Origin of the sequence: Acidovorax sp. Leaf78 (assembly GCF_001422735.1) — a bacterium.
Lineage (GTDB): Bacteria > Pseudomonadota > Gammaproteobacteria > Burkholderiales > Burkholderiaceae_C > Acidovorax.
This window is the reverse complement of record NZ_LMLZ01000022.1, coordinates 54,661-281,840: the sequence shown is the minus strand read 5'-3', so window position 1 is coordinate 281,840 and position 227,180 is coordinate 54,661. Positions and strand designations below refer to the sequence as shown.

The window sequence follows — 227,180 nt, the reverse complement described above, 5'->3', positions numbered from 1 at the left end:
GCGTGCGCCGGCACCTTCACTGTCGCCTTCGCCCGTAGCGGCACCTGCACCTGTCTTTGCACCCGCCCCTGCTCCGTTGGCGGCTGCCCATGTGGCCCCCGCCATCACCGCTGCTCCCCAGGAACCCACGGCACCCGTGGCGCCTTTCACCTCTTTCAACGCGCTCCCCTCGTTGGCTGCTGCCGTCCCCACGGCGACCGCAGTGTTCGCGGCGCCTGTGGCTTCCGCTGCACCGGCCCCCGCCTACCGCGCCGCAGCCCCTGTGGCGCCAGCTCCGGTAGCCGCGGCTGCGCCTTCGCTGGCATCGCGCTCGCCGCTGGCGGGCCTGGCCGGCCTGCGCTCGTCCACGCCAGCCGCCGAGCCCGCGGCGCCAGACTCCGGCGCACTGCCTTCCGACCTGCCCTCGGTGTTTGCCCGCCTGGCAGGACCCGCCGCAGCTGCACCAGCTCCAGAGCCTGCTGCCCCGGTATGGCAACCGCGCCGAGGCCCGTACCCATGAAGGTGATTGCTATCGTTTCTGCCAAGGGCGGTGTCGGCAAGACCACGCTGACGGCCAACCTGGCCACGGCCCTGCAAGCCCAGGGCGTGGGTACGCTCCTGGTGGTGGACATGGACCCGCAGAACGCGCTGGGCCTGCATTTCGGCGCCGACCCGCGCGCGCTGGGCGGAGTGTCCCGCGCCAGCCTGGAGGGTGAGCACTGGGGCGCCGTGTGCGTGCGCAGCCTGTCGGGCGTGAACGTGCTGCCCTTCGGCATCGTGAACGAGTCGGACCGGGTGGCCTTCGAGCGGCACCTGGACGCCCACCCGACTTGGCTGGTCGAGCAACTGCAGCGCCTGGAGCTGCCGGCCGATGCCGTGGTGCTGATCGACACGCCGCCCGGCCCGTCGGTGTACATGCAGCAGGCGCTGTCGGCAGCGCAGGCCGTGGTGATCGTCAGCCTGCCCGACGCGGCCTCCTATGCGGCCCTGGCGCTCATGCAGCGGCTGGTGAGCACCTACTGCACGCCCCGCCCCGATTTCGACGATGCGCTCTATGTGGTCAATCAGGTCGACAGCGCGCGCCAGCTGGCCAAGGACATCACGCGCGTCATGCAGGACGGCCTGGGCGAGCGGTTGGTGGGTGTGATCCATGAAGACCAGGCGGTGCGCGAAGCACTCGCCTACGACCAGAGCGTGCTGCAGTACGACGCCCACGGGCAGGCCGCAGACGATCTGCGCAAATGCGCCCGGGTGCTGGCCGAGCGTCTGCGCCTGCCGATGCTGCCGGGAGCAACGCGATGAGCGTCGACCAGCGCCCCCAGGCGGACGAAGTCGCCGACGCCGATTCGCACAGCCCCCAGGCGCACTGGCGCACAGTGGTGCATGCCATCACGGCGTGGGAGATCTGGACGCATCCCCTGGCGCGCGTGGCGGCGGTGGTGTTCAGTGCGCTGCTCATGGGCTTGGTCATCAGCGTGCCGCTGGACCTGCAGGGGCAGGTGCTGTTCTCGCTGGGCTCGTTCGGCGCCGCGCTGCTGCTGAGCAAGACCCCGGGCCGGCTGTCGACCCTGGCGATGATCGTGCTGTCGATCTCGGCCTCGTCGCGCTACATCTTCTGGCGGTTCACCGACACGATCGGTTTCACCAACTGGGTGGACGCCGCCTTCGGCTACGGTCTGGTGCTGGCCGAGCTGTACGCGTTCGCGGTGCTGCTCATCGGCTACCTGCAGACCGCCTGGCCGCTGCAGCGCCGCCCGGTGCCGATGCCCGCGGACGTGAGCACCTGGCCCAGCGTGGACGTTTTCATCCCCAGCTACAACGAGCCGCTGGAAGTGGTGCGCCAGACGGTGTTCTCGGCCATGAGCCTCGACTGGCCCCAGGACCGCCTGCACGTGTACGTGCTGGACGACGGCCGCCGCCCGGACTTTCGCGAGTTCTGCGAAGAGCTGGGCGTGGGCTACATCATCCGCGACAACAACCACCACGCCAAGGCGGGCAACATCAACGCGGCGCTCAAGGTCACGAGCTCCGAATACATCGCCATCTTCGACTGCGACCACATCCCGACGCGCTCGTTCCTGCAGGTCTGCATGGGCTGGTTCTTCAAGGACACCAACCTGGTGATGCTGCAGACGCCGCACGTGTTCTTCTCGCCCGACCCGTTCGAGCGCAACCTGGACACCTTTCACCGCATGCCCAACGAGGGCGAGCTGTTCTACGGCATCGTGCAGGACGGCAACGACCTGTGGAACGCCTCGTTCTTCTGCGGCTCCTGCGCCATCATCCGCCGCAAGGAGCTGCTGGAGGTGGGCGGCATTGCGGTGGAGACCGTGACCGAAGACGCGCACACCGCGCTCAAGCTGGCGCGCCTGGGCTACAACACCGCCTACCTCGAAGTGCCGCAGGCCGCGGGCCTGGCCACCGAGAGCCTGTCCGGCCACGTGGGCCAGCGCATCCGCTGGGCGCGCGGCATGGCGCAGATCGCGCGTACCGACAACCCGCTGTTTGGCAAGGGGCTCAAGTTCGGCCAGCGGCTGTGCTACCTGAACGCGATGCTGCACTTCTTCTACGGGCTGCCGCGCCTGGTGTTCCTGACGGCGCCTCTCGCGTACCTGTTCTTCGACGCGCATGTGTTCCAGGCCACCGCGCTCATGATCACTGCCTACGCGCTGCCCCACCTGGCGCATGCCAGCGTCACCAACTCCCGCATCCAGGGCCGCTTTCGGCACTCGTTCTGGAACGAGGTGTACGAGTCCGTGCTGGCCTGGTACATCATGCGCCCGGTGATCGTGGCCTTCATCAACCCCAAGCTGGGCAAGTTCAACGTAACGGCCAAGGGCGGCGTGATCGAAAAGGCCTACTTCGACTGGACCATCGCGCGGCCTTATGTGGTGCTGCTGCTGGTCAACCTGGTGGGCATCGCGGTGGGCATCTGGAAGCTGTTCTCCGCGGACGGTGACGAGACCACGACGCTGGTCATCAACATGGTCTGGACGGTCTACAACATCATCTTGCTGGGCGCGAGCGTGGCGGTGGCCAGCGAAACGCGTCAGATCCGCGGCACGCCGCGCGTGGCGGCAGCCCTGCCGGCCGTGATCCGCTTTGAAAATGGCCGCACCCTGGTGTGCAAGACCGAAGACTTCTCCCAGCATGGCCTGGGGCTCACGGTGCCGCCCGAGAGCGACATCCCCATGGGCAGCAAGCTGTCGGTGTCGCTGTTCCGCTCCGACGAGGAAGGTGTCTTCCCCGCGGTCGTCACCTTCAACGGCAAAGGCCGCCTGGGCGTGAAGTTCGACAACCTCACCCTGCCCCAGCAGGCAGAGCTCGCATCGCTGACGTTTGCGCGTGCCGATGCCTGGATCGCCACCTGGGGCACCGGCCAGCGCGACAAGCCGCTGCGCTCGCTGGGGAGCGTGATCACCATCGGGCTGCGCGGCATGGGGCAGCTGGCCTCCACCGCTGTCAAGTCGCTCAAGCCCCGATAGGCGCCCCGTTTTCTGTATCCGAAGATTCCACACATGACCTCCACACGACAACCGACAGATCGGCTGCCGCGCCAGCGCATGCTCCCCGCCATGCTGGCCCTGGCGCTGGCAGGCACGGCAGCCCCCGTCTCGCAGCTCGCTGCGGCACCTGCACCCGCCCCGGCTGCGGAGACGACCGCCGGGTCGCTGCCGTCCGAAGGTGGCGTGCGTGTGCAGCGCAACAGCTTCAAGGACCTGGGCGCCCTGTTCCCGCTGCAGTTGCGCGGTGTGGACGGCACCAGCGGCGTAGCCTTCAGCGTGCGCAACGACGAGGTGGTCACGGGCGCGAAGCTCAAGCTCAACTACTCGTACTCGCCCGCGTTGCTGACCAACCTGTCGCACATCAAGGTGATGGTCAACGAGCAGGTGGCCGCGACCATTCCGGTCACCACGCAGCAGGCGGGCGAGAACCTGCAGCGCGAGATCACCATTCCCCCGCGGCTGATCACCGAGTTCAACCGGCTGAACCTGCAGCTCATCGGCCACTACACGATGGAGTGCGAGGACCCGCTGCACTCGAGCCTGTGGGCCAACATCGGCAACGACAGCGTGCTGGAGCTGACGGTGGCCCCTGTGGCGCAGACCAACGACCTGGCACTGCTGCCCCAGCCGTTCTTCGACCGCCGCGATGTGCGCCCGCTGGAGCTGCCCATCGTGTTCAACGCAGCGCCCAACACCGCCGCCCTGCAGGCCGCGGGCACGATGTCGTCGTGGTTCGGTGCGCTGGCGGGCTTTCGCGGCGCCAAGTTTCCGTCCTTGGTCGGCGAGTTGCCGGCACGCGGCAACGCCGTGGTGATGGTGGCCGGCCGCGCGCAAGTCCCTGCCGGCCTGTCGCTGCCCGACATCCAAGGCCCCACCGTGGCGGTGGTCAGCCACCCTGCGGACCGCAACGGCAAGCTGCTGCTGGTGATGGGCCGGGACGATGCTGAACTGGCCACGGCGGCCAAGGCGCTGGCGGTGGGGTCTTCGGCCCTGTCCGGCTCGGTCGCGCGGATCACCGACGTCACCGAACTCAAGCCCCGCAAGCCCTACGACGCACCCCACTGGCTGGCCAATGACCGTCCGGTCAAGTTCGGCGAGCTGGTCGAGGCCCCGACGCTCAATGTGACCGGCTACTCGCCCGACCTGATCCGCGTGAACTTCTTCTTGCCGCCCGACCTGTTCGCGTGGCGCCAGAAGGGCATTCCGGTCGACCTGCGCTACCGGTACACCCCGCGCCCCAACGCCGACAAGTCCACGCTCAACATCAACGTGAACCAGCAGTTCCTGCGGTCGCTGCCGCTGCGTTCCGCGACGCACGAGGAGCCCGGCGCCCTGGACCGCCTGCTGACCAAGGTGATGCCGCTGAGCGAAACCGGGCCGGAGCGCGAGAAGTTCCACATCCCCCTGTTCAAGCTGCCCTCGCAATCGCAACTGCAGCTGCACTACTACTACGACGTGGTCAAGCAGGGCGCCTGCAAGGACGTCCCGCTGGACAACGTGCGCGGCTCGGTCGAGGCAGACTCGACCATCGATATCTCCGGCTTCAAGCACTTCATCGCCATGCCGGACCTGGCAGCGTTTGGCAACGCGGGCTTTCCGTTCACCCGCATGGCCGATTTGTCGGACACCGCGGTGGTGATGCCGGACAAGCCGGGCCTGGCGGAGTACGGCACCTACCTGGGCCTGATGGGCATCATGGGCCGTGTGACCGGCCACCCCGCGATGGGCGTGACGGTGGCGCAGGCCCAGCAGGTGGACAAGCTCTCCGACAAGGACCTGCTGGTCATCTCGTCGGGCGGCGGCAACCAGCCCCTGCTCAAGCAGTGGGCCAGCTCCATTCCGGCTGCGCTGCAGGGCGAGACCAAGAGCTTTCAGCTGGCCGATGTGGCCCACCGCCTGATGCGCTGGTGGGGTTTCGAGGATGAGGCCGGTGTGCAGACGCGCCGCAACCAGGTCGCGTTCTCGAGCAGCAGCACCGACGCCTTCATCGCGGGCTTCGAGTCGCCCCTCAAGAGCGGCCGCAGCGTGGTACTGGTGGCCAGCAACCAACCCGCCGGGCTGTCGCAGGTGGTAGACGCGCTGCTCGACGCCGATGCGCTCACGCAGGTGCAGGGCAGCACCACGGTGATTCGTGGCAAGCAGGTCGACAGCCTGCTGGCCGAGAAAAACTACTATGTGGGCCAGCTGGGGCCGGTGCTGTACGCGCAGTGGTTTCTGTCGCGCAATCCGCTGCTGCTGATCCTGCTGGGAGTGTCTGCTGCAGTGCTGGTGGCCATCGTCATGTACCTGTCACTGCGCGCACGCGCCAGGGCACGCCTGAAGCAAAAGGCATGATGAAGCCGCGCGGTGCACCGATGCCCGCCCTGATGTTCTGAAACAAGCAATTGGTTCCCGGCCCCTTTGTGGGCCGGGGCCACATGGGAGAAGGAAGGCATGTCCTCCAAAAACCGTCGTCACCACACACTCGCGCTGGGGCTGATGGCCTCGCTGATGGCGCCCGCAGCCTGGGCCCAGACGGGCGCCGAGCAGACCCTGCTCGACCAGGGCCAGTACTGGCAGGAGCGCGGCGACACGGAGCGTGCGGGCGAGGCCTGGCAAAAGCTGTTGCGCATCAACCCGCAAAACGCCCAGGCCTTGTACGGCATGGCGCTGGTCGAGCTGAACGCCCAGCGTCCCGAGGGCGCGCAGCGCTACCTGACCCAGCTGCAGGCTGCCCACCCGCGCAGCCCGCTGGTGAGCCGGCTGCAGGATTCCATCCGCAGCGGGCGCAGCGCACCCCAGATCGAAACCGCACGCCAGCAGGCCCGCAGCGGCCAGGCCAGCCAAGCGCTGAGCACCTACCAGGCCGCGCTGGGCGACCGCGCGCCCACCGGCCCGCTGGCGCTGGAGTACTACCAGACCCTGGGCGCCACGGCCGGCGGCTGGGACGAAGCGCGCCGCGGCCTGAGCCGCCTGGCGCAAGAGTCGCCCGAAGACCCGCAGATCGCCCTGGCCCTGGCACAGCACCTGACCTACCGCGACGCGACGCGCCGCGAGGGCATCGGCCAGCTGGCGCGCCTGGCGGGCCGCCCCGACGTGGGCAAGACCGCCACCGAAAGCTGGCGCAAGGCGCTGGCCTGGACGGGCACGCGCTCGGCTGACATCGCGCTGTACCAGGACTTTTTGCGTGCCAACCCCGGCGACACGGCCGTGCAGACGCGGCTGACCCAGGCGCAGAACCTGCAAAAGCAAGCGCAAACCACCGCCCGGCCCGGTGCGGGGGCCGACCCGCTGCGCCAGCGCACCACGGCCGGATTCCAGGCGCTGGACGACGGCGAGCTCGATGCGGCGGAGGCGGCTTTCTCGAGCGTGCTCGAAGCCCGCCCTGCTGACGGCGACGCGCTGGGCGGCCTGGGCATCCTGCGCTTGCGCCAGGAGCGCTTTGCCGACGCGCGCGGTCTGCTGGAGCGCGCCTCGCGTGCGGGCTCGGCCAGCCGCTGGAAGCAGGCGCTCGATAGCGCCACGTATTGGAGCCTGGTCGAGCAGGCCACCAGCGAGCGTGAGCGCGGCGACACGGCAGCCGCCCAAAAATCCCTGGAGCAGGCGGTGCGCCTGAACCCGGCCGAGGTCACGGCACAGACCGACCTGGCGGACCTGCTGGTGGAAGCCGGCCAGTACGACGCCGCCGAGGCCGCTTACCGCCGCGTGCTGACGCGCCAGGCGGACAACCCCGATGCCGTGCGCGGCCTGGTGGGCGTGCTGGCGCAGAACAACAAGGCGGCCGAAGCGCTGGCATTGGTCGAGAAGCTCTCGCCCTCGCAGCAGGAAAAGGTCGGCGCGCTGGGCCGCCTGCGCGCAGCGCAGGCACTGGGCCAGGCCCGTGCCGCCACCGAGCGCGGCGACACTGCGGCCGCACGCGCGGCGCTGGAAGACGCGCTGCTGAACGACCCGGCCAGCCCGTGGGTGCGACTGGACCTGGCACGCCTGTACCTGCGCATGGGCGCGGTGGCCGAAGCGCGCGGCGTGATGGACGGCCTGCTGATTTCCAACCCCAACATGCCTGAGGCGCTGTATGCCAGCGCGCTGCTGGCCTCTGAAGCCAGTGACTGGCCGGGTGCGCTGGCGCTGCTGGACCGCATTCCCGAGAAGCACCGCACACGCGACATCGCCGCGCTGCAAAAGCGGGTGTGGGTGCACGTGCAGTCGTCGGCCGCCTCGGCCCTGGCCGCGGAGGGGCGGCAGTCCGAAGCGCTGGCCACGCTGGCCCAAGCCGAGTCGTTTGCCACGCAGGACACCGAATTGCTGGGTGCACTGGCCCTGGCCTATGCCGACGCAGGCGAGCCCCAGCGCGCGCTGGGCATGGTGCGCCAAGTGCTGGCACGCACCCCGCGTCCCGATGTGGGGCTGCGCCTGCAATACGCCGCCACGCTGCTCAAGACGCAGCAGGACGTGGAGCTGGCCGGCATCTTGCGCCAGCTGCAGACCGCACCGATGAACGATCGCGAGCGCAAGAGCTTTGCCGACATCCGCCGCGCGTACATCGTGCGCCAGGCCGATGGCCTGCGTGAAGCCGGTGACCTGGCCGCTGCGTACGACACGCTGGCCCCGCTGCTGGCCGAGCAGCCCGAAGAGCCGCTGGCCATGGCCGCGCTGGCCCGCATGTACGCGGCCAACAACGACTATGCGCAGGCGCAGGCGCTGTATGCGCGGCTTTTGGAGAAGTCGCCCAACGACGTGCCGCTGATCCTGCAGACCGCGGCCATGGCCACCGGTGCCAAGGACTACGGCTACGCGGAGTCGCTGCTGTCCGTGGCGCTGGCGCGTGCGCCGCGCGACCCCGAGGTGCTGACCGCTGCGGGGCGGCTGTACCGGGCCCAGGGCAAGAACAGCAAGGCCACCGAATTTTTCACCGCCGCGGTCGCTGCAGAGAACGCCCAGCGCGATGCCGTGCTGGCTGCCAGCGGCGTGTCCGCCGGGCCCGCCCGGTCGGGCAATCCGTTTGCCCAGCGTGCAGGCCTGCAGCGCGCCAGCAGCGGTTTGTCGGTGCCTGTCGCCGCAGGGTCCGGCTCCGTGGCGCGTTCGCCGGTGGGCTACACGCCCATGCAGTACGCACCGCAGCCGGTGGCGCGCAGCAATGTGCCTGCCGGGCTCTACATTCCGGATCCCGCAGGCGCCAGCCGGTTTGCGCCGCCCGCGCAGATGATGGTCCAGGCGCCGCCCATGACTCCTGCGAGCTACTACCCCGACGTGGCCAGTGCAGCACCGGCGGCTGAAAGAACCACCGCGTCGCCGCCTGCCAGCGCACGGCGCAACACCACGGCGGCCAATGCCCGCACGGCCACCGCGCCAGCGCAGCGCCAGGCACCGGCGTCTTCCCTGTCGGCCGCGGCAGCACCCGGCGGCGCCACTGCGCCTGCCTACCTCCCTTCGTATGCCCCCGCGGCAGTGCCCGCGCAGCCGGGTGCCGGTGCAGGCTACATTCCGCCCGCACAGGGCTATGCCGGCTACCCTGGCATGCAGCCGACGGCCCAGCAGCAGCAGCGCGCACCCGCCGCCACCCAGCCGTCGGCATGGGCCACCGCGGGCGGCTTGAACGCGGTGCCAGACCCCACCCGCCCGCGCACCGCGCGCGACGAGCTGCGCGAGGTCCAGCAAAGCCAGATCAGCAGCTTCTCGGTGGGCGCCACGGCCCGCGCCCGCCAGGGCGAGGCGGGCATGAGCCAGCTGTCCGAGATCGAGGCACCGGTGCAGCTGAAGATGAGCGTGGGCGACGGCCATGTCGTGCTGGGTGTGACGCCCACCGGTGCCAGCGCCGGATCGCCGGGCTCGCCGTACGGCACCATCAGCCGGTTCGGCGGTGGGCCCGTGACCGCACTCGATATGCCCGAGCGCGCTGCAGGTTCGCAAAGCGACAGCGGTATCGGACTGAGCGTGGGCTACGAGACCAGCGCGCTCAAGGTCGACATCGGCACCACGCCCCTGGGCTTCGGCCAGGCGGACGTGACGGGCGGCGTGCGCTACCGCATGCCCATCAACGACGACCTGACCATGGCCGTGGATCTGTCGCGCAGGCCGGTGACCGACAGCCTGCTGTCGTTCGCGGGTGCCCGTGATGCCCGCACGGGCGACCGCTGGGGCGGGGTGTCCGCCACTGGCGGGCGTCTGGACGTGACCTGGGACGACGGCGAACTGGGCGTGTACGGCTACGGCTCGCTGCACGGGGTGACCGGCACCCGTGTGCGCAGCAACGCACGCGTGGAAGCCGGTGGCGGCATGTACTGGCATGTGCACCGCACGTCCAATGCCGACCTGACCGCCGGCCTGAGCTTCTCGGGCTTGTCCTACCAGCGCAATCTGCGTTACTTCACGGTCGGCCATGGCGGGTACTTCAGCCCGCAGCAGTTCTTGTCCTTCGGCATTCCCATTGAATGGGCGCAGCGCAATGGCCGCCTGTCCTATCAGCTCAAGGGCTCGGTGGGCGTGCAGTACTTCAAGGAAGACGCGGCGCCGTATTTCCCCAACAGCCCGTCGCGCCAGACCGCTGCTGCAGCCGCCGCCAGCGACGCGCTGGCGTTCGGCGAGACCGGTGCCACCGCCGTCTACCCGGGCCAATCCCGCACGGGCCTGGGCTACAACCTGGGCGCTGCGATGGAGTACCAGATGCACCCGCAGGTGTTCCTGGGCGGCCACCTGTCGCTCAACAACGCCCGCAACTACCGCGAGTTCGCCGGCGGGCTGTATGTGCGCTACGCCTTCCAGCCCTACAACGGCCTGCAGGCATTCCCGGTCAGCCCGCTGCGCTCGCCGTACGCCAGCAACTGAGCACCGCGTCGCATCGCAGTGCTCTGCTCTGCGCAAGCAGGTTGCGAGGCTGCTCTGGCTCGTCGGGCCGACGATTCAGAGCAGCGAGCCGACACGCCAGCCGCCAGCCCATGGGTCAAATGGCCCACTGGCCCGGTCAAGGCAGAATAAAAAAAGACCCCCCACGCCGAAGCATGGGGGGTCTTTTTTTATGGCGCGGTAGCTTGGGGGGCAGGGTACGTCAGGCACCACCACCCCGGTCCATCCATGCTCAGCGCGTACCGATGAAGACCGTCTGGAAGCGCACGCCCGTCAATGTGCGCGCGGCCGTGAGGACGCGCAGGCCCGTCACGGTCTGCCCTGCCGCATCGAAGCGGGCAGATGCCACACCCGTCTGGTTGGGCGAACTGTTGAACGGGCAGCCGCCACCGGTATAGGCCAGGTTCTGCACGCGGTAGAGATTGTTGCCGCCGCCTTCATACGCACTGACCACGCCCGTGAGCGCGCAGCCGCTGCTGGTGGTGCCCTTGATCTCGCCCAGCGCGTTGAGCGTGAGGGTCATGCTGGTGCCGCCAAAGCCGATGGAGGGGCTGCTGTACGTGCCCGCCAAGCGCGCAACCGACGAGGACAACAGCGCGTTGTACGGGAAGGTGGTGTCCGGCACCATCGAGAACGCTGTCGCAGCGCTGCCCTGGGCAGGGTTGGCATATGTGCCGGTGAAGCTCACGCCCGTGCGTGCATCGCCGCTGAGCACCATCGACTCGGTGTACTGCGTCTCCAGCGGATTCTGGTGATTGAAGTACGCACCATCGTTGGAGCTCACGAGGCTGCTGCCGGCGGTGACGAGCAGCGTGCCGTATAGCGAGTCGTAGCCCGCGCCGATCGGGCGGTAGAAGAAGTAGCCGCCGTCGGGCAGCACCGAAGCGGACACCGACGTGGCGCCCGACCCGCTGACGGTGCCCGTCCAGTTGCCCGCTGCGCTCTGGGCGGTGGGGGCTGGCGTGGGGTTGTTCGGGCCGTCGGCCTTGCCTTCCAGCACGAAGGTGTTGGACGGGCCGGTGGCGTTGCGGGTCATCATCCAGATGCCGCTGCGCTCCGTGGGGCTCGTGTCGAACTTGAGTACGGCCACGCCCGCCTGCGTGGTGCCTGCGCCGGCGCACAGCGTCTCGTTGCCCGAGAGGTTCATGGACACGCCGTACACGGCCGAGTCGCTGGCGCGCGGGATCACGGTGCCCGTCACGGTGCACGCTCCGACGGAGCCCGTGAGCGCGCCCTGCGCGGTGATGGACAGCACCCAGCTGCCCCCGAACACGCCGCCGCCGCGGTAGGTGCCCTCCATCAGCGACAGGCGTGCGGGGTGGTTGTTCAGATCGCTGTAGTTGAGCTTGAACGTGGTCGTGGCGCCGGTGGCTGCCGCGGTGGCGATGGGGTCGCTGTAGTTGCCGCTGATGGCATTGGTGCGGCCGGTGGCCGCACTGGCCGATGCGGTGCCGCGCAGCGTCACGTTGGTGGCGAACTTGCCGTCGCGCACCGAAAAGTAGGTCACGCCGGTGGCGAGCACCGTGGTGCGGTCGACGCTGAGGCGCCCGTACAGGCCGTCATACCCTGCAGAGCTGGCCGCCTCGCGCGCCAGGTAGAACTCACCGCCAGTTCCCAGCGGGCCGGGGTCGATGTAGCCAAACACCTGGCGCTGCAGCGCGCCCGTGCCCACGGTGCCGGACCAGACGCCGCCCGGGTACTGCTGCACGCCGGGTGCGGGGCCCACGTCCCCCCCGTCGGAGGAGCCGCCGCCGCAGCTGGCAAGCAATGCCGCACATGTCAGGGAGAGCCAGGAGAATTTGCGCATGATGGACTGGAAAGAAGATGCTGGAAATGACGGGAGTTCGGGGCGTGGCACTCTGCTGCAGCGTGGACTTGTCAGCCGCCTGGTGGCCGAGGCCAGCGCAAAAGACAGCGAGAGCAATGCCCGTCCAGCCCGAGAGACCGCCCGGCCAAAACACTGCGTGCGGGGCCGGGCTGCTGTATCCAATTGTGCCAGCTATGGGTAAAAAGGCCTGCTAAAAATCGCTTCCAGGCGTAGCGGCGGCCCCGGCGGGAATGACTGCCGTGGGCCCAGGCCGACGTGATCGATGGCTACGGTGTGGTAGCTATGAAATGTGTAGCAATAAAGGCAATCACAACAAGCGGCAGGGGCATTTTTGGCGTGTCCACCGCCGCCAAAAGAAAAGGCCGGGCACCCTCGCAGGTGTCCGGCCTTGTCAGCCTGTGGTGCCGCACCGTGTCTGGCGCGGGCTCGGCTGGGGGTATCAATCGTCGTTGGTCGCCAGGCTGATGAGGATGCGCAGCACGTACCAGAGCATCAGCGCGATGGAGGCGAACAGGTGCAGCGCAGCGCCTGCAGGGCGGTCGGCCGGGTAGTCGTGAATGATGCGCGAGGTGTCGTACAGCACGCAGGCGCCGGCAAACAGCACCATGATCCCGGAGAACCAGATACCCAGCTTGAAGCCGAAGATCGCACCGGCCACGATGGTGCCCAGCGCCACCAGGCCGCCTACCTTGAGGATGCCGCCCAGGAACGAGAAGTCGGACTTGCTGGTGAACGCCGTCCAGGTGAGCGCCGCCACCATCAGCAGCGTGATGAACGCAGCCGCACCGATGGCGCCAGGCACCAGCAGCTGGGCGATGCCGAACATCGGCGCGAAGATCAGGCCTTCGGCCAGCACGTACAGGCCCAGGCCCATCAGCTGGGTCTGCGGGTTCTCGGCGTTGTCGGCCAGGTGGGATGCCAGCCAGCCCACGAGCATGAAGGCGCCCATGACGCCCAGCCAGATGAATTTGTTGCCGCTGCCCATCAGCATCTTCGCTGTGGTGGTCGAAAAGCCGCTCATCATCAGAACGGCGGAGAGCACGACGAAAGCCAGGATGGCGGCGCCCAGGTGCTTGTACGTCGAGACGATGAAATCGCGCCGCTCCAGCGGTGCGCCGGCGGGTGTCTGAGGCGACAGTGCGTTGGGATTCATGGTGTAGGTCCTCCGGTGATGAAACTTATGGTTGCTGTGATCACGCTGTGTGAGAGGGGCGCGCGCCGGGCGCTCCCCCTCCCTCCCTCTCGTGTGTCTTGCGGGGTGCCGGCACCGGTGCGGGCCGCCACGTCCTGAAAGCGTCAGGCGGCTGCAGCCTGCGCGTCTTGCTGGTCTTCGCTGCGCCGCAGCTTGCGGTTGGCCCACACGCCGCCGGCGCCCACCAGGGTCAGGAAGACCGCCAGGATCCACATGCCTGCACCGCTGAACGACTTGGCACTGGACTGGGCGTCGGCCTGCAGGCGCTGCTTGCTGGCTTCGTACGCGATCACGGGTTGGCCACCCGTCACGATTTCATAGACGAGGTCGTTGTCGCTGGAGTCGAACAGCGCGGTCACCTTTTCATCGATCAGGTTGCCCACCAGGGCAGGCTGCGTGCTGTGGTCGATGCGCAGCTTGCGGTCTTCGCCGCCGGCCTCGGGCTTCACGGTGATTTCGTAGTACTTCTTGGTGGTGCGGCGCTTGCGCGTCACGGTGACTTCAGAAGCGCCCGTCACGGTGCCTGCGACCGAGGTGAGCTGCTCGCGCGCCTTGTAGGCGTGGTCGCCGTCGGCCTTCCACTGGCTCCAGACGGACATGCCGATCAAGCCGGGGCCTGCAATCAACAGCAGCCATGCGTAGCCGGTGATGAAAATCAAGATTTTGCGGACGAATCCCATGAAAACTCCCTGTGTGTATTGTGTGTGTTTTTTTGGTCCGCCGGCTCGCCGTTCAGGCTGCAACGGAGCGCGCATTGGCGATAAAAACGCCAAGGCCGCGATGATCTGCGAGTTAGGTGTGAGGGATGTTTCAAAGTGTTGCGCGCGTAGCATGGTTGCCGCAACTTGACAAACATGCCCTTTCGCGGCGAGTGGAATTCGTGTAAGGAGTGGGTCAGTTTTTGTACTGAGTTGCTGAGGCCCGAGCGGCCATGGGTGGTCCGCTTAGCTCAGTGAGACTTCAGCACGTCCACAGTACAGACCGGTCCGCGCACGCAGGTAGCCCGGCCGCAGGCCCGCAGCGCAATGCTCCGCCCCATCCATGGCAGCGCCAGGCCTGCAAACGCAAGGTCAAAGTCAAGGTTTCAGGGGGAGCGGGGCTGGGTGCAGAACCTGCAAAATGGTCTGCCCGGCGCTGCGTTGCACAGCGCGCACGTCTGGCGGTTGCGTCAGAGCCCAGCTGCGGGGCGAAACGCTGCAGTCAGCAGAGCAGGGAGGGCCGCGGCTGTTGCGCCCGGCCACTCACCCACCTACTGGCTGCTGGCTCTGTGCCTGTCTGTCGTCAGAACGGAATATCGTCGTCCATGTCATCAAAGCCCGACGCCGCGCGGGGTGCCTGCGCTGCGGGCGCAGGTGCGGGGCGCTGTGCCGGAGCCGGTGGGCGGGCTGCCTGCTGCGGTGCAGGGGCTGCACGCCGTGGAGGGGGGGCCTGGTCGTAACCGCCGCCCTGGTCGCCACCGTAGCCACCGCCGTCGTCATAACCGCCGCCACCTTGCTGGCCGCCACCGCCACCGCCGCCCATGCCCTGGCGGCTGCCCAGCATCTGCATCTGGTCGGCACGGATTTCGGTGCTGTACTTTTCCACGCCGCTCTGGTCGGTCCATTTGCGGGTGCGCAGGGAGCCTTCCACGTACACCTGCGAGCCCTTGCGCAGGTACTGGCCGGCGATCTCGGCCAGGCGGCCGTTGAAGACCACGCGGTGCCATTCGGTGGCTTCGCGCATCTCGCCGCTTTGCTTGTCTTTCCACTTGTCGGTGGTGGCAATCGTCACGTTGGCCACCTGATCGCCACTGGGGAAAGTACGCATTTCAGGGTCGCGGCCCAGGTTGCCGACGATGATGACTTTGTTCACGGATGCCATGCTGCTCTACCTACCTTGAAGTTAAAGGGCGCCCGTCGTTGAGAAGGAGTCCAGGCGCCAAACGCTCCATTGTGCCGCAACGTCGCCAGCCCGGGCCACAACGCGAAACGCCCGGCCGGAGGGGCCGGTCAGCGCCCCACGGGCCGCAAAGGCCAGGTCAGCACCAGCCACAGGGCCGTCAGCCCCGCCGTCACCGCAAACAGGCCCGGTGCCCCCGCCCACTTCACCAGCGCGCCGCCCAGGGCCCCACCGGCAAACAGACCGAGCGACTGCAAGGTGTTGTAGCTGCCCAGGGCGGCACCGCGCAGCAGCGGCGGCGCCATGCGCGACACCAGGCTGGGCTGGCTGGCCTCCAGTGCGTTGAACCCGCAAAAGAATACGAACAGCAGCGGCCCCAGCACCCACAGGGTGGCCTGCATGCCGCTGGCGGCCAGCGCACCCAGGCCCACCTGCACCAGCAGCACCAGCGCAATGGCGCCCAGCAGCGCGGCACGCAAGCGCCCCGCCCGCTCCATCGCAAACAACCCGCCCATCGCCGCGAAAGACAGCACCACGGCGGGCAGGTATACCTGCCAGTGGTGGTCCTTGGCCAGCCCCGCCTGCACCAGCATGGCCGGCACGGCCACCCACATCGACAGCTGCACCGTGTGCAGCACGAAGACGCCCAGGTTCAGGCGCAGCAGATCGGGGTGCGCCCACACATCGGCCAGACGGTCGCGGGGAGCGTTCTTGTGCTGCAGCGGCTCGGGCGGCACCCACCACAGCACCACCGCAATGCCTGCCAGGGCCAGGGCGCAGGTCAGACCGAACAAGCCCCCCAGACCGATATGTGCCGTCAGCACAGGTGCCGCCACCAATGCCACGGCGAACATCAGGCCGATGCTGCCACCCACCAGCGCCATCGCCTTGGTGCGCACCGCGTCGCGCGTCTGGTCGGCCAGCAGCGCCGTCACGGCGGCAGACACGGCACCAGCGCCCTGCAGCGCACGGCCCACCAGCAGCCCGGTGAGGGAGTCGGCCAGCGCCGCCAGCAGGCTGCCGGCAGCGAACACCAGCAGCCCGAGCACGATCACGCGCTTGCGGCCAAACCGGTCGGATGCCATGCCCAGCGGCAATTGCAGCATCGCCTGCGTGAGGCCGTAGATGCCCATCGCCAAGCCCACCAGCGCCGGGTCGTCGCCGCCGGGATATTTGCGGGCCTCCAGCGCGAACACGGGCAACACCAGGAACAGGCCCAGCATGCGCAGCGCGAAGATGAGTGCCAGGCTGAGGCTGGAGCGGCGCTCCAGCGGGGTCATGGCGGAGGGAGACACGGGCGCGGAAGCGGCGGTTGGCAAGGGCTGGGGCACGTCGGGGCGCACGGATGGGGGCGTGGGTGAAAGCAAGCGAAGCCGCGATTTTCGCCCATCGCCTCGGTGGGCTCCCAAACCGGTCTGGACCGGGGCTGATTCACGCGGGTTATGTGCCCCAAATGCCCGCTGCTGCGTGCGGGGCTGGTGACAGACGTGTGCTGTGGCGGTGGCCGCAAGCATCCTCTCAAGCACCGCATCCGCGCGGCGGGCCCGTGCCGAGCAATGCGGCCCGCTGGCCTGCGTGTCGGCGTCTCTTCAGGCGGCATGCGCGTCCGGTTGCCGGCCCTCCATGCCGCACCCCCTTGGCTGTCAGGATGGGTGCGGCAATGGTGCAGCGCCTCAGCCGGCGCGGCGTTGGCGGTATCTCACTCCCAGCCAGCCGACGATGGACGCCATGAGGGCCAGCGCCCAAGGGTTGTCGACAGGAATTCCCACAGCGCCGCTTCCGGGTGCGGCCAGGGCGGGCGCGAACGGGTCGCGGATGGTGCCCAGCGCAGAGTCGGAATCGCCGACGCCGTTGTCGGTCACTGTGTAGACCACCGTACGGCGGTCGGGGCTCAAGGTGGCGCCGGTCCAGGCGAACCAGGTGGAGGTGAGCGCGCCGGGCGTGGCTGGCCCGAGCTTCCAGAACTGCACACCTGCCGGGAGGGGATCCGGATAGTTCAGCGTGAGGGTGACATTGCTCGTGCAGCCCGTGGCGAGGAATTGGAAGCCACCATGGGGAAGCGTATAGCCTCCCGGCGTACTGCCAGGCGTGATGAACGCTGTGCCGCCGCTGTTGAGCGTACAAGCGGCGCCGCCGCCCGACAGGGTGGCAGTGGCCAAGCCTGCCATGCCCGGGACCGCGCCGGACACTACCAACTGCGCATTCACGGAGAAGGTACGGGTGACCTGTGCCGCTGCCAGATAACTGCCGTTGCCCGCCTGGTCTGCATTGATGGTGCAGTTGCCCGCCGTCAAGAAGGTCAGCGCACCGCCGGGAGTGATGGAGCACGAGCCCGGCGAGCCGGAGGTGAATGTCGGTGACAAACCAGAGTCGGAGGTGGCTGTCAGCGTGGGGGTGGTCCCGAAGTTCTGCGTGCCCGGGTTGGTGAAGGTGATGGTCTGGACGGCTTTGGGCGTGACGGAGTTGGATGCCGCGGAAGCCGCGCCCGTGCCAGCGGCGTTGTCCGCCGTCACGGTGAAGGTGTAGGCCTGGCCGTTGGTCAGGCCCGTGACCACGATGGGCGACGATGCTCCGCCGACCGGTGCCACGTCGGGCGGGTTGGCGGTCACGGTGTACCCCGTAATGGCCGTACCGCCGGTATTGGTGGGCGCTACGAACGCCACCGACACCTGGGTGTCGCCCGCCGTGGCGACCACGGATGTGGGGGCGGCCGGCACAACGGGGCTGACCGTGAACGACCGAGAGACCTGGGTGGCCGCCAGGAAGCTGCTGTTGCCCGCCTGGTTGGCGTTGATGGTGCAGGTGCCGGCCGTGACGAAGGTCAACACCCCTGCGGAGGTGATGGTGCACACACCCGTCGTGGACGAGGTGAAGGTTACCGGCAGCCCCGAGGTGGAGGAAGCGCCCCCGCCCAGGGTGGACAGGTTCGGGCTGGTGCCGTAGGTCTGCGTCCCCGGATTGGCGAAGGTGATCGTCTGTGGCGATGCCGGCGTGACCGAATTGGAGGCCGCCGAGGCCGGCCCCGCGCCCGCGCTGTTCGTCGCGGTGACGGTGAAGGTGTAGGCCACGCCGTTGGTCAGACTGGTCACGGTGATGGGTGAGCCTGCGCCGGTGCCCGTTATCCCCGTCGGACTGGAGGTGACGGTATACCCTGTGATGGCGGCCCCCCCGTTGCTGGCCGGTGCGCTGAAGGTGACCGATGCCTGGGTGTCGCCCGCCGTGGCGGTACCGATGGTAGGTGCGCCGGGCACGATGGCGTTGACCGTGAATGTACGCGGCACCGTGGTGGCCGCGTTCCAGGTGCCGTTGCCGGCCTGGTCTGCGCTGATGGTGCAGGAGCCAGCCGTCACGAACGTCAGCGTGCCGCCACCCGTGATCGTGCATACGCCTGTGGTGGACGAAGTGAACGTCGGTGCCAGACTGGAGGAGGCGGTCGCCGTCAATGTGGGCGAGGTGCCGAAGCTCTGCGGGCCTGGGTTCGCGAAGGTGATCGTCTGGTTGCCCTTGGGCGTCACGGAGTTGGATGCGCCAGACGCCGTGCTGGTGCCCACGCCGTTGGTAGCCGTGACGGTGAAGGTATAGGCCGTGCCGTTGTTGAGCCCGGTGACTGTCGCGGTACAGGCTGCCGGCCCCGCGCATGTGCCAGTGGCCCCTCCCGGGTTGGCCGTGGCGGTGTAGGTCGTGATGGCGGAGCCGCCATTGCTGGCCGGCGCGGAGAACGTCACGGAGGCTTGGGCATCGCCCGGCGTGGCGGTGCCGATCGTGGGGGCGCCTGGCGCGGTGAGGACGTTCACCGTGTGCGTGCTGCCGCCGTTGTACGCGGGTATGGAGTTGCCCACACCATCAATGATGTTGGTGCCCCCATTGAGGTTGACCTTGAGGGTGCCTGTGCCACTGATGCCGGCGATGTTCACGTTGACGGTTGACCCGGTGCTTGCGGACACGCTGGCGATGCTGCCGGATGCCGACCCCGTCCCCACGAGCGTGAAGTCGTCGGTGGAAACGTTGGCCACGGACTCGCTGAAGCTCACCGTGAAAGCCATGCTGGTGGCGCCGCTGCCGGGCGACCCGTTCACCGCGATGCTGCTGACGAACGGCGCGATGTTGTCCACGGCGGCGTTGGTGGTGTCACCCGTAGTTGTCGCATTGCCGGCGTTGTCCTGGGCGGTAACGACGACGTTGCGGTTGTTGGCAGCGATGCCCCCTGCCACGATGGTGTAGGTCGCCGTCCAGGTGCCGCTGCTGTTGGTGGCCGGCACCGCGGCACCGCCGCCGAACTGGGCGAAGTTCACCGTCACGCTGTTGATGATGTCGGTGTTGTTGTCGCCGCCGGCCGTGTTGTCCCACGTGGCCGTGACGGTATCGCCGATCCGGTAGGCGCCCCCAATGCCCGAAGCACCACTGATGTTGATACTGCCGTCCGTAACGGTGAGGGCAACGCTGTCCACCGTGGCGTTGGTGGTGTCGGCCGTGGTGGTGCTGCCGCCGGCATTGGTGGCGGTGACGCTGACATTGCGGTTGGTGGCGTCAATGGAGCCCGCCGTGATGGTGTAGGTGGCTGTCCAGGTGTTGCCGCTGTTGGAGGCCGGCACGGCAGAGCCGCCGCCGAACTGGCTGAAGTCCACCGTGACGCCCGTGATGCCGCTGTTGTTGTCGCCACCGGCGGTGTTGTTCCAGGTGGCGGTGACGGTGTCGCCGATCTTGTACGCGCCGCCGGTACCCGAGCCGCCTGAGATGCTGATGCGGCCGTCGGACACGAAGGGGACGGGCCCGATGGCCCCCTGGATGGTGAAGTTGCGGAATTCGAAATAGGGCTTGGTAGTGGAAGCGCCGCTGGTATCGAACACCAGCTTGAAAGCCTTGAGCTTGACGCCAGCGAAGTTCGCCAGTTGGCCTGCCCCGAACGAAAACGTTTCCTGCGGAGTTGCTGTCCCATTGATCGAGGTCGAAGTCACCGTCGTGTTGTCGGGTTTGATGCCGACGATGTGCACATTGGTGAATTGCCCTGCGGTAGGACCTGTGCCGTACTCCCCTGCCACCAGCCCCGTGAGTTCGAAAGCCCCGGTGTTCACGCCGTCCGCTGCGACCTGGAAGTAAGTGCCTGTGGTGGTTGCGTTGTACCCGGTCTGCAGGTAGGCAGGATTGGGGGGCCCAACGTAGATGCTGATGTTGGTGATGAGGCTTCCGCCGCTGTCCTTGCCGGTGACGATGAAGTCCGTGGAGTTCAGGCTGGTGTTGTTGTCCGTCCAGCCCGAAGAGAAGGTCTTGGTGCCGCTCGATGCCACCAGCACATGCGAGAAATCCTTCAAAGCCTTGTCCGAGAACGCCACGGTGGTTTCGATGCTTCCGCGCACCACCTCCAGGTCCCAGTCTCCTCCGAGCGCAAGGCTGCCTGTGGGGTTGCTGGAGGCAGCCACATCCAGGCCGGTCTGCTGCCGAACGATGTCCAGCAAGGCGCTGCCCTCCGAACTAGCCGCCAGATCGCAGCCATAGAAAAGCAGATCGGCACCGGGCCGTACCGCCTCGCGCAGCGCGGACAGAGCAGCCAGTTCCTCGTGGGCGTTTTCGGGTGTGATGCGGCTGTTGCCCAGCAGCAGCACGCCGGCGCTGGCGTGCGATACCACGTGGATGGCTGCCAGGTTGCGGTGGCCGCGCAAGGCATCGGCCAGCTGGGGCAGGCCGGGCAGTGCTGGATCGATCTCCACGGCCACCACGCCGGGCTTCAGGCCCCGGTACAGCGTGGCTTTGTCGGCGACGGAGCCGTCGATGACCACCAGTTCGGTGGCCACCGGCTGCTGCAGGATATCCAGGGTGGCGACGTCGGTCGGTGCAGCGGCATGCCGGGCCGATGGCTTGGCCTTTTGGGGCGCCGTGACGGCGGGGCTCAAGGCGTCTATCTGCAGGCGCGCATGGCTGCGCGGCTGATAGCCCCCACGCATCAGGTATCCCCCGGCCGAGGTGGCCGCGGCGTGGGCTGCAAAGGGAAACAGCAGCGTCGAAAGGCCGCTGAGCAGGGCACGGTTCATGGGGTGTCCTTGGTAGTGTGCGTATTGGGAACGTTGGCCCGGCGGGGGGCGACGATGCTGGCCGAGGTACCGGTCTGGTCCTGCCAGAAGTCCATGTCCTGGTATTTGGCGAACAGGTCCGGGGGAAGGATGCTGCGTCGCGGCTTGAAGGCGACCTTCTTCTTCACATCGTGCAGGCCCTTGACGCCGAGGTGCTGGTCGAACTCGTTCTCGGAATACTCGACGTTGTCGAAGTCGTGCTGGAACGACTCCTCGCCGAGGAAGCGGTAGATCAGCTCCAGGGTGCGCTGGGGGTGCTGCGTGAGGAGGTCGTAATCCACCAGCAAAAGCCGGTCAGAGAACTCGCCGTAGTAGGCCTCCTTGAGCGCGGTCCAAGCGCTGCCCACGGAGCCGCCCGCAGACATCATGACCTCGCAGCGCGAGTAGACCGTGTGCCGGCTCCCCGCGTTGTACATGCGGCTGTAGTCGAACGGGTTCTTGCGGTGGATGACCTCGAAGCTGTCCATCACCCAGGCGGGGTTGCGCACGCAGCAGACCATCTTGAAGCCGCCCACCAGCTCGGCCAACTGGTGCATGCGTGCCGTCCAGTGGCGGTTGGTGTCAAAGATGACGGGCTCGGTCTTGTCAGCGTAATAGGCATCGATCAATGCGCGGCAGATGGCCTTTCGCTTGGTCGCGTCGAAAAAAGCGTAGGACTCGCTGCCTGCCCCCATCTGCTCCAGCACGCCGTTGACAAGGCCTGCCACAGGGCTGCTCATGGCCGCGTGAAAGCGCGGGTTCTGGCGCAGGATGCCTGCGAGCAGGGTGGAGCCCGAACGGGGAAGGCCGGAAATGAAATGCAGGGTCTGGGGCATGTGAATGTGGCGGCGGGTGCACCCGGCCGTTGCCGGGGCGCACAGGGCGTACTGGTACTGTGTACGGGAGGCCGCGTCAGTTGCGGGCGGGGAAATCGCCCCGCAGCGCGATGCAATATCTCAGCACCAGGAAGGGCTGTCGATTCTCATGGGGCTGCGTCCCGCCGTTGACAGCGATACTGTTGGAGGACATGGGCGTGGAGGGCGCTGCACCCGTTTGCATGTACTGGATGACACCAGTGCCTCCGCGCACATCGCGGCTCAGGTAAGCGTCGCCTTTGGGCGCCGGCTCAGTGCCTGGATTGTTCATGCCTGTGATGAGATGGTTGTGCAAAGGCATCTCGGTCGGCATCAGCGTGACGCTGTCAGTCCCTGGCATTTCACCCAGCACCCACGTGCTGAGGCCTGGGCCCTGGCCGGGCGCGACCACCACGCGGCTTTGCAGATTGGGCAGAGCAAACGTGGTTTTGCCATCTCCGCCATAAGTCGCCCCCAAAATCGAGAACAGGGCCGTATTGCTCATGATGGTCATGACTTGACCATTGCAATAGGCCCAATCCTTGGGCGGGAAGCTGTAAGGGAATGCCCTGATCTCTCCGATGAACTGTTCCATACGGTCTTTCTAGTTCAATTGCGGCTTGGGAAAATGCCCACATAGGCAATGATGTAGTTCATGGCCATGGTGGGCATGATGTTGGCGTGCGCCTGGTTGCCGCCAGCGGCCGATACGGTACTTGCCGTCATGGTTTCCGGCAGTGGACCGCTGGAGGGCAGGGGCCCGTAGAGGTTGTCCGCGCCGGTCTGTGCGAGCAGCATGCCTTCCGGTTTTGCGCTGGTGGCGGTCGCGGCAGTGGCATTGAGCGTGTGAGTGTGCTGCGGCAGCTGTGCCGTGGACAACGTGACGCTCTCGCTGCCGTACACCTGCGACAGCACCCGCGGGGTCAGGCCGGGTCCCGTACCCTGGCCCACCGGCACGCGGCCACGCAGGTCCGGCAGCGCAAAGGTGTTCTGCCCGTCGCCTCCGTAGGCCGTGCCGATGAGCGTGAACAGTGTGTCGTACTCGCTGATGTTGAGCACGGCACCGTTGCACAGCAGCCAGCCGCGGGGCGCGTAGTTTCCGGCAAAAAGACGGATATCTCCGACATAGGAATCCATGATCGGTCTCTCGATGAGTTAGTTGCGGGAAGGGAAAATCCCTGAGATGGCGATACAGTAGTTCATCACCAGCGAGGGCTGACAGTTGTCATGCGGTTGGCTTGCGCCTTGCGCGCTCACCGAGTCGGGCGCAAGGGCCTGCAAAGGACTTGCAGCATCCGCGTAGAGGTTGACAGGGTTGCCGCCTGCCACTGCGCAGGCCACGGCGGCGTCAGCGAAGGTGGCGGAGTTGCCATTGCCCGTGCTGGCCATCAAGTTGTGGCCGTGTTGAGGCATCTGGCCCGACATCAGCGTGACTGACTCCTGTCCCCCCACCGTGCCGGGCGGCTCGTCTGGCGTGGCATGCCGGATCGAGCGTCCGCGCAGATCCGGCAGCTGGAAAGTGGTGCTGCCGTTGCCCCCGTACGTGATGCCCAGCAAGGAAAACAAGGCCTGGTTGCTGTTGATGGCGAGCGTCTGCCCCTGGCACAGCATCCAGCCCTTGGGGGGCCAGGCATAGGGCAGCAGGCGTATCTCGCCGAGGTAAGGGTTTGCCATTGTTTCAGCCTTTCGTGGTGGGGAAGATTGACAGGGGGCCCGCGCTCGCTGGTCTGTCCGCAGAAGACATGCCGGGGTGCCAAGCCATGCGCCATTGAACCGGGTGCGTTTCCACGGTCTCGAAACCCAGCGCCAGGTACAGGCGCAGCGCCCGTTGGTTTTGAGGGTCCACAGCCAACGTGACCGATTGACGACGATCCCTGTGTGCCTGGGCTTGAACTTGCCGGACCATGGCCGCGCCATACCCTCGCCCGTGCAGAGGCGGCACCACCGCGACGTCGACGATGTGGAGGGCGGTGCCGTCGTCGTGGACGATCATCTGGGCGACAGGCGTCTCGTCGGCCAGTGCGATGAGCGTCTGGGCGGAAGGGAAGCGGCGGCGGTAGTCGGCCTGCCGAAAGGCGTATTGCTGTGCAAGCATCGCATCCAGGGCTGCGGTGGGCAGGCCCAGCGCATGAAGGTGCGTGCAGTTCGCGGCGAAGAGCGCGAACAGAAAGGCAGCATCGTCCGGATGGCTCAGGCGGGTGCGCACGGGCGCCTCGCTGTCGATGTCACAAGGCATGTGCCACCTCCCGCTGCGGCGCGCGCTGCTCTGGCTGCGGCACCAGCGACCGGTGCAATCCAGACAGCCGCTGCCGAATGCTCAGGCTCTCGTCCGCACTGAAGACCGCCGCCTTGCGGGCACGGTCAGGCGCAAAGCGGGTGCCCGGTAACTTGGCGTTGCTCTGCATCCGCTGCTCCATCCGCGACCAGTCCTCTGCACCGCATCGCAGGCCGAACAGGGAAGCCACCTGCCGGATGGTCTGGCCGTCCAACTGCGCGTAGTCGATGCGGGCCAGAGCGGGCGACCCTTCGAGGGCCCCCATGGCCTGCATCATCCCTTCGAGCACGCCTATGCGATGCTCCAGCACCGAGGCTGCTTTGGACGTAGAGAACACCCGGTCAACCCAGGCCAGCGAGGGGTCGCCCGACATGTGCCGACCCGCCAGCGCGTGGTGGGATGCCAGGATCTCCACAGGGTCTCGCACCAGCGCGACTGCCGGGACGGCGGGGTACAGGCCACGCAGCAGATCCCACTGAAAGATGTCCCATGCATTCCATTTGACGACCATGCGGCGGCCGGGGAACAGACCCGCTTTCAGGTCGATCAGGCACTGGAGATGCGCCCGCCTGTCCTGCGGACTGAGTGCGGGGTCCACCAGCACCTCGGTGAGCACGGGAGACTCTGAAAACACCACCGCGTCATCCAGTTCCGACAGGCAGCCCGACAGCAGCGTGGAGCCGCACCGCGACAGGTGAAAAATGAAACCCGCGGGCAGCGCCCTGGGCACCCGCCCGTCACAGGCCGCCAACGCGCGCAGAGACGACTGGGGCGTGACGAGCTGGTCCAGCGCGCTGCGTTGCCAGCAACGGCTCAGGTACTCGTCGTGAAAAGGTTCGGTGGGCGGGCCGTCGGGCAGGCACCAGTGCAGGCGTCCGCTGCGCGCGTGGTAACGGTGCGGCAGCCAGAGCCCTGCCATCTGGGCCACCACTTCGTCGGGAAGAGCCTCGCGGTTGAGCGTATCGAGGGCCTGCACAAGCCATGCGTCGGTTTGTTCGGCCACGCCCCAGAGCGCACGCAGCGCGTCCAGCAGGCCAGCCACCGAGTGCGCCTGGCGGCACAACGCCAGCTCTGCCTGTGAGCAGAGCAAGGCGTGATAAGCCGGCCGTAGTTCATGCACAGAGCGCGCCCTCCTGAATGCGCTCCAACAGCCACGGTGTGACCACGCAGTCCATCACCAGGTGGGTGCGCGTGGCCCGGCTGTTGTTGACGACCTCGTGCTCTTCATCGGCATTGAAGTACCAGATCTCGCCTTCGTGCATGGGCATTTCGTGGCCCGCGACGATGAAGTGCACGTCAGGGTTCGTCCACACGGGGACGTGCAGGCGGGCCTCGCCGCAGCCCAGGTGAAGGCCGTGGTCCCGGTGGGGCCGGATGCTGGCGCCCGCATGCAGCCGCATCAGCCGCACGGACTTGAGCGGGCACCGGATGGTGCCCAGCAGCTGTCGAATGGCGGTGCACGGCTGCAGCGCTGGCAGATCGTCCCAAAGGTCGGTCGCAGAGGCCAAGGAAAATCCCTGCAGGATCGGGTGCGCGTCGACGTGCTGCTTTTGGCAGCGCAGCGGCATCACATCCCACCCACCGTCGTAGTCACCGCGGTTGACATGGGGCAACCAGGCGCGCGCCATCAGCTGTGACACCTCCGCCCGCACCGTGGCGAGCGGCACCGGAATATCCAGGCGCGAAAACAGCGGCCCACGCACCATGGGCTCGTCGGTGGGAAGGCTCGCAACATCCCGCGGCATGGTCATGGCAGAGGTACCCGGTCAGCGTTCCGCGGCACAGGCTCCAACCCGCTTGGCGCTGAAAAGTGGTGGGCCGGACGGGCCTCCAGAAGCTCCAGCATGCGGGCCACACACGCCGGGATCGACAGCAGGTCGGTGCGCAGCACCAAGTTTGGCGCGGTAGGGGCCTCGTAGGGCGAATCGATGCCGGTCAGGTGGGACAGCTGGCCGCTGCGCGCCTTCTGATACAGGCCTTTGGTATCACGTTGCTCTGCCACGGCCAGGGGCACATCCACAAAGATTTCGAGAAAATCACCATCGGCAAACAGCTCGCGTGCAGCCTGGCGCTCGGCGCGGAACGGGGATATGAAAGCCACCAGCACCACCACGCCAGCGTCGACGAAGAGGCGCGCCACCTCGGCCACCCTGCGCATGTTTTCCACGCGGTCCGCATCTGAAAACCCCAGGTCCTTGCACAGGCCGCGCCGGATGTTGTCGCCATCGAGGACGTAAGTGCGCTTCCCCGTTCGGTGCAGTTCCACGTCCAGCGCATTGGCCAGAGTGGATTTGCCAGCCCCTGACAGCCCCGTGAACCAGATCACGCGCCCGCCATGCCCGGCCAACCGCTCGCGATCTTCACGCTGGACGGTGAAGGACTGAGGTGCTACTGCGGACTGACTGCAAAAATCTTGGAGGGGCATGAAAGCTGGACAGGTATTGCGGGGCTTGCAAACAAGGGTGCAGGCGGGTTTTGTGCGTGAATATGTGCGAATCCACTTGCACGCACAAGAAAAAAATGACAGGTGTTACTTTTCTCGTCCGGCCCATGCACCGATGGATCGCGTTGATACACGCGTCGATGCGGTGGAGGCTACGTCCTTCTCAATCTCAAGACTCCCCCGCGCAGGTAGGAGTGCCGTGACCTATCATGGTCGGTTTTCCTGCACCAGGCCCCTCCCCGTGACCGACCACACCGCCCCGTCACCCGCCACACCTGATGACGGCACGTACCTCGCCCGCGCCCTGCGCGAGCAGCGCATCAGCATCCGCGGCGCGCGCACGCACAACCTCAAGAACATCGACCTGGACATCCCGCGCAACCAGCTGGTGGTGATCACGGGGCTGTCGGGGTCGGGCAAGTCGAGCCTGGCGTTCGACACGCTGTACGCCGAGGGGCAGCGCCGCTATGTGGAAAGTTTGTCGGCCTATGCCCGGCAGTTCCTGGGGCGGCTGGACAAGCCCGATGTGGACCTGATCGAGGGCCTCTCGCCTGCCATCAGCATCGAGCAGAAGGCCACCAGCCACAACCCGCGCTCCACCGTGGGCACGGTGACCGAGATCCACGACTACCTGCGGCTGCTCTACGCCCGCGCCGGCACGCCCTACTGCCCCGACCACGGCCTGCCGCTGGCCGCGCAGACCGTGAGCCAGATGGTGGATGCCGTACTGGCCCTGCCGGAAGACACCAAGCTCATGCTGCTCGCGCCCGTGGCGCGCGAGAAGAAAGGCGAGTTCACCGAGCTGTTCGCGCAGATGCAGGCGCTGGGCTACGTGCGCTTTCGGGTGGACGGCCAGATCTACGAACACGAGAACCTGCCCGCGCTCAAGAAAACCGAGAAGCACAACATCGACGTGGTGATCGACCGCATCAAGGTGCGGGCCGACCTGCAGCAGCGCCTGGCCGAGAGCATCGAGTCGGTGCTGCGCGTGGGCGGGCACGAGGGCAACGGCCGCGTGCTGGCGCTGGAGATGGACACGGGGCAGGAGCACCTGTTCAGCAGCAAGTTCGCCTGCCCCGTCTGCAGCTACTCGCTGCCGGAGCTGGAGCCGCGCCTGTTCTCGTTCAACTCGCCCATGGGCGCGTGCCCCGCGTGCGACGGCATCGGCCAGCGCGATGTGTTTGACCCGGCGCGCGTGGTGGCCTTTCCCACGCTGAGCCTGGCCAGCGGTGCCATCAAGGGCTGGGACCGGCGCAACGGCTACTACTTTGCGATGCTCGAGAGCCTGGCCAAGCACTACGCGTTCAACATCGAGGCACCGTTCGAGTCGCTGCCCGCACCGGTGCAGCAGGCCATCCTGCACGGCTCAGGCGACGAAGAAATCGCCTTCAGCTACATCATGGACAGCGGGGCCTCCAAGGGCAAGGTGTATGCCAAGAAGCACCCGTTCGAGGGCATCATCCCCAACATGGCGCGGCGCTACCGCGAGACCGATTCGGTGGTGGTGCGCGAGGACCTGGCGCGCTTTCGCAGCACCCAGCCCTGCCCCGAATGCCACGGCACCCGCCTGCGCCGCGAAGCCCGCCACGTGCGGCTGGGCGAGGGCGAGCAGGCCCGTGCCATCTTTGAAGTGAGCCACGCCACGCTGAACACCGCCCATGCCTGGTTCAACGACCTGAGGCTCACCGGCGCCAAGGCCGAGATCGCCGACAAGGTGGTGCGCGAGATCGCCACGCGCCTGCAGTTCCTGAACGACGTGGGCCTGAGCTACCTGAGCCTGGACCGCAGCGCCGAGACCCTCTCCGGCGGCGAGGCGCAGCGCATCCGCCTCGCGTCCCAGATCGGCTCGGGCCTCACGGGCGTGATGTACGTGCTGGACGAACCCAGCATCGGCCTGCACCAGCGCGACAACGACCGCCTGATCGCCACGCTCAAACACCTGCGCGACATCGGAAACAGCGTGATCGTGGTCGAGCACGACGAAGACATGATGCGCGCCGCCGACCATGTGATCGACATGGGCCCCGGTGCGGGCGTGCACGGTGGGCGCGTGATGGCACAGGGCACGTACGACGAAGTGCGTGGCAACACGCAGTCGCTCACCGGCCAGTACCTGTCGGGCGCGCGCTCGATTGCCGTGCCCCCGCGCCGCACGCCCTGGCTGCCGGTGCTCGAGCAGGCTGCACCGGTGGTGGAGGCCAAGGCCAAATCGCGCTTTCCGCAGACCGAAGCCAGCAAGCGCCGCGCCGAACGCATGGCCGAGCACCACGCGCGCCAGGGCGCCCTGCAGGCGCTGCGCGTGGCAGGCGCCACGGGCAACAACTTGAAGAACGTGACGGTGGACTTTCCGGTGGGGCTGCTCACCTGCGTGACGGGCGTGTCGGGCTCGGGCAAGAGCACGCTGGTCAACGACACGCTGTACGCCGCCGTGGCCCGCCAGCTGTACCGCGCGCACGAAGAGCCCGCCGCGCACGACGAGATCGTGGGCATCGAGTACTTCGATAAGGTCATCAACGTCGACCAGAGCCCCATCGGCCGCACGCCGCGCAGCAACCCGGCCACCTACACCGGCCTGTTCACCCCCATCCGCGAGCTGATGGCCGAGGTCAACACCGCCAAGGAGCGTGGCTACGGCCCCGGGCGTTTCAGCTTCAACGTGGCCGGCGGCCGCTGCGAGGCCTGCCAGGGCGACGGCGTAGTGAAGGTGGAGATGCACTTTCTGCCCGACGTGTACGTGCCCTGCGACATCTGCCACGGCCAGCGCTACAACCGCGAGACGCTGGAAGTGCTGTGGAAAGGCAAGAACATCGCGCAGATCCTGGAGCTGACGGTGGAAGACGCCGCCGCCTTCTTCAAGGACGTGCCGACCATTGCCCGCAAGCTGCAGACGCTGCTGGATGTGGGCCTGTCGTACATCCGCCTGGGCCAGGCGGCCACCACGCTGTCAGGCGGCGAGGCGCAGCGGGTGAAGCTGGCGCAGGAGCTTTCCAAGCGCGACACGGGCCGCACGCTCTACATCCTGGACGAGCCCACCACCGGCCTGCATTTTGCGGACATCGACCTGCTGCTCAAGGTGCTGCACCAGCTGCGCGATGCGGGCAACACCATCGTCATCATCGAGCACAACCTCGACGTCATCAAGACCGCCGACTGGCTCATCGACATGGGCCCCGAGGGCGGGGCGGGCGGCGGCACCGTGGTGGGCGTGGGCACGCCGGAGGACCTGGCGGCCAACCAGAATAGTCACACGGGCAAATATCTGCGGCCATATTTAATTTCGTTTTGACCTCGAAATTACGCCGAGTAACAACAAACACCTTTGGAAACGGAATTATTCTGCAAATGCTTTAACAATCGCTCCCCATATTGTTTATTACACTGGGAATGTTTTCGTGAGTGAAATTGTTAAAACAGATGTGGCCAAACTGCGAACACAACTAGAGCAAAGATTGCCTTCTGTGCCACTCTTTGAACTCAGTGATATCCCGGACGTTATGCGCTCGCGAATGGGCTGGCCAGTGGCGGCAGCAATGATGGACCGCTGGTTCAGAAGTTCAAAGTTCGAAATGAGTCTGGAGATGAAACGAAGTACGGAACCTCCCTATCTGTTGCACCAACTGCATGAAGAGAGGCTAGACGAAAAGCTGATTAAGATGAAATGGGCGCTTGGATTTGCAAGGGTGCAAACCGCTTTGCGTAATTTACAAACTAATTGGTCGAGTAAGGCCGGTTTAGAGTTGCTTCATGGGCGAATTAGTAGGCAGGGTTTTGGAAAATCACAATCTTGCTGGCGCTTTGGGAATCTTAGTCGGTCAAAGAAATCGACAATATTTGCCAGGTTAATAAAGAGCCGATAGGGGCACTTAGTGATCCTATGGATGACTTTTATGCCGCAATGGGACAATCTACGCTGAAGGTAGCGGTCTCAGGCATTGTCACATCTGATAGTAGTACAAAATTTTCCATTGAAATAGATGAGCTCGGATTTTATCTAAAAGATGCATATGATTTTAATGATGATTTATTCCTGTCTCAGCCACTTGGTTTTTGGGGTTTTAAAGGCGTAGAACGGACTCCTCGGTTTACTCTAGATGTTTTTACGACGCCGAGATTTGTCAATTCTACGGATATTGAGGAAGTGCGAGGGCGTACCTACTTGGTCCATAACAAGCACTTCAGGTTATGGCGCGAACAGCATGGTCGGGGAGGGGATTTTGTGGTGGTTTCTGACTTGCATAGGGTACGCTTGCCCCAAACCATAAAATATTCATGGTGACTATTTTTTAATTTAAAAATATTAAACTAAGGATTGTTTGAGATATTTAAAAAAACAAAAAGTTTTTTGGATCTTTTTTGCGACCTTTGCAATTTTGATGGGTTGTTACTTTGCGCGGTCGCAATTTCAATCGGTCCATTATAGTCCTCATCGAGTTTATGAGTTGGAATTTCATCGCCCATCACTATGGCAGCGTATGGTTCATATTAACTTCCGGGATCCGGCCTTTGTTCGGCTTTACCGGGTTGAGCCAAAATCTTTGTTGGGTGAGAGCCCAGTGGTGGATCTCGAAGGGGGCGCAGAGATTATGTGGCTTATCGACGAGCCGCACGCTTTAGGCAAGGTATGGGCAGGTCAGGATGCCGTTTTTCACAACATCCCTCCTGAGTGCAACTCCACATCCACAATGCCGACTTGTCCAAAGGGTGAGTAACTAGGGAGTGGTTATTTATCTGCCATTAACGATTGGCCTGTCCTATACATGAACCCATCATTGACCAGAAGACCGGTAACCCCACCACCCTGGTTCAGCGCAGTGTGCAATACAGTGCCCACGTTCGAACTACGGCAGAGACACCATAGAAGTCGCGAATCTCAAACAGAAGCTGTAGAGGTAAAAAGGCATTGATCTAGCGGCGAGTCAGCGCCCGCTGCGGGATCTCTGCGCGGCTGCCCAGTTGCTGGACGCGGCAGGCGATGTCCTGAGCAGGCAGGCAGGGTGGCCCAGGCGCTCAGTTGAGCAGACGAACCGAAAAGTCGGTACTCGGCCGGATGGTGCACGGAGCGACAACACGGTGGTTCAGAATGCCGAGTTGTAGGCCCATCGTTGGATAAGCCCTAACCAGCTATCAAAACAGTAGCTATTTGCAAGCGCATCCGAGTACGCCCCGGCCCGCCGCACCACGCGCCCGCTGGCGGTCGCCGCGCTACCGCGCTTGCAGGTCTCCGGTGCCGCTTCTTCCGCAAGCCCCGCTGCCCCACTCACCCCGGCGTTTTCTTGAGCTTGCGGTACAGCGTCTGGCGGCTGATGCCCAAGCGGCGCGCGGCCTCGGACATGTTGCCGCGGGTGGACTGCAGCGCCTGGTCGATGGCGGTGTGGGACAGCTGCCGCAGGTTGAGTGGCGCGGGCGGGGGGCCGTCGTCGTCTGCGGTGGCCGGGCCGGTGGGCCAGGCCGTGGGCCCGCTGCCTGCGTGTGCGTGTTCCTCTTTCTGTTCCTGCGCCGCCAGCGCCTGCGCCAGGTCGTCCGGCAGATGGTCCCAGCGCAGCGTGTCTTCGCCGTCGTCGAGCATGGCGCAGGCGGTGCGCAGCACGCTGGCGTACTGGCGCAGGTTGCCGGGCCAGGGGTAGCGCGCCAGGCGGGCCAGCAGGTCGGGGGCCAGCTGCAGGCTGCGCGGCCGGCCGGGGCAGGGGCTGGGTCCTGTGGTCGGTGTGGCCAGCGAGCTCAGCAGCTGCTGCGTCAGCGCCAGGAAGTCGGTGCGCTCGCGCAGCGCGGGCAGCTGCACCGTCAGGCCGTTGATGCGGTAGTACAGGTCTTGCCGAAAGCGCCCTTGTTCGGCGGCCTGCATCAGCTGGCTGTGCGTGGCGCTCACCAGCGCAAAGTCCACCGTGTACGACTTGCCGGCGCCCACCGGCGTCACGCTGCGCTCCTGCAGCACGCGCAGCAGGCGGGTTTGCATGGCCAGGGGCATGTCGCCGATTTCATCGAGGAACAGCGTGCCGCCGTGGGCCTCGCGCAGCCGGCCCGCGCTGCCCTCCTTGCGCGCGCCGGTGAAGGCGCCGCCCACATAGCCGAACAGCTCGGCCTCGATGAGGTTCTCGGGGATGGCGCCGCAGTTGATGGCCACGAAAGGGCCGTCCCGCCGCGGCCCGCTGGCGTGCAGCGCGCGGGCGAACACTTCCTTGCCCACGCCCGACTCGCCCTGGATCAGCACCGGGATCGGCTTGCCCACCACGCGGCGGGCCTTGTCGGCGGCGCTGCGCCAGCGCGCATCGCCCGTGTCCAGCTGCGCGAGGGCATCCACGGCCTGTGCCGGTGCTGCGGCCTCGGGGGCTGCGACTGCGCCGCGGGCCGACGCCAGCGCGGTGCCCGGCCACGCCGCGGGGTCCATCTGCACCTGCGCGAACAGCAGGGCACCGCCGGGCAGGCGCACGGCCTGCGGCTGCTGCGGGCGGCGCTGGTGGTGCGACAGCAGGTCATCCAGCCGCACATCCACCACGCGCTCGAGCTCGGTGGCGCCCACATCGCTGGCGCTCAGGCCCAGCTGGGCCAGGGCTGCGCGGTTGGCGCCCACGATCCAGCCGTCGCCCGACACGGCCACGATGCCTTCGGCCACACTGCCGATGCCCTCGGGGTCGCGGTGCAGGTGCAGGCGGATGTTGCGCTTGCAGGCGGCGGCCAGCAGGCGGTTTTCGATCATGCGGGCCGCGGTGCTGACCAGGCCCAGCGTGTGCGCGTGCCCCTGGCGGTAGTCGCCCGAGATGTCGAGAATGCCCAGCAGCTCGCCGGTGGCCGACAGGATGGGCGAGGCCGCGCAGGTGAGAAAGCTGTTGCGCTCCAGAAAGTGCTCGCCGCCGTGCACCTCCACGGCCGTGCACTCGGCCAGCGCGGTGCCGATGGCGTTGGTGCCCCGGTGCGCTTCGTGCCACGACGCGCCGCTCGTCAGCGCCACGCGCTCGGCCTTGCCCACGAAACCCGGGTCGCCCAGCGTGTGCATCAGCATGCCGCGCCGGTCGGCCAGCACCACCACGCTCTGGCTGTGGCGCACCTGCTCGAAGAGGTATTCCATCACCGGCCGTGAATGCGCCAGCAGCTCGGGGTTGCTGGCCAGCGCATGGCGCAGCGTGCCGCTGCTCGCGTGCTCCACGCCCGGTGCCCGGCCCGTGGGCGCGAGGCCAGCGGCCATGCTGCGGCTCCACGAGCGGGCCAGGCGCTCGTCCAGCAGGCCGCTGGGGCACTGGCCGAACTCCAGCAGGTGCTGGCGGGCCTGTCGCAATGCGACAAGGGGCGGGGTGGTGGCGGAAGAACGCACGCGCTGGTCTCCTGTGCAGGCGTCTGGTGCACCCGCTGCGGCCAGTATGGCGCCCCCACCGGGCCGGGGCAAGGGCGCGGGCCTGCCGCGCGGTGCGGGTGTTCCATTTCGTGACAGGTGTGGCGTTGCGGAACACGGCGGGCGGGCACGGTGTGACGGTCCGGACAGTGCTCCGACAGAAAAATCTCCATGAAATCAACGGCCCGCCGCGTGCCAGGCGCTGGCATGCGTCTTGAGTAGGGGAGTGCATCGGAGCGGCCCGCACGGCCGGCCGATGCCACACACAACATCCCTGGAGACAACGCACATGACCGTTTACGCAGCCCCCGGCGCCGCCGGCGCCAAGATCGCCTACCAACCCCGGTACGACAACTTCATCGGCGGCCAGTTCGTGGCCCCGGTCAAGGGCCAGTACTTCGACGTGATCTCGCCGGTGAACGGCAAGGTCTACACCCAGGCCGCGCGCTCCACCGCCGAAGACATCGAGCTGGCGCTGGACGCCGCCCACGCCGCTGCCGATGCCTGGGGCAAGACGGACGCGGCCACGCGCAGCAACATCCTGCTGAAAATCGCCGACCGCATCGAGCAGAACCTGGAGCTGCTGGCCTATGCCGAAACCGTGGACAACGGCAAGGCCATCCGCGAGACGCTGAACGCCGACATCCCGCTCACCGTGGACCACTTCCGCTACTTCGCGGGCTGCGTGCGCGCGCAGGAAGGGGCCTTGAGCAACATCGACGAGAACACCGTGGCGTACCACATCCAGGAGCCGCTGGGCGTGGTGGGCCAGATCATCCCGTGGAACTTCCCCATCCTGATGGCCGCGTGGAAGCTGGCCCCCGCGATTGGTGCGGGCAACTGCGTGGTGCTCAAGCCCGCGGAGTCCACGCCGATTTCCATTTTGATCCTGGCCGGGCTGATCGCCGACCTGCTGCCGCCGGGCGTGCTCAACATCGTCAACGGCTACGGGCGCGAGGCGGGCATGCCGCTGGCCACCAGCAAGCGCATCGCCAAGATCGCGTTCACCGGCTCCACCAGCACCGGCCGCGTGATCGCGCAGGCCGCTGCCAACAACCTCATCCCCGCCACGCTGGAGCTGGGCGGCAAGAGCCCCAATGTGTTCTTCGCCGACATCATGGACAAGGACGACGCCTTCCTGGACAAGGCCATCGAAGGCCTGGTGCTGTTCGCGTTCAACCAGGGCGAGGTCTGCACCTGCCCATCGCGTGCGCTGATCCAGGAAAGCATCTACGACAAGTTCATGGAGCGTGTGCTCAAACGCGTGGCGGCCATCCAGCACGCCAACCCGCTCGACACCGACAGCATGATGGGTGCGCAGGCCAGCAAGGAGCAGCTCACCAAGATCCTGTCGTACCTGGACCTGGGCAAGCAGGAAGGCGCCGAGGTGCTGGCCGGTGGCGGCCAGGCCCACCTGGGCGGCGACCTGGAAGGCGGTTACTACGTGCAGCCCACGCTGTTCAAGGGCCACAACAAGATGCGCATCTTCCAGGAGGAAATCTTCGGCCCCGTGCTGGCCGTGACCACCTTCAAGGACGAGGCCGAAGCCCTGGCGATCGCCAACGACACGCTCTACGGCCTGGGCGCCGGCGTGTGGAGCCGCAACGGCAACGTGGCTTACCGCATGGGCCGCGCGATCAAGGCCGGGCGCGTGTGGACCAACTGCTACCACGCGTACCCGGCGCACGCGGCGTTCGGCGGCTACAAGGAGTCGGGCATCGGGCGCGAGACGCACAAGATGATGCTGGACCACTATCAGCAAACCAAGAACCTGCTGGTCAGCTACTCGGAAAACAAGCTCGGCTTTTTCTGAGGGGGGTGGCGGTCCAAAAACCGTCCCTGGCGTCGTTGCTTCGTCTCGAATCATCGCGCCGTGTGCATCTGCGGTCTCGGGCGGCCTGCGGCGTTGCAAATACTCGCAATAGCTACGGCTATTGCTGCGTTTTGCGCCTTGCACGCCATCCCGATCCGCAGCGCACACTTGGCAGCTCGATCCGTGCAGAGGATCCCTAGCCAGGAACGGTTTGTGAACCGCTGGAGGCGCTGCTGCCGGTCCGCTGTTCCAGCGGGCCGGATCACTGCCATTGATGCTTGTGAATCAGGAGACACCCATGGTCGACAAAGTCATCGCCACCCCCGCTGCGCTGGAGCTGGTGGCCTTTCTGCAAGCCAAGCACGGGCCTGCCCTGATGTTCCACCAGTCGGGCGGCTGCTGTGACAACAGCGCGGCCAACTGCTATCTGCCCGGTGAGATCACGATGGGCGCGGGCGATGTGTACCTGGGCGACATCGGCGGCTGCCCGTTCTACATCGGCCGCGCGCAGTACGAGACCTGGAAGCACACGCAGCTCATCATCGACGTGATCGAGGGCACCGGCGGCACCTTTTCGCTGGAGGGGCCCGAGGGCAAGGCGTTTCACACGCGGTCGCGGGTGTTCAGCGATGCGGAGCTGGCCGCGCTAGGCATCGAGCGCGGCGTGGCGGGCGGTTGAGGGGGCGGATTTTGAGGTAAATCGGCCTCTAACGCCTGTCCATGAAGCGCTGGCAGCTATCGAATTTGCAGCAATTGAGATGCAGGCGCGGTGGCCGGCAGGTGCGCGTTGCCTTCGTCGCCCAATCTGAAAACCGACACCACCTGTACCAGGTCTTCGGCTTGTAGCTGCAGGCTGCCGGCGGCCGCGGCCATTTCTTCGACCAGCGCGGCGTTCTGCTGCGTAACCTGGTCCATCTGCGTCACGGCCTCGCCCACCTGGGCCACGCCCAGGGACTGTTCGTGGCTGGCGGTGCTGATCTCGCCCACGATGTCCGTCACGCGGCGGATGGCGTGGACCACCTCGTTCATCGTGCTGCCCGCGCGGTCCACCAGGGCGGTGCCGTGCTCCACGCGCTCCACACTGGCGCTGATGAGGGCCTTGATCTCGCGGGCGGCCCCGGCACTGCGGCCGGCCAGGCTGCGCACTTCGCTGGCCACCACGGCAAAGCCACGGCCCTGCTCGCCTGCTCGCGCTGCTTCCACCGCGGCGTTGAGTGCCAGGATGTTGGTCTGGAACGCGATCGAGTCGATCACGCCGATGATGTCCGAGATCTTCTGCGACGACGCGTTGATGCCCTGCATGGTGTGCACCACCTGGGCCACCACTTCGCCGCCCTGCACGGCCACGGTGCTGGCGCTGTCGGCCAGCTGGCTGGCCTGGCGCGCACTGTCGGCGTTCTGCCGCACGGTGGAGCTCAGCTGCTCCATGGACGCCGCGGTTTCCTCCAGCGCGCTGGCCTGGCTCTCGGTGCGGGCCGACAGGTCGGTGTTGCCCTGCGCGATCTGCACGCTGGCCGTGGCCACGCTTTCGGAGCCGCTGCGCACCTGGCGCACCACCCCGGTGAGCTGCGTGCGCATCTGCAGGAGCGCCTGCAGCAGCTGGCCCACTTCGTTCGTGCCGTGGGCGATGGGCGCGCCGCCCAGGTCGCCCTGGGCCACCGCGCGCGCCAGGCCCACGGCCTGCTTCAGGGGCTGTGTCATCGAGCGCACGAACACCAGGGCCATCGCGCAGGTGGCCGACAGCGTCACCGCCAGCGCCACCGCCACCCACAGCAGGCTTTGCTGCAGCCGCGCCACGCGGTCCTGCAGCGCCTGGGCGAGGCTGGCCAGCGACTGCGTGTTGAGTGTGTTGAGCGCATCGATGGTGCGGGTGAGCGCGTCGAAGTAGTCCTTGGAGGCCATCTTGAGTTCGGGCGCGTTGATCACCTCGCGCTCGGCCAGCTGCAGCGATTGCTGGATCTGCGCCTGGATGTCCTGCGTGCCGCTGCCCAGGGCCTGCCGAAGCTCTGCATCGCCTTGCAGCGCGCGGTCCAGCCCGCCGAAGGTGTCGCCCTGCAGTTCGCCCACGCGCTGCTGCAGCACCAGCATCTGGCCCTTGGCCTCGGGGCTGAGCTGGCCGCGGCCGAGCGCGCCCGCGCCCTGCGCGCGCAGCAGGCCCAGCTTCTCGCCGAGCAGCGGCGCCTGGATCAGCGACGACTGGATGAGCGCATGCGTGGGCGCTTCGGGATCGATCTGCAGGCCGTAGGCGTGCACCAGCGACGCGCTCAGCTGCAGCAGCGTGCCGATGAGCTGCGTGTGCTGCGCCGTGCTCTGCGCCAGCTCGATGCCGCGCGCGGCCACCGCCTGCTCCAGCGTGCGCCAGGCCTGCTGTGCGTCCCTCCAGGCCGCAGCCTGGGCCGCGGGCACCTGTGCGCTGGCAAAGCGCTCGGTCACGTCGCGCAGTGCGGCCTCGACCGCCTCGCGCGCAGCGGGGCGGCGTGCCGCCAGCGACTCGTCGCCGCCCAGCATGCCGGCCGACAGGCCCCGGTGCACCTGCACCGCCTGCACCAGCCGCGTGACGGCCTGCGCAGGCGGCACGCCGCGGGCCTCCTGCCGGGCGTGGCCGATGCCGCGCAGTGCGTCGGCCACATAGACATACGTGGGCAGCGCGCTCATCATCAGCCCGAGGGTTCCGAGGATCAGGAATTTTTCGAGCAGGTTCAGTCGGTGAAGCAGTGACATGGCAGGGCGGCACGCCGGGGCGTGCAAGGTGAAAACCGGCTCTGGCGTGGTCGGCCATCGCCGGTGGGCGGCGCGGCAGGCCGGGGCCGCAGGGTTGCTACGCAATGTAGGCAAGTGCGGCCTGCAGGGTGTTGACTCAGGTCAAGCTGTGGCGCCGGCCCCGGGCCTGCGCACCACCGGCGCTGCACCTACGTTCGCGCGCGGGCTGCACTGACGCGGCGCCCCCTGCAGCGCGCCGGGTGGCTGGTGATAATGGCTTCATACCCCCTGCACCGTTTTGATGGAGCACCCGCATGCAATCGATCACCCTGCGTTTCCTGGCGTCCCAAAGCACCCTGCCGCAGGCCGGCCGCGTGCCCGGCGGGACCGTGCTGCGCTGGGTGGATGAAGCCGGCTTTGCCTGCGCCAGCGCCTGGGCCAAGGGGCCGTGCATCACCGAGTTCGTCGGCGGCGCGCAGTTCATGCACCCCATCCGGCCCGGAGACCTGGTCGAAGTGCATGCCCGCCTGGCGGCGACCACGGACACGGCCATGCAGCTGGCGGTGGAGGTGCGCAGCGGCGGCCTTCACGGCGAGCCGCAGCACGAGGTGCTGCACTGCGTGGCGGTCTACACAGCGGTGGACTCCGACGAGCAGCCCCGCACCATCGACAAATGGAGCCCCGAGACCCCCGGCGATATCGCGCTGGCGCAGCGCGTGCAGGCCCACATCGACGCGGCCCGCAGCGCGCAGTGACGGGGCACGGCACGGCGCAGGGGGCGCCGCCGCTGCGGGCGCGAGACCTGCTCATCGCGCTGGTCGTGGTGGTGTTGTGGGGCGTGAACTTCGTGGCCATGAAATGGGGGCTGCGCAGCTTCAGCCCCTTTCAGCTGGGTGTGGCGCGCTATGTGTTTGCGGCGCTGCCGCTGTTGCTGACGATCCGGCCGCCGCGCGTGCACTGGCGCTGGGTGGTGTGGTTCGGTCTATTCCAGGGCGTGGGGCAATTCGGGTTCTTGTTCATTGCGATGAAGACGGGCATGACGGCCAGCTTGGCCAGCGTGCTGCTGCAGACCCAGGTGTTCTTCACGGCCTTGTTCGCATTTGCGCTGCTGCGCGAGAAGCCGGGGCGTCCGCTGCTGTGGGGATTGGCGCTGGCGGCGCTGGGCCTGGCGTGTTTTGCGATGAACCACCTCGGTCACGGCACCGTAGTCAGCGCCGCGCAGGCCACCACATTGGCAGGCCTGTTGCTGACGCTGTGTGCTGCTGCGATGTGGGCCGCATCGCACATCGTGGCGCGGCTGGCGCAGAACGCGAGCCCGGGTTACGACCCACTGGCCTTCGTGATCTGGAGCAGCGTGGTACCCATCGTGCCGTTCATCGCCCTGTCGGCGGTGTTCGACCCCGACGCCGCGCGCTGGCTGCAGTGGGACACCCTCGCCAGCGTGCCGCTGTCGGGCTGGGCTGCCGTCGCTTACCTGGGCTGGGCGGCCAACACCGTGGGCAATGCGCTGTGGACGAACCTGCTGCAGCGCTACCCTGCCAACCGCGTAGCGCCGTTCAGCCTGGCGGTGCCGGTGGTCGGGCTCACCGCGGGGATGCTGCTGCTGGGCGAAGGCGTGGCGCCCTGGCAGTGGGCAGGCATTGCGCTGATCGTGGGAGCGCTTGCCTGTGTGGTGCTAGGGCCCAGGCTCCAGAGAAGATAGCCCGCTACCGATTGCACTGACCCATTGTTTGATGTTGGATTGGGCGTGCCGTCGTGCCGTCGTGGCGGCGCAACCTGCCCCCGTCCCCCGGTCAGTTGATCGGCCTGCCCTGGCGCCCGATCATGGTCATGTCCACGAAGTCGGAGCCGTTGTGGTTGCCGGGGCTGAAGGTCACTTCGAACCCGCCCACATCCACCTTCATCTGCGACAGCGTCTGCAAAAAGCCCGCGCGCGTCGGTGCCGGGCCGGTGCGCTTCAGCGCTTCGCAGAACACCTTCGCGGCGATGAAGCCCTCCAGCGAGATGTAGTCGGGCTGGGCGCCGGCCCCGCTGCTCTTGAGCAGCCGGTTGTACTCCTTGCTCACCTCCACCACCTGTTTGAACGGGTTGGGCACCAGCTGGGTGACCGAGATGCCGAAAGCCTGGTCGCCCAGCTCCTGCGCCAGTTGCCGTGCGCCGACCAGGCTACGGGCGTAGTACTGCGCCTTGCGGCCGGTGGCGGCCTCGTAGCCTTGGATGAAGGCCACGGCGTCGGTGCCGGACACGCCCAGCAGCACGGCCTGGGCCTCGACGGGCGCTAGCTGCCGTATCGCTTCTTTCGGCTGGGCAGAGTTGTTGGCCATGCTTCCGGTGCCCACCAGGGTGGCGCCGTATTTTTTCAGCAGGGGCTCCAGCTCGGCGAGCAGCTCGTCGCCCGTCTTGCTGGTGTAGCGCACGAACGCAATCCTGCGGATACCCAGGGTGGTGACGTGCCGGATGATCGCCTCCAGCTCGGCATGAAAGCTCGCGCGCACGGTGAAGACCATGGGGCTGCTGGAGCGGTACACGTCGCTGGCACCGGTGTACGGCGCAAAGAAGGGCACTTTGTACTTCGTCGCCACCGGAATCACCGCGCGGGCCACCGGCGTCCAGGTGTAGTGGGTCAGCGCGAAGGCACCGTGCTGCTCGATGAGCTGGAGGGTGTTCTCCACCGCCAGCTCGGGCTTGTACTGGTCGTCGAGCGACACCAGGCGGATCTTTCGCCCATGGATGCCGCCGCGGCGATTCACCTCGTTGAAGTACAGCAGCGCGCCGTCGCGGTACGCCGCCGCCTGGCTGGCAAAACTGCCGGTGAAGGACGCCGACTGGCCGAGGACGATTTCGTCCTTCGACACCTCTTGGGCAGCGGCATGCAGGGGGGCCAGCAGCAGTGCCCAGATCAACAACCAGACTTTCATGGCGATGTCCTTGGATTCGTGGAAAACAGTGGTCCCCATGACGCCGGGCTGTTCATCACAGCGGGTCATGCAGCGGGCATGGGATGGGTGAAGTCGCCCGCAGCGTGGGCGCGTGCGGGTGGGTTGGCAGCCGTGCAGTGTGAAGCTGCATGGCGTGGCGATGGCGCTGGCCAGGCGTTGCCAAGCGCCAGCCATGGGGTGTGCGAGAGCGCCTGTGCGCCCAGGCGCACGGACGGCGCCGGGGGGACAGCTAGGTCAGTGCCTTGCGGCGCGCAAAGCGCACCACCGTCACGCCCGCGCGGGCCTGGCGCACCGAGGGCATCACCAGCACGCAGTCGTCGTACGGTGTGGTCACCGGCACGCCGTCGTTGTCGCCGATGACGGTGCCCGCTTTTTCAAACACCTCAAGGCCTGTGTAAGGCGCCACGAACCGGAACGCGCTGCTGGTGGCCACCACCGGGCCGGTCACTTCCAGCGCCCACTGGCGGGGCGCATCGGGCAAGCGCCAGCCGGGTAGCTGCGCTGCCAGGGCGGCGGGACTGATCACGCCGGACTGCTCCAGAAAGCGCACGCACTGGTCCTGCGCTACGGCGCGACTGGCGGGGTCGCCATGAAAGCCGCATTCGACCAGCAGCGATCGGGTGTCGGCGGCCTCGCCCTCACCGGCGCCCTCACCGTCGTTGCCCGGCAGGCCGAAGCGGCCGTAGTCGCGCATGCGCACACCGTCCTTATGGCCCGCGTCGACCACGACGTGCTCGGGCGAGCGCATGGCGCGCGCCAGCGCCAGGTTGCGCGGCTGGATGCCGGTGAGCAGCAGCGGCGCCGAGGGCTCGTGCATGGAGTGGATGTCCAGCAGCCAGTCCGCGCGCGCCACGAAGGGCCGCAAGGCCGCAGCGCGGCGGCGTTCCGCGGTGTCGGCCGCGTCGATGCGCTCGTCGAGCCACTGGCGGTTGAGGTCTTCGTCCGTAAAGCGCGAGGCATCGTGGCTGCTGGCATCGAACCGGTCGAACGCTTCGAGGTTGCAGAACGCGAGCGTGAGCGTGCCGGACTCCGGCCGCACGCCGGCTTCGAGCAGGCCCTGGATCGCCCAGGCGCCGCACAGCTCGTTGCCGTGCACCAGCGCGCTGATCATCACGTGGCGCCCGGGCTGGCCCGAGTCGAAGTGCCACACGCCTTCGGTGCCGGTGTTGCCGGCGCGCCAGGCGCTGATGTCGGGCGCGGGCAGCGCGAAGGTGAGCGGTGGCACCGCGCCGTGGTGGAGGTCGTCGTTGCGATTCATTCTTCGATCTTGGCGAATTCGACGATCTTCTTGTACTTGGCCACTTCGGCAGCGAGGTACTGGTCGATGTTGACGTTGGTGGCCGCCACCGTGGAGCCGGTAGCTTCCATCTTCTTTCGGAAGTCGGGCGACTGCAGGCTGTCGTTCAGCGCCTTCTTCACCTTGTCGAACACGGGCTTGGGCAGGTTGGCGGGCGCCAGCAGCGCGAACCACACGCCGATGTCCACGTTCTTGAACTGGGGCGACTCGGCCAGGGCCGGGATGTCCGGTGTGGTGGGCGAGCGCTTGGCTTCGGTCGTGCCCAGGGCGATCACCTTGCCGCTCTTGATGTGCGGCAGGCCGCTCGAGAGCACGAACACGCCGAATTCGAGGTTGTTGCCCAAGAGGTCGTTGGTCAGCGGCGCCACGCCGCGGTAGGGGATGTGCGTCATGAACAGCTTGCCCTGCTCCTTGACCATCTCACCGGCCAGGTGCAGCGACGTGCCCACGCCCGAGCTGCCGTAGCTGAACTTGCCGGGGTTCTTCGAGACCTTCTGCGTGAACTCGGCCACGTTCTTCACGCCCGAGCCGGCGGACGCCACCAGCACCAGCGGCTGCGAGGCGATCAGGCCGATGGCGGTGAAGTCCTTCACGTCGTACTTCACCTTCTTGGTCACCAGCTTGTTGATGGCGATCTCGTTGCTGGCGCCCACCAGCAGCGTGTAGCCGTCCGGCGCCGCGCTGGCGACCTTCTGCGCGCCAATGGCTCCGCCCGCGCCGCCGATGTTCTCGATCACCACCGGCACGCCCAGCTTGTTGCCCAGCTCGGTCGCCACGGTGCGCGCGGTCAGGTCGGTGCTGCCGCCCGGCGGGTAGCCCACGACGATGGTGATGGGCTTGGAGGGGTAAGCGTCCTGCTGCGCCCAGGCGGGGGCAGCGGCCAGAGCTGCCAAGGTGCACAGCAGCGCGGTGCGGCGCAGGGGGGAGGACAAAGACGGGTGGTGCATGGTGTGAGGTCCGGGTCGGTGGTGTTGTGGGCTGCTGCAAACCGCCACGGGGTCAGGATTACGAGGCCACCCAGGGCGGGTGGTGCCGTAAAACTTCCTGCGGCGTAACCCATTGTCGAAAATACGATCTGCTGTGTTGGTGCTGAAACGGCACCAACCATTGCCAATCCGTACCGGGCGTGCAGGGAAAACCCCTGCGTGATGGATGAATCCACAAATGCATGTGTCGCATTCACGCCGCACCTGAGCAGTACCTGAGCGGTAACTAGGCCGCATCGATGCTGCATCTGTGCTGCATCAGCGAGGCATCACCGCTGTGACAGGGCCTTCCACAGTGCCTCGGCCAGCGGCCCCAGGCGGCGCTTGGGCCGGTACAGGCGCACGTCGAACCGCACCTCCATCCGCGCATCCCCGGCAGGCGCGAGGCGCCGTGCCTTGCAGTCGGCATGCACCATGGACCAGGGCAGCCAGGCCACGCCCAAGCCCTTTTGCACGTATTCGTAGTGCGCGTCGGCCGAATCGCACTCCACCACCCGCTGCAGGCGCGGGGCGTGCGGGTTGTGCGCCAGGTGGTCCTCCACCAGCCGGCCCAGCGCCAGCTGCGGTGCGTAGGCGAGGTAGGGCACGGCATCTGTGGTGCCTGGTGGGCCGAATCGGTACATCGCGTGGCCCTGCGCCGTGGCGCGCGACACCGGCACCAGCCGGTCCGAGGCCACGGTCATGTGCAGGAACTGGCGCGCATCGAGCCGGATGGCCAGCGCCGGGTGGTGGTACACCAGCGAGAAGTCGGCCTCGTTGCGCTCCAGCAGCGCCACCGTGTCGGCCAGCGCGCGGGTGCGGATGCACAGCTCGCCGCCTTGCAGCAGCGGCTGCAGGCGCACCAGCCAGTCGGCCACCACGGTGCGCGCCAGCGTGCGGCCCGTGGCCAGCGTCACCGTGCGGGCCTGCCGGCCGGCCAGGCTTTGCAGTTCCTCGTGCGACTGGGCGAGGTTGCGGGCCAGCTGGCCTGCGGTTTCCAGAAAGCTGTGCCCGGCTGGCGTCAGCGTGACCGGGCCGCCCGTGCGCTCGACCAGCGGCGTGCCCGCCCAGGCCTCCAGCGCCCGGATGCGGCGGCCAAAAGCCGGGTGGGTGACATGCCGCAGCTCGGCCGCGCGGGTGAAGCTGCGTTCCTGCGCGAGGACGATGAAGTCCTCAAGCCATTTAAGCTGCATGGCGGTGCGGCGTCGGCCGGTGGGTGGGGCGGGTGCTCATCATGCGTCGGCCCCCCAATTGCGGTGCCTCAGCGGCTGCGCGAGGCTTCGAGCACGGCGCGGGTGCGCTGGGCCTCGGTGCGCGCTGCGTCCGCGAAGTCGTCGCCCTTGGAGGCGTACAGGATGGAGCGCGACGAGTTCACGATGATCGGCCCGCCGTCCCGCAGCCCGGCACGCACGGTGGCTGCCGCGTCGCCGCCCTGCGCGCCCACGCCGGGGATCAGCAGCGGCAACGTGGGCGCAATGGCGCGCACACGCTCGATCTCTTGCGGGTAGGTCGCGCCCACCACCAGGCCGAGCTGGCCGTTCTTGTTCCACGGCCCTTGCGCCAGGCGCGCCACGTGTTCGTACATCAGCGGCTGGCCCTCCACGCTGGCCAGGCGCTGGGTCTGCAGGTCGTCGCCACCCGGGTTGGAGGTGCGGCACAGCAGGAACGCGCCCTTGCCGTGGTAGGCCAGGTAGGGCTCGATGGAGTCAAAGCCCATGAAGGGCGAGAGCGTGACCGCATCGGCGCCGTAGCGCTCGAAGGCCTCCTTGGCGTACTGCTCGGCGGTGGAGCCGATGTCGCCCCGCTTGGCATCCAGGATCACAGGCACGTGTGGTGCGTTGGCCCGCATGTGCTGCATCAGGCGCTCGAGCTGGTCTTCGGCGCTGTGCGCGGCAAAGTAGGCGATCTGGGGTTTGAAGGCACAGACCAGGTCGGCCGTGGCGTCCACGATGGCGGCGCAAAAGTCGTAGATCTTGTGCGCATCGCCCTGCATCCCCGCAGGAAACCGCGTGGGCTCCGGGTCCAGGCCCACGCACAGCAGGGAGTTGTTCTGCGCCGTGGAGTCGCGCAGCATGTCGGTGAAGGTCATGGGGCGTGATTTTAAGTGGGGGGCTGCTGGCAGCTGCCGGTTTTCTGGCGGCTGCCTGTGTGCGACGTTGTCATGCGTGCGCTGGCCCCTGTTGGGCAGGCAATAAAAAAGGCCGTCGAAACGGCCTTTTTGAATAGCGGACAGCGGGCTGCGGCTTAGCGCTGCACTGCCAGCAAGCGCTGCACGTCGCGGTCGTTCGGCAGGGCATAGTCATAGCCGCGGATGATGCGGCTGTCTTCGGTGCGCACGAGCTTCAGGCTCACGTAGGTGTAGTTGGCTGCAGCCGAGTACGTACCCACCAGCACCAGCGAGGCGCTGTGATTGCGTGCAATGTCCTTGATCTCGCGCGACAGCAGCAGCTCGCCGGCGCCTTCGCGCACGAACACGTCGCCGCGCAACTTGACTTCCTTCACATCGAAGCCGGTAGCCGCCATGTGCGAGGCATATTGCTCGGACAGGGTGCGGCCCAGAGGCGCAGAGCGGCTCAGGTCGTTCACGTTGACCACCGTGGCCACAAGGACGGGACCTGTGCCGGTGGCGGTGAGGTCAAACCCTGCGGTCAGCTTGGACACAGCGTCGCGGCTGCTGTTCAGGAATTGGTTGTTCGAGGCTTCCTGGTAGGTCGGCTCGTTGCGGACGGTCGTGCCATTGTTGGCGCAACCAGCCAGCAGAGCTGCTGCGGCCAGTGCGGTCAGAAGTGCAGCGGATTTCATTGCGAGACCACCTTCATGTTGACGTACTTGTAGTAAGACGGACGCAGGAACAGCGGCGTGTCCGCGTTTTCCAGGTAGTAGACGTCGGTCTTGCGGGCCACATACTGGCCACCGCGCGTGACGGTGGTGGTCAGGATCAGCTCGGTGTTGGTCGGGCCGCCGGAGTTGATGCTGGAGCCGTAATCTGCCAGGCCGGTAAAGCCCAGCGTGGCCAGCAGCTGCGTGTCGATGTGCTCGTGGCGCAGGCCATAGGCGGCCATCAGGCCGGCCGCGATCATCGTGAACTGACCGGGAATGAAGTGAGGACGGGCGCTGTTGTGGCGCACGAGCTGGGTGTTGTAGGTGACGGTGAGCGTCTGGCCAGGGTCCTGCAGGACGGGCGCGCCGCTTTGCACAAAGCGGGTGATCAGGAACTCGCGGAACGCCAGGTCAAACGGGCTGGGGTTGGGCGGCTGGGCCACGTACAGCGCGGTGCCGGGGGCTGTGCCCGCCTTGTCGAGCGTGCTCAGCGTCTGCGCCACGACGTCGTTGGAAAGCAGTTCCCAATGGCCTGCGGAGCGCACCTTGGGTTGAACCGTCAGTTCAAAGTTCTCTGCGAGAGGGATGGGCGAACGATAGGCGCAACCCGCCAACGTAGCCACGGCGCCAGCGAGTACCGCCAAGCTGACTGCTTTTGAAAATTTCATGATTCCCTCCTACGGACTTTGAGAGGCGGGGACATGAACAGATACATCCCACGCGATTGAAAAATAATTCTGGGCGGGATACTCAACAAAAACAAGAAAAAATTGAGGTAACTGCGCCCTGCCGCTCGCAATTCGTTGTTTTTGGTCACAGTTCCGTGTGACTGCTTACGTGCAGTCGCATGCGCTTGCGACTTCATACGTAACAAAAATCAATTTGAGGTAACGGCTCGTTTTTGAAGAATGTCGAATGCAGGCAGTGTCTTTCCCTCTAGCACTTCCAGGAACGCGCCGCCGCCGGTAGAGATGTAGCCCACCTGCTTTTCAATGCCGTACTTGGCAATGGCCGCCAGGGTATCGCCGCCACCGGCGATGCTGAACGCGGGGGATTCAGCGATGGCCTTGGCGATCTCGCGCGTGCCGTTTTCAAAGGCGGCGAACTCGAACACGCCCACCGGGCCGTTCCAGACGATGGTGCCGGCCGATTTGAGCTGGGCGGCCAAGCGGGCTGCGGTCTGTGGGCCGATGTCCAGGATCAGGTCGTCCTCGGCCACGTCTGTAGCAGCCTTGACGGTGGCGGGTGCGTCGGCGGAGAACGCCTTGGCGGTGACCACATCGGTGGGGATCGGCACATCCGCGCCCCGGGCCTTCATGACGGCGATCACGTCGCGTGCCGCGTCCAGCAGGTCTGGCTCGGCCAGGCTCTTGCCGATGGGCAGGCCGGCCGCCAGCATGAAGGTGTTGGCAATGCCGCCGCCCACGATGAGTTGGTCGACCTTGTCGGCCAGGCTCTTCAGGATGGTGAGCTTGGTGGATACCTTGGAGCCCGCGACGATGGCGGCCAGCGGGCGTTGGGGCTGGGCCAGGGCCTTGGTCAGGGCGTCGATCTCGGCCGACAGCAGCGGGCCTGCGCAGGCGATGGGCGCGAACTGGGCGATGCCGTAGGTGGTGCCCTCGGCGCGGTGGGCGGTGCCGAACGCGTCGTTCACGAAGATGTCGCACAGGGCGGCCAGCTTGCGTGCCAGGTCTTCCTTGTTCTTCTTCTCGCCCACGTTCAGGCGGCAGTTCTCCAGCAGCACGACCTGGCCGGGCGCCACGGTCACGCCGTCGACCCAGTCGGCGACCAGCGTGACCTCGCGGCCCAGCAGTTCCGACAGGCGCGCCGCCACTGGTGCCAGGGAGTCTTCAGGCTTGAACTCGCCTTCGGTCGGGCGGCCCAGGTGGCTGGTCACCATGACGGCGGCACCGGCGTCCAGCGCCATGCGGATGCAGGGGATCGAGGCGCGGATGCGGGTGTCTTCGGTGATGCGGCCGGCGTCATCCTGCGGCACGTTCATGTCGGCACGGATGAAGACGCGCTGGCCTTGGGCCTTGCCCTGGGCGCACAGATCGGAGAAGCGGAGGATGTTCATGGCAGAGATTTGGAAGGAGGAAAGGGGGCTCGCGGCGGCCATTTTAGTAACCGCGCTTGAGGGGCGCACTCCTGTCTGTGCCAGTGCACCCGTGGATCTGGCTTTGCCAGGCCACCGGGTGCGTCCCCCTAGGGGAAGTCGCGCAGCGACTCAGGGGGCGCCTATCTTCACCAGCCCAGCCCGATGTGCAGCGGCAGGTAGATCACCATGCCCACGACGATGGTCCCGAGGATGCCCCGCTTCCAGAAGTAGTAGCCACTGGCGCAAAGCACCGCCGGCAGGCGGGCGTCCATGAACGTGTCGATGAACTCGCCCTGGGTCATGAGGATCTCGGGAGCGATGACGGCGGCCAGCGCGGCCAGCGGCGCGTACTTGAGTCCGCGCTTGAGCCAGTCGGGCAGGGGCAGCTCGCGGTCCGGGATCATGAAGAATGCGCGCGAGACCACGGTGATAACCGCGAGGCCCAGGATGGCGATGGCTGGCTCGATCCAGGTGAAGCTCATGGGTGGCGCTCCTCGCGCAGCGGCACGATGTCGCCCGCCTTCGCGTGCTCAAGCTCTTCGGGCGGCAGCACGCTGTCGGCCGGCAGTAGCACCACTTCGGGTTTGTGGCGGCGGCGGTCCACGGCCTCCATGAGCAGTCCGGCCGCCACGGCCGCCGCAATGGCCACCAGGATGTTGAGCTTGAGCGGCAGGGCGAATGCCGCCACGGCTGCGGTGGCCGCCACCCCTGTCGCCAGCCAGGTCGCGCGGTCGAACAGCAGCGACAGCAGCACGCCGAGCAGCGCCAGCACGCCGGCAAACCCCAGGCCCCACGACAGCGGAACGGCGTTGGCCAGCAGGATGCCCGCAATCGAAGGCACCTGCCAGGCCAGCCAGTTGGTACAGGCCGCTCCCCAGAAATACGGTACTTGCTCGGGCTGCGGCCGGGGCTCCGGAAAGCGCTTCATGAAGCCCACGTAGATCACATCGCCGCTGAAGTAGCCCACCGCCAGCCGCTGGCGCAGCGGCAGGTGGCCGAAGTAGTTGCGCCACATGCTGCTGAAGATAACGAAGCGCAGGTTCACGCAGCTGGCCGTGAGCCACACCACCGACAAGGGCGCCCCCACGGCGATCAGCGGGATGACCGCCAGTTGCGCACTGCCAGCGTAGACGACCAGCGACATGAACAGGGCCATGCTGACCGACAGCCCGCTCTTGACCATGACCACGCCAGTGACCAGGCCCCAGGCCGCAATACCCACCGACGTGCCGGCCATGTCGACGACGGCCATGCGAAAGGAGGGGTGGCGCAGCGTGTGGCGAATGCGCGCGCTGCGGCTCATCCGGGTGCTGCTGCCGCAGCCGCCATAGGCGCCGCGCCCAGCACCATGCCCGGTGTCAACTCGAAACCCCGCAGGAAGTCTGCGGCGGCCAGCCGCTTGCCGCCGGCGCGCTGCAGGGTGGTCAGGCGCAGCGTGCCTTCACCACATGCCACGGTCACGCCGTCGTCGCTGACCGACAAAACTTGGCCCTGGCGCGCATTGGGCGTACCCTGGGCGCTATCAATTTTGTAGTCCCAGACTTTGATGGCTTCGCCCGCGCAGTCGGTGCTGGCGCCGGGAAACGGGTCGAAGGCGCGGATGCGCTGGCCGATCACCTGTGCGGGCAGCGACCAGTCGATGGCGCTCTCGGACTTTTCGATCTTGTGCGCGTAGGTGATGCCTTCGGCGGGCTGCGGTTCGGCCTGCAGACCGCCGCAGGCCGCCAATTCAAGTGCTTCGACGATCATTCGCCCGCCCAGGGCCGCCAGCCGGTCGTGCAGGGTGGAGGTGGTGTCGTCAGGCGCGATGGCTGTGCGTTCGGTCAGCAGCATGCCGCCGGTGTCCAGGCCCGCGTCCATCTGCATGATGGTGACACCGGTTTCGGCATCGCCCGCTTCGATGGCGCGGTGGATGGGCGCCGCGCCGCGCCACCGGGGCAGCAGGCTGGCATGGATGTTGAGACAACCTTGGGGCGGCAGGTCCAGCGTCCACTGCGGCAGGATGAGGCCGTAGGCGGCCACTACCATCACATCGGCCTGGACGGCCAAGATGGCTTCCCGCGCCGCCGCAGCGTCTTCCGGAAACTTGCCGTCCAGGCGCAGGCTGCGCGGCTGCGCGACCGCAATGCAATGCGCCTGGGCACACTGCTTGACTGGCGAGGCCTGCAGCTTCATGCCGCGCCCGGCGGGGCGGTCCGGCTGGGTCAGGACGAGCGGCACGGTGAAGCCGGCGGCCAGAAGCCGCTCCAGCGCCACGCGGGCGAACTCGGGGGTGCCGGCAAAGATGACTCTCATGGAAACGAAGGGGTCGTACGCGCTGGCTGGAGCCGCTGAAGCCGCTGTGCGTCAGTCGCGTGTGTTGTCGAAGTTGGGCAGCTCGTCGGTGAACATCACCATCCGCACCACGCCCTGGCGGTCCAGGTGGACGTGGGCCAGGCGCGGGTCCGATTGCTGCCGAAAGCGGTAGGTCCAGATGTCGCCGTCAAAGCGTGCCACCCGCTCAACGCGCAGGGGCGGGCCGAAAGTGCCCTGCACATCGCGGACGGACCAGATGCCGACGGGAATGGTCTCGAAACGCGTCTGCGTGAGGACCTGTTCATTGCGCACCAGACGGCCGGATGGGTCGAAATCCAGGTTGTAAGCGGCAAAGCCTGCAGGAAGCTCGGAATAGATCAGCCGCTCGCCCGAGGGCAGCGCCACCACCGCGGTGGGCGGCCCTTGCCGGGCAATCACCTCGGCACGCAGCGCGCCAGGCTTTTCGCTGGCTACCAGTGCACAGCCCGCAAGCTGCCCCACCAGCGCGGCCAGCGCCAGCACTCCGCTGCCCCGCAGGAAGCGAAGCGCCCAGCCTGTCACTCGCGGGCACCCCGCTGCTGCTTGATCATTTTGGTCTTGATGCGGTTGCGTTTGAGCGGGGAGAGGTATTCCACGAAGACTTTGCCCATGAGGTGGTCCATCTCGTGCTGGATGCACACGGCCAGCAGGCCCTCAGCCTCGATCACGCGCGACTGGCCGTCGGCGTCGAGCGCGCGCACATGCACGGCATCGAAGCGTTCCACGCCGTCATAGATTCCGGGGACGGACAGGCAGCCTTCGTCATTGAGGTGCTTCTCGGCGCTGGCCCAGACGATCTCGGGGTTGATCAGCACCAGCGGCTGGTCGCGCCCCTCGGACACATCGATCACCACAAGGCGTTCGTGCACATCGACCTGCGTCGCTGCCAGGCCAATGCCCTGGGCGTCATACATGGTCGCCAGCATGTCGGACACGAGCGACCGCATGCGGTCATCGACCGCCTGGACAGGGTTTGCGACCTTGTGAAGCCGGGGGTCCGGGTAACAGAGAATGGGAAGGATTGCCATGGATGCAGGTAAGAGATGTCGCTATTTTCGCCACTTTTGCGGCCGGCTGCAGTATTGCAAGCCAATAATCGTTGCCGAATCAAGGGCTTGAGCAGAGAATCTAAAAAGGTTTGTAACTTAGTTGCCTGGTTGTTCGCATGCGCGAAGGCCAAGGCGTCAGCGGGGGGCGTTTCACAATGCATGAGAAAAGGAACAACATGACGGCATTCACCAGCGTGCGGCGGACCGCCCTAGGCGCGCTCACCATCGTTGCTGGCGCTGTTTTGGTGGCCCTGCCGGCTCAGGCGCAGAACTACCCCATTTCCGGAGAGCAGCGTGCCACCGCACAGCAGGTGTCCGAGCGGGGCATCTCCCTGGCGGAACTGGCAGTCAACGCGCCGGACACCTATACCGTCAAGCGCGGCGATACGCTGTGGGGCATTTCGGGCATGTACCTCAAGCGGCCATGGCGCTGGCCTGAGCTGTGGGGCATGAATCTGAAAGATATTCGCAATCCCCATTTGATCTTTCCCGGACAAATTCTGTACCTTGATCAGAGTAATGGGTATGCACGTCTGAGGACAACTCCACCAGGTGCTTCCACGGCTGAACCTCAGACTGTGCGCGTGTCTCCCCGTACACGCAGCGACACCTTGGCTGACACGGCATTGCCAACGCTTAAGCCCCACCTGATCGAGCCGTTCCTGGTCGAGCCTCTCATCGTGGATGCGCAGATGTTGCAGCGCGCGCCCCGAATCGTGGCAACTACCGAAGACCGTGTATTGATGTCCAGCGGTGACCGCGCCTATGTGCGTGGAGACCCTGCCGATCCGGTACGCGCCGAGGCAGGAGAGCCTCGCTTCTACCGGGTGTTCCGTGACGCGGTGGCACTCAAGGACCCACAGACCGGCGAAATCTTGGGTTATGAAGCGCAGTATCTGGGTAAGGCAGAGCTCGTACGCGGAGAGACGTTTGAAGAGATTCCGGACGGCAAGGGCGGGCGTTTGTCCGAATACATTCCTGCGACGGTGGATTTGTCTGGTACCAAGGAAGAAATTCGCGCAGGGGATCGTCTTCTGCCCGCACCAGCACGGGCTTTCACCAGCTACACCCCTCGCGCGCCTGAGATCGAGGTCGAGGCGCGCATAGTGTCCATCTATGGCAGTTTTTCTGCGGCGTATGCGGCACAGAACCAAGTGGTAGCCATCAACGTGGGTACAGAACACGGTATCGAGCCAGGGCATGTGCTCTCGCTCTTGACCAAGGGCGACCGCATCAAGGACATGACCGACAGCTCGAAGACCGTGATCAAGCTTCCCAGTGAAAGCAATGGGACAGCCATGGTGTTTCGGACTTTCGATCGCGTTTCATACGCTCTCCTTCTGGAGATCAACAGTGGCGTGCGCGTTGGAGACCGTCTGGTCAACCCTCGCTGATTGACTTCATTGCGACCACCGGCCGCCTTTGTGCGCAGCCGGTGAGCAGTGGCTGCTCCTCCTCCTCTTCCTTTCATGGACCGTGAAGAACTCGGCGCATGGTTGCGCCTGACGCTCAGCCAAGGCGTGGGCAACAGCACTGCGCGCAGCCTGCTGGCGCGTTTTGGGCTTCCGCAAACCATCTTTCAGCAGACCGACACGGACCTGCGGCAGCATGTGAGTGCCGCCCAGGCGCGCGCGCTCTGCACGGTGCCGGACACCTGGGCCGCGCTGGTGGAGTTGACTTGGCGCTGGCTGCACGAAGCTGATCCACAAGGGCCTGCCCGCGCGGTGGTCACGCTGGGGGACAGCCGGTACCCGCAGGCCCTGCTGGAGACCGAAGACCCCCCGTTGCTGCTTTACCTCACGGGACCGGCCCGGCTGTTGGCGCAAAGCCCGTTCCCTGCAGGACGCTGCCTGGCAGTGGTTGGAAGCCGCAACCCGACGGCCCAGGGCGCAGACAACGCACGGCTGTTTTCGCGGGCACTCCATGGCGCCGGGTTGACCATCGTCTCGGGCCTCGCCCTGGGTGTGGATGCTGCGGCGCACGAAGGTGCGCTGGATGTGGCATCTAAAGGGGCTCCCGCTGCGGCCACCATCGCCGTGGTGGGCACTGGGCTCGACCGTGTCTACCCCCGCAGGAACCTCGATCTTGCGCACCGCATTGCGGCAAACGGACTGCTCGTCAGCGAATACCCGCTGGGCACGCCGCCGTTGCCCGGCAATTTCCCCAAGCGCAACCGCATCATCTCCGGCGTGTCGCAGGGCACCCTGGTCGTGGAGGCAGCGCTAGCATCCGGGTCGCTCATCACGGCGCGCATGGCCGTGGAGCAGGGCCGTGAGGTGTTTGCCATACCAGGCTCCATCTATGCCCCGCAATCGCGAGGATGCCATGCGCTGATTCGCCAGGGGGCCAAGCTGGTGGAGTCGGCCCAGGATGTGCTCGAGGAACTGCGCTTTCCCGCGTCCGTAGTTGCGCCTGCAACTACAACTGCAAGTGGACAAGCCACGGATGCGGACATCGCCGGCAACGATGGGGTTGGCGGCGCGGCGATGATCACTACGGCGCCCGAGACTCCGCTGCTGCAGGCTCTGGGCTTCGACCCTATCAGTGTGGATGCGCTGGTGGCGCGCACTGGAATGGCGGCCGCGCCTGTGCAGGTGGGCTTGCTGGAGCTGGAACTTGATGGCCGGGTAGCGCGCTTGCCGGGCGGTTTGTTTCAGCGTTTGGCCGCTGCTTGATCGCTGCGGTGACGTTCGTTCATGTGAGGCGCCAGCGCCGTGCTCTCACAGTCAATGGTATGACTGGCTGAAATCCTGCCTGCGCCTGACCGTCAGTCAGTACAGCCACTCCAGGTCCTGCCAAGGCGGCGACTTCGCCCTGCCCCCAGCATCATCAGCCCAGCAACCGCTCCGGATTCGCATCCAGCTTGGCCAGTGCATCCCGCGTAGCGCGCACTGTCAGGCCTTCCTCGTCCTGCGGAACCAGCAGGCCCGCCTGCAGATACGCGGCCAGCCGGCGCAGCTGGATCAGGTAGCTGCTGCCATCCACGGCAGCAAACAGGTGCAGCTGCTTGCGCTGGCTCTGCCACGCGTACTGCACCTGCGCCGAGGATCCGTTGTGGTCCAGCGTGTACCAGGTGCCAGGTTGCAGCTCCTGGGCCCAGGCCACCATGTTGTCTTCCACCGGGGCGCCGTTGTCGGCCACCACGTGGATGGACGATGCGTCGATGCCGAGCATCATCTCGATGTTGTCGGCATTGAGCGGCATCTCGCCCAGCGTCGCGTCGCCGATGAAATCTTCCAGATTTGACAGCCGCTTGGCCATCGCATCGATGTGCGCCTGGGGGATCGACGCGGTCTTGGACAGGAAGGCGTCGGCCAGCGTGTCGGTCAGGGTCTTGATCTGCGCATCCTGCGGGGCGCCGTTCACCCCCAGAAGCTCCAGACCCTGGCGCAGCCGCTGCAGCAGGCCCGGCAGGTTCTGGATGACCTGCGCGCGGTCGCTGCGGTGCGGCTTGGCGCTGGCGGCCCACACCAGGTCGGCGGCGGTGCGCTTGAACGCAATGGTGTCCACATGCTGGGCGCCATCGCGCACGGCCGACAGGGCCAGTACCTCGGCCCAGGTCTTGAAGAGAAACTCGCGGATCTCGTCGCGCACCGGCATGTCCTTGAGCATGGTGCGCAGCTCGATGGTGTACTGGATGGCCAGCGTTTCCTTCTGCTCCACCTGCTGGGCCACGCTCACCAGGCGCGATGTGGCCTGCTTCTCGGTCAGGAACTTGGACAGGAATTTCTCGAATTCGTCGTAGACCAGCTGGAACACGCGCCGGCCGGTCTCGGGGTACTGCTCGATGACCTGCACCACACGTCGGATCTCCGCCTCCAGCGCGCTGCCGTTGATGCTGGTCGCATCAAAGCCCATCACGCAGGCACCCATGCGGTCGATCAACTGGCGCGCCGGATGGGTCAGGTTGCTGAAGAACTCGGGCTCGGCCAGCGCCACGCGCAGCACCGGCACCTGCAGCCGCGCAAACCACACGCGCACGGCGGGGGGAATGCGGTCTTCGGCCAGGATGCTCTGGAACATCAGTGCCACGACTTCGATGATGGCTTTCTCGCCCGCCGAAGATGCCTTCTTCTTGAGCTCGGTGGAACGCTCGCGCACGGCGCCTGCCACCTGCACCACGCCTGCGGGGCTGTAGTCTTCCATCAACGTGGCCACGCCACTGTAGTAGGTGTCCGCCTGCACGCGGTGCGCCGTCAGTGCATGGGCCAACGCGGCCGAGGCCGGGGGCGCGTTCACCATGTCAAAACCGGTGGCCGGCTGCGTCAGCAGCCTGCGCAACTGGCCCATCACGCCCTGGGCCCGCTGCCGCGCGCGTGCCAGCGGTGTCATGCCCGTGGCAAAGCCCGTGGGCATGCCATGCTGCGGATAGCCGGGGGGCTGCTGCTGCATGCGCTGCTGGGGGTATTGACCCATGGGGCCCGCTGGTCCCATACCTCCCATGCCCGCCATGTGGCGGCCGGGCGGGGCCATCATGCCGCCGCGCGCCGCAGCGGCTGCCGCCATGGCGTCGCGTGTCTGCGCGAGTGCCTGGGAGGCCAGGCCGCCCGCGCCGGACTCGCTGCCCGCACCGGCCACACCACCGCTGGCCGTGCGGCGCACGCGGGATTTCAGGTCCGCCTGTGGCGTGACGCCCTGCTCCACATAAAAGACATTGACTGCCTGGTACTGCTTTTGCAGCAGGTTGGCGAGCTCCCGCTGCAGCGGGTCGACCACCACCTGCAGGTCGGTGCGCGGCATGCCGGCCTCCACCCACTGCTCCACCAGCAGCACGCAGACCGTTTCGGGCCGCAGGATGTCGTTGCTGTCCAGGTCCTGCCCTTCCAGCGACTGGGTGCGCTGGCGCAGGGTATCGAACTGCGGGCCGACCTGCTCGTTGAGCGTGAGCGCCATGCGGGAGGCGAGGATCTTGTTCTCGACCACGTCGTCGCTGAGCAGCTCGAACTGATTGCCCGGCCCGTTGGGTGTGAGCTGGCCGCGGTTGGTGCTGGTGTGCGGCGCCAGCGCCTCGCGCCAGGCCTTGGCGGCGCGGTCGGTCCAGACCGCATGCCGCTGCTGGTAGAGCATCCAGGTGTCGCGGTGGGCCTGCATCTCGCGGGCCGTACCCGTCTGGGTGATCAGCGTGGTGAGAAAGTCCAGAACGACCTTGTCCAGGTCGACCAGGCCGCTGCAGATGCCCTCCACGAACCGCTGGCGCGCCTGCCGGGCCAGGCGGCGCTGGGGGACGGACGACGGTGTGGGCTGCATGGACAGATATTAGCGGCTCAGACAGCAGCTCCGGCATGGGGATCGTTCGGATCCTCGTCCTTTTTGGCGGGCTTGATCAGGTCTTCGCGCTTCACACCCAGCCACATCGCGATGGCCGCAGCCACGAACACGGACGAGTAGATGCCGAACAGGATGCCGATGGTCAGCGCCAGCGCAAAGTAGTGCAGGCTGGGGCCGCCGAAGAAGAACATCGACAGCACCATCGCCTCGGTCGAGGCGTGGGTGATGATCGTGCGGCTCATCGTGCTGGTGATGGCGTGGTCGATCACCTCGTGGGTGGTCATCTTGCGGTACTTGCGGAAGGCCTCGCGGATCCGGTCGAAGATCACGACCGACTCGTTGACCGAGTAGCCCAGCACCGCCAGCACGCCCGCCAGCACGGCGAGCGAAAACTCCCACTGGAAGAACGCGAAGAAGCCCAGGATGATCACCACGTCGTGCAGGTTGGCGATGATGGCCGCGACGCCGTACTTCCACTCGAAGCGGAAAGCCAGGTAGATGACGATGCCCACCACCACCATGGCCAGCGCCATGAGGCCGCCATGCACCAGTTCTTCGCCCACCTGCGGGCCCACGAACTCGGTGCGGCGCAGCGTGACTTCGGGGTTGGCTGCCTTCAGCGCCCCCAGAACCTGCTCGCTCTGCTGTGCCGACGTCACGCCCTTTTGCACGGGCAGGCGGATCATCACGTCGCGCGCAGTGCCGAAGTTCTGCACCTGCACGTCCGGGTAGCCCAGGCCCGCCACTGTCTCGCGGACCTTGGCGAGTTCTGCCGGCTGGCTGTAAGCCACTTCCATGACCGTGCCACCCGTGAACTCCACCGACAGGTGCAGCCCGCGCGTGAGCAGGAAGAACACTGCCAACGCAAAGGTAAGGAACGAGATCGCGTTGAAGATCAACGCGTGCTTCATGAAAGGGATGTCTTTTCGGATGCGGAAGAATTCCATGGTCTTCCTCCTTTAATTCGTTTTGGCCACGGCGGTGTCGGGCTCAGGCTTCCACACCTGGCCGATCGACACGCTCTTGAGCTTCTTCTGGCGGCCGTACCACAGGTTCACCAGGCCGCGCGAGAAGAACACGGCCGAGAACATGCTGGTCAGGATGCCGATGGTGTGCACCACGGCAAAGCCGCGCACCGGGCCGGAGCCGAAGGCCAGCAGCGCCAGGCCCGCAATCAGCGTGGTCACGTTCGAGTCGAGAATCGTCGCCCAGGCGCGCTCGTAGCCCGCATGGATGGCCGCCTGCGGCGAGACACCCGCGCGCAGTTCCTCGCGGATGCGTTCGTTGATCAGCACGTTGGAGTCGATCGCAACGCCCAGCGCCAGCGCCATGGCGGCAATGCCGGGCAGCGTGAGCGTGGCCTGCAGCATCGACAAAATGGCCAGCAGCATCAGCACATTCACGGCGAGCGAAATGGTGGAGAACACGCCGAACAGCGCGTAGTAGATGCACATGAAGACGGCGATCGCCACCATGCCCCAGACCACGCTGTGGATACCGCGCTCGATGTTGTCGGCGCCCAGGCTCGGGCCGATGGTGTATTCCTCGATGATTTCCATCGGGGCGGCCAGCGAACCGGCGCGCAGCAGCAGCGCGGTGTCGTTGGCTTCGGCCGTGGTCATGCGGCCGGAGATCTGCACCCGGCCCCCAGCGATTTCGCTGCGGATCACGGGGGCCGTCACCACCTCGCCCTTGCCCTTTTCGAACAGGACGATGGCCATGCGCTTGCCGATGCTCTCGCGCGTGATGTCGCGGAAGATGCGCGAGCCCTTGGCGTCCAGCGTGAGGTTCACGGTGGGTTCCTGCGTCTGGCCGTCAAAGCCAGGCTGCGCGTCGGTGAGGTTCTCGCCGGTCAGCACCACCTGCTTTTTCACGATGATCGGCTGGCCGCTGCGCTCCAGGTAGCGTTCGGAGCCGAACGGCACCGGGCCGCGGCCGGTTTCGGCGGAGCGGGCTTCGGTGCCCTCGTCCACCATGCGCACTTCCAGCGTGGCGGTGCGGCCCAGGATGTCCTTGGCCTTGGCGGTGTCCTGCACGCCGGGCAATTGCACCACGATGCGGTCCAGGCCTTGCTGCTGAATCACCGGCTCGGCCACGCCGAGTTCGTTGATCCGGTTGTGCAGCGTGACCATGTTCTGCTTGAGCGCCTGCTCCTGCACCTTGCGCGTGGCTTCGGGCTTGATGGCGGCGCGCAGCTTGAACTCGCTGCCGTCCGGGGTGCTGGTGACCTGCAGGTCGGTGAACTGGTCGGCGATCAGGTTGCGCGTGGCCGTCAGCGTGGCCTCGTCGCGCACGCGGATGTCGATGTTCTGGCCGTCGCGGCTGATGCCGCCGTGGCGGATGTTCTTGTCGCGCAGCGCAGTGCGGATGTCGCCCGCGTACGACTCGGCCTTCTTGGTCAGCGCCGCCTGCATGTCCACCTGCAGCATGAAGTGCACGCCGCCGCGCAAGTCCAGGCCCAGGTACATGGGGTTGGCGTGCAGCGCCTTGAGCCACAGCGGCGAGCGCGACACCAGGTTCAGCGCCACGATGTACGACGCATCGTTGGCATCGGGCACCAGGGCCCTTTGCAGCGCGTCCTTGGCCTTGAGCTGGTTGTCGGGCGTGTCGAAGCGCGCGCGCACCGAGTTGCCTTCCAGTGCCACGAAGTCGGGCGTCACGCCGGCGGCCTTGAGTGTCTCTTCCACCCGCTGCTGCATGGCGGCGTCCACCTTGATGGTGGCTTTGGCCGACGAGACCTGCACCGCAGGCGCCTCACCGAAGAAATTGGGCAGGGTGTACAGGGCCCCCACCAGCAGCACGATCACCAGGATCGCGTACTTCCAGACCGGATAACGGTTCATGATCGCGCTCTTACCTCAGTTGTCCATGGCGCCATGCGCGCCAGCAGCCCCCAGAGCCTGCGCCTGGCCATGCCAGACATGCCGTGGAGCTGGCTGGGCCAGACCACCGGCATCACCCACCTCTTTGCGCGCAGCGCGCAGGACAAAGAGGGAAGCAGCGCAGTCGCTCAAGGGGTTGTTCTTCTTCACTTCACCGAGCCCTTGGGCAGGACTTGCACGACAGCGCTGCGCTGCAGTTGCACTTCCACGCCACTGGCAATCTCGATGTGCAGGAAACCTTCGGACAGGCGCGTCACCTTGCCGACGATGCCGCCCGAGGTGGCGACTTCGTCGCCCTTGGCAATGGCATCGATCATGGCGCGGTGCTCCTTCTGGCGCTTCATCTGGGGCCGGATCATGACGAAGTACAGCACCACGAACATGAGAACCAGGGGCAGCATGCTCGTCAGCGAGGACATCATGCCGCCGCCGCCAGCGGCTGCGGCGGGTGCGGTCTGGGCAAAAGCGGAAGAAATAAACACGGGTGGCACTCCACAACGGATGGTCAAAATACACAAAAACCGCCCACGCAGGCGCCTGGGCGCCCGCCAAGGCGGAACAGGACATTGTATGCGGCCCCCTGCCTGCGCCCCAAGGGCGAAGACCCAAGCCCGCGCCGGGTGTTTGCCGCGCAAGCGCTGCGGGCCGGGTGGCTGCATCCATATGAATAAAAATAGCCGCTAGCGCTAGATGGAAAAGCGCTGGCAGCTCCTCAATTCATAGCAAAAGGCCCGCGGGGTGCGCGGGCCTCGGGTCACAGATGCAGCCCGCAGGCCGAACTTCAAGCCGCCCGGAGCTCGGTGGAGGCAGCCGCGCCGCCACGCCACTGAACCATCAACCCATCCCACTTCGGCCGTGCCGTCTTCAGATGGCGCTCCTTCACGTGGCCGTAACCGCGGATCTCTTCGGGGATGCGTGCGATCTCCACCGCCAGGGTGTGGTTGTCGGCTGTCAGGCCCGCCAGCAGTTCTTCGATGCAGGCGCGGTATTCCACGATCAGCGCGCGCTCCATGCGGCGCTCTTCGGTCTTGCCGAACATGTCGAACGCGGTGCCGCGCAGGCCCTTGAGCTTGGCCAGCACGCCGAAGGCGCTGCGCATCCAGGGGCCGAAGGGCTGCTTGACCAGTTCGCCGCGGTCGCTCTTCTTGGCCGTCATCGGGGGCGCCAGGTGGTGCACCAGCTTGTAGTCGCCTTCGAACATGTTCGCGATCTTGTCTGTGAAGGCTTTGTCGGTGTGCAGGCGCGCCACCTCATACTCGTCTTTGTACGCCATGAGCTTGAACAGGTAGCGGGCCACGGCCTCGCTCAGGCGGGTGCCGATGTCCAGGCGGGACTCGGCGGCTTTGACCTTGTCGACGAAGGCGTGGTACTCGGCCGCATAGGCCGCGTTCTGGTAGCCGGTGAGGAAGTCCACGCGCTTGGTGATGGTCTCGGCCAGCGACGGCTTCTTGACGAACTGGATCACCTGCGCGGCCTGGAACAGTGCCTGCACCGACGCCAGGTCATGCGCGCAGCGGCGGCCCCATTCGAACGCGGCCTTGTTGTTGTCCACCTGCACGCCGTTCAATTCCATGGCGCGCATCAGCGATGCAAAGGTCAGTGGCACGCGGCCTTTTTGCCAGGCGTAACCCAGCATCAGCGGGTTGGTGTAGATGCTGTCGCCCAGCAGTTGGGTTGCCACCTGCTCGGCGTCGAAGCTGCCCACACCGCCCGCGCCCACCGCGGCAGCAATCGCGCTGTCGCAGTTGGCACCGGGGAACTGCCAGTCCGGGTTGGTCACGAAGGCCGCCGTGGGCGTGCCGTGCGTGTTCAGCGCCACGAAGGTGCGGCCCGGTTGCATGACGGCCAGCGTGTACTTGTGCGCCGCCACGATGGAGTCGCAGCCGATCACCAGGTCGGCCTTGGCGGTGTCGACCTTGGTGGTGTAGATGGCCTCGGGCCGGTTGGCGATCTGGATGTGGCTCCAGGTAGCACCGCCCTTTTGCGCCAGGCCGCCGGCGTCCTGCGTGATGACGCCCTTGCCGTCCAGGTGCGCGGCCATGCCCAGCAGCGATCCGATGGTGATCACGCCCGTGCCGCCCACGCCACCCACCACGATGCCCCAGGCCGTCTCGGCCACCGGCAGCACGGGTTCAGGGAGGGACGGCAGCGCCGACAGGTCGCCCTTCTTTTCCTTCTTGGGCTTCTTGAGCTTGCCGCCCTCCACCGTGACGAAGCTGGGGCAAAAACCGTTCACGCACGAGTAGTCCTTGTTGCAGGTGCTCTGGTTGATGCGGCGCTTGCGGCCGAATTCCGTTTCCACCGGCTCCACGGAGAGGCAGTTGGACTTGGTCGAGCAGTCGCCGCAGCCCTCGCACACCAGATCGTTGATGACCACGGTCTTGTCGGGTGTGGCCAGGGTGCCGCGCTTGCGGCGGCGGCGCTTTTCGGTCGCGCAGGTCTGGTCGTAGATGATGACCGTGCAGCCCTTGATCTCGCGGAACTGGCGCTGCAGCGTGTCGAGCTCGTCGCGGTGGTGCACCGTCACGCCCTCGGCCAGCGCCACGCCGTCGTACTTCTGCGGCTCGTCGGTCACGATGATGAGCTTGACCACGCCTTCGGATTTGAGGCTGTTCATGATCTGCAGCACCGAGTGGCCCTCGGGCCGCTCGCCCACCTGCTGGCCGCCGGTCATGGCCACGGCGTCGTTGTAGAGCACCTTGTAGGTGATGCTGGTGCCCGCGGCGATGCTCTGGCGAATCGCCAAGAGCCCGCTGTGAAAGTACGTGCCGTCGCCCAGGTTGGCGAACACATGCTGGTCGGTGGTGAATGGTGCCTGGCCCACCCAGGTCACGCCCTCGCCGCCCATCTGCGTGAAGGTGGATGTCTTGCGGTCGGGCATCCAGTTGGCCATGTAGTGGCAGCCAATGCCGGCCACGGCGCGCGAGCCCTCGGGCACGCGGGTGCTGGTGTTGTGCGGGCAGCCGCTGCAGAACCACGGGGCGCGTTCGCCGGTGTCCACCTTCAGCTCGGTCATCGCGCGCTCGCTGGCTTCGATGACGGCGATGCGCGAATCCATGCGCGCGATGATGTCGCTCGATACGCCCAGCTTCTTCAGGCGCTTGGCAATCGCCTTGGCGATGATGGCGGGCGTCAGGTCGGCCTTGGCACGCAGCAGCCAGTTCTGGCTGGGGTTGGGCATGGACCATTCGCCGCCGGTGGCATCACCCTCGGGCTCGTCGAACTTACCCAGCACGTGGGGGCGCACGTCCGAGCGCCAGTTGTACAGCTCTTCTTTCAGCTGGTATTCGATGACCTGGCGCTTTTCCTCCACCACCAGGATCTCCTGCAGGCCCTGCGCAAAGTCGCGCGTGATGGTGGCTTCGAGCGGCCACACCACGTTGACCTTGTGCACACGGATGCCCAGCTGCCGGCAGGTGTCGTCGTCCAGGCCCAGGTCCACCAGGGCCTGGCGCGTATCGTTGTAGGCCTTGCCGCTGGCGATGATGCCGAAGCGGTCGTTTTGGCCTTCGATCACGTTGTAGTTGAGCTTGTTGGCACGCACATAGGCCAGGGCCGCATACCACTTGTAGTCCATGAGGCGCGCTTCCTGCTCCAGCGGCGCGTCGGGCCAGCGGATGTGCAGGCCGCCGGGCGGCATCACGAAGTCCTCGGGCATCACGATCTTCACGCGGTCGGGGTCGATGTTGATGCTGCTGGAGGACTCGACCACCTCCTGGATGGTCTTCATGCCCGACCACACGCCTGAAAACCGGCTCATGGCAAAGGCGTGCAGGCCCATGTCCAGAATTTCCTGCACGCTGCTCGGGAAGAACACCGGCGTGCCGCAGGCCTTGAAGATATGGTCGCTCTGGTGCGCGGCCGTGCTGCTCTTGCTGATGTGGTCGTCGCCCGCAATCGCGATCACGCCGCCGTGCTTGGCCGTGCCGGCCATGTTGGCGTGCTTGAACACGTCCGAGCAGCGGTCCACACCCGGGCCCTTGCCGTACCAGATGCCGAAGACGCCGTCGAACTTCTTCGCTTGAGGGTACAGGTCCAGTTGCTGCGTGCCCCACACCGCCGTGGCGCCGAGTTCCTCGTTCACGCCGGGCTGAAAGACGATGTTGTTGGCTGCCAGGTGCTTCTTGGCCGCCCACAAAGATTGGTCGTACGTGCCCAGTGGCGAGCCGCGGTAGCCGCTGATGAAACCCGCCGTATTGAGGCCCGCCATCGCGTCGCGCTGGCGCTGCAGCATGGGCAGGCGCACAAGGGCCTGGACCCCGCTCATGAACGCCCGGCCACTGTCTAAAGAATATTTGTCATCGAGCGTGACGGTTTCCAGGGCCTTGCGAATGTGTTCGGGCAACGGGGCGTTCATGGGTAGTTCCTGTGGGGTGACGGCCTGCTGTCGCCGCCTTGTGGGCAGCGCAGAGGTGGTTTCAACGGTTTGAAGCACAGTTTATGCACTCCCATGCGATATGTCCTTTCGTTTTCATGCTAGGTTTACCCTTGATTTGGAAAGGATATTTCTTAAAATCGAGCTGATATGAACAATTTGGATAAATTCGACATCGCGATCCTGAATGAGCTGCAGGTCGATGCCCGGCTGACCAACGCTGAGTTGGCCCAGCGCGTGGGCTTGTCGGCGGCTCCGTGCTGGCGCCGGGTGCGGGCGCTGGAGGAGCAGGGCTTCATCAAGGGCTACCGCGCCGAGATCGACCGGCACAAGATCGGCCTCGGGGTGCTGGCCTTCGTGCGGCTCGATGCCGACCGCAGCACCGGCAACCTGACGCGCGAGATGGAGGCCGCGATCGCGCGCATCCCCGAGGTGGTCGCCTGCCACTACATCAGCGGCACGGGCACGTTCGAGCTGCAGGTGGTGGCGCGTGACCTGGACAGCTTTTCGCAGTTCGCGCGCGAGGTGCTGCTCAACCTGCCCAATGTGAAAGACATGCACACCAGCTTCTCGCTGGGCGAGGTCAAGGCCAGCAGCGCGCTGCCGCTCACGCACCTGGCGCGTGCCAAATGAGTGTTGCTATTGTTCTGGTAGCTGTTGGCGCATGCTAGATAAGCGGTAGGGGCCTTTTTGGCCTGTAATCATCGACGTCGCACCTGGCTCTGGGCGCACGCCGGATGCGCCGAGTGGTGCCTTGGAACGTAACAAGGCGTTCGGGCGCCGGTCCGCCGCATGGTGTGTTGTATAAGCCTGCAGAACCACAGGGGAGCCATCCAGGCTCCGCCCGCACCGCATTTCCCACCACGCCCGGCAGGCCAGCCGCCCCGTCTCCACAGCCGGGGCTCCTGGCCGTGGCGCAGGTGGCGCGGGCGGTTTTTTCGCAGGTTCATAAATACGTGGCCCCTTGGAGCGCAGGCAACCAGCCTGTCGACCGGGGCCCCAATGAGGGAGGGGTCGGCATGATCTTCTGGGGCGTTTTTTGGGGGGCGGTGCTGGGCTCCGTGCTTCCGGGCTACGGCTACGGTGAACTGGGGCCGTACGTCGGCGGCATCCTGGGCTTTTTTGCCGGGCTGTCGCTGCGCTGGGCCATCCGCGCTGCGATCCGCAGCGAACTGCAGGCGCAGGCCGCAAAGCCCGTGGCCAGCCCTGCGCCGCCCGCCACAGCGGCGGCAGCGGCCATTGCTGAGCTGGAGCGGGCGCCGGCGCCTACGCTGAAGGTGCCGGTCCCTGCGCCTGTTCCGTCGCAAATCCCCGTCCCGGTCGCGGCCGCACCCACTGCGGACGACGAACTGCTGGAGGTGGACGACGCGCCCCGCAGGGGCGGGCTCACGCCACAAGGCTTGCCCGCCAATCCGCCGCCTCTCGCGCCGCCCCCGTCACCTTCGCCTGCCGCCACCCGCCCCCGTCCTCCCGCGCCGCCCGCCCAGCCCAACCCGATCGAGCTGGCCGTGCTGGCCGCCAAGAACTGGTTCCTCGGCGGCAACACCATCGTGCGCGTCGGGCTGGTGATCCTGTTCATCGGCCTGTCCTTCCTGGCGCGGTACGCAGCCTCGGCAGGCCTGTTCCCGGTCGAATTCCGCCTGGCCGCGATTGCCGGCGTGGCCATTGCGCTGCTGGTGGTCGGTTTCCGCAAGCGCACCGACAAGCCCGCGTTCGCGCTGGCCCTGCAGGGCGGCGGCGTGGCGGTGATGTACCTCACCGTGTTCGCGGCGTTCCGGCTCTACGGGCTGCTGCCGCCCACGCTGGCCTTCACGCTGATGATCGCGGTCTGCGCCACCAGCTGCGCGCTGGCGCTGCTGCAGGACTCGCGCTCGCTCGCGGTGGCGGCGTTCGCCGGTGGCTTCGCGGCGCCCATCCTGCTGTCCACGGGCCAAGGCAGCCACGTCGGCCTGTTCAGCTACTACACCCTGCTCAACCTGGCCATTCTGTTCATCGCCTACAAGCGCTCGTGGCGCGTGCTGAACGTGGTGGGGTTTGTGGCGACCTTCGGCGTGGCCTCGGCCTGGGGCGTGCTCAAGTACGTGCCCGACCAGTACGCCAGCACCCAGCCCTTCCTCGCGGTCTTCGTGCTCATCTACCTCTTTGCGGCCATCTTGTACGCCCGCAACACGCCGACCAAGCTGGGCAACGCGGTCGACACCATGCTAGTCTTCGGCACGCCGCTGGTGGGCTTTGGCCTGCAGGCCGGGCTGGCGCAGCCGTTCGAGCTGGGTGCCGCCTTCTCGGCGCTGGCCTTTGCCGCGCTGTACCTGCTGGCTGCCATGGTGCTGGTGCGCCGCGCGCAGAGCAGCTACCGCCTGCTGATCGAATGCTTCATCGCCATCGGCGTGGGCTTTGCCACGTTGGCCGTGCCGCTGGCGCTGGACGCGCAATGGACGTCGGCGGTGTGGGCCCTGGAGGGCGCTGGCGCCTTCTGGGTCGGCATGCGCCAGGCCCGCTGGATGCCGCGCGCCTTCGGCATCGTGCTGCAGGGTGTGGCGATGCTGGCCTTCATGGACGGCGTCTCCAGCGTATCGGCCCTGCCGCTGATCAACCCGGCCTTCCTGGGCGCCTTGCTGATCGCGCTGCCGGCACTGCTGCTGGCCTGGTGGCTGCGCAAGCCGCTGCCACACAGTGGCTCGGCCTGGGCCAAGGCTTATGCGGGTATCGAATCGCGGCTTTCCAGCCCCGCATACCTCTACGGCTTTGCCTTCTGGTGCCTGGCCTGGCTGTTCGAGATCACGCGGCGCGTGCCCAGCCTGGAGGCGGGCCAGTGGCCCGTGCCGGTGTTCTCCGACCGCGTGACCGAACTGTTGGCCATGCTGGCCATCGTGCTCAGCGCTGCGCTGTCGATGGTGCTGGGCCTGCGCACGCGCTGGGCTGTGGCCACCTGGCCCGCCCGCGGCACCATCGCCGTGCTGGCGCTGGGTTTTGTCGCGCAGGTGGGCGACGGCTACCGCGTGCTGGCCACGCCCGCCTGGGCCGTGTGGCCGGTGGTGCTGGCGCTGCATGTGTGGATGCTGCGGCAGACCGACCGCCTGCAGGCGGCGGCCGCTGGGGACGGCAAGCCCGCAGTGCGCATGTCGGCCTTCGGCTGGTTCCATGCCGCTACGGCGTGGCTGGTGACCTTTCTGCTGGCCGACTGCCTGTGGTCCGGCATCGGCAAGGCCGAGCTGTGGCGCACCTCGTGGGCTGGCGTGGTCATGCTGGTCAGCGCCATTGCGGTGCTAATGGCGCTGGCGCTGTGGGCCGGCCGCGGCAACCGGCCTGCGGCACGCGCAGCGCTGCCCTGGCCGCTGAACCCGCATGCCGAGGCCTACTACTGGCTGGCAGCGCTGCCGCTGGCGGTGCTGGTGTTCTGGGGCTCGCTGCTGGCCGCGGTGCATTCGTCGGGCCACACCGCGCCACTGCCCTACATCCCGCTGCTCAACCCCACGGACCTGACCCTGGCGCTCGCGCTGGGCGGCCTGGTGTTCTGGCGGCGGGTGTTGGTGTCGGCGCAGCCGCAGCCTGCCCACGCGGGCTGGGTCGTCGGCCGCCATGCGCTGGTGGCGCTGGCGCTGCTGGTGTTCATCGCGATCAACACGGTGTGGCTGCGCGTGGCCCACCACTTCTTCGGCGTGCGCTGGGATGCCTCGGCGCTGTTCGACAGCTTCGTCGTGCAGACCGGCTACGCCATCCTGTGGACGCTGCTGGCGCTCAGCATGATGGTGCTGGCGCACCGCCGCGCGCAGCGGCCGCTGTGGCTGGTGGGCGCAGGCCTGCTGGGGCTGGTGGTGGTCAAGCTGCTGCTGATTGACCTGTCCAACGCCGGGGGTGCCGAACGCATTATTGCCTTCATCGCGGTGGGTGTGCTGATGCTGGTGGTGGGCTACTTCGCGCCGCTGCCGCCCAAGGCCGCGCCCCGTGCGGCGCCCGATGCTCCGCCGGTCGCGCCTGCGGCGCCTGTGGCCCCGGCGCAAGAGGAATCACTGTCATGAAGTCTCCCCGTCACCACCTGCCGCGGCCCGTAGCCGCATGGCTGGCCGCCGCCGCACTGTCCCTGTCCGCGGGCGCGACCCAGGCGGCGGCCGATGCCAACAGCCCGGCCGCCTACGCCATCCGCATCCCCGTCACGCTGGCGGCCGATGCGCCACTGCAGCGCGTCATGCTGCCCGCCGAGGTGCTGGTGCGCCTGCAGAGCCCAGGCTATGCCGACGTGCGCCTCTTCAACGGCGCAGGCCAGCCGGTGCCCATGGCGCTGGCCGGCGTGGCGGCCGCCAGTGCGCCGGAGGAATCGGTGGTGCTGCCGGCCTATCCCATCCTGGGCGGGCCCGGCACACCAGGGCAGGCCGGGCTGGAAGGCCTGTCGCTGCGCATCGAGGAGCAGCAGGGCCGGCGCGTGGTGCAGATCGACACGGCGGGCACGGCTGCCCCTGGCGGCGCGCAATCCGTGCGCGGCGCGCTGCTGGACGCACGCAGCATCCCACTGCCCGTGGCGCGCATGGCGCTGGACGCCGATCTGCCCGCCGGCCAACCGGTGACCTTCACGGTGCAGGCCAGCCGGGACCTGAAGAACTGGCGGCCGCTGGCCGAGACGGTGCTGTACCGCGCCGACGCGGCGGGCACGACCCCATCCCCAGCGGCACCGGGCCGCCTGGGCAGCGAGCACATCGACCTGCAACGGGCCGACCTGCAGGACCACTACCTGCGCGTGACCTGGGGCGATGCCGCCGTGACATTTCGCGGTGCCACGCTGGTCACCTCGCGCGGCGCGGGCCCGCGCGAGCGCGTCAGCGCCAGCATGGCGGTACCGCCACTGGGCAACAACCCGCGCGAACTCGTGTTCGCGTTGCCGTTCGCCACACCGGTCGCCGCGCTCAAGATCACGCCGCAAGGCAACAACGTGCTGCTTCCGGTGCGCGTGCTGGGGCGCAACGACCGCGAACAGCCCTGGTCGCACCTGGCCAGCGCCACGGTCTACCGCATGTCCACGGGCGGCAAGGAGCAGACCAACGCCCCGGTCGAGCTGGGCGGCGCTTCGGTGCGCGAGGTCAAGATCGAGGCCGACGCCAGGTCGGCCGGCTTTGCCGCCGCGCCCGACATCGCGCTGCAGTTCGAGCCGGCCCAGCTGGTGTTCCTGGCCAGCGGGCAGGGCCCCTTCACCTTGGCGGCAGGCTTGCCCGGCGCCGGTGCGGCGGCGAGCGCCTTCCTGCCCCTGGCCAGCCTGGTGCCGGGCTACCAGCCCCAGCAGGAGAACACCCTGCCCCCGGCGCTGGCCGATGTGGCCCGGGCCGACATCACCGGCGGCAAGCCCGCGGACGGCCCGCTGGTGGCCGCCGCCGCTGCCAGCGACGGGCTGTCCACGCGCAGCTGGGTGCTCTGGGGTGTGCTGCTGGCCGGCGTCGGCGCGCTGGGGCTCATGGCCTGGCTGCTGATGCGGCAGACAAAACCGGCGAGCCAACCGGCGATGGAGCCCGCGAGCAGTGCGCCGGATTCGCCGCGCGATGCGGTGTGACCGTGCCGTGTGGTGATGGTGCGGCGCTCCGCCAAGGTGGCTATTCGGTGCCGCACGCAGCATGGCCGCGCCAACCGTCGCACAATGGGAGGACATGCCACCTTTGCCGTCCCACGAAAGCACGCGCAGCACTGCGCCCACCCCCGCTCCTGACCTGACCCCCGCTGCCGATGCCGCAGCGCGCGGGCCGACCGACGACGCGGCCGCCGCAGACCGCGCCGCGACCGCGCAGGGCACCGAAGAATCCGTTGCCGCCCAGCTCGACCAGAGCGCCGCCGCACAGCTGAGCCAGGCGGCCTCGCTGTCGCCCCTGGCGCCGCTGTCCGTGCCGGTGTTTCGCATGCTGTGGCTCACCTGGGTGGCGGCCAACACCTGCATGTGGATGAACGACGTGGCGGCCGCCTGGCTCATGACCACGCTCACCACCTCGCCCATCCTCGTGGCGCTGGTGCAGTCGGCCTCCACCCTGCCCGTGTTCCTGCTGGGCCTGCCCAGCGGCGCGTTGGCCGACATCCTGGACCGGCGGCGCTACTTCATCGCCACGCAGTTCTGGGTGGCGGCCGTGGCGCTGGTGCTGTGCGTGTTTGTCATGGCCGGCGGCATGACGGCGCCGCTGCTGCTGATGCTCACCTTTGCCAACGGCATCGGCCTGGCCATGCGCTGGCCGGTGTTCGCGGCCATCGTGCCCGAACTGGTCAGCCGCCCGCAGCTGCCCGCGGCGCTGGCCCTCAACGGCGTGGCGATGAACGCATCGCGCATCATCGGGCCGCTCTTGGCCGGCGCCATCATCGCCAGCGCGGGCAGTGCCTGGGTGTTCGTGCTCAACGCGGTGCTGTCGGTCATCTCGGGCCTGGTCATCATGCGCTGGAAGCGCACCCACGTGCCCAGCCCGCTGGGCCGCGAAAGGCTGCCCAGCGCCATGCGCGTGGGGCTGCAGTTCGTGCGCCAGTCGCCGCGCATGCGCGCCGTGCTGTGGCGCATCTCCATCTTCTTCTTGCACGCCACCGCGCTGCTGGCCCTGCTGCCGCTGCTGGCCCGGGGCCTGGAGGGCGGCGGTGCGGGCACCTTCACGCTGCTGCTGGCCAGCATGGGCGCGGGGGCCATCACCGCCGCGATGTTCTTGCCGCGCCTGCGCCAGGCCATGGCGCGCGATGTGCTGGTGATCCGCGGCACGGCCCTGCAGGCCGTGGCCACGGGCGTGATGGCCGTGGCGCCCAATGTGTACGTGGCCGTGCCCGCGATGTTTGTGGCCGGCATGGCGTGGATCACCACGGCCAATTCGTTGAGCGTATCGGCCCAGCTCGCACTGCCCAACTGGGTGCGCGCACGCGGCATGTCGATCTACCAGATGGCCATCATGGGCTCCACCGCCCTCGGGGCCGCGGTGTGGGGCCAGGTGGCCACCCTCAGCGACGTGCACGTGAGCCTGGGCATTGCCGCCGGCACCGGCGTGGTGGCCATGCTGCTGGTGCAGCGCCTGGTGGCCGACCGCAGCATGGAGGAGGACCTGAGCCCCTCCCGTGCCTTCAAGGCCCCGGTGGCCGATGCGCCGCCCAGTACCGGGCATGTGGTGGTCACCATCGAATACTTCATCGACCCCACGCGTGCCACCGAATTCCGCGCGGTGATGCAAGAGAGCCGCCGCAGCCGCCTGCGCCAGGGCGCGCTGGCCTGGCAGCTGCTGCACGACATCAGCCAGCCCGCGCGCTATGTGGAGCGCATCGAGGACGAGTCGTGGACGGAGCACCTGCGGCGCTTCGACCGCGTGACGGCGTCCGACGTGGCGCTGCGCGACCGCAAGCTCGCGTTCCATGTGGGCGACGCACCGCCACGGGTGACGCGGTGGGCGGTCGAGTCATGACGGCTCGGCAAGGCCCGAACCGCGGCTGACTCACAATACCCACCCTGAGCGGTGCGGCCCCGGCATGCGGGCCCGCCTTCCTTGTCCAACGCTTTCGACCATGTCCGCATCCGACGAAGTTTTCATGCGCCTTGCCCTGGCCGAGGGCCGCAAAGCCCTGCCAGCCTGCCTGCCCAACCCGCCCGTGGGTTGCGTGTTCGTGAAGGACGGTGCGGTGATGGCGAGCGGGTTCACCCAGCCGCCCGGCCAGCACCACGCCGAGGCCATGGCGCTGGCCCAGTCGCCCGGCGATCTGGCCGGCGTGACCGCCTACGTCACGCTGGAGCCGTGCTCGTTCCATGGCCGCACGCCGTCGTGCGCGAAGGCGCTGGTGGCGCGCGGCATTCAGCGGGTGGTGGTGGCCATGCTCGACCCCGACCCGCGCAATGCCGGCGCTGGGATCGAGATCCTGAAGGCCGCGGGCGTGGAGGTGTCGGTGGGCGTGCTGGAGCGCAGCGCGGTCTACGACATGGGTGCGTACCTGGCGCTCAGCGCCAATGCCGCGACCCCGGGGAGCGCCGCATGAAGCGCTTCACGCCCAGCCTGTTGCTGTGTCTGGTCGGTGCCGCATCGTGCGCACAGGCGGTCCAAGCGCCCCAAGCGCCCCAAGCGCCCCAAGCCGTGAGCGCTGCAAATGCTGCAAGTTCTGCAAGTTCGGAGAGCGCCCCCAGCGCCGCCGGCCTGCTCGGCTGCTGGCGCGCCACCAAGATCGTGCTGTACGTGCAGGACGGCACCCAAGCCGAGGACACCTCGGGCCGCTGCACCCTGCAGTTCAAGCAGACCCTGTTCGAGTCCACCTGCAAGACCTCCACCGGCAGCTCCACCACCGCGTACCGCTACCAGGTCGTACGGCCCCAGGTGTACGCGGCCACCATGGCCAGCAGCACCTTCAAGACGGACATGATCGGCTCCACCCGCGAGTACGAATACCGCATTGACGGCGACCAGCTGCGCACCGTGAGCGTGCCGCCCGCCAAGCCGCCCGAGCCGCCGGCCGTGGCGGCACCGCGCGTGGAGACCGAGGCGGCCCGGACGCCATGTCCGTGAGGCTTGCGGTTGGTTTGCTATTGAATTAATAGCTGCTGGCGCTTGCCTATACAGCGGTAGCGGCCCAAAAGGCTTGGATTTCAGGCTGCGTCGGCCGGTGCTGCCGTGGCCGCAGCCGCAAAGCTGCGCCGCAGTATCCCGGTCAGCATGGTGTGCAGCAGCGCCTGCACCGCTTGCATCGCGTCATCCCCCGGCCCCGTGCGTCGCAGCGCCGCAGCCAACGCATCGCCGTGCGCGGCCACCGTGCCGGTGACCTCGGCACGCCATCGCTCTGCCAGCCGGTCGGCATCGGCCGGTGGCACCCGCTCCAGGTGCGCGATGACGAGGTAGTGCGTGCAGGCCGCCTCCACCGCGTGGCGCAGCAGCGCGTCCCCATCGTCCTTCTTCTGCAGGGACCGCAGCACCCAGGCGGTGGTGCCGCCCAGCAGCGCGCCCAGGGCGGTGCCCGCGCCCAGCGTCAGGCCGCCGGTGCCGATGTCGATCAGCGCACCGGCCTTGGCACCTGCCGCCGCGCCCGCTGCGGCGCCGGCGGATGTGCCCACGGCCAGGGCGGTATTGCTGGTGCGGCGCGTGGCGGGTAGCAGCGCGTGGCCGTGCGGGGCGTTGGATGCGTGCAGGCTGGGCGCAGGCAGTTGGCCGTGCAGCGTGCGCAGCGCGGCGTCCAGCGTCTGCACCTGCTGGGCGTAGCGCGCGGACTTGGCGTTGGCGTCGCCCGTCTCACCGCCTGGTGCGGGTTGCGCAACCTCGCGCAGGTGCCGGGCCAGGGCTTGCAGCGATTCGCGAAAGCGCAGCTCGTTGCGCTCCACCCAGGCCGCGCGCAGGCGGCTCAGCGCGTGTTGCTGCGCTGGCAGCGCGGCGGTCAGGCGATCGAACAGCGTGGGCTCCAGCACCCAGCTGGCGGCAAAGGCTTCCCACCGCAGTGCCAGCACCGGCGCGCCTTGCCAGGCGGGCGGTGGGGCGTCGGTGGTCCACGCCAGCACCGCGTCCACCGGCTGGCGGGCATCGCCGAACTGCAGGCGGTCGCCCTGCGGGGTCTGCACCGCGGCGGTTTGCAGCACCTCGGCCAAGGGCCCGTGCAGGCCGATCAGCAGGTCGCCCGGCAGGGCGGCGCGCAGCGCGTCGAATGCGGCATCGCCCGGGTCGATGCGGGCGTGCCAGCGGGCCTCGCGCCAGCGCGCCCAGGCCGCCAGCGCCAGGCGGGGCAGCACCACCACCAGCGCCAGCAGGCCCACGTACATCCACACCCAGCGGCTGCCGCCCGCGCCCTCGCCGGCAAAGTTCTGTGTGGCCGCGATCTCCTGCAGCGTGAAGGGGGCCGTGCCGAACAGCACAGTCAGCGGCCAGAACAGCACCAACACGATGGCATGCACCTGCGTGGCGTCGAGGAAGGTGCTCTCCCACCCGAACTGGTAGCGCACCACCAGCCCGCGCAGCAGCAGCGACAGCGCAATGCCCGCGCCCCAGGCCGCCGCGCACAGGTGCAGCACACGGGCCGCGCGCTGCACCTGCAGGTCGGCCGTGTGGGCCCACCACCGCGCATGGAAGTCCGCCGCGATGCGCGCTGCCAGCCCGCGCCCCCGGCCCGAGCCCAGGCGGCGGGTGAGCTGCCGCAGGCCCTGCAGCAGCGGCAGCCCCGTGGCGGGCGGGCGCCAGGCACGCCAGGCCATCAGCAGGTACACGCACAGGTTCCAGGCCAGCACGATCAGCAGCGGTGGCGACAGCAGGTCCACCCGGTGGGCGTTGGCGATGCGGTCGATGGCCAGGCCCATCGCCAGGGCCAGCAGCGGCAGGCCGCGCGCCAGCCAGCGCCCGGCAGCACCGGGCTCGTGCAGGGCGGCGACGGTGGTGTCCCGGCCGCTGGCGCGCCGGGCGACGGTGTCGGCACGCTCCAGCACCACATCGCCCGCGCCCACGCGCTGCGCACCGCGCTGGCGGGCGGCTGCCACGGCCGTGCGCGTGGCCTCGTCCCAGTCGGCCTGGCTGACCAGGGTGCGCCCGGCATCCACCTGCTCGATGGACTGGGCGAGCAGCACGGTGCGCAGCTGGGGCAGGGTCACGCGCACGGATGCTCCTGTTTTAATAGCTTTTGGCGCTTGTCAGGCAAGCGGTAGAGGCATTTTTGACCATTATTTGGGCCACAGCGCCCACAGCCGCAGGTTCTGCTTCAGGCGCCCGGCAATGTCTCCGGCCTCCGGGCCCCAGCCCGTGAAGAAGTCGGCCCGCACCGCACCCAGGATCGCGCTGCCGGTGTCCTGCGCCATCACCATGCGGTTGAGCTGCACCTGGGGGCCGCTGGAGGCCAGCCACACCGGCGTGCCGTACGGGATGCTCTGGCGGTCCACGGCGATGGAGCGGCCGGGCGTAAGCGGCACGCCCTGCGCGCCGCGCGGGCCGAAGCCGGCGTCCAGCGGGTTCAAAGGCTCCTCGCGGAAGAACACATAGCGCGGGTTGGTCCACATCAGCTCGTTGGTGCGCTGCGGGTTGGCCGCCAGCCAGGCGCGGATGCCGGGCCAGGTCGCGTCGCGCGTGTAGCCCTGGTCCAGCAGCCAGCGGCCGATGCTCTGGTAGGGCTGGTCGTTGGTGCCCGCGTAGGCCACGCGCACCAGCGACACCGACCCGTCGGCCTCGGTGATGCGCAAGCGGCCCGAGCCCTGGATGTGCAGCACCATCGATTCGACCGGGTCGCGCAGCCAGGCGATGGCCCGCCCGGCCAGCGCGGCCTGTGCCTCGGGCATCGACTCGATCTGCTGGCGCGTATACCAGGGCTTGCGCGCGCCCAGCCCGGCGGGCGTGCGGTAGATGGGCACGTTGAAGCCGTTGCCCGGCTGGCGCGCGCCGTCCATCATCGGCTCGTAGTAGGCCGTGAGCAGGCCGTCGGGGTTGCCGTCGGTCGCCTCCACGCGGTAGGGCTGCAGCCGCGCGATGAGCCACGCACGCTGCTCTTCGGCGGTGGCGATGCTCAGCTGGCGCACGTCGCTGCACAGCGCGGTGAAGGGCGGCGCGGGCCGTTCGCAGCTCTTGATCCAGGCATTCCAGGCCTCGTGCAGCGCGTCTTCGGTAAAGCCCGGCAGCTCGGCCCAACGCACGGGCACCCAGCGGCTCTTGGGCTGGGCCATGGGCGGGGGCAGCGGGCCGTTGTCGCCCGGCAGCACCACCGCGCCGGGCGGCAAGGACGGAAAGGGCGCCGGGATGGCCGGGGTGCGGGAGGGGCTTGCGGGCGGAGGGCTGGAGCAGGCCACCAGCGTTCCTACAATCAGCGCCGTCGATACAAGGCGCAGGAGTGTCAATGTCATGGGGCTGATTTTGCTTGAAGCGCTGCTTGCGCTGGTGCTGCTGGGGGCAATTGTCTGGTGGACCATGTTTTCGGGGCGCAAGGGGGGCGAGCTCAAGCCGCCGAGTCAGGACGCGCCTGCACCTGTACCGCCTGAAGCGCCCGGCCCCAAGCCGCCTGCGCCGCCGCCCGGTTCTTCCTGACCTTCTGCGCTTGGGCTCTGCCGGGAGGCAGGCGACCCAGTCCTACAACCAAGGGGCCCCTGTGCCGATGGCGCGCCTCCGCGCGCCACTCCAAGATGGCGGATCAGCTGGGCGCTACCGAGGCTTGCCGCCAAGAACAGGCTGCAGCCCGCGACCGGAACTCCCGCAGCGCCCAGCTCCCGTTGATCATTCAAGGAGCACACACATGCGCAGAAACATTCTTTGGGGCGCCACCGCCGCCGTCGTCATCCTGGCCACCGGCTGCGCCAACATGGACGATACCCAACGCCGCACCGCCACGGGCGCTGGCGTGGGGGCACTGGCGGGTGCCGTGATCGGCTCGGCCACCGGCGGCAGCGCTGGCACCGGTGCCGTGGTGGGTGCCGGCGTGGGCGCACTGGGCACCTACATCTGGTCGCAGAACATGGAGCGCCAAAAGCGCGAGATGGAGCGTGCGACCCAGGGCACCGGCATTGCCGTGACCCAGACCGCCGACAACCAGCTCATGCTCAACATCCCGAGCGACATTTCGTTCGCCGTGGGCCGCTCGGACATTCAGCCCAACTTCGCACCGGTGCTTGACCAGTTCGCCGCCGGGCTGCGCAACAACCCCAACACGGACGTGCGCATCGTGGGCCACACGGACAACACCGGCAGCGATGCCATCAACAACCCCTTGTCGGTGGACCGCGCCGCCAGCACACGCAGCTACTTGGCTGCGCGGGGCGTGGACGGCCGCCGCATCGCCATCGACGGCATGGGCGAGCGTTACCCCATCGCCACCAACGAGTCGGCCGACGGCCGCGCCCGCAACCGGCGCGTCGAGATCTTTGTGGGCGAACGCCCCCGCGGTTGATCCTCGGGGCTGACAGCCCCAGGCGCAACGACCCAGGCTCACCAGCCTGGGTTGCGCACGCCGCAGCGGCTCAGTGCAGAGCCGGCGGCTTCATTGACCTGCGCGCAGCAGGTTGGCCAGCTCGACGGCTGACTTCACCTGCATCTTGTCGAACACGCGCGAGCGGTGGACTTCCACCGTGCGCACGCTGATGTCGAGCTGATCGGCGATCAGCTTGTTCGGCAGGCCCGCGACCACCAAATCCATCACATCGCGTTCCCGCTCGGTCAGGTCGGCGAGCCGCACCTGCAGGTCGCTGCGTTCGCGCAGCTGGGCCAGGCGTGCGGCCGACTGGGCAAGGGCCTGCTCGATGCGGTCGACCAAAGCATTGTCGGAAAACGGCTTTTCGCAAAAGTCGAAGGCACCGCGCTTGACGGTGTCCACCGCGGTGGGCACGTCGGCATGGCCGGTGAGGAAGATCACCGGCATGGTGGCCAGGTCGCCCCGCACTGCCAGCAGGTCGAACAGCGCCAGCCCGCTCATGCCGGGCATGCGCACGTCCAGCAGCAGGCAGCAGGGCTGGCGCTGCGCAGGGCGGGTCTTGAGCATCGCGTCGAAGGCTTCGGCACTGTCGAACGACTCGCTGGGCAGCCTGCGCGAGCGCAGCAGCCAGGCCAGGGCCTCGCGCACGCTGGCGTCGTCGTCCACGATGTACACGGTGGCGTTGGTGATGGGTTCCATCAGGGTGGGGGCGCGGGTTGGGAGACGGGGAGCGTGAAGGTGAATACCGTACCACGCGGCTCATGGGGGGCAAAGCCGAGAAAACCGCCGTGTTGCTCGATCACCGTGCGGCACAGCGACAGGCCCAGGCCCATGCCTTCGGGCCGGGTCGTGAAGAACGGCGTGAACAGGCGGGTCGCAACGTCGGGCGGGATGCCGGTGCCCACGTCCGTCACGGCGAATTCGATCCAGCCGCTGTGCTGGTTGGAGGCCGCGCGGCGCACGCGGATGTCGAGCACGCGGTGGCGGATCTCGGGGTCGTCCATGGCCTGCATGGCGTTGCGCGCCAGGTTGAGCAGCACCTGCTCGACCATGGTGCGGTCGCACAGCACCGGCGGCAGGCCGGGCTCCACCGTGGTGTTCACGCGCACGGCGAGCTTGCGGGCCTGCAGGATGGCCAGCGGCAGGATGGCGTCGATCAGCTGCTGGGCCGACACGGCCTCGCGCGCCTGGTCGCGGCGGCGCACGAAGTCGTGCACGCTCTTGATCACCTTGCCGGCCCGCTCCGCTTGGCGGGCGATCTGCTGCATGGCCATGCGCACATCCTGCAGGCTTTCAGGCGCTGGCGTGCTGCCGGCCCCGGCGGGCGCTTCCAGCAGGTTCATCGACCCCGTCGCATAGCTCGATATGGCGGCCAGCGGCTGGTTGAGCTCGTGGCTCAGCAGCGAGGCCATCTCGCCCACGGTGGCCAGGCGTGCCGTGGCCTGCAGGCGCTCCTGCGATGCGCGCGAGAGCTCTTCCACCCGCCGTTGCTCGCTGATGTCCAGAAACGCGCTCATCCAGCCGGTGTGCTGGCCCTGGGCGTTGATGAGCGGCGCCTCGATGATGAGCACCGGGAAGCGCGTGCCGTCCTTGCGCATGAAGACCGACTCGAACCCCTCGCGCGGCGGTATGTGCTGGCCGGACAGGCGGATGGCCTGGCGCTGGCGGTACTCGTCCACCAGCTCGGGCGGCCAGTAGGGGGCGGACGCGCTCTGGCCCAGCAGCTCCTGTGCGCTGAACCCCACCATGGCGCAGAACGCCGGGTTCACGTAGGTGATGCGGCCTTCCAGGTCGCGCGCGCGCAAGCCGGTGACGAGCGAGTCTTCCATCGCCTTGCGAAACGCCAGCGCATCGGCCAGGTCGCGCTCTGCGCGCAGCCGGCGGCGGTTGTCGCGCACCAGCACCACCATCACCGTGACCAGCGCGATGGACATGGCCGTGACCAGCGCGGTGAGCACGTTGGGGAACAGGCTGGGTGCGCTGTGCCAGGTGTCCATGCGCAGAACGAGCGTGGTGCCGGGCAGGTCCAGCAGGTGCTGTGCGGTGAACATGCGCGAGCCCCTGCGCGCTGCGCCCAGCACTGCCAGGCGTGTGCCGTCGGCCTCGGTGAACGATGCCTCCTGGCTGCGCGTGAGGTTGTGCGCCACCAGGTTCACCAGCACGTCCTGCAGCGAATACGTGGCCACCAGAAAGCCGGTGTGGCGGCCCCCACCGGTCAGCGGCAGGCACAGCTCCATCATTTCAGAACCCAGGCCGTCGCCGTGGGGCTGAAAGTAGCTGCTGGAGTACGAGGGGCTGCTCAGGCGGCGTGCGTTGGTGCAGGCGATGGCGGCGTCGGACTGGTGGCCTTCGCGGATGCGCGCATCCCAGGCCACCGGCCGGTAGGGCGACTGCGCATGGGTGCGCATCCGCAGATTGGCGTCGCGCCATTCGATGCGCACCAGCTCGCGGCGGCTGCGCAGCAGCTCCGCCGCATCCACCTCCCAGGCCAGCTGGCCCGGTTCACCCGCGTGCAGGGCCTGCAGGCTCTGCAGGTTGCGCGTGAGCGCCACGCGGATGTCGGACACAGCATCGGCCGTGTCGCGCTCCAGCCGCGTCTGCACCTGGCTGGCCTCGTAGCGCCCCGCCAGCCACACCATGGTGGCCAGCATGGAGATCACCAGCAGCACCAGCAGCGTCCACAGCGACCAGCGCCGCCAGGCGCCCCGCCAGCGCCGCAACAGGGTGCGTGGCCCCAGCTTCACAAGACGCGGTGCGACAAGGACGGCAGCTGCAGGCGCACGCTGCGCAGGCGCTCAGGGTCCAGCGTGCCCTGCACCACGCCCGCGTCCTGGTCCTGTTCGGCCAGCACCACACCCCAGGGGTCCACCAGCATGGTGTGGCCCCAGGTGTGGCGGCCGTTCTCGTGCACGCCGCCCTGGGCGGGGGCCAGCACATAGGCCAGGTTCTCGACCGCGCGGGCACGCAGCAGCACCTCCCAGTGCGCCTGGCCCGTGGTGTGGGTGAAGGCGCTGGGCACCAGCAGCAGGTCGGCCCCGGCGCTGGCATGCGCGCGGTACAGCTCCGGAAACCGCAGGTCATAGCACACCGACAGCCCCACGCGCCAGGTGTGGCCGCCGCGCGATGGCAGGTCGAACTGCACGGGCGTGTCGCCCGCTTCGATCACGCGGCCTTCGTGGTACTGCTCGCGTCCGTTGTCGAAATAGAAAAGGTGGATCTTGTCGTAGCGCGCCACACAGGCGCCGCTGGGGTCGAACACCAGCGTGGTGTTGCGCACGCGCTCAGGCGTGGCCGTCTGCAGGGGCAGCGTGCCGCCCACCACCCACAGCTTCAGCTCGCGCGCCGCGGTGGCCAGAAACCGCTGGATCAGGCCTTTACCGGCGGCTTCGCCCAGGGCCAGCTTGTCGGTGTCCTTGTGGCCCATCACGCAAAAGTATTCGGGCAGCACGGCCAGCTCGGCACCGCCCTGCGCCGCCTGCTCCAGCAGGGCGCGCGCGGCGGCCAGGTTGTCTTCGAGCCGGGTGCCCGACACCATCTGAATCGCTGCAACTTGCATCATGACGTTTCTCCTGGTTTGGCCGGGGGGCTGCTGCGCGATGGGGCCTCAGCACCGGGCAGGGCATCGCGCGCACGGCGCGGCACGCGCACCACGCGCGGGTCGGACCAGGTGCCGTCGATGCGGAACTCCTGCGTGGCGGCCTCGATGAGCGGCCCACGCAGGAACACCTGCGCGAGGAAGCTTCCGAGGCCGATCACCGGGTTGATGGCGGTGGCCACCAGCGACGCCGTCATGGCGTTGATCTCGGGCACCACCACCACGCGCAGGTCCTGCGTTTCGTGGTCGATGTTGGCGCTGCCTTCCATCAGCACAGCGGCGTTCACGCCCTTCATCTGCAGGTTGTTGGTGGTGGCCACGCCCTGCTCGATGCGCACGTCGCCGCGCACGAAGTCGAACGCGAAGCCCTCGCTGAACACATCGCGGAAGTCGAGCGTCAGGCGCCGCGGCAGGGACTGCAGGCTCAGCACGCCCAGCAGCTTGGCCAGCCCCGGGTCGGCCTTGAGGAACTGGCCGGTCTCGATGTTCACGTTGATCAGGCCCGTCATGGAGCGGTAGTCGGGGCTGAAGGGCGCGCCCACCCAGGCGACCTGGCCCTCCAGCCGCCCCTTGCCGCGCCGGATCACGCCGGGCATGCTCATGCGGGTCAGCAGGTCGCCCGAGTCGCGGATGTCCAGCCGGAAGTTGAGCACCGTGCGCCGATCGGCCTCGCGCGGGCCCGAGCCCGCCGCGTTGAGCACCGCCCAGTTGCCGCTGGCGGTCAGGACGGCCTCGGGCGCGGTGATGTTGAACTTGGACAGGCGCCATTCGCGCTGCGAACCATCGCCGCCGCGGTTCTGCGCCTCGATCTCCACCCGCCCGAGCCGCTTGCCGCGCAGGTCGAAGTCGTCCACCACGATGTCGAGCGCCGGCAGGGCGCCGGGCTGCTCGTCCAGCAGCGACTCCACCTGGTTCACGTCGCTTTGCGGCATGTTCACCCGCGACAGCCGCGCGAACAGGCGGCCGTTGGGGTGATCGGCGGAGCCGGGCTGGCGGTACTCCAGGTAGCCGTTGAGTTCGGTGGCATCCAGGTTGGCGCGCCAGGTGGTGCCGTCGCGCAGCGCCCCGGCCACGATGTTGTGCAGCGTGCGCCCTTGCAGCGTGATTTCGCGCGCGCGCAGCGCGAGCGTGGTGGGCATGTAGTCCTGCGTCAGGGTCTGCGTGCCCGGGGCCGCTGCTGCCGTGGCACCAGCGGCAGAGGCCGGTGCGCGTGCCGCGGCGCCGGTGCCGGACGTGGCCTGGCTCAGCACGTCCTCCCACGCATCCACGTCCAGCCGGCCCTGGTTGATGTTGGCGGCCACGCCCTGCGCCGGCATGGGAGAGGATTCGCCGCCCGTCAGGCCGACGCCGATGGTGCCGCGCAGCACCCGCGGCTGGGGGCCGCTGATGTCGCGCACATACATGGCCGAGCCCACCGAGCCCAGGTCCACGGTGATCTGGTCGCGTAGCGGCGGGGCCTCCGCGCCGTTGCCATTGCCATTGCCATTGCCACTACCCGCGCCGGTGCCCGTGCCGTTGGTGCCCTGGCCGTGGCTGCCGTGCGTCAGGCCCGCCAGCGACTCGCGCAGCACCTGGTTTTCAAAGCGCAGGGGCAGGCTGGTCTCGGCGGTCTTGCCCAGCGGCGGCGGCAGTGCCAGCGCCAGGCCCTGCAGGCTGGTGGTCACCTGCACCTCGGGCACGCCGCGGCGAAACGACAGCGCCATCGAGTACGGCGCGCTGCCCGTGGCGCGCCGCGCCAGTTGCGACAGCAGGCCGAGCTGCGGCGCCTGCTGCAGTCCTTCGGCCGTGGCCGTGCCCTGCGCGCGCAGCTGCACGGCGGACTCGGTGGCCGGTGCGTTGGCCGGCAGCGCGCGCATGCCGCCTTCGAGCTTGACGTTGCCGCCCAGTGCCATTGCCTGCACACCCTGCAATGAAAAGCCCGTTTCCGTGAACTGCACCGCGCCGCGCGCGCGGCTCAGGGCGGGGGTGTCGGGCGTGATGCGCACGTCGTTGCCCGCCAGCGTGACGCTGCCTTGCACCTTGGATTTGTTGATGTCGCTGATGGGCAGCGACAGGCGCAGCTGCAGGTCCGCAGTGCCCGTGCCGCTGGCCTGGTCGAGCGCGCCGCCGGTCATGCGGCCCAGGGGCGATGTGGCCATGAGCGCCAGCATTTCGGGCAGGGGGCCGCGGGCATCGGCGCTGACGGCGACCACGGTGTGCGCCAGGTCCGGGATCTTGGCGTCCACCTTGGACAGCTTCAGGCCCTGGCGCCCGGCAAACGTGCCGGTGGCGCTGCGTACCTGCATGGACGAGCGCTCGAAGATCAACTCGCCCGACAGGTCGGTCAGCGCTGGCCAGGGCAGGGTGCCGGCGGGCTGCAGGCTGGGCGGAACGTAGGCGTACGTCACGTCCTTCACCCGGGCGGCAATGCGGAACTCGCCCAGCTTGGGGTCGTTGAAGGGCAGGTGGTGCAGGTCGCCCTTCACGCGGAACTGCACGTTGCTGGCACTGCCCGCCACCACTGCGTCGCGCACATAGTGGCGCGAGTCGGGAGGGATGGACAGCGGCAGGTAGCGGTGTACGCGCGTGCCGTCGGCGCGGTGCAGCGTGCCGCTCAGGTCCAGTACGCCCGGAAAGCGCGACTGGTGCGACACCTTGGCCGCGTCGCTGGTGTGCCAGGTGGCGCGGGCCTCGCCCTGCGCGTCGGCGTTGGCAAACTGCACGTCGTTGGCCTGCACCGCGATGCGGCTGCCTTCGAGCTGCCAGCGCACGTCGGCGCTCAGGCGGTCCAGCGGCAGCACCGGGTCTTCGAACACCCCGGGCAGCAGGAGCGCGCCCGAGGCAATGGTCAGCGCCGCCTTGCCGCCGCCCTGCGTCATGTCGAGGTCCACCGTGGCGCCGCGCAGGCCCAGGTGCGTGGGTGCGCCGCTGCTGGTGTCGCCCGCCAAGGCCAGGCCGCGGATGCGTCCGCGCACCTGGTATTGCTGCAGCTTCTCGAGCGGGCCTTTCCAGGTGGCCTGGATCTCGTCCACCTGCCCTTGCGGCGTGTAGGTGCGCACCGCGGTGTGCGCCGTCTCGCCCAGGGGCAGGCGGCTGGCGATCTGCGCCAGGGCCGCCAGGTCCAGCCGGTCCGCGCGGAACTCGCCCTGGGCCGGTGCCTTGGCCGTGGCATCGGTGTAGACCAGCCGCAGGTTGCCGCCGGGCCAGGCCAGGCCGTCGTCGGTCTCAAACTGCAGGGACTGCGTGGAAAACTCGAACCCGCCGTTGAGCCGGCGCCCGCCCATCCGCCCCTGGATGGATGGCAGCACCAGCGCCTGCAACTGCGGGCCCAGGGTGGCGTTGACTTCGGCCAGCGCGAGGTCGGCCGTGCCGCCCACGATCTGCCCGCGCTGCACATCCGCCCAGGCGCGTAGCGCCCCGCGGCCCTGCGCCACCTCGATGCCCACATCGGCATAGTGGCGCAGCCGCGACGCATCGACCCGCGCAAAGTGGGCATACACCTGCCCGTTCCAGTGTTTCCAGTTGCCGTCGCGGGCGCTCAGCAGCGGCGCGCGGAACAGGCCGACCACCGTGAACCGCTCGCCCCAGGCTTCGGGCGGGGTGGCATCCAGGCGCATGTGGTGGTGCCAGTTGCCATTGCGCAGCACCAGGTCCACCTTCTCCAGCGCCAGTTCGGGGGCGCCGCGCTGCTCGTCCGTCCAGCGCACCGTGCCGCCCTGGATGAACACCTCGCCCTGCGAGAAGATCCAGTCGGCCGCGGCGCTGCTGTCGCCTTGCTCCTGCGTAAAGTCCAGGCCCGCCACATGGATACGTCCCTGGGTGTCGCGCCGCACATCGAGCTCGGGTCGTTCGACATAGAGCTGCTCGAAACCGCCCTTGAGCAGCGACCGCGGCGACAGCGCCACCACCACCCGCGGCAGGCGCAGCGCGGTGCGGCCGGCGGCATCGAGCAGGGCCAGGTCCGACAGCTCGATGGACGGGATCAGCCCCTCGGTCTTGGCAGAGATCGCGCCGATCTTGACCGGAACCCCCAGAGCCCGTGCGGCATGTGCCTCCAGCTGCGGGCGGAATTCGCCGATTCGCGGCACAATCCAGCCATGAAGTGCGCCCCACGCGATGGTCACCAGCAGCCAGAAGGCCAGCAGCAAACCGAGTGACCACCGTGCGAGACCTGCCATAAATTTGAGCAGGCGTGTGGGGTGCGTGGTGGGAGCAATCATGGTCGAATTGAATGTGGCTGGAATTATGACCCGCGGCTCCGGCGCGGGTTCACTACCAACGAGTGTCCTTATGTATGTGGTCCCCGGCCATGTCTGCCATGCCATCGCCCGCCGCTGACCTGTGCTGCCTGGCCCGGCCCGAGGGGCTGCTGGCCAGCCATTCCCGCTTCTACCAGCGCCTGCACCGCCGCTACGCCGACGACCTGCCCCTGCTGCCCCCCGGCCCGCCGGTGCTGGCCACGATGGAGCAGGCCTACGAGGCCTTGCGCGCGCGCGGCGCGGACACCGGTACCGCCTTGCGCGTGGTGCGCCAGCTGGTCATGGAGCGGCTGATCCAGCTCGATTGCGATGAGGGGGCCTCGCTCGCCGACGTCACCCGCGCGGTGACCGAGCTGGCCGAACTGGCGCTCGACCGCGCCTGCCATCAGGCCCGCCAGGAACTCGATGAGCGCCACGGCGCGCCGCGCGGGCCCGAGGGCCAGCCCGTGCAGCTGTGGATCATCGGCATGGGAAAGCTGGGCGCGCGCGAGCTCAATGTGTCGAGCGACATCGACCTCATCTACGTGTACGAACACGATGGCGAAACCGCCGGCACGCCCGAGGGCCGCGGCCGCATCTCCAACCACGAATACTTCGCGCGGGCCGTCAAGTCCATCTACAGCCTGGTGGGCGACACCACCGAGCATGGCTTCGTTTTCCGCGTGGACCTGGCCCTGCGGCCCAACGGCAACTCGGGGCCGTCGGCGGTCTCGCTGCCGGCGCTGGAGGAATACCTGCAACTGCATGGCCGCGAATGGGAGCGCTTTGCCTGGCTCAAGAGCCGCGTGGTCGCTCCGCGCGACTGCATCGGGGGCACCGAGGTCCAGGCGCTGCGCGGCGTGGTGCTGCCCTTCGTGTTCCGCCGCTATCTCGACTACAGCGTGTTCGACGCCCTGCGGTCCCTGCACCGCCAGATCCGCGACCACGCCGCCAAGCGCAGCGCCGGCCACCCCGAGCGTGCCAACGACGTCAAGCTCTCGCGCGGCGGCATCCGCGAGATCGAATTCACCGTGCAGCTGCTGCAGGTGGTGCGCGGCGGGCAGTTCCCCGAGCTGCGCCGCCGGCCCACACTGGACGCGCTGCCGCGCATCGCGCAGGCCGGCCTCATGCCGCAGGAGACGGCCGATGCGCTCGCCCGGGCCTATGTCTTTTTGCGCCGCGTGGAGCACCGCATCCAGTACCTGGACGACCAGCAGACCCACGTGCTGCCCACGCGCGACGACGACCTGGCCTGGATCGCCTACACCATGGGCTACCCCGACTGCTGCGCCTTCCTGCACGAGCTCGACGCGCACCGCGAACTGGTGGCGCAGGAGTTCGACACCCTGCTGGGCGGCAGCGGCAAGAAGCAGTGCAACGGCGGCGGCTGCGGCGGCCCCCGGGCGGCTGCGCCACCGCCGCCTGAACTGGAAGGCCTGCTCGAACAACTGCCCCCCGGCTTTCGGGAGCGCGTGGCCGAATGGCGCAACCACCCGCGGGTCGAGGGCCTGCGCGACGAAGCGCGCACGCGCCTGTTCCGCCTGGTGCAGCGCACCGCGCGCTGGCTGGCCGAAGGCAAGGTGAACGAAGACGCGGCGGTGCGCCTGGTCGGCTGGCTGGAGCCACTGCTGCGGCGCGAGAGCTACCTCGCCCTGCTGCTGGAGCGCCCCTCGGTGCACGAGCACCTGCTGCACCTGCTGGGCGCCGCCAAATGGCCTGCCCGCTACATGCTGCAGCACCCTGGCGTGATCGACGAACTGGCGGGCGATGCGCTGCTGTCCGAGCGCTTCGTGGTGGAAGACTTCGAGCGCGAGCTGGCTGTGCGCCTGGCCTCGCTGCAGTCCACCGGCGAAGACGACGACGAGACCCTGCTCAACCTGCTGCGCCGCGCGCAGCACGCCGAGACCTTCCGCACCCTCGCGCGCGACGTGGAGCGGCGCATCACGGTGGAGCAGGTGGCGGACGACCTGTCCGCGCTGGCCGACAGCGTGCTGCGCATCACCGCCGACTGGTGCTGGAGCCGGGTCAAGAACCGCCACCGCGACAGCCCGCAGTTCGGCATCATCGGCTACGGCAAGCTGGGCGGCAAAGAGCTGGGCTACGGCAGCGACCTGGACATCGTCTTCGTGTTCGATGACGACGACGAACGCGCCCCCGAGGTGTATGCCGCCTTCGTGCGCAAGCTCATCAACTGGCTCACCGTGAAGACCAGCGAAGGCGATTTGTACGAGATCGACACCGCGCTGCGCCCCAACGGCAGCTCGGGCCTGCTGGTCACGAGCTTCGAGGCGTACGCCAACTACCAGCAGCGCCGCGGCAGCAACACCGCCTGGACCTGGGAGCACCAGGCCATGACGCGCGCGCGCTTCGTGATGGGCAGCGATGCGCTGCGCGAGCGCTTCGACGCGGTGCGCGAAGCCGTCATCACCTCCGAACGCGACCCGGTGGCCCTGCGCGACGAAATCGTGCTGATGCGCGAGCGCGTGCGCTCGGCCCACCCTGCCAAGGACGGGCGGTTCGACGTCAAGCACAGCCCCGGTGGCATGGTGGATGCCGAGTTTGCGGTGCAGTACCTGGTGCTGTCGCAGTCGGCTGCGCACCCCGAGCTGCGCGGCAACGTGGGCAATATCGCGCTGCTGCGGCACGCCGAACAGGTGGGGCTGCTGCCAACAAGCGTGGGCACGGCCGCGGCCGATGCGTACCGCGAACTGCGCCGCGTCCAGCACGTGGCGCGCCTGGACGAGGCACCCACGCAGGTCGCGCCGCCCGCGCTGCAGGCCGAGCGCGACGCCGTGTTCGCCCTCTGGCTGGCCGTGTTCGGCGCGGGTCTGGGGATGTAGACCGCCGACCCCGGCGTTGCCCCAGCGACAGCGGGCGGTGACAAATGGTTGCAAGTTGCCGGGGCGCCGCCGGTCTGAAAAATTCATTAATTCAAACAACTGTTTGAATTCTGGTGGTCTAATCCGGGGCCATGAGTTTTGGTGCCCACGTCATTCCTGCCGCCCAGCGCGCCGCCCGCAGCGACGGCGAAGACACGCGTGCGCGCCTGCTGCGCGCGGCCCTGCAGCTGTTCTCCGAAAAGGGCTTTGCCCAGACCTCGGTGCGCGCCATTGCCGAGGCTGCCGGCACCAACGTTGCGGCCATTGGCTACCACTTCGGTGACAAGGCGCAGCTGTACACCGCCACGTTCTACGAACCCTTTGGCAGCGGCAGCGACCTGATCCCAGTGTTCGCCGACCCCGCGCTGGACTTGACCGATGCGCTCAGCCGCTACTTCGCAGGGTTTCTGGAGCCGCTCAAGCACGACGACCTGGTCACCCAATCGGTGCGCCTGCACATCCGCGAGCTGCTGGACCCGACCCACGTCTGGCCCGAGCTGTTCGAGCGCGAGTGCCGCGCGCCCCACCTGGCCCTGGTGCAGGTGCTGCGCCGCCACATGGGCGTGACCGAGGTGGACGACGACATCCACCGGCTCGCTTTTTCGCTGGCCGGCCTGGTGATGCAGATGTGGACGCAGCGCGACGCCTTGCAGGGCATCACGCCGCAGTTGGCCACGGAAGCGGCCGTCGAGCAGTGGGTGGAGCGGCTGACCGGCTACGCCCTGGACATGGTGCGCGGCGACATCGCACGGCGGCAGGCCGACGCACCCCCGGTGCGCCCTGCACGCCGCGGTACTTCACAGACTCCGAGGACTTCGCACAAGAAGGCATCCAACACATGACAACCAGCAAGACCCGTTTTTTGTGGGCCGCCTGCCTGCCCCTGGCCCTGGGCGCCTGTGCCATCTCGCCACCGCCCGCCCAGGTGCCCGCGCCGCCGCCGGTAGCGTGGCAGGCGCCGTTGCCGCACCAGGGCTCTCTGGGAGACCTGGCGCAGTGGTGGACGCAGCTGGGCGACCCGCTGCTGGTCGAGCTGATCGACGCGGCGCAGGCCATCAGCCCCGGCGTGGCGCAGGCCCAGTCGCGCATTGCGCAGGCGCGCGCCACGCAGGTCAGCAGCCGCGCCGCGCTGCTGCCGTCGCTCGACGGCCAGGGCAATGCCAGCCGGGGTTTCAATGAACAGCTCGCGGGCATTGCCACCACGGCGCAGGCCGGGCTGCAGGCCAGCTGGGAGATCGACGTGTTCGGTGCCAACCGCGCCACCAAGGCGGCGGCCGACCAGCGGCTGGCGGGCGCCCAGGCGCTGTGGCACGAGGCCCGAGTGAGCGTGGCCGCCGAGGTCGCGCAGCAGACCAGCAGCCTGCGCACCTGCCTGGATCAACTGCGCGTGGCCGAGCGCGATACGCAGTCGCGCGGCGAGACCTCGCGGTTGTCCGACCTGAGCGAGCGCGCGGGCTTCACCGCCCCGGCCACCGCAGCGCTGGCCCGCGCCAGTGCCGCCGAAGCCCAGGCCCGCGCATCGCAGCAGCGCATGCTGTGCGATGTGGACGTGAAGACCCTGGTGGCCCTGACCGGCTGGGAAGAGCCCGCGCTGCGCGCACGCCTGTCCACCACTGCGCCTGCGGCGCCCGACACGTTGTTCAGCATCGCGGCCCTGCCCGCGCAGGTGCTGGCCCAGCGGCCCGACGTGTACAACGCCGAGCGCGAGGTCGCTGCCGCCAGCGCCGAGGTGGGCAGCGCGCAGGCGCAGCGTTACCCGCGTTTGTCGCTCAGCGGCTCGGTGGGCACGGCCTGGGTGCGCAGCGGTGGCGTGACCACCGACCTGAACACCTGGACCATCGGCCCGCTGGCGCTGAGCGTGCCCCTGTTCGACGGCGGCCGGCGCAGTGCGCAGGTGGATGCGGCGCAGGCCCGCTACGACGAGGCTGCGGCCCTGTACCGCGCCAAGGTGCGCCAGGCCGTGAGCGAGGTGGAGCAGGCGCTGGTGCGGCTGCAGAGCACGGCCGAACGCAACACCAGCGCACGCACGGCGGCGGCGGGCTACCGCACCTCGTTCGATGCGACCGAGGCCCGCTGGCGCGGCGGGCTGGCCAGCCTGGTGGAGCTGGAGGATGCGCGGCGCACGTCGCTCGCGGCCGAGAACGCGCTGGTCGCGCTGCAGCATGAACGCCAGGTGGCCTGGATCGCGCTGTACCGCGCCGCAGGCGGAGGGTGGGACGGGCAAACAGCCCTCGCCGCAGCCCCACCCACTGCTGCGGCCACCGCCGCGCGCTGAGTGACTGAAACCACGGGGAGGCCGGCCGATCGCCAGTCTCCTTTTCCTGACACCGACTGGATGAACGGACAGACAAAAATGACAACGCCAACGCAACGTTTCACGTTTTCTCCCACGGCTTTCGCCGTGATCGCCGCCTGTGTGCTGGCCGCGGGCGGCGCCCTGGTCTTCTCGGGCGCGTCGCGCGCTGCCGATGAGCCCAAGGCCAACCAGCCCCGCCCCGCGCTCACCGTGAGCACGGCCCAGCCGCAGCGCACGGCAGTGCCACTGCGCCTGGCCGCCAACGGCAATGTGGCTGCCTGGCAAGAGGCCAGCATCGGCGCCGAAAGCAACGGCCTGCGGCTGACCGATGTGCGCGTGAACGTGGGCGACGTGGTCAAGGCCGGCCAGGTGCTGGCCACCTTCTCGGCCGAGACGGTGCAGGCCGACGTGGCGCAGATGCGCGCAAGCCTGCTCGAAGCCCAGGCCAATGCGGCCGAGGCGGCGGCCAATGCCGACCGCGCGCGATCTTTGCAGGCCACGGGTGCACTGAGCCAGCAGCAGATCCAGCAATACACCACCGCCGAGAAGACGGCGCAGGCCCGGGTGGAGGCCGCCAAGGCCACGCTGAACGCGCAGCAGCTGCGTCTGAAGTACACGCAGGTGGTGGCGCCCGACAGCGGCGTGATCTCTGCCCGCACCGCCACCGTGGGTGCGGTGGTGAGCGCGGGCACCGAGCTGTTCCGCATGGTGCGCAAGGGCCGGCTGGAGTGGCGCGCGGAGGTCACGTCGACCGAGCTGCGCCGCGTGACGCCGGGGGCCAAGGTCAGCGTGACCGCGGCCAGCGGCGCCACGGCCGAAGGCACGGTGCGCATGGTCGCACCCACGGTGGACCCGCAGACCCGCAATGCGCTGGTGTACGTCGATTTGCCGGCGAACAGCGATTTCCGCGCGGGCATGTTTGCGCGCGGCGAGTTCGCGCTGGGCCAGAGCGATGCGCTCACCGTGCCGCAGGAGGCGCTGGTCGTGCGCGATGGGTTCTCGTACGTCTTCGTGGTGGGGGCCGAGCAGCGCGTGCAGATGCGCAAAGTGCAGACCGGCCGGCGCGTGGCCGACCGGGTGGAGGTGACGTCAGGCCTGGAGGCCAATGCGTCGGTGGCCGTGCGCGGGGCGGGCTTCCTGAACGACGGCGACCTGGTGCGCGTGGCGGCCCCGGTGGCTGCGCCTGCCGCACCCGCGGCACCAGCACAGCCTGCGCGCACGTCCTCCGTGCGGGATTTCAAGCCAAAAATGCACCTGGCGCGCGCTGATAAAGCGCTACCAGCTATCAATTAAGGAGCGTTCTTCATGAATGTATCCACCTGGTCCATCAAGAACCCGATACCGGCGCTGATGCTGTTCGTGCTGCTGACGTTCGGCGGCCTGCTGTCGTTCAACGCCATGAAGGTGCAGAACTTTCCGGACATCGACCTGCCCACGATTTCGGTGACCGTGGCGCTGCCTGGCGCATCGCCCGCGCAACTCGAAAACGACGTGGCGCGCAAGATCGAGAACAGCATCGCCACGCTGCAGGACTTGAAGCACATCTACACCAAGGTGCAGGACGGCGGCGCCACCATCACGGCCGAGTTCCGGCTGGAGAAGACCACGCAGGAGGCGCTCGACGACGTGCGCTCCGCCGTGGCCCGCGTGCGCGGCGACCTGCCCGGCGATGTGCGCGACCCCATCGTGACCAAGATGGACCTGGCCGCGCAGCCGGTGCTGGCGTTCACCATCGCCTCCACCCGCATGGACGACGAGGCGCTGTCGTGGTTCGTGGACGATGCCGTCGCCAAGAAGCTCCTGGCCGTGCGCGGCGTGGGCGCGGTCAACCGCGTGGGCGGTGTGCAGCGCCAGGTCAACGTGTCGCTCGACCCGGTGAAGCTGCAGGCGCTCAACGCGTCGGCCGCCGACATATCGCGCCAGCTGCGGCTGGTGCAGACCGAAAGCGCCGGCGGCCGCACCGACCTGGGCGGCAGCGAGCAGCCCGTGCGCACGCTGGCCACCGTGCAGTCGGCGCAGGAACTCGCGGGCCTCACGCTCGCGCTGTCCGACGGCCGCCATGTGCGGCTCGACCAGGTGGCCACCGTGTCCGACACCATTGCCGAGCCGCGTGCGCTGGCCATGCTCAACGGCAAGCCCGTGGTGGGCTTCGAGGTGGCGCGCAGCAAGGGCGCGAGCGAGGTCGAAGTGGGCGGCGCGGTGCAGACCGCGCTCAAGGAGCTGCGCGAGCAGCACCCCGACCTCGAAATCACCGAGGCCTTCAACTTCGTGCAGCCGGTGCAGGAGGAATACGACGGCTCCATGCACCTGCTGTATGAAGGTGCCCTGCTGGCCGTGCTGGTGGTGTGGCTCTTCCTGCGCGATTGGCGTGCCACGTTCGTCTCGGCCGTGGCACTGCCGCTGTCGGTGATCCCGGCGTTCATCGGCATGCATCTGCTGGGCTTTTCGATCAACGTGATCACGCTGCTGGCGATGTCGCTGGTGGTGGGCATCCTGGTGGACGATGCCATCGTGGAGGTGGAGAACATCGTGCGCCACCTGCGCATGGGCAAGACGCCCTACCAGGCGGCCATGGAGGCGGCCGACGAGATCGGCCTGGCGGTGGTTGCCACCACGTTCACGCTGATTGCGGTGTTCCTGCCCACGGCCTTCATGAGCGGCATCGCGGGCAAGTTCTTCAAGCAGTTCGGCTGGACGGCTTCGCTCGCGGTGTTCGCCAGCCTGGTGGTGGCGCGGGTGCTCACGCCCATGATGGCGGCGTACATCCTCAAACCCATCGTGGACGAGCACAAGGACCCGCGCTGGATGACGGTGTACCTGCGCTGGGCGTCCTGGTGCGTCAAGCACCGCTGGATCACCTTCATTGCCACCGGCGCGTTCTTCATCGGCTCGCTCGCGCTGATCCCGCTGCTCCCCACGGGCTTCATCCCGCCGGACGACAACTCGCAGACCCAGGTGTACCTGGAGCTGCCTCCGGGCGCCACGCTGGCCCAGACCCGCGCCGTGTCCGAAGACGCGCGTGAGCGCATCGCCAAGGTCGAGCACGTGAAAAGCGTTTACACCACCATCGGCGGCGGCTCGGCCGGGGCCGACCCCTTCATGGGCGGCGCCGGGGCCGAGACGCGCAAGGCCACGCTCACCATCCTGCTGGCCGAGCGCGGCGACCGGCCGCGCAAGCAGGGCATCGAAAACCACATCCGCGCCGCGCTGGAGACGCTGCCGGGCGTGCGCAGCAAGGTGGGCCTGGGCGGCTCGGGCGAGAAGTACGTGCTGGTGCTCTCGGGCGACGACCCGCAGGCGCTGACCACGGCGGCCCTCGCGGTCGAAAAAGACCTTCGCACCATCCCCGGCCTGGGCAGCATCTCGTCCACCGCCAGCCTGGTGCGCTCTGAAATTGCGGTGCGCCCGGACTTCGCGCGTGCCGCCGACCTGGGCGTGACCAGCAGCGCCATCGCCGAGACCCTGCGCATCGCCACCGTGGGCGACTACGACGTGTCGCTGCCCAAGCTCAACCTGGCATCCCGCCAGGTGCCCATCGTGGTCAAGCTGCAGGACGACGCGCGCCAAGACCTGTCGCTGCTCGAGCGCCTGTCGGTGCCGGGCAGCAAGGGCCCGGTGATGCTCGGCCAGGTGGCCACGCTGGAGTTCAGCGGCGGCCCGGCCGTGGTGGACCGCTACGACCGCGCGCGCAACGTGAACTTCGAGATCGAGCTGTCGGGCCAGCCGCTGGGCGACGTGACCAAGGCCGTGGAGGCGCTGCCCTCCATCAAGAACCTGCCGGCCGGCGTGCGCCAGATCACCATCGGCGACGCCGAGATGATGGGCGAGCTGTTCGCCAGCTTCGGCCTGGCCATGCTCACCGGCGTGCTGTGCATCTACATCGTGCTGGTGCTGCTGTTCAAGGACTTCCTGCACCCGGTGACGATTCTGGCGGCGCTGCCGCTGTCGCTGGGCGGCGCGTTCGTGGGCTTGCTAATCGCGCAAAAGAGCTTCTCCATGCCCTCGCTCATCGGGCTGATCATGCTCATGGGCATCGCCACCAAGAACTCTATCCTGCTGGTCGAGTACGCCATCCTGGCGCGGCGCGAGCACGGCCTGACGCGCTTCGAGGCGCTGATCGACGCCTGCCACAAGCGGGCGCGGCCCATCATCATGACCACGCTGGCCATGGGCGCGGGCATGATGCCCATCGCCCTGGGCATTGGCGCTGCGGACGCGAGCTTTCGCTCGCCGATGGCGGTGGCCGTGATCGGCGGCCTGATCACCTCCACGCTGCTGAGCCTGCTGGTCATCCCGGCCGTGTTCACCGGCGTGGATGACGTGGGCCAGTGGTTCGGGCGCACGATGCGCAGGCTGCGCGGCGGGCATCACGACACACCGCCCGCAGCGCCGCAAACGCCACCAGCCACGCATTGATAGCACGCACTTACATTCCGGGTGGTTCTTTCGGCAGAAAAGCCGGGAAATCACCCGGCAGGCGATGCGTTTGATGGGGGGCGGGCGTTAGATAATGTAACGAGCACCATGAACCTCGTCAGCCTCAACATCGAATCCATCCAGCTCGGCCAGCCGCTGCCTTTTGTGCTGCGCGGGGCCGACGGCACCCTGCTGGCGCAAAAGGGCTACATCATCCGCACCCGCGAAGAGCTGGCCAAGATGGTTGCCCGGGGCCGCCAGCTGTGCGTGGACACCGACGAGTCCGGCGGCAGCCACCGCGCCTACCTGGCGCAGCTGCAGCGCATGCTGAACGCCGACACCAACCTGGGCGAGATCGCCGCGATGAAGATGACGGCGGCCGAGGACTCGGCCGCGCGCGCCCGGGGCGGCCGGGTGCTGCCCGACTGGCCCGAGCTGCAGCTGCGGGCCACGCAGTTGTTGCGGTCACCGTCGCCCACGGACTTCGGCGGCCGGTTCCAGGCCCTGCACGACGAGCTCTCGCGCCACTGCGAGCAGACGCCGGACGCGACGCTGCTGGCCATGATTTACCTGTCGGCGCAGGAAACGCGCATGTACAGCGGCACCCATGCGATGCTGGTCAGCTGCGTGTGCATGGTGGTCGCGCGGGAGATGCTGCGCTGGCCCGAGGCGCGCGTGCAGCAGCTGGGCCAGGCGGCGCTGAGCATGAACATCGCGATGACCGAGCTGCAAGACCAGCTCGCCCAGCAGACCCACCCGCTCACCGCCGAACAGATATCGGCGGTGGAAGACCACGCTGCGCGCTCCGAGGCCCTGCTGCGCAGCCTGGGCGTGTCCGACCCGCTGTGGCTGGAGGCCGTGCGCTGCCACCACCACCGCACCCCCGGCCCCCTGGCCAAGAAGACCGAAGCCCAGCAGATGGCGCGCCTGCTGCAGCGGGCCGACATCTTCGGCGCGCGCATGGCGCCGCGTGCGGCCCGCCCCCCCATGCCGGCCACCGCGGCCATGCAGGCGAGCTACTACGACGAGGAGCACCAGGTGGACGAAGCCGGCGCGGCCCTCGTCAAGACCCTGGGCGTGTACCCCCCGGGTTCCTTCGTGCGCCTGGCCAGCCAGGAGGTGGGTGTGGTCATCCGCCGCGGCACCACGGCCACGACGCCCAAGGTGGCGGTGGTGACCAACCGCGAAGGCATGCCCACGGGCGAGCCCATCCCCCGCGACACCGGCATGCCACCCTGGAAGGTCACGGGCGTGGTGGCCTTCAAGGATGTGCGGGTCAAGCTCTCGCTCGACCGCCTGCTGAGCCTGGGCTGACCCGCCGGCGCCGACGGACGGACAGATACACCTGCGGCCTGTGCAATCGGCCAGCGCCCCTCGTGCTCACGCGGTGCGGTGCGGTGCGGTGCGGTGCGGCGCCGGTACGCCGCGGTGCGCGGCGCCCTCTCCACAGACTTTGATCCCCTTGCGGCATGGTGGCCGCATCCATGGGGCCGGCTGCTGCGTACATGATGCAGGTGCCGCGTGATCCACACCGATTCCGGGATCCGCACCCAGACGTAACCAATCGGTATAAATAAAAACTCATGTGGACAAAAAATAATGGAGCGGTTAAATTGGCCGCACCGACCTGTGCTGGAAGCCCTATGACCACCTTTTTGCTACGACCCGTTCCCGCCGCCGCCCTCGCGCTGGCCGCCGCCTTCGGGCCCGGGGCCTGGGCCCAGCCAGCCGCGCAGCAGGCGCCCGGTGCGGCTGCAACGGTGGCGCCAGCCGGCTGCCCCGCCACGCTGCAGCACACCTTCCTGCGCCTGCAGGACGAAAAGCCGCAATCCCTGTGCCAGTACAGCGGCAAGGTGGTGCTCGTGGTCAACACCGCCAGCTTCTGCGGATTCACCGGCCAGTACAAGGGGCTCGAAGAGCTGTACGCCCGTTACAAGGACAAGGGCCTGGTCGTGCTGGGCTTCCCGTCCAACGATTTCTCGCAGGAGTCCGGCAGCAACCAGCAGGTCGCCGATTTCTGCGAAAGCACCTTCGGCGTGAAATTCCCCATGTTCGCCAAGAGCAGCGTGAAGGGCGCTGAGGCGTCGCCCCTGTTTCGCCAGCTGGCCGAACTCTCCGGCACGGCCCCGCGCTGGAACTTCCACAAATACCTGCTGGGCCGCGATGGCAAGCTGGTCGACCAGTACTCCAGCCTGACCGCGCCCGACAACCAGGGCCTGGTGCGCGCCATCGAGCAGCAACTGGCGGTGGCCCCCGCACGGTGATTGACATGCTTTCTTTACGTTTCTTTAAAAAAAACCTGTCCGAAGGCTGGAACTTCGGCGGGACAGCCCCACTCTATTTCTTGCGCAACACGATTGCGCGACGTACAGTTTTAGTGTTGCGAAGCCTTTCGGGCCCCCGGGTTCCGACTGATCTCCTGGAGCGCTTCTCCTCCCTCCCTCTCTTATTCGTTTCGGGACGCTTCGCAACCTTTTTATTCCGTGACCCGGCCAGAGGGGGCCGGCCATGAAGATCGCCATCATCGGCTCCGGCATCTCCGGGCTCACTGTCGCGCACGAGCTGCGCGGGCATGCGGACATCACCCTTTTCGAGGCCGGCGACTACTTCGGCGGCCACACCCACACGGTCGACGTGACGCTGCCCGATGCCTGGGGCAACCCGGTCACGCACGGCGTGGACACAGGGTTTCTGGTCTTCAACGAGCGCACCTACCCGGGTTTGATCAGCCTGCTGGCCGAGCTGGGGGTCGAGACCTCCAAGTCCGACATGTCGTTTTCGGTGCAGGTGCCCGGCGCGCTGCGTGGCCGCACGCTGGAGTGGAGCGGCACCAATCTGTCCACCGTGTTCGCGCAGCGGTCCAACCTGCTGAACCCCCGCTTTTGGGGCATGCTGCGCGACCTGCTGCGCTTCAACAAGCTGTGTACCGGCATCGCACAAGCCAATGCCGAAGCGGCCTTGATGCAGCCACTGGGCGACTTCCTGAAGGAGCACCGCTTTGGCGACGCGTTCCGTGACTGGTACTTCCTGCCCATGCTCGGCTGCATCTGGAGCTGCCCGACCGACCAGATGCTGAAATTCCCCGTGGCGACGATGATCCGGTTCTGCCACAACCACGGGCTGATGCAGGTGAGCCAGCGGCCCCAGTGGTGGACGGTGTCGGGCGGTGCCTGGCACTATGTGGAAAAAATCGTGGCGGGCATTGCCGACAAGCGCCTGTCCACCCCCGTGCGCCGTGTGGAGCGCGACGCAGACGGCGTACGTGTGGTCACCGACCGGCATACCGAGCACTTCGACAAGGTGGTGCTGGCCACGCACTCGGACCAGTCGCTCGCGCTGCTGGAGCAGCCCACGGTGCAAGAGCGCACCGTGCTGGGCGCCATTCGTTACCAGGCCAACCGCGCCGTGCTGCACACCGACACGGCCGTGCTGCCCCGCGTGCGCAGTGCCTGGGCCGCCTGGAACTACGAGCGCGCCGCCGAAGGCCACCGCGAGTCGGCCCGTGTGTGCCTGCACTACCTCATCAACCAGCTGCAGCCCGTGCCGTTCGCTCAGCCCGTGGTCGTGTCGCTCAACCCGCTGCGCGAGATTGCGCCGGAGCACGTGATCGGCAGCTACGACTACGCCCACCCGGTGTTCGACCTGGCGGCCATCCGCGCCCAGCGGGGTGTGGAGCAGCTGCAGGGCCAGTCCCACACCTGGTTCTGCGGCGCATGGACGGGCTACGGCTTCCACGAAGACGGCCTGCAGTCGGGCCTGGCGGTGGCCAGGCAACTGCGCGCCAACCTGCCCACCGCATGGGCGAAGGCGGCCTGATGAGCACGCCGGGCGCTCCCGCACCCCTGATCGGCTTCGGCCAGGTGCGCCACACCCGGCTGCGCCCGCAGCGGCACGCGTTCGCCTACCCCACGTTCTTCCTGATGCTGCCGCTGCGCAGCCTGGCGGGCGGGGCCGGCGCGGCTGCGGGGGCACCCGGCCCGCTCGCGGTCAACCGCCGGGGCCTGATCAGCTTTCACGATTCCGACCACGGCGACGGCCGCAGTGCCGCCCAGGGCGGTGCCCTCGCCTGGGTGCAGGAGCTGCTGCGCGCCGAGGGCATCGCAGACGCGGACGGCGAGGTCTGGCTGCACTGCTACCCGCGCGTGCTGGGCTACACCTTCAAGCCGGTGAGCTTCTGGTACTGCCACCGCGCCGACGGCAGCCTGCGCGCCATCGTGGTCGAGGTCAACAACACTTTCGGCGAGCGCCACTGCTACCTGCTCGATGCGCCGCGCTACGGCGTGGAGCTTGCAGCGCGCAAGGTGTTCCACGTGTCGCCGTTCTGCGAGGTGAGCGGCGGGTACCGGTTCCGCTTCATGCGCACCCTGGCCGCGTGGGCCGGAGCGCCCACCGACACCGATTCCGTTGCCGCGGGCCGCACCGTGGTGCGCATCGACTACGACGACGCGGCCGGCCCGCTGCTGCAGACCAGCGTGAGCGGCACCCTGCACCCCATCACCGACAAGACGCTGCGCCGGGCCCTGTGGGGCTACCCGGCCATGACGCTGGCCGTGATCGCCCGCATCCACTGGCAGGCGCTGCAGCTGTGGCTCAAGCGCGTGCGCTTTTACAGCAAGCCCGCAGCGCCGGCCTCCACCGTGACCCGCTGAACTGCTGAAACGTTGACCACCGAACCATCGAATCGCCGGCCCTTGGAACGCACCCACCGCAAACCGCACGAGATGACCGCCATGAACACCTCCAGCACTACCGCCCGCCGCCCGGCCATCGACCTGCCCCAGGGCACGCCCGCCGCCGCCCGCACGGCCCTGAAGCTCTTGCAGCGGCTGCAGCACGGCAGCCTGACGGTGCAGCTGCCCGACGGCACGCTGCAGCACTTCGGCCACGGGGGCGGGCCCACCGCCGCCATCACGCTCAAGAACTGGAACGTGTGCAGCGCCGCGCTCAAGTCCGGCGACATCGGCTTTGCCGAGAGCTACATCGCCGGCGACTGGACCACGCCGCACCTCACCGACCTGCTCAAGGTCTTCATCGCCAACCGCCAGCAGGTCGAAGGCGTGATCTACGGCACCTGGGCCGGGCGGCTGCTGTACCGCATCAAGCACCTGCTCAACCGCAACACCCGCGCCAACAGCCAGAAGAACATCCACGCCCACTACGACCTGGGCAACGCGTTCTACCAGCTGTGGCTGGACGACACCATGAACTACTCGTCCGCCTGGTTCGAAGGGCAGGCCGGCGGCGACATGCGTGCCGCCCAGCACGCCAAGGTGCGCCGCGCGCTGCGCATGGCCGGCGTGCAGCCTGGCCACCGCGTGCTGGAGATCGGCTGCGGCTGGGGGGCGCTGGCCGAGATGGCGGTGACCGAGTTCGACGCGTCGGTCACCGGGGTCACGCTGTCCACGGAGCAACTGGCCTTCGCCCAGGACCGCATGGCGCAATGCGACCGCGCGCAGCGGGCGGACCTGCGCCTGCAGGACTACCGCGACATCACCGACGGCCCGTACGACGCCGTGTGCTCCATCGAGATGATCGAGGCCGTGGGCCGCGAGTACTGGCCCACATACTTCCAGGCGGTGCAGCGCCTGCTCAAGCCCGGCGGCCGTGCCTGCGTGCAGAGCATCGTCATCGACGACAGCCTGTTTGCGCGCTACATCAGCTCCACCGACTTCATCCAGCAGTACATCTTCCCGGGCGGCTGCCTGCCCTGCCCGCGCGAGTTCCGCCGCGAGGCGGAGGCCGCCGGCCTGCGCGTGGTGGACGAATTCGCGTTCGGGCAGGACTACGCCGAGACGCTCAAGCGCTGGCGCGAACGCTTCCTGGCCCAGCGCACGCAGATCCTGCAGCTCGGGTTCGACCAGCGCTTCATGCACATCTGGGAGTTCTACCTGGCCTACTGCGAAGCGGCCTTTGCCATGGGCAACATCGACCTGGTGCAGTACACGCTGGTCAAGGACTGACCGGCCAGCCCCGGAGGCACACCGATGAACGCTATTAAAAACATAGCGCTTGCCGCTTGCCTGGCAAGCGGTACGGCCATTTTTTATACGCAACCCCTGTTCGCGCTGGAAGCCGAGGCGGCCGGCCCGCTGTCTGGCGCCCGCCTGGTGGGCCAGGGCACGTTGAGCTTTCTGGGGTTCGATGTGTACCGTGCGCGCCTGTGGGCCGCGCCCGGGTTCGACTCCAGCGACTACGCCGCCCACCCGCTGGCGCTGGAGCTGACCTACCACCGCGGCTTCTCGGCCGATGCCATCGCCAAGCGCTCGCTCGACGAGATGCGCCGTGTGGGCAGCTTCACCCCCGAGCAGGCCGCGCGCTGGCAGCAGGCGCTGCAGGCCGCACTGCCGGACGTCAAGCCCGGCGACCGCCTGCTGGGCGTCTACCAGCCCGGTGCAGGCGCGGTGTTCCGCATGGGCGGGCGGGTGGTGGGCGAGGTGCCCGACGCCGAGTTCGCGCGCCTGTTCTTCGGCATCTGGCTGTCGCCCAAGACGTCGGAGCCGGCGCTGCGCCAGGCACTCATCGCCTCGCCCCGCAACGCAGGGTCGCCCCCGTGACCCCGCAGGCCCTGCAGTCGCCGCTGCGCGCCGGGCAGGGCCTGGCGTATGGCCTGCTGGGCCTGCCGCTCGCGTTCGTCGCGCTGCCGCTGTACGTGCTGCTGCCCAACCATTACGCGCGGGAGTTCGGCATGCCGCTGGCCACGCTGGGCGGGCTGCTGCTGACCGCGCGGCTGCTCGATGCCGTGTCCGACCCGCTGCTGGGCCGGCTCTCCGACCACCTGTTCGGCCGTTCCACGCGGGCCGTGCTGGGGGTGGGTGCGGTGTCTGCGGGAGTCATGGCGCTGGGGCTCACGGGTCTGTTCTTTCCGCCGGTGCAGGCGGCGGGTTCGCTCACCGTCTGGGCCTTTGCGGCGTTGGTGGTGACCTATCTCGCCTACAGCCAGCTGGGCATCGCGCACCAGTCGTGGGGCGCGCGCCTGGGTGGGGACGAGCTGCAGCGCAGCCGCATCGTGGCCTGGCGCGAAGGCGCAGCCCTGGTGGGCGTGGTGCTGGCCTCGCTGCTGCCCGCGCTGGCAGGGCTGCCGGCCATGCTGGGTGTTTTTGCGCTGGCGCTGGGCCTGGGCTGGTGGGCCTGGAGCCGCGCGCCACGGCCTGCGATGGATGCCGCTGCGGCCGGGCAGACCGCGTTGCAGGCACCACCGGCCGCCCTGTGGCGCCCGCTGCAGCGCCCGGCGTTCCGGCGGCTGCTGGCGGTATTCGTGCTCAACGGCATCGCCAGCGCCATCCCGGCCACGCTGGTGCTTTTCTTCGTCCAGGACTTGCTGCAGGCCCCGCCCGCGCAGGAGCCGCTGTTCCTGGGCACGTATTTCGTGTGCGCTGCGTTGTCGATCCCACTGTGGCTGCGCGCCGTGGCGCGCTTCGGGCTGGCGCGCACCTGGCTTGCGGGCATGCTGCTGGCCATTGCGGCGTTCAGCGGCACGGCGCTGCTGGGCGCGGGCGACGTGTGGCCGTTTGCGCTGGTGTGCGCGCTCTCGGGCGTGGCGCTGGGCACCGACCTGGCCCTGCCCAGCGCGCTGCTGGCCGGCGTGATCGCCGCCGAGGGCGACAGCGGCCGGCACGAAGGCGCGTACTTCGGCTGGTGGAACCTGGCCACCAAACTCAACCTGGCGCTGGCGGCCGGCCTGGCGCTGCCCCTGCTCGGGGCTCTGGGCTACACGCCCGGCACCCGCAGCGACGCCGGCCTGCAGACCCTGAGCCTGGCCTACGCGGTGCTGCCCTGCGCGCTCAAGCTGATGGCCGCCATCGCCCTGTATGCCCTGATCCTGCGCCGCCCCCCGGCGGGCGCAGCCCTTCCCCTGCGAGGTACCCCATGACAATCAACCGACGCCACATCCTCGCCGCAGCCGCCGCCAGCCCCGTGCTGCTGGCAGGCTGCGCCAGCCAGAACCTGGAGGGCTACGCCAGCGAAAAGCCGGTGCTCGACCTGGCCCGGTACTTCAACGGCACCATCGATGCGCACGGCATCTTCCAGGACCGCAGCGGGCAGATCGCCCGCCGCTTCACGGTGGTCATGGTCTGCACCTGGACGGGCGACCAGGGCGTGCTGGACGAGGCCTTCACCTATTCGGACGGCACCACGCAGCGGCGCGTCTGGCGCCTCACGCGGCTTGCCGACGGGCGCTACACCGGCACGGCGGACGACGTGATCGGCGAGGCCCGCGGACAAACGCGGGGCAACGCCTTCCAGTGGAACTACACGCTCGCGCTGCCGGTGGGCGGCTCGATCTACCACGTCGATATGGACGACTGGATGTACCTCATGGACGACCGCGTCATGCTCAACCGCGCCACCATGCGCAAGCTGGGCGTGCGGCTGGGCGAGGTCACGCTGTCCTTCACCCGGCGCGCGCCATGAGCCTGAACCCGCCCCAGCGCGACTGGCACGGCCGCCGGGCCTGGCTCATCGGCGCTTCCACCGGCATCGGCCGGGCCACGGCCTCGGCGCTGCATGCGCGGGGTGCGCGCGTGGTGGTGTCGGCCCGTGACGACAAGGCACTGCAGGAGTTCGTGCGAGAGCACCCCGGCAGCGAGGCCTGGCCCCTGGACGTGGCCGCGCCCGAGCAGGTGCAGGAGGTGGCCGCGCAGGTGCTGGCCGGCGGCGCAGTGGACCTGGTGTGCTACTGCGCAGGCACCTACCGCGAGATGCGCGCCACCGAGTTCGACCTGGCCGACATGCTGCGCCACCAGCAGACCAACTACACCGGCGTGCTGCACGTGCTGGGCGCCGTGCTGCCGGCCATGCTGGCCGCCGCCGCACGCGGCCAGCCCGGGCACCTGAGCGTCATCAGCAGCGTGGCGGGCTTTCGGGGCCTGCCCAAGAGCTTGGCCTACGGGCCCACCAAGGCCGCGCTGATCAATCTGGCGGAGGCGCTGTACCTGGACCTGCACGACCTGGGGATCGGCGTGAGCGTGATCAACCCCGGGTTCGTGTCCACGCCGCTCACCGCGGGCAACGACTTTCGCATGCCCGCACTCATCACGCCCGACGCGGCGGCCGCGGCCATCCTGCAGGGGTGGGGAGAGGGCCAGTTCGACATCCACTTCCCCAAGCGCTTCACGCGCGTGATGAAGGCGCTGCGGCTGCTGCCGTATGGTTGCTACTTTCCGGCGGTGCGCCGCTTCACGGGACTATGACCACAAGTTTCTCGCCCTCTCCCCCGCCCGAGGCCGCCGGCGGCGCGCCCACCGCCACGCCCGAGGCCGTGGCCCGCGTCGTGGCGTTCTTCGAGCAGCTGTCCCCCGCCGATGTCGCGCACATCGGCCGCCTGTACGCACCGGCTGCGCGGTTCAAGGACCCGTTCAACGACGTGCAGGGCGTGCCCGCCATCCAGGGCATCTTCGAGCACATGTTCACGTCGCTGCAGGCGCCGCGCTTCGTCGTCACCGGCCAGGTGGTGCAGGGCGACCAGTGCTTTCTCACATGGGACTTCGTGTTCGCGTTCCGCAATTTCCACCAGGGCGTGCAGCAGACGGTGCGGGGCGCGTCGCACCTGGTGTTCGACAGCCGGGGGCTGGTCACGCTGCACCGCGACTACTGGGATGCGGCCGAAGAGCTGTACGAGAAGCTGCCCGTGGTGGGTGGGCTGATGCGCTGGCTCAAGCGGCGCGCGAACAGCTGATGGCTTCCGCTTGCAACAACACCCATCGTTCACCGTTCGCGCAGTGCCAGCCCGCACGCAGCGCAGGGCTTGGGCAGGCTCAGTCCGAACGGTCGGGGGTTGAACGGCCCCATGCAGACCCCCTTGCACGGCCGGGGCTGATAGCGGTCAGCCCCGCGCCCGCAGCCGCGAGTGGCCGGGCAGCGGCACCGCGCGCTGCAGCACGCCTTCGGCCAGCCACACCGCGCTATCCCACGCACGCTGCGCTACGAAGGGCAGCGGCAGCTGCTGGTAGTCGTCGTTGAAGACCTCGAAGCTGTAGTCGCCCTGGTAGCCCATGCCGTCGAGCGTGCGCACCAGTTCGGCCAGCGCCTGGCTGTGCACGCCCTCGCCGGGGAACACCCGAAAGTGCCGCGCGGTGTCGATGCGCTCCTGCACCGTGCGCGTCTCCTGCCACATGAAGTCCGACAGCTGCACCAGGTAGATCTTCTCCGGGTCCACGTCGCTCAATGCCGACAGCGGCGTGCTGGTGGCGAACTGGTGGTACGAGTCGATGGCCAGGCCCAGGTTGGGGCAGTCGGCCTGCTCGACCGCGGCCCAGGCCTGGTGCACCTCGTTGATGTGCCGGCCCCACGACAGGCCCTCGAACGCGATGCGGATGCCGTGCGGCAGCGCCAGCATCGCGAGCTTGCGCAGGTCGCGTGCAATCGCGTCGGCGTCGGCCGTGGCGTGCGACGAGGTGGAGCTGCAGGCCAGCAGCACGGGCGCACCCAGGTCGCGCGCCATCAGGATCATCTGCTTGGCGATGTCCACCTTGTAGCTGTGCAGGTGGCCCGACAGGCCCTCGAAGTCGCGCAGCACCTGAAAGCCCGTGACGCGCAGCCCGCTGCTGCGCACCGCGTGCACGGCGGCCTCGATGCCCTCGGGGTGGCCCACGATGTCGCGGGCGGCCAGCATGATCTGGCCGAAGCCTGCGGCCTGGATGGCGGCGAGCTTGGCCTCCAGCGGGCCGGCGAGGCTGATGGTGTCCATGCCGAAATCGGCGACGTTGCGTTGCATGGTGGATGTGCGCATGGCGGCTCGGCTCCGGTGCGGGGTCAGCGCTGGTCCAGCACCAGCTCGAAGCTGGGGGCACCGGCTTCGGCCCGCGTGAGGGCGCCGCGTGACTCGGTGTGCACGCCGGTGGGCGACTCCACGAAGTCCACACCGCGTGCGCGCAGCGCATTCACCGTGGCCAGCACGTCGGGCGTGCCGAAGGCCACGCGCTGCAGCAGCTCCTCGGGGTCGGCATCGAGCGCGTCCACCAGCGGCTCGATGAGCTGCCAGTGCAGCGTGCCGCAGGGGCTCGCCAGGATGCGGCCGTGCGTGAGCACGCCAAACGACGTGTCGGGCGACAGCTCGGCAAAGCCGAACAACTCGCCGTAGAAATGCGCCCAGTCCTGCGCGCGGCCCAGTCCGATGTACTGCACCACGCCGAACAGGTGCAGGCCCTGCATCGCGGGCGACAGGGCCGTCGGCGAGGGCTGCACCGTGGGGATGGACACGAAGTCCACGTCGTAGATCGAAAAATCCTTCCAGCGGTCCACGAAGTAGATGCGGCTGGCGCCCACGCCGTGGATGGCGGGGATGTTCAGTTCCATCACCTCGACCTCGGTGTGCACGGCCCATGCGCCCAGCGCGAGCACGCGGCGGTAGGCCGCGGCGGCATTGCCCACGCGGAACGCCACGGCGGTGAGCACCGGTTGCTCGGTCAGCGCTGCGGGTGCGTGCACGCCGGTGCGCTCCTCGTCCTGGTGCGCGTTCACGATGATGTTCATATCCCCCTGGCGGTACAGCAGCACCTCGCGCGAGCGGTGGCGCGCCACGGGCTGAAAGCCCATGCGCTCGAGGGCCTGGCCCAGCGCCTGGGGGCGGCTGGTGGCGTATTCGATGAACTCGACGCCCTGCAGGCCCAGGGGGTTGGGCATGTCGCCCAGCGCTTCGCGGGCGGCCATCATCGGGGTGCTCATGGGTTCAACTCCTGGTGTTGTGCCGCGCGCGCAGGGGCGTCAGCGGGCGGTGACGAGGCGGCGGAAATGCGCGTCCATGCGCGCAGCGTCGGGGGCTTCGCCGGTGAACAGCTCGAACGCGCCCACGGCCTGGCCCACGGCCATGCCGCCGCCGTCCGACACGCGGCAGCCCAGCGCGCGTGCGGCCTGCACCAGCGCGGTGTCGAGCGGGAAGTACACCACCTCGGACACCCACATCGCGGGGCGCAGCAGGCCCACGTCCAGCGGCAGGCCGGGCAGCTTGTCCATGCCCGTGGGCGTGGCGTGGATGAGGCCGCTGGCGCTGGCCATGGCGGTGGGCAGGTCTGCAGCCTGTGCCCGTGCGCCATACAGGGCGTTCACGTCGGCGGCCAGCTGCGCTGCGCGTTCGGGCTGGGCATCGACGATGCTCAGGCGCTGCGCGCCCAGGCGCAGCACGGCGTGGGCGATGGCAGCGCCTGCGCCGCCCGCGCCCAGCAGCAACACGTGCGACAGGTCGGCCTGGGGCAGTGCGCGGGTAAAACCCCACGCCCAGCCCGAGCCGTCGGTGTTGTGCCCCACCAGTTGGCCGTCGCGGATCACGACCGTATTGACCGCGCCCATGGCCTGGGCTTCTTCGGAGAGTCTGTCCAGGTACGGGATCACCGCCTGCTTGCAGGGGTAGGTGACGTTGCAGCCCGCGTAGCCCATGATGCGCGCGGCGGACAGCAGCGTGGGCAGTTCCGCGGCCGACGAGGCCGAGCGGTCCAGGTCGATGAGCTGGTAGTGCAGGCGCATGCCGTGGTGCCGCGCTTCTTCTTCATGCAGCGCGGGCGACAGCGACTTCTGGATGCCGGCGCCGATCAGTCCGATCAGTACCTTGCGGGGGCTCAGGGGCGGCATGGCAGTCTTTGCGGGAGCGGTCGGGGGATCGGAGAGCAGGGTGCTCATGGGGGATAGGCTTGGGTGCGCTGCGCCAGCGCGCAGCGCACGGGGTGGAGGTAGCGTTACTTGGTACCGCGCAGCTTGGCCAGCGTCGCATAGACCTCTTTCACGGTCTCGGCGCCCACCTTTTCGCTGTGCTTCTCGACCACGGGCTTGACCTTGGCGCGCAGCTTGTCGAGCTCTGCAGCGGGGAACTCGGTGACCTGCATGCCGGCCTTCTTGAGGTCTTCGAGCGCCACGTTGGCCTGCACGCGCGAGACGCCGCGCTGGAACGTGGTGGCCTCGGCCATGGCTTCGGTCACGGCCTTCTGGTCCGCGGGGCTCAGGCTGTCCCAGAACTTCTTGCTCACGATGACGGCCTGCGGGTTGTACATGTGGCGCGTGATGGTCAGGTACTTCTGCACCTCGGCGAACTTGGACGACAGGATGGTGGAGACCGGGTTCTCCTGGCCGTCCACGGCCTTTTGCTCCATGGCGGTGTAGAGCTCGGGGAAGGGCATGGGCACGGCGTTGGCGCCCAGCGCGTTGAACATGTCGATGTAGATCGGCGACTGGATCACGCGGATCTTCAGGCCCGCGATGTCCTCGGCCTTGGTGATGGGCCGCTTGCTGTTGGTCACGTTGCGAAAGCCCAGCTCCCAGTAGCCCAGGCCCACCAGGTTCTTGGCCTGCAGTTTGTCCAGCAGCTTCTTGCCGAAGGGGCCATCGGTCACGGCATCGGCTTCTTGCGGCGAGGCGAACAGGAACGGGAAGTCATAGATGCCGAACTCCTTGGCCTGGGCCGACAGGATGCCGGCGTTGAGCACCGTCATCTCCACCGTGCCGCCTTGCAGGGCCGAGACGGTCTGCAGGTCGCCGCCCAGCGTGCCGCCGGGGAACAGCTTCACGGCGATGCGGTTGTTGGTCTTGGCCGCGACGAGGTCGGCGAACTTCTGTGCGCCCTGCGCCTGCGGGTGGTCCTTCTGGTTCTGGAACGCGAACTTGATAGTACGCTCCTGCGCGTGCGCAGCGGGCAGCAGCGATGCGGCAACGAGGGCGGTGGCCAGCAGGGTCTTCAAGAGTTTCATGGATGTCTCCTTGGGTTTTTGGGCGGTGCAGAAACGACGACGGAAAAGGGTTGCGCGGTGTGCGTGGAATGCTCGGATGGGTGGGCGTATCAGCCGCCCAGCCAGCGCATGGGCACGGTGACGAGCGAGGGGAACAGCACCATGAGGAACATCACGATGAACTGCGCCAGCATGAACGGCATGACGCCGCGCGTGACCTGGCCCATCGAGATGCGGCCCACGCCGGCCACCACGTTGAGCACGGTGCCCACGGGCGGCGTGATGAGGCCGATGGAGTTGTTGATGATGAACAGCACGCCGAAGTACACGGGGTCGATGCCGGCGGCCTTGACCACCGGCATGAGCACGGGCGTCATGATGAGGATGGTGGGCGTCATGTCCATGGCCGTGCCGACCACCATCACGAGCACCATGATGGCGATCAGCAGCAGCGTGGGGTTGCCCATGAAGGGCTCCAGCATGCCGATGACCTTGGCAGGGAGGTCGGCCACGGTGATGAGCCAGGCCGACACCATGGCCGCAGCCACCAGGAACATGATCACGGCGCTGGTGCGGGCCGCCGTCTTGAAGATGACGATGAGCTGGCGCCAGGAGAGTTCGCGGTAGACCACCATCGAGACGACGAGCGCGTACATCGCGGCCACCACGGCGGCCTCTGTGGGGGTGAACACGCCCATGCGCAGGCCCACCAGGATGATGATCGGCAGGCCCAGCGCCCAGCCGGCCTCGCGCAGGGCGACCTTCAGTTCAGCCCGCGTGGCGCGCGGCGGAGGTGTGACGTTTTCGCGGCGGCCCACCCACCACCAGGTGAATGCCAGCGACAGTGCCAGCAACAGGCCCGGGAAGATGCCCGCCAGGAACAGCTTGCTGATGGACACGTTGGCGGCCACGCCGAAGATCACGAAGCCGATGGACGGCGGAATGATGGGACCGATGACGCCGGCCGAGGCGATGAGGCCCGCAGAGCGCTCCTTGCTGTGGCCTGCGACCACCATCATGGGCAGCAGCAACGAGGTCAGCGCAGCCGCGTCGGCCACGGCCGAGCCCGACACGGCCGACAAAATCACGGCGGCCATGATGACCACGTAGCCCAGGCCGCCCGGGATGTGGCCGACCAGCGCCAGCGCGAGCTTGACGATGCGGCGCGACAGGCCGCCCACGTTCATGATCTCGCCGGCCAGCATGAAGAAGGGCACGGCCAGCAGCGGAAAGCTGTCGGCACCGTTGATCACGTTCTGCGCCAGGATCTGGGCATCGAACAGGTCCAGGTGCCACATCAGCGCCACGCCGCTGAGCAGCAGCGCATACGCGATGGGAATGCCGATGGCCATGGCCACCAGCAGCGAGCCGAGGAAGATTGCGACGGTCATGGAAAGAGTGCTCCGGGCGGTTTGTTCTCAAGGCGTGAACACGTTGTCAGGGCTTGCCCGAGCCCGGCGCGCTGCGGCCGTCCAGGCTCTGCGCCATGGCAGCGGCATCGGCTTGCTGGACGTCGCGCTGGATCTGCTCGAGCGCAGCCGCCTCTTCGCTTTCCTGCACCATGATCAGTTCGCGGTCGGTGAGTGGCAGGAACAGCGTGCGCAGCAGGTCGCGCAGCAAAATGGCAATGGCCGATGCGCCCATGAGCACCCCGCTGGCGTAGAAGATGCCGACCGAGGCGCCGGTGACCGGTGCTTCGGTCTCCCAGTTGATCAGCGTCTGCGCCCAGCTGCCTGCGAGCAGCAGCCACGAGACATACAGCATGGCCATCTGGGCCAGCACCAGGCAGATCTTCTTGCCCAGCCGGGGCAGGCGCACCACCATCGCGTCCACGCCCAGGTGGCCGTGTTCGCGCAGCGCCACCACGGCGCCCATGAAGGTCAGCCACACGAAGAGCCAGCGCGACAGCTCCTCGGACACGGTGATGCCCGAGTTGAAGGTGTAGCGCAGCACCACGTTGCCGAAGACGAGCACCACCATGATGGCCAGGCACAGGCCCGCGAGGGCGTCCAGGGCGCGGGTGTAGCCCCGCAGCACGCGGTCAGCCAGTGCAAACATGGTGTCTCCGTTCTTGTCGTTGATGCCGGTAAATAATTTTGTACGAACTGGTTAGTATTTGATCTAGGTGCAAACCCTGGACCGGGGAGTGCCATAAAGAATGAGGAACGGGAACGGGAACGGGAACGGGAACGGGAACGGAGGGCGGGGGCAGCCTGAGCGAGCCGCACGGTCTGCGCAACCGCCCCAGCGCCATCGCCAGCGCACCCGCGCATGGGCCGCCCCGCTGCGCCGGGTGCGTCCCCCTTGGGGGAATGGCGCGCAGCGCCTCAGAGGGCGTTACTTCAAGAAGCGGACGATCATCTCGATGATCGATGCACGGCGCGCTGCCGTGGCGTCGGCGGAGTCCAGCGAGCGCTTGAAGATGGCGCCGAAGGTGTGCTGATTGGCCACATTGAAGAAGCACAGCGCCGAGATGGACATGTGCAGGTCCACCGGGTCCACGTCGGGGCGGAACACGCCGCTGGCCACGCCGCGCTGGTAGACGTCGCGCACCGCGTGGATCACCGGGATGTTGAGCTCCTGGATGGTGGTGGAGCGGCTGATGAACTCGCCCCGGTGCATGTTTTCGTTCATCACCAGGCGGATGAAGTCGGGGTTGGCCAGCTGGTAGTCGACTGTGAAACCCACCAGCGTGCGCAGGGCTTCTTCGGGCCCGAGGTCTTCGAGGTGCAGCTCCGACTCGATGCGCCGGATGCGGCGGTACGCGTCTTCCAGCACCGCCACGTACATGCCTTCCTTGCTACCGAAGTAGTAGTAGATCATGCGCTTGCTGGTGTTCGTGAGCGCCGCGATCTCGTCGATGCGAGCCCCCGCCAGGCCCTTGTCCGCGAACTCCGCCGTGGCCACCTGCAGGATGTTGGCCATGGTGCGGTCCGGGTCGTTGATCCGCACCCGGTCGGCGCCCGGCGTGGCGGCGGCAGCGCGGGCTGCGCGTTGCCGTGCGGCACGGGGGGTGGTGGCCTTGGCGGCCTTGACGGCCGTGGCAGGCTTGCCAGCCTTCGCAGGCTTGCCAGCCTTCGCAGGCTTGTTCGGTTTTTGAACCATCTCGTTCATAAGCTTCGTAGCATATGGCACGCCCTGGATGTCTCCAGGGCGGCACGGCCACGGCGCCAAGGCACGGCTGTGGCCTGCCAATGCACGCGCAGGCTCAGGAGCACGCGCAGGCTCAGGACGGCTTGGTGTCCGCGAAGCTCGGGCGCAGCATGAGCTTGTCGAGCAGCTTGGCGAGGTTGGGGTACTCGGCGCGCCACGCGATCTCGGGGAAGCGGAACTCCAGCCAGCCCAGGGCGCAGCCCACGGCGATGTCTGACAGGCTCAGGTGGATGCCGCTGCAAAACGGCTTGTCGCCCAGGCCCTGGCTCATGGACTTCAAGCTGTCGTTCACCTTGCGCAGCTGGCGGTCGATCCAGGGCTGGCTGCGCTCGCTGTCCTTGCGGTGGGCCCAGGTGGCTTCCAGGCGCGCCAGGATGGCGGCGTCCACGAGGCCATCGGCCAGGGCTTCCCAGGTCTTGACCTCGGCGCGCTCGCGGCCCTGGCTGGGGATGAGCTTGCCCACGGGCGAGAGGGTGTCGAGGTACTCCACGATCACGCGCGAGTCGAAGACGGCTTCGCCGCCTTCCATCACCAGGCAGGGCACCTTGCCCAGCGGGTTGGACGTGGCAATGGTGGTGTCGTCCGCCCAGACGTTCTCTTGCACGAACTGGTAGTCGAGCTTTTTTTCCGCCATCACGACGCGCACCTTGCGGACGTAAGGGCTGGCAGTGGCTCCGATCAATTTCATGGTGTGGCTTCCAGTGCGCGGTAGTCTGAACAATCGAGTTTGATTCTATCGGCTGCGCCTTGGCACCACCGCCGGGCGGGCCGCAGGTGTGGCAAAGCCGTGACACTGGCCCAACACCTACAATTGCGCGCCATGAGCCTGTCCACCATTACCGCCCTGTCGCCGCTTGACGGCCGTTACGCCAGCAAACTTGCCGCCCTGCGCCCGATCATGAGCGAGCACGGCTACATGCACCGCCGTGTGCAGGTCGAGGTGGCCTGGTTCATCGCCCTGTCCGACGCGGGCTTTGCCGAGTTCAAGCCCCTGACCACCGGCGCACGCGCCTATCTGCTGGGCCTGATCAAGAATTTCTCCGAAGCCGACGCTGCGGCCATCAAGGAGATCGAAAAAACCACCAACCACGACGTGAAGGCCGTGGAGTACTGGATCAAGAGCAAGTTCGAAGCGCGTCCAGAACTCGAGAAGGCCTCGGAGTTCGTGCACTTCGCCTGCACGAGCGAAGACATCAACAACACCAGCCACGCGCTGCAGCTGCGCTCGGGCCGCGACCAGGTCGTGCTGCCGGGCCTGGACCGCATCGTGCTCAAGCTGCGCGAGATGTCGCACGCCTACGCCGACGTGCCCATGCTCAGCCGCACCCACGGCCAGACGGCCAGCCCCACCACGGTGGGCAAGGAGATGGCCAACGTGGTCATGCGCCTGCAGGCCGCCAGCGAGCGCATCGCCAGCGTCAAGATCATGGGCAAGATGAACGGCGCCGTGGGCAACTACAACGCCCACCTGTCCGCCTGGCCCGACTTCGACTGGGAAGCCTTCAGCAAGAAGGTCATCGAGACCCCCGAACCGCTGGGGCTGGGCCTGACCTTCCAGCCGTACTCGATCCAGATCGAGCCGCACGACTACATGGCCGAGCTGTTCGACGCCGTGGCGCGCGCCAACACCATCCTGATCGACCTGTCGCGCGACATCTGGGGCTATGTGAGCCTGGGCTACTTCAAGCAGCGCCTCAAGGCCGGCGAGATCGGCTCGAGCACCATGCCGCACAAGGTCAACCCCATCGACTTCGAGAACGCCGAAGGCAACCTGGGCCTGGCCAACGCGCTGCTGCGCCATCTGTCCGAGAAGCTGCCAATCAGCCGCTGGCAGCGCGACCTGACCGACAGCACGGTGCTGCGCAACATGGGCGTGGCGCTGGGCTATGCGGCGCTGGCGTACGCCTCGCTGCTGGCGGGCCTGAACAAACTCGAGTTGAACGAAGAAAACCTGGCCGACGACCTCGACTCCGCCTGGGAAGTGCTGGCCGAGCCCATCCAGACCGTGATGCGCCGCTTTGGCGTGCAGGGTGCGTACGAGAAGCTCAAGGAAGTCACGCGCGGCAAGACGGTGACGGCAGAGGCGCTGCACGGGCTGATCCGCTCGCTGGAGATCCCTGAAGCCGAGAAGGACCGCCTGCTGGCCATGACGCCGGGCAGCTACACAGGCAAGGCGGCGGAGCTGGCCCGGAGGGTGTAGCCCCCTGAGGCGCTTTGCGCCTTCCCCCCAAGGGGGACGCACCCGATGGCCTGGCGAAGCCAGTCCCACGGATGCGCTGGCTTGGGCAGTGCCCATAGGTTGCTGCTGCCGAGTCGCGGTGCGCATCTGTTTTTTTCAAGCCTTTTTGGCCTCCACCGCTTGATAGGCAAGCGGCGGAAGCTATGACATTTATAGCAAGGCCCCATGGCAATCAAATCCACGATCTTCAAGGCGCATCTCTCGATCGCCGACATCGACCACGGCTACTACGCCGACCATGCGCTCACCCTGGCCCGCCACCCCAGCGAAACCGACGAGCGCATGATGATCCGCCTAGTGGCCTTGGCCATTCAGGCCCACCAGCTCAACGACCTGTGCAAGGGCGACGGCACGCTGACCTTTGGCGCGGGGCTGTCCGACCCGGACGATCCCGATGCGTCGCTGACCGACTTCACGGGCCGCAAGCGCGTGTGGATCGAGGTGGGGCAGCCGGAAGACAAGCCGCTGACCAAGGCCTGCAGCAAGTCTGACGCGGTGATCGTCTATTGCTTTCACCATGCGGCCGAGGTGTGGTGGCGGGGCATCGAGCCGAAGCTGTCTCGCCTGGAAAAACTGCAGGTCTGGCGCATACCCACCGAGGCATCCCAGGCGCTGGCCCAGTTGGCCGAGCGCAGCATGCAGCTGCAGGCCACGGTGCAGGAGGGCGCGATCACCCTGAGCAGCACCCAGGGCAGCGTGCATGTGGAGCCTGTGCGCTGGAAGTGACCCCGGATTCCAGGGCTCAGCGTTCATTAATTGGGAAAAAAGAAGCTACCGCTTGATAGATGGGCGCTGGCAGCTATTAATTTGATAGTGATTGCGCGGCATCGCATTCCGCCGCGCTGAATTCCTTCGCTGTGGCGGTGCCGGTCAATCGCGCGGCATGAGCGCGCCGCACTGCCAGCACTGCTCGAAGCCGCCCTCCACCATCTCGCCACAACGGCAGGTCCAGCGGCGCTGGGGCAGGTCCTCCAGTGCCTGGAGCAGACTGCGGGCAGGGGTGGCGTGTTCGTCGTACTCCAGCCAGATCTCGGGCAGGCACTGGTCGGGCGGCAGGTGGCCGGCTGCGGCGCCCAGGTACTGGCGCTGTACCGATGCTGCCATGCCCGCCTCGCACAGCAGGTCTGCCCAGAGCGTGGCAATCGCGATGTTCGGGGCTTGGGTCAGGCGCAGCATGGGCCCACCATAGCGGTTTGCTCCCGTGGCGTACAGCCCTGCGGCCATTCAACCCTCGGGCCTGCTTCCGGTCGGAGTGCTGTCGTATCTGCCACAACCTGCTCCAACCTGCTCCAGTCTGCGGCGCCTGCCGCACCTGGTCGCACCTGGCCGCAGTGACCGACTGGCAGATCTTTAGGATGCGGCCTCGGCAGCCGACGCCCTGGACGACGCGCCTTCGGCCGCACGCTCTGCGTACCGGTTGAAGCGCCAGGCCGAGTGCTCCAGCGTGATGCGCCGCCACACCACGCGCTTTTGCACCGGCGTGAATGCGGGCCAGAACTGCACTTCGTCAAACGTGCGCCCGCAGCCTTTGCACAGGTCGTCGCCCTGGCTGGTGGAGCAGATGGCGATGCACGGCGTGTCGGGCGTGGTGTCGTACCAGGCCTGCCACGCGGCCTGGGCCTCGGGCGGCACGGCGGCTTCGTCCACCTCGTCCTCGCGCCGGAACACCATGAGCGCGTACAACTCCCCCAGCGCCCGGATCTCCGGCGCCAGGCTCACCCCATCGGGCGACGGGGAGCGTCTGCGCCAGTGGTTGATGGCGGCTTCTATGTCGGTGATGTGGAGGGCGGCCATTGGAGAAAGATCAGAAGGGGCTGGATCATAGCTGCCCGTCCCGGGGCCTCCTGCCAACGGTGTTATTCGCTTGCGACGGGTGCTCTGGCAGAGATTCATGGGTCCGCTGTAAGCATTAACCACAACGAGTCGCCCTTGCGCGCAGGCGCTGGCGATGTTCCAATCGCAGCTTCGAAGGGGAGTAGCTCCCGACTAGCCACCCGGCGCGGCCAGAACCCTGGCGGATCGGGCGGCGAGGCATCGGATACGTCGTCAGTACGAAGCGAACCATCGCTTCCGGCGGTCCGGGCCTGGCGCACACAGTGCGTCAGGTCGAGCAAGACCTTTGATGGGCCCTGCATGGGCTGATCAAGGCCGCCCTTCGCATGTCAATGCCCCACCGTGGGCGAGCCCTTGATCCATCTATCGCAGGCCCTCTATCCCTTGGACGGACTCGGCGCTACAGTGGCGGCGTGGTCCTCCTTTTGCGCGCTTTGATACAGAGGAATTTATGGATTTTTTGGCTTCGCCCGAGTTCTGGGTCGCCCTAGGGCAGATCATCATCATCGACATCCTGCTGGGAGGCGACAACGCGGTGGTCATTGCGCTGGCCTGCCGCAAGCTGCCACCTGCCCAACGTACCAAGGGCATCATCTGGGGCACTGCCGGTGCCATCATCCTGCGGGTAATCCTGATCGCGTTTGCGATGACGCTGCTGGCGCTGCCGTTCCTCAAGTTCGTGGGCGCGCTGCTGCTGGTGTGGATCGGCATCAAGCTGCTGGCTCCCGATGAAGACGGCCACGGCGACGTGCAAGGCAGCGACAAGCTGCTGGCAGCCATCAAGACCATCATCGTGGCCGACCTGGTGATGAGCGTCGATAACGTTATCGCCATCGCCGGTGCCGCGCAAAATGCCGGTGAACACTCCTTCCTGCTGGTGGTGCTGGGCCTGCTCATCTCCATCCCGATCATCGTCTGGGGCAGCCAGCTGGTCATCAAGCTCATGGAGCGCTTCCCCCTCATCATCACGGCCGGCGGCATGCTGCTGGGCTGGATCGCTGGCGGCATGCTGGTCACCGACCCCGTGTTCGCCAACCCCGACAAGTGGCAGTGGATGGTCAAGCTGCCGCAGACGGACCTGATCCGCTACGGTGCCAGCGTCGCAGGTGCACTGCTCGTCCTGGCCGCCGGCAAGTTCATCATGTCGCGCCGTGCAGCGGCTGCGCCTGCTGAACAGCACTGATCGGGCAGAGCTCTCAGGAATCGGACGAAGGCCTGGCGGGCAACGTAGCTCGCCAGGCCTTTGGTTCTCAACAGGAGGTGGTGGTATGGACAGAGTCATCGTGTACGTGGACGACGCGGCGTACGCCGAGCAGGTGCTGGCGCCGTTGTTTGCCCGGGACGCAAGCCGGCAGACCGAATGGGTGCTGGTGGCCTGTGCTCCCCGCATGACCCACCGCATCAGCAAATGGGTGAGCCACAGCGCGCGTGAGAACTGGCGCGCCAAATGGGCCGACAAGCTCTTTTCCCAGATCCTCCCTGCGCTGCGCGCGCCTGCCAGCAGCGTGACCACCGTGGTGGCCAAGGGGCCGCTGGTGGAGCTGACCGAACAGCTGCAGGCCGCGCAGCCTTCGGCGGCCCAGGTGGTGGACGCCCGCCGTCCCAAGGCCGACAACCTGCAAGAGCAGAACGCCGCGGGCCGCCACTGGTCGTCGCCCCGGCCGGGCACGCTGCTGGGCAGCTTGCTCACGGGCTTTGGTGTCCTGTGGGTGCTGGCGCTGGAATAGCGCTGGTGCCGCGGTCCGCTGCGGACGGGATGGTGATGAGAGGGCCCCACGGGCCCTTTTTCTTTGCGGTGGGCCGGTGCTATTCTTTGGCCATGAAACTAATTCTCAAATGGCTGCTGAGCGCAGCGTCGCTGCTGTTCGTGGCCTACATCTACAGTGGCGTCGAGGTGCAGAGCTTCACCTCGGCGTTGATCGCGGCCTTTGTCATCGGCCTGTTCAACGTGGTACTGCGGCCCATTCTGGTGGTGCTGACCTTGCCGGTCACCATCGTCACGCTGGGGCTCTTCCTGTTTGTGATCAACGCGCTGATGTTCTGGGCTGCAGCTGCTGTGCTGGACGGGTTTGGGGTGCAGGGTTTCGCGGCAGCCCTCATCGGGTCATTGATCTACACCGTCCTGGGCGTCCTGATCGAGTCAGCGCTCGGCGGTTTGTTCACGAAGAAGTAGCTCCACGGCACGCAGCCGCGTGTCGATGATGGACGCTTCGATGTGGTCCACCTGCGGCCCACCGCGCCGCGCCAGGTCCTGCCCCGCCTTGAAACGATCCACTGCGGCCGCGTAGTCGTAACGCGCGGCGTGCGCCTCGGCCTCGGCGCGCACGGCCCGCAGGGGCTGGCCCTGGGCTTGCCAGTTGGAGGCCAGCAGCTGCCAGACGGTGGCGTCGCGGGGGTGCGTGGCCACCCAGGTCTGCAGCGCGCCCGTGCCGTCCGCCGGCCGTCCCAGGCGCAGCAGGGCCTGACTGCGCAGCGCCAGCTCTGGTCGGCGCGTGCCGGCCTCCGTGGGCAGCGCGCTGAGGGCCGCGCCAGCATCGCCCGCGCCGAGTTCGATCTCAGCGCTCAGCAGGCGGGTCAGCCGATGGGCGGCGGGGTCATGGCGAGAAATCTCATCCAGCTTCTGGGCCGCCGAGCGTGCACCCTGGGCATCGCGCAGCTGATTGCTGCCGAGCGCCGCTGCGTACAGCACGGCAGCGCGGCGCGTGGCCGGCAGCGAGGCAAAGCCCGTGCCCTGAGGCTCGGCCACCCACTGGCGCAGCGTATCGACACCGGGGTTGGACAGCACCCGCGCCCTGGCGGCCACCATCGCATGCTCCATCGTGCCCACCGGCGGCGAAATGCCCGCAGCCGCTGCGCCGGGCGGCGTGCGCGAATGCATGTCCGCCATGCGCTCGCTGGTCAACGGATGGCTGCGGAGATAGGGCCAGGAACCGTTGTCGTTCAAGCGGTTGGCTTGCTGGAGCTTCTCGAACATGCTCACAAAACCCTGGGGCGCAAACCCTGCAGGCGCCATCAGCCCGTAGCCGATCCGGTCCGCCTCACGCTCCATGTCGCGTGAAAAGTTCAGCTGGTTCTGCATGGCGAGCGCCTGCCCACCCACTACCAGGGCTTGCGTCGCGCCCGGGTTCTTGCTGGCTGCCAGCGCGCCCAGGATCATCGCCCCCAGAAGCAGCGGCGTCTGCTTGCTCTGCTGCGTGATCAGGCGCGAGATATGGCGCTGCGTGACGTGGCTCAACTCGTGCGCCAGCACCGAGGCCAGCTCGTCGCGGGTAGTGACCACCCCGATGAGGCCCAGATGCACCCCCAGGTAGCCCCCGGGCAAAGCAAACGCGTTCACCGTCCGGTCGCGCCCCAGGAGAATCTCCCAGGCAAAGCGCTCGTCCAGCTCGGGCGAGAGCTCGCCGCGGGCCTTGGCGGCCGCCACCAGGGGTTGCCAGATGCCCTGGACGTAGTCGCCCACCACGGGGTCGTCGATGTAGTCTGGGTCACGGTAGAGCTCGCGGATAATGCGGTCACCCAGCCGGCGTTCGGCGCTGGTGGTGAGGTCGCTGTTGTCGCCGAGGGTGGGTAGACTGGTTTGGGCCCGGGCTACCTGCACATGGACGGTGCCAAGCGCTATCAAAATAGAAGCTGTCAATGACCGAATGGCAATCGCTACCAGCTTGAAGACTCTGAAATTGGGCATCGGGAGAGTAGGAGGCTTGCGGGAGCTTGCCCGCGCTCTTGAGCGGTTCCACATGCTCGTATGATGCCTTGAACCGCTGAATGTTTCGTCATCAGCTCCGTAACTACCGCAACACTCAAGATATGTCTTCCCTGACCCACTTCGACGCCCAGGGCCAAGCCCACATGGTAGACATTGGTGCCAAGCCTGCGACGCACCGTATTGCGGTTGCTATTGGGCGTATCCAGATGCAACCTGCCACCCTCGGGATCATTGAGGGCGGCATGGCCAGCAAAGGTGACGTGTTAGGAGTAGCGCGTATCGCGGGGATCATGGGCGCCAAGAGGGCGAGTGACTTGATTCCCTTGTGCCATCCAGTCGCTTTAACGCGAGTAACAGTAGATTTTGAGTGCTTGCGTGTTGATAGCGCAGTGCAGTGCACAGCGGCTGTCGAAACTATAGGGCCTACAGGTGTAGAGATGGAAGCACTTGCTGCTGTACAGGTGGCGCTGCTCACAATTTATGATATGTGCAAGGCAGCTGACCGTGGAATGGTGATTCAGTGCGTGCAGGTGGTAGAAAAACACGGAGGCAAGTCCGGCAGCTTTGTGGCGTGAGGATTTTTTCAGGTACTTGAAAAGGGTTCTGGAAATCAGGCCTCCCCGCTTCATTCGACAAAAAAGGAAGGTGTGGTCGGGCACTTTTCTTGCTTATAAATCATTTTATCATTGGTTGGCACATGAATCAGCACATCGAATCGGACGCGGAAGCGCATAGTGGTAGTCGCTTAGGGCTTTTGGCCATTTTTGTCTTGTCCGGTTTTGCAGGTTTGATTTACCAGTCTATCTGGTCGCATTATCTGGGGCTTTTCCTTGGCCACGCTGCTTATGCGCAAGCGCTGGTGCTGGCCATCTTTATGGGTGGAATGGCCATTGGTGCAGCTTGGATTGCCAAAGCAGGCCAGCGGTGGCGCAATCTCATTCGTGGATATGCGGTAATTGAAGCCGTCATCGGTGTGTTGGGTCTGTCGTTCCACTGGTTTTTTACCAACATTACCGAGTTTAGTTACGACACGCTGATACCGGCTTTGGGGGACCCTACTAGCGTTCTGCTGCTTCGCTGGATTGTTGCTGCCATCTTGATCCTGCCACAGACCATTTTGCTAGGAATGACTTTCCCGTTGATGAGTAGTGGACTTATACGCCGCTTTCCCGACAGCCAAGGTCGCCTGCTCGGAGGGCTTTATTTTGCCAACAGTATTGGCGCGGCAGTGGGCGCTCTCGTAGCAGTGTTTGTACTGCTTCCATGGGTCGGGCTTCCTGGGGCAATGGTGGCAGCAGGGATTTTGAACTTCCTGGTGGCTGCAGTGGCGTGGTGGCTTGCACGCGATTCTGAGCCGTTGCCTCGCCAAGCGGCACTTTCAGCAGGGCCAGACGAGAGCCTGCGCAACAACCCTCTGCTACGTGTCGTTCTGCTCGGCACTGCTTTGTCGGGTGCGGCATCGTTCGTTTACGAGATCGTTTGGATTCGAATGCTGAGCATGGCAGTGGGAAGTACCATGCACGCTTTCGAGTTGATGCTGGCCTCGTTCATTGCTGGCATCGCGCTGGGCGGCTTGTGGGTGCGTAAACGTGCCGACCTCACGGTGAACCCGCTGAGATTGGTGGGTTGGATGCAGATCTGCATGGGGGTGGCAGCGCTGGCCTCTTTGGCCGTTTACGCCAACGCTTTTTCGTGGGTGGGCTGGCTTATTCAGTCGCTGGCTCCGAGCGATGGAGGCTACGCGCTATTCAATTTGGGCACTGCGTCGATTGCGATTGCCATCATGCTGCCAGCAGCTTTTTTTGCTGGCACGACACTGCCCTTGTTCACGGTCACTTTGCTGCGCGCTGGATGGGGCGAACGCGCGATTGGACGGATTTATGCTTGGAATACCTTGGGCGCCATCGTTGGCGTATTTGCTGCCATCCACCTGTTGATTCCTTCGGTTGGCCTGAAGCTGACGCTTTGCATTGCTGCGTTGCTTGATCTAGTGATCGGTCTCGTACTGCTGCGTCGCGAAGTGACAAGTCCGCGTGCTATGCGCGGCTTTGGATTGGGTGTGGCATTGTCTGCCGTGGCGATGATCATCGCAGTGCGCATTCCGTTTGACCCAATGCTACTTGCATCCGGTGTCTTCCGTCATGGAAATTCGTCACTCTCAAAGGATAGCAAAATCATCTACATGCGAGATGGCAAGACCGCCAGTGTGTCCGTGACCGCGCAGCCAGGGGGAATGGTTGCGATTGCCACCAACGGCAAACCCGATGCAGGTGTAATGATGAGGGATGGTGGCTTCCCCACAACCGATGAGCCTACTATGGCCCTTCTGGGCACTCTTCCCCTTGCGTTACACCAGCGGCCCGAGCGGGTGGGAGTAATTGGTTTCGGCTCAGGGTTGACTACACACTCGCTGTTGGGAGATGCGCGTTTGCGTAATGTCGATACGGTAGAAATCGAATCTGCCATGGTGACAGGTGCGAGGGCGTTTGGTACGCGGGTGGAGCGCGCATATAATGATTCACGGTCAAACGTGGTGATCGATGATGCAAAGACATACTTTGCTGGGCAGCGGCAAAAATACGACATAATTATCTCTGAACCGTCGAACCCGTGGATTAGCGGCGTAGGAACACTGTTTTCCAAAGAGTTCTACAAGTTCATTCCTCGACATCTTAATGATGATGGCCTGTTTGTTCAATGGGTTCAACTGTATGAAATAGACGGTGCGCTGGTCAGTTCAATTTTGAATGGATTGACTCCAGGATTCAATGATTACGCTGCATGGCTTACCAACTTCGCTGACATGGTCATCGTAGCTAGCCCTAAAGGTCATGTTGGAGAACCGGATTTTTCACATTTGATGAAAGGTCCTTTAAAACCTGAGCTTGAGCGTCTGGGCTTGTCATCCCCTGAGCAGGTAGCTTTCAGAAAAGTAGCAGATGGCCGGGTGTTGCGTGGCCTTGCTCGTTTGCATGCCACCAGGCCCATTAATTCGGATTATTTGCCCATTTTGGGTCTTGAGGCGCCTAAAACCCGTTTCGCTAGGGCAACGGCGACTGATCTGCTGGACTTAGCCCATCAGGGGGCACCCATGTTGGAAGCCTTGGGAGTGCGTAAGCCACTCGATCAGGCCCAGCCTTCCGCCATGAGCCATTTCCCGCCTGAGACAGCCAGTCGCCAAGCACGTGCACTGGCGGCGTATTTGCGCGGAGATCCTACAGATGAATTGGTAGCGGGATTGGGAGCTTACCCCTTGTCTGCCGCCGTCCTATTGAAGAATTCAGCATCAGATACTTGTAAAGCTGCTCCAGCCACTGAACAAAAGCGTCAGGAATTCGCGGCTGCGCTGCGTCAGTTGGCAGATACAACAATAACGTTTTTGCCGCCGTCATTGCTGGAAGGTGTATGGATTCGTCCGCAATGGATGCCATGCAAAAGCCGCCTCGATGGCTTTGCAACAGCGTTTGATTTATTAGAGGCCCTTGCCAAGCGTGATTACAATTCCATGCAGCGAATGGGACAGGCATGGTTGGAAAACCCTCCTGCGGACCCTGCGTTACGTCGAGAGTTTGATCAGGTTGCCCTCTCGCATGTGCTTCTTGCACAAGCGCATCAAGGGCGCTGGAAAGAGCTGGTGGAAATAGAGAGAAAATACGGCATTAAGGTAAATTCACAAGGTGCTTATCAAAAGCAGCGAATGCTACTGCTGGCGATGGCGAACGAATAGATCGATTTAGACTGCAGCCGTCGGACGACACACAATGGTCGTTCCGATGCGGTTCACTCAAGGCGCAAATCGGCAGTTTGCGGGGACATATCTGTAAGCCGTTGGCGCATCTATGGCGCAGCCCCACACCACCGGATCGCCAATTTTCAAGGCGTTGCTTGGAACCCCAGAGTTGCCTACGGTACCGCTACCGGGAGTCAAGATCAGCGCTTTGCCCAAGAGGACTGTGTTAATCTGACCGCCATAGGTAATAGAAATTGCCCCTTCCTTGGCGACAGGCGATGTCACGTCTGTTATGGCTGAAATGGCAATCGATTTAACGTGTGTGCCAGCCTTGTACTCATAGTTGTATGAACCAGCTGCCGATATGCCACTACCTGCATAGGCAGCAATACCTCCGCTGTTAGTACTGGCAAAAGTCTCTGTCACCGAAGTCTTCGCAGTGCTCGCTAGACCTAAGCCTTCGGAAATGCGTGCACGCACAACGTAGTCTTGGTAAGCTGGTAATGCCACAGCCGCCAGGATACCGATAATGGCTACTACGATCATCAACTCGATGAGGGTAAAGCCTTGCTGGAAGCTGGGTTTCATAAATTTCTCCTGCCTAGACTTGTGGCTAGATGTCTACCCGATCATCGGCATGTTTCAGCAGCTTTCATGCCTGTGGAATAAAGTGCACCGCGAATTTCAGAAAAATCCGTCAATGGGTGCGTAGGCGAGTGGTTGGCCAGTTGTGCGGTGGAGCAATACAATCCATTCCATACTGCGACGGCTTACCAAAGGTAACCATACCAAATCAGCCACGTCCACTCCCGCCTCCTTCACGGCTTTATCCAGTAAAGGCCGCTGGGCAGACCTGGCGCTTGCTAACAAATCCAGAGGGCGAGCACGCTTCAGCATGTCAGGTACTCCCTCGGAATAGCTTTGCCACCATCCAGGACGCACTGATGGCTCCTTACCCGCCAGAGAAAGCTCGACACTATTCAGCAATTCGTCACTATCTCGTGGAGCCCGTACGCTTAGCCAAGTCGGGCCAGTCCAGGGCAACACACGGAGCTCCGGCGAGGCCTGTGGCAAATCTGCGGAGTCGATATCAACCGCGCTAACAACGCGCAGCCTGTCTACCTCAAAGACAACATGTACTGGTCGCCCTTCTGCTACTGTGTACAGTCCATACCCCAGAGCCGCGATTTGAATACATGCAATAAGCGTGCAATCTACAGTCAGCGCAAGCTTCGTTTTGCGGTCGTTCCATAGTAGGAATGTAAGCATAGGGCCGCAGACGGCATCAACCCCTGCAACAAGCCCTAGCAGGCCCAAGCCCCCCAGCATTGTGTGCAGCGGCCAAGGATACCAAACTAAGAAAATCAGCATGGCTACCAAGAGTGCAACTGCCAGCGATACTAGAAGATGCACAAGGCTTGCACGACGCGCCGAGATTCGAACAGGGTTAGGGGTGGACAGGGTAACAGTAGGGGTCATTCTCAAGCGACTAAAGATCGGAAATGAAAAAAGCGCCCATTAAGGGCGCTTTTGTGCATCAGGGGCGATCCCCGTGGACTTTAAGGCCCTGCTTTACTTCACGAAGCGGCAGTTGGCGGGTACGTACTTGAACACTGGCGTAGACTTCACGCCGCAGCCCCAGACAACAGGGTCGGATTGGACCAGCGCGGCAGCAGGGTTGGCAGAATTGTTCACGAGGCCAGAACCGGGAGTCAGGTACAACACATTGGAGCCGGCCGCAACCTTGTCCATGGCGGCGCCCGCAGCACCGGTCTTCAGATAGGTCACTGTGATAACGCCAGATGTATTCAAGACGGGCGCAGTCACGTCTGTAATTTCTGCAATCGCGACGCTATCCACGACGGAACCTTTGGTGTAGGTGTAGCCGTAGACCGACTCGCCAACAGCGGGAGCAGGCTGGGCACCGAAGCCAGGGTAAGCGATGACTTTGCCACCGTTGGCATTGGTGAAGGTTTCTGCTACCGCCGTCTTGGCCGAGCCAGCCAAGGACAAGCCTTCAGTCACGCGTGCGCGCACGGTGTAGTCTTGGTAAGCGGGGAGAGCAACAGCCGCCAGAATGCCGATGATGGCCACCACGATCATCAGTTCGATCAGGGTGAAACCCTTTTGCATGAAACGCTTCATAAAAACTCCTTGGAAGTCAATTGCAACTAACAACCTGCAGAACGACTCTTCAGGTCTGCTACTGTTAAGCAATTCCTGTGCCACCTATCATCTGCTTACAAGTTAACAACTTTCGAGGCCATGTCTGTAGAGGCGGGGTACCTGGAGAAGTGCAAAACTGTACTTAAGGGAGTGAGTGACAATTTTGTTCTGCCAAGAGTGTCACCAATTGCTTCTTACGTGTCTTTTGAGACTTGGCCATCTGCGGATTTCAATTGCGTGTACGTGTCGCATGCGCAGTGCGTTAATCTGCGCTGCGCAACTCTGATGCAGATCGGTTCAGACAAAAAATTCATCGCCTGCACGGAGCCAGTTGATTCCTAAAGACGCTGAGGCGCTGTGCGCCGATGCCACATTAAGCATTGCTTGGATTTCCTGCATAATCACGTCTGTTTCCGCTGGCTTTGTATGGGTGATGTAGATCTTGCAGTCTCCGCACTTAAAGTGCTGCAGCTCTTCAATAAGAGTGCAAGGCGCCAGGTGTTTAGAAAGACGAGCTAAAGCGTTTTCGCGCTCGCTAAACGCTGTTTCAATAACAAGCATCTTTACCGGCAACTTGTTCAATCGCTTCCAGAATTCGGGATTGCGTTCGGTGTCTCCAGTGAATACCCACCAACCGGAAATGCCACATATGGCATAGCCCAAGGCTGGAACTGTGTGGACTGCGGGAAGGGCTTCTATCAACAAACCGGACGCGTTACGCTGTTCCCCGATTTGCAAAGGGAAAAACCGCATGAAAGGCTGGTCCGACGAGGGAAGTGCCTCGAAATTTGGCCAGATAACGTTGTTGAAGACATGCGTTCGCAGAGCCTCGATGGTTGCTGGGAGCGCATGGATCTGCACTGGTGCGCTGCGCATTGACGACACAGCGTCAAGCATTAACGGAAGTGCTGCGATGTGATCGAGATGGGAATGAGTGAGAAAAACATGGTCAATCTTTCGCATTTCTTCGAGCGTTAAATCGCCGACGCCCGTCCCCGCATCAATCAAAACGCTGTGGTTGACGAGAAATGAGGTGGTCCGGCAGTCCCTTGCTATGGCACCAGAGCAACCCAGCACACGAATTTTCATGGGCGCAGCCTGTGTTTATTTAGTGTCGAAATTGTTCGCGCCGTCCCACTTGGGGTCAAAAGGTCGCATAAGCCGACCCTGTACGCGGGAACCGTACATGCTATAAAGACCAGACGAGGGTTGGATTTGCATTAAATCCGCTATAAGCTCGTTGCATATTGTCCAGTCTTGAGCGCGATAAGCCACGAGAAAATTTTGCCAAAGAGAGAGTTCGTGGGACCGTCCTGCCATTGTGGCGTCTAGCTGAGCAACAGGGGTGAAAATTGCAACCGACTCTGCTTTACCTTTAACACGTACTCGATCTAACTCTTGCCAAATGAAGTGGACTGCCTGGATACGCGTAGTTTCGCTCACAACGGTAAGCACTGCATACTTCTTGGAGAGGCCTTCCAGCCGCGAAGCCAGATTTACCGAATCACCAATCACTGTGTAACTGCGCCTTATATCTGATCCCATATCACCCACACACATATTGCCCGTGTTGAGTCCAATACCAATACCGATCTCCGGCAGACCCCGCTCTCGGTGCAGCAGGTTCACCTCTTTGATGGCCCGGGCCATGTCAAGAGCAGCCTGCACGGCCAATCGGGCGTGATCCGGGGTCGCAACCGGTGCACCCCAAAACGCCATCACACAGTCTCCCATGTATTTGTCGATCGTGCCGCGGTGGCTGCGGATGATATGCGTCAGTCTGCTGAACACGTCATTGAGCAAGGCCTGCAACTGCAACGGCTCCATCTGTTCAGACATTGCGGTGAACCCCCGCATGTCGCAAAACATCACCGTCAACTCTTGGTTGCTGGCCTGCATGCTGTAATTGTCGGGCTCCTTCACCATCTCATCCACCAGTTCTGGGGGTACGTAGGTGCCAAAAAGAGCGGCCAATTCACGTTTGGAGCGGCTTTCCACAAAATAGCCATAGACCATGTTCAGCGTGAACGCCAAAAGAACCATCACGACCGCGCTGGCCAGGGGCAGTGCCAGACCGTGGCTGAGGTAGAGCCACAGATTGAGAACGGTCAAGCCGCTCACCAACCCCACACTCAGCAAGACAGCCCATGCGGCGGACAGCGCGGGCAACGCAAATGCCAGCAGCAAGCCCGCGCACACAAGCTGCAATGCGTCAAACCCGACGGCATAGTCCGGTCGGACAATGTTCTTGCCGTCGAGAAACGCAGACAAGACATTGGCATGCGTCTCGACGCCGGGATAGGCGCGGCCTACCGGCGTGACTCTCAAATCCAGCAAACCCGGCGCTGTGGACCCAACCAGGATCATCCGATCCTTGAGCTCGTTGGGAGGGAGTTTGCCCTCCAAAACGTCCGAAGCGGAGAGATAGCGAAACGACCCACCGCCAACGTCGCCGGGGCCACGGAAGGGAATAAGGGTGGCCAATCGGTCATCCACCGGGAGAGCCAGCGAACGCCCGTCCTGAACCAGTGCAACACTGTGCAGCGTGTCATAGGTGCCATCCGGCGCAGGGTTTGCAAAGCCGGGGTGGATTTCGGGCAGGCCCAACGCGGTGCGAAACATCGCCAATGCAAGCGATTCATAGTACCTGCCTTGGTACTCTGCGAGCAAAGGCAAGGCACGCACCACTCCGTCTTCATCGGTCACTGAGTTGAAGAAGCCTGCGACGGGCACCGCACCAGCGATGATGTCGATATTGCTGCCATACCCTCCCCACGAATATGTCTTGAGGGGCAGGCCACGCAAGCGTTCTGACGAAAGTGCAGGAGGCGGTAGGATGCCTTTGGTTCGACCCTCCTTGTCACTGGTGAGGTAGTAGCCCAGCACCGCCGGGCGCCCCTTCAATGATTCAGCGAAGAGGGAGTCGAAGTCCAGAGATGGCGCCAGACGCTCCAGCTGTGTTCTGAATGCCGGTTGGTCGCTTAGCGCGCCTTGTGCCAGCTGTTGCAGGTTACGGAGTCCCGAGCTCCCATCGGCCTCTGCAAAAAGAACATCGAAGCCCACGACGGCCACCTGTTGCCGCTCGAACAGCTCTGTGGCAAGGGTGGCCATCTTGTCGCGGCCCCAGGGCCAGTGGCCTACCCGCTCCAGGCTTTTTTCATCGATATCGACGATGACAATGCGTTCGTCCAAGGTGCGCGGCATGGTGGCGCGCAATCGGATGTCATAAAAGATGTTGTCCAGCCGCTCCAGCATCGGCAGGGGAAGAATGCCGGACAGGTGCAGCAGCGCAAAGACGAGAGGGACCAGCGTCACTGCCGTGCGCCGCCAGCGTCGGCGAGCCAGCTGCGCGATGTTCTTCCACATGATTTCCGGCGTGGGTGATGCTGGGAATCGGAAGTTTGGGCCAAAAGCTCAGGCGATGCAGGTCGGCCCGTTCATTCAGCCTGCCCGTCAGCTCTGCTCGAACTGCATTTCCGTCCCGGCCAATTCCAGCCGGTCGCCGTTTTTCAGCGGCACGGGTGACGCGCTGATCGCCGCCCCGTTGAGCAGCGGCATGTCGGGGCCTTCCACATGGGCCAGCACAAATCCATGGTGGCGCTTGGTGATGGACGCCACAGCCACGCCGGGTTTACCGATGGTGGTGACCACCTTCAGAAGGGACACCTCACGACCCGCTGCCGCGCCAGACATGACCCGGATGACTGCCGAAATGGGCGGATGCGCTGCTGCTGCCAGCGGCGCAGGACGAGATGCCGCTCCGATGGGCGGTGGCACCATCCCCGGCTTGAAGATCATCGTCTTCTCGAAGTTCTGCCCTTCGGCCTCGTGCATGAAGCGGATCTTGTACTTGCCCACCTCGATGGTGTCGCCGTTGCGCAGTTCCTGGCGCTTGACCGCCTTGGCATTTACATAGGTGCCGTTGGTGCTGCCCAGGTCTTCGATTTCGACATCCTGCTCCAGCATGTGGATCACTGCATGTTCGCCACTGACCGCAAGGTTATCGATCACGATGTCGTTGTACGGCCGACGGCCGAGCGTGGTGCGCTCTTTGGTCAGCTGGACTTCCTTGATGACGACGCCGTCGATTGAAACGATCATTTTGGGCATGATCCACTCCTGATGTGATGAGTAATTGTTGTGTTGGGAGCCCTTCAAGAGGCTCCTAGCAATCGGGACACAAGGCTGCGTTTTTTACCTCCTGCCGCAGCCTGCACCAGCAGTACGCTCACGTTATCACGGCCACCGTTCGCGTTGGCGGTGTCGACGAGCAGTGTGGCTTTTTCTTCCAGCGGTATCGGCGCACGGACGAGTTCGGCCAGGTCCGCGTCGGCCACCATGTCGGTCAGGCCGTCGGAGCACATGAGAAACAGGTCGTTGGGCGCCACCTGAAACTCGTTGACTTCCATCATCACGTTCGGCTCCACGCCCAGCGCGCGGGTGACGAGGTTGCGGTTGGTGGACAACGCCGCCTGCTGGGCCGTGAGCAAGCCTGCATCGACCTGCTCCTGCAGCCAGGAGTGGTCGCGTGTGATCTGTTGCATCGCACCATCGCGCAGGCGGTAGCAGCGTGAATCGCCGATGTGGCCCAGAATCAGCCGGCTGCCGTGAAAGACGCCGACCACCAGCGTGGTGCCCATGCCCGCATATTGGGGGTTCGACAACGACGCCCCCAGAATGGCATGGTTGGCGTTTTCCACGCAGATCTCCAATGCCCGGCGGACGTCCGTGGTTTGCGGCGTGGTGCCGGCCTGGCCGAGCCAGCGGGACATCTCGGTACGGATGAAGGTGGTGGCCATGCCGCTGGCGACCTCGCCGGCGTTGTAGCCCCCCATGCCATCGGCCAGGATGGCGACCTGCGCATCGCGGTCGACAGCTACCGCGTCTTCATTGTTCGTACGCACGCGACCCTTGTCAGTCCGCGCGAAAAATTCGTAGGTCATGGATGTTGGGGCGAGCGTCATCGGGCGCTTGAAATCGGCGGGGATGCCGCGGCCCGCCCCGCGGGTGTCTCCATCACGGTTTCCTGAAAATCCACCATCTCATGCCCTGTTGCATCGCGGTCCGCATCATAGACGACTGCTCCGGCCTCTGGGGCACCCGTTTGTCCAGCCTCAGCGCCCGCCTGCCGCAGAGCGTCGGCGAATTGCCGGCCCGTTTGGTAGCGCGCCTCCGGGCGCTTCTGGAGGGCGGTGGCTACCGCGTGGGCCACGGCAGGGGTGAGTTCAGGCCTGATTTGGCGGATGTCGGGCGCATCCACGCTGGCGATCTTGTGCATGAGTTCCGTCATCGACTCGCCGCGCAGTGGCAGCGAGCCCGTCAACAGCTGAAACAGCGTGACGCCGAGCGAATAAAGATCAGATCTGCCGTCCACCTTCTTGCCCGCCAGTTGCTCGGGCGACATGAAGCTGGGCGTGCCCAGTACGAGACCTGTGCGCGTCTTGCTCGAATCCGTGATGCGGGCGATGCCGAAATCCGTGACCTTCACCGTGTCCGTGACGCCGTCGAACATGATGTTGGCCGGCTTGATGTCGCGGTGCACCACCTGGTGGGCATGGGCGTAGTCCAAGGCCTCGGCCACGCGGGCCGCTATCGAAAGCACGGTGGGCACCGGCAGCAGCTGGTCAGCGCGGCATGCGGGCACCAGGTCTGCGCCTTTGAGGAACTCCATGGCGATATAGGCCAGGTCGTGCTCTTCGCCGGCATCGAAGATCGTCACGATGTGCGGGTGCTGCAAGCGTCCTGCGGTCTCGGCCTCTCGAAAGAAGCGGGTTCTCGCGTCGACCAGCGCATCGCCTTCGAACTCCTCGCTCAAGGCCAGCGTCTTGATCGCCACCACGCGGCCAATCTTGGGGTCCCGACCCTGGTACACGACGCCCATGGCGCCTTTCCCGATTTCCTTGTCGATGTGGTAGCGGCCCAGCATCGGGATTGCAACGCCCGCATCCCCCGGCAAATGTGGCAACTGCGACGGCAGGGACGACGGCGTGCTGGTCGGCGCGTCGGCTGCCTGCAGCTGGGCCCGAACGCGCTTGTAGCGGCTGCGGGCGTCCTTGTAGTCGCGGTTGTGCTGAAGAATGTGCTTGTAGACGGCCTTGGCCTTGGCCAAGTTGCGCTTGCGTTCAAAGTCCTGGGCGAGGTGGTAGAGGTTGTCCATCACCGCATCGCTCTGCGGCACCTTGCGCAGGCGTTCGAACGCCATGTCGAGTTGCCCCTGGCCCTGCAGCGCCAACGCCATCATGCGGTCGGTTTCTCCCGCATCGGCCGACTGGGCCCCGGCAGCCGTGCCTTTCAATGACAGGACTGTGTGGGCGAGCAGCCCGGCAATGAGCGCCACCACCCCGGCCAGTAACGGCACCCACAGGCCTGCGTGGCGCAGCAGGGCCCATTCCAGCCCCGCCAGCACGACGATCAATGCCGCAGCGGCCACCCAGCCTGCGGGGCGCGAGAGCTTGGGAAGCGCCAACGCCGCAAACACCAGCGCGAGCACGGCGGCGCCCCACGACGCTGCCGAGGCCCACGGCGGCCGCTGCACGCTCTGGCCCAGCCGAATGGCGGACACGGTGTGCGCCAGCACTTCCACGGGGTAGGCGGTTTGTCCGCTCGGCAGGGCCCGTGGCGTTGCCAGGGCTTCGCTCATGTCGCCGACCAGAACGAGTTTTCCGCTGAAGGTTTGGGAAGGCACCTTGCCCTGCAGCACGCTGGCCAGGGATGTTACAGGGAAGACCGGTGCGTTTTCTGCCGCGGCATGAAAGCGGGGGCGCATCACGGCAGAGGCGTCGGTCGCGACCTGCAGCCCGCCCAGCCGCAGGCCGGGGGGCGCTTCTTCCACGCGGACGTCGCTCGGGCCGAGGTGCAGGCTGTGGCGTGCCGCCAGCAAAGCGAGCGACGGCAGACCGATGTTGTCGTAGCGCACCAGCAACGGCACCTGCCGCACGACACCGTCCGCATCCGTGTCCGCCGCCATGGTGCCCACGCCTGCTGCAGCTGCGCCAAGGCCGGTGATGGGGTACTGGACAGACTTGGCCGTCACAGCGAACGCTCCGGGGTCTGCCAGCGCGTTGCGGTGCGCGTAGGAGGGCAGTGGCACCGACGTGCCTGTCGATGCGTATCGAGAGGCCAGGAGGACATTGCCCGCACGCTGGATGCTCGCCGCTAGGCGGGCATCGGTGTCCAGGTCGTTTTCCGCTGCGGCGGCCAACTGGTTCAGCTCGGTCGATGTGGCCGATGTGTCGCCGGAGCGCGCCAGCGTTTCGCGGATCTTTCGGATGTGGGCGAGGCCGCGATCGGATTGCGGCTCGAACAAGGGGCTGGTCAGGACGATGGTCTTGGCGCCGGCACCCGCCAACTGGTCGATCAGCTTGGCATCGACGTCGCGCCCCCACGGACGGTGGCCGAAGGCTTTGAGGCTTGCATCGTCGATGCCGATGATGGCGATCTCGGGGAGCGGGGCAGGCGCTGTGATGCTGGATGCAGCGTCATAGACGGCGTTTTCCAGCCATGGCACGGCGCCGGTGGCGACCAGCAACGCGGTCAAGCCGGCGGCCGTCAGAGCCGCCAGAACACCGTCGGTACGCCATTGGCCACGCTGCCGTCCCGAGGTTATTCGTCCCACTTGCTGTCGTTCCGCTCTGAGTTTGAAGTGGGTTCGAAGCAATATCTGCGCCCAACGCCATCCACGCCAGAAAGGGCGCGGCGTTGCGATGGGCGGGCGCTTCGGGGCGTGTGCCTGCCGTTCTTGTCGCGCCACACGCCCATGGCAGCATCGCTGCTGCCATTTTTGTCACTGGCTGAAAATGGCTGGGTGTTATGACGCGGCGCTGGCGCGGCGCGAGCGCGACGCCCAGAACTTGCCGGCGCCCACGACGAGCGCTGCGCCCAGCGCCGCCGCCACATAGTGCAATGACGGGTGTGCCACCGCGTAGCCATGCAGGGCGGCATCGTTGGCAATGGTTTCGCCGCCCACCCAGCCGATCAGTGCGGCACCCAGCAGCACGATGACCGGAAAGCGCTCCATCAGCTTGATCATCAGCGTGCTGCCGAAGATCACCAGCGGGATGCTGATGGCCAGGCCCAGCACCAGCAGCACCACGTTGCCATGGGCGGCTGCCGCCACGGCGATCACGTTATCGAGGCTCATCACCAGATCGGCAATCAGGATGGTGCGCACGGCGGCCATCAGGCTGCCATAGGTCTTGGACTCGCCTTCGTCTTCGTCACCGTCGCTGAGCAGTTGAAAGCCGATCCACAGCAGCAGGCAGCCGCCGATGATCTGCAGGAACGACAGCTCCAGCAGCTTGGCCGCCACGACGGTCAGCAAAATCCGCAGCACCACGGCGGCGCCGGAGCCCCAGAAGACGGCTTTTCTTTGCTGATGCGGGGGAAGCGAGCGGGCCGCCAGGGCGATGACCACGGCGTTGTCGCCAGAAAGAATGATGTTGATCCAGACGATCTTCATCAGGCCGATCCAGAAATCGGCACTTTGCATAAACTCCATACTGAACTCCACTGTTATGAATGCAAGAAGCGCCGGGAACCAGGGTTCCGAGCGCTTCTCTTTTTATTGGAGCGGCCAGTTTATCTGGCCTGGCGGTCACGGGCGTCCGTAATTGTGCTTACGAATGCCCGTGCCGCGGTATGGCAGGCAGCTTACTTGAGCTGGGCCTTGAGCAGCTTGCCCAGTTCCGACGGATTGCGGGTGATGATGAAGCCCGACTCTTCCATGATGGCGAGCTTGGCATCGGCCGTGTCGGCACCACCGGAGATCAGCGCGCCGGCGTGGCCCATGCGCTTGCCGGGAGGGGCGGTCACGCCAGCGATGAAGCCCACGATAGGCTTCTTCATGTTGGCCTTGCACCACTGGGCGGCTTCGGCTTCGTCAGGTCCGCCGATTTCGCCGATCATGATGACGGCATCGGTGTCCGGGTCGTCGTTGAAGGCCTTCATCACGTCGATGTGCTTAAGGCCGTTGATGGGGTCGCCACCAATGCCCACGGCGCTCGACTGGCCGAGGCCCACTTCCGTCAGCATGGCGACGGCTTCGTACGTCAGCGTGCCGGAGCGGCTCACGACGCCGATGCGGCCCTTGCGGTGGATGTGGCCGGGCATGATGCCGATCTTGATTTCGTCGGGCGTGATCAGGCCGGGGCAGTTGGGGCCCAGCAGTAGCGTGCGCTTGCCGCCAGCGGCTTCCTTGGCCTTCATCTTGTTGCGCACTTCCAGCATGTCGCGCACCGGGATGCCTTCGGTGATGCAGATCGCCAGGTCCAGGTCGGCCTCGACGGCTTCCCAGATGGCGGCAGCAGCGCCTGCTGGGGGCACGTAGATCACCGACACGGTGGCGCCGGTCTGCGATGCGGCTTCCTTGACGGAGGCGTAGATCGGGATGTTGAAGATCGACTCGCCGGCCTTCTTGGGGTTCACGCCTGCCACGAAGGCGTTCTTGCCGTTCGCGTATTCCTGGCACTTTTCAGTGTGGAACTGGCCGGTCTTGCCCGTGATGCCCTGGGTGATGACCTTGGTGTCTTTGTTGATGTAGATCGACATGTGTGTTCTCCGGGCTTACTTGACGGCAGCAACGATCTTGGTCGCAGCTTCGGCCATGGTGTCTGCGGCGATGATGGGCAGGCCGGACTCGGCCAGCATCTTCTTGCCCAGCTCTTCGTTCGTGCCCTTCATGCGCACGACCAGCGGCACGTTCAGGTTCACGGCCTTGCAGGCAGTGATCACGCCGGTGGCGATGGTGTCGCACTTCATGATGCCGCCGAAGATGTTGACCAGAATGCCTTCGACCTTGGGGTTCTTGAGCATGATCTTGAAGGCTTCGGTGACCTTCTCGGGGGTGGCACCGCCGCCCACGTCCAGGAAGTTGGCCGGCTCGCCGCCGAACAGCTTGATGGTGTCCATGGTGGCCATGGCCAGGCCGGCGCCGTTCACCAGGCAGCCGATGTTGCCGTCCAGGCTGATGTAGGCTAGGTCGAACTTGGAGGCTTCCACTTCGGCTGGATCTTCTTCGTCCAGATCGCGGAAGGCCACGATTTCAGGGTGGCGGAACAGCGCGTTAGCGTCGAAGTTGAACTTCGCGTCCAGGGCCATCAGATTGCCCTTGGAGTCGCAGTTCAGCGGGTTGATTTCCACCAGCGACGCGTCGGTTTCCATGTAGCACTTGTAGATCTTGGCGAAGATGTCTACGGCCTGGTCGACGGAAGCACCGGTCAGGCCGATGGCGGCTGCGACCTTCTTGCTTTGCTCGGTGGTGATGCCCACGATGGGGTCGATCATCTCGGTGATGATCTTCTCGGGGGTGGAGTGGGCCACTTCCTCGATGTCCATGCCGCCTTCGCTCGACGCGATCAGGGCAACCTTCTGCGTTCCGCGGTCGGTGACCAGGGACACATACAGTTCGTTCTTGATGTCGGCGCCGTCTTCGATGTACAAGCGGCGGACCTTCTGGCCTTCGGGGCCGGTCTGGTGCGTCTTGAGCTGCATGCCCAGGATTTCGCCCGAGATGCGTTTGACGTCGTCAATGGTCTTGGCAACCTTCACGCCGCCGCCCTTGCCACGGCCACCGGCGTGGATCTGGGCCTTCACGACCCACACAGGGCCGCCGAGCTTCTGGGCTGCTTCGACGGCTTCTTGCACCGTGAATGCGGGAATGCCACGCGGAACGGGCACACCAAAATTGCGCAAGATTTCCTTGCCTTGGTATTCGTGAATCTTCATGAGGTCTCTCTCAGGGAAGGGTGATAGTTACCCGTTTACCATGAACAGTTGTCTGGCCGCGGGCTTGGGACATGGCAACCGGCGACTGTATCATGTTGCGACGCACCATCCTTGTGCAGACCTGACGGCCCCCATGGCTTCGCCACGGGCAACCACCCTTGTTTTCTTCGGCGGCCCAGCGGCTGCTTTCTTGCAGGAGTCACTCCATGTCCAGAGTCTTTATCGATGGCGAAGCCGGCACCACGGGCTTGCAGATCCGTGAGCGGCTGCAGGCCATGCCGCAGGTCGAGCTGGTCAGCATTGCGCCCGAGCTGCGCAAGGACCCGGCTGCCAAGCGCGACCTGATCGCTGGCGTGGACCTGGTGGTGCTGTGCCTGCACGACGACGCCGCCCGCGAGACGGTGGCCATGGTCGACGGCATCACGCAGAGCACCGGCCGCGCGATCAAGATCATCGACGCGAGCACCGCGCACCGCACGGCGCCGGGCTGGGTGTTCGGTTTTCCGGAACTGGCGGCAGGGCAGCCCGAGGCCGTGGCCGCGGCCGACCGCGTGTCCAACCCCGGCTGCTACGCCACCGGCGCCATTGCGCTGCTGCGCCCGCTGGTCGACGCCGGCCTGGTGCCCCAGGACTTCCCCCTGGCCCTGCCGTCGGTCAGCGGCTATTCGGGCGGCGGCCGCACCATGATCGAGGCGTACGAGGCGGGCACCGCGCCGCTGTTCGAGACCTATGCGCTCACGCTGCAGCACAAGCACCTGCCCGAAATCATGCGCTACACCGGCCTCACGCGCCGGCCGATCTTCGTGCCGTCGGTGGGCAACTTCCGCCAGGGCATGCTGGTGCAGCTGCCCCTGCACCTCGACCTGCTGCCGGGTGCGCCCAAGGCCGCCGACCTGCACGACGCACTGGCCGCCCACTACGCCAAAAGCAACACGCCCGAGCAGTGGGTCAGCGTGCTGCCGCCCACCGCGGACGGCAAGCTCGATGCCACCGCGCTCAACGACACCAACAAGCTGGAACTGCGGGTGTTCGCCAATGAAGAGCACCGCCACGCCGTGCTGATCGCCCGCCTGGACAACCTGGGCAAGGGCGCCAGCGGTGCTGCGGTGCAAAACCTCAAGTTGATGCTGGGGCTCTGAGCCGGTTCAGGCCATTTGGGCGATCCCGGGGCGCGCGGGGATTCAGGGAATTCCGCAGAGGCCCGCAGTCGCAAGATCCTGGCCGCAGAAGGCGCAGGGCACGTTGCGGTGCTGGTCTGCAACACCGCTCCTGCACGCCAGGTGCACGCTTTCTAAGACTCTTCAGATTCGGGCGCTTCACCCCGCACTACGCGCCAGGTGATTTCGCTGGAGAACCCGCGCGTCACCAAAAAGCGCACTTGCTTTGCGCGCTGTTGCGGGTCTTCGGCCACGGCCCCGAACTTGCGCTGCCACACGGCATGCGCGCGGGCCCATTCGGTGTCCTTCAGCCGGGTCAGCGCTTGCTGCACCGCGTCGGGGTCGATTCCCTTGGCCTGCAGTTCCTGGCGAATGCGGTTGCCGCCCAGGCGGCTGGCGCGCTGGTGGAGCACCGATTCCACCACCCGGGTTTCGCTGATGAAATCGCGGGCTTCAAGGTCGTCCAGCAGGGCGGTCAGGTCCTCGCCCTCCTGCACATGGGGTGCCAGCTTGCGCTGCAGTTCAGCGCGGGAGTGCTCGCGCTGGCTCAGCAGCCGCAGTGCCCGGCCCTTGAGCGACAAAGTGGCAAAGCCCATGGCGGATGGTCGTCAGTATCAAATTCATAGCAGCTACCGCTTGTCAATCAAGCGGTAGCGGGCTATTTCTATCGATAAGTGGCGCTCTGGCTGAACTCGCTCACTCTCACTCTTCGGCGGCGGTGGCGGCCGAGGCTCTGGGCACCGAGGCGGCCAGCAATGCCACGCCCAGGTCTTCGCGCACCTTGTTCTCGATCTCGCGGGCGAGGTCGGGGTTTTCGCGCAGGAACTCGCGGGCGTTGTCGCGGCCCTGGCCGATCTTCTCGCCCTTGTAGGCATACCAGGCGCCCGACTTCTCCACGATCTTGGCCGTCACGCCCATGTCGATGATCTCGCCTTCGCGGCTGATGCCCTCGCCGAAGAGGATGTCGAACTCGGCCGTCTTGAAGGGCGGGCTCACCTTGTTCTTGACCACCTTGACCTTGGTTTCGTTGCCGATGGCTTCGTCACCCTTCTTGATGGTGCCGGTGCGGCGGATATCCAGGCGCACGGAGGCATAGAACTTGAGCGCATTGCCGCCGGTGGTGGTTTCGGGGCTGCCGAACATCACGCCGATCTTCATGCGGATCTGGTTGATGAAGATGACCATGCAATTGGTCTTCTTGATCGTGGCCGTGAGCTTGCGCAGCGCCTGGCTCATCAGGCGGGCCTGCAGGCCGGGCAGCGAGTCGCCCATTTCGCCTTCGATTTCGGCCTTGGGCGTGAGGGCCGCGACCGAGTCGATGACGATCAGGTCCACGGCGCCCGAGCGCACCAGGCTGTCCACGATTTCCAGGGCCTGCTCGCCGGTATCAGGCTGGCTGATGAGCAGGTCGGGCACGTGCACACCCAGCTTCTGGGCGTACTGGATGTCCAGCGCGTGCTCGGCGTCGACGAAGGCGCAGGTGCCGCCCTGCTTTTGCATCTCGGAGATGACCTGCAGCGTGAGCGTGGTCTTGCCCGACGATTCCGGGCCGTAGATCTCGACCACCCGGCCGCGGGGCAGGCCGCCCACGCCCAGGGCCACGTCCAGGCCCAGCGAGCCGGTGGACACCACCTGGATGTCTTCGATCACCTCGCCTTCGCCCAGGCGCATGATGGTGCCCTTGCCGAACTGTTTCTCGATCTGGGCGAGCGCGGCGGCCAGCGCCTTGGCTTTTTCAGTGTTTGCGGGGTTGGTGCCTTTGACTGCGACGTCCATGAGAAACTCCTAGGAAAAACAACAGGTTGGATGCTTTCATCCTTTCTGCGGTTAACCACAGGCTGGATGCTTGAACAGTAGTTTATGCGACCTGTTTGGTCATTTCCTAACGGTATTTAGTCAGTTTGCCTGACAATATCTCATGGCCGAAAGTACCCCGCCCAGCACCCCGCAGCACACCTCCTCGCCCCGTGTGGACGACGGCTGGCGCCAGACCCACCTGGGCCGTCTGCTGGGCCATGCGATGCGCCGCTTCGATGCACGGGTGCTGCAACTCATGGCGCGCAATGTGGAGGTGCCGCTGGCGCTGTCCAACCTGGCGGCACGCGACCAGGTGACGGCCGCGCATGTGCACATCACCCGCCATCTGGCGCTCTCGGGCGACCGGCTGACCGACCTGGCCCAGCGTGCCGGCATGACCAAGCAGGCCATGGCCAACCTGGTGGACCAGTGCGAGGCCTGGGGCCTGGTCACCCGCCAGGCCGACCCGCTGGACGCCCGTGCCCGGCGCGTGTGCTTTACCGCTACCGGGCTGGCCTGGGTGCAGGCCTTTCGCGACGCGGTGGCGCAGGCGGAGGCGGAGTTCCGCGCCGAGGTGGGCAACGACGTGGCCACGGTGGTGGCCATCGGCCTGGAAGCCTATGCGAGTGGTGATGCGGAGTGGTTGGGCGCAGGCCGTCGCGAGTAGATCAACCGGCGGAAGAGGCCAGCACGACTAGCGAGGCCAGCAAAGGCCAGCAAAGGCCTGCAACAGGGACAGGACCCATGTTTCAGCGCCGCGAGCAAGCCGCGTCCCATGGGGCGCAGCCATCTGGTGTCAGCTCCCAGCGTCGCTACGAAGCCTTGCTGCCCGCGACCTGCGCCTCGGCCCGCGCAGCCACCCCCAGTTGCATGGCATCCAGCTGCAGCGCCCGCAGTGTGCGTGCTGCCACGCCCAGCGGCATGTCGGCCACCAGCGCCACCACATGCGCGCCGCGCAGCGGGCCGGACTGCGATTTGCGCGACCGGGCCAGGGCCTGCATCAGCTCCTGGCCTGAGGGCTGGGCCTGGTAGAGGCTGGGTCTGTCTGCGCTGGTGGCGGTGGCGCCGGGCAACGGTGCGTCCAGCCCCAGGCCTTGCAGTGCGTCGCGGTACTGCTGCTCGATGGCGCCCGGCACGGCTGCGGGGTCTGCGCCCACGCGCTCGAAAGCGCGGCGCGCCGAGCCGTCCGGCAGGTCGAGCGCCGCCAGCAGGAAGTGCTCGGCGCCGGGCGCGCTCTGACCCTGGGTGCGGGCATGGTTCTCGGCGCCGGTGCACAGCTGCCGCAGCGTGCGCATGCTCTCAAAACGGTCGCGAATTTGTTGAAACATAGGGGTCACGGCTCCTTGATTCAGGGAGATGGGGGGCGGCCGACCACACCTGCCAGGCGCTTGTGCGCGGCCTGCTTGCTCACGCCCAGCGCCTGCGCAATCTGGGCCCACGACCAGCCTTGCTCCAGGGCTGATGCCACCGCAGCGGTTTCAAGCCGGTCGGCCATCAGGCGCAGGGCCACCACGGCGGCCAGAGCGGCTTCGGGGTTGTCGGGGGACGGAAGTGCGGGTGGCCTGGGCATTCGTCAACTGTAGTTGACGGTTGTTGGTTAGTCAACAAGTGTTGACGATGGGATGGGTGACTGCCCTGGTCAGGAGGATGGCGGAGGGGTTGACGCCGCGCTTTGCGCTGCTGGCACGCCGGGTATCGCACCCAGGGGCTCGGCGCACACCAGCAGCCACTGCAGAAAGCACTGCAGTGCATGCAGCTGCGTGCGGCCTTCGGGGTAGCAGAACCAGTAGCCCATGTCGCTCAGGTAGCCGCCGCGCAAAGGCTCGTCGGCCAGGGGCTCGCGCACCAGCCCGGCGGTGATCTCGTCCTGCACCAGGCAGCGCGGCACCAGCGCCAGCCCCATGCCCGCCATCACCGCGCGGATCATGGTCTGGAACTGGTCGAACTGCGGCCCCGCCAGCGGGTCGATGAGGCCCGCCACCTGATGCGTCTCGCTCCAGCGCAGCCAGGCATCGGGCACCGTCACGTGGCGCAGCAGCGTGTGCTGCGCCACGTCGCGGGGGCTGTTGAGCGGCCAGTCGGCCACGCGGGTGCGCGGGGCGATCAGCGCGACGTCGTTGCCGGTCAGGTAGTGGGCATGCGCGCCGGGCCAGTGGCCTTCACCGAACAGGATGGAGCAGTCGAGCTCGGGCCGCTCGAAGTCGTAGCTGTGCACATAGGGCACGAAGTGCAGCGTGACCTGCGGGTGCTGCTGCTGGAACTGCGGCAGGCGCGGAATGAGCCACTTGGCCCCGAACGTGGGCAGGCTGGACAGGTGCAGCGCACCGCCGCCGTCATCGCTGGTGATCAGCTCCAGCGTGGCGGCCTCCAGCTGCGCCAGCACCGCGCGCACGGCTTTCTCGTAGCGCTCGCCCGCGGGGGTCAGCGACAGGCGCTTGCGGTTGCGCTCGAACAGCGCCACGCCCACCCAGCCCTCCAGCTCCTTGATCTGCTTGCTCACCGCGCTCTGCGTGAGGTGCAGCGCCTCGGCGGCGCGCGAGACCCCGCCGAACCGCGTGACGGTCGAAAACGCCCGCAGCAGGTGCAGGGGCGGTGAAAGGCGGCGCAGGGAGGACATCGTAAGTTCTCACATCATTCCATTCAGGAATGTTATCAGGCATATCCATTGCTTGGTAGTGCCCACCAGTTCATTTAACCTTCAGATTCTTCATAGGAGAAACCCACATGCAACGCCGTCACCTGCTGTCCGCTCTGGCTGCCGTATCTTTCGTTCCTGGAATGTCTATGGCGCAAGAGGGCAAGCCCCTGCGCATCGTCGTGCCCTTCCCGCCCGGGGGCGCCACCGACATCACGGCCCGCAGCCTGCAGGAGTCGCTGGCCCGCATCCTCAAGCAGCCCGTGGTGCTGGACAACCGTGGCGGCGCGGGCGGCTCCATCGGCATGTCCGAAGTGGCGCGCGCCCCGGCCGACGGCCTCACCATCGGCGTGGCGACCCTGTCCACCCACGGCGTGAACCCGGCGGTCTTCAGCAAGCTGCCCTACAACCCCATCAAGGACTTCGTGGGCGTGACCGAGATCGTGAAGGCCCCGGGCGTGATCGTGATCAACCCCACGGTGCTGCCCGTCAAGGACTTTGCCGACCTGGTCAAGTACCTCAAGGCCAACCCCGGCAAGATCTCGTACGCCACCCCCGGCAACGGCACCATCGGCCACATGTGGGGCGAGCTGTTCAAGAGCAGCACCGGCACCGCCATGGTGCACATCCCCTACCGTGGTGCAGGCCCGGCCGTCAACGACGTGCTGGCCGGCCAGGTGGCGGTGTACTTCGACCAGGTGGCCTCGTCGCTGCCGCACATCAAATCCGGCAAGCTCAAGGCCCTGGCCGTGTCGTGGCCCGAGCGCCTGGACGTGCTGCCCGACGTGCCCACCTACGCCGAGCTGGGCTTCAAGCAGGCCAACGAACCCTCGTGGTTCGGCCTGGTGGCCCCTGCCGGCACGCCGCCCGCCGCGGTCGAACGCATTCAGCAGGCCGTCGCCCAGGCGCTGAAGGAGCCCGCAGTGCGCGAGCGCCTGGCCGGCCAGGGGCTGTACCCCTCGGGCACCACGTCCAAGGACTTCACCGCGCAGATCGGCCGCGAGATCGACAAGATGAAGCGCGTGGCCGCATACGCCAAGATCGCGCTGGACTGACTCGCCCTGAACTGATACCCCCGGGTGGCCTTGTTCCGCAGGTGCAAGGCCCCCACCTGGGCAGGGTGCTGTCCCTGCCCGGCCGTTAGCCGGATGCCATGGCGCCTGAGGGATAACCATGGCCCTATTCCGGTCTGGGAGGCTAGGCCAGCCGCCCCCATTTGCGCACACTCTGCCTATGCATGCAGCCTTGAAACTCATCCACCACCGATTCCAGCAGGCCCAGCCCGGGCTGACCGGTTCGCCCGGGCACCCATCGCCCGCTCCCGCCGCAGCTACCGCTGCCGCCATGGTGACCGCCGTGCCCGGCAGCACGCCGCTGGTGCTCGACTCACCGCACAGCGGCACCCAGTACCCGGCCGACTTCGGCTCGGCGTGCGACCTGCCCACGCTGCGCCGTGCCGAGGACACGCACGTCGAGAAGATCTACGCCTTTGCCCCCGCCCTGGGCGTGGCCTGGGTCGAAGCGCACTTTCCGCGCATCTACCTCGACGCCAACCGCGACACCACCGAGCTCGACACGTCGCTGCTCGACGGCGCATGGACCGACCCCATCTCCACCGACCCGCAGGTGCTCAGCAAGGTGCGCCTGGGCAAGGGCCTGGTGTGGAAGTTCACCGACGAGGGCGAGCCCATCTACAAGCGCCTGCTCACCGTCGATGAAGTGCGCGCGCGCATCGAGCGCTGCTGGCGCCCCTACCACGCCGCCGTGGCGCAGGCCATCCAGGCCGCCCATGCGCGGCACGGCTACAGCATCCACCTCAACTGCCACTCGATGCCCGCCGTGGCCGGCCGCTTTGCGACCGAGTTCCCGGGCCTGGAGCATGCCGATTTCGTGGTCGGCGACCGCGACGGCACCACCGCCAGCCCGGCGCTGTCCGCACTGATCTGCGACCACCTGCGCGCGTGCGGCTACAGCGTGGAATACAACCACCCCTACAAGGGCGTGGAGCTGGTGCGCCGCTACGGCAATCCCGCGCAGAACCGCCACAGCATCCAGGTCGAGATCAACCGCAAGCTCTACATGGACGAGCGCACGCTCGCCCAGCACCCCGAGGGCATGGCACGGCTGCAGGCCGACCTGCAGACCCTGGTGCACAAGCTGCTGGCGCACGACCCGCGCTGACGGCGGCACCCGCCCCGCAGACCAAGCAGGCTCTGCACCGCACGGCCTGCGCCTGCCCAGCGGTGGGCGATGGATGGGTCGGCAGGGGGGCTCCGGTTTGCGCCTGCGGCTGCGCCCGCGCCGCCTAGAATCGGCAGCAGGCGCGGCGCCAGACCGTAGCCATCCACCAGGAGACACCCGCATGCGCATCCTCATTGCCGAAGACGACCAGGTGCTCGCCGACGGGCTGCTGCGCACGCTGCGGGGATCGGGCGCCGTGGTGGACCACGTGGCCAGCGGCACCGAGGCCGACGCGGCCCTGCTCACCAACAACGAATTCGACCTGCTCATCCTCGACCTGGGCCTGCCCAAGCTGCACGGCCTGGAAGTGCTCAAGAAGCTGCGCAGCCGGGGCTCGGCGCTGCCGGTGCTCATCCTCACCGCCGCCGACAGCGTGGAAGAGCGCGTGAAGGGCCTGGACTTCGGGGCCGACGATTACATGGCCAAGCCGTTTTCGCTGCAGGAGCTCGAAGCCCGCGTGCGGGCCCTCACGCGCCGTGGCATGGGCGGCACCAGCAGCGCCATCAAGCACGGCCCCTTGGTGTACGACCAGGCCGGCCGCGTGGCCACCATCGACGGCAAGATGATCGAGCTGTCTGCCCGCGAGCTGGGCCTGCTGGAGGTGCTGCTGCAGCGCGCCGGCCGGCTGGTGAGCAAGGAGCAACTGGTGGAGCGCCTGTGCGAATGGGGCGAAGAGGTCAGCAACAACGCCATCGAGGTCTACATCCACCGCCTGCGCAAGAAGATCGAAGGGGGGCCCATCCGCATTGCCACGGTGCGCGGCCTGGGCTACTGCCTTGAGAAAATCCCGGGATAGGAAACCCCCCTGAGTCGCTGCGCGCCTTCCCCCGCAGGGGGACGCACCCGGTGGCCTGGCGGAGCCAGTTCCACGGGTGCACTGGCCTGGAGCACGCCAGTTTTGACGGCAGCGGTGCTAGTGTGACGTCTGAGTTATTTGCAATAAAAATGATAGCTGCTGGCGCTTGATGGACAAGCGGTAGCGGCCCAAAAGGCTTGAAACCTTGAAAATCTTCCAGCGAGAGCAGCGCTCCCTCTTCGGCGAGATCCTCGACTGGATGCTCACGCCGCTGCTGCTGCTGTGGCCCGTCAGCCTGGCGCTGACCTGGCTCGTGGCCCAGGGCCTGGCCAACAAGCCGTTCGACCGGGCGCTCGAATACAACGCCCATGCGCTGGCCCAACTGGTGTCGGTGTCCGGCGGCAAGGTGCAGTTCAACCTGCCGCAGCCCGCCAGCGAGATTTTGCGGGCCGACGACTCCGACATCGTCTACTACCAGGTCATCGCTCCGGGCGGCGAGTTCCTGTCGGGCGAGCGCGAGCTGCCCGAGCCGGCGGGCGACGAAGTCCCCCAATCCGGCGAGGTGCGCCTGCGCGATGCCGAGATGCGCGGCATCGAGATCCGCGTGGCCTACATCTGGGTGCGCCTGCCGCTCGAAGGCACGCCCCTGGCCCTGGTGCAGGTGGCCGAGACGCGGGAAAAGCGCAGCGTGCTTGCCACCGAAATCATCAAGGGTGTGATGCTGCCGCAGTTCGTCATCCTGCCGCTGGCGGTGCTGCTGGTGTGGCTGGCGCTGGCGCGCGGCATCCAGCCGCTCAACCAGCTGGAGCAGCGCATCCGCGCACGCAACCCCGACGACCTGTCGCCGCTGGACGACCGCACCGTGCCGCTCGAAGTCGCGCCGCTGGTCTCGTCGGTGAACGACCTGCTGCAGCGCCTGAACGACTCGCTGGCCACGCAAAAGCGCTTTCTGGCCGACGCGGCGCACCAGCTCAAGACCCCCCTTGCAGGCCTGCGCATGCAGGCCGACTTGGCCCAGCGCGAGGGCACCAGCACCGAAGAGCTCAAGCGCTCGCTGCAGCAGATCGGGCGCTCCAGCATCCGCGCCACGCACACCGTCAACCAACTGCTGGCCCTGGCGCGTGCCGAGGGCAGCGGCGTGGGGATTGCGCGCCAGCCCTGCGACCTGGCGCGGCTCGTGATCGAGGTGGTGCGCGACTCGGTGCCCCGCGCGCTCGACAAGCGCATCGACCTGGGCTACGACGGCGCCGAGCCCGGCTCGCCCGGCGTGCTGCTGGATGGCAATCCCACGCTGCTGAAAGAGCTGGTGCGCAACCTGCTCGACAACGCCATCAACTACACGCCGTCCACGCCCGCCAAGCCCGGCGTGGTCACCGCCCGCGTGCTGGCCGACACCTTCGGCCACGTGCTGCTGCTGCAGGTCGAAGACTCCGGCCCCGGCGTTCCCGAGGCCGAGCGCGAACTGGTGTTCCAGCCGTTCTACCGCGCCCTGGGCAGCGAGGCCGACGGCTCGGGCCTGGGCCTGCCCATCGTGCTGGAGATCGCGCGCAAGCACGGCGCCGAGGTCACGCTGGAAGACGCGCGCCCCGGCCACCACCCGCCCGGCGCGTGCTTCAGCGTGCGGTTTGCGGCGCGGGACGCGGTGGCGGGGGGCTGACGGCGTGCCCGGCGCCCGTTGACTGTCAACTGAACGGGACATCACTGCAGCGCTTTGCATCGCACTGCATCGCGCCCATCCGCCGCACACCCAGCCCCGTAGCCGCACATTCCACCGCGGAATGTAATGAGGCCCAAACATCGTTAGCCAGCGCGGCATCGCCTGCCCAGAATGGGCCGCAGCACATGCCGCGAGGCGAGGACCCCACGATGCCCACCACTACCAGCCGGCGCAAGCTGCTGATCTCCACCGCCGCAGCCTGCCTGGGCGGCCCACTCCAGGGGCTTGCCTACGGGCAGGGACAGCCGGCTTCGGCCGGAAGCGCACCGCAGGCCCGGCCCAGCCAGCCAGTGCGGCTGCTGGTGCCCTTTGCCGGAGGCGGCGCCACCGACATCACCGCGCGCGTGCTGGCGGGGCCGCTGTCGCAGTGGCTGGGCGTGCCGGTGGTGGTGGAGAACCGCCCCGGCGCGGGCGGCGCCACCTGCATGGCCGAGGTGGCCGCTGCCGCACCCGACGGCACCACACTGGGCGTGGCCACGCTGTCCACGCATGGCGTGAACCCCGCGGTCTACAAACAGCTGCCGTACAACGCGCTCGACGGCTTCACCCCCATCACCGAGATCGTCAAGGCCCCGGGCGTGCTGGTGGTGCACCCCGGCCTGCCGGTGCGCGACTTTGCGCAGTTCGTGCAGCACCTGAAGGCACGGCCCGGCCAGCTGGCTTATGCATCGCCGGGCAACGGCACCATCGGGCACATGTGGGGCGAGCTGCTCAAGAGCAGCGCCAATGTGCGCATGACCCACCTGCCCCAGGCCGGCGCCACGGCCGCGCTGGCCGAGGTGCTGGCGGGCCGAGTGCCGGTGTACTTCGACCAGGTGGCGTCGTCGCTGCCGCACATCCAGGCGGGCCGCCTGCGGGCGCTGGCCGTGTCGTGGAACCAGCGCCTGGCCGTGCTGCCCCAGGTGCCCACCTACGCCGAGCTGAGCCTGTTCTCCAACAACGACCCGTCATGGTTCGGCCTGGTGGCCCCCGCCGGCATGCCGACCGCCGCGGCGCGCCGGCTGCGCGATGGCGTGGCCGCCGTGCTCAAAGACCCCGGCGTGCTGGCGCGCCTGGCCGAGCAGGGCCTGTTCGCATCCGGCAGCCTGCCCGACGAGTTTGCCGCGCAGATCCGCAAGGAGGTGGAGAAGATGCGCCGCGTGAGCCGGTTTGCGCGGATCACGCTGGATTGAAGAGGGGGGCTGCCGCGTCCACCGCCGCAGGCAGGCAGGCAACGCATCGCCTGCGGTGTTTGCCTGGGGTGCCAAGTCGGTGGATTGCAGCGCGCCGCGGTCTGTCTCTGCACAACCCCGATGCATCCGGCAAAGGCGCGTAGCCTCAAGGATCTGAATGCTTTGAGCCTCTACCGCTGGTTGGGCAAGCGCTAAGAGCTATATTTTTTATAGCAACGAGCAACGAGCAACGAGCAACGAGCAACGAGCAACGAGCAACGAGCAACGAGCAACGAGCAACGGGCCTAGCCGCAGTTGCGCAGCGTCTTGCCCGCCATGGCCGTGCGCAGCACCTCCAGCTGCGGGCGCAGCGCGTCGGTCACTGCGGGCAGGCGCAGGGTGAAGCCGGCGGTGTCCGGCCGCTCCTGGATCACGCGCGCGGTGCGCACGCCCTTGGTGGCCAGGTTGGCCAGTTCGCGCTCGGCGGCGTCCTTGGAGGCAAAGCGGCCGAGCGACAAACCCAGCTCCAGCGTGCCGCCCGCGCGGTCGTGCTCCACCTTGCGGGCGCGCAGCTCGGCGCGCTTGCGGTCCAGCGTCTCCTGGTCTTCGAAGCGGCCCATGTAGACCATCCAGCGGCCCGGCACGGGCGTGGGGTCGATCACCCAGCTGCCTTGCGGCAGGTTGGCGGCGGCAGTGCGCAGCGCCTCGACCTGGCGTTCGTCGAACACGCCGGCCTGCAGGCATTCGGCGGATTCGGTGGGGGTGGGGGGAGGGGAAGACGAAGAGGCGGCATCGCTGGACGCCGTGGCCGTGCCAGACGAAGAGCCGGGGGTGGCCGGGGCCGCCGAAGAGGAGGGTGAGGTACCAGAGGAGGACGACGGGGACGTCTTGCCCGGGTTCACGCGCAGAATCTGCAGCGTCTCGGGCCGGATCTGCTGGTCCATGCGCTGGGGCTCCGCCTGCTCCTCCGGAGCCAGCCCCCAGCTCTTGAGCAGCCCTTGCGACCACGCGTAGTACCCCGCGTTGGCCAACAGCAGCACGATCACGGCAAGTCGCAGCATGGTGTCCTTTCAGTCGCGGTGTCCGACCAGCGTAGGTCCAACGCACCTGCCGTAAAAACTGGCGCTACCCCCGCCAGCGCCACCGTGGAGCCGGCTTTGCCGGGCCAGGGGTGGCGTCCCCCTGTGGGGGATGACGCGAAGCGGCTCAGGGGGAATCTCATGCCACCGGCCGCACACTGATCTCGGAACTGGTGATCGCCTGCATGCCCGCGTCCGTGTGCACCAGCAGCGCGCCGTCCTCGCCCACGCCGTGCGCAGTGCCCGCCGTGCCGTCGCTCAGTGTCACCGCGCGGCCTTGCAGCACGTCGCGCGCCGCAAAGCGGGGCTGCATGGGGCCGAAGCCGTAGCCTTCGAACGAGCGCAGCAGGCTCACCAGCGGCGGCACGATGCGCAGCAGCGCGGCGGGTGCATCCAGGCCCGGCTCCACGTCCTGCAGGCTGCCGGGCGGCATGCTCATGCCGTCGCCGCTGCGCGGCAGCACGTTGATGCCGATGCCCACCACCACGTAGCGCTGGTAGCGCTGGGTGTGGGGCAGCCCGCCAGCGGCGGGCGCCGCGCCCTGCGGCGAGACGAAGCTGGCCGTCTCGACCAGGATGCCGCCCAGCTTGCGGTCGCCGCCCGCGCCGCCCAGCCACAAGTCGTTGGGCCACTTCAGGCCCACGCGGGCAGGGTGGGCCGCGCCGACGGACGGCAGCACGGGCTGCAGGCTCTCGGCCACGCTCACACCCACCGCCAGCGACAAACCCGACCAGTCGGCCGGCGCCAATGGCAAGCCCAAAGACATCATCAAAGACGATCCGATATCGCTCTGCCAGGCCCGCCCCATGCGGCCACGGCCGGCGGTCTGCTGCTCGGCCACGAGCAGCGTGGGGTCGCACTGGCCGGCGCGTGCGCGACGCATCAGTTCGGTGTTGGTCGAATCGATGCTGGGCAGCACCTCGACGGTAAAACCGGGTAACAACGGTGACACCGCTTCCCACACGGCCTCTGCGGGCCAGCGGATGGGCGCGGTCACGCGCGGCGGCCCTGGGCGGTCTTCGCCTGGGGCTGGGCCGGCTTCACGGCCTTGGAGGGTTTTGCCGTCTGGGGGGGCTTTGCGGTCTTGGCCGCTTTGATGGGCTTGGCGGGCTTGGCGGCTTCTGCGGCCTGGCTGGCCTTCGCGTTCGCTTTCACCGCCTTGGCGGTTTTGGCTGCTTTCGCCGGGCTGCGCGGCACCGGCGGTGCCCAGCCGCGCTTGGGCGCCAGCAGTGTGCCGCGGCAGTTGGCGTTGCCGCACCAGCAGGGGTATTCGGCCTTGAGCTTAGGGGTGTAGCGCTCTTCGATGATCAGGCCGTAGTCGTAGTTGAGCTCTTCGCCTCCCTTGATATTGCGCAGCGCCGTGATGAAAATGCGGCCGTCCCGTTCGTCGGCGTAGCAGTTGGGGTTGCAGCTGTGGTTGATCCAGCGCGACGAATTGCCGCCGAACTTTGCGTCGATCACGCGGTCTTCATCCACATGGAAGTAAAACGTGTGGTTCGGTTGCAGCGGGTCGTGGGGGTGGCGGTCCTGCGCCTCCTGCCAGCTGATGACCTCGCCGGTGTACTCCACCAGCACCTCACCCTCGGCGATGTCCTGCACGGCAAACACGCCGTTGCCGTGCACTGCCGAGTGCCGGGTCTGGATGCGGCGGCCCGGTGCGACGACAGGGGTGGAGGGCGATGCAAAGCGGGGCATGGCAAAAACTCTGTTAACTTGATAGTGCACACGTGTGTGCGTGCGCGTACATGTATGCGTACGTACATGCGCGCGAAACCCGAATTGTAGAAGCGCCCGGGCCGGACCCGGTCGCTTGGCCCCCAGAACGCAGAACGAACGACGACAGGCAAGAGCCCCCCAAAAAATGACCAAGACCCTGGTAATTGCAGAGAAACCCTCCGTGGCACAGGACATCGTGCGCGCCCTCACGCCCGTGGCGGGCAAGTTCGACAAGCACGACGACCACTTCGAGAACGACCGCTACGTGGTCACCAGCGCCGTGGGCCACCTGGTCGAGATCCAGGCGCCCGAGGAGTTCGACGTCAAGCGCGGCAAGTGGAGCTTTGCCCACCTGCCCGTGATCCCGCCGTACTTTGACTTGAAGCCCGTGGACAAGACCAAGACGCGCCTGAACGCGGTGGTCAAGCAGGCCAAGCGCAAGGACGTCACGCAACTCATCAACGCCTGTGACGCGGGCCGCGAGGGCGAGCTGATCTTCCGCCTGATCGAGCAGTACGCCGGCGGCGCCAAGCCCCTGGGCAAGCCCGTCAAGCGCCTGTGGCTGCAGTCCATGACGCCGCAGGCCATCCGCGACGGCTTCGACGCGCTGCGCACCGAGCAGCAGATGGCGGGCCTGGCCAGCGCCGCCCGCAGCCGCAGCGAGGCCGACTGGCTGGTGGGCATCAACGGCACCCGCGCCATGACCGCGTTCAACTCGCGCGACGGCGGGTTCTTCCTGACCACCGTGGGCCGAGTGCAGACGCCCACGCTGTCGCTGGTGGTGGAGCGCGAAGAAAAGATCCGCAAGTTCGTGAGCCGCGACTACTGGGAAATCCACGCCACCTTCGGCGCCGAAGCGGGCGAGTACCCCGCCAAGTGGTTCGACCCCAAGTGGAAGAAGGGCGAGGATGTGGAAATGCGCGCGGACCGCGTCTGGTCCGCCGCCGAGGCCACGGCTATTGCCAACGCCGTGCGCGGCCAGCAGGCCACGGTCACCGAAGAGAGCAAGCCCACCACGCAAGCGTCGCCCCTGCTGTTCGATTTGACCAGCCTGCAGCGCGAGGCCAACGGCAAGTTCGGCTTCTCGGCCAAGACCACGCTGGCGCTGGCGCAAAGCCTGTACGAGCGCCACAAGGCCCTGACCTACCCGCGGACCGACTCGCGCGCGCTGCCCGAGGACTACCTGCCGGTGGCCAAGCAGACCTTCGAGATGCTGGCCGACAGCGGCATGCGGCATCTGGCGCCGCACGCGCTCACCGCGCTGAACAACAACTACGTGCGCCCGTCCAAGCGCATCTTCGACAACAGCAAGGTCAGCGATCACTTTGCCATCATCCCCACGCTGCAGGCACCGAGCGGCCTGTCCGAAGCCGAGCAAAAGCTGTACGACCTGGTCGTGCGCCGCTTCATGGCGGTGTTCTTCCCCAGTGCTGAATACACCGTCACCACGCGTATTTCCACCGTCGCACCGCACAGCTTCAAGACCGAAGGCAAGGTGCTGGTCAAGCCGGGCTGGCTGGCCATCTACGGCAAGGAAGCGGCCGACGAGGTCGAAGGCGGCAAGGAGGGCGACAAGGGCCAGAATCTCGTGCCCGTCAAACCCGGCGAAAGCGTGAACACCGTCGCCGTGGACCCGAAGGGCCTCAAGACCAAGCCCCCCGCCCGCTACTCCGAAGCCACGCTGCTGGGCGCCATGGAAAGCGCCGGCAAGCAGATCGACGACGAAGAGCTGCGCTCTGCCATGCAGGAAAAAGGCCTGGGCACACCAGCCACCCGCGCGGCCATCATCGAAGGCCTGCTGACCGAAAAGTACATGCTGCGCGAAGGCCGCGAGATCATCCCCACGGCCAAGGCCTTCCAGCTCATGACGCTGCTTCGCGGCCTGGAGGTCGAAGAACTCTGCCGCGCCGACCTGACCGGCGAATGGGAGTTCAAGCTCTCGCAGATGGAAAAGGGCCAGCTCAGCCGCGAATCCTTCATGGCCGAGATCGCCGCCATGACCGAGCGCATGGTCAAGAAGGCCAAGGAATACGACCGCGACACCATCCCCGGCGACTACGCCACGCTCGAATCGCCCTGCCCCAACTGCGGCGGCACGGTCAAAGAAAACTACCGCCGCTTTGCCTGCGTGGGCAAGCCGGGTGCGGAAGGCTGCGGCTTCAGCTTCGGCAAGTCGCCCGCGGGCCGCACCTTCGAGACGGCCGAGGCCAACGCGCTGCTGCGCGACAAGAAGATCGGCCCGCTGGAGGGCTTTCGCTCCAAGGCGGGCTGGCCCTTCACGTCCGAGATCGTCATCAAGTACGACGACGAGGCGCACAACTACAAGCTCGAATTCGACTTCGGCGACGACAAGAAGGGCGAGGAGTCCGGCGAGCTGGTGGAGTTTGAAGACGCATCGCTCGGCCCCTGCCCCATCTGCGGATCGGAAGTGCACGAGCACGGCAGCAACTACGTCTGCAGCAAGGCCGTGCCCACCGCCGCGCAGCCCACGCCGAGCTGCACCTTCAAGAGCGGCAAGATCATCCTGCAGCAGCCCGTGGAGCGCGAGCAGATGACCAAGCTGCTGGACACCGGCAAGACCGACCTGCTCGACAAGTTCGTGAGCATGCGCACCCGCCGCGCCTTCAAGGCCCACCTGGCCTGGGACAAGGACGCGGGCAAGGTCAACTTCGAGTTCGCACCGAGCAAGTTCCCGCCGCGCCCCGGCGCTGTCGCCAAGGCTGCCGCGGCCAAGGCCGCCAAGCCCGGCGCCGCCGCCAAGAAAACCGCCAAGCCCGCAGCCGCCAAGAAGGCCCCGGCCACCAAGACCGCCGCCGCCAAGGCACCGCGCAAGGCCGCCGCCGGCAAGGCCCCCAGCGCCGCCCTGGCCGCCGTGATCGGCACCGAGCCCGTGGCCCGCCCGGAGGCCGTCAAGAAGCTGTGGGAATACATCAAGGCCCACAACCTGCAGGACCCCAAGGACAAGCGCACCATCGTCGCCGACGACAAGCTGCGCGCCGTGTTCGGCAAGGACAGCGCCGGCATGTTCGAGCTGGCGGGTATCCTGGGCAACCACCTCGGAGGCGAATGATGACCCCTGAAGCTGAACGCACAACGTCGCGGGCAGGCCGCGTCTGGCGCGCCGCCCTCACCACGCTCGGGGCCGTCGTGGTCGTCGGCGCGCTGGGTGGCTGCGGCAGCACCTCAGGCTCTGCGCGCTCTAGCGACCCCGCGAGCCAGCAGCAGGGCGGCAGCGGCGTGACCGTGTTCGGCGACATCGACGCGAACGTGACGCGGGAGCGCACGCGCTGAGGTATCGAGGTGCGAAGGCATGTGGTGGTGAGGCGGTGAGGTGCCGAGGTGTGCGTGTTGCTCAACGTCGCTCGCGTCCATTCGGCGCCGCAGTGGCCACCGCACGCAGTCGGCCTGCCAGCAGCGCATCGCGTCACCAGCCTGGCCGGCACAGGTAGTCACAGCCCACCTGCCGCCATGGAAATATTGAGGTGATGGGCGAGCCCGCACTGTCCCTGCAGATCGCCACCACGGTCCACCACCGCATCCACACCGTCACGGTGCGCATGGACTCGGTGGGCTGGGTGGTGTCGGGCACCAAGCACCTGGTCACGCCCGGCGGCGGGCACCGCTACCCCAGCGGCCGCGTGTTTGTACTGCCGCGTGGCGCGCAGTGGGAGGTCGTCAACGACCCTGCACCCCAAGGCCGCTATGTCGCGCGCCTGCTGTGTTTTGCGCCCGAGCTGGTGGCGCAGTTCCACCGGCAGTTCGGCCAGTTTGCCGCGGTGGCCCCGGTGCAGGGCTGCGCAGGCCTGGCTGCCGATGCAGCGTTCGAAGACAGCTACATGCGCGCCGTGGCCGCGCTGGAGAGCGACGCCAGTTCGCAGGCGCTGCGCGAACATCGCGCGCTGGAGGTGCTGCTGCTCCTGGCCGAGTTGGGCATCGTCTTCGCTCCCCCCGGCGAACTGGGCTGGGCCGAACGCGTGCGGCGCCTGGTGGGCCCGAGCCCCCAGGCCGACTGGACGCTCGAGCGCATCGCCGCGGCCTTCGCCATCAGCCCCAGCACCCTGCAGCGCCGCCTGGCGCATGAGGGCGACACCGTGAGCCAGTGCCTGCGCGACGTGCGGCTGGAGACGGCGCTGGTGCTGCTGCAAAGCTCCACGCTGCAGGTCTCCGAGATCGCAGGCCGCTGCGGGTACGAATCGCACAGCCGCTTCAGCGCCGCGTTCCGCGAACGCTTCGGCTTCTCGCCATCGCAACTGCGGCCGTGATGCGTCGGCTGTGCCGATCTGCGGGCAAACGACAAAACGACAAACCGTTCACGCTGAGCTCGTCGAAGCGCTGCGCAGGGCTTCGACAGGCTCAGCCCGAACGGGTTGTGCAAGTGATGCCGTTGGAAATGCACTAAAAAAGAAGCCCGGTCCGTTCACGCTGAGCTCGTCGAAGCGCTGCACAAGGCTTCGACAGGCTCAGCCCGAACGGGTTGTGCAAGTGATGCCGTTGGGAATGCACTGAAAAAGAAGCCCGGTCCGTTCACGCTGAGCTCGTCGAAGCGCCGCACAAGGCTTCGACAGGCTCAGCCCGAACGCCCTGGGGTGTGGCCGAGCGCGACCCCCCTGACGCGCAGCGCACAGCGATTGACGCCGCCGGGCCAGCGCCTGTGCGCTGCGCGAAGCACCATCAAGGCCTTGTTCCACACCGCTATTGCAGGAGCCTTCTTGATGCCACAACGTCCATTGCTTCACCGCCGCCTTCTGACCACCATCGCCACACTGGGCCTCGCACTGACAGTCGGCACGCTGGCCGTCACAGCCGCCCACGCCCAGGCCTTCAGCCTCAGCAGCCCCGACTTCGCCGCGGGCGGCACGCTGCCCCAGCGCTTCGAGTTCAAGGGCTTTGGCTGCGCAGGCGACAACCAGTCGCCCGCGCTGCGCTGGAGCGGCGCGCCCGCCGGCACGCAAAGCTTTGCGGTCACCATGTACGACCCCGACGCACCCACGGGCTCGGGCTGGTGGCACTGGTCGGTGGTGAACATCCCCGCCAGCGTGACCGAACTGCGTGCCGATGCGGGCGCGGCGGGCGGCGCGCAACTGCCGGCAGGTGCCAGCCACGTGCGCATCGACTACGGCGTGGCAGCGTGGGGCGGCACCTGCCCGCCCGAGGGCGATGCGCCGCACCGCTACATCTTCACGGTGCATGCGCTCAAGGTGCCGCGCCTGGACTTGCCCGCCGACGCCACCGCGGCGCTGGCCGGCTACATGGTCAACGCCCACAGCCTGGGCAAGGCCACCCTCACCGCCCGCTACGGGCGCCCCGCGGCCCGGTAGGCGCGCTGCGCACCCGGGCGCCCGGGCCATGGCAGTGGCCGCAGTGGCCGCAGTGACCGTGTCGGGTGGAGCGGGGCGAGGTGGGCACCTGCGTTGTCTTGCCGTAAGCTCGCGGCGTCCGGCCCGTGCCAGCGCGGGTCGTTCCTGCCCACACTACTGAAGGTCCCACCCATGCGCAGTACCCGCGAACGAGCCCTCTGGTCCATCGCCCTCGCGCTGCTCTTGGCCGCTGCCGCCGCCGCATGGTGGACGGCCGACCAGTGGCTGCCGCAAGCGGGCCCGTGGGCCGACCAGGCGTGGAAGAAAATCACCCGCCCCGGCCCGGACACGCTGCCACCGGGCCAGCAGGCCGGCCAAGCCCGCGCAGCGCGCGGCGGCGCGTCTGAACCCCTGCCCGTGGAACCCCGCAAATGCGTGCAGGACGGCCGCGTCACCTACACCGACCAGCCCTGCCCCAAGGGCAGCCGTGAGCAACCTGTGGACGGCGCCGTCACCTCGCTGCCGAAGTGATACAGCCCCCTGCCGGGGCTACCAACATCGGTGCGCGTCGGCACGCCCGGTAGCGCTGCTGTCCCGCGCGTGTCAGGCCCCAGACCCTGTCACCAGACTGCCTTGGTGCGCCGATAGAGTCGGCCTCTTTTCCAAAATGGAACGATCCCCCATGAAAGCCTTCTCCCTGGCAGCCGTCTGCCTCTGTGCCCTCATCGTCACCGGCTGCGGCGGCAGCGACGACGCCCCTGCCCAGCCCCAGGTCATCGCGCACCGCGGCGCCAGCGGCTACCTGCCCGAGCACACGCTGGGCGGCTACGAACTGGCCATCCGCATGGGCGCCGACTTCATCGAGCCCGACCTGCAGATCACCAAGGACGGCGCGCTGGTGGCCATCCACGACGACACCCTGAACCGCACCACCAACGTGGCCACGCTCTTTGCGCAACGCAACGGCGGCTACAAGGTGGCCGACTTCACCCTCGCAGAAATCAAGACGCTGACCGTGGTGCCCACCGGCACAGGCAAGGTCAGCTACCCCGGCTTTGTGCCCAGCGCCACCAGTCCCTTCACCGTGCCCACCTTTCAAGAGGTGGTGGACTTTGCCAAGAAGCAAAGCAGCGCCGCGGGCCGCGAAGTGGGCATCTACCCCGAGGCCAAGCAGGCCGACCCGGTCATGGAAGACGGCATCCTCAAGACGCTGAACGCCAACGGCTACAACGGCACCAGCAAGGTCTTCATCCAGTCGTTCAGCGACGCCACGCTGCGCAGCCTGCGCACCAAGCAGATCGCGCAGAACAACAAGATGCCGCTCATCCTGCTGGGCGTGGCCACCACCGCGGCCGACGGCAGCGTGCGCATGGGCGTGACGGGTGCCACCGGCGTGCAGCCGCTCACGCTGAAAGACGTGGCCAGCTTCAACGAAGGCGTGGGCGTGCTCATCAACAACACCACCTACCCCGTCACCAAGGCCTTCATCGACCAAGCCCACGCCGCAGGCCTGAAGGTGCACGGCTGGACCTTTGCGCAGGCCGACGCCACCCTGGCTGCTGCAGAGTTCCGCAAGTACCTGGACATGGGCATGGACGGCATGTTCGCCAACTACCCCGACCTGGCCGTGACCACGCGCAACGCCTACGTGCAGGGCAAGTAACGGCGCGCTGAGGGGCGCGGCCCGCCGTGTGGCACACGGCGGTGACAGCCCGGGCTGCGCATTTGGGCTAGGCTTGGAGCCTGTGCCGGCCCGTCACTCCCGTGGCGCCGGCCCAGCACCATCACCAGCCACCCCACGCAAGTCCCCACGTACATAGCCACGTGCATATGCACGCACTCGCCATGCCCCAGCAGCCCGCCTCCACGCACTCCACCGCCAGCCCCACCCGATCCCTCCCCTTCGCGGGCGCCAGCAACTTCCGCGACCTGGGCGGCTACATCGGCCGCGATGGGCGCGCGGTCAAGTGGCGCCACCTCTTCAGGTCAGACCACCTGGCCGCGCTCACCCCGCAAGACCAGGCCCTGCTGGCCCAACTGGGCGTCACCCGTGCCATCGACTTTCGCGGCCAGGCCGAAAGCGCCGCCTACGCCTACGCCCTGCCCGGCGTGGCCTACCACCCCCTGGTGATCGAGCCCACGGTGGTGCAGCGCGCGCTGGAGCTGCAGCGCACCGGCCGCCAGCTCACCGCGCAAGACGCCGTGGTGCTGATGCAGGACACCTACCGCGGCTTCGTGCACGACAACGCGCCGCGCTTTGCCGAGCTGTTCCAACTGCTGCTGGCAGGCAACGAGCCGACGCCCGTCGTCTTTCACTGCACCGCAGGCAAAGACCGCACCGGCTTCGCCGCCGCCCTGATCCTGCTGTCCCTGGGCGTGCCGCGCGATGTGGTCATGCAGGACTACCTGCTCACCAATACCCTGTACCGCCGGCCTGAGGGCATGGGCAGCCACGCACCGGAAGAAGTGCTGTCGGTGCTGTGGCGAGTGCAGGAAGAGTTTCTGGATGCGGCGCTGCACATGGTGGACAACGACTTTGGCGGCGTGCAGGCGTATCTGGTGGATGTGCTGGGTGTGGATGCGGCGGCGCAGGAGGCGTTGGTGGGGCGGTATTTGCAGAAGTAGCGGGGGTGGCAGGTTCGGAGCGCAATTGGTTGCACCTCTCACGTTTGCGCTCTGTTTTTTGCTTCTAGACTCCTCCGGCTCAAGCAGTTGCTATCCGATGGATCAGATGCTGGAGTTTGTTTAATCTCCCATCTGAAAGTCAGAATGTCGTATATCTATGAGAATCCGGAGTCTCTTGTTGGCAAGCCGCTCGCGGGAACCCACCAGTGCGTTGCCCTCGTTAAAGAGTATGCGCGTGCGCCGGCCACTGCTCTGTGGCGCGAAGGTGCAGCGGTCAAAGGCAACCTGTTGCTGAAGAAGGGCACCGTCATCGCGACGTTTGTGGATGGCAAGTATCCAAACAAAAGTACCGGAAACCATGCAGCGCTCTATGTCTCGCAAGACGCTTCGGGTATCACCGTGGTTGACCAGTGGGTCGGCGTCGACGGTATCCAAAAGCGCGTTCTCGCCTTCAAGGGCAAGGACAAGAAAGGAAACCTGATCAGTCCCAGTAGCAACGGTGATGCTTTTTCGGTGGTGGATTGAGCATGATGACCTATAAAAAAATCTTCGCTATCACATTTCTCGTCTGGGGTGGATTAGGTTGTGTATGGGCCCAGACGCCAGTGGCGTCGGCCACATCCTCCGCAGCAGGCCAGTGCCCTGAGTCTCTGCAGGTCCAACAGACTCCTGCCGACAAGGTCGGACCCGACTGGCAGGTCCGAGCCAGCAACGAAAGCCATCCGCATTTCAACGTCTCATTTTTCTCAGGCCCTCCCGAGAAGCTGGAGAAGCTGGCGCCGGACAGTCAGCAGCGCAAAGGCAAGACGCTGATCTCTCAGTGGAATTTTGCAGAGTCCCCCCAAGCGTACTGGGTAGCGTGCGAGTACTTCCGGACGTCGGCGATTGCAGCTAGGCCACTGGACAAAGACACTACCGGTTGCACCGCAGAACACAATCTCAATACATCACCGCCCACCGTAAAACGGTGGACCTGCCAGCGCACAGCGCGCCGCTGAAGTGCACGTGAATGCTTGATTGCCGCAAGTGGATGACTCGCGCTGCAGCTAATCCGGACGCGGTCGCTGCACCCCGACGAGCTGGTTCAACAGCACACCGCCCCTCCATGCTGCCTTCGCCTTTTTGTCGTGGAGTAGTCGCTATGGCCATTCGCTGGCACTCGGTATTTTTCCTCACGGTGTTTTCAGCTACGGGTTGCGCTATTGCCCAAACAGGCCACACCCTGTCCGGCATCGCTCACGAGGGCACGTGCCCCGCGTCCATTCAGGTCCAGCAAACGCTAACCGCCGAACCGCCGGCGGGTTGGCAGGCGGTGGGTAGCTCGCGCAACCACTACCTCAACAACGTATCGCTGTACTCCGGGCCGCCGGAAGAAAGAGCGCATCTGATGCCCAGCAGCGAGCGGCGCAAGGGCAAGACATGGGTGGTGACTTGGCTACTCTATCCCCAAGACCTCCCTTATTGGGTTGCCTGTGAGTACGCGCAAACAGCCGCTGTGATAACCAAACCTCTCGAAAAAAGCATCACGTCTTGCACTGTGGAATACGACCGGAACATTTCACCCGTCATCTTCAAGCGTTGGTCGTGTCGCAGTGGCGACCTGCAATAAATCGGGCGAAAGGTAGCCACGGGGCAGTGGGATTCCAGGGATTGTCAAGAGCCGCTAGCAGTGCGGGAGGCCCACAACTTCGTCATGCCTTTGCTCATAAAGTTGAAGCTGCTAGCGCTTTCGAAGTAAGCGGCAGAGGCCAATTTGGCTTAGTTTTTACCCCACGCTCTCCCGTCGACACTAAGTGCAGCCGTCGCCATGAACATCCACCGCCACATCGTCTTCCTGCTCATCGCTCCCGGCTCAATGGCTCTCGCTATAGCGCAATCAGCACCTGGCCCCGACGCAACGCCAACGGGCAGCCCGTGTCCGCAATCTCTGCAAGTCCAGCAAACGCCTTCGGACAAGGTGCCCCCTGATTGGCAAGTCCGCGGCAGCAATAGCAGCTACCCCCTGGACAACGTGGGTTTTTATGAAGGCCCGCCGGAGCTGCTCATGCAAAAGGTGCCGCACCGCACGCACAGTCGAGGCAAGACGCTGTACTTGCAATGGGCTTTCCCGCCCTCCACGCAGCAGTATTGGGTGGCCTGTGAATACTCAGGCACCTCTGCGGTGGCTACGAGGCCTCTCGACAAGAGCGTTACTGGGTGCAAGGCAGAACATGACCTCAATATATCACCGCCCACCGTCAAACGGTGGAGCTGCCAGAGCCAAGTGCGCCACTGACAATTGCTATTGAATTGGTAGCTTCTAGCGCTTATTCAACAAGCGGTGGAGGCCACTTTGATGCCAATTTCCGATGGGCACCGCCACCAAGGCCCACCAACCGCTCGCACAGCAGCTCGCCCCCACCCTCTGACATTTGATAGTTGCCGCATTCGCCGCACCACCCTACATTGGATTTACAAATGGACACATAAGTAGATCAGCAGGCAAAGGGGGAAGGCAAGTGCAGGCATGGCGACATTGATACCGGCGATAGGCTCGTCCGCGTTTGATTCCACTGGTGAGCGGCGGCTGGCCGAGGGGCTTGAGCAGAAGCTCGATGACGAGTATCTGCTGTGACACAACGTGCCAATAGGCCCCATGTTCGCCCACCGCTTTGGCGGCGTCTGAGGCTGCCGTAGCTCGACCGGATGCGCTGGATCATGTTCCCGCAGGTGCGCGTGCAACCCAGGGCGCCCTGTTTGACGACAACGACGCCGACACCCAGCTGCCCGGCATCATGCGCGTGATGGACATCCAGCAAGAGCAGCTGGCCCGCAGCCTGGGGCGACGACAACTGGACCACCGTATGGCCGACGACATTCTGAAACCCGAAGTCGTCAGGGGACAGTGATGACGGCATCCCGTTACCGCAACTCATAAGCTGCGGGCGCGAGGTTCGGAGCCCATTTTGATCGACCTGCCGACGCTGCTTGAGCGGGCGGCAAACGTGGCGATTTGCTGGGGATCAGCATGCGCTAAGGCACGTATGGGGCGATATGGAGGTGTGTTCGGTGGCGCTGGTGCGCAAGCATCGGGTGATTCGTCGGTCGGGGGTTACGGGCCGGAGGAGTACACCATTAAGTTGATGACGATGCATTCGATTAAGGGGTTGGAGGGGCGGTGGCGGCAACTCCACAAACGTGTGAGCAGTTTCAATTGGCGCGGAGTCGCGTACCCCGCACTCAAGTGCCTGTCAAAACGCAACTAGGGTGCTGTATATGGCAGTTAGTCGTTGGGCGCAATTTATAGCGATCGGGCGATAATTTTTTCGATATTATCCAAGGAGGGGTGATGAGGCAATTGAACATCATTAGTGGCGCGGGCATCAATTTGGGCATCTCTGCGGTTTGCCCTGAAGCGACTGAGATTACAAATTTTACCTACCAAAAAATCAGCACAAGCGTTTACGAAAGAGTTACACCTGAAATTAGGGCAATGTTTTCCCCGGATTCTTTTGATTATATATTGGGTGGATTATTGACGATAAATTTAGTTATAGAAAGAACAAAATCTGAATTGCAGCGATTTCGGATGGACCCGCATGCATTTTCTGCCTTGTTTAGGCAATCGGAGTTGCAGGGCTCAATAGGGAGCGCGCTAGATGACATCGAGGAAAAGCTTACGATATCTTTGCGGCAGATGATGTCAGTGGTCAACCGTTTTGATCGTCATATTGCTCGAATTTTTTCGGATTATGATTCGATAAATTATTTTACCCTTAATTTTGATGGACTATTTGATCACATCGTTTATGGGCCGAGATACTCCAGAGGTACAGACGTCACAGATTTTTGGGCCGGAAATGGTCAGATGAATCGCAGTGCCGCGGCGAAATTCAAAATATTGCATTTGCATGGTGATCTTCGATATAAGCCCACGAAGAAAACCCAATATCATACTCCCCCTTATCGTTGGCCAGTGCTAGTAGTCGGGGATCAAGGTGTGAAAAAGGGAATTATCGCTGGAAATGAGGCGCTGCTTTTCTATAAGCAATACTTCAATTCCATCTGCGGAAATAGAGGTTTGGCGACTGAAAACAATCTTGCGATTATCGGGTTTGGGTTCAGGGATGAGGATAGTCATATAGTTTCCAATATTCAAGATGGGTTGTTGAATAATGTTTTTGATAAAGTTTCAGTTTATAGTCCAGAAGACAAATTATTGTCCATTTATCCTGCCCGGCGATGGATGACCCCAACGAATGGATCTTTAACGGATTTTTTAGACGGCCTGTAAGAAGGGGCGGCTGGAGCTCTCAAAGCGCCCTGGCACGCCCCCCACTCAAATCTTGACGAACTGCGTACTCGACAACGCCCCAAACGGCAGCTCCGACAGCCGCCCGCCCACCGCCAGCGTGCCCAGGTCCACCGGGAAGTAGCCAATCGCGTCCAGTACTTCGCGCACTGCAGCCTTGGCGGCGGCGTCGTCGCCGGCGTAGAACATGGCGCGCTGGCCGCCGGAGACCTGGGGCTGGGCCAGCACGTTCACGTCCAGGTGGTTGAACGCCTTGACCACGCGGGCGCCGGGCACGAATTCGCTGAACACTTCGCTGGATGAGCGTCCGCCCAGGTCGATGGCCTTGATGCCGTAGGCTGCCAGTGGGTTGGTGGGGTCCTGCGCATCGGGCGAGTTGGGGTCCAGAAACTCCACGGGGTTGGTGCCGTCGATGACGATGCGGCCGTTCCAGGCGGGCAGGGGGCCCAGCGCCTGGCCCAGGTCTTCCCAGCGCACGGCGATGAGCACGATGTCTGCGGTGGCAGCTTCTGCGACGGTGCATGCCTGGATGGTGGGGCCCAGTTCGGCTACCAGAGCGGCCAGGGATTGCGGACCGCGCCGGTTGGAGAGGGTGGCCGACAGGCCCTTGCGGGCCAATGCGCGGGCCACGTTGGAGCCGAGACCGCCAGAGCCGATGATGCCGATGTTCATGATGTTTCCTTGGGTGAGTGAGTGAGTGAAGTGGGTTGAAAGAACGTGATGGAAAGTGAGTGGAGCCAAGGCGACGCTGGACAGGCCTGCGCGATGCGCCGGCCCTGTTCAGCCCCGCCCTAGGCCAGCCGCCCGGCCTGGCGCAGTTGCCCTGCAATGCGCCGGATTTCTGTGGCGCCCTGTGCCAGTGCGGCCGGGCTGGTGTGCACCGAGTAGCGGCCCATGACCAGGTCGTGCGGGTGCGGCACGGCAGAGCCCAGCACGAACCGGGTGGGTTCGGTGGCGACAAAGTCGATGCTCTGGCTGCTGGGCTCGAACGCCACCAGCTCGCCTGCGTCAAGGCCTTCGCCTGCAGTGAGGGCCCCGGTAGCCACCGCTGCCCACGCCACCGTGTGGCCCTGGGGCGGGGTGTAGGTCCAGCGTTCGCCCTGGGCCAGTTGCACCGACAGGTAGGTCATGCCGCCCGGCGCCGCGACCGGGCTGCGCGCCGGGCCGTAGGTGCCCATCAGCACCCGCACCGGGCCGACCTGGGGCACCAGCTCGGGGGCGAGGTACTGGCTCTGGGCGGGGGCGTTCTCCAGCGCGGCGGGCAGGGCCACCCACAGCTGAAAGCCGCGGCCCGGCGTGTCGCCCACCGGGGCACCGGTGTGCCACACGCCGTTGCCAGCACGCATCCATTCTACGCCGCCTGCGGGCAACAGGCCGGCTTGGCCGGTGCTGTCTTCGTAGCGCACATCGCCTTCCGACAAGAACGTGACCGTGGCGATGCCCGAATGGGGGTGCATGCCAAAGCCCTGCTGCGCCGCGCCGGGTTGGAAGTGCACCAGGTCCAGAAAGATGAAGGGCTTGAGCACCTGGCCCAGGTCCCCGGGGCTCATGAGGCGGGTGATGGGGCCGTGCGTGGTGCCGCGCGTGCGGTGGGCGATGGCGCGTGGGGCTGAAGCTGGTGCAGACATCCTGAAAACCCTGAAGGTGTTGAAGTGATGCCTGTAGCTTAAAAATTCATCGATTGATTGACTAGGTAGCGCAATATGATTGCACTCGTCCATAAATCGAATGAATGAGCCGATGAAAGAGCGAGCGAGCGCCGCCATGCTGGATCTGAACGATGTTGCGGTCTTTGTGCAGGTGGTGCGCTGCGGCAGCTTTGCCGAGGCCTCGCGCCGCCTGGGCGTGCCGCCCAATACCCTGAGCCGCCGGGTGCAGCAGCTCGAGGCGCACCTGGGCACCCGGCTGATGCAGCGCTCGACCCGCCATCTCACGCTCACCAGCGCGGGCCAGGTGTTTCTGGAGCGCTGCAGCGGCGCGGTGGAGGGCCTGATGGATGCGGGCGAGGAACTGCTGGCAGTGAACCAGGAGCCCAGCGGCCTGGTGCGGGTGGCAGCCCCGGCAGACTTCTTCGATTTCTTTGCGATGGAGTGGCTGACCGAGTTCCTGGTGGCGCACCCCAAGGTGCGGGTGGACTTTGTGCTGAGCGACGGGCGCGCCGACCTGATTGCAGACCGGATCGACGTGGCGTTTCGTGGCGGCATCCTGGAGGACTCGGGCCTGTTTGCCCGCAAGGTGCTGGACGCGGGCACCGACGGCCTGGTGGCCAGCCCCCCCTACGTGGCCCGCCAGGGCGTGCCGGCCACGCTGCAAGACCTGGCAGCCCACGACTGCCTGGTGTTCGGCCACCCCAGCGGCAAGGCCACCTGGCGCGTGACGGGGCCGGATGGCGCGCCGGCCGAGGTGCAGGTGTCCGGCCGCTTCAGCGGCAACACGGCGCAGGCCCTGCGCAAGGCCGCGCTGGCGGGCTTGGGGATTGCGCTGCTGCCCTCCACGCTGACGCAACGCGACCTGCGCGCGGGCCTGCTAGTGCCCGTGCTGCCCGGTTATCACCAGGTGGGCCACGGCGTGCACATGGTCTACCCCAGCAGGCGCTACCTGCCGTTGGCCGTGTCGGCGTTCATGGATCTGGTCATCGACAAGATGGGCGCGGTGCAGGAGCTGCCGCCACAGACCTGCGGCTGATGCGGCAGGAGTCCTGCGGCAGGCATCCACTGGAACCGTTCACGCTGAGCCAGTCGAAGCGCCGCGCCAGGCATCGACAGTCCCAACCCGAGCGGATGTTGCCGGCGAGCGCCCTACACCACCAGCCGCGAGTACCCCACGCCCCCGCCCTTCACCACCCGGATCTGCGCCGGTATCCGCTCCTTCAGCGCCTCCACGTGGCTGATGATGCCGATCATCTTGCCGCTGGCGTTGAGCGAATCCAGCGCCGTGAGCGCCACCTCCAGCGTGTCGCCGTCCAGCGATCCGAAACCTTCGTCCAGAAACAGCGAGTCGATCGACGTCTTGTTGCTCACCAGGTCCGACAGCGCCAGCGCCAGCGCCAGGCTGACCAGAAAGCCTTCGCCGCCGGACAGGGTGCGCGTGTCGCGTGCCACGTCGCCTTGCCAGGCGTCCACGATCTCCAGCTCCAGCTCGCCGGTGGATTTGCGGCGCAGCAGATAGCGGCCGTGCAGGCGGGCCAGGTGTTTGTTGGCCAACTGCAGCAGGTGGTCCAGCGTGAGGCCCTGGGCGAACTTGCGGAACTTGTCGCCTTTGGAGGAGCCGATCAGCGCGTCCAGCCGCTGCCACACATCGCTGTTCGCGGTCTGCTGGCTGATCTGCGCGAACAGGGTTTGTTGGGTGGTGCGCAGCTGGTCGTCGCGCGTCAGCAGGGCGCGGTGGGCGCCGATCTGTTCGCTGACGGCGCTGCGCTGCGCTTCCAGCTCGGCCAGGCGGGTGGTCAGCTCGTCCAGTGACTGGCGTGTGAGCGCCTGGGCCTGCAGCTCGGCATGGCGGGCGTGCGCGGCCTGCAGCAGGGCGTCGGTGCGTTGCTGCGCGGCCAGCAGGGCGTCGCGCTGGGCGGCCAGGCGCTGGCGCTCGGGCTCGGGCAGCAGGGCGGCTTCGAACCGGCCCAAGTCGGCGAAGGGGCTGGCCTGCAGCGCGGCGTGCCATGCGTGGGCCGCGGCCTCCAGGGCCGTGGCTTGTTGGGTGCGGGTGGTTTGTGCCTGGGCTTGGCGGCCTTCCAAAGCCGCCAGGGTGCGCTGCAGGCGTTCGATCTCGGCCACGCTGGCTTGCAAGGCTGTGGCGGCATCGGCCGTGCCATCGTGGGCCCCGTCGTCGTCCAGGGTTGCCGACAGGGGTAGCTGCAGGTTCGCGTCGGCGGGCTGGTCTGCACCGCCAGCGGAAGTGGCTTGCAGCGCAGCCCAGCGTTGCGACCACAGTTCAGCCTGCGCCTGTGCAGCGTCGCATTGGGCTTGCAGGCGCGTGATGCTCTGGGCCAGCGTCTGCAGCTCGGCCTGGGTGTGGCGCCAGCGTTGCCATTCGGCATCGCGCGCTTGCAGCCAGGGCGCGTGGTCGGCGGGCAGGTCGTAGCCGGCGGCTTGCACGGCGGCGCGCAGGCGGGTGTCCAGCGCGGTGCATTCGGCCTGGGCGGTGCTGATGGTGTCTGCCAGCGTGGCTTGCCGCGCGTGCGCTTCGTGCACGGCTTGCTGCTGCAGGGCCAGTTGGTGCGTGGCGGCTTGCAGGCTCTGGTCGCACTGGCTGGCAGCGGCCTGGGCTTGCTGCACGCGCTGCTCCGCGGCCTCTGCGTTGTGCAGGGCGTCGGCCAGGCGTGCTTGAGCGGCCTGGGCGGCTGTGTGCCCGGCCGCGAGTTGGTCGGTATGTTGCCAGTCTTCGGTGTGCAGAGCGCTCGACCTGTTGAGCGCGTTCGGCGCTTCGGAGGGGTCCGCTGCGTTCAGCCCGTTCTGTTCGCTCTGCACGTGCGGCGCGTTCAGGGGGGCGATGCAGGCTGCCCACTCTGCATCCCACTGGCCGATGCGTTGGGTGGTTTTTTGTTGCTGCTCCATGCGCTCGGCCAGCCGGGTTTTGCTGGTGGCCAGCGACTCTGCCACGGCCTGGCCTTGGGCGGTCAGCGCCTCCAGCTCGGCCTGTTTGTGCTGCAGCGCGGCCTCGGTGGCCGACACGTCCAGCGCCTGGTAGGCGTCGATGGCGGGGTGCGCCGTGGCGCCGCACAGCGGGCAGGGCTCGCCGGGCTGCAGGGTGTGGCGGTGCTGGTCCAAGCTCTGGATGCGGCGCTCTTGCTCCAGCAGCTGGCGCTTGTCGGCCACCTGTTCTTTCAGGCCGTTGTACTGCGCGCGCAGTGCCAGGCGGGCGGCGTCCTGGCTGGCGGCCGCGGCTTCCAGGCGCTGCACTTCCGTGCCCAGTGCGGCATGCTGCTCTGCCAGCTCGCGGCGCTGCTCGCCCAGTTGCACAGCGTGGCGCCAGGCGGCCACGCGGCCCTGTGCGTGTTGCCAGCGTTCGCGCAGGGTGGCGATGGTGTGACCGCCCAGCTGTTGCTGCTGCTCTGCCTGGGCGGTGCGCAGTGCGGCGGTGGCGGTGGCCTGGTCTTGCATGGCGGCGTCCACGCGCGCGCTCTGGGCAGTGACCTGGTCGCTGCGCTGGGCGATGTCTGCCTGCAGCGCCTGCAGCGCCGTGTGGTGCTCGGCCAGCTTGCCCTGCAGGTGCTGCCGTTGCAATAGCTGCTGGCGCCATTCGCCCAGGCGCTCGCCGAGGTGGGCGTGCTGGGCGTGGGTGGTGCAGTAGTCGGTGTGGCGCTGTTGCGCGGCCTGGGCCTGCGCCAGCTCGGCCTGTGCGGCGTGGGCCACGCGGCGGGCCAGCACGGCGGCGGCGTGGTGGTGCTGGGCGTGTTGTGCGGACTCGCGCTGGTGCTGCGCCTGCAGGTCGGCCAGCAGGGTGTCGCTGGCTTCGCAGGCGGCCTGGGCCTGCTGCCACGCCGCGTGCGGTGCGCGCAGGGCCTGGGCGGGCTCGCTGTCGGCCAGGCGTTGCAGGTCGGGGGCGGCGGCCTGCAGTGCGGCAGCGGCCTGCTGCTGGCCGGTGGTGGCGGCCAGCACGGCCTGCGCGCTGTGGTCCACGTCGATGTGCCACTGGCGCTGCGTGCTGGTGGCGGCGTGGGCGTGCTGCACATCGGCCAGCGCCTGGGTCCACTCCTGCAGCTCGGTCTGCATGGTGGCGCTGCGCTCTGCGGGCAGCAGCTCCACGCCGTCGGCGCGGGCCTTGAGCTGGGTCAACTGCTCGCGGGCGTCACGCGCCTGTTCGAACACGCGGCGCGAGATGTCGCCATAGATCTCGGTGCCCGTCAGCTCTTCGAGCAACTCGGCGCGGTCGTTGGCGCTGGCGTTCAGGAAGGCCGCGAACTGGCCCTGCGCCAGCAGCATGGACCGGGTGAAGCGGTCAAAGTCCAGCCCGGTGATGTCGGCCACGCGCCGCAGCTTGTCGTTGCTCTGGCTGCACAGCACGGTGCCCAGGCCGGTGGCGGGGTCGACCTGGGCCAGCTCGACCTTGGGGTCTTGCAGCGCACCGTCCACCTTGTCGCGGGCGCGGCGCTGGCTCCAGAAGGCGCGGTACACGGTGCCCTTCACCTCGAACTCCACCTCGGCCAGGCAGTCGGCGGTGTGGCGCGTCATGAGGTCGTTGGACGACTTCGAGACGCTGGGCAACCGCGGCGTCTGGTGGTACAGCGCCAGGCAGATCGCGTCGAGCAGCGTGGACTTGCCCGCGCCCATGGGGCCGGTGATGGCGAACAGGCTGTTCTCGGTGAACGGCGGCTGGGTGAAGTCGATGGCCCATTCGCCCTTGAGCGAATTGAGGTTCTTGAGGCGCAGCTTCAGGATCTTCATGCCGCGCCTTCGGTGATGCTGCGGACCACGTCGGTGTACCGCTGGTTCAGGGCCTGCCGCAGGTCGGGCGACAGGTCTTCCTGCGACAGCCGCCGTGCAAACACGTCGCCCGGGCTCAGTTCGTCCAGGGTTTCCAGCGCCTCGGAGAACAGCGTGGCGGTGGCGCTGGCGCGCTGGCGGCGCACGCGCAGCACTTCCACCGGCAGGCCCTGCGTCATGGTGTTGATGCGCTCGGGCAGGTCTTGCAGGTAGTCGTCTTCGGCCACGGTGACTTCCAGCCAGGCCGGCTTGTCGGCCGTGCCTTCCGATGCGGCGGCGGCGATGGCCGCGGGCAAGGCGGCGAGGTTGCCGCTCACGGACACCAGCGCCTGAAACCGCGGCACGGGCAGCGGCGTGACGCCTGCAAGGCCGGTGGCATCCAGGTCCACCAGCAGCACTTCCTTGTGCTGCCGCGCCTCGTCAAAGCCCAGCGGAATGGGCGATCCGCAGTAGCGGATGTGCGCGAGGCCGCCCACCTTCTGCGGCTTGTGGATGTGCCCCAGCGCGATGTAGTCCACCGGCGGAAATGCGGCGGTGGGAAAGGCGTCGAGCGAGCCCACGTAGATCTCGCGCACCGACTCGTTGCTGCTGGCGCCCACGGTGGTGAGGTGGCCGGTGGCGATGAGGGGCACGCGCCGGCCCAGCGTCTGCTGCAGCTGCGCCTGCAGGGCCAGGCCCGCGTCGTGCACGCCCTGGTAGTACGCCTGGATGGCTGCCTGAAGGGACTGCTGCTTGTCCTCAGCGCTCTGCCCGGCCTTGCTTTGCCACACATCGCGCGGGCGGATGAACGGCACGGCGCAGACGATGCACCCCGGCTCGTGGCTGCCATCACCGCCGCGCCGGGGCAGCACCACCACGTGGTCGGCCGGGTCGCTGACGGCCGCCACCACCGTGGTGTTCAGCACCGCCAGCAGCGCGCGGCTTTCGCCCAGCGTGGCGACCGAGTCGTGGTTGCCGCCCAGCAGCAACAGCGCCACGCCCTGGCGGTGCAGGCTCACCACCAGGTGGCTGTACAGCTCGCGCGCGTAGCTGGGCGGGGCGCCGGTGTCGAAGATGTCGCCCGCGATCAGCACCGCATCCACCGCATGCGCATCGACCTGGACCAGCAGCCAGTCGATCAGCGCCTGGTGTTCGGCCTGACGGCTCTTGCCCATGAAATGCTGGCCCAGGTGCCAGTCGGAGGTGTGGAGGATGCGCATGGGATGGGTGGGTGGAATGGGCTGAATGAACTGTACGAGCCGAATAGGCCGAATACTATGCTTTTGATAGCTGCTGGCGCTTGCTGATCAAGCGGCAGGGGCTTGTTTCGTCTCAATATCCGCCCATTCCGCCAGCTTTTGCTGCAGCTCTTCCTTGCTGGGCAGGTACAGCTGGTACTCCCTGGCGTGGATGTTGGCGCCCTGGGGCAGGGTGATCTCGACCAGCGCCTCGTGCTTCTTCTTGCACAGCACGATGCCCACCGTGGCCGCTTCGGTGTCGGTCTTGACGTGGCGGTCGAAGTAGTTGACGTACATCTGCATCTGGCCCAGGTCCTGGTGCGTGAGCTTGCCCAGCTTCAGGTCGATGAGTACGTAGCAGTGCAGCAGGCGGTTGTAGAACACCAGGTCCACGAAGAAATGCTCGTCGTCGAAGGTGAAACGCTTTTGGCGCGCCTCGAACAGAAAGCCCTTGCCCAGCTCCAGCAGGAAGCGCTCGATCTGGCTGATGATGGCTGCCTCCAGGTCCGATTCGGAAAACCGGGCCTGCTCGGACAGCCCCAGAAACTCCAGCACCAGCGGTTCCTTGAGCAGGTCGCTGGCGCGGCTGACGGTGTGCCCCTGGTGCGCCAGCTGGCGAATGCCGTCCTGGTCGCGGCTCAGGGCCAGGCGCTCGTAGAGCCCGCTCTGAAACTGGCGCTTGAGGTCCCGCAAGGTCCATTGCTGCTGGGTGGACTCGATTTCGTAGAAGCTGCGTTCCTCGGCATGCTTGATGCCCAGCAGGAAGACGTAGTGGGACCAGCTGAGGGTGAAGGGGCGCTCAGATTGTCCAGACGCTGTCTGGCCGATCTGAAACGGCGCGGTGCCAAGCGCCAGCGATGATTGTCCAGACGCTGTCTGGACAATCAGCACGCGCTCCCGGTACGCCAGGTAGAAGCTGCGGCAATAGGCGATATTGCTGCGCCCGAAGCCCTTGCCGAACTCTGCGGTCAGCCGCTCGGACAAGAGACTGAGCAAGGCATTTCCATAGCCCGCCCGCTGCTCCCCCTGCTGCTCGAACTCGACAATGTGCCGCCCGATCTCGAAGTGGGTGTGCACCTGCACCAGGTCGACGCCGCGGGCCACCGTGCTGCGGGCCGACTCGATCAGCGTGCGGATGCTGGCAAACAGCGCCGACTCGGGGTCGGTCAGGGCGGAAGCAGCGCGGGGCGTCTTCGTCATGGCGGGTCCTCAGGCGGGGGGTGAAATGCGCAGATGACTGTATTTTTGCACAGTGTTTTGCGCGGCCAGCCTCATCTGCTCCGCGCGCTCCAGGCCCATGCGCATCACCTGTGCATCACCCGCGCACCATCACCACCGCTCACACCCTGACCGACGTCCCCGTCGCATAGAACTGCCCACCCGCCACGTAGTGCAGCGTGCGCAGCGCATCGGGCGCGGTGTCGAACTCCCAGTGCCCGTGGCGGAACACGCGCTCGTCCGCCCACGCGGCCACCACTTCGCCGATGAAGAGGTCGTAGGTCTGCTGGTTGTGGGGCTCGGGGATGACGCGGCACAGCAGCCAGGCGGCGCAGCCGTGCACCAGCGGGATGTGGGTACTGATGTGGGTGCTGGCGTGGCTGGGGGCGTGGAACAGCGGCACGCCGTGCTGCTGCAGCTTGTCCGGGTGGGTCTTGGCGCTGTCGGTGCCGATGGCCACGGTCATCGCCGCCATGGGCACGGTGGGCAGCTGCAGCGCGAACTCGCCGCTGGCCTCCACCAGCTCGCGGGTGCGCGTGGCCTTGTCCAGCACCAGCGTCACCTTGGGCGGCGCAAAGTCCAGCGCACAGGCCCAGGCTGCGGCCATCACGTTGTGCTGGCCGGCGTGCGCGGCCGACACCAGCACGGTGGGGCCGTGGTTGAGCAGGCGGTAGGCCTTGTCGAGCGGGACGGGGGTGAAGTGCTCGGGGGCAGCGGTGGCGATGGTGGAGGTGGTGGTGGACATGCGGGCTGTGCTGGACGGTGGTGGAGGTCTTCCCCCGAAGCCTACGCCAGATGCGCCAGCAGATGGCGCCAGAAGTTCAAGCGTGCTTCCAGCGTGGACACCAGGATGTGCTCGTGCAGCGTGTGCGCGCCGTCGCCATCGGCGCCCAGGCCATCGAGCGTGGGCACACCCAGGGCCGAGGTGAAGTTGGCGTCGCTGCCGCCGCCCGTCATGGGGGCGTCTTCCAGCGTGAAGCCCGCGTGGCGGGCCGAGTCCTGCGCACGGGCCAGCAGGGCCTGCACGGCTTCGCTCTTGACCATGGGCGGGCGGTTCACCTCGACGTCGATATCGAGTTCCATGTCGGCACCCACCGGGCGCAGCGCCTGCATCTTGTCCACCAGCTCGTCCGCCGCCTGCAGGTCGGGCAGGCGAAAGTCCACCACGCAGCGGCAGCGGTCGGGCACGGTGTTGGTGGCGGTGCCGCCTTCGATGGTGCCCACGCTGACGGTGACGCCGCGCGCGTAGTCGGTCATGGCCTCCAGCGCCAGGATCTGGTGCGCCATTTCGCGGATGGCGCTGCGGCCCTTCTCGTGCTGCACGCCGGCATGCGCGGCGCGGCCCTTCACGCCCAGGCGCAGCATGCCGGTGCCCTTGCGCGCCGTCACGCACTTGCCGCCGTTGGCGCGGGCGGGCTCGCACACCAGGGTGTAGCGCGCGTTGCGTGCAAAGGCCTCGATGTGTGCGCGCGAGGCGTGGCTGCCGGTCTCTTCGTCGGGCACCACCACAAAGTCCACCGGCAACGCGGTGGCGCCTGCGGCGGCCAGGTCGCGCAGCGCGGTCAGCGCCAGGTAGATGCCGGCCTTCATGTCATAGCCGCCGGGGCCATAGAAGCGGTCGCCCTCGATGCGGCAGGGGTTGTCCTGGAGCGTGCCGATGGGGTGCACGGTGTCCGAGTGGCCCAGGATCAAGAGGCCCGGTCGTGCGTCGCCCGCAGCCCGGTTGCTGATGTGCAGCAGCGGCCCCACCGCAGCGCCCAGCGGCGTGACCGCGGCTTGCAGGCCGGCGCTTGCTGCATAGCCCTGCATGACCGCGACCATGCGCGCCAGGCCTTCGGGGCTGCTGGTGGGGGACTCGCATTGCATCCACGCGGTGATGCCATCGACGAGGGACTGGGTGGTGGGTGAGGTCATGGGGGCGGCTCCGAAAAAGGGTGTGGCGATGGGCGATGGGCGACGCGTTGGCGTTCGGCTTCGGGTCGGACGCGGTCAGGCCGTGTGCCGGCCCGCCAGCGCGGCCAGCTGCGCAGCGTCGGGCAGGCGGTGGTGAAACCACAGGTGCGCGCACACGGCCGACATGGCTTCGCCGTCGTGGCCGATGCCTGCGACGGTGTGCAGTTGCCACGCGAACGGCAGGCCCCGGCGCGCCGCCTCGGCCTGGGCCGTTGCGAAGTAGTTGAGCGCGCGCGCATAGCGGTGCGGGCCCTGGCGCAGCGCGGCGGGCTCGGACGGCAGGTGCGGGTCGTGGGTCTCGGTGTCCTGGTCGCCCGCCAGGATCGTGAGCGGGGCAGCGAACAAGCGGGCCAGGCTGTCGGCATCGGCCGGGGTGCCGCTCAGCCCTTCGGGGAAGGGCAGGTCGAGCAGCGGCAGCGTGTACCACCCCGGGTTGCCCGCGGCGACCTGGGTGAACACGCCAGGGGTCAGCACGCTCAGCAGGCGGTGCACGAACTGCCCGCCCGCCGAGTGGCCGAACAGGTAGAGCGGCTGGTCCGCCAGCACCCCGGCGGCTTTCAGGTCGTCCACCAGCCGGGTGACCACGGTGTACGACCAGGCCTCGGGCGCCGTGGTGGGGGCGGTGTCGGCCAGCGCGGCGCGGTCGGTGGTGGCCAGCAGGTTGCCGTTGTTGTAGCTCACCACGTCGGGCCACTGCGCGTCGGAGAACGTGGGCGCGATGATGACCAGGCCGTGCTCCTCGGCGGCGGGAATCCAGAAGTCGCGGTAGTCGTCGCCGTTGCGCATCACGCCGTGCTGCACCAGCACGACGGGGCTCTGGGCGGTGGCGTGCGCGGGCCGGTAGGTGTGGAGGGTGATGGTGCGCGCATCGGGTGTACCGGTCGCAACGCCGTTGCCGTATTCGACCGCGTGGCGGCCCACGCGCAGCACGGCGTCGCGCAGGGTTTGAAGGCGTGGTTCGTGGGGCATGTCAGGTGGGTCAGCTGGGTCGGGTGGATCAGGTGGGGTCAGGCGCGGTCAGGCGGGTTCAAGGGGCCGTGTGGTTCAGGTGGCAGGCCGACCAGTGACCGGGTGCAATGGCTTCCAGCGGCGGCACTTCTTCGCGGCAGCGCGGCATGGCGTGGGGGCAGCGGGGGTGAAAGGTGCAGCCCGATGGCGGGTTCAGCGGCGAGGGGATTTCGCCCTTTATCGGCACGAACACGCGCTTGCGCCGCGCGAGGTCCGGCACCTCGGCCATCAGCGCCTGCGTGTAGGGGTGGTTGGCGCGCGCAAAGATCTCGGCCGTGGTCGACATCTCCACGATCTTGCCCAGGTACATGATGGCCACGCGGTCCGAGATATGCCGCACCACGCCCAGGTCATGGCTGATGAACAGGTAGGTCAGGCCGTGCTGCGCGCGCAGGTCCATGAACAGGTTGATCACCTGCGCCTGGATGGACACATCCAGCGCTGCCACCGGTTCATCGCACACCAGAAACTTCGGCGACACCATCAGCGCCCGGGCAATGCCCACGCGCTGGCGCTGCCCGCCCGAGAGCTGGTGCGGCAGCCGGTCGCGGTACTCGGCGGCCAGGCCCACCTCGGCCAGCGCTTGGTCGATGCGCGCGGGGATCTCGGCTGCGGGCGCGAGCTTGTGCACCTGCAGCGCCTCGCCCAGGATCTGGTGCAGGCGCTGGCGGGGGTTGAGCGAGGCCTGTGGGTCCTGAAACACCATCTGCACGCCCAGCGTGTAGGCCAGCTTGTCGGCGCGGCTCAGGCCCGCCACGTCGGCGCCCTGGTACCGCAGCTCGCCCTCGGTCTGGTGGTGCAGGCCGGCCACCACGCGGCCCAGGGTGGATTTGCCGCAGCCCGACTCGCCCACCAGGCCCAGCACCTCGCCGGGCGCGATGGACAGGCTCACGCCGTTGACGGCGTGCACGGTGCGGGGCACGGGCTGCTTGCGCGCCAGCTCCAGCGCGCGCCCTATCAGGTCCTGGTGTTTGGTAAAGCGCTTGTGGACGTTGCGCAGCTCGATGACGGGAGGCAGGGTCGTACTCATGCGGCAGGGTCCAGGGCAACGAGGGGGGCAAAGCAGCGGTAGGTGCGGCCGCCGGCCACCGTGCGGTCGGGCTCCGCGGTGGCGCACTGGGGCAGGGCCCGGCTGCAGCGCGGTGCAAAGGCGCAGCCTGCGGGGCGGTTGCTCAGCGTGGGCGCCATGCCGCTGATCTGGCGCAGGCGCTCGCCGGGCTGGATGGCGCCGGGCAGCGAATCGAGCAGACCGCGGGTGTACGGGTGCGCCGGGGCGTCCAGCACCTGCGCCACCGGGCCGGACTCCACGATCTTGCCCGCGTACATCACGGCCACCTTGTCGGCCAGCTCGGCGATCACGCCCAGGTCGTGCGTGATCCAGACCAGCGCCGTGCCGTGCGTGCGGCAGATCTCCTGCATGCGGTACAGGATCTGGCCCTGGATGGTCACGTCCAGCGCCGTGGTCGGCTCGTCGCAGATGATCAGCGCGGGCTGGTTGAGCATCGCAATGGCAATCGCCACGCGCTGGCGCATGCCGCCCGAGAACTCGTGCGGGAAGTTGCGCAGGCGCGATGCGGGGGCGGGGATGCCCACCATCTCCAGCGCCTGCACGCAGCGCTGCAGGGCCGCCGCGCGCGAGACCTCGGGGTGGTGCGTCTGGATGGCTTCGAGCATCTGCTCCTCGATGCGCAGCACCGGGTTCAGCGTCATCAGCGGGTCCTGGAAGATCATCGCGATGCGGTTGCCGCGCAACCGGCGCATCTGCTCTTCGGTCAGGCTGCGCAGGTCCTGGCCCTGGAACAGCACTTCGCCGGCGATCACCTCGCCCGGCGGGTCGATCAGCCCGAAGATGGAAAAACCGGTGACCGATTTACCCGATCCGGACTCACCCACCAGGCCCACGATCTCGCCGGGCTGGATGGACAGGTCCACACCGCTCACGGCAGGCCAGGCGCCTTCTTCGGTATGGAAAACGGTGTGCAGGCCACGCACTTCAAGCAACGGCGTTGTCGTCGTCGTGGTCATCATCAACCCCTCGGGTCCAGCGCGGCGCGCAGGCGGTCGGCGATCACGTTGATCGTCAGGATCAACAGCAGCAGCGCCAGGCCCGGGAACATGCTGATCCAGTAGTCGCCCGACAGCAGGTACTGAAAACCGTTGGCGATGAGCAGGCCGAGCGACGGCTCGGTGATGGGCACGCCCACGCCCAGGAACGACAGCGTGGCTTCGAGCACGATGGCATTGGCGATCTGGATGGTGGCGAACACCATCACCGGGCCCAGGCAGTTGGGCAGCAGGTGGCGCAGCATGATGCGCCACGCCGGGAACCCGAGGTTCTGCGCCGCCTCGATGTATTCCTTGCGGCGCTCCTGCAGCGCGCGGCTGCGCATGATGCGCGCGTAGTGCGCCCACTGCACGGTCACGATGGCGATCACCACCTTGTCCACCCCGCGGCCCAGCATGGCCAGCAGCACCAGCGCCACCAGGATGGTCGGAAAGCCCAGGATGAAGTCCACGATGCGCATCAGCACCGTGTCGACAAAACCGCCGATGTAGGCGGCCACCAGGCCGACGAGGCTGCCGATCACCGTGGCCAGCGCCACGGCGGCCAGGCCCACGGTCAGGCTGATGCGCAGGCCGTACAGGATGGCGCTGAGCATGTCGCGCCCCTGGCTGTCGGTGCCCAGCCAGTAGGTCAGGCCGTCCATGCTCTTGGAGCCCGGCGGCATGCGCCCGTCCATCAGGTCCAGGGCCGCCAGGTCATACGGGTTCTGCGGCGCCAGGAACGGCGCCAGCATGACCACCAGCAGCAGCACGATGAGCGCGATCACCGAGCCCTTGACGGACGGGCGGCTGCGCAGATGTTTGAGGATGGCGCGGCGCCGCGGCGTGTCCGACAGCGGTGTCGCGGCGGATGGGGCCGGTGTGTTCGGTGTGATCGACGTCTTCGGCTTGATCGGCGCGACCGGCGTGGGGGGAGATTCTGGAATTGTCATCGTTGTCGGTGCCCGCGGTTATTCCGATTCCTGCAGCTGCACGCGCGGGTCGAGCGCGGCATACAGCATGTCCACCAGCATGTTGATCATCACGAAGATGAAGGTCACGAGCAGCACATAGGCCACGACCACCGGGCGGTCCAGCTGGTAGATGCTGTCGATCAGCAGCTTGCCCATGCCGGGCCAGGCGAACACCGTTTCGGTGATGGTGGAGTAGGCGATCAGCGTGCCGAACTCCATGCCGATCACGGTGACCACCGGGATCAAGATGTTGCGCAGGATGTGGCGCGTCAGGATGCGCCGGGGCTTAAGGCCCTTGGCGCGCGCGAACTTCACGTATTCCTGCGTCTTGGCGTCCACCACGCCCGTGGCCGTGAGCCGCAGCACCAGCGCGATGTTGGCCAGCGCCAGGTTCACGGCCGGCAGCATCACGTGCTTCCACCCGTCGGCCGTCAGCAGCGACAGCGGCACGCCGAACACCGCCACCGTGTCGCCGCGCCCCGCGGCGGGCAGCCATTGCAGCCACACCGCAAAACACAAAATCAGCACCATGCCCTGCCAGAAGCTGGGCAGCGAAAAGCCCAGCACCGAGCCCGCCATCAGCCCGCGCCCGGTGGGCTTGTCGTTCTTGAGGCCGGCGATCAGGCCCAGCGGAATACCCACCACGATGGTCAGCGTGATCGCCACCAGCACCAGCTCCAGCGTGGCCGGAATGCGCTGCACGATCAGCTCGATGGCAGGGATGCCGTGCACGAACGAGGTGCCCAGGTCGCCCTGCAGCGCGCGCACCAGAAAGCTCGTGTACTGCTGCCAGATGGGCAGGTCGAGCCCCAGGCGCTTGATCATCGCCAGGCGGTCGGCCTCGCTGGCCTCGGCGTTGACCAGCAGCTCGATGGGATCGCCCACGGCATACACCGCAAAGAACACCACCAGCGACACGGCCAGCAAGACAAAAAGGCTCTGCATGAGCCTTCGCAGGATGAAGATGAGCACTCAGGCACCCCCTCGCGAAATGGATGGAAGCCTCGGCTCAGTGGCACTGCGCCTGCCGCTGGGCAGGGTGAAGAAGGGGGCTTTGGGCATGGCTGGCCTGTGACGACGTGGCTGGGCGCGGCATTGCGCGAGGAGGGCGCGACGTGGCGCTGAAGGAAAAATAAAAATACGGAGTGCTCTAGGAGCCTGTCGGACTTGGAAATCGTCGGCTGCAAATTGACCGCAGCGGTCCATTTTTTACCGTCTTTTTGCCGCATAGCCAGGCTATGAGGCTGCAAATCCGGCAAAAACTGTCCTCGCTGGGGCCAATTTTCGCTTCGACGCTCCAAGTCCGACAGGCTCCTAGGCGCACCCCGTATCGTTCACTGACCCGCGACGGCTTACTTGGGCTTGACCGAGGTGGCCAGCGTGTACTGGTCGCGGCGGCCTTCGTAGCTCAGGCCCTTCTTGAAGGCCCAGATGCTGCTTTCAAAGTGCAGCGGGATCAGCGCCACGTTGTCGAGCGCGAACTTGGTCGCGGCTTCCAGGCCGGCCTTGCGCTTGGCGGGGTCCACCAGGTCGGCAGCCGGCAGGTACAGCTTGTCGAACTCGGGGTTGTAGTTGGCGCCGTAGTTGCTGGTGCCCTGGCCCTTGGGCGCATCCAGCGATGCCACCCACAACTGGAACAACGCCGATGCCTCGCCCGTTTCCGCAGGCCAGCCGCCCATGGGCAGGCTGAACTCGCGCTTGGCGCGCTTGGGGAAGTAGATCGATGCCGTCATCGCATCCACGTTGGTCTTGATGCCGATGCGCGTGAAGTACTGCGCCACCGACTGGGCCACCTGGGCGTCGTTCACGTAGCGGTCGTTGGTGGACGACAGCGTCAGCTCGAAGCCATTGGGGTAGCCGGCTTCGGCCAGCAGCTTCTTGGCGCCTTCGGGGTCGAACTTGATCTCGGGGGCCTGGGGCAGCGCGCCGAACATGCCGTCGGGCATGTACTGGTAGGCGGGCGTGGCCATGCCGTCCATGATGCGCTGCACGATGGCCTTGCGGTCGATGGCCATGTTCATGGCCCGGCGCACGCGCACATCCTGCAGCGGGTTCTTGCCGTCCGCGGCCTTCACCTGCGGGCTGGGGTTGCGGCCGATGTCGGGCTGCAGGAAGACGAGGCGCGTCGACGGCGTGGCGACGAAGTCGAACTTGGCGTTGTCCTTCACACGGGTCAGGTCGCGCGCGGCGGGGTTTTCGATCACGTCGTAGTCGCCCGACAGCAGGCCCGTCAGGCGCGGGCCTGCGCTGGGCACGGGCACCATCCTCACGGTCTTCCAGTGCGGCTTCTCGCCCCAGTAGGCATCGTTGCGCTCCAGCTGGATGCCGGTGCCCTTGACGTAGGATTTCATCAAATACGGGCCGGTGCCGATGGCCGTCTTGCCGGTGTTGAAGTCGGTCACGGTGGGCCAGGCACCGGTCACGCCGCAGCCCGTCTTGGGGGCGAAAGCGAGCTTGCCGCTTTGCGCAATGCCGCTCCACACGATGGGCAGCGACCGCGCCATTTCAGCGGGCAGCAGCGGCAGCGGGGCCACGGTCTTGATGATGACGGTCAGGTCATCGGGCGTCTTCACATCGGTGATGCGCTTGGTGGTGTCGGTGTACGACTCCGAGACATTGGTCTCGTTGTTCAGCGTGCGGCAGATGGTGAACAGCACGTCCTTGGACGTGAACGGCTTGCCGTTGGAGAACTTGACCCCGGGGCGCAGTTTGAACTCCCACGTCAGGTCGTCCAGGTTCTTCCACGACGTGGCCAGCGAGGGCACCAGCTCCATCTTGGCGTTGCGCGCCACGAGCGAGTCGTACACGTGCGCCGAAAAGGCATCGTTCGCCGTCATCTTGTGATAGTGCGGGTCGGCCGCCGTCGGCTCTGCGGCCAACGCGATGGTGAGCGACTGCGCGTGCACCACGCCCACCGCACACACCGACACTGCCACACCACCCGCCAGGGCGGACACGGTCTTTCGGATGCCTACATTCATTTTCGGATTCCTTTTTTATCAACCACTCGATGAAACACACGCAGCGAACCGGCCGTGGGGCCCGCGTTCGCTATGTATGCATATTATCGGTTCATCCATGGGCAGAACCCCACTCGGGTATTCCGCAGTGCGCGTGCGCGCAGTCGCCTGCCGGGGCGTGGGCAACATGGCGCTGCCTGGGTGGAATGCTATGTATTCAATAGCATGTGGTGCATGCGGGACAGGCGGTGGAGGTCATCCGGGCGTCCCGCATGCGCGCAACGTGGCACGCTGGCGACCGGCTCACGCACCGATGAGCCAGTAACATCCCCCTGCCCACAACCCGCCCCTGCAGGGGCCCAACGGAGACAACAACAATGTTCAGTCATGTGATGGTCGGCGTGAACGACCTGGAAGTGTCCAAGAAGTTTTACGACGCGCTGCTGGGCACGCTCGGTGTGCCGCCCGGCGTGGCCAACAAGAACCGCTACTTCTACCGCGGCCCCAACGGCACCTTCGCCATTTCCACCCCCATCAACGGCGAGCCCGCCACGCAGGGCAATGGCGCCACCATCGGCTTTGCGGTGCAGTCGCCCGAGCAGGCCGACGCGTTCCACGCAGCGGGCGTGGCCCACGGCGGCACGACGTGCGAAGACCCGCCAGGCTTTCGCGAAGGCCCGTCGGGCGCGCTGTACCTGGCCTACCTGCGCGACCCGGACGGCAACAAGCTGTGCGCGCTGCACCGCCCGCCCAAGCCTGCGGCGGCTTGACGGCGTCGTTGCTTCTTCTTCTTCATCCTCACGCCGCGGTGCGGGCCGGGGGCCGGCGCACGGCCCGCACCTTGCCGCTGCCGCCGCCACCGCAGTAGAACAGCCCCGCCCCGTCGGACTCGAGCCCGCTCACGCTCACGCCCACGCCGGGCGGCAGGTCCAGCTGCTGCAGCACCGCGCCGCTGGCAGGGTCGATGTGGCGCAGGGTGCTTTCGTCGCCCTCCCAGGTGCCGTGCCACAGCTCGCCGTCCACCCAGGTTACGCCGGTGACGAAGCGGTTGGATTCGATGGTGCGGCGGATGGCCCCCGTGGCGGGGTCGATCTGGTGGATCTTGCGGTCGCGGTACTGGCCCACCCACAGGCTGCCTTCGGCCCAGGTCAGGCCCGAGTCGTTGCCGCCGCCCGGGGCCGCGATGGTGGCCAGCACCTGGCCCGTGGCCGGGTCGATCTTGTCGATGCGGGACTCGGCGATCTGATAGATGTGCGTGCCGTCGAAGGCGGTGCCTGCGTCGCACACCACGTCGAGCGTGCGCGCGGTGGTGCCGCTGGCGGGGTCGAACGCCACCAGGTGCTCGCCCGTGGCGGCCCACACACGGTGGCCGTCGTGCGTCACGCCGTGGACCGCGCTCGCGGTACCGAACGGCCCGTACTCGCGCACCACCTCGGCCGGCTGGCGCGCGGCGATGGGGATTTGCAGTTGCGATGGCGGGGTGCCGCCGGGCTGGCTGCTGCAGGCGGTGTCCGCGGTGGTGGTGGGGTTGGGGGTGGGGGTGGCGTGGGGTGTCGCGGTGGTCATGGCGGTAGCTCCTGGGTGGGTGCCCGTTGCAGGGGTTGCTGGGGCGGTGCGGCCACTTTAGGCAAACGGCTGCGCAGCAGGGAGTAACAAGATCGTCGTGAATCCCACCAGCGGCGCGGCCAGCCAGCGCCGCGCCCGTGCCTGCCCGATGGCGCGCACGCGCCCGGCGGATTCCAGGTCGGCCAGCGCGCGCTGCACGGTGCGCTGGCTGTCGCCCAGGGCCAGCGCCAGGGCCGATGTGGACCAGGTCGCGCCATCCGCCAGCAGCGCCACCAGCGCGCCCTGCTCGCCCTCCACCGGCGGTGCCAGCACTGCCACGTCGCGCCCGCCCAGCGGCCGCAGCACAAAGCCGCGCGGCGTGGCCTGCACACCGGCCAGCGGCGCCATCAGCGCGCGCAGGCGGCCGATTTCCACGCGCAGCCGGGCGCGGTGGGTGTCGTCGGGGTGGCGCGTGCGGAACACGGTGGCAATCAAGGCGTCGCGGTCCGCATCGCCGGGCCACGCCTCGGCCAGCGCGCGCACCAGCGCAAACAGCACCGGGCGGCGCGCCAGCGGCTGCCAGGTGTCGCCTGCGCGCACGCCGTGGCGGCAGGCGTCCACCACCATCAGCGTGGGGGATGCCAGCAGCGCCGCCACGTCGTCCAGCCGCAGCATCTGCTCGGTGCCGTGGGCCAGGCGGCGTGCGGCAGGCTGGTGGAGCAGCGCGTGGGCCTGCGCCACCTCGGCCAGCAGGGCAGGCACCCCCGACTGCGCCGCGGCCTGTTGCGCGCGCTGCAGGGCCGTGCGTGCCGCGCCGATGTGCAGCGAGCGCAGCGCCAGTTCCGCGGCGGCCAGCTCGGCCACGGCGACCAGCGACGGGGGCCGGCGCGTGGCCGGGTCGGCGGCCTGGGCGCTTTCCAGCGCAGCCGATGCCGCGTCCAGTTGGCCGAGCAAGATCAGCTTGCGCGCCGCCACCAGCCGGGCCTGCAGCGCGTTGGCCGTGTCGCCGTGGGCCTGCAGCAGGGCGGCGGCCGTCAGCAGCGCGTGGGTGGGCCCGCCCAGGTCGCGCAGGGCCAGGGCCACCTCGGCCTCGGCCACCACACAGCGCGCGCGGGCCACGGGCTCGTGCGCGCCAAAGCCGCGTGCAGCGCGGCGCAGCAGTTCGCGGGCGCGTGGGTGCTCGCCCAGCTGGGCCATGGCAATGCCGCGCAGTGCCAGGGCCGATGGGTCGTCGCGCAGTGCCACGCGCTGCAACGCGGCGAGGGCATCGCCTGCGGCCAGCGCGCGGGCCGCGGCGGAGATCAGCGAATCCATGGCGACAGCCTAACGCAGCGTGCCGCCGCGAGGGTGTGTGGCAGCCCGTGGGGGATACTTGGCGCCTTCGCGCTGCCGCCCGCCGGGTGGTGCGCACCACCCCCAGACACGAGGACCCGCCTTTGAAATCCGCCAGCGCCACCACTTTTGACGAGGCCTACTACCAGCGTTTCTACTTCGACAAAAAGACCAGCGTGGTGGACCCGGCGCACATGGAGCGGCTGGGCACGTTTGTGTGCAGCTACCTCAAGTACCTGCGGGTGCCGGTGCAGCGCGTGCTGGACGTGGGCTGCGGCATCGGGCTGTGGAAGGGCATCGTGGCGCAGCACTTTCCGCAGGCCAGCTACCAGGGCGTGGAGATCAGCAGCTACCTGTGCGAGCGCTTCGGGTGGGAGCAGGGTTCGGTGGTGGACTACGCGGCGGACAAGCCGTTCGACCTCGTCATCTGCCAGGGCGTGCTGCCCTACCTGAGCCCGCCGGACCTCAAGGCCGCGCTGCACAACCTGGGCCGCCTCTCCCAAGGCGCGCTGTATGTGGAGGCGGTATCGCGCGAGGACTACGAGCGCGACATCATCGACGAGGACCTGACCGACAACCGCGTGTTCCGCCACCGTGCCGATCTGTACCGCCGCGGCCTGCAAGAGGGCGCGATCGAGCTGGGCGGCGGCGTGTGGCTCAGCCGCAAAGCCGAGCTGCCGCTGTTTGCGCTGGAGCAATCGGGTGGGTAGTAGCGAGGCGCCAGGCACGGCCCTGCCGGCCAGCGTGGCGCCCCACGCCGTCTCCCGCCTGCGCACCGAGCGCCTGGCCCGCAGCGCCAAGCCCTTCCTCGCGCGCGGCGGCCCCAAGGGCGTGCGCTGCGCCGGCTGCCGGCTGGTGCCCAGCCACTGCATGTGCGCGCTGAGCCCCGAGGTGCCCACGCGCGCGGGCATGTGCCTGCTGATGGCCGACATCGAGCCGCTCAAGCCCAGCAACACCGGATGGCTTATCGCCGACGTGGTGGCCGACACGTTTGCGTTTGGCTGGGCGCGCACCGAGGTGCACCCCGGCCTGCTGGCGCTGCTGGCCGATCCGCAGTGGCAGCCCTACGTGGTGTTCCCCGGCGAGTTCGTGGCGCCGGAGCGCGTGGTCACGGAGGTCGCTCCATCGAATGGCAAGCGCCCGCTGTTCGTGCTGCTGGACGCCACCTGGCCCGAGGCGCGCAAGATGTTCCGCAAAAGCCCCTACCTCGACCACCTGCCCGTGCTCAGCCTGCAGCCCGAGCAGCTGTCGCGCTACCACCTGCGCCGCTCCACGCGCATGGACCACTTCTGCACGTCCGAGGTGGGCGCGCTGTGCCTGGAGCTGGCCGGCGAGCCACACGCCGCGCACACGCTGGAGGCCTACCTGGACGTGTTCACCGACCACTACCTGCAGGCCAAGCACCAGCTGCCGGTGGACGCCAGCGATGCCGTGCACCAGCGGCTCATGGGCCTGCGCAGCGCGCGCTGAAAAAGTACCCGCGCCACCAGCGCGGCCCGGCAGGCGGCGCCACACGGGCAAAATGCACCGATGAAAGCACCCCCCCGCCTGCAGTCCCTCGTTGAAGAAGGCCTGATCGACACCGTGGTCCGCCAGCTCATGAGCGGCAAGGAGGCCATGGTCTACGTGGTGCGCTGCGGCGACGAAACCCGCTGCGCCAAGATCTACAAAGAGGCCAACAACCGCAGCTTTCGGCAGGCGGTCGATTACACCGAGAACCGCAAGGTCAAGAACTCGCGCTCGGCCCGCGCCATGGCCAAGGGCAGCAAGTTCGGCCGGCAAGAGCAGGAGGCCGCGTGGCAAAGCGCCGAGGTCGATGCGCTGTACCGCCTGGCCGCCGCGGGCGTGCGGGTGCCGCAGCCCTACAACTTTCACGACGGCGTGCTGCTGATGGAGCTGGTGACCGACGCCAACGGCGACGCAGCCCCCCGCCTGAACGACGTGAGCTTCACGCCCGAAGATGCCCGCGCCCACCACGCCACGCTGGTGGCCGAGGTGGTGCGCATGCTGTGTGCGGGCGTGGTGCACGGCGATTTGTCGGAGTTCAACATCTTGCTGGCGCACCTGCCCGGCGAAGACGGCCAGCCCGCGGCGGACGGCCCCGTCATCATCGACCTGCCCCAGGCGGTGGACGCTGCCGGCAACAACCACGCCCAGCGCATGCTGCTGCGCGACGTGGCCAACCTGCGCGATTTCTTCGGCCAGTTCGCGCCCGAGCTGCGCACCACCCAGTACGGCCCCGAGATCTGGAGCCTGTACCAGGGCGGTCTGCTGACCAACGAGACGCCGCTCACCGGTCGCTACGCGCCTCAGCACGTCGATGTGGACATGCAGGCCGTGCTGCGCGAGATCGACGATGCGCGCGACGAAGACGCGGCGCGCAGGCTGCGCATGGCCGCAGGCTGAGACGCCGCGTTCAACGCGCCGTGGTCGCGCCAGCCGGGCCTGCGCTACCTGCCGACGCTTGGTGCCGCTGCGAACCCGCGGCTCAGGTAGCGCGAGCCGCGCAGCCCGAACCGCCAGGGCACATCGACCGCCTTGGAGATGCCGATGCGCGGGCCGGTCACCACGTCGTTGGGCGGCATGCCTGCGGCAGCCACCGCATCGGGCTCCAGCAGCGCGAACGGCGGCAGGTGCAGCGGCTGGCCGTTGAAGCTGGCGTCGATGCCCAGCGCCTGTGCCAGGCGCCCCGGACCCGCGCACAGCAGGCGCACATCCTGCAGCCCGCGCCGTGCCTGCTGCGTGTCGATGCCATGGGTGGGTTCCAGCGCGCGCAGCAGCACCCCGGCGCCGTGCCCGGCCTCGCGGCACACGGTGTTGACGCACCAATGCAGGCCGTACGAGCGGTACACATACGCGCAACCCGGTGGACCGAACATGGCCGCATTGCGCGTTGTGGGGCCGCCAAAGGTGTGCGACGCCGCATCCGTCTGGTCGTACGCCTCGGTCTCCACGATGCGCCCGCCCACGCCGTCCACCAGCAGCGTGACGCCGATCAGGCGGCGCGCCACCTCGTGTGCGGGCGCTGAAAAGTCGATGGTGGCCAGCACCAGTGGTGGGTTGGGCGAAGGCGCTGCAGCAGGCGGTGCGGTGGTTGAAAAGGGGCGAGGCATGTGGGCGATCCTGGTGGCTTGAATTGAACGCGGTGCATCGGTGGATCGGTCGGTGGACAGGCAGTGGCGGGTGATTCGGTGAGTGGTCAGCGAAGGGCAAGGTGGCCGCGTGGAGCGTGACCAAGGCCATGTGCACAAGTGCACAAGTGCTGTGTTGTCCTGCCCAGGTACGAGCCATGACGCAACCGATTGCCACCCCAAACACTAGCGAACCGCACGCGGCGCAGGCGCGGTGACGCGGCCTGTCGTGCTGTGCGCCATGGCCTACGCGCGCTGCTGTTGCGGCCGTGTGCAGTGCATGCAGCCCACTAATGCACAATCGCGCGCTTTTCCATGCGACCCACAGGCCCTGTGCGTGCCGCCCGCCATGCGCTTCGCGCTAGGTCGCTGATCCAATCGTCACCATATGCCCTCCCTCCTCATCCGCCACTTCCGCACGGGCGACGAAACCGCACTGCGCGCCGTGTTTCACGCGTCGGTGCACGGCCTGGCCTGCAAGCACTATTGCGCCGAACAGCTCGTAGCCTGGGCGCCGCTGGAGCACGACGCCGCGCAGTGGGCCCAGCGCATGCAGGCCGACCAGCCCTTCGTCGCACAGGCCAGCGACGGTGGCGCCATCGCCGGGTTTGCGGACCTGCAGGCCGACGGCACCATCGACATGTTCTTCGTGGCCCCGGCGTTTGCGGGCCAGGGCGTGGCGCGGGCGCTGATGGCCCACATCCATGCGCAGGCGGTGGAGCGTGGCATCAACCGATTGCACGCCCATGTGAGCCTGACCGCCGAGCCGTTTTTTGCCGCACAGGGCTTTGTGGTGCAGGCGCGCCAGCAGGTGGAGCGCGCGGGCGTGGTGCTGCACAACGCGCGCATGGACAAGGCGCTGGTGGTGGGGATGGGTGGTCACTCCTGATTCGATAGCTGGTGGCGCTTTATCATCGTGCGCTCAAGGCCAATTTGGCTTGAAGCCTGCCCGCCCTGCCGGGCCCCCGTGTTCGCCGGTGCCTTACAGTAGCCGCCCCGCAGCACGCAAACCACCCCCACACCACAGCCCCCAGGCTGCCCCACCCATGACCAAAGACCTGGCCCGACAGAACGATCTCAAACCCATGGCCCTGTGCGAGCCGTGCCAGGGCATCCAGCGCAACTGGCGCAAGGCCCCCGGCCACGCCGAGCTGGTGCAGCGCGGCAACCGCAAGGAAGAGCGCGACCACGGCACCGTCACCATCACCCGCTATGTGTGCGACCGCTGCGGCACCGCGTGGGAGTATGAGAACGACAAGACTGATCAGAAGGTCGGCTGGTCGGTGGTGGGGCGCTAAGAGCGGCTCACAAAACTCTTCTGGCGTCGTTGCAGCGTCTTGTCGTACTACTCGTACTGCCTGCGACGCAGCGCCCAGCCAGAACCGCTTCGCTGAATTTTGTAATCCGCATCCAAGATGCTGGCAGATCGTTAGCTATTGAAATAATAGCTGGCAGCGCTTGATGGATAAGCGCTAGCGGCCTAAATGGCCTGCATTCTCGGCCGCAATGCCCCGAAACTGATCCGACACCCGCGCATCCACCGCCGCTGCGCGCCAGAACGCCAGCGCCAGGCCCCGCGCATCGGCCCACTCGCCCAGCGTGGCCGCGGTGGGTTGCAGGGGGCGGCTGGCAAAGTCGCGCGGCACCAGCTCGCCACCCACCGGGGCGTACAGCATGGGCAGCATGTCGTAGGTAGGGGACAGCGCCCAGTCGTCATCCTGCAGCACCAGCGAGATGTTGCCGTAGTGCCGGTCGGTGTTGGCGATGAGCTGGCCGTAGGCCTCCAGCAGGCGCAGGGTGCGGGCGTCGGCGGGGGTCAGCAGGTGGCGCGCGGCCATGCGGTTGGCGGTGGCGGCCCAGTTGTCGATATCGCCCACGTATTCGGCGTTGTAGACCTGCAGCGACACCATGCCGATGCGGCCGCCCAGGCTGTCGGCGCCCGGCCCCGCCAGCGGCGTGCGGTCAAAACGCTCCGATTCCAGGAACACGCGCCCCGCGTCCATGAACAGCTGCGTGGGCGCCGCCGGCAGCCCGGCCTGCGCCAGGGTCTGCAGTGCCAGGTGCTCGCACACCAGCAGGTCGCGCAGGCGCTGGTCGGCGGGCGCGTTGCCGGCGGGCGAGAACTTGACGATCACGTGTCGCCCCGCGGTGATGGTGCAGAACTTCGGCTGCTCGCCGCCCGCTGACGAGCCGGGGTGGGTGCCGCGCATGGCCTGCTCGGCCAGCGCGGGGTAGGCCGCGGCGGAGTCCACCCGCGAGGCGCGTGCTGGCAGCGTGTGAAAGCGCTGGAACGCGGCCTCGCCCATGATGAGGTTGCCCGGCAGGTCGTCGCCATACAGCGTCATGGCGCGCAGCACGTCGTCGTCGCTCCAGTGGCCCGGGTCGTGGCCCAGCTGCAGCTTGGGGTGGGCGTGCGCAAAGGTGCGGCCCATGAAGCCCTGGGGCCGCATGTCGTCCAGAAACCAGGGCAGGCCGTCGTGCCGCGCGCTCACACCGTCGGCTTCGTCCACCCAGAAGGCGCCGCCCTCCAGCGGCACCATGCGTGCAAACGGAGACGGGCGGCCGTGCGCGTCGATGCGCATCACCAGCACTTCGTTGCCCACGTTGGGCACGGTGCGCGGCAGCACATAGCGCTGCGACCGTGCCGCGCCCACCTTTTGCACCTGGCCCGCGTGGATCAGCGGCGCAAGCGCCCGCGACACGGTGGGCTGGCTCACGCCCAGCAGTTCCTGCAGCTCGGCGCTGGTGAGCACGCCGCCCTGGCGGCGCAGGGCGGTCAGGGCTCTGGAGGTAAGTTCTGGTGGGCGGGCCATGAATGATTATATGAATGGATAGATTTCGTTGAAAATCCAATGAATTCAATGGTTTGTATGCATTTATGAATAGATAAATTAGCACGCAGGCCATGCAGAAGTGGCACGATGGCGGTGAATCACCCGGCACCTTTTCATCGCCGGTGTGTCCGACAGCCCTTCAAGAGAGAACCAGCCATGCTGCACCGCCGACGATTTCTGACCACCGCCTCCCGCAGCCTGGCCCTGGGCGGCGCCGCGGTGTTGACGCTGGCGGGGCATGCCGCGTGGGCCCAGCCCAGCTACACCGTGCCGCTGTCGCAGCTGCAGGAGATGACGGCCACCAAGTTCCCGCGCAGCGTGCCGGTGCAGGGCCTGTTCGACCTGACCCTGCAGGCGCCGCGGCTGCGCCTGCTGCCCGAGGTGAACCGCGTCGGCGCCACCATGTCGGTGGACGCGGCCGGCGCTGCACTGCGGCGCAGCCACGCGGGTACCTTCGATGTGGAGTTTGCGCTGCGCTACGAGGCCAGCGACCGCACGCTGCGGGCGCACCAGATCAAGCTGGGCAAACTGGATTTCCCCACGCTCAAGCCGGCGGTCAACGAACTGCTCAACGCCTACGGCCCGGTGCTGGCCGAGCAGTCGCTGGGCGAAGTCACGCTGCACCAGCTGCGCCCGCAAGACACCGCCATGTTCGACGGCATGGGCCTGCAGCCGGGGGCCATCACGGTGACGGCCAAGGGGCTCACGGTGGCGTTCGTGAACAAGCAGCCTTGACGCCCTGGGGCGCTGCTGCCATCAACCACCACCGCAGCGCCCTGCCTGACTCCCTCTCCCCCCGCGGGAGAGGGCCGGGGAGAGGGGGCTTTTGCGGGGGAGCGCGGCGCTTGTCCCTCCTTAGGCCAGGAAGGGCGGATTCAACGCCCCGCCTTGCTACTTCCGCTCCGCCGCCACCCGCCGCTGCGCCGCTGCAAACGCATGCTGGCGAATCCACTGCAGCGCCTGGCCGCGTTGCCCGCTTTCGGCCGACACGGTGGACGTGGTGGCCACCACCAGGTCCATCGGCGGATACACCCAGATGAACTGTCCGCCAAACCCGCTGGCCATGAAGGTGGGGCGCGGCGCCTTGCCGGGTACCACCCACCACAGGTAGCCGTACGACAGCCCCACCGGCGGGCCGCCGGTGCTCTGCACCTGCACTGAGGCATCGGCGAACGCCTCGGGCACCAGCGGCTTGCCGTCCCACTGGCCGTGCTGCAGGTACAGCTGGCCGAGCTTGGCCATGTCCTGGGTGCGCAGGTGCACGATGCTGCCCTGGTAGCGCGGCGCGGCCCACCCCATGGGGCCGACCAGTTGCTGGTGCGCATAGTCGGGCAGGGGCATGCCGGTGGCTTTCTCCAGCACGGCGGCCAGCAGCGGCGTCACGGAGTTGTCGTAGGCGAAGGCCTGGCCCGGGTCTGCCGCCAGCGGCCTGGCCCACGCCTCGCGCGCGGGCAGCGGCGGTGCGTTGCCGGACCGGGTGCGCGGGTCGCTGGGCAGCGAAAAGCCCGCCGTCAGTGTCAGCAGGTGCCGCAGCGTGATGGTGCCGGCGCGCGGGTCGGTGTTCAGGGGCGCCCACTCGGGCACCAGGTCCACCACGCGCTGGTCCACGCTGGCAATGCGGCCCTGCGCGATGGCCGTGCCCAGCAGGGCCGACAGTGCGCTCTTGGAGGCCGACTGCGTGTCGCGCAGCTTGTCCGGCTCGCCATCGCGGTAGAAGCGGTACACCACGCGGCCGCGCAGCACCACCACGGCGCTGTCGACATCGGCAAACTGGGGCGTGGCCAGCGTGGCCTGCACGCCCTCGAACGCCGCGGCATCCAGCGTCTGCTCCTCGGGGGTGGAGTCTTCGCGCCAGGGTGTCCCGGGCGATTGCGCCTGCGCCTGCGCGGCAGGCCCGGCCAGACACGCCAGCAGGCCGACGGTGATGCCGATCGAGCGAATGGGCCAGCGACGAGTGCGCATGCAGACTCCTTCATCAAGCGGTGGGCGGACGGTGCGTTCGCGCAGTGTAGAAGCGCAGACCTTTGCGGCAGCCAAAGGCGGCGCGCTGTGCCGCGCGCCCACGCGGTCGTGCGTTGAAGTGAGCCGGACCCGGGGAGCTATCGCTCAGTGGCCCGCCACAGCCCTGCGCAGCGCTGCGCGCGCCAGCAGCCGCGTCGAATCCAGCGTGGGCAGGGCCGAGTTCGCGTCGCTGAGGATGAGCGGGATCTCGGTGCAGCCCAGTACCACCGCGTCGCAGCCCTCGTCGCGCTGCATGCGCGCGATGACCTGCTGAAACGTCGCCACCGACGGCGCGCGGATCACGCCGGGCACCAGCTCGTCCATGATGATGCGGTTGATCTCGGTGCGCTCTGCCTCGGCGGGCCGCACGCAGGCGATGCCTTGCGCGGACAGGGCATCGGGGTACACGCTGCTGTCCACCAGCCAACGCGTGCCCGTCAGTGCCAGGCGTTGGTAGCCCCGCGCTGCCGCTTCGGCCGCCACCACTTCGGCGATGTGCAACCACGGCAGCGGCGAGCGCGGCTGCACCAGCGCAAACGCCTGGTGGATGGTGTTGTCCGGGCAGATCAGAAAGTCCGCGCCTGCGCGTGCCAGCTTGTGGGCCGATGCGAGCATCAGGTCGGCCACGCCCTGCAGGTCGCCGCGGTCCAGGCAGTCCACATAGTCGGCCAGCGAGGGCGTGTGCATCGACACCTCGGGGTGCGCGTGCGCACGGCCCATCAGCGCCGCGCCTTCGGTGCACAGAGTGCGGTAGCACAGGGCCGCGCCTTCGGCGGAACAGCCCACGATGCCGATGTGCAGCGGCCGGCACTGGGCGGGCAAGGTGTCACGGGAAGGGCTTGTGGTGTGCGTGGCAGCGGTCATGCAAAGAGGCGGTGCGGGACGAAAACCCCATGATGCCAGCCCCGCCTCCCACGCCACCATGCGCCCGTGTCTGGCATGGGGCAGCTGGCCCGCTGCGCATTCTGGCCGGATGACGCTGTCGACCACATCCCCCGTTGCCTGCGCGCCCCACCAGCGCCAGCCTGCATCCTCTGCATCCCCCGAAAGCCTGGGCGACATCCTCGACCGGTTCGACGAGCTGGCGCAGCAGGACGCCCGGGTGTCGGTGGCGGACCTGGTCGATGCCGTGGGCACGCGCAGCTACGGCCCTTTTCTGGTGGTGCCCGCGCTGATCGAGCTGTCGCCCGTGGGCGGTGTGCCCGGCGTGCCCACGGCCCTGGCGGCCGTGGTGGTGCTGTTTGCCGCGCAAATGCTGTTGGGGCGGCGCAGGCTGTGGATTCCGGGCTGGATAGCGCGCCGCAGCCTGAGTGCGCAGCGGCTGGCACGCCTGGTGACCGCGGTGCGCCCGATGGCACAGCGCCTGGACCGCTGGTTCCATGGCCGCCTGCGTGCGCTGACCTCCGGCGTGGGCATGCGCGTGGCAGCGCTGGCCTGCATCGGGCTGGCACTGATGGTGCCGCCGCTCGAACTGTTCCCGTTCGCCAGCTCGGCCCCGATGGGCGCCATCGCGCTCATCGGCCTGGCCCTGCTGGTGCGCGATGGCGTGCTGATGGTGGTGGCGTCGGCGCTGACCTGCGGCGCGGTGTGGATGGTGGTGTCGATGGTGCTCTGACGATCCGATGGGCTGATGGCCCGGCGTCGCCCTTCACCCGGCCAGCATCCGGCCAGCACCCAGCATCAGGTACACAGCACCTCAATCGCCCCGCACGCGCTGCGCAAAGCCCCGCTGCGCGAACTGCTCCACGATGAAGTCCACGAACACCCGGGTGCGCGCGGGCAGCAGCTTCTTGCTGGGGTAGTAAAGCGACGTGGGGCCCGAGTCGGCCCACCAGCCGGGCAGCACGCGCACCAGGTCGCCGCGCGCGAGCCAGGGCTGCGCAAACGGCATGGGCAGCACGGCCATGCCCAGGCCCATCATCGCGGCCTGGCACATGGCCTCGGGGTCGTCGAAGACGATGCGCGGGCGCAGCTCGGCGGGTGCCACATCGCCTGCCTTGTTGCGCAGCGTGGTCACCTGCACGCGCCCGGTGCGGATGGTGCGGCGCGCAATGCCGTCCCAGCGCGCGAGGTCCGCCGGGTGGCGCGGCGCCCGCCGGCCCCGCAGCAGCGCGGGCGCGGCCACCACCACCAGGTGGATCTGCCCCAGCGTGCGCGCCACCATGTCGGGGTTCAGGTTGAGGCCGCCGCCAATGCCCGCGTCGAACCCCTCGCCGATCAGGTCGACCTGCCGGTTCTCGAAGCGCCAGTCCGGCTGGATGGCCGGGTAGCGCTGCAAGAACTCATCGAGCAGCGGCACCAGGTAGGCCCGTCCGAACGCCAGGCCCATGCTGACCTTGAGCGTGCCCGCCGGCTGCCCGTCGGCCTCGGCCGCGTGTGCCACCGCGTCCGCCAGCGTGCCCAGCGGCTCGCTGATCTGCGCCAGCAGCCGCTGCCCGCCCTCGGTCAGCGCCAGGCGCCGCGTGCTGCGCTGGAACAGCCGCACCCCCAGGCCGTCTTCGAGCCGCGCCACGTTCTTGCTCACGGCCGCAGGCGTCAGGCCCATGTGCCGCGCGGCGGCCGAGAAGCTGCCGGACTCGGCGGATTTGACGAAGGATTCGAGGTGGCTCAGGGGCTGCATGGTGGGGCTCGGTGTGGCACGCCATTTTCAACCAGCGGTTGAAATAAATACAGCCGATTCATGGCTACCGCAGGTGCAATGGTTTGCCGACACTGCAGATTTTTCGCTGCTTCCTCAGCCGCTCTTTGCAACCCCCTGATTCCTCGGAGAACACCATGATCAGCACCTCTACCCCTGCGTCGTCCGTGCAGCCTTCATCGTCCCCCGCATCCACCGCAGGCGTCCTGGCCGGCAAGGTGGCGTTCGTCACCGGCGGCTCGCGCGGCATCGGCGCGGCCATCGTGCGGCGCCTGGCGCGCGACGGCGCTGCGGTGGCCTTCACCTACAGCAGCTCCGAGGCACCGGCCCAGGCCGTGGCCGCAGCGGTCGAAGCCGCCGGTGGCCGTGCGCTGGCCTTGCGCGCCGACAGCACCGATGCCGCGGCCCTCACAGCGGCCATCGATACCGCTGCGCGCACGCTGGGCCGCATCGACATCCTGGTCAACAGCGCGGGCGTGGCGGTGGCGGGCGAGATCGACAGCTTCTCGCTGGCCGACTTCGACCACACGGTGAACGTGAACGTGCGCGCCGTGTTCGTCGCCACGCAGGCCGCCGTGCGCCACATGGGGCAGGGCGGCGCCTATGGCCGCGTGATCACCATCGGCAGCACCAACTCGGACCGCATTCCATGGGCGGGCTTCAGCGTGTACGGCATGAGCAAGGCCGCCATCGTGGGGCTGACCAAGGGCCTGGCGCGCGACCTGGGCCCGCGCGGCATCACCGTGAACAACGTGCAGCCCGGGCCGGTGAATACCGACATGAACCCGGCTGACGGCCCACTGGCCGGCAACATGCATTCGATGATGGCGCTGGACCGCCACGCGCACCCCGACGAGATCGCGGGCATGGTGGCCTACCTGGCGGGGCCCGAGTCGGGCATGGTCACGGGCGCCAGCCTGCTCATCGACGGCGGCTTCGCGGCCTGACTCGCCGCTGCATCGCCCGGTGTGCCACCGTCACTGCGCCGGCTTGCGTGCGCGGGGCTTTTTCTGAACGGCAGGGCCGTGGGCCGCCAGCTCTTGCTGCGTGAGGGTGTAGGCCGGGTTGCCCGCCACCATCTCCACCGCCAGGTCGATGAAGGCCCGCACCCGCGCGGGCAGCGCGGTGCGGCTGCCGTAGTACGCGTACAGCGCCAGGTGCTGCGCCACGTGCTGGGGCAGCAGCGGCACCAGCTGGCCGCTGCGCACCAGCGGCGCCGCGGTGACGCCCACCAGCTGGCCCACCGCGTGGCCGCCCACCACGGCGCGCGCCTCGACCTCGATGTCGTTGGTGCAAAACGCGGGATGCACCGTGCGCGCCACGATGTCGTCGCCCACCTGGAACTCCCACGGCATGGGCTTGCCGGTGGACGGGTGCCTAAACCCGCTGCAGCGGTGCTGCGCCAGGTCGTCGATGCTGGCGGGCGCGCCGTGGCGGGCGATGTAGGCAGGCGCGGCGCACACGATGAGCTGCAGGGTGATCAGCCGCCGCGCGACCACGCCGCCCTCAGGCGGGTAGCCCGAGCGAAAGCCCACGTCCACGCGGTCTTCCACCCAGTTGCCGATGCGGTCGTCCAGCTGCACATCGGGCTCCACCCGCGGGTGGCGGCGGCAGAACTCGTGCAGCACCGGCCAGATCACCTCCAGCACGATGGAGCGCGGCGCCGCAATGCGCAGCGGCCCGGCCATCTCCTCGCGCCCGCGCCGGGCGCCCTGCACCGCGTGCTGCAGCGTGGTCAGGCCCGGCTGCGCCGACGCCAGAAACTGCCGGCCCTCCTCGGTCAGGCTCAGGCTGCGCGTGGTGCGGTGGAACAGCCGCACGCCCAGGTGCGACTCCAGCTGCACCAGCAACTGGCTGGCCGCCTGGGGCGTGATGCCCTGCGTGGCGGCGGCCTGGCGCAGGCTGCCCAGCTCGGCGGCCTTGGCGAAGTTGGCGATGGCGCGCAGTTCATTGATGGCCATGGTGGGCAGGCATTGTGCCGTTCGGGTGCGGGGTGAGTGTGTGGTGGATTGGCAAGCACTGCTTGCGAATGAATCCAGAGATTATGGGCTAGTCGCGTGGCAATGACGTGCCTAGAGTTCACGGCCATGGGCACCGCCCATTGCTCAACACCACCTCCAGGACCTGCCATGACTTCCACCACAGCCACCACCACCCATTCCTCGTATCCCCGCGTCTGGATGATCACCGGCGCCTCGCGCGGCATCGGCGCGCGCATTGCCGAGGCCGCGCTGGCCCAGGGCGATGCCGTCGTCGCCACATCGCGCAGCGCCGCATCGGTCGAACAGCGCCTGGGCGCCCGCGACGCGCTGCTGCCCCTGGCGCTGGACGTGACCGACGAAGCCCAGGCGCAGGCCGCCGTGCAGCGCGCGCTGGCGCACTTCGGCCGCATCGACGTGCTGGTCAACAACGCAGGCTACGGCCTGCTGGGCGCGGTCGAAGAAGCCACGGCCGACGAGGTGCGCCGCCTGTACGACACCAATGTGTTCGGCCTGCTGCACGTGACCCGCGCGGTGCTGCCCGCCCTGCGTGCACGCCGCGCCGGGCACGTGGTCAACATCTCGTCGCTGGGCGGCGTGCAGTCGGCCGCGGGGTTCGGCGTGTACTGCTCGACCAAGTTCGCGGTCGAAGGGTTGACCGAGGCCCTGCACGCCGAGCTGGCGCCGCTGGGCATCCACGCCACGGTGGTGGAGCCCGGGTACTTTCGCACCGAGTTCCTGGACGGCAGCTCGCTGGCCGTGTCGCCCCAGGTGATGGACGACTACGCCATGAGCGCCGGCGCCGTGCGCGAGGCCGCGCGCCGCATCAACCTGAACCAGCCCGGCGACCCGGTGCGCCTGGCCCAGGCCATCATGCAACTGGTGGCCAGCCCCACGCCCCCGCTGCGCCTGCCGCTGGGCACGGACACGCTGCAGACCATTGCCGACAAGCACGCGTTCGTCGAGCGCGAAACCGCGCAGTGGCGGGCGGTGGCGGCGTCCACGGACTTTCCGGCAGAGACGGCATTGCGCGCGGCTTGACGCAGGCCGCATGCACGGCGCGGGCTGGGCGGCGTGCGCCCAGCCCGCCGCATCGGGTGGGGGTTCTGGCAACCGTCCTACAGCGGCGCGGCAGCGCGTGGATTACAACCGGACATCGTTGTTGTCCATGCCCTGCCGACACACCGGCCGGCGCTGATCCCCCTTCTGCCATGGCATCTCCATCCCCCGCTACTTCCAACGCCTTCCGTACCGCCAGCGCCCGGGTGGCGCCGGTGGTGGTCATCACCGGTGCCTCCAGCGGCATCGGCCACGCCACCGCGCTGGCCTTCGCCCGCCGCGGCGCGCGCCTGGTGCTGGCGGCCCGCAACCCCGACACCCTGGCCCCCGTGGCCATGGCCTGCCGCGAGGCCGGCGCCAACACCGCGCTGGGCGTGCCCACCGACGTGACCGACCCCGACGCAGTGGCCCAACTGGCCGATACCGCGCTGCGCCACCATGGCCGCATCGACGTGTGGATCAACGGCGTGGGCGTGGGAGCGGTGGGCCGGTTCGACGAGACACCGGTGGCATCGCACCGCCGCGTGCTGGAGGCCAATCTGCTGGGGCACCTGCACGGCGCACATGCAGCGCTGCGCCACTTCCGCGAGCGCGGCGAGGGCACGCTGATCAACATGATTTCTGCGGGCGGCTGGATCCCGTCGCCCTATGCGGCCGCGTACACGGCCAGCAAGTTCGGGTTGCGCGGCCTGTCCGAGGCGCTGCGCGCCGAGGTGTCCGACCTGCCCGGGGTGCACGTGTGCGATGTGGCGCCCACCTTCGTCGATTCGCCGGGCCTGTCGCACGGCGCCAACTACACCGGGCGCAACCTGCAGCCGCGCATTCCGCTGCTGGACCCACGCCGCGTGGCCGACGCCATCGTGGCGCTGGTCGACCGCCCCCGGGCTGTCACCTGGCTCGGCGCTGCCGCCGTGCCGGGGCGCGTGGCCCACACGCTGGCGCCGGAGCGCCTGGGTGCGGTGATGCGCTGGGTGACCGAGCGCGCCCTGGGCAGCGCGCGCGCCGTGCCGTCCGGTGACGGCAACCTGTTCGAGCCCTCGCGCGGCACCGCCATCGACGGCGGCCAGCGCCGTGCGCAGCGCAACAGCCTGGGCCTGGTGGCCGCGATGGGCATCGCAGGCGTGGCCCTGGGCGCGTGGGCGGGCCGCCGCCGCTGATCTGTCTGAACGGGCTTGCGGCACCGCAGCCCGAGATAGCGCCGAGGCTGCCCAGGCGCAGCGAACCGGGCGACAGCGAACATGCGCAGAGCACGTGCGCTACACGGGCCGCGAGAACTCCATCACCCAGTTCACCTCCCACGTCGCGCCACCGTCACCTGAAAACGCCTGCTGCCAGCGGGGCGTCGGTGTGCCGGTTTGCGTCCATTCAAAGCGCACCTGCACGGGGCGCCCGTCCAGCAGCTCCTGGCCTTCAAAAATACCCACGCCGTTGTCGAAGCCGCCCACCACGGGCGGCATCAGTAGGCCCGTGGCCGCATCGAGCCCGCCGGTGGCGTTGTCCAGCCAGTAGATGCTCCAGCGCTGCGCGGCGGGGCTGAACACCCGCAGCGTCATGCCCACGAAGCCGGGCTTCCAGGCCAGGGGCATAAAGTCGTCGCAGTTGCCGATGCCACCGGGCAAGGGCCGCGCATGGCCGGTGGCGTCGAACACCTCCCAGTCGTTGCAGCCCGCCAGGCGCCGCACCAGCCGCGTGTTGCGGATGCGCCAGGGGCCCATGAGGAAATCAAAGTCGCGCGCGGCGCTGGGTGCCACGGTGGGCGAGGGGATGGTGATGAGGTGGGGTGTCATGGCCATGGTGGTGCTCCTGTGGGGGCTTCAGGCGTGCAACGCGCTGCGCGCGGTGGGCTGCAGGCGCAGGGTCTCGCTCGGGCGCGACAACCAGGGCGCCAAGCCCGGCGCCACACCGCGCTCCCAGGCGCCGCTGGTGGCAAACGACTGCGCCGCCGATTCGCTGCCAAACAGCGCCAGTGCCAGCAGCACGTGTTCGCCTTCGCGCACCGGCAGGCGCGGAAAGGTGTTGGGGCTGGTCTCGGTGCAGTACCACGCCACCTGCCGCGCGCCGCTGCGCTGCAGCAGGGGCGCCATGCGGTGGCGGCAAAAGTCCAGCAGCGCAGGCGTCGCGGCCTCGTGCAGGTGGAACACCGTGGCCGCCAGCAGGCCGGGGGCTGCGCCGCTGGCAGCGGCGGCACCCGGTGCGGGGCGCGGGTGCTGGGGCAATGCCGCCGCGGCACCGGGCCAGGCGGGGCGCAGCAGCAGCACGTTGTCCGAGTCGATCATGGTGGCGTTGGCGGCGCTGCGGTGCGCCGCCCAGGTGGGCCCGCCGTAGAAGGCTTCGAGCGCCTGGCGCCGGGCCTGCATGCTGGCAAAGCCGCGCAGCCACACGAACAGGTCGGGCCGGTCCAGGTCGCGGAACTGGCCCAGCACGCGCATGCCCTGGGCCTCCTGCGTCTCCACAAACTCGCGGTCGAACAGGTCGATGAGCACCTCGCGCTGTTGCGGGTGCAGCGTGTACTGGCGCAGCTCGACGACGGCGCATGCGTCGGCAGCGATGGGGGCAGAGGGTGCTGCTGCGGTTGCCGTGGTTGTGACGTCGGCGGTGCCTGACGGCGGGGCGGTGAGGGTGTCTTCACACATGTGGGCTCCTGGGGCGATGGGGTGTGGAATCGAGCAGGACTGCAGTCTGCGCCGCCATACCTGCCACCTGATGGCAGGTATTTAGGCTATCTTTGCGGGGGGGGGGTTGCAGGTGGCCGCCTGCCCGCATTCCCGGTTCTCCCCACCCAGACCCAACATCCACCATGCGCGCCAGCCGCCTGTTGTCCCTTCAGATGCTGCTCGAAACCCAGGGCCGCATGAGCGCGACCGCGCTGGCCGATGCGCTGGAGATCTCGGTGCGCACGCTGTACCGCGATGTGGACCAACTCAGCGCAGCCGGCGTGCCCATCTACGCCGAGCGCGGGCGACACGGCGGGTTTGCGCTGCTGCCCGGCTGGAAGACCACGCTCACCGGGCTCACGCCGTCAGAGGCGCAGGCCGTATTCCTGAGTGGCCTGCCCGGCCCTGCGCAGCAGCTGGGGCTGGGCGACGAGGTGGAAGGCGCGCGGCTGAAGCTGCTGTCGTCGCTGCCCGCAGCCTGGCGCGAAGACGCCCAGCGCGTGAGCACGCGCCTGCACCTGGACCCGGTGGACTGGTACCGCGAGAGCGACCCCACGCCCCACCTGGCCACCGTGGCCGCCGCCGTGTGGAACGGCCACCAGATCACGATGCGTTACGAAAGCTGGGCCGACACCGTGCAGCGCACCGTGAGCCCGCTGGGCCTGGTGCTCAAGGCCGGGGTCTGGTACCTGGTGGCACTGCCGACCGGTGATGCGGCGGATGGCGTGGTGGGCAAGGCGGCGAAAGTGCGGAAGGCGGCCCAGGCCGCAGGCGCAGCCACCGCGGGCGCGCCGGCAGACCGCGGCCCGCGCACCTACCGCGTCTCCAACATCCTGGCGGCGCAGGCGCTCGATGCGCCGGTGCGCCGGCCCGCGAGGTTTGACCTGCCCGCGTACTGGGCGGCGTCGATCCAGCGCTTCGAATCCTCGCTCTACACCGGCAAAGCCGCGCTGCTGGCCACGCCGGCAGGGCTCAAGGGGCTGCGCATGCTCAGCAGCGCGGTGGCGCGGGCGGTGGCGGCAGCGCCTGCCTCACGCCGCCAGGACGGGCGGGTGGCGGTGACCGTGCCCATCGAATCGGTGGAGCACGCCTGCGGCCAGCTGCTGCGCCTGTCGCCCCAGGTCGAGGTGCTGCGGCCCGCCGCGCTGCGCCGTGCGGTGGTGGAGCGGGTGCGCAGCACGGCAACGCTCTACGGCCAGTCGGTCGATGGATGACGAGGCGCTATCAAATTGGTAGCTGGTAGCGCTTGATGGGTGCGCGGCAGGGGCCTCAAACGCTTCAAGCTCAGGCACCAAGGAGCGCTGGCGCGGCGTGCGCGTGCGTCAGCTGAACGCGGGTGTCCACGCGGAACACGGCCACGGACTCCACCAGCCCGTGGGTCTGCTGGTTCAGGGTGTGGGCGGCGGCGGCCATCTGCTCCACCAGCGCAGCGTTCTGCTGGGTGGACTGGTCCAGCTCGGCCACGGCGCTGCCGATCTGCGCGATGCCGGTGGACTGCTCGCGCGTGGCGGCGCTGATCTCGCCGATCAGGTCGGCCACGCGGTGGACTTCGCCCACGATCTCGGTCATGGCCGCGCCTGCGGTGTTGACCAGCGTCGAGCCGCTTTTCACCTTGGCAGCACTCGCCTCGATGAGCGACTTGATCTCCTTGGCGGCCTGCGCGCTACGCTGTGCGAGCGTGCGCACCTCGCTGGCCACCACGGCAAAGCCGCGGCCTTGTTCGCCCGCCCGCGCGGCCTCGACCGCAGCGTTCAGCGCCAGGATGTTGGTCTGGAACGCGATGCCGTCGATCACGCTGGTGATCTCTGCGATCTGCCGCGAGCTGGTGGCGATGTCGTTCATGGTGGTGACGACCTGGGCCACCACCGTGCCGCCGTTCTCAGCGGCGGCGCGTGCGACGGAGGCCAACTGGCTGGCCTGGTGCGCGGTGTCCGAGTTTTGCTGCACGGTGGCCGTCATTTCTTCCATCGACGACGCGCTCTGCTGCAGGCTGCGCGCCTGCTGCTCGGTGCGGTGGGACAGGTCGGTGTTGCCCGTGGCGATCTCGTGCGAGCCCGCCTCGATGGCGGTGGCCGCAGCGCGGACCTGACCCACGATGTGCGCCAGCGCAGACTGCATGCCGCCCAGCGAGGCCAGCACGCTGTCGGCAGGCGCCGCCGCGCCGCCAGGCACGGGGCCCAGGTCGCCCGATGCCACGCGGCGGGCCGCGGCGCTCAGCTCCACAGGGTCGGCACCCAGCGAGCGCATGAGGCTGCGGTTGATCAGCAGGGCCAGGCCCACGGCCGCACCGATGGCCACCAGCGCCAGTGCCACGAGCGCCAGGCGGTTGGTGCTGAAGTGCTCCGCGGCAACGCGGATTTCGGTCGCGCCCGATGTGGTGATGAGCTGCGTGTACTGCGACGTGGTGCCGATGAGCTGCTGCAGCAGCGGCTGGCACTGCGCATTCATCTTGAGCGTGGCTTCGTCCTTCTTGCCGGCCAGCGCCAGCGCCACGATGTCGAGCGCCACCGGGCCGTACTGGCTTTCGATGGCCTCCAGCCGCTGGAACAGCGCGCGCTCGCCGGGATCGACGTGCGTGCCGCGGGCCAGTGCCGCGCGCAGCTGGGACATCCCGTCCTGCACCCGCTCGTGCGCCGCCTTCACGGCGGCGGTTTCCATCGCGATGTCGGACGCACCGGTGAGCAGGATCAGGTTGCGCGCCGAGATCGCCCGTGCGCTGGCGGCGGCGTGCACATCGCGCGCCAAGCTGCCGCGGGTGAACTCGTTGCTGACGAAGCTCTGGAACTCCGCCTGCGCGGTCCCCAGGCTGCGCAGCGACAGGATGGACACACCGATCAACAAGGCGATCAGTACAAAAAATGCCATCGTCAATTTCTGGGTGACGGTTTTGCTGTGGAAGTTCATGGTGGTGCTCAAGGGGCGCTGCAACGGTCACATCGGCGTGCGGCTCCCGGGGGACGCACTCGCGGTTAGCGGCTTTGTGACCAATTGGTTTTGTTTGTGACTTTTGGTTTCAATATGTGAATTATTGGTACGCAGGCGGCGCGGCTGTGTAGGCGAACTTCGACAACCCAGTCTAAAAAGGGGGCATCGGGTGGCAATGGGGGGATGTGCAGGCCCCTTGAGCGGTCCCTGGCCGCAGTGAAGGGGCCGCCTCCAGGCAATGCGGGTCGGGGGGTGGGCTGCGCCGTGTGCGCCGCGGTCTACAGCCCGCGCTCGACCATGTCCAGCAGCTGCTGGCCCAGGGCGTGCAGCATCGGCTGCGGCGTGCCCCGCAGCGGGCCGTCGATGGCCAGCAGCGCCATGCCGTGCACGGTGGACCAGGCCAGGTACTCCGCGCCGGGGCGGCGCTCGGCGGGCAGCGCGCCTGCGGCCACCAGGTCATTGAGCGCCGCGCTCAGGTGCTCGAAAGGGTTGAGCCCTGTGGCGCCGCCCATGGCCGGGTCCGGGTCGTGCTGCACCGTGAAGCGCCCGCCGAACGCGGTGCGGAACAGCCCGGTCTCGGCGTGCGCAAACCGCATGTAGCCCGCGCCCACGGCGCGCACCCGGGCGTGGGCCTGCTCGGTGGGCGTGCCGGTGGCGGGCACCTGGGCCAGCTCGGCCTCCATGAAGCGCGCGGCCGAGGCCACGGCGGCGGCGCGCACGGCATCGAGCAGATCGTCGCGGTTGGCGAAATGCCGGTACGCCGCATTGGGTGCCACACCCGCGCGGCGCGTGGCCTCGCGCAGCACCACCGCGTCGGGGCCGCCCTGGCGTGCCAGCTCGATGCCGGCATCCAGCAGGGCGCGGCGCAGGTCGCCATGGCGGTAGGTGCTGCGTGCGGCCGGGGTGTTGCGGGTGCTTACGTTCATGGGTGGGGCAGATGTGGACACTGTCCATTATCTTTGCTATTGTTTGTGGACGGTGTTCACAATTGTGCGCCGATCATTTCACCCACAAAGGAGACCGCCATGAAAGTCGAGCCGTACCTGATGTTCGAAGGCCGCTGCGAAGAGGCCCTGGATTTCTACCGAAGCGCCCTGGGCGCCCAGGTGACCGCGCTCATGCGCTTCAAGGACCACCCGGAGTCCGCCGGCGGCCCGGGGTGTGCAGAGGGCGGGGGCCCGGGCCCCACGCCTGAGATGGTCATGCACGCCGCGTTCACCGTGGGCGACACGCAACTGATGGCATCGGACGGCATGGGCTCGGGCCAGCGCAACTTCCAGGGCATCTCGCTGGCCCTGAGCCCGGCGGACGAAGCCCAGGCCCGGCGGTACTTCGACGCACTGGCCGAGGGCGGCCAGGTGCAGATGCCGCTGGCCAAGACGTTCTTCTCCCAGGCCTTTGGCATGGTGGCGGACCGCTTCGGCGTGCCGTGGATGGTGGTGGCCCCCGAATGAGCGCGACGACCGCCCAGACCTACCAGGGAAGCTGCCACTGCGGCAAGGTGGCCTTCGAGGTGCACGGCACCATCGACAGCGGGCTGGCCTGCAATTGCAGCATGTGCGGCCGGCGCGGTTCGCTGCTGTGGTTTGTGCCGCGCGATGCGCTGACGCTCACCACCCCCGAATCGGATGCCGCCACCTACACCTTTCACAAGCATGTGATCCAGCACCGCTTTTGCGCCACCTGCGGCATCCATCCGTTTGGCGAAGGCGTGGACCCCCAGGGCCGCCGCGTCGCGGCGGTCAACCTGCGCTGTCTGCAAGGGCTGGACCTGGAGAGCGTGCCGGTGCACCACTACGACGGCCGCAAGGCCTGAGGCGACAGACAGAGACCCACCCCATGAGCGCCTGCGCCGCGCCGTCCCGCTGAACATGGAAGCTGCGCAGCGCTTGTGGATGACCCCCACCCCAAGGAGACCGACATGATGAAACCCGAACCCCACGCCATGCACCGCTGGCTGCAGCAACTGATGGGCGACTGGACCTGCACGTCCGACTGCGACATGGGCCCCGACCAGCCGGCCGAGCAGGGCACTGGCACCGAACACGTGCGCGCCCTGGGCGACCTCTGGGTGATCTTCGAAGGCACCGGCAGCATGCCTGGCGGTGGCGGCGAGGCGCGCATGCAGATGACGCTGGGCTACGACCCGGAGCAGAACGTGTTCCTGGGCACCTGGGTGGGGTCGATGATGACCCACATGTGGGTGTACCGCGGCACGCTGGACGCGGGCCAGAAGGTGCTCACGCTGGAAACCGAAGGCCCGAGCTTCAAGGGCGATGGCGCCACGGCGCGCTACCGCGACGTCATCACCCTTGTCGGCCCCCGTGAACGCACGCTCACCTCGTTCGGCCAGCAGCCGGACGGGAGCTGGAAGCAGTTCATGCAGGCGACGTACCGTCGCAAGTGATGGCAAGGCGGGCTCCGGTCCGCCGGGCCGGGTGAATACGGGATGAGACGCCCCAGGTGGGCAGTTCGAACAGTCAACCTCACAGGAGTCAGGATATGTCTTACATCGATGGTTTCGTGATCGCGGTCCCCACCGCCAACAAGCAGAAATTCATTGAGCACGCACGCCAGCTCGACCCGATATTCATCGAGCTCGGCGCTCTGCGTGTGATCGAAGGCTGGGGCGATGACGTCCCCGACGGCAAAGTCACCGATTTCCGCCGCGCGGTCCAGGCGACGGCCGAGGAGACGGTGGCCTTCTCGTGGATCGAATGGCCGGACAAAGCCACGCGCGATGCAGGCATGAAGAAGATGATGGAAGACCCGCGCATGGACCCCTCCACACCCGGCAACCCGCCCATGCCGTTTGATGGCAAACGCATGATCTTCGGCGGCTTCGTACCGGTGGTCGAGGTGAAGGCCTGAGCCGCTGTCGCAGTCGTGCCGCCCGGGCCCGGGCCATGGGACGAGAAGGGCGACCATCACGATGGCTGTCCTGATATCAAAACCATAGCTATCTGCGCTTGCCGGACAAGCGCTGGAGCCGAATTTTGTCAAATATCTCCGGCATGGCTGGGTGAGCCGCCAAGCCCCCACTGTCCCGCCCGGCGCACCGCACTGTCCTATCCGCCGCACTTCTGTTCAGGCACCATGGGCTCCATATTCGACAGGCAACCGTCCGATAGTGGCGGTGCACAACACGAGGAGCCCCCTGATGTCGTCGTCCACCCCTGCCACCACCCCCACGCTGGTCCCCATCATCAAGGCCCAGCTGCTGGGCCCGCAGTGGCCCACCATGGACCCGTTTCTTTTCTGCGCCCACCACGACGATGCCTACCCCGCGGGCAACGCCGCGTTTGGCCCCGCCGTGCCGGTGGAAGACCGCCAGATCGGCAGCGACTTCAGCGGCAAGGACGGCTGGAGCATGTACCACGGCGACACCGTGCCGGGCTTTCCCGGCCACCCGCACCGCGGCTTCGAGACGGTGACGCTGGTGCGCAAGGGCCTGATCGACCACTCCGACTCGCTGGGCGCGGCTGCGCGCTTTGGCGGCGGCGACGTGCAGTGGGTCACGGCCGGCAAGGGCATCGTGCATTCCGAGATGTTCCCGCTGCTCAACGCCACCGAGCCCAACCCGCTCGAACTGTTCCAGATCTGGCTGAACCTGCCCGCCAAAAACAAGATGGTGGACCCGCACTTCACCATGCTGTGGGACGAGCGCATTCCGCGCCTGGTGCACAACGACGCCGCCGGCCGCGCGACCACCGTCACCGTGGTGGCCGGTGCGCTGCCCGGCGCGCCCGACCCCCTGGCGCCGCCGCCCGAGTCCTGGGCCTCGCAGCCCGAGGGCGACGTTGCCATCTGGACGCTGCGCATGGACCCGGGCGCTGAATGGACCCTGCCCGCCGCGCAGGGCGAAGGCACGCAGCGCATGCTGTACTTCTTCGTCGGCGACAGCCTGCGCGTGGGCCCGCAGGACGTGGACCGCCACGCCGCGCTGCAGGTGCGCGCCACCGAGGACTGGCAACTGACCAACACCGGCCCCACCACCGTGGAATGCCTGGTGCTGCAGGGCCGCCCCATCGGCGAGCCCGTGGCGCAGTACGGCCCGTTCGTGATGAACACGCAGGCCGAGATCATGCAAGCCATGAACGACTACCGCCGCACCCAGTTCGGCGGCTGGCCCTGGGACGACCAGGACCCCGTGCACGGCACCGAGGCCCGCCGCTTTGCGCGGTACCCCGGCCAGACCGAGGAAGAGCGCCCTGCCGAGGCCGCTGCCGCAGCCCAGGCCTGATGAGATAGCCCGCTCCCGCCGCGTCAGTTGCCGGGAGCGGGGCCGAAACACCCCCGCCCCGTGGGGGCGCCGCCACTGCCCGGCAGGCGCCGGGCGGCTCGTGGACAATCCAGGGTTTCGATGCGCGCAGCGCTGCCAGGGGTTGGTGCCCGCTGGCCGACCGCTGCGCTGCGCCCTCTTTTTTAGACACCCAGACGAAAGCGCCAGCGAGCCATGACCACCATCACCAAAGACTCCGCCGTCACCATCACCTACAAGGTCACCACGCCCCAAGGCAAGCCGCTCGATGGCGGCAGCCTGGCCTACCTGCATGGCGGCTATGACAACATCTTCCCCAAGGTCGAAGCCGCACTGGAAGGCCAGGCCGTGGGCTTTGCCACCACGCTGCAACTGGCGGTGGAAGACGCCTTCGGCGTGCGCGACGAAGGCCTGGTGCGCACCATCCCCAAGAGCGAGTTCCCGCCCGGCGTGAAGGTCGGCGGCCAGCTGCAGGGCGTGGGCACCGACGGCCAGCCCGCGGTGTTCAACGTGGTCAAGATCAAGGGCCCCGAAGTCCACCTGGACGGCAACCACCCGCTGGCCGGGCAGGCGCTCACCTTCAGCTGCAAGGTCACCGCAGTGCGGGCCGCCAGCGCCGAAGAGATTGCGCACCGCCACGTGCACGGCGACCACGGCCACCAGCATTGAAAGCGGTCACCTGGCACCGCACCCACACCCACGCACCGAGCCGCACGACCCATGCGCCTGATCCGTCACTCCGAGCGGGCCTTTTCGCTGCAGGACTTCCTGTCGGCCGATGAATGCGCCCAGCTGGTCGAGCTGGCGGAGGCGGGCGGCTTCAGCGCAGCGGGCGTGCGCACCACCGGCGGCCCCAAGGCCATGCCCCTGGTGCGCAACAACGAGCGCGTGATGGTCGAGGCGCCCGGCTGGGTGGCGCTGCTGTGGCAGCGGCTCGGCCAGGTGGCCCTGCCCGCCGTGGGCACGCGGGTGGCGCAGGGGCTGCCCAAGGACCTGCGGTTCTACAAATACGCCCCCGGCCAGCGCTTCAAGATGCACAAGGACGGCCCGTGGATGGAGTCGGGGCTGACCAGCCAGCTCACGCTGCTGGTGTATCTGAACGACGACTTTTCCGGCGGCACCACGGATTTCCGCGAGTTCGCCGTGGCACCGCGCACGGGCAGCGCGCTGCTCTTTGTCCACGACACCTGGCACGAAGGCACCGCCGTCACCGAGGGCACCAAGTACGTGCTGCGCTCGGACGTGCTGTACGGCTGAGGCCTGGGGCGCCCGGCCCCGATCCCTCAGCGCCTGCCACCCGCACCACTGGCCCCGACGGCCCGGTTTCGGCTGCCGCAGCTTGCGCTGAAGTGCGGCGCGCGCTCCCCATTTCCTGTTGAAGGCGCCTGTGGTTTCAGCATCGCAGGGTGTGTGCCAGGGCCCGCCAGCACCCTCCGAAAACACGCCTGCCCATAGGCGCGCAGCGCTTGAAGAGTGCCTTTTTCAACGCTGAAAGAGCCTCCCGACGGCGTCACGGAACGTTCATATGCCCTGCCTATAACCACGTGCTGTGCGGGCTCCATGGCGGACTGGCCCCACCGCCACTTCACCATCCCTTTGATTCATGAACTCCCCATTCCCATCCCGCGTCCCCCCTGCGCGCCGCGCGCCCCTGGCGTCTGCTGCGCTCCTTTCCCTGCTGCTGCTCGGCGCGTGCGGCAGCTCCGGCGACGGCACGCCGGCCGCTGAACCCGGCCGCTGGACCACGGGCGACCTGCACGTCCACACGGTGCAGTCCGACGACTCGCGCACCACCCAGACGCTCGACTTTGTGCTGGGCAAGGCGTTCGGCACCTACCACCTGGACTGGATGTCGCTGAGCAACCACCTGCGCTCGTCCAAGTACGACCACGCTGCCAACCCCCTGCCGGCGCCCAAGGCCTTTGCCTACGGCATGGAGGCCTACGAGATGCCCCGCGTGGCCGCACTGCAGGCCGCGGGCACCTACGCCGACAAGACCATCTTCTCGGCCTTCGAGTGGGACATGCCCACGCGCGACCACGTCAACGTCGGCATCTTCGAAGGCAGCCCCACCTTCAAGACCTCGGCCAGCGCGGCCAAGGAGTTCCAGTACCGCTTCACCACGGGCGACGAGTCGCTGTTCGATGCGGCCGACGTCGCGCGGTGGAAGGCGCAGTCGCCCGAGCGCTACAACAAGACCGGCGAAGACGCGATGAAGGCCATCGCCTGGCTCAAAGACAAGCACCCGAACACCAGCTACGCCACCATCAACCACCCCTCGCGCAACCCCGGCAAATACACGATCGCCAACTTCCGCGAGATGCACGACCTGGCGCCCCGGATCGTCTTCGCGATCGAAGGCATGGTCGGCAACCAACTCGAACCCGACCGCGGCGGCTACACCTCGGCCTACATCGACGCCAACAAGCCCAACCGCACCTACGGCGGTGTCGACTACGTGGTGGCGCAGCTGGGCGGCACGTGGGATGCGCTGCTGGGCGAAGGCCGGCGCATCTGGAACATCGCCAACTCGGACTCGCACTTCGAGATCGACGCCAACAACAACAGCAGCGGCTACTACCCGGGCGAATACGCCAAGAACTACGTCTGGCAGACCAAGTCGCAGTCGCAGGCCGGCATCTCCGGCGTGGTGGACAGCCTGCGCGCGGGCCGCAGCTTCGGCGTGTTCGGCGACCTGATCAACGGCCTGGACTTCAACGCCACGGGCGCCGAAGGCACCGCCACCATGGGCCAGGACCTCAAGGCCACCAAGGGCGAGACCGTCACCGTGCGCATCCGCTTCAAGAGCCCGCCGGTCAACAACTACCAGCGCCCGGTCAGCAGCGGCAACCTAGGCAACATGACGCCCAAGGTGGACCACATCGACCTGATCGCAGGCGACGTGGGCCCCCGGGCACAGCCCGGGACGGCCGCCTACCAGCAGGCCGCCAACCCCAGCACCCGCGTCGTCAAGCGCTTTACCGCGGCGGACTGGACGCAGGAGAGCGACGGCTACTACGCCATGGAGATCACGCTGCCCGCTACCAAGAGCCAGTACTTCCGGCTGCGCGGCACCAACCTGGGCGAGAACGTCGCGGGCCTTACGCTGAAAGGCGAGCCGCTGGCCGACCAGCCCGTCAAGACCGCCGACGCGGCCACCCGGCACGACCAGATCAACGACCGGAACTACGGCAACCTGTGGTTCTACTCGAACCCGATTTTCGTGTCGGTGCGCTGAGGGCGTTGGGCAACGTTGTGGTGCTGGCCGCCATCCAGCGGGACTGCGGGCGTTGACAGTGGGCGTCCGAACCTTGCCAGGAGGTCCGGGCGCACAGCAGGGCTGTGACGCTCGGGTGCATAGCCCTGGCCCTGGCTGCCTGTAGGCGCCTTGCCCACGCCTCTGGCCCTTTTGCCCCACACGCCGCGGGCCCCGGCTTGGGTACGATGACTGCCGTGTTGCTTGCGCTGCCTCCAGAGTCCGCTCAGGCGCTGGCGCAGCCCCTGGCAGCTTCCATTGCTGGTCTTGATCGTCGAACTCATCGAACGCGAACCCCGCCACCCTTCACCGCCCGCCTGCCATGAGATCGCTCCGAAGCCAGCTGGTTTTCTTCTGGGTCCTGTTGTTCGCCATCTGCGCCACGCTGGCGGTGGTGATGGTGTCGGTCTACCGGGGCAGTGCCGGTGCCCAGCTGGCGGCCGGCCGCACGGCGGCCGAGCGCTCGTGCAGCGCCATCGCCGCACGCTATGCGCGGTCGGTGCCGCAGCCCGCGCCCGCGCAGCCGCAGATCGACCTGCTGCAGGTGCTGCTGCAGCTAGTGCTGATCGAGGTGCCGCATGTCGAGGGCGGCGTGTGGCAGGCCCAGGGCGGGTTCCTGGCGTATGCCTACCCCACCTACGAAGGCAGCGGCGTCAAGCGCGACGTGCCTGCGGCCGAGCAGCCGCTGATCCTGGAGATGGCCGAGCTGGCCGCCCGCACCCGCCAGCCCCAGACCGACGTGGTGCGCGGCAGCCGCGAGGCGCTCATCGTCACCGCCTGCCCGCTGGCCGCGCCGGGCAACGACCTGGCCGCCTGGACCATGACGCGCACCCATGCAGGCGCGCTGGCGGCCGAGAACAGCCTGCGCATCGGCCTGGCAGTGCTGCTGGTGGCCGTGCTGGCCTCGGGTGGTTGGCTGGGCCTGATCCTGCTGCGCGGCCTGCGGGCGGTGCAGCGGCTGGAGGCGCGCCTGGCCGCCGCCGAGGGTGACGCGGTGCCGGTGCTGGAGCCCACGGGCGTGCGCGAGATCGACCGCATCGTCGACGGCTTCAACCGCTACCGCCTGCGCTTTGAAGACACTCGCGCCCAGTTGCGCGCCGCAGCCCAGCAGCGCAGCCGCGACCAGCGCCTGGCCGCGCTGGGCCGCATGACCGGCGGCCTGGCCCACGAGATCCGCAACCCCATCGCCGCGATGCGCCTGAAGGCCGAGAACGCACTGGCCGCCGCGCCCGAGCGCCACCCGGCGGCGCTGCGCGCCATCCTCGGCCAGATCGAACGGCTGGAAGGCCTGGTGCAAAGCCTGCTCGCGCTGGTGCAGCCCTTGAACCTGGCCCCCCGGCGCATCGATCTGCCCGCCTGGCTGCAGGAGCGGCTCGATGCCGCCGCCCCCCGCGCCGCCGGGCGCGGCGTGGCGCTGGTGCTGCGGCCCGGCGCCCCCGCACAGGCCGAGTTCGACCCGCAGCACGTGGGCCGCGCCATCGACAACCTGCTCGACAACGCGGTGCGCCACGCGCAGCAGGGGGGCACGGTCACGCTGGGTGCCGTGGTGCAGCCTGCCGACCGCCTGGTGCTGCAGGTGGACGACGACGGCCCCGGCGTGCCCGAGGCGCTGCAGGCGCGGCTGTTCGAGCCCTTTGCCACCGGCCGCGCCGACGGCACCGGCCTGGGCCTGGCGCTGGCGCGCGAGGTGGCGCTGGCCCATGGCGGCGACCTGCACCATGTGGCGTTGGGCGGCGCCACCGCCACGGCCTCCACCGAAGCACCCGAAGCAATCGACGCCCCCGCAGCGCCTCACCACGACCCCGCAGGCGCCACGCCGCCTGCCGCCGCGCCGCCCCGCGGCACCCGCTTTGCACTGGAGCTTCCATGGCACGCCTCTTGATCGTCGACGACGACGACGCCTTCCGCGAAACCCTGGCCGAGACGCTGGAGGGCCTGGGCCACACGGTGGACCAGGCCGCCAGCGGCGATGCAGCGCTCGAAGGCATGCCGCGCCAGCGCTACGACGCCGTCTTTCTGGACCACCGCATGCCGGGCATGGACGGCCTGCAGACCCTGGCCGCATTGCAGGCCCGGCTGCCCCGCCTGCCGCCGGTCATCGTGCTGACGGCGTATGCCAGCGGCGCCAACACCATCGACGCGATGCGCCTGGGCGCCTTCGACCACCTGGCCAAGCCCATCGGCCGCGACGCGGTGATCGAGGTGCTGGCCCGCGCGCTGCGGCAGGAGACGGCGTCGCCCGACACGGCGCGGCAGCTCGCCCACGGCGCGGAGGACAGCCGCGATGGCAACGATGACGAGAACACCCTCGTCGGCCCCAGCCAGGCGATGCGCGAGGTGCACAAGCGCATCGGCCTGGCGGCGGCCAGCCACGTGCCGGTGCTGGTGCTGGGCGAGACCGGCACGGGCAAGGACATGGTGGCGCGGGCGCTGCACCGGCATTCGGACCGCGCCCACGCGCCCTTCGTCGCGATCAACTGCGCGGCCATTCCGCCCGAGCTGCTGGAGAGCGAGCTGTTCGGCCACGTGCGCGGCGCCTTCACCGGCGCCACAGGCGACCGGCCCGGGTGCTTTCGTGCGGCCGACGGCGGCGTGCTGCTGCTCGACGAGATCGGCGACATGGCGCTGCCGGTGCAGGCCAAGATCCTGCGCGTGCTGCAGGCGGGCGAGGTGACGCCGCTGGGCAGCCACCGCACGGTGAAGGTCGACGTGCGCGTGGTGGCTGCCACCCACCACGACCTGGCCGCGGCGGTGCGCGCGGGGCGCTTTCGCGAAGACCTGTACTACCGGCTCGACGTGCTGTCGATCCGCGTGCCGCCGCTGCGCGAGCGCCTGGCCGACATCGTGCCGCTGGCCGAGCATTTCCTGCGGCTGGCAGCGGGCCACGGCGTGCCCAAGGCGCTGTCTGCCGACGCGGCGCAGGCGCTGCTGCAGTACCGCTGGCCCGGCAATGTGCGCGAGCTGCGCAACCGCATGGAGCGCTGCCAGGCGCTGGTGCGCCACCCGGTGATCAGCGCGGCGGACGTGCAGGGCGACCTGGCACACGGCCCCGCGCCCACCGATGCCCATGCTGTGGGCGCGGAAGGCGCCGCCAGCGCATTGCCCGCCGACTGGTACGACACCGAGCTGCCCGTGGCGGTGGAACGGCTGGAGCGGCTGCTGATCGAGCAGGCCCTGCAGCGTGCCCAAGGCAACCGCGCCGAGGCCGCGCGGCGCCTGGGCATCCACCGGCAGCTGCTGTACCGCAAGCTGTCGCAGTACGGGCTGGAGTAGCGATGGCGATGAACGCTCCGCGCGCGCGGCCGGCAGCCTGCGCGCGCCACCAGTGCGGCTACAAGCTGTCGCCGTCACGCGCCCAGGTGTCTCATCCGCGGACACCGCCTGTCCGCATTGCATCCACGCCAACGTGCCTGGCAGCCCGGCCGCCCTGTACGGGGCGGCGTTCGTGCAGTGTCGAGCAGCGGGCACGGGTCTTGAGTGCCACACCACTTCCTGCGCGCTGCACGCACTGGCCATTGGGCTGGCACTGTGACCGGCCCATGCCTGCCTCTGTGTCCGCCGCCGTCGTTGCCGCTTTCGATGTCGCTGTCGCGTTCTCATCGCTCCGCGCGCCTCGTTTTCTTACCTTCACCCGTCCATGACCGACTCCTCTCCCGCCCGCGCAAACGCACCTGCCACATCCACTGCGCCTTCCCACAGCGCGTCCTCTGCAGCCGATGAGGCGCCCGGCGGCGGCAACGGCCTGCTGTGGGTGCTGGTGGCCGTGGCCGTCCTCTTCGCCGTGCTGCGGCCCCGCGCACCCATGGACTACCTGCGGCTGGTGGACTGGCAGACCGTGGGCGCGCTGGCGGGTCTTTTGGCCATCACCCAGGGCGTGGAGAAAAGCGGCATGCTGCAGGCCACCGCCCAGCGGCTGCTGGGCCGCGTGACGGATCTGCGCAGCCTGGCGATGCTGCTCACGGCAGGTGCCGCGGTGCTGTCGGCGCTGGTCACCAACGACGTGAGCCTGTTTTTGCTGGTGCCGCTGACCCGCGTGCTCGCCACCCAGGCCGACCTGTCGCTCGCGCGGCTGGTGGTGCTGCAGGCACTGGCGGTGAATGCGGGCTCTGCGCTCACGCCCATCGGCAATCCGCAGAACCTGTACCTCTGGCACCGCTCGGGCGAGAGCTTTGTCGGCTTCATGGGGATGATGGCGCCCACGGTGGCGATCATGCTGTTCTGGCTCTTCGTGGCGGTGTGGGTGCTGGTGCCGCGCACCGCGATCACGCTGCGCCCTGCGACCGAGGCCCCGGCCGTGCAGCCCCGGCTGTTGACGCTGGCCGGCGTGCTCTTCGTCGCCTTCGTGGTGGCGCTGGAGCGGCACTGGCTGGTGGCCGGTTTGGCGCTGGTGTTCGGCGCATTCCTGGTGTTCTACCCGCGCGTGCTCAAGGGGGTGGACTGGGCGCTCCTGGCCATCATCGCGCTCATGTTCGTGGACCTGCGCCAGCTGGCCGAGCTGCCCGCGGTGGCCCACCTGCTGCAGCACGCGCCCATTGCCGAGGGCTGGCGCGCGTACCTGGCGGCCATCGTCGCCTCGCAGTTCATCAGCAACGTGCCTGCGGCCATCCTGCTCGACGGCCCGGTGCGCGACCTGCCCGCGCTCGCCGCCGGGGTGAGCGTGGGCGGCTTCGGCTGTGTGCTGGGGTCGCTGGCCAACCTGATCGCGCTGCGGCTGGCGCGCCTGCCCCACGGCCTGCGCGAGTTCCACAAGATCAGCATTCCCTTCCTCATCGTGTGTGCGCTGTCGGCGCTGTGGCTGCGGATGGGGTGATGCGGGGGCGGCAATGGGGGGGATGGCCTGTGCCACCTGTCCGCAAAGCGGACGCCAGGGTGTCCCCCGCGCATGCAGCCAGCCGGCGGTGCAACGATGCAAGTGGTTGATTTGAAAGGGAATCGTGCCTGGCACGCAATGTGAGTACAGCCAGGGCATTCCCACCCACTGGAGTTGATCCATGCGACATTCCCTTCGTCCCCTTGCCCTGTGCGCAGGCCTGTGCCTGGCAGGTGCTGCCTGGGCCCAGCAGCCCCCACCACCGCCTCTCGCGCCGCCACCAGCCGGCGCAGCGGTCCCCGGTCTCGCAGGCGCACCCGGTGCCCTGCCACCGCCCGGCGCACGCCCCGCGCGGCCGCTGCCGCCGCCGCCGCCGCCCGATGCGGCGCAGCAAGGCACGGCGCCCGTCATCTCCGGCCAGCTCAAGCGATGGCTGGTCAACCCCGGCGGCGACGTGGACGGCCTGCTGCTGACCGACGGCACGCAGGTGCAGTTGCCACCCCACCTCTCGCCAGCCTTGCTGCAGGCCGCACGGCCCGGCGACACGGTGCAGGTCAGCGGCTGGCGCGCACCCAATGCGCCGGTGCTGCGCGCCGTGCGGCTGACCGTCGGTGGCCGCACGGTCGAAGACACGCCACCCGCCCTGGGCAGCGCCCCTGCGCCGCGGCCCGACCCCGCTGCGCTGGCAGCGATGAGCGCCAGCGGCCGCGTGGCCCAGGTGCTGTACGCCCCCGGCGGCGAGGCGAACGGCGTGCTGATGGACAGCGGCACCATCGTGCGCTTTCCGCCGCATGTGGGCACGGCCATGGCTGCGTCATTGCAGCCGGGCAGCACCCTGTTCGCACGCGGATGGGGCTCTCGCGGGCCGCATGGCAGTGCGCTGGAGGCCACGGCGATGGGCCCTGCTGCCGACACGGCCCGTGAACTGTTTGCAGGCCCTGGCGTAGAGCCACCGCTGCCCGGCTCGCGTGGAGCCCAGCCGCCCCAGGCCGGTCCTGCGAGACCTGCAGGCGCCGGTCCCAAGGGTGGCCCCGGAGCACGCGGTCCTGCCGGCCCCAAGGGCCCCCGCGAGCCAGGCGCCGGACCTGCAGGTCCTGCCGGTGTCCCGCCGGCAGCCGGGCCGGGAGCGCCCATGGCGCCGCCAGTACCACCTGTGCCAGCCCCGCAGCCCGCGTCGTGACCTGTCGTCAGGCCGGCGGTGTCGCAGCCGCCGCCTGACGGGTCCCTGCAGCGTTGTCAGTCCTTTTTCTCTTGCATTTTTCTTTCCCGTTTTTCGTTCACTTCACACAAGGATTCCCATGCCCGCCCAACCCCATGACATCGACGTCTGGTCCGTCGAAGGCCAGTTCCAGCACCTGATCTACAGCCCCAAGGGCACCATCGAAGGTGTGCTGATCGACAGCGAAGGCGCCCCCGCCCAGTTCGTGTGCGACGCGCACGACAGCGCGGCCCATGCCGCACTGGCGGGCCTGAAGCCCGGCCAGGCCGTGGTCATCGAAGGCACCGTCGCCGAGCCCTCGCCCAAGGGTGAAGCCGAGCACGAGGTCTACCAACTGGAGCGCGTGGTCTCGGTCGACGGCAAGCCCGCCGCGCCGCACCACCACCCCGGCCACGTGGCAGGCACCGTGGCGCGCCTGAACTACGCCAGGCACGGCGAGCCCAACGGGGTGGTGCTGGACACCGGCGACTTCATCCACACCAAGCCCGACGGCCTGAAGCACCTGGGCCTGAAGGTTGGCGACAAGGTCAAGGCCGAGGGCGATGTGCGCCCTCTGGCCAACGGCGGCGGCCAGGTGGTGCAGGCGCGCACGGTGAACGGCAAGCCCGTGGGGCCCGGCCATGGCTGATGCTGGCGCGGTAACTGCCGGCGGTCTGCCCGCTGGCGGCAACGCTGGCGCGGGCCCGGCAGCGGTGCCGGGCTCGCTGATGGCGCTGGCGCTGCTGGCGTTCTTCATGGCCGATGTGCGCGACGGCCTGGGGCCGTTCCTGGCCACCTACCTGCAAAAGAGCCAGGTGCAGCAGGAGCTCATCGGCTACACCATGACCGCTGGCGGCCTGGCGGGCATGGCCATGACGCCGCTGGCCGGCGCGTGGGTGGACGGCTCGCGCGCCAAGCGCCTGCTCACGGTGGTGGCGGCGCTCGCCATCCTGGCGGCCAGCGCGCTCGCGTTTTCGACGCTGCAGGGCACGTGGCTCATCGCATCACAGGTGGTGACCGGCGTGGCCGGGGCGTTGCTGGCGGCCACCATGGCCGCGCTCACGCTGGGGCTGGCGCGGGCTTCGGGCTTCAAGCACCAGACGGGCCGCAACGAGGCCTGGAGCCACGCGGGCAACATGGTGTCGGCCATCGGCGCGGGGCTGGTGGCGCACTGGTTCGGCGCGCACTGGATCCTGGCCGTGATGGCAGCGATGACCGTGGGCGCGGTGCTGGCGGTGTTGTCGATCCGCGCGGGGGACATCGACCACCAGGCCGCGCGCGGCTGCGAGTCGCCCGAGACGCTGGGCGAGCATGTCGAGCGCGGCACCGGCTGGGGCGCACTGCTGTCCAACAAGCCGCTGCTGCTGTTCGGCATCACCTGCCTGTTCTTTCACCTGGGCAATGCCGCGATGCTGCCGCTGCTCAACCAGCGGCTGGCCGCCACCGTGGCCGATTCGTCGCCGCTGCTGTGGACCGGTATCGCCATCGTGGTGGCCCAGGTCACGATGATCCCGGTGGCGCTCTGGGTGTCGCGCAGCAAGCGCTTCGACGTGGCGTGGTTCGTGTACGCCGCCATCCTGGTGCTGCCGGTGCGCGGCGCGCTGGCCTACCTCATCGCCGCCGACTGGGGCAACGTGCCGGTGCAGATCCTGGACGGCCTGGCCGCCGGCGCGCTGGGGGTGGCCACGCCGCTCATGGTGCAGCGCTTCACGCAGGGCAGCGGCCGCTTCAACACCGCGCTGGGCCTGGTGATGACGCTGCAGGGCGTGGGCGCGGCGCTCAGCCCCACGCTGGCCAACTCGGTGGTGGGTGCCGGGCAGCACTTCGGCCTGGCCTTCGTCGCGCTGTCGGTGGCGGCGCTGGTGGCATTGCCGATGTTCTGGTGGGCGCAGCGGCACGCGCCGGTGATCGATGGTGCGGTTGCTATTGATTAGATAGCTGCTTGCGCAATGGCAGCGAGCGCAAGGCCATGAAATGGCCTTGAACTGCGTGGTCCACCGCGCACCCGCCGGTGCTCACCGCTTGCTGCTTCTGGTGCTGCTGCGCCGTGCCAAGCCGCGGCCCTGCAGCACCGGCTCGGCGGCCAGGCGGTGCCGTGCGAACTCCACAAAGGCCCGCACCTTGGCCGGTGCGCGCCGCCCCGCGGGGTAGACGATGTGCACGGGCACCGGGTCGGGCTCATGCTCGGCCAGAACGATGCGCAGGCGCCCTGCGCGCAGGCTGGCGGCGGCCTGGTAGGCCAGGCAGCGGGTGAGCCCCAGGCCCGCCTCGGCCGCGGCGATGTCCACCTCGTTGCTGTTGCTGATCCAGGCCTGCTGCGGTGTGCCCGTGGTGCCATCGCGAAACCGCCAGGGCGAGGGGGCCCGCGCGTCGAACGAGAACGCTATCGCGCGGTGCTGGCCCAACTCGTGCGGGTGGCGCGGTTCGCCGTGGCGCGCCAGGTAGCCGGGCGACGCGACCACCATGCGGCGCAGCGCGCCCACCTGCAGCGCGGTCAGGCCCGAGTCGTGCAGGTGCGCGATGCGCACGGCCACGTCCATGTCCTCCTCCAGCAGATGCACCACGCGGTTGACGAACAGCGTGCGCGCCTGCACCCGGGGATGCGCCTGCAGGAAGTCGAGCACGATGGGCGCCACATGCTGAATGCCGAACATCTGCGGCGCAGTGATGGACAGCAGCCCCTGTGCCTCGGCCTGCGCGCCGCGCGCGGCCTGCTCGGCCTCGTGCAGGTCGCTCAGCAGCGGGCGGCAGTCGGCCAGAAAGCGCTCGCCCGCCTCGGTCAACCGCACCACGCGCGTGCTGCGCTGAAACAGCAGCACCGACAGGCGCGCCTCCAGCGCCGCGATGGCGCGCGTGACTGCCGCCGCCGAGCAGCCCAGCCGCCGCCCCGCCACCGCAAAGCCGCCCGCATCGGCCACCGCTACAAAGCAGCGCAGGGTTTCCAAGTGGTCCATTGTTTCGATTTTTGCAATTTTGAAAGTCGCACTATCGCTATTCACACCGTAGTGCGCAATAGATAAGGTCGAGTCCTGCACAACTTCTGACACCAAGGACACGACACCATGGCCCCCACCCCACCCATCACGCTGTACCGCATGGCCGTGTCCGGCCACTGCCACCGCGTCGAACTGATGCTGTCCCTGCTGGGCCTGCCCTACCAGCTGGCCGAGGTGAACCTGCTGCAGGGCGAGCACCAGCGCGCAGAGCACCTGGCCCTGAACGCCCTGGGCCAGGTGCCCGTCATCGTGGATGGCAGCGTGGTGCTGAGCGACAGCACCGCCATCCTGGTCTACCTGGTGCAGCGCTACGCCCCCGGCAGCGCCTGGATGCCGCAGGACCCGGTGGGCCAGGCGCGCCTGCAGCGCTGGTTCAGCCTGGCCGCCGGGCTGCTGGCACCGGGCGTGGCCGTGCCGCGCTTTGCCGCCATCACAGGCAAGCCCTTGAACGCAGCCTCCCAGGCCATCGGCCAGCGGCTGCTGGCCTTCATGGAGGGCGAGCTGCAAGGCCGCACCTGGCTGCTGGACGGCGACGCGCCCACCCTGGCCGACATCGCCATGGTGAGCTATATCTCGCAGGCACCCGTCGGTGGACTGCCGCTGGCCGCCCATCCGCGTGTGGCCGCCTGGGTGGCGCGCATGGAGGCCCTGCGGGGCTACGTGCCGCTGGCCGACCGCCTGCCCAAGGCCGCTGCAGCGGTACCCGCATGAGCGCCGGCCTGCGGCCCCCTGAAGCCCCGGCCTTCCACGCGGGCGAGCAGGCCCTGCAGGACCGCGTGGGCGTGCGCGAACGCATGGGCGAGATCGGCCCCATGGTGCTGCGCGACCACATGCCCGACCAGCACCGCGAGCTGTTCGAGAAGCTGCCCACGCTGCTGCTGGGTGCGCTCGACGCCCACGGCCAGCCCTGGGCCACCATGGTGGCGGGGCCCCCGGGCTTTGTGCACACGCCCGATGCGCACAGCATGCAGGTCGCGGTGCCGCCCGATGCGGCCGACCCGGCGCTTGCGCAGCTCGCGCCCGGCACCCCTGTGGGCGTGCTGGGCCTGGAGCCCCACACGCGCCGCCGCAACCGCATGAACGGGCGCGTGGCCGCCTTCGGTGCGCAGGGCCTGGCGGTGGATGTGGTGCAGAGCTTCGGCAACTGCCCCAAGTACATCCAGGCGCGCGCGCCCGGCCTGCGGGAGGTGGTGACCCCGCCCGCACCCCCACAGGCCCTGGGCCCGCAGCTCGACGCCGCCGCGCTCGCGCTCATCACCCGCAGCGACACGCTGTTCATCGCCAGCGCCTCGGCCGCGCGCCCCGGCGCAGCGCGCAACGAAGGCGTGGACGTATCGCACCGCGGCGGCGAACCGGGCTTCGTGCACGTGAAGCACACCGCCCAGGGCGTGGTTCTGTCGGTGCCCGACTACCCGGGCAATCTGTTCTTCAACACGCTCGGCAACCTGGCCCTGCACCCGCGGGCGGGGCTGCTGTGGGTGGACTACGACGGCGGCGGCCTGCTGCACGTGGCGGCCCGGTCCGAGCTGCTGTGGGACGACGCAAGCCGCGCGCCCTGGCCCGGTGCGCAGCGGGTGCTGCGGCTGCACGTGCTGGGGGGCGTGTGGCGGGCCAATGCGCTGCCGTGGCGCTGGACGGCGGCGCAGGCTGCGCCGCAGTTCGGGGTGCTGCGGGCGCGGGCAGCGGGGTAGCGCAACGGGGCAGGTGCGCAGCGGGCGCCCGCACCCTCGGTTGCGATTGAGCAAAAAGACGCGGCCCTGAGCCTCAACCGGTCTGGCAGGCTGCAGAATCTCGTGCACCCGAGCGCGTTCGCCCGACGTGGCTTGGGCCATCCATGCCTCTCCATCAGTCCATGTACTCGCCGGCTTCTCTGCAGACAACCAGATTCTCCTCAAGCGACGCGCAACGTCGTACCGCCCCATGACCAAGGCCACGCTGCACTACACCGACAAGCTGGTGAAAAACGCGGTCGCTGCGTTCTGGTGGCGAACCGTGGGCGGGAAGTTCATAGCGTCCCTTCTTTTCCTGGCGACCTACTTTGCGTACGCGCTAGCCCGTGGCATGCATTCGTGGACCACTGCGGCATTGGGCGTGCTGCTGATACTGGGCCTCGCACTGATTGGAGCGCTGTACGTGGTCCATCTGCGGGGCTCGCTCGCACGGTTTCGACGGATGCGGGTGAAGCAGGCTTTTTTGGAGACGACGCCGGACCGCCTGCGCTTGTCGTCGGACATGGGCAGCTCGGACGTGGACTGGTCTGCCGTGACCGAGGTCTGGCGCTTCAAGGACTTTTGGTTGCTGTTCTTCTCGCGTGCGCAGTTCGTCACGCTGCCGTTGGCCGACTTGAGCGATGAGGTACGGCACATCGTTCTGGACAGGGTCAAAAGCCATGGCGGAAAAATCCTGTAGCTGGACGGGTGGCTGGGCGCTGCGTGCCGTCTGCGGGTTGAGTCTGTGATGACGCCGCTCCTGAGAATTGTCATCGCCTTCGCTGCAGCGGCGATGGCGCCCGTCATCGCGCTGGCGCTCGGGTATCTCTTCGAGCAATTTCAGATGGTGGGGACAGGGGACCCATCCCTGTGGATTCGAACACTGGGGTTCATGTCCCTGTGCGCGCTCGTGTCGGCAGCTCACGTGGTCCTTCTCGGGATTCCAGCCTTTTGGCTGCTGTGCCGCATCGGCACCCTGAGGTGGTGGAGCGTGTTGTTGGCAGGATTTGTTCTGGGGTGCATGCCCATGGCCGTTTTTTCTTGGCCGCTGCGCGATTCGGACATGAAAAGTTCAGTGACGATCGGCCATGTCCAGACCGTCATCAGCGGGGTTCCGACCATCGCTGGCTGGCAACAGTACGTGGCTGTTGTTGCGTTGTTCGGGATCTGCGGCGCTTGTGCGGCTGCAGTGTTCTGGATGGTTTTCAGAGCAGGCCGTCACCGTGCTGTTGACTGACTGACGGTCATCGTCACGGGTCATCGGGCCGCATCTGCAGTGCCTGCCGCGCTACGCGCTTGATGCACCCCGCCGCATCGGCTCGATCCGCTTGCGCGGCGTGGTCGCCTCCGCCTCCACCATGTGCCCGCTGCGTTCGTGCGCGCCGTGCGACAGCTCGGTGATCAGCGCGGCCTCGGGCAGGTTGCGCCAGTAGCGTGTGGGCATTTCCTTTTTCATCATCGTGGTCTTGAGCCGCGCGGGGTTGAAGATGTGGCGGTAGTAGGTGAGCCACAGCGCCTCGCCCGCGTCGGGCGGCGGTGCGTCGCTGCGCTGGCCGCCGGGGCCCACGTGCAGGTCGGTGCCGTCCCAGCGCACGCTGGCATCGGGCGTGAGGATGGCCCAGTGCATCTGGGTGAAGCGCCGCACGAAGAAGCCCGCGTTGGCCTCGGTGATGTAGTGGTCGGGCTCGAACCAGGCGACCTGCACGGTGTGGCCGTCGCTGTCGGTCACCGGGCGAAAGCGCACGAAGGCGTGCATCTTGTGCATGTCCCGCGCCACCGCGCGCACCATGTGGTGGGCCTGCATGCGGTCGGCGTCCAGCGGGTCGTGGCGCAGCGCGCGGTCGTGCGCCAGGCGCCACAGCAGACGGTACATGAGGGCAAAGCGCGCCGGGTTGCGGTGCAGCACCAGGCGCTCGCACAGGCGCACGAACTCTTCGGGCACGCGCGGCGCGGGGCGGTCGCTGCGGGGCTGCAGTGCGCTCAGGTCAAGCGGCGTTGACGCGGCAGCGCCAGCATCGATGCCAGAACCCGCAGTGGGACTGGCGAACAAGTCTTCCGTGACGTCCTGCGTGGTGAACCAGTCGACAGCCTGCGGCGGCACGCCGGCCTGCACCAGTGTGCGCGCCGCCCGGCGAAAGCCCGCCCAGTCAGTGGGATGGTCGAGGGTGACTGTGTGCTGTGCCATGGCTTATCGAGGCACGCGGAAAGGTGCGCCACGGACCGTTCGGGCTGAGCCCGTCGAAGCCAGGGCGCTGCCGCAGCACGTGGCCTGGGCAGGTCTTGAAGGCGCGTGGAGGGTCTTGCTGGCGCATCGTGGCATCGATAAACCCCTCAAAACAGACTGCGCTGCGCGGGCGGCGGCGCGAGGCGGGCCGCCAGGTCGGCGGCATCGAGCGCGCGGCCCGGGCGGTAGTCGGCCGCTTCCACAAAAGGCAGCACTTTCTTGAGCGGCACATGCAGCCGCGTCAAATCGGCATGCCGCAGTCGGCGCACGCGGCGGGCGGCCAGCAGGCGGTCCACCGTCTGCACGCCAAAGCCGGGCACGCGCAGCAGCAGCTCGCGCGGGGCGGTGTTCAGATTGACCGGGAAGCGCTCGCGGTGCGCAATGGCCCAGGCGAGCTTGGGGTCCATGTCCAGCGCCAGCATGCCGCCCTGGCTGGCGGGCACGATCTCGCCGTGGGTGAAGCCATAAAAGCGCATCAGCCAATCGGCCTGGTAGAGCCGATGCTCGCGCACGGTGGGTGGCGCGATGAGCGGCAGCGCGCGCGCCGCATCCGGGATGGGGCTGAAGGCCGAGTAGTACACGCGCCGCAGCCGGTGCACGCCGTACAGGCCAGCGCTGGTGGCCAGGATGGTGCGGTCGTCGGTGGCGTCGGCGCCCACGATCATCTGCGTGCTCTGCCCGCCCGGCGCGAAGTGGGGTGCCGCAGCGCGCCGCGTGAGAGTGCGTGTGGTGGCGGGCATCGACACCACCTTGGCGGCGGCCTGTTCCTTGCGCGCCTGCCGCGCGTCCTCGATGCGCACCGCCATGCGCGCCATCGACCGCTCAATCGCCGCGCTGTCCTTTTGTGGCGCCAGGGCGGCCAGGCCTTCGGGCGTGGGCAGCTCCACGTTGATGCTCAGCCGGTCGGCATAGCGGCCCGCACGCTCCATCAACTCGGGCGATGCATCCGGGATGGTTTTGAGGTGGATGTAGCCGCGAAAGTCGTGGTCTTCGCGCAGTACGCGGGCCACCTCGACCACCTGCTCCATGGTGTAGTCGGGGCTCTGGATGATGCCGCTGGAGAGGAACAGGCCTTCGATGCAGTTGCGCCGGTAGAAGTCGAGCGTGAGCTGCACCACTTCATCGACCGTGAAGCGCGCGCGCGGCACGTTGCTCGTCACCCGGTTCACGCAGTACAGGCAGTCGTACTGGCAAAAGTTGGTCAGCAGGATCTTGAGCAGCGAAATGCAGCGCCCGTCTGGCGCGTAGCTGTGGCAGATGCCCATGCCTTCGGTGGAGCCCATGCCCCGCCCGCCGACCGAATCGCGCGGCGCCGCGCCGCTGGATGCGCACGAGGCGTCGTACTTGGCGGCGTCGGCCAGGATGGCGAGTTTGGACTGTAATTGCACTGGATGAATTTACAGTATTTTCATCTCCGAGGCCAGCGCAGGGGCATCGCTGACAATGCCATTTGCTATTAAATTCGTAGCTGCTTGCGCTTGCTCATAGAGCGGTAGCGGCACAAAAGCATTTAATTTCGGATGCCAGTGTCTTCCTCAAGCCGCGTGCCTTCCGTGGCGACGGACAGGGCCCGGCGCGCCCAGCAGCGCCTTCCGCCTTCCGCCTTCCGCATCGCATATGCACATGCGGGCTCCGTACTTGCCCCCGCCTCTGAAGGACCTTGAACCATGAAACATTGCAGACCCGCCTGTGCGTTGGTGGTGGTCATGGCGCTGGCCAGCCTGGTCGCGGGCGCCGTGGCCCAGGAGCCCTACAGTCTCAAGACGGTCGAAGCCCGCCCGATTCCGCGCGACGACATCCTGCAGCTGTGGCGGGAGGTGGCCCTGTAGAAGTGCGCGGATGCGCGCAAGCGATTCAATCTGTGCTGGCGAAGTGCAGTTGATGCGTTGCTGAACGGCTTGTCGCAAGTCGCAAGTCGCATGCAGCGCACTGCGCGCCGCACACCGCAGCGCGTTGAATTGACTTACGTCGACGACGAAGCCCGGCTCCGGTCCCTGCGCAGCGCCTGCCGCAGCAGACGCGTGGCACGGTCGCGGATGCCGGGAGGGTGGCTCACCGACGGAGGGCTGGCCTTGGCCTCGGCACACGCCGCCAGAAAGTCCTGCAGGATGGCGGTGTCGTCCAGCGTGTCCGCCCCCAACTTGTGGAACTCGGGGTGCCACTGGGTGGCCGCGATGTAGCCGCGGCCTGGCGCCGATTGCAGGCGGATGGCTTCGGGCACGCCATCGGGCTCGCTCAGCGCTTCGACCACGAATTCCGGGGCCACGGTCTTGATGCCCTGGTGGTGAATGCTGTTGACGCGGGCGCGTGGATGGTCGGGGTACAGCTGCGCCAGGCGCGTGCCCTCGACGATGTGAATGTCGTGAAAGTGCTGGTCGTAGGTGGATGCATTGCGGTGTTGCAGCGCACCGGGGTGCTGGGTCTGCAGGTCTTGGTACAGCGCGCCGCCGAAGGCCACGTTGATCAGCTGCAGGCCGCGGCAGACACCGAAGATGGGCTTGCGAACCTCGGCAAAGGCTTTCACCACCGCCAGGTCGTACAGGTCGCGCACGCGGTCGCCGATCCACTCTTCGCGCAGCGGCTCCTCGCCATAGTTGCCCGGCCACACGTCGGCGCCGCCGTGCATGACCACACCGTCGAGCCACTCTGCGTAGTGCGCCAGCGTCACGTCGCCGCGTGCGGTCTCGCCTGTGGGGCAGGGCACCATCACCACCATGGCGCCGGCCGACATGATCCAGTGGGCGATCGACTGCTCCACGTACTGCAAGGTCTTGTTGGTGAACAGCGGGCGGGTGGGGTCGGCGTGCTGGAAACAGGCGGACAAACCAATCTTGAGGCGGCGATCAGCGGGCATGGATGGGGGGCTCCGGGCAGCACGCTGAAACGGTGCTGCGATTGCAGTGAACAGGTATCCAATTTGTAGCACTGCGGATGGGCCGGCGTCTGTAGGAGAGCGGCCTGCGCCCCTGCGCGTGCCAAACTTTTTGCGCTGGGATCGCGATGCAGTCCACGACACGATGCGTGTACGCAGGCAGCACCCGAATACCTGAGTACCTTGCGGCAACGCAGGCTTCGTCGACACCACAGACAAGCCGGCCGCGCGCGCATAGCCAATCGCGAAGGCACATGCAGTGCCTGGCCCCACAAGACCCGCCGACTAACAGGTTCTTACGGGCGCAGAGCCCCGAAGGTGCGACCATGGTGGTTCACGGGACGGCTGCCAGCCGGGACGGCGGGCACGGTCCTTCGCTTGAATTCTTCAAGGAGCATCACCATGCAAGTACAAGTCAACACGGATGACCACATCGAAGGCGGCGAATCTCTGAGCGAGTGGATCGCCACCGAAGCCAAGAGCCGGCTGTCGCGCTTTCAGGACCATGTGACGCGGCTGGATGTGTTTCTCAAAGACCTGGATGCAGGCAAGTCCGGTGCCAACGACAAGCGCTGCCGCATCGAGGCGCGCGTCACCGGCCGCCAGCCGATCTCTGTGGCCGACGACGCCAGCGAGATGGGCCGGGCGTTCATCTCCTCGATCGACAAGCTGGCCCGCGCGCTCGACACCGACCTGGGTCGCGCCAAAGACCGCCACGGGCGTGACACCATCCGCACGCTGGACGCGTCGGATGCCGCCGCCGCAGGTTGAGCTTGAATGTTGCAACCCATGCCCCGCTACCGCTCTCCGTTCATCATTTTGTTGCTATGTGAACGATAGCAACCGAAGGCGGCGCCTGCATTGCGCGGGCGCGCCTTCGCTGGCTGGGGCTGGCGCGCGGCGCAGCTCGGCACACAGCCACCCCGCGCCGTGCGGCATGGCGCCGGCGTATTCCCATCAGCCTGCGGCCATCGCCGCCGCAGCGCTCACAAATCCAGCACCAGCAGCTTGCTGCGTGCACGCGAGCAGCAGGGCATGAACTGCTCGTTGCTCGCCTTCTCTTCATCGGTCAAGTACATGTCGCGGTGGTCCACCTCGCCCTCCAGCACGCGGGTGATGCAGGTGCCGCACACGCCCTGCTCGCACGACGTCATGATGTCGATGCCCTGGCCGCGCAGCGCTTCCACGATCGACACATCCGGCGCAATCGCATAGGTCTTGCCGGTGCTCGCGATGCGCACCTCGAAGCCCTCATCACCCGACGTGTCCTGCGCGGGCGCGGCAAAGTACTCCAGGTGGATGCGGTCCTGCGCCCAGCCCATGGCCTGCGCAGTGGCCACCA

General features: G+C 67.4%; 196 protein-coding genes and 1 pseudogene (2 of these 197 only partly in view). 96 read left to right on the top strand and 101 right to left on the bottom strand.

All coding sequences use genetic code 11. From position 1 onward, the window contains the following. The 5 genes from bcsP to ASF16_RS19770 form a co-directional block, all read left to right on the top strand. Positions 1-499 carry the 3' portion of a cellulose biosynthesis protein BcsP gene (bcsP, locus tag ASF16_RS19790; protein WP_056171372.1) on the top strand. 269 nt of this gene lie to the left of the window's left edge, so the window shows 499 of its 768 coding nt (coding positions 270-768); its start codon lies off the left edge, out of view; it ends in the stop codon at positions 497-499. Continuing rightward, a complete protein-coding gene (gene bcsQ, locus ASF16_RS19785; RefSeq protein ID WP_056171371.1) occupies positions 496-1,281 on the top strand; it encodes a cellulose biosynthesis protein BcsQ in 786 nt (261 codons plus the stop codon). Before bcsP ends, bcsQ begins: the two co-directional genes overlap by 4 nt. Beyond that, the gene (gene bcsA / locus ASF16_RS19780) at positions 1,278-3,464 is read left to right on the top strand and encodes a UDP-forming cellulose synthase catalytic subunit (RefSeq protein ID WP_056171369.1); all 2,187 of its coding nucleotides are present in this window, start codon (positions 1,278-1,280) and stop codon (positions 3,462-3,464) included. Before bcsQ ends, bcsA begins: the two co-directional genes overlap by 4 nt. A 33-nt stretch (positions 3,465-3,497) precedes the next feature. Beyond that, positions 3,498-5,819 (top strand): cellulose biosynthesis cyclic di-GMP-binding regulatory protein BcsB, encoded by a 2,322-nt coding sequence (bcsB, locus tag ASF16_RS19775; protein WP_056171367.1) that lies wholly within the window; start codon positions 3,498-3,500, stop codon positions 5,817-5,819. Between the two features lie 99 nt (positions 5,820-5,918). Continuing rightward, entirely contained in the window at positions 5,919-10,286 is a 4,368-nt protein-coding gene (locus ASF16_RS19770; protein WP_235507447.1) for a cellulose biosynthesis protein BcsC, read from the top strand. A gap of 250 nt (positions 10,287-10,536) precedes the next feature. On the opposite strand, the gene ASF16_RS19765 is transcribed toward ASF16_RS19770, so the two are convergent. From ASF16_RS19765 to cysC, 14 genes are all read right to left on the bottom strand, one after another. Then, complete coding sequence (locus tag ASF16_RS19765; protein WP_235507446.1) at positions 10,537-12,111, bottom strand: hypothetical protein; 1,575 nt, start codon at positions 12,109-12,111, stop codon at positions 10,537-10,539. A 460-nt stretch (positions 12,112-12,571) separates the two neighbouring features. Then, on the bottom strand, positions 12,572-13,285 hold the full coding sequence (locus ASF16_RS19760; protein ID WP_056171365.1) for a Bax inhibitor-1 family protein: 714 nt from the start codon (positions 13,283-13,285) through the stop codon (positions 12,572-12,574). Between the two features lie 143 nt (positions 13,286-13,428). Next, positions 13,429-14,004: a hypothetical protein gene (locus ASF16_RS19755; protein ID WP_056171363.1), complete on the bottom strand. Its 576-nt coding sequence runs from the start codon at positions 14,002-14,004 to the stop codon at positions 13,429-13,431. Positions 14,005-14,605: 601 nt separating this feature from the next. Then, positions 14,606-15,184 carry a single-stranded DNA-binding protein gene (ssb, locus tag ASF16_RS19750; RefSeq protein ID WP_056171362.1) on the bottom strand — a complete coding sequence of 193 codons (579 nt, stop codon included), beginning with the start codon at positions 15,182-15,184 and terminating at the stop codon, positions 14,606-14,608. Positions 15,185-15,312: 128 nt separating this feature from the next. Continuing rightward, on the bottom strand, positions 15,313-16,482 hold the full coding sequence (locus ASF16_RS19745; protein ID WP_056171360.1) for an MFS transporter: 1,170 nt from the start codon (positions 16,480-16,482) through the stop codon (positions 15,313-15,315). A gap of 393 nt (positions 16,483-16,875) precedes the next feature. Then, on the bottom strand, positions 16,876-21,228 hold the full coding sequence (locus ASF16_RS19740) for a DUF4347 domain-containing protein (protein ID WP_056171357.1): 4,353 nt from the start codon (positions 21,226-21,228) through the stop codon (positions 16,876-16,878). Further along, positions 21,225-22,082 (bottom strand): sulfotransferase, encoded by an 858-nt coding sequence (locus tag ASF16_RS19735; RefSeq protein ID WP_056171355.1) that lies wholly within the window; start codon positions 22,080-22,082, stop codon positions 21,225-21,227. The genes ASF16_RS19740 and ASF16_RS19735 overlap by 4 nt, the downstream gene beginning before the upstream one ends. 76 nt (positions 22,083-22,158) lie before the next feature. Further along, positions 22,159-22,695, bottom strand: a complete 537-nt coding sequence (locus tag ASF16_RS19730) for a phage tail protein (protein ID WP_056171352.1) — start codon at positions 22,693-22,695, stop codon at positions 22,159-22,161. A 14-nt stretch (positions 22,696-22,709) separates the two neighbouring features. Continuing rightward, entirely contained in the window at positions 22,710-23,237 is a 528-nt protein-coding gene (locus ASF16_RS19725) for a phage tail protein (protein ID WP_056171351.1), read from the bottom strand. Positions 23,238-23,255: 18 nt separating this feature from the next. Then, positions 23,256-23,774 (bottom strand): phage tail protein, encoded by a 519-nt coding sequence (locus ASF16_RS19720; RefSeq protein WP_056171349.1) that lies wholly within the window; start codon positions 23,772-23,774, stop codon positions 23,256-23,258. A gap of 4 nt (positions 23,775-23,778) precedes the next feature. Next, positions 23,779-24,336, bottom strand: a complete 558-nt coding sequence (locus tag ASF16_RS19715) for an N-acetyltransferase (RefSeq protein ID WP_056171347.1) — start codon at positions 24,334-24,336, stop codon at positions 23,779-23,781. Continuing rightward, positions 24,326-25,465, bottom strand: a complete 1,140-nt coding sequence (locus ASF16_RS19710) for a sulfotransferase family protein (RefSeq protein ID WP_156372142.1) — start codon at positions 25,463-25,465, stop codon at positions 24,326-24,328. Before ASF16_RS19710 ends, ASF16_RS19715 begins: the two co-directional genes overlap by 11 nt. A gap of 22 nt (positions 25,466-25,487) precedes the next feature. Then, entirely contained in the window at positions 25,488-26,126 is a 639-nt protein-coding gene (locus tag ASF16_RS19705) for an aspartyl/asparaginyl beta-hydroxylase domain-containing protein (RefSeq protein WP_235507445.1), read from the bottom strand. Next, a complete protein-coding gene (gene cysC / locus ASF16_RS19700; protein ID WP_082517048.1) occupies positions 26,123-26,800 on the bottom strand; it encodes an adenylyl-sulfate kinase in 678 nt (225 codons plus the stop codon). Before cysC ends, ASF16_RS19705 begins: the two co-directional genes overlap by 4 nt. A gap of 322 nt (positions 26,801-27,122) precedes the next feature. Here cysC and uvrA point away from each other — a divergent pair, with 322 nt between their 5' ends. Next, on the top strand, positions 27,123-30,104 hold the full coding sequence (gene uvrA, locus ASF16_RS19695; protein ID WP_200926947.1) for an excinuclease ABC subunit UvrA: 2,982 nt from the start codon (positions 27,123-27,125) through the stop codon (positions 30,102-30,104). A gap of 208 nt (positions 30,105-30,312) precedes the next feature. After that, positions 30,313-31,094: pseudogene (locus ASF16_RS25620) on the top strand (DUF6402 family protein). 981 nt (positions 31,095-32,075) lie between these two features. On the opposite strand, the gene ASF16_RS19690 reads toward ASF16_RS25620, so the two are convergent. Further along, positions 32,076-34,124: a sigma-54-dependent Fis family transcriptional regulator gene (locus ASF16_RS19690; RefSeq protein WP_056171341.1), complete on the bottom strand. Its 2,049-nt coding sequence runs from the start codon at positions 34,122-34,124 to the stop codon at positions 32,076-32,078. Between the two features lie 307 nt (positions 34,125-34,431). Here ASF16_RS19690 and ASF16_RS19685 point away from each other — a divergent pair, with 307 nt between their 5' ends. Then, positions 34,432-35,955: an aldehyde dehydrogenase family protein gene (locus ASF16_RS19685; protein ID WP_056171339.1), complete on the top strand. Its 1,524-nt coding sequence runs from the start codon at positions 34,432-34,434 to the stop codon at positions 35,953-35,955. Between the two features lie 298 nt (positions 35,956-36,253). Beyond that, complete coding sequence (locus ASF16_RS19680) at positions 36,254-36,634, top strand: DUF779 domain-containing protein (RefSeq protein ID WP_056171337.1); 381 nt, start codon at positions 36,254-36,256, stop codon at positions 36,632-36,634. A gap of 56 nt (positions 36,635-36,690) precedes the next feature. Here the strand turns inward: ASF16_RS19680 and ASF16_RS19675 are convergent, their stop codons facing one another. After that, positions 36,691-38,676 carry a methyl-accepting chemotaxis protein gene (locus tag ASF16_RS19675; protein WP_056171335.1) on the bottom strand — a complete coding sequence of 662 codons (1,986 nt, stop codon included), beginning with the start codon at positions 38,674-38,676 and terminating at the stop codon, positions 36,691-36,693. A 293-nt stretch (positions 38,677-38,969) separates the two neighbouring features. Here ASF16_RS19675 and ASF16_RS19670 point away from each other — a divergent pair, with 293 nt between their 5' ends. Then, the gene (locus tag ASF16_RS19670; protein ID WP_056171332.1) at positions 38,970-39,410 is read left to right on the top strand and encodes an acyl-CoA thioesterase; all 441 of its coding nucleotides are present in this window, start codon (positions 38,970-38,972) and stop codon (positions 39,408-39,410) included. Further along, a complete protein-coding gene (locus tag ASF16_RS19665) occupies positions 39,407-40,357 on the top strand; it encodes an EamA family transporter (RefSeq protein WP_056171330.1) in 951 nt (316 codons plus the stop codon). Before ASF16_RS19670 ends, ASF16_RS19665 begins: the two co-directional genes overlap by 4 nt. A 91-nt stretch (positions 40,358-40,448) precedes the next feature. On the opposite strand, the gene ASF16_RS19660 is transcribed toward ASF16_RS19665, so the two are convergent. The 13 genes from ASF16_RS19660 to def all read right to left on the bottom strand — a co-directional run bounded on the left by ASF16_RS19660 (position 40,449) and on the right by def (position 52,136). Next, complete coding sequence (locus ASF16_RS19660) at positions 40,449-41,573, bottom strand: ABC transporter substrate-binding protein (RefSeq protein WP_162241091.1); 1,125 nt, start codon at positions 41,571-41,573, stop codon at positions 40,449-40,451. A 250-nt stretch (positions 41,574-41,823) separates the two neighbouring features. Further along, the gene (locus ASF16_RS19655; protein WP_056171327.1) at positions 41,824-42,852 is read right to left on the bottom strand and encodes a succinylglutamate desuccinylase/aspartoacylase family protein; all 1,029 of its coding nucleotides are present in this window, start codon (positions 42,850-42,852) and stop codon (positions 41,824-41,826) included. Beyond that, complete coding sequence (locus ASF16_RS19650) at positions 42,849-43,838, bottom strand: tripartite tricarboxylate transporter substrate binding protein (RefSeq protein ID WP_056171324.1); 990 nt, start codon at positions 43,836-43,838, stop codon at positions 42,849-42,851. The genes ASF16_RS19655 and ASF16_RS19650 overlap by 4 nt, the downstream gene beginning before the upstream one ends. Positions 43,839-44,146: 308 nt before the next feature. Beyond that, positions 44,147-45,049, bottom strand: a complete 903-nt coding sequence (locus tag ASF16_RS19645; protein WP_056171323.1) for a LysR family transcriptional regulator — start codon at positions 45,047-45,049, stop codon at positions 44,147-44,149. Between the two features lie 68 nt (positions 45,050-45,117). Beyond that, complete coding sequence (gene pyrF, locus ASF16_RS19640; RefSeq protein WP_056171321.1) at positions 45,118-45,945, bottom strand: orotidine-5'-phosphate decarboxylase; 828 nt, start codon at positions 45,943-45,945, stop codon at positions 45,118-45,120. A 155-nt stretch (positions 45,946-46,100) separates the two neighbouring features. Then, entirely contained in the window at positions 46,101-46,658 is a 558-nt protein-coding gene (locus tag ASF16_RS19635) for a FlgO family outer membrane protein (RefSeq protein ID WP_056171319.1), read from the bottom strand. After that, positions 46,655-47,344, bottom strand: coding sequence for a hypothetical protein (locus tag ASF16_RS19630; protein ID WP_056171317.1), 690 nt, complete (start codon positions 47,342-47,344; stop codon positions 46,655-46,657). Before ASF16_RS19630 ends, ASF16_RS19635 begins: the two co-directional genes overlap by 4 nt. Before the next feature lie 209 nt (positions 47,345-47,553). Continuing rightward, positions 47,554-48,753, bottom strand: a complete 1,200-nt coding sequence (locus ASF16_RS19625; protein ID WP_056171316.1) for a phosphoglycerate kinase — start codon at positions 48,751-48,753, stop codon at positions 47,554-47,556. 167 nt (positions 48,754-48,920) lie between these two features. Next, a complete protein-coding gene (locus ASF16_RS19620; protein ID WP_056171314.1) occupies positions 48,921-49,256 on the bottom strand; it encodes an AzlD domain-containing protein in 336 nt (111 codons plus the stop codon). Continuing rightward, complete coding sequence (locus ASF16_RS19615; RefSeq protein ID WP_056171312.1) at positions 49,253-50,077, bottom strand: AzlC family ABC transporter permease; 825 nt, start codon at positions 50,075-50,077, stop codon at positions 49,253-49,255. Before ASF16_RS19615 ends, ASF16_RS19620 begins: the two co-directional genes overlap by 4 nt. Continuing rightward, on the bottom strand, positions 50,074-51,069 hold the full coding sequence (gene fmt / locus ASF16_RS19610) for a methionyl-tRNA formyltransferase (RefSeq protein ID WP_056171311.1): 996 nt from the start codon (positions 51,067-51,069) through the stop codon (positions 50,074-50,076). Before fmt ends, ASF16_RS19615 begins: the two co-directional genes overlap by 4 nt. Before the next feature lie 51 nt (positions 51,070-51,120). Then, positions 51,121-51,630, bottom strand: coding sequence for a hypothetical protein (locus tag ASF16_RS19605; RefSeq protein WP_082517045.1), 510 nt, complete (start codon positions 51,628-51,630; stop codon positions 51,121-51,123). After that, positions 51,627-52,136: a peptide deformylase gene (gene def / locus ASF16_RS19600; protein WP_056171309.1), complete on the bottom strand. Its 510-nt coding sequence runs from the start codon at positions 52,134-52,136 to the stop codon at positions 51,627-51,629. Before def ends, ASF16_RS19605 begins: the two co-directional genes overlap by 4 nt. A 197-nt stretch (positions 52,137-52,333) precedes the next feature. Between def and ASF16_RS19595 the strand changes: the two genes are divergently transcribed. Together ASF16_RS19595 and dprA are read left to right on the top strand one after the other, a co-directional pair. Continuing rightward, a complete protein-coding gene (locus tag ASF16_RS19595; RefSeq protein WP_082517073.1) occupies positions 52,334-53,551 on the top strand; it encodes a LysM peptidoglycan-binding domain-containing protein in 1,218 nt (405 codons plus the stop codon). Positions 53,552-53,626: 75 nt separating this feature from the next. Then, positions 53,627-54,832, top strand: a complete 1,206-nt coding sequence (dprA, locus tag ASF16_RS19590; RefSeq protein WP_056171307.1) for a DNA-processing protein DprA — start codon at positions 53,627-53,629, stop codon at positions 54,830-54,832. A 154-nt stretch (positions 54,833-54,986) separates the two neighbouring features. On the opposite strand, the gene ASF16_RS19585 is transcribed toward dprA, so the two are convergent. The 6 genes from ASF16_RS19585 to ASF16_RS19565 all read right to left on the bottom strand — a co-directional run bounded on the left by ASF16_RS19585 (position 54,987) and on the right by ASF16_RS19565 (position 64,664). After that, a complete protein-coding gene (locus ASF16_RS19585) occupies positions 54,987-57,404 on the bottom strand; it encodes a DUF1631 domain-containing protein (protein ID WP_056171305.1) in 2,418 nt (805 codons plus the stop codon). 17 nt (positions 57,405-57,421) lie between these two features. After that, positions 57,422-58,372: a protein translocase subunit SecF gene (gene secF, locus ASF16_RS19580; protein WP_056171303.1), complete on the bottom strand. Its 951-nt coding sequence runs from the start codon at positions 58,370-58,372 to the stop codon at positions 57,422-57,424. Positions 58,373-58,384: 12 nt separating this feature from the next. After that, positions 58,385-60,268 (bottom strand): protein translocase subunit SecD, encoded by a 1,884-nt coding sequence (secD, locus tag ASF16_RS19575; protein ID WP_056171300.1) that lies wholly within the window; start codon positions 60,266-60,268, stop codon positions 58,385-58,387. A gap of 15 nt (positions 60,269-60,283) precedes the next feature. Next, on the bottom strand, positions 60,284-60,457 hold the full coding sequence (locus ASF16_RS26900) for a hypothetical protein (protein WP_156372141.1): 174 nt from the start codon (positions 60,455-60,457) through the stop codon (positions 60,284-60,286). Beyond that, entirely contained in the window at positions 60,454-60,789 is a 336-nt protein-coding gene (gene yajC / locus ASF16_RS19570; RefSeq protein ID WP_056171299.1) for a preprotein translocase subunit YajC, read from the bottom strand. Before yajC ends, ASF16_RS26900 begins: the two co-directional genes overlap by 4 nt. Before the next feature lie 299 nt (positions 60,790-61,088). Beyond that, positions 61,089-64,664 carry an indolepyruvate ferredoxin oxidoreductase family protein gene (locus tag ASF16_RS19565; protein WP_056171297.1) on the bottom strand — a complete coding sequence of 1,192 codons (3,576 nt, stop codon included), beginning with the start codon at positions 64,662-64,664 and terminating at the stop codon, positions 61,089-61,091. A 168-nt stretch (positions 64,665-64,832) separates the two neighbouring features. Here ASF16_RS19565 and ASF16_RS19560 point away from each other — a divergent pair, with 168 nt between their 5' ends. The 6 genes from ASF16_RS19560 (at position 64,833) to ASF16_RS19535 (ending at position 73,165) form a co-directional block, all read left to right on the top strand. Then, on the top strand, positions 64,833-65,315 hold the full coding sequence (locus ASF16_RS19560; RefSeq protein ID WP_056171295.1) for an Lrp/AsnC family transcriptional regulator: 483 nt from the start codon (positions 64,833-64,835) through the stop codon (positions 65,313-65,315). Between the two features lie 386 nt (positions 65,316-65,701). After that, positions 65,702-68,701 carry a DUF2339 domain-containing protein gene (locus tag ASF16_RS19555; RefSeq protein ID WP_056171293.1) on the top strand — a complete coding sequence of 1,000 codons (3,000 nt, stop codon included), beginning with the start codon at positions 65,702-65,704 and terminating at the stop codon, positions 68,699-68,701. Continuing rightward, positions 68,698-70,218 (top strand): DUF3999 domain-containing protein, encoded by a 1,521-nt coding sequence (locus ASF16_RS19550; RefSeq protein WP_056171290.1) that lies wholly within the window; start codon positions 68,698-68,700, stop codon positions 70,216-70,218. Before ASF16_RS19555 ends, ASF16_RS19550 begins: the two co-directional genes overlap by 4 nt. A 94-nt stretch (positions 70,219-70,312) precedes the next feature. Next, on the top strand, positions 70,313-72,079 hold the full coding sequence (locus ASF16_RS19545; protein ID WP_056171288.1) for an MFS transporter: 1,767 nt from the start codon (positions 70,313-70,315) through the stop codon (positions 72,077-72,079). Positions 72,080-72,179: 100 nt separating this feature from the next. Next, on the top strand, positions 72,180-72,644 hold the full coding sequence (locus ASF16_RS19540; protein ID WP_056171286.1) for a bifunctional diaminohydroxyphosphoribosylaminopyrimidine deaminase/5-amino-6-(5-phosphoribosylamino)uracil reductase RibD: 465 nt from the start codon (positions 72,180-72,182) through the stop codon (positions 72,642-72,644). Between the two features lie 95 nt (positions 72,645-72,739). Further along, entirely contained in the window at positions 72,740-73,165 is a 426-nt protein-coding gene (locus tag ASF16_RS19535; RefSeq protein ID WP_056171717.1) for a hypothetical protein, read from the top strand. An 80-nt stretch (positions 73,166-73,245) separates the two neighbouring features. On the opposite strand, the gene ASF16_RS19530 is transcribed toward ASF16_RS19535, so the two are convergent. Both ASF16_RS19530 and ASF16_RS19525 read right to left on the bottom strand, forming a co-directional pair. After that, positions 73,246-75,222, bottom strand: coding sequence for a DUF2868 domain-containing protein (locus tag ASF16_RS19530; protein WP_235507444.1), 1,977 nt, complete (start codon positions 75,220-75,222; stop codon positions 73,246-73,248). A 69-nt stretch (positions 75,223-75,291) separates the two neighbouring features. Further along, positions 75,292-76,524, bottom strand: coding sequence for a murein transglycosylase A (locus ASF16_RS19525; RefSeq protein ID WP_082517071.1), 1,233 nt, complete (start codon positions 76,522-76,524; stop codon positions 75,292-75,294). Here ASF16_RS19525 and ASF16_RS25615 point away from each other — a divergent pair. Together ASF16_RS25615 and ASF16_RS19520 are read left to right on the top strand one after the other, a co-directional pair. Further along, positions 76,457-76,639, top strand: a complete 183-nt coding sequence (locus tag ASF16_RS25615) for a hypothetical protein (protein ID WP_082517072.1) — start codon at positions 76,457-76,459, stop codon at positions 76,637-76,639. The two genes, ASF16_RS19525 and ASF16_RS25615, sit on opposite strands and share 68 nt — an antisense overlap. A gap of 205 nt (positions 76,640-76,844) precedes the next feature. Next, positions 76,845-77,495, top strand: a complete 651-nt coding sequence (locus ASF16_RS19520; RefSeq protein WP_056171279.1) for an OmpA family protein — start codon at positions 76,845-76,847, stop codon at positions 77,493-77,495. A gap of 90 nt (positions 77,496-77,585) precedes the next feature. Here ASF16_RS19520 and ASF16_RS19515 read toward each other — a convergent pair whose 3' ends face one another. The 4 genes from ASF16_RS19515 to ASF16_RS19500 are packed head-to-tail and all read right to left on the bottom strand — an operon-like array spanning position 77,586 to position 85,310. Further along, a complete protein-coding gene (locus ASF16_RS19515) occupies positions 77,586-78,215 on the bottom strand; it encodes a response regulator transcription factor (RefSeq protein WP_056171277.1) in 630 nt (209 codons plus the stop codon). Continuing rightward, positions 78,215-80,260: a nitrogen regulation protein NR(II) gene (locus ASF16_RS19510; protein WP_056171275.1), complete on the bottom strand. Its 2,046-nt coding sequence runs from the start codon at positions 80,258-80,260 to the stop codon at positions 78,215-78,217. The genes ASF16_RS19515 and ASF16_RS19510 overlap by 1 nt, the downstream gene beginning before the upstream one ends. Next, positions 80,257-81,072, bottom strand: coding sequence for a carbon-nitrogen hydrolase family protein (locus tag ASF16_RS19505; RefSeq protein ID WP_056171715.1), 816 nt, complete (start codon positions 81,070-81,072; stop codon positions 80,257-80,259). Before ASF16_RS19505 ends, ASF16_RS19510 begins: the two co-directional genes overlap by 4 nt. Beyond that, positions 81,072-85,310: a YhdP family protein gene (locus ASF16_RS19500; RefSeq protein ID WP_056171274.1), complete on the bottom strand. Its 4,239-nt coding sequence runs from the start codon at positions 85,308-85,310 to the stop codon at positions 81,072-81,074. The genes ASF16_RS19505 and ASF16_RS19500 overlap by 1 nt, the downstream gene beginning before the upstream one ends. Positions 85,311-85,408: 98 nt before the next feature. On the opposite strand from ASF16_RS19500, the gene glnE reads away from it, so the two are divergent. The 15 genes from glnE to ASF16_RS19425 all read left to right on the top strand — a co-directional run bounded on the left by glnE (position 85,409) and on the right by ASF16_RS19425 (position 104,595). Continuing rightward, complete coding sequence (glnE, locus tag ASF16_RS19495; RefSeq protein ID WP_056171713.1) at positions 85,409-88,168, top strand: bifunctional [glutamate--ammonia ligase]-adenylyl-L-tyrosine phosphorylase/[glutamate--ammonia-ligase] adenylyltransferase; 2,760 nt, start codon at positions 85,409-85,411, stop codon at positions 88,166-88,168. 131 nt (positions 88,169-88,299) lie between these two features. Further along, positions 88,300-89,049, top strand: a complete 750-nt coding sequence (locus ASF16_RS19490) for a TetR/AcrR family transcriptional regulator (RefSeq protein WP_056171272.1) — start codon at positions 88,300-88,302, stop codon at positions 89,047-89,049. Next, the gene (locus tag ASF16_RS19485; RefSeq protein WP_056171270.1) at positions 89,046-90,482 is read left to right on the top strand and encodes an efflux transporter outer membrane subunit; all 1,437 of its coding nucleotides are present in this window, start codon (positions 89,046-89,048) and stop codon (positions 90,480-90,482) included. The genes ASF16_RS19490 and ASF16_RS19485 overlap by 4 nt, the downstream gene beginning before the upstream one ends. A gap of 78 nt (positions 90,483-90,560) precedes the next feature. Next, positions 90,561-91,796, top strand: coding sequence for an efflux RND transporter periplasmic adaptor subunit (locus ASF16_RS19480; protein ID WP_056171268.1), 1,236 nt, complete (start codon positions 90,561-90,563; stop codon positions 91,794-91,796). Between the two features lie 12 nt (positions 91,797-91,808). Continuing rightward, positions 91,809-94,919 (top strand): efflux RND transporter permease subunit, encoded by a 3,111-nt coding sequence (locus ASF16_RS19475; RefSeq protein ID WP_056171266.1) that lies wholly within the window; start codon positions 91,809-91,811, stop codon positions 94,917-94,919. 108 nt (positions 94,920-95,027) lie between these two features. After that, a complete protein-coding gene (locus ASF16_RS19470) occupies positions 95,028-96,233 on the top strand; it encodes an HD-GYP domain-containing protein (RefSeq protein WP_056171264.1) in 1,206 nt (401 codons plus the stop codon). Between the two features lie 329 nt (positions 96,234-96,562). Then, a complete protein-coding gene (locus ASF16_RS19465) occupies positions 96,563-97,183 on the top strand; it encodes a glutathione peroxidase (RefSeq protein ID WP_056171262.1) in 621 nt (206 codons plus the stop codon). Positions 97,184-97,427: 244 nt separating this feature from the next. Next, the gene (locus ASF16_RS19460; protein ID WP_056171259.1) at positions 97,428-98,735 is read left to right on the top strand and encodes an NAD(P)/FAD-dependent oxidoreductase; all 1,308 of its coding nucleotides are present in this window, start codon (positions 97,428-97,430) and stop codon (positions 98,733-98,735) included. Next, on the top strand, positions 98,717-99,568 hold the full coding sequence (locus ASF16_RS19455; protein WP_369817180.1) for a DUF1365 domain-containing protein: 852 nt from the start codon (positions 98,717-98,719) through the stop codon (positions 99,566-99,568). Before ASF16_RS19460 ends, ASF16_RS19455 begins: the two co-directional genes overlap by 19 nt. Before the next feature lie 81 nt (positions 99,569-99,649). Beyond that, a complete protein-coding gene (locus ASF16_RS19450; protein ID WP_056171708.1) occupies positions 99,650-100,879 on the top strand; it encodes a cyclopropane-fatty-acyl-phospholipid synthase family protein in 1,230 nt (409 codons plus the stop codon). Between the two features lie 24 nt (positions 100,880-100,903). After that, a complete protein-coding gene (locus ASF16_RS19445; RefSeq protein WP_082517043.1) occupies positions 100,904-101,473 on the top strand; it encodes a chalcone isomerase family protein in 570 nt (189 codons plus the stop codon). Next, positions 101,470-102,789 carry an MFS transporter gene (locus ASF16_RS19440; RefSeq protein ID WP_056171257.1) on the top strand — a complete coding sequence of 440 codons (1,320 nt, stop codon included), beginning with the start codon at positions 101,470-101,472 and terminating at the stop codon, positions 102,787-102,789. Before ASF16_RS19445 ends, ASF16_RS19440 begins: the two co-directional genes overlap by 4 nt. Next, positions 102,786-103,331: a DUF3833 domain-containing protein gene (locus tag ASF16_RS19435; RefSeq protein WP_056171255.1), complete on the top strand. Its 546-nt coding sequence runs from the start codon at positions 102,786-102,788 to the stop codon at positions 103,329-103,331. The genes ASF16_RS19440 and ASF16_RS19435 overlap by 4 nt, the downstream gene beginning before the upstream one ends. Further along, entirely contained in the window at positions 103,328-104,110 is a 783-nt protein-coding gene (locus tag ASF16_RS19430; protein ID WP_056171253.1) for an SDR family oxidoreductase, read from the top strand. Before ASF16_RS19435 ends, ASF16_RS19430 begins: the two co-directional genes overlap by 4 nt. Next, complete coding sequence (locus ASF16_RS19425) at positions 104,107-104,595, top strand: nuclear transport factor 2 family protein (RefSeq protein ID WP_056171251.1); 489 nt, start codon at positions 104,107-104,109, stop codon at positions 104,593-104,595. Before ASF16_RS19430 ends, ASF16_RS19425 begins: the two co-directional genes overlap by 4 nt. A 147-nt stretch (positions 104,596-104,742) precedes the next feature. On the opposite strand, the gene ASF16_RS19420 is transcribed toward ASF16_RS19425, so the two are convergent. The 8 genes from ASF16_RS19420 to ASF16_RS19385 form a co-directional block, all read right to left on the bottom strand. Beyond that, positions 104,743-105,648 (bottom strand): sugar phosphate isomerase/epimerase, encoded by a 906-nt coding sequence (locus ASF16_RS19420; RefSeq protein ID WP_056171249.1) that lies wholly within the window; start codon positions 105,646-105,648, stop codon positions 104,743-104,745. Between the two features lie 23 nt (positions 105,649-105,671). After that, positions 105,672-106,583 carry a 4-hydroxyphenylpyruvate dioxygenase gene (locus tag ASF16_RS19415; RefSeq protein ID WP_056171247.1) on the bottom strand — a complete coding sequence of 304 codons (912 nt, stop codon included), beginning with the start codon at positions 106,581-106,583 and terminating at the stop codon, positions 105,672-105,674. 39 nt (positions 106,584-106,622) lie between these two features. Then, entirely contained in the window at positions 106,623-107,531 is a 909-nt protein-coding gene (locus ASF16_RS19410; protein ID WP_056171243.1) for a shikimate dehydrogenase, read from the bottom strand. Positions 107,532-107,587: 56 nt separating this feature from the next. After that, a complete protein-coding gene (locus tag ASF16_RS19405; RefSeq protein WP_056171242.1) occupies positions 107,588-108,592 on the bottom strand; it encodes a TRAP transporter substrate-binding protein in 1,005 nt (334 codons plus the stop codon). A gap of 89 nt (positions 108,593-108,681) precedes the next feature. Beyond that, on the bottom strand, positions 108,682-109,962 hold the full coding sequence (locus tag ASF16_RS19400; protein ID WP_056171240.1) for a TRAP transporter large permease: 1,281 nt from the start codon (positions 109,960-109,962) through the stop codon (positions 108,682-108,684). 46 nt (positions 109,963-110,008) lie between these two features. After that, positions 110,009-110,629 (bottom strand): TRAP transporter small permease, encoded by a 621-nt coding sequence (locus ASF16_RS19395; RefSeq protein ID WP_056171238.1) that lies wholly within the window; start codon positions 110,627-110,629, stop codon positions 110,009-110,011. A gap of 279 nt (positions 110,630-110,908) precedes the next feature. Continuing rightward, entirely contained in the window at positions 110,909-111,685 is a 777-nt protein-coding gene (locus ASF16_RS19390; RefSeq protein ID WP_082517041.1) for a TetR/AcrR family transcriptional regulator, read from the bottom strand. 112 nt (positions 111,686-111,797) lie between these two features. Then, a complete protein-coding gene (locus ASF16_RS19385) occupies positions 111,798-112,412 on the bottom strand; it encodes a glutathione S-transferase N-terminal domain-containing protein (protein ID WP_056171236.1) in 615 nt (204 codons plus the stop codon). 132 nt (positions 112,413-112,544) lie between these two features. Here ASF16_RS19385 and purB point away from each other — a divergent pair, with 132 nt between their 5' ends. Continuing rightward, positions 112,545-113,924 carry an adenylosuccinate lyase gene (purB, locus tag ASF16_RS19380; RefSeq protein ID WP_056171234.1) on the top strand — a complete coding sequence of 460 codons (1,380 nt, stop codon included), beginning with the start codon at positions 112,545-112,547 and terminating at the stop codon, positions 113,922-113,924. Between the two features lie 204 nt (positions 113,925-114,128). Further along, entirely contained in the window at positions 114,129-114,689 is a 561-nt protein-coding gene (locus tag ASF16_RS19375) for a YaeQ family protein (protein ID WP_056171232.1), read from the top strand. 144 nt (positions 114,690-114,833) lie between these two features. Here ASF16_RS19375 and ASF16_RS19370 read toward each other — a convergent pair whose 3' ends face one another. Together ASF16_RS19370 and ASF16_RS19365 are read right to left on the bottom strand one after the other, a co-directional pair. Continuing rightward, positions 114,834-115,139, bottom strand: a complete 306-nt coding sequence (locus ASF16_RS19370) for a hypothetical protein (RefSeq protein ID WP_056171229.1) — start codon at positions 115,137-115,139, stop codon at positions 114,834-114,836. Between the two features lie 174 nt (positions 115,140-115,313). Continuing rightward, positions 115,314-115,757: a DUF3717 domain-containing protein gene (locus ASF16_RS19365; RefSeq protein ID WP_056171227.1), complete on the bottom strand. Its 444-nt coding sequence runs from the start codon at positions 115,755-115,757 to the stop codon at positions 115,314-115,316. 490 nt (positions 115,758-116,247) lie between these two features. Between ASF16_RS19365 and ASF16_RS19360 the strand changes: the two genes are divergently transcribed. From ASF16_RS19360 to ASF16_RS19350, 3 genes are all read left to right on the top strand, one after another. Next, positions 116,248-116,979 carry a TerC family protein gene (locus ASF16_RS19360; protein WP_056171225.1) on the top strand — a complete coding sequence of 244 codons (732 nt, stop codon included), beginning with the start codon at positions 116,248-116,250 and terminating at the stop codon, positions 116,977-116,979. Positions 116,980-117,064: 85 nt separating this feature from the next. Next, positions 117,065-117,523: a hypothetical protein gene (locus ASF16_RS19355; RefSeq protein WP_056171223.1), complete on the top strand. Its 459-nt coding sequence runs from the start codon at positions 117,065-117,067 to the stop codon at positions 117,521-117,523. A 92-nt stretch (positions 117,524-117,615) separates the two neighbouring features. Continuing rightward, the gene (locus ASF16_RS19350) at positions 117,616-117,969 is read left to right on the top strand and encodes a phage holin family protein (protein ID WP_056171221.1); all 354 of its coding nucleotides are present in this window, start codon (positions 117,616-117,618) and stop codon (positions 117,967-117,969) included. On the opposite strand, the gene ASF16_RS19345 is transcribed toward ASF16_RS19350, so the two are convergent. After that, positions 117,937-119,481, bottom strand: a complete 1,545-nt coding sequence (locus tag ASF16_RS19345; RefSeq protein ID WP_056171218.1) for a M48 family metalloprotease — start codon at positions 119,479-119,481, stop codon at positions 117,937-117,939. The genes ASF16_RS19350 and ASF16_RS19345 overlap by 33 nt on opposite strands. Before the next feature lie 122 nt (positions 119,482-119,603). Here ASF16_RS19345 and moaC point away from each other — a divergent pair, with 122 nt between their 5' ends. Both moaC and ASF16_RS19335 read left to right on the top strand, forming a co-directional pair. Beyond that, positions 119,604-120,077 carry a cyclic pyranopterin monophosphate synthase MoaC gene (moaC, locus tag ASF16_RS19340; RefSeq protein ID WP_056171216.1) on the top strand — a complete coding sequence of 158 codons (474 nt, stop codon included), beginning with the start codon at positions 119,604-119,606 and terminating at the stop codon, positions 120,075-120,077. 122 nt (positions 120,078-120,199) lie between these two features. Beyond that, on the top strand, positions 120,200-123,229 hold the full coding sequence (locus ASF16_RS19335) for a fused MFS/spermidine synthase (RefSeq protein WP_056171215.1): 3,030 nt from the start codon (positions 120,200-120,202) through the stop codon (positions 123,227-123,229). Between the two features lie 57 nt (positions 123,230-123,286). Here the strand turns inward: ASF16_RS19335 and ASF16_RS25610 are convergent, their stop codons facing one another. From ASF16_RS25610 to sucC, 11 genes are all read right to left on the bottom strand, one after another. Further along, on the bottom strand, positions 123,287-123,820 hold the full coding sequence (locus tag ASF16_RS25610; protein WP_082517040.1) for a pilin: 534 nt from the start codon (positions 123,818-123,820) through the stop codon (positions 123,287-123,289). 96 nt (positions 123,821-123,916) lie between these two features. Next, positions 123,917-124,711 (bottom strand): TfpX/TfpZ family type IV pilin accessory protein, encoded by a 795-nt coding sequence (gene tfpZ, locus ASF16_RS27195; RefSeq protein ID WP_369817179.1) that lies wholly within the window; start codon positions 124,709-124,711, stop codon positions 123,917-123,919. A gap of 93 nt (positions 124,712-124,804) precedes the next feature. After that, the gene (locus ASF16_RS19330; RefSeq protein WP_056171213.1) at positions 124,805-125,377 is read right to left on the bottom strand and encodes a pilin; all 573 of its coding nucleotides are present in this window, start codon (positions 125,375-125,377) and stop codon (positions 124,805-124,807) included. A gap of 318 nt (positions 125,378-125,695) precedes the next feature. Further along, positions 125,696-126,487: a 3',5'-cyclic-nucleotide phosphodiesterase gene (locus ASF16_RS19325; RefSeq protein ID WP_056171211.1), complete on the bottom strand. Its 792-nt coding sequence runs from the start codon at positions 126,485-126,487 to the stop codon at positions 125,696-125,698. 15 nt (positions 126,488-126,502) lie between these two features. Continuing rightward, entirely contained in the window at positions 126,503-128,764 is a 2,262-nt protein-coding gene (locus ASF16_RS19320) for a CHASE2 domain-containing protein (RefSeq protein WP_056171208.1), read from the bottom strand. Between the two features lie 87 nt (positions 128,765-128,851). After that, a complete protein-coding gene (locus ASF16_RS19315) occupies positions 128,852-129,508 on the bottom strand; it encodes an FHA domain-containing protein (protein WP_056171205.1) in 657 nt (218 codons plus the stop codon). A gap of 44 nt (positions 129,509-129,552) precedes the next feature. Then, positions 129,553-130,341, bottom strand: coding sequence for a Stp1/IreP family PP2C-type Ser/Thr phosphatase (locus ASF16_RS19310; RefSeq protein ID WP_082517039.1), 789 nt, complete (start codon positions 130,339-130,341; stop codon positions 129,553-129,555). 17 nt (positions 130,342-130,358) lie between these two features. Further along, positions 130,359-132,935, bottom strand: coding sequence for a CHASE2 domain-containing serine/threonine-protein kinase (locus tag ASF16_RS19305; protein WP_082517038.1), 2,577 nt, complete (start codon positions 132,933-132,935; stop codon positions 130,359-130,361). A gap of 270 nt (positions 132,936-133,205) precedes the next feature. Continuing rightward, positions 133,206-133,895, bottom strand: coding sequence for a TerC family protein (locus ASF16_RS19300; protein ID WP_056171198.1), 690 nt, complete (start codon positions 133,893-133,895; stop codon positions 133,206-133,208). 152 nt (positions 133,896-134,047) lie between these two features. Then, a complete protein-coding gene (sucD, locus tag ASF16_RS19295; RefSeq protein WP_010464520.1) occupies positions 134,048-134,944 on the bottom strand; it encodes a succinate--CoA ligase subunit alpha in 897 nt (298 codons plus the stop codon). Positions 134,945-134,959: 15 nt separating this feature from the next. Beyond that, positions 134,960-136,120: an ADP-forming succinate--CoA ligase subunit beta gene (gene sucC, locus ASF16_RS19290; protein WP_056171190.1), complete on the bottom strand. Its 1,161-nt coding sequence runs from the start codon at positions 136,118-136,120 to the stop codon at positions 134,960-134,962. A 206-nt stretch (positions 136,121-136,326) separates the two neighbouring features. Between sucC and argC the strand changes: the two genes are divergently transcribed. Then, complete coding sequence (gene argC, locus ASF16_RS19285) at positions 136,327-137,259, top strand: N-acetyl-gamma-glutamyl-phosphate reductase (RefSeq protein WP_056171188.1); 933 nt, start codon at positions 136,327-136,329, stop codon at positions 137,257-137,259. Positions 137,260-137,411: 152 nt separating this feature from the next. Here argC and recX read toward each other — a convergent pair whose 3' ends face one another. Then, on the bottom strand, positions 137,412-137,873 hold the full coding sequence (recX, locus tag ASF16_RS19280; RefSeq protein ID WP_056171185.1) for a recombination regulator RecX: 462 nt from the start codon (positions 137,871-137,873) through the stop codon (positions 137,412-137,414). 106 nt (positions 137,874-137,979) lie between these two features. Beyond that, complete coding sequence (gene recA / locus ASF16_RS19275; protein WP_056171183.1) at positions 137,980-139,053, bottom strand: recombinase RecA; 1,074 nt, start codon at positions 139,051-139,053, stop codon at positions 137,980-137,982. A gap of 142 nt (positions 139,054-139,195) precedes the next feature. Here recA and ASF16_RS19270 point away from each other — a divergent pair, with 142 nt between their 5' ends. Continuing rightward, a complete protein-coding gene (locus ASF16_RS19270; RefSeq protein ID WP_056171179.1) occupies positions 139,196-139,741 on the top strand; it encodes a MarR family winged helix-turn-helix transcriptional regulator in 546 nt (181 codons plus the stop codon). Between the two features lie 145 nt (positions 139,742-139,886). Here ASF16_RS19270 and ASF16_RS19265 read toward each other — a convergent pair whose 3' ends face one another. The 3 genes from ASF16_RS19265 to ASF16_RS19255 form a co-directional block, all read right to left on the bottom strand. After that, entirely contained in the window at positions 139,887-140,402 is a 516-nt protein-coding gene (locus ASF16_RS19265; RefSeq protein ID WP_056171176.1) for a Clp protease N-terminal domain-containing protein, read from the bottom strand. A gap of 20 nt (positions 140,403-140,422) precedes the next feature. Further along, positions 140,423-140,644: a helix-turn-helix domain-containing protein gene (locus ASF16_RS19260; protein ID WP_056171174.1), complete on the bottom strand. Its 222-nt coding sequence runs from the start codon at positions 140,642-140,644 to the stop codon at positions 140,423-140,425. A 69-nt stretch (positions 140,645-140,713) separates the two neighbouring features. Further along, on the bottom strand, positions 140,714-141,691 hold the full coding sequence (locus ASF16_RS19255) for a LysR substrate-binding domain-containing protein (RefSeq protein ID WP_056171172.1): 978 nt from the start codon (positions 141,689-141,691) through the stop codon (positions 140,714-140,716). A gap of 107 nt (positions 141,692-141,798) precedes the next feature. On the opposite strand from ASF16_RS19255, the gene ASF16_RS19250 reads away from it, so the two are divergent. The 5 genes from ASF16_RS19250 to ASF16_RS19230 all read left to right on the top strand — a co-directional run bounded on the left by ASF16_RS19250 (position 141,799) and on the right by ASF16_RS19230 (position 147,635). Then, positions 141,799-142,764: a tripartite tricarboxylate transporter substrate binding protein BugE gene (locus ASF16_RS19250; protein WP_056171169.1), complete on the top strand. Its 966-nt coding sequence runs from the start codon at positions 141,799-141,801 to the stop codon at positions 142,762-142,764. Positions 142,765-142,942: 178 nt separating this feature from the next. Next, positions 142,943-143,890 (top strand): N-formylglutamate amidohydrolase, encoded by a 948-nt coding sequence (locus ASF16_RS19245; RefSeq protein WP_056171167.1) that lies wholly within the window; start codon positions 142,943-142,945, stop codon positions 143,888-143,890. A gap of 181 nt (positions 143,891-144,071) precedes the next feature. Beyond that, positions 144,072-144,746 (top strand): response regulator transcription factor, encoded by a 675-nt coding sequence (locus tag ASF16_RS19240; RefSeq protein ID WP_056171164.1) that lies wholly within the window; start codon positions 144,072-144,074, stop codon positions 144,744-144,746. 205 nt (positions 144,747-144,951) lie between these two features. Then, a complete protein-coding gene (locus ASF16_RS19235) occupies positions 144,952-146,403 on the top strand; it encodes a sensor histidine kinase (protein ID WP_056171161.1) in 1,452 nt (483 codons plus the stop codon). 209 nt (positions 146,404-146,612) lie between these two features. Further along, positions 146,613-147,635: a tripartite tricarboxylate transporter substrate-binding protein gene (locus ASF16_RS19230; protein WP_056171703.1), complete on the top strand. Its 1,023-nt coding sequence runs from the start codon at positions 146,613-146,615 to the stop codon at positions 147,633-147,635. 284 nt (positions 147,636-147,919) lie between these two features. Here the strand turns inward: ASF16_RS19230 and ASF16_RS19225 are convergent, their stop codons facing one another. From ASF16_RS19225 to ASF16_RS19215, 3 genes are all read right to left on the bottom strand, one after another. Continuing rightward, positions 147,920-148,675: an SPOR domain-containing protein gene (locus tag ASF16_RS19225; RefSeq protein ID WP_056171157.1), complete on the bottom strand. Its 756-nt coding sequence runs from the start codon at positions 148,673-148,675 to the stop codon at positions 147,920-147,922. Positions 148,676-148,832: 157 nt separating this feature from the next. Next, a complete protein-coding gene (locus ASF16_RS19220; protein WP_056171154.1) occupies positions 148,833-149,690 on the bottom strand; it encodes a biotin--[acetyl-CoA-carboxylase] ligase in 858 nt (285 codons plus the stop codon). Next, positions 149,687-150,388, bottom strand: a complete 702-nt coding sequence (locus tag ASF16_RS19215; RefSeq protein WP_056171151.1) for an SET domain-containing protein — start codon at positions 150,386-150,388, stop codon at positions 149,687-149,689. The genes ASF16_RS19220 and ASF16_RS19215 overlap by 4 nt, the downstream gene beginning before the upstream one ends. Positions 150,389-150,554: 166 nt before the next feature. Between ASF16_RS19215 and ASF16_RS19210 the strand changes: the two genes are divergently transcribed. The 13 genes from ASF16_RS19210 (at position 150,555) to ASF16_RS26275 (ending at position 162,604) form a co-directional block, all read left to right on the top strand. Next, on the top strand, positions 150,555-153,479 hold the full coding sequence (locus ASF16_RS19210; protein ID WP_056171148.1) for a DNA topoisomerase III: 2,925 nt from the start codon (positions 150,555-150,557) through the stop codon (positions 153,477-153,479). Further along, a complete protein-coding gene (locus ASF16_RS19205) occupies positions 153,479-153,700 on the top strand; it encodes a hypothetical protein (RefSeq protein WP_156372140.1) in 222 nt (73 codons plus the stop codon). The genes ASF16_RS19210 and ASF16_RS19205 overlap by 1 nt, the downstream gene beginning before the upstream one ends. A 194-nt stretch (positions 153,701-153,894) precedes the next feature. Then, positions 153,895-154,671 carry a helix-turn-helix transcriptional regulator gene (locus ASF16_RS19200; protein ID WP_235507443.1) on the top strand — a complete coding sequence of 259 codons (777 nt, stop codon included), beginning with the start codon at positions 153,895-153,897 and terminating at the stop codon, positions 154,669-154,671. A 450-nt stretch (positions 154,672-155,121) separates the two neighbouring features. After that, entirely contained in the window at positions 155,122-155,727 is a 606-nt protein-coding gene (locus ASF16_RS19195; RefSeq protein ID WP_235507442.1) for a YbhB/YbcL family Raf kinase inhibitor-like protein, read from the top strand. A 171-nt stretch (positions 155,728-155,898) separates the two neighbouring features. Beyond that, on the top strand, positions 155,899-156,237 hold the full coding sequence (locus ASF16_RS19190; RefSeq protein ID WP_056171139.1) for a DUF4124 domain-containing protein: 339 nt from the start codon (positions 155,899-155,901) through the stop codon (positions 156,235-156,237). A 151-nt stretch (positions 156,238-156,388) separates the two neighbouring features. Continuing rightward, on the top strand, positions 156,389-157,369 hold the full coding sequence (locus ASF16_RS19185) for a glycerophosphodiester phosphodiesterase family protein (protein WP_056171137.1): 981 nt from the start codon (positions 156,389-156,391) through the stop codon (positions 157,367-157,369). Between the two features lie 182 nt (positions 157,370-157,551). Further along, positions 157,552-158,331: a tyrosine-protein phosphatase gene (locus ASF16_RS19180; RefSeq protein WP_056171699.1), complete on the top strand. Its 780-nt coding sequence runs from the start codon at positions 157,552-157,554 to the stop codon at positions 158,329-158,331. A gap of 144 nt (positions 158,332-158,475) precedes the next feature. After that, complete coding sequence (locus tag ASF16_RS19175; RefSeq protein WP_056171136.1) at positions 158,476-158,856, top strand: BPSL0067 family protein; 381 nt, start codon at positions 158,476-158,478, stop codon at positions 158,854-158,856. 2 nt (positions 158,857-158,858) lie between these two features. Continuing rightward, positions 158,859-159,329, top strand: coding sequence for an STY0301 family protein (locus ASF16_RS25605; protein WP_235507441.1), 471 nt, complete (start codon positions 158,859-158,861; stop codon positions 159,327-159,329). A 143-nt stretch (positions 159,330-159,472) separates the two neighbouring features. After that, positions 159,473-159,940, top strand: a complete 468-nt coding sequence (locus ASF16_RS19170; protein WP_056171133.1) for an STY0301 family protein — start codon at positions 159,473-159,475, stop codon at positions 159,938-159,940. Between the two features lie 198 nt (positions 159,941-160,138). Further along, positions 160,139-160,606, top strand: coding sequence for an STY0301 family protein (locus ASF16_RS27190; protein ID WP_369817178.1), 468 nt, complete (start codon positions 160,139-160,141; stop codon positions 160,604-160,606). A 376-nt stretch (positions 160,607-160,982) separates the two neighbouring features. Further along, a complete protein-coding gene (locus ASF16_RS26890; protein WP_056171129.1) occupies positions 160,983-161,219 on the top strand; it encodes a hypothetical protein in 237 nt (78 codons plus the stop codon). Between the two features lie 440 nt (positions 161,220-161,659). Continuing rightward, on the top strand, positions 161,660-162,604 hold the full coding sequence (locus ASF16_RS26275) for a hypothetical protein (protein WP_156372139.1): 945 nt from the start codon (positions 161,660-161,662) through the stop codon (positions 162,602-162,604). Positions 162,605-162,649: 45 nt separating this feature from the next. On the opposite strand, the gene ASF16_RS19160 is transcribed toward ASF16_RS26275, so the two are convergent. Further along, positions 162,650-163,294 carry an NADPH-dependent F420 reductase gene (locus tag ASF16_RS19160; RefSeq protein ID WP_056171126.1) on the bottom strand — a complete coding sequence of 215 codons (645 nt, stop codon included), beginning with the start codon at positions 163,292-163,294 and terminating at the stop codon, positions 162,650-162,652. 119 nt (positions 163,295-163,413) lie between these two features. Beyond that, positions 163,414-164,250, bottom strand: coding sequence for a pirin family protein (locus ASF16_RS19155; protein WP_056171119.1), 837 nt, complete (start codon positions 164,248-164,250; stop codon positions 163,414-163,416). 136 nt (positions 164,251-164,386) lie between these two features. On the opposite strand from ASF16_RS19155, the gene ASF16_RS19150 reads away from it, so the two are divergent. Continuing rightward, positions 164,387-165,307, top strand: coding sequence for a LysR family transcriptional regulator (locus tag ASF16_RS19150; RefSeq protein WP_056171116.1), 921 nt, complete (start codon positions 164,387-164,389; stop codon positions 165,305-165,307). Positions 165,308-165,420: 113 nt separating this feature from the next. Here ASF16_RS19150 and ASF16_RS19145 read toward each other — a convergent pair whose 3' ends face one another. The 11 genes from ASF16_RS19145 to ASF16_RS19095 form a co-directional block, all read right to left on the bottom strand. Further along, positions 165,421-169,002 carry an AAA family ATPase gene (locus ASF16_RS19145; protein ID WP_056171113.1) on the bottom strand — a complete coding sequence of 1,194 codons (3,582 nt, stop codon included), beginning with the start codon at positions 169,000-169,002 and terminating at the stop codon, positions 165,421-165,423. After that, positions 168,999-170,240 carry an exonuclease subunit SbcD gene (gene sbcD, locus ASF16_RS19140; protein ID WP_056171110.1) on the bottom strand — a complete coding sequence of 414 codons (1,242 nt, stop codon included), beginning with the start codon at positions 170,238-170,240 and terminating at the stop codon, positions 168,999-169,001. Before sbcD ends, ASF16_RS19145 begins: the two co-directional genes overlap by 4 nt. An 87-nt stretch (positions 170,241-170,327) precedes the next feature. Continuing rightward, positions 170,328-171,458 (bottom strand): YhcG family protein, encoded by a 1,131-nt coding sequence (locus ASF16_RS19135; protein WP_056171107.1) that lies wholly within the window; start codon positions 171,456-171,458, stop codon positions 170,328-170,330. A gap of 139 nt (positions 171,459-171,597) precedes the next feature. Then, entirely contained in the window at positions 171,598-172,221 is a 624-nt protein-coding gene (locus ASF16_RS19130) for a flavin reductase family protein (RefSeq protein WP_056171105.1), read from the bottom strand. 41 nt (positions 172,222-172,262) lie between these two features. After that, positions 172,263-173,390 (bottom strand): M20 family metallopeptidase, encoded by a 1,128-nt coding sequence (locus tag ASF16_RS19125; protein WP_056171102.1) that lies wholly within the window; start codon positions 173,388-173,390, stop codon positions 172,263-172,265. A 75-nt stretch (positions 173,391-173,465) separates the two neighbouring features. Continuing rightward, the gene (locus ASF16_RS19120) at positions 173,466-174,398 is read right to left on the bottom strand and encodes a hydrolase (protein ID WP_056171098.1); all 933 of its coding nucleotides are present in this window, start codon (positions 174,396-174,398) and stop codon (positions 173,466-173,468) included. Positions 174,399-174,456: 58 nt separating this feature from the next. Continuing rightward, complete coding sequence (locus tag ASF16_RS19115; protein WP_056171096.1) at positions 174,457-175,467, bottom strand: ABC transporter ATP-binding protein; 1,011 nt, start codon at positions 175,465-175,467, stop codon at positions 174,457-174,459. Further along, positions 175,464-176,462, bottom strand: a complete 999-nt coding sequence (locus tag ASF16_RS19110) for an ABC transporter ATP-binding protein (protein WP_056171092.1) — start codon at positions 176,460-176,462, stop codon at positions 175,464-175,466. Before ASF16_RS19110 ends, ASF16_RS19115 begins: the two co-directional genes overlap by 4 nt. Before the next feature lie 2 nt (positions 176,463-176,464). Then, positions 176,465-177,433 (bottom strand): ABC transporter permease, encoded by a 969-nt coding sequence (locus ASF16_RS19105; protein ID WP_082517036.1) that lies wholly within the window; start codon positions 177,431-177,433, stop codon positions 176,465-176,467. A gap of 18 nt (positions 177,434-177,451) precedes the next feature. Then, positions 177,452-178,426 (bottom strand): ABC transporter permease, encoded by a 975-nt coding sequence (locus ASF16_RS19100; RefSeq protein WP_056171089.1) that lies wholly within the window; start codon positions 178,424-178,426, stop codon positions 177,452-177,454. Between the two features lie 380 nt (positions 178,427-178,806). After that, the gene (locus tag ASF16_RS19095; protein WP_056171086.1) at positions 178,807-180,435 is read right to left on the bottom strand and encodes an ABC transporter substrate-binding protein; all 1,629 of its coding nucleotides are present in this window, start codon (positions 180,433-180,435) and stop codon (positions 178,807-178,809) included. Between the two features lie 356 nt (positions 180,436-180,791). Between ASF16_RS19095 and ASF16_RS19090 the strand changes: the two genes are divergently transcribed. Beyond that, positions 180,792-181,184 carry a VOC family protein gene (locus tag ASF16_RS19090; protein WP_056171083.1) on the top strand — a complete coding sequence of 131 codons (393 nt, stop codon included), beginning with the start codon at positions 180,792-180,794 and terminating at the stop codon, positions 181,182-181,184. Positions 181,185-181,212: 28 nt separating this feature from the next. On the opposite strand, the gene ASF16_RS19085 is transcribed toward ASF16_RS19090, so the two are convergent. Next, the gene (locus ASF16_RS19085; protein ID WP_156372138.1) at positions 181,213-181,980 is read right to left on the bottom strand and encodes a PQQ-binding-like beta-propeller repeat protein; all 768 of its coding nucleotides are present in this window, start codon (positions 181,978-181,980) and stop codon (positions 181,213-181,215) included. Positions 181,981-182,037: 57 nt separating this feature from the next. Next, the gene (locus tag ASF16_RS19080; protein ID WP_056171081.1) at positions 182,038-183,273 is read right to left on the bottom strand and encodes a hypothetical protein; all 1,236 of its coding nucleotides are present in this window, start codon (positions 183,271-183,273) and stop codon (positions 182,038-182,040) included. Between the two features lie 122 nt (positions 183,274-183,395). Here ASF16_RS19080 and ASF16_RS19075 point away from each other — a divergent pair, with 122 nt between their 5' ends. Genes ASF16_RS19075 through ASF16_RS19065 form a run of 3 tightly spaced genes read left to right on the top strand, consistent with a single transcriptional unit; the run spans position 183,396 to position 185,697 of the window. After that, on the top strand, positions 183,396-184,001 hold the full coding sequence (locus ASF16_RS19075; protein ID WP_056171694.1) for a class I SAM-dependent methyltransferase: 606 nt from the start codon (positions 183,396-183,398) through the stop codon (positions 183,999-184,001). After that, positions 183,994-184,761, top strand: a complete 768-nt coding sequence (locus ASF16_RS19070; protein WP_235507440.1) for a tRNA-uridine aminocarboxypropyltransferase — start codon at positions 183,994-183,996, stop codon at positions 184,759-184,761. The genes ASF16_RS19075 and ASF16_RS19070 overlap by 8 nt, the downstream gene beginning before the upstream one ends. 60 nt (positions 184,762-184,821) lie before the next feature. Next, entirely contained in the window at positions 184,822-185,697 is an 876-nt protein-coding gene (locus tag ASF16_RS19065) for a PA4780 family RIO1-like protein kinase (protein WP_056171078.1), read from the top strand. A 44-nt stretch (positions 185,698-185,741) separates the two neighbouring features. Here the strand turns inward: ASF16_RS19065 and ASF16_RS19060 are convergent, their stop codons facing one another. Next, positions 185,742-186,404 (bottom strand): DNA-3-methyladenine glycosylase, encoded by a 663-nt coding sequence (locus ASF16_RS19060; protein WP_082517035.1) that lies wholly within the window; start codon positions 186,402-186,404, stop codon positions 185,742-185,744. Positions 186,405-186,810: 406 nt separating this feature from the next. Here ASF16_RS19060 and ASF16_RS19055 point away from each other — a divergent pair, with 406 nt between their 5' ends. Then, positions 186,811-187,311: a GNAT family N-acetyltransferase gene (locus ASF16_RS19055; RefSeq protein WP_056171074.1), complete on the top strand. Its 501-nt coding sequence runs from the start codon at positions 186,811-186,813 to the stop codon at positions 187,309-187,311. Between the two features lie 157 nt (positions 187,312-187,468). Then, the gene (locus ASF16_RS19050; protein ID WP_056171071.1) at positions 187,469-187,720 is read left to right on the top strand and encodes a hypothetical protein; all 252 of its coding nucleotides are present in this window, start codon (positions 187,469-187,471) and stop codon (positions 187,718-187,720) included. A 174-nt stretch (positions 187,721-187,894) separates the two neighbouring features. On the opposite strand, the gene yjjJ is transcribed toward ASF16_RS19050, so the two are convergent. Continuing rightward, positions 187,895-189,235 carry a type II toxin-antitoxin system HipA family toxin YjjJ gene (yjjJ, locus tag ASF16_RS19045; RefSeq protein ID WP_056171068.1) on the bottom strand — a complete coding sequence of 447 codons (1,341 nt, stop codon included), beginning with the start codon at positions 189,233-189,235 and terminating at the stop codon, positions 187,895-187,897. Between the two features lie 177 nt (positions 189,236-189,412). Between yjjJ and ASF16_RS19040 the strand changes: the two genes are divergently transcribed. After that, positions 189,413-189,991, top strand: coding sequence for a hypothetical protein (locus ASF16_RS19040; RefSeq protein ID WP_056171065.1), 579 nt, complete (start codon positions 189,413-189,415; stop codon positions 189,989-189,991). A 156-nt stretch (positions 189,992-190,147) separates the two neighbouring features. On the opposite strand, the gene ASF16_RS19035 is transcribed toward ASF16_RS19040, so the two are convergent. Both ASF16_RS19035 and ASF16_RS19030 read right to left on the bottom strand, forming a co-directional pair. Continuing rightward, positions 190,148-191,218 (bottom strand): serine hydrolase, encoded by a 1,071-nt coding sequence (locus tag ASF16_RS19035; RefSeq protein WP_056171062.1) that lies wholly within the window; start codon positions 191,216-191,218, stop codon positions 190,148-190,150. A 144-nt stretch (positions 191,219-191,362) separates the two neighbouring features. Continuing rightward, a complete protein-coding gene (locus tag ASF16_RS19030; RefSeq protein ID WP_056171059.1) occupies positions 191,363-192,121 on the bottom strand; it encodes an aspartate/glutamate racemase family protein in 759 nt (252 codons plus the stop codon). 109 nt (positions 192,122-192,230) lie between these two features. Between ASF16_RS19030 and ASF16_RS19025 the strand changes: the two genes are divergently transcribed. Next, positions 192,231-192,872, top strand: coding sequence for an exopolysaccharide biosynthesis protein (locus ASF16_RS19025; protein WP_082517034.1), 642 nt, complete (start codon positions 192,231-192,233; stop codon positions 192,870-192,872). Between the two features lie 81 nt (positions 192,873-192,953). On the opposite strand, the gene ASF16_RS19020 is transcribed toward ASF16_RS19025, so the two are convergent. After that, positions 192,954-193,877 (bottom strand): LysR family transcriptional regulator, encoded by a 924-nt coding sequence (locus tag ASF16_RS19020; RefSeq protein ID WP_056171057.1) that lies wholly within the window; start codon positions 193,875-193,877, stop codon positions 192,954-192,956. 155 nt (positions 193,878-194,032) lie between these two features. On the opposite strand from ASF16_RS19020, the gene ASF16_RS19015 reads away from it, so the two are divergent. Continuing rightward, a complete protein-coding gene (locus ASF16_RS19015; RefSeq protein WP_056171053.1) occupies positions 194,033-194,842 on the top strand; it encodes an SDR family oxidoreductase in 810 nt (269 codons plus the stop codon). A 30-nt stretch (positions 194,843-194,872) separates the two neighbouring features. Here ASF16_RS19015 and ASF16_RS19010 read toward each other — a convergent pair whose 3' ends face one another. Beyond that, the gene (locus ASF16_RS19010; RefSeq protein WP_056171050.1) at positions 194,873-195,856 is read right to left on the bottom strand and encodes a LysR family transcriptional regulator; all 984 of its coding nucleotides are present in this window, start codon (positions 195,854-195,856) and stop codon (positions 194,873-194,875) included. Between the two features lie 168 nt (positions 195,857-196,024). Between ASF16_RS19010 and ASF16_RS19005 the strand changes: the two genes are divergently transcribed. Both ASF16_RS19005 and ASF16_RS19000 read left to right on the top strand, forming a co-directional pair. After that, a complete protein-coding gene (locus ASF16_RS19005) occupies positions 196,025-196,915 on the top strand; it encodes an oxidoreductase (RefSeq protein WP_056171047.1) in 891 nt (296 codons plus the stop codon). A gap of 170 nt (positions 196,916-197,085) precedes the next feature. Beyond that, the gene (locus ASF16_RS19000) at positions 197,086-198,090 is read left to right on the top strand and encodes an SDR family oxidoreductase (protein ID WP_056171044.1); all 1,005 of its coding nucleotides are present in this window, start codon (positions 197,086-197,088) and stop codon (positions 198,088-198,090) included. A 99-nt stretch (positions 198,091-198,189) separates the two neighbouring features. On the opposite strand, the gene ASF16_RS18995 is transcribed toward ASF16_RS19000, so the two are convergent. Next, a complete protein-coding gene (locus tag ASF16_RS18995) occupies positions 198,190-198,726 on the bottom strand; it encodes a hypothetical protein (RefSeq protein ID WP_056171041.1) in 537 nt (178 codons plus the stop codon). 21 nt (positions 198,727-198,747) lie between these two features. Next, a complete protein-coding gene (locus ASF16_RS18990; protein ID WP_082517033.1) occupies positions 198,748-199,566 on the bottom strand; it encodes an NIPSNAP family protein in 819 nt (272 codons plus the stop codon). Between the two features lie 164 nt (positions 199,567-199,730). Here ASF16_RS18990 and ASF16_RS18985 point away from each other — a divergent pair, with 164 nt between their 5' ends. After that, the gene (locus tag ASF16_RS18985; RefSeq protein WP_056171038.1) at positions 199,731-200,801 is read left to right on the top strand and encodes a YafY family protein; all 1,071 of its coding nucleotides are present in this window, start codon (positions 199,731-199,733) and stop codon (positions 200,799-200,801) included. A gap of 70 nt (positions 200,802-200,871) precedes the next feature. Here the strand turns inward: ASF16_RS18985 and ASF16_RS27055 are convergent, their stop codons facing one another. Further along, positions 200,872-202,491, bottom strand: a complete 1,620-nt coding sequence (locus tag ASF16_RS27055; RefSeq protein ID WP_156372137.1) for a methyl-accepting chemotaxis protein — start codon at positions 202,489-202,491, stop codon at positions 200,872-200,874. A gap of 299 nt (positions 202,492-202,790) precedes the next feature. Beyond that, positions 202,791-203,438 carry a TetR/AcrR family transcriptional regulator gene (locus tag ASF16_RS18975; RefSeq protein WP_056171033.1) on the bottom strand — a complete coding sequence of 216 codons (648 nt, stop codon included), beginning with the start codon at positions 203,436-203,438 and terminating at the stop codon, positions 202,791-202,793. A gap of 99 nt (positions 203,439-203,537) precedes the next feature. Between ASF16_RS18975 and ASF16_RS18970 the strand changes: the two genes are divergently transcribed. From ASF16_RS18970 to ASF16_RS18905, 14 genes are all read left to right on the top strand, one after another. Then, entirely contained in the window at positions 203,538-203,966 is a 429-nt protein-coding gene (locus tag ASF16_RS18970) for a VOC family protein (protein ID WP_056171030.1), read from the top strand. Further along, positions 203,963-204,328, top strand: a complete 366-nt coding sequence (locus tag ASF16_RS18965) for a GFA family protein (protein ID WP_056171027.1) — start codon at positions 203,963-203,965, stop codon at positions 204,326-204,328. The genes ASF16_RS18970 and ASF16_RS18965 overlap by 4 nt, the downstream gene beginning before the upstream one ends. Positions 204,329-204,433: 105 nt before the next feature. Beyond that, entirely contained in the window at positions 204,434-204,919 is a 486-nt protein-coding gene (locus ASF16_RS18960; protein WP_082517032.1) for a DUF1579 domain-containing protein, read from the top strand. A 95-nt stretch (positions 204,920-205,014) separates the two neighbouring features. Then, positions 205,015-205,383 carry a DUF1428 domain-containing protein gene (locus ASF16_RS18955; protein ID WP_056171024.1) on the top strand — a complete coding sequence of 123 codons (369 nt, stop codon included), beginning with the start codon at positions 205,015-205,017 and terminating at the stop codon, positions 205,381-205,383. 289 nt (positions 205,384-205,672) lie between these two features. After that, positions 205,673-206,755, top strand: a complete 1,083-nt coding sequence (locus ASF16_RS18950; RefSeq protein ID WP_056171019.1) for a pirin family protein — start codon at positions 205,673-205,675, stop codon at positions 206,753-206,755. 213 nt (positions 206,756-206,968) lie between these two features. After that, complete coding sequence (locus tag ASF16_RS18945; RefSeq protein ID WP_056171015.1) at positions 206,969-207,442, top strand: peptidylprolyl isomerase; 474 nt, start codon at positions 206,969-206,971, stop codon at positions 207,440-207,442. A 51-nt stretch (positions 207,443-207,493) separates the two neighbouring features. Further along, a complete protein-coding gene (locus ASF16_RS18940; protein WP_235507439.1) occupies positions 207,494-208,030 on the top strand; it encodes a 2OG-Fe(II) oxygenase in 537 nt (178 codons plus the stop codon). A gap of 346 nt (positions 208,031-208,376) precedes the next feature. Next, positions 208,377-210,011, top strand: coding sequence for a hypothetical protein (locus ASF16_RS18935; RefSeq protein ID WP_056171010.1), 1,635 nt, complete (start codon positions 208,377-208,379; stop codon positions 210,009-210,011). A gap of 340 nt (positions 210,012-210,351) precedes the next feature. Then, positions 210,352-211,911 carry a PAS domain-containing sensor histidine kinase gene (locus ASF16_RS18930; protein ID WP_082517031.1) on the top strand — a complete coding sequence of 520 codons (1,560 nt, stop codon included), beginning with the start codon at positions 210,352-210,354 and terminating at the stop codon, positions 211,909-211,911. Then, positions 211,896-213,302, top strand: a complete 1,407-nt coding sequence (locus ASF16_RS18925) for a sigma-54 dependent transcriptional regulator (protein ID WP_056171008.1) — start codon at positions 211,896-211,898, stop codon at positions 213,300-213,302. The genes ASF16_RS18930 and ASF16_RS18925 overlap by 16 nt, the downstream gene beginning before the upstream one ends. A gap of 364 nt (positions 213,303-213,666) precedes the next feature. Further along, positions 213,667-214,839 (top strand): SLC13 family permease, encoded by a 1,173-nt coding sequence (locus ASF16_RS18920; protein WP_056171005.1) that lies wholly within the window; start codon positions 213,667-213,669, stop codon positions 214,837-214,839. A 181-nt stretch (positions 214,840-215,020) separates the two neighbouring features. Then, entirely contained in the window at positions 215,021-216,019 is a 999-nt protein-coding gene (locus tag ASF16_RS18915; RefSeq protein WP_056171002.1) for a hypothetical protein, read from the top strand. 118 nt (positions 216,020-216,137) lie between these two features. Further along, positions 216,138-216,686: a hypothetical protein gene (locus ASF16_RS18910; RefSeq protein WP_056170999.1), complete on the top strand. Its 549-nt coding sequence runs from the start codon at positions 216,138-216,140 to the stop codon at positions 216,684-216,686. Next, on the top strand, positions 216,679-217,971 hold the full coding sequence (locus ASF16_RS18905; protein ID WP_082517030.1) for an MFS transporter: 1,293 nt from the start codon (positions 216,679-216,681) through the stop codon (positions 217,969-217,971). Before ASF16_RS18910 ends, ASF16_RS18905 begins: the two co-directional genes overlap by 8 nt. Positions 217,972-218,052: 81 nt before the next feature. Here ASF16_RS18905 and ASF16_RS18900 read toward each other — a convergent pair whose 3' ends face one another. Beyond that, positions 218,053-218,991 carry a LysR family transcriptional regulator gene (locus ASF16_RS18900; protein WP_056170996.1) on the bottom strand — a complete coding sequence of 313 codons (939 nt, stop codon included), beginning with the start codon at positions 218,989-218,991 and terminating at the stop codon, positions 218,053-218,055. Positions 218,992-219,099: 108 nt separating this feature from the next. Here ASF16_RS18900 and ASF16_RS18895 point away from each other — a divergent pair, with 108 nt between their 5' ends. From ASF16_RS18895 to ASF16_RS18880, 4 genes are all read left to right on the top strand, one after another. Next, positions 219,100-219,744: a glutathione S-transferase family protein gene (locus tag ASF16_RS18895; protein ID WP_056170993.1), complete on the top strand. Its 645-nt coding sequence runs from the start codon at positions 219,100-219,102 to the stop codon at positions 219,742-219,744. Beyond that, complete coding sequence (locus ASF16_RS18890; protein ID WP_056170990.1) at positions 219,741-220,724, top strand: pyridoxamine 5'-phosphate oxidase family protein; 984 nt, start codon at positions 219,741-219,743, stop codon at positions 220,722-220,724. Before ASF16_RS18895 ends, ASF16_RS18890 begins: the two co-directional genes overlap by 4 nt. A 229-nt stretch (positions 220,725-220,953) precedes the next feature. Then, complete coding sequence (locus ASF16_RS18885; protein ID WP_056170987.1) at positions 220,954-221,442, top strand: YcxB family protein; 489 nt, start codon at positions 220,954-220,956, stop codon at positions 221,440-221,442. A gap of 48 nt (positions 221,443-221,490) precedes the next feature. Next, positions 221,491-221,979: a hypothetical protein gene (locus ASF16_RS18880; RefSeq protein WP_056170983.1), complete on the top strand. Its 489-nt coding sequence runs from the start codon at positions 221,491-221,493 to the stop codon at positions 221,977-221,979. Between the two features lie 51 nt (positions 221,980-222,030). Here the strand turns inward: ASF16_RS18880 and ASF16_RS18875 are convergent, their stop codons facing one another. Together ASF16_RS18875 and ASF16_RS18870 are read right to left on the bottom strand one after the other, a co-directional pair. After that, positions 222,031-222,927 carry a TIGR03915 family putative DNA repair protein gene (locus ASF16_RS18875; protein WP_056170980.1) on the bottom strand — a complete coding sequence of 299 codons (897 nt, stop codon included), beginning with the start codon at positions 222,925-222,927 and terminating at the stop codon, positions 222,031-222,033. A gap of 146 nt (positions 222,928-223,073) precedes the next feature. Continuing rightward, positions 223,074-224,354 carry a putative DNA modification/repair radical SAM protein gene (locus tag ASF16_RS18870; protein ID WP_056170977.1) on the bottom strand — a complete coding sequence of 427 codons (1,281 nt, stop codon included), beginning with the start codon at positions 224,352-224,354 and terminating at the stop codon, positions 223,074-223,076. Between the two features lie 279 nt (positions 224,355-224,633). Here ASF16_RS18870 and ASF16_RS26270 point away from each other — a divergent pair, with 279 nt between their 5' ends. After that, on the top strand, positions 224,634-224,795 hold the full coding sequence (locus tag ASF16_RS26270) for a hypothetical protein (RefSeq protein ID WP_156372136.1): 162 nt from the start codon (positions 224,634-224,636) through the stop codon (positions 224,793-224,795). A gap of 134 nt (positions 224,796-224,929) precedes the next feature. On the opposite strand, the gene ASF16_RS18865 is transcribed toward ASF16_RS26270, so the two are convergent. Next, on the bottom strand, positions 224,930-225,820 hold the full coding sequence (locus ASF16_RS18865) for a gamma-glutamyl-gamma-aminobutyrate hydrolase family protein (RefSeq protein ID WP_056170973.1): 891 nt from the start codon (positions 225,818-225,820) through the stop codon (positions 224,930-224,932). A gap of 420 nt (positions 225,821-226,240) precedes the next feature. Here ASF16_RS18865 and ASF16_RS18860 point away from each other — a divergent pair, with 420 nt between their 5' ends. Continuing rightward, positions 226,241-226,609, top strand: coding sequence for an HPF/RaiA family ribosome-associated protein (locus tag ASF16_RS18860; RefSeq protein WP_056170970.1), 369 nt, complete (start codon positions 226,241-226,243; stop codon positions 226,607-226,609). A 215-nt stretch (positions 226,610-226,824) separates the two neighbouring features. Here the strand turns inward: ASF16_RS18860 and ASF16_RS18855 are convergent, their stop codons facing one another. Further along, on the bottom strand, positions 226,825-227,180 hold the final stretch of the coding sequence (locus tag ASF16_RS18855; protein WP_056170967.1) for a PDR/VanB family oxidoreductase. The gene runs 610 nt beyond the window's last position; only the last 356 of its 966 coding nucleotides appear in the window; the start codon falls outside the window, past its right edge — the gene reads right to left on this strand; the stop codon is at positions 226,825-226,827.

What these genes read in the sequence shown, in the direction of transcription:
- ASF16_RS19410 (WP_056171243.1), bottom strand. Translation starts at nt 107,531, where the DNA reads ATGAGCACCCTGCTCTCCGATCCCCCGACCGCTCCCGCAAAGACTGCC.
- ASF16_RS19505 (WP_056171715.1), bottom strand. Translation starts at nt 81,072, where the DNA reads ATGCAAGTTGCAGCGATTCAGATGGTGTCGGGCACCCGGCTCGAAGAC.
- ASF16_RS19030 (WP_056171059.1), bottom strand. Translation starts at nt 192,121, where the DNA reads ATGACCGCTGCCACGCACACCACAAGCCCTTCCCGTGACACCTTGCCC.
- ASF16_RS19050 (WP_056171071.1), top strand. Translation starts at nt 187,469, where the DNA reads ATGACCAAAGACCTGGCCCGACAGAACGATCTCAAACCCATGGCCCTG.
- ASF16_RS19770 (WP_235507447.1), top strand. Translation starts at nt 5,919, where the DNA reads ATGTCCTCCAAAAACCGTCGTCACCACACACTCGCGCTGGGGCTGATG.
- ASF16_RS19005 (WP_056171047.1), top strand. Translation starts at nt 196,025, where the DNA reads ATGACTTCCACCACAGCCACCACCACCCATTCCTCGTATCCCCGCGTC.
- sucC (WP_056171190.1), bottom strand. Translation starts at nt 136,120, where the DNA reads ATGAAGATTCACGAATACCAAGGCAAGGAAATCTTGCGCAATTTTGGT.
- ASF16_RS19450 (WP_056171708.1), top strand. Translation starts at nt 99,650, where the DNA reads ATGAACACCTCCAGCACTACCGCCCGCCGCCCGGCCATCGACCTGCCC.
- ASF16_RS19125 (WP_056171102.1), bottom strand. Translation starts at nt 173,390, where the DNA reads ATGACCTCACCCACCACCCAGTCCCTCGTCGATGGCATCACCGCGTGG.
- ASF16_RS19565 (WP_056171297.1), bottom strand. Translation starts at nt 64,664, where the DNA reads ATGAACGCCCCGTTGCCCGAACACATTCGCAAGGCCCTGGAAACCGTC.
- ASF16_RS19460 (WP_056171259.1), top strand. Translation starts at nt 97,428, where the DNA reads ATGAAGATCGCCATCATCGGCTCCGGCATCTCCGGGCTCACTGTCGCG.
- moaC (WP_056171216.1), top strand. Translation starts at nt 119,604, where the DNA reads ATGTCTTCCCTGACCCACTTCGACGCCCAGGGCCAAGCCCACATGGTA.
- ASF16_RS19540 (WP_056171286.1), top strand. Translation starts at nt 72,180, where the DNA reads ATGTCCGCATCCGACGAAGTTTTCATGCGCCTTGCCCTGGCCGAGGGC.
- ASF16_RS19205 (WP_156372140.1), top strand. Translation starts at nt 153,479, where the DNA reads ATGACCCCTGAAGCTGAACGCACAACGTCGCGGGCAGGCCGCGTCTGG.
- ASF16_RS19255 (WP_056171172.1), bottom strand. Translation starts at nt 141,691, where the DNA reads ATGTCCTCCCTGCGCCGCCTTTCACCGCCCCTGCACCTGCTGCGGGCG.
- ASF16_RS18950 (WP_056171019.1), top strand. Translation starts at nt 205,673, where the DNA reads ATGTCGTCGTCCACCCCTGCCACCACCCCCACGCTGGTCCCCATCATC.
- ASF16_RS19190 (WP_056171139.1), top strand. Translation starts at nt 155,899, where the DNA reads ATGCGCAGTACCCGCGAACGAGCCCTCTGGTCCATCGCCCTCGCGCTG.
- ASF16_RS19595 (WP_082517073.1), top strand. Translation starts at nt 52,334, where the DNA reads ATGACGGCATTCACCAGCGTGCGGCGGACCGCCCTAGGCGCGCTCACC.
- ASF16_RS19705 (WP_235507445.1), bottom strand. Translation starts at nt 26,126, where the DNA reads ATGACCATGCCGCGGGATGTTGCGAGCCTTCCCACCGACGAGCCCATG.
- ASF16_RS18895 (WP_056170993.1), top strand. Translation starts at nt 219,100, where the DNA reads ATGGCCCCCACCCCACCCATCACGCTGTACCGCATGGCCGTGTCCGGC.
- ASF16_RS19090 (WP_056171083.1), top strand. Translation starts at nt 180,792, where the DNA reads ATGTTCAGTCATGTGATGGTCGGCGTGAACGACCTGGAAGTGTCCAAG.
- ASF16_RS18970 (WP_056171030.1), top strand. Translation starts at nt 203,538, where the DNA reads ATGAAAGTCGAGCCGTACCTGATGTTCGAAGGCCGCTGCGAAGAGGCC.
- ASF16_RS19315 (WP_056171205.1), bottom strand. Translation starts at nt 129,508, where the DNA reads ATGCCCAAAATGATCGTTTCAATCGACGGCGTCGTCATCAAGGAAGTC.
- ASF16_RS19345 (WP_056171218.1), bottom strand. Translation starts at nt 119,481, where the DNA reads ATGCCCAATTTCAGAGTCTTCAAGCTGGTAGCGATTGCCATTCGGTCA.
- ASF16_RS19155 (WP_056171119.1), bottom strand. Translation starts at nt 164,250, where the DNA reads ATGTCTGCACCAGCTTCAGCCCCACGCGCCATCGCCCACCGCACGCGC.
- ASF16_RS19060 (WP_082517035.1), bottom strand. Translation starts at nt 186,404, where the DNA reads ATGCCTCGCCCCTTTTCAACCACCGCACCGCCTGCTGCAGCGCCTTCG.
- ASF16_RS19225 (WP_056171157.1), bottom strand. Translation starts at nt 148,675, where the DNA reads ATGCTGCGACTTGCCGTGATCGTGCTGCTGTTGGCCAACGCGGGGTAC.
- ASF16_RS19745 (WP_056171360.1), bottom strand. Translation starts at nt 16,482, where the DNA reads ATGACCCCGCTGGAGCGCCGCTCCAGCCTCAGCCTGGCACTCATCTTC.
- ASF16_RS19470 (WP_056171264.1), top strand. Translation starts at nt 95,028, where the DNA reads ATGAACCTCGTCAGCCTCAACATCGAATCCATCCAGCTCGGCCAGCCG.
- ASF16_RS19110 (WP_056171092.1), bottom strand. Translation starts at nt 176,462, where the DNA reads ATGACCACGACGACGACAACGCCGTTGCTTGAAGTGCGTGGCCTGCAC.
- ASF16_RS19465 (WP_056171262.1), top strand. Translation starts at nt 96,563, where the DNA reads ATGACCACCTTTTTGCTACGACCCGTTCCCGCCGCCGCCCTCGCGCTG.
- secF (WP_056171303.1), bottom strand. Translation starts at nt 58,372, where the DNA reads ATGGAATTCTTCCGCATCCGAAAAGACATCCCTTTCATGAAGCACGCG.
- ASF16_RS19645 (WP_056171323.1), bottom strand. Translation starts at nt 45,049, where the DNA reads ATGCAGCTTAAATGGCTTGAGGACTTCATCGTCCTCGCGCAGGAACGC.
- ASF16_RS19675 (WP_056171335.1), bottom strand. Translation starts at nt 38,676, where the DNA reads ATGTCACTGCTTCACCGACTGAACCTGCTCGAAAAATTCCTGATCCTC.
- secD (WP_056171300.1), bottom strand. Translation starts at nt 60,268, where the DNA reads ATGAACCGTTATCCGGTCTGGAAGTACGCGATCCTGGTGATCGTGCTG.
- ASF16_RS19475 (WP_056171266.1), top strand. Translation starts at nt 91,809, where the DNA reads ATGAATGTATCCACCTGGTCCATCAAGAACCCGATACCGGCGCTGATG.
- ASF16_RS19020 (WP_056171057.1), bottom strand. Translation starts at nt 193,877, where the DNA reads ATGCAGCCCCTGAGCCACCTCGAATCCTTCGTCAAATCCGCCGAGTCC.
- ASF16_RS19560 (WP_056171295.1), top strand. Translation starts at nt 64,833, where the DNA reads ATGAACAATTTGGATAAATTCGACATCGCGATCCTGAATGAGCTGCAG.
- ASF16_RS19040 (WP_056171065.1), top strand. Translation starts at nt 189,413, where the DNA reads ATGCTGCACCGCCGACGATTTCTGACCACCGCCTCCCGCAGCCTGGCC.
- ASF16_RS19520 (WP_056171279.1), top strand. Translation starts at nt 76,845, where the DNA reads ATGCGCAGAAACATTCTTTGGGGCGCCACCGCCGCCGTCGTCATCCTG.
- ASF16_RS19210 (WP_056171148.1), top strand. Translation starts at nt 150,555, where the DNA reads ATGACCAAGACCCTGGTAATTGCAGAGAAACCCTCCGTGGCACAGGAC.
- ASF16_RS19620 (WP_056171314.1), bottom strand. Translation starts at nt 49,256, where the DNA reads ATGAGCTTCACCTGGATCGAGCCAGCCATCGCCATCCTGGGCCTCGCG.
- ASF16_RS19310 (WP_082517039.1), bottom strand. Translation starts at nt 130,341, where the DNA reads ATGACCTACGAATTTTTCGCGCGGACTGACAAGGGTCGCGTGCGTACG.
- ASF16_RS18940 (WP_235507439.1), top strand. Translation starts at nt 207,494, where the DNA reads ATGCGCCTGATCCGTCACTCCGAGCGGGCCTTTTCGCTGCAGGACTTC.
- sbcD (WP_056171110.1), bottom strand. Translation starts at nt 170,240, where the DNA reads ATGCGCATCCTCCACACCTCCGACTGGCACCTGGGCCAGCATTTCATG.
- ASF16_RS19355 (WP_056171223.1), top strand. Translation starts at nt 117,065, where the DNA reads ATGGACAGAGTCATCGTGTACGTGGACGACGCGGCGTACGCCGAGCAG.
- yjjJ (WP_056171068.1), bottom strand. Translation starts at nt 189,235, where the DNA reads ATGGCCCGCCCACCAGAACTTACCTCCAGAGCCCTGACCGCCCTGCGC.
- ASF16_RS19390 (WP_082517041.1), bottom strand. Translation starts at nt 111,685, where the DNA reads ATGAACGAGATGGTTCAAAAACCGAACAAGCCTGCGAAGGCTGGCAAG.
- ASF16_RS19325 (WP_056171211.1), bottom strand. Translation starts at nt 126,487, where the DNA reads ATGAAAATTCGTGTGCTGGGTTGCTCTGGTGCCATAGCAAGGGACTGC.
- fmt (WP_056171311.1), bottom strand. Translation starts at nt 51,069, where the DNA reads ATGAGAGTCATCTTTGCCGGCACCCCCGAGTTCGCCCGCGTGGCGCTG.
- ASF16_RS19735 (WP_056171355.1), bottom strand. Translation starts at nt 22,082, where the DNA reads ATGCCCCAGACCCTGCATTTCATTTCCGGCCTTCCCCGTTCGGGCTCC.
- bcsB (WP_056171367.1), top strand. Translation starts at nt 3,498, where the DNA reads ATGACCTCCACACGACAACCGACAGATCGGCTGCCGCGCCAGCGCATG.
- ASF16_RS19215 (WP_056171151.1), bottom strand. Translation starts at nt 150,388, where the DNA reads ATGCCCCGCTTTGCATCGCCCTCCACCCCTGTCGTCGCACCGGGCCGC.
- ASF16_RS19175 (WP_056171136.1), top strand. Translation starts at nt 158,476, where the DNA reads ATGTCGTATATCTATGAGAATCCGGAGTCTCTTGTTGGCAAGCCGCTC.
- ASF16_RS19160 (WP_056171126.1), bottom strand. Translation starts at nt 163,294, where the DNA reads ATGAACATCGGCATCATCGGCTCTGGCGGTCTCGGCTCCAACGTGGCC.
- ASF16_RS19425 (WP_056171251.1), top strand. Translation starts at nt 104,107, where the DNA reads ATGACCACAAGTTTCTCGCCCTCTCCCCCGCCCGAGGCCGCCGGCGGC.
- glnE (WP_056171713.1), top strand. Translation starts at nt 85,409, where the DNA reads ATGCCATCGCCCGCCGCTGACCTGTGCTGCCTGGCCCGGCCCGAGGGG.
- ASF16_RS27190 (WP_369817178.1), top strand. Translation starts at nt 160,139, where the DNA reads ATGAACATCCACCGCCACATCGTCTTCCTGCTCATCGCTCCCGGCTCA.
- ASF16_RS18890 (WP_056170990.1), top strand. Translation starts at nt 219,741, where the DNA reads ATGAGCGCCGGCCTGCGGCCCCCTGAAGCCCCGGCCTTCCACGCGGGC.
- ASF16_RS19185 (WP_056171137.1), top strand. Translation starts at nt 156,389, where the DNA reads ATGAAAGCCTTCTCCCTGGCAGCCGTCTGCCTCTGTGCCCTCATCGTC.
- ASF16_RS18945 (WP_056171015.1), top strand. Translation starts at nt 206,969, where the DNA reads ATGACCACCATCACCAAAGACTCCGCCGTCACCATCACCTACAAGGTC.
- ASF16_RS19195 (WP_235507442.1), top strand. Translation starts at nt 155,122, where the DNA reads ATGCCACAACGTCCATTGCTTCACCGCCGCCTTCTGACCACCATCGCC.
- ASF16_RS18905 (WP_082517030.1), top strand. Translation starts at nt 216,679, where the DNA reads ATGGCTGATGCTGGCGCGGTAACTGCCGGCGGTCTGCCCGCTGGCGGC.
- ASF16_RS25610 (WP_082517040.1), bottom strand. Translation starts at nt 123,820, where the DNA reads ATGAAACCCAGCTTCCAGCAAGGCTTTACCCTCATCGAGTTGATGATC.
- ASF16_RS19105 (WP_082517036.1), bottom strand. Translation starts at nt 177,433, where the DNA reads ATGACAATTCCAGAATCTCCCCCCACGCCGGTCGCGCCGATCAAGCCG.
- pyrF (WP_056171321.1), bottom strand. Translation starts at nt 45,945, where the DNA reads ATGACCTTCACCGACATGCTGCGCGACTCCACGGCGCAGAACAACTCC.
- ASF16_RS19300 (WP_056171198.1), bottom strand. Translation starts at nt 133,895, where the DNA reads ATGGAGTTTATGCAAAGTGCCGATTTCTGGATCGGCCTGATGAAGATC.
- ASF16_RS19095 (WP_056171086.1), bottom strand. Translation starts at nt 180,435, where the DNA reads ATGAATGTAGGCATCCGAAAGACCGTGTCCGCCCTGGCGGGTGGTGTG.
- ASF16_RS19420 (WP_056171249.1), bottom strand. Translation starts at nt 105,648, where the DNA reads ATGCGCACATCCACCATGCAACGCAACGTCGCCGATTTCGGCATGGAC.
- ASF16_RS19525 (WP_082517071.1), bottom strand. Translation starts at nt 76,524, where the DNA reads ATGGTCCACCAGACAATTGCCCCCAGCAGCACCAGCGCAAGCAGCGCT.
- purB (WP_056171234.1), top strand. Translation starts at nt 112,545, where the DNA reads ATGAGCCTGTCCACCATTACCGCCCTGTCGCCGCTTGACGGCCGTTAC.
- ASF16_RS19405 (WP_056171242.1), bottom strand. Translation starts at nt 108,592, where the DNA reads ATGAAACTCTTGAAGACCCTGCTGGCCACCGCCCTCGTTGCCGCATCG.
- recX (WP_056171185.1), bottom strand. Translation starts at nt 137,873, where the DNA reads ATGGGCTTTGCCACTTTGTCGCTCAAGGGCCGGGCACTGCGGCTGCTG.
- ASF16_RS18860 (WP_056170970.1), top strand. Translation starts at nt 226,241, where the DNA reads ATGCAAGTACAAGTCAACACGGATGACCACATCGAAGGCGGCGAATCT.
- ASF16_RS19200 (WP_235507443.1), top strand. Translation starts at nt 153,895, where the DNA reads ATGGGCGAGCCCGCACTGTCCCTGCAGATCGCCACCACGGTCCACCAC.
- ASF16_RS19715 (WP_056171347.1), bottom strand. Translation starts at nt 24,336, where the DNA reads ATGCCTTGTGACATCGACAGCGAGGCGCCCGTGCGCACCCGCCTGAGC.
- ASF16_RS18925 (WP_056171008.1), top strand. Translation starts at nt 211,896, where the DNA reads ATGGCACGCCTCTTGATCGTCGACGACGACGACGCCTTCCGCGAAACC.
- ASF16_RS19635 (WP_056171319.1), bottom strand. Translation starts at nt 46,658, where the DNA reads ATGAAATCCGCTGCACTTCTGACCGCACTGGCCGCAGCAGCTCTGCTG.
- ASF16_RS19265 (WP_056171176.1), bottom strand. Translation starts at nt 140,402, where the DNA reads ATGTTTCAACAAATTCGCGACCGTTTTGAGAGCATGCGCACGCTGCGG.
- ASF16_RS19135 (WP_056171107.1), bottom strand. Translation starts at nt 171,458, where the DNA reads ATGACGAAGACGCCCCGCGCTGCTTCCGCCCTGACCGACCCCGAGTCG.
- ASF16_RS19430 (WP_056171253.1), top strand. Translation starts at nt 103,328, where the DNA reads ATGAGCCTGAACCCGCCCCAGCGCGACTGGCACGGCCGCCGGGCCTGG.
- ASF16_RS19145 (WP_056171113.1), bottom strand. Translation starts at nt 169,002, where the DNA reads ATGAAGATCCTGAAGCTGCGCCTCAAGAACCTCAATTCGCTCAAGGGC.
- ASF16_RS26270 (WP_156372136.1), top strand. Translation starts at nt 224,634, where the DNA reads ATGAAACATTGCAGACCCGCCTGTGCGTTGGTGGTGGTCATGGCGCTG.
- ASF16_RS19250 (WP_056171169.1), top strand. Translation starts at nt 141,799, where the DNA reads ATGCAACGCCGTCACCTGCTGTCCGCTCTGGCTGCCGTATCTTTCGTT.
- tfpZ (WP_369817179.1), bottom strand. Translation starts at nt 124,711, where the DNA reads ATGACCCCTACTGTTACCCTGTCCACCCCTAACCCTGTTCGAATCTCG.
- ASF16_RS19740 (WP_056171357.1), bottom strand. Translation starts at nt 21,228, where the DNA reads ATGAACCGTGCCCTGCTCAGCGGCCTTTCGACGCTGCTGTTTCCCTTT.
- ASF16_RS19680 (WP_056171337.1), top strand. Translation starts at nt 36,254, where the DNA reads ATGGTCGACAAAGTCATCGCCACCCCCGCTGCGCTGGAGCTGGTGGCC.
- cysC (WP_082517048.1), bottom strand. Translation starts at nt 26,800, where the DNA reads ATGCCCCTCCAAGATTTTTGCAGTCAGTCCGCAGTAGCACCTCAGTCC.
- ASF16_RS19720 (WP_056171349.1), bottom strand. Translation starts at nt 23,774, where the DNA reads ATGGCAAACCCTTACCTCGGCGAGATACGCCTGCTGCCCTATGCCTGG.
- ASF16_RS19170 (WP_056171133.1), top strand. Translation starts at nt 159,473, where the DNA reads ATGGCCATTCGCTGGCACTCGGTATTTTTCCTCACGGTGTTTTCAGCT.
- ASF16_RS19485 (WP_056171270.1), top strand. Translation starts at nt 89,046, where the DNA reads ATGACAACCAGCAAGACCCGTTTTTTGTGGGCCGCCTGCCTGCCCCTG.
- ASF16_RS18995 (WP_056171041.1), bottom strand. Translation starts at nt 198,726, where the DNA reads ATGGCCATGACACCCCACCTCATCACCATCCCCTCGCCCACCGTGGCA.
- ASF16_RS19670 (WP_056171332.1), top strand. Translation starts at nt 38,970, where the DNA reads ATGCAATCGATCACCCTGCGTTTCCTGGCGTCCCAAAGCACCCTGCCG.
- ASF16_RS25605 (WP_235507441.1), top strand. Translation starts at nt 158,859, where the DNA reads ATGATGACCTATAAAAAAATCTTCGCTATCACATTTCTCGTCTGGGGT.
- ASF16_RS19065 (WP_056171078.1), top strand. Translation starts at nt 184,822, where the DNA reads ATGAAAGCACCCCCCCGCCTGCAGTCCCTCGTTGAAGAAGGCCTGATC.
- ASF16_RS19445 (WP_082517043.1), top strand. Translation starts at nt 100,904, where the DNA reads ATGAACGCTATTAAAAACATAGCGCTTGCCGCTTGCCTGGCAAGCGGT.
- ASF16_RS19085 (WP_156372138.1), bottom strand. Translation starts at nt 181,980, where the DNA reads ATGACCACCGCGACACCCCACGCCACCCCCACCCCCAACCCCACCACC.
- bcsA (WP_056171369.1), top strand. Translation starts at nt 1,278, where the DNA reads ATGAGCGTCGACCAGCGCCCCCAGGCGGACGAAGTCGCCGACGCCGAT.
- ASF16_RS19550 (WP_056171290.1), top strand. Translation starts at nt 68,698, where the DNA reads ATGAAGTCTCCCCGTCACCACCTGCCGCGGCCCGTAGCCGCATGGCTG.
- ASF16_RS19500 (WP_056171274.1), bottom strand. Translation starts at nt 85,310, where the DNA reads ATGATTGCTCCCACCACGCACCCCACACGCCTGCTCAAATTTATGGCA.
- ASF16_RS19490 (WP_056171272.1), top strand. Translation starts at nt 88,300, where the DNA reads ATGAGTTTTGGTGCCCACGTCATTCCTGCCGCCCAGCGCGCCGCCCGC.
- ASF16_RS19010 (WP_056171050.1), bottom strand. Translation starts at nt 195,856, where the DNA reads ATGGCCATCAATGAACTGCGCGCCATCGCCAACTTCGCCAAGGCCGCC.
- ASF16_RS19650 (WP_056171324.1), bottom strand. Translation starts at nt 43,838, where the DNA reads ATGCACCACCCGTCTTTGTCCTCCCCCCTGCGCCGCACCGCGCTGCTG.
- ASF16_RS19230 (WP_056171703.1), top strand. Translation starts at nt 146,613, where the DNA reads ATGCCCACCACTACCAGCCGGCGCAAGCTGCTGATCTCCACCGCCGCA.
- ASF16_RS19655 (WP_056171327.1), bottom strand. Translation starts at nt 42,852, where the DNA reads ATGAATCGCAACGACGACCTCCACCACGGCGCGGTGCCACCGCTCACC.
- ASF16_RS18920 (WP_056171005.1), top strand. Translation starts at nt 213,667, where the DNA reads ATGACCGACTCCTCTCCCGCCCGCGCAAACGCACCTGCCACATCCACT.
- ASF16_RS19080 (WP_056171081.1), bottom strand. Translation starts at nt 183,273, where the DNA reads ATGGATTCGCTGATCTCCGCCGCGGCCCGCGCGCTGGCCGCAGGCGAT.
- recA (WP_056171183.1), bottom strand. Translation starts at nt 139,053, where the DNA reads ATGGACGTCGCAGTCAAAGGCACCAACCCCGCAAACACTGAAAAAGCC.
- ASF16_RS19260 (WP_056171174.1), bottom strand. Translation starts at nt 140,644, where the DNA reads ATGCCCAGGCCACCCGCACTTCCGTCCCCCGACAACCCCGAAGCCGCT.
- ASF16_RS19725 (WP_056171351.1), bottom strand. Translation starts at nt 23,237, where the DNA reads ATGGATTCCTATGTCGGAGATATCCGTCTTTTTGCCGGAAACTACGCG.
- ASF16_RS19545 (WP_056171288.1), top strand. Translation starts at nt 70,313, where the DNA reads ATGCCACCTTTGCCGTCCCACGAAAGCACGCGCAGCACTGCGCCCACC.
- ASF16_RS19385 (WP_056171236.1), bottom strand. Translation starts at nt 112,412, where the DNA reads ATGAAATTGATCGGAGCCACTGCCAGCCCTTACGTCCGCAAGGTGCGC.
- ASF16_RS19330 (WP_056171213.1), bottom strand. Translation starts at nt 125,377, where the DNA reads ATGAAGCGTTTCATGCAAAAGGGTTTCACCCTGATCGAACTGATGATC.
- ASF16_RS19120 (WP_056171098.1), bottom strand. Translation starts at nt 174,398, where the DNA reads ATGCCCCACGAACCACGCCTTCAAACCCTGCGCGACGCCGTGCTGCGC.
- dprA (WP_056171307.1), top strand. Translation starts at nt 53,627, where the DNA reads ATGGACCGTGAAGAACTCGGCGCATGGTTGCGCCTGACGCTCAGCCAA.
- ASF16_RS19625 (WP_056171316.1), bottom strand. Translation starts at nt 48,753, where the DNA reads ATGAACATCCTCCGCTTCTCCGATCTGTGCGCCCAGGGCAAGGCCCAA.
- sucD (WP_010464520.1), bottom strand. Translation starts at nt 134,944, where the DNA reads ATGTCGATCTACATCAACAAAGACACCAAGGTCATCACCCAGGGCATC.
- argC (WP_056171188.1), top strand. Translation starts at nt 136,327, where the DNA reads ATGTCCAGAGTCTTTATCGATGGCGAAGCCGGCACCACGGGCTTGCAG.
- ASF16_RS19240 (WP_056171164.1), top strand. Translation starts at nt 144,072, where the DNA reads ATGCGCATCCTCATTGCCGAAGACGACCAGGTGCTCGCCGACGGGCTG.
- ASF16_RS19025 (WP_082517034.1), top strand. Translation starts at nt 192,231, where the DNA reads ATGACGCTGTCGACCACATCCCCCGTTGCCTGCGCGCCCCACCAGCGC.
- ASF16_RS19660 (WP_162241091.1), bottom strand. Translation starts at nt 41,573, where the DNA reads ATGAAAGTCTGGTTGTTGATCTGGGCACTGCTGCTGGCCCCCCTGCAT.
- ASF16_RS19435 (WP_056171255.1), top strand. Translation starts at nt 102,786, where the DNA reads ATGACAATCAACCGACGCCACATCCTCGCCGCAGCCGCCGCCAGCCCC.
- ASF16_RS19115 (WP_056171096.1), bottom strand. Translation starts at nt 175,467, where the DNA reads ATGAGTACGACCCTGCCTCCCGTCATCGAGCTGCGCAACGTCCACAAG.
- ASF16_RS18915 (WP_056171002.1), top strand. Translation starts at nt 215,021, where the DNA reads ATGCGACATTCCCTTCGTCCCCTTGCCCTGTGCGCAGGCCTGTGCCTG.
- ASF16_RS18900 (WP_056170996.1), bottom strand. Translation starts at nt 218,991, where the DNA reads ATGGACCACTTGGAAACCCTGCGCTGCTTTGTAGCGGTGGCCGATGCG.
- ASF16_RS19035 (WP_056171062.1), bottom strand. Translation starts at nt 191,218, where the DNA reads ATGCGCACTCGTCGCTGGCCCATTCGCTCGATCGGCATCACCGTCGGC.
- bcsQ (WP_056171371.1), top strand. Translation starts at nt 496, where the DNA reads ATGAAGGTGATTGCTATCGTTTCTGCCAAGGGCGGTGTCGGCAAGACC.
- ASF16_RS26275 (WP_156372139.1), top strand. Translation starts at nt 161,660, where the DNA reads ATGAGGCAATTGAACATCATTAGTGGCGCGGGCATCAATTTGGGCATC.
- ASF16_RS25615 (WP_082517072.1), top strand. Translation starts at nt 76,457, where the DNA reads ATGGGGCTGATTTTGCTTGAAGCGCTGCTTGCGCTGGTGCTGCTGGGG.
- ASF16_RS18880 (WP_056170983.1), top strand. Translation starts at nt 221,491, where the DNA reads ATGACGCCGCTCCTGAGAATTGTCATCGCCTTCGCTGCAGCGGCGATG.
- ASF16_RS19245 (WP_056171167.1), top strand. Translation starts at nt 142,943, where the DNA reads ATGCATGCAGCCTTGAAACTCATCCACCACCGATTCCAGCAGGCCCAG.
- ASF16_RS19365 (WP_056171227.1), bottom strand. Translation starts at nt 115,757, where the DNA reads ATGGCCGCCCTCCACATCACCGACATAGAAGCCGCCATCAACCACTGG.
- ASF16_RS19320 (WP_056171208.1), bottom strand. Translation starts at nt 128,764, where the DNA reads ATGTGGAAGAACATCGCGCAGCTGGCTCGCCGACGCTGGCGGCGCACG.
- ASF16_RS19615 (WP_056171312.1), bottom strand. Translation starts at nt 50,077, where the DNA reads ATGAGCCGCAGCGCGCGCATTCGCCACACGCTGCGCCACCCCTCCTTT.
- ASF16_RS18985 (WP_056171038.1), top strand. Translation starts at nt 199,731, where the DNA reads ATGCGCGCCAGCCGCCTGTTGTCCCTTCAGATGCTGCTCGAAACCCAG.
- ASF16_RS19395 (WP_056171238.1), bottom strand. Translation starts at nt 110,629, where the DNA reads ATGTTTGCACTGGCTGACCGCGTGCTGCGGGGCTACACCCGCGCCCTG.
- ASF16_RS18960 (WP_082517032.1), top strand. Translation starts at nt 204,434, where the DNA reads ATGATGAAACCCGAACCCCACGCCATGCACCGCTGGCTGCAGCAACTG.
- def (WP_056171309.1), bottom strand. Translation starts at nt 52,136, where the DNA reads ATGGCAATCCTTCCCATTCTCTGTTACCCGGACCCCCGGCTTCACAAG.
- ASF16_RS19350 (WP_056171221.1), top strand. Translation starts at nt 117,616, where the DNA reads ATGAAACTAATTCTCAAATGGCTGCTGAGCGCAGCGTCGCTGCTGTTC.
- ASF16_RS19730 (WP_056171352.1), bottom strand. Translation starts at nt 22,695, where the DNA reads ATGGAACAGTTCATCGGAGAGATCAGGGCATTCCCTTACAGCTTCCCG.
- ASF16_RS19765 (WP_235507446.1), bottom strand. Translation starts at nt 12,111, where the DNA reads ATGCGCAAATTCTCCTGGCTCTCCCTGACATGTGCGGCATTGCTTGCC.
- ASF16_RS18885 (WP_056170987.1), top strand. Translation starts at nt 220,954, where the DNA reads ATGACCAAGGCCACGCTGCACTACACCGACAAGCTGGTGAAAAACGCG.
- ASF16_RS18975 (WP_056171033.1), bottom strand. Translation starts at nt 203,438, where the DNA reads ATGAACGTAAGCACCCGCAACACCCCGGCCGCACGCAGCACCTACCGC.
- ASF16_RS19015 (WP_056171053.1), top strand. Translation starts at nt 194,033, where the DNA reads ATGATCAGCACCTCTACCCCTGCGTCGTCCGTGCAGCCTTCATCGTCC.
- ASF16_RS19150 (WP_056171116.1), top strand. Translation starts at nt 164,387, where the DNA reads ATGCTGGATCTGAACGATGTTGCGGTCTTTGTGCAGGTGGTGCGCTGC.
- ASF16_RS19000 (WP_056171044.1), top strand. Translation starts at nt 197,086, where the DNA reads ATGGCATCTCCATCCCCCGCTACTTCCAACGCCTTCCGTACCGCCAGC.
- ASF16_RS19415 (WP_056171247.1), bottom strand. Translation starts at nt 106,583, where the DNA reads ATGAGCACCCCGATGATGGCCGCCCGCGAAGCGCTGGGCGACATGCCC.
- ASF16_RS18935 (WP_056171010.1), top strand. Translation starts at nt 208,377, where the DNA reads ATGAACTCCCCATTCCCATCCCGCGTCCCCCCTGCGCGCCGCGCGCCC.
- ASF16_RS19685 (WP_056171339.1), top strand. Translation starts at nt 34,432, where the DNA reads ATGACCGTTTACGCAGCCCCCGGCGCCGCCGGCGCCAAGATCGCCTAC.
- ASF16_RS19755 (WP_056171363.1), bottom strand. Translation starts at nt 14,004, where the DNA reads ATGGGATTCGTCCGCAAAATCTTGATTTTCATCACCGGCTACGCATGG.
- ASF16_RS19370 (WP_056171229.1), bottom strand. Translation starts at nt 115,139, where the DNA reads ATGCTGCGCCTGACCCAAGCCCCGAACATCGCGATTGCCACGCTCTGG.
- ASF16_RS19515 (WP_056171277.1), bottom strand. Translation starts at nt 78,215, where the DNA reads ATGGAACCCATCACCAACGCCACCGTGTACATCGTGGACGACGACGCC.
- ASF16_RS18955 (WP_056171024.1), top strand. Translation starts at nt 205,015, where the DNA reads ATGTCTTACATCGATGGTTTCGTGATCGCGGTCCCCACCGCCAACAAG.
- ASF16_RS18965 (WP_056171027.1), top strand. Translation starts at nt 203,963, where the DNA reads ATGAGCGCGACGACCGCCCAGACCTACCAGGGAAGCTGCCACTGCGGC.
- ASF16_RS19585 (WP_056171305.1), bottom strand. Translation starts at nt 57,404, where the DNA reads ATGCAGCCCACACCGTCGTCCGTCCCCCAGCGCCGCCTGGCCCGGCAG.
- ASF16_RS19270 (WP_056171179.1), top strand. Translation starts at nt 139,196, where the DNA reads ATGGCCGAAAGTACCCCGCCCAGCACCCCGCAGCACACCTCCTCGCCC.
- ASF16_RS19630 (WP_056171317.1), bottom strand. Translation starts at nt 47,344, where the DNA reads ATGAAATTTTCAAAAGCAGTCAGCTTGGCGGTACTCGCTGGCGCCGTG.
- ASF16_RS19760 (WP_056171365.1), bottom strand. Translation starts at nt 13,285, where the DNA reads ATGAATCCCAACGCACTGTCGCCTCAGACACCCGCCGGCGCACCGCTG.
- ASF16_RS19180 (WP_056171699.1), top strand. Translation starts at nt 157,552, where the DNA reads ATGCCCCAGCAGCCCGCCTCCACGCACTCCACCGCCAGCCCCACCCGA.
- ASF16_RS18865 (WP_056170973.1), bottom strand. Translation starts at nt 225,820, where the DNA reads ATGCCCGCTGATCGCCGCCTCAAGATTGGTTTGTCCGCCTGTTTCCAG.
- ASF16_RS18910 (WP_056170999.1), top strand. Translation starts at nt 216,138, where the DNA reads ATGCCCGCCCAACCCCATGACATCGACGTCTGGTCCGTCGAAGGCCAG.
- ASF16_RS19335 (WP_056171215.1), top strand. Translation starts at nt 120,200, where the DNA reads ATGAATCAGCACATCGAATCGGACGCGGAAGCGCATAGTGGTAGTCGC.
- ASF16_RS19455 (WP_369817180.1), top strand. Translation starts at nt 98,717, where the DNA reads ATGGGCGAAGGCGGCCTGATGAGCACGCCGGGCGCTCCCGCACCCCTG.
- ASF16_RS19130 (WP_056171105.1), bottom strand. Translation starts at nt 172,221, where the DNA reads ATGTCCACCACCACCTCCACCATCGCCACCGCTGCCCCCGAGCACTTC.
- ASF16_RS18875 (WP_056170980.1), bottom strand. Translation starts at nt 222,927, where the DNA reads ATGGCACAGCACACAGTCACCCTCGACCATCCCACTGACTGGGCGGGC.
- ASF16_RS19055 (WP_056171074.1), top strand. Translation starts at nt 186,811, where the DNA reads ATGCCCTCCCTCCTCATCCGCCACTTCCGCACGGGCGACGAAACCGCA.
- ssb (WP_056171362.1), bottom strand. Translation starts at nt 15,184, where the DNA reads ATGGCATCCGTGAACAAAGTCATCATCGTCGGCAACCTGGGCCGCGAC.
- ASF16_RS19555 (WP_056171293.1), top strand. Translation starts at nt 65,702, where the DNA reads ATGATCTTCTGGGGCGTTTTTTGGGGGGCGGTGCTGGGCTCCGTGCTT.
- ASF16_RS18990 (WP_082517033.1), bottom strand. Translation starts at nt 199,566, where the DNA reads ATGTGTGAAGACACCCTCACCGCCCCGCCGTCAGGCACCGCCGACGTC.
- ASF16_RS18930 (WP_082517031.1), top strand. Translation starts at nt 210,352, where the DNA reads ATGAGATCGCTCCGAAGCCAGCTGGTTTTCTTCTGGGTCCTGTTGTTC.
- ASF16_RS19480 (WP_056171268.1), top strand. Translation starts at nt 90,561, where the DNA reads ATGACAACGCCAACGCAACGTTTCACGTTTTCTCCCACGGCTTTCGCC.
- ASF16_RS19360 (WP_056171225.1), top strand. Translation starts at nt 116,248, where the DNA reads ATGGATTTTTTGGCTTCGCCCGAGTTCTGGGTCGCCCTAGGGCAGATC.
- ASF16_RS19400 (WP_056171240.1), bottom strand. Translation starts at nt 109,962, where the DNA reads ATGACCGTCGCAATCTTCCTCGGCTCGCTGCTGGTGGCCATGGCCATC.
- ASF16_RS27055 (WP_156372137.1), bottom strand. Translation starts at nt 202,491, where the DNA reads ATGAACTTCCACAGCAAAACCGTCACCCAGAAATTGACGATGGCATTT.
- ASF16_RS19375 (WP_056171232.1), top strand. Translation starts at nt 114,129, where the DNA reads ATGGCAATCAAATCCACGATCTTCAAGGCGCATCTCTCGATCGCCGAC.